A 226,042-nucleotide genomic window follows, 5' to 3' on the forward strand; every position below is an offset into this window, starting at 1 on the left:
TCACGCGAACCCGCCAGACCACGCTCGCAGCCCCCACCACCGACCCGGCGGCCCTCACCCACGCCGCCCTCATCGCGCTCGGCCGCTTCGAACTCACCCGCCCGGTGCGCCTCCTCGGCGTCGCCGTCACCTACGAGATGCCCGCCTAGACACGCACGGCCCCGGCACGGATGCCCGGCCGCGGCCCGTCGTGGGACATCGCGGAGAGTCTCAGCAGGTGCTCTCACTCACTCCCGTGTCTCATGTGGCGCATCACCGAGGCATGGCGCGGACGGCAATGGTTCGTCAACCCATCCCCGCACAGCTCGACTCCTCTCGAACCCCGCTCTCGAGGCACCTTTCGCAGCGCGGGCAGTGCTCACTCCCTGCTCCGCGCCTCCACCTCCGTCCAGACGTCCGAACGCGGGCTACTCCCCGCCCTTTTGGACGTAACTCCGCACGAACTCCTCAGCGTTCTCCTCGAGAACTTCGTCGATTTCGTCCAGGATCGAGTCGACGTCGTCGGTGAGCTTCTCCTGACGCTCCTGCACGTCCGGCGCAGCCGACGCCTCGGTCTCCTCGACCTCGGACTCACGCCGGCCGGTCTGCTTCTGTCCGCCGGTGTCCTTGCTTGCCATGTCCTACCTCCACGTCGGGGGACTGCCCTCTAGCCCATATCTTCCCCGAACGGAGCGACATTTCGCGCCGATCGTCCCGCGATCTTGCCGACTTGACTAGATAGTGCTGCTATCCAATACTGGACCCACGCCCTCGAAGGAGGTTCACGATGTCCCCCGCATCCCTGAGCACGGCCGGTGTGCTCCTCATCACGGTCCCCGGCGTCGCCTTCGGCGGCGTCTCACTGCTGTCGTTCCTTATGCGAAACGTCCCCGGCTATCTGGACAACCCGGTCCGGCGCGGGCTGTGGCGGGCCGGCCACGCGCACGCCGGCGTGCTCGTCCTGTTCAGCCTCGTGGCGATGCTGTACGTGGACCAGGCCGACCTGTCGGAGCCGCTGAAGAGTCTGGTGCGCGTCTCGATCGTGGCCGCGCCGATCCTGATGCCTCTGGGCTTCTTCCTGTCGGTGGCCCGTCCCAGCGACACCAAGCCGAGCAAGCTCATCTATCTGACGATCGCGGGCGGAGTCTGCTTGGCGGTGGGCACGCTGACGCTGGGCATCGGGCTGATCTGAGCCGACGCCTTTACGATGTAGATCAGAATCAGCGCGGACGCCGCACGGCGCCCGAAGCTGGAAGGGCTAGTCCCCGCCCGTCAGGGCCGCGACGAGTTCGGCCGCCGTGCGGCAGCGGTCGAACAGCTCGCCGACGTGCGCCTTGGTGCCGCGCAACGGCTCCAAGGTGGGAACGCGCTGCAGCGACTCCCTGCCGGGGATGTCGAAGATGACGGAGTCCCAGGACGCGGCGGCGACGGACTCGCTGTATTGACGCAGGCAGCGGCCGCGGAAGTAGGCGCGGGTGTCGGTCGGCGGGTTCTCGACGGCCCGGTCCACCTCGTCCTCGGTGATGAGGCGCTGCATGCGGCCGCGGGCGACCAGCCGGTTGTACAGGCCGCGGTCGGGGCGGATGTCGGAGTACTGCAGGTCGACGAGGCCGAGCCGCGGGTGGGACCAGGCGAGGCCGTCGCGGCTGCGGTAGCCCTCCAGGAGCTCGAGTTTGGCGACCCAGTCGAGCTCTCTGGACAGTTGCATCGGGTCTTCCGCCAGGCGGGTGAGCACCGACTCCCAGCGGTCGAGGATGTCCTTGTTCATCTCGTCCTGGGCGGTGCCGCGCTCTTCGACGTACTTGCGGGCCTGTTCGAGATACTCCATCTGCAGCTGGATGGCGGTCAGCTTGCGGCCGTCGCGCATCGGGATCTCGTAGCGGCAGGTGGGGTCGTGGGAGACGGCGCGCAGGGACTGGACGGGGTTTTCGACGGCCAGGTCGCGGCTGAGGAAGCCTTCTTCGATCATGGCGAGGACGAGCGCGGTCGAGCCGAGCTTCAAGTATGTGGATATTTCCGACATGTTGGCGTCGCCGATGATCACGTGGAGGCGCCGGTACTTCTCCGGGTCGGCGTGCGGCTCGTCGCGGGTGTTGATGATGGGCCGCTTCAGTGTGGTCTCGAGGCCCACCTCGACCTCGAAGAAGTCGGCCCGCTGGCTGATCTGGAAGCCTTCGCCGCGCGAGTCCTGCCCGATGCCGACCTTGCCGGCGCCGACGACGACCTGGCGGGAGACGAAGAACGGGGTCAGGTGGCGGACGATGTCGGCGAACGGGGTGGCCCGGCGCATGAGGTAGTTCTCGTGGCAGCCGTAGCTGGCGCCCTTGGCGTCGGTGTTGTTCTTGTAGAGCTGGATGGGCGCGTTGGACGGGATGGCGCTGGCGCGCTGGGCCGCGTCGTACATGACCCGCTCGCCCGCCTTGTCCCAGATGACGGCGGCGCGCGGGTTGGTGCACTCGGGCGTGGAGTATTCGGGGTGGGCGTGGTCGACGTAGAGCCGGGCGCCGTTGGTGAGGATGACGTTGGCCAGGCCGAGGTCCTCATCCGTGAGCTGGCTGGGGTCGGCGACCTCTCTGGCGAGGTCGAAGCCCCGGGCGTCGCGCAGGGGGTTCTCCTCCTCGAAGTCCCAGCGCGCTCTGCGCGCCCTGGCCGCCGAGGCGGCCAGGTAGGCGTTGACCACCTGGGAGGAGGTCACCATCGCGTTGGCGCCTGGCTGACCTGGTACGGAAATGCCGTACTCGGTCTCGATGCCCATCACCCGACGCACCGTCATGCGCACCCTCTGTTCGTCCGGATCTGTCTATCCGCCGTTTATATGCCCGAGCCTATGCCCTTCACAGTGCCCCAGGGTCACAGAGTTATGGCACCTACGCCTTCCGAACCTATACGGCGGAGCTGCGTCGCGTCGCGGTGCGCCGATCACGCGCGCGCCGCACCGGGGAAGTGGAGATCTCCGGCGCGGCGTGCCGACAGCCGTGTGCGTGGCGGCGGGAGCCCAGGTACGGCCGCCGATGAAAGCGTTGTCCACCGCCCGCCAGCAGGGGAGCCGGCCCTGGTGGCAAAACCGGAATTTGACGTCGGCCTTGCCGTTCTCCGGAGAGATCGGCACGACCTGGACGGCGGGGCCGGAGGCGCCCGCCGGGAGGGACGCTCGGCAGCCGGTAGGCACGCCCCATGACGGTGTGTCGGGGTCAGGGGGCGGGACGTACCGCGGTGACCAGCACGGTACGGGAGGAGACACCGACCTTGCGCATGGCGGGCAGGTCACGGCGGGCCAGCCCGGCGGTGCAGGCGTCGACGAAGGCCCGGGCGTCGGCCAGGCGACCCACGCCGACCAGGGTGTCCAGGAGGACCGGGACGAGGTCGGCGGCCATCGCGTCGTCCCTGCCGATCGACATCGACGCTTTGGTTTTCGACCCACGGATACCGTTCATTACTGCATATCCGCATACCTCACGATCGCGAGATTGGCCAGGCTTCGGCCGACGGCACCGTCTCTCTGGGCACCGCCGACGCCGGGGTCGCGGGCCGGCGGGGCTTGAGCAACCGCTGAAGAGGACGCTCGGCGACGGCGTAGACGAGGTATGACAGGACGACGGCCGCGAGCGTGGTGATCATGACCACCAGCAACGGAGGCCGCTCGCCCACCAGCAACGGGATGAGGGCGACCGCGATCGTGGAGTGGAACAGGTACAGCGGGTAGGTCGTGGCGCCGAGCGCGGTGAGCGCGGCACGGGACCGCATCCTGAGCGCCCCGAGGGCCACCAGGATCATCACGGCGAAGATCAGCGTGATGGCGAGGATCACGCTCAGGTCGCTGACGGGCATGTTCCTGAACCCGGCCAGCTCGATCCGGCCGTGCACGCGCTCGATGGCCGCGTTCACGGACAGGACGTACGCGGCGGCGAGATAGATCCACACGAGCCAGCCGCCACCGTGCTTGTGGATCAGGTAGAGGGCCATACCGGCGACGAAGTACGGCGCGTAGCGGGGCATGACGATCTCGCTGAGCAGCGGGTTCCCGAGCAGTTCGGCGCCGAGCGCGGCGACCAGCCAGATCCCGCAGAAGGCCAGGACGCGGCCGTAGGTGACGCCGACCAGCACGAGGATCGCGATGAGCAGGTAGAAACGCAGCTCGGCCCAGAGAGACCAGTAGACCCCCGCCGCGTCGGTCACCTTGAACAACCGCTGGAACATGGTGGCGTTGACCAGATAATCGCCCGGTGAGAGTTTCGGATCCAGTGCCTTGGCTCCGGTCAGACCGTAGAGGGCGGCGACGGCGGCCAGGCTGAGCCAGTAGGCCGGGTAGAGCCTGACGAGCCGGGAGCGGGCGAACGCGCCGAGGCCGCGCCCCCAGGCGCTCATGAGGATGACGAACCCGCTGATCATGAAGAACAGCTCGACGCCGAGGATGCCGAGCCCGGCGACGGGGGCCACGGCGGGGAAGAGCTCGGCGGGCCGGTCTCCCCAGACGGAGGCGTAGGCGATCAGGTAGTGGAAGGCCAGCACCGCCAGGGCGGCGATGAACCGCAGGAGGTCGAGCTCGGCCAACCGGCCATCCCCCTGAGCGTGTTTCGACCGGTTACCTCGTTGCACGACCCCTTTGACGTAAATTCCGTCACTTCGGTTCCATCAGTCACACCTTTCACAGCGTGGGAGGATGCCTGGATGCTTGAGAGGATCGCCGCGGACTGCCCGGGGACCCTGGCGGTGGCGGTACGCGGGGTGGGGGTGCCGGACCCGGCCGGCCTGACCGTCAACGAGGATGCGGTGCTGCCGCTGGCCAGCGTCGGCAAGGTGCTGCTGCTGGCCGAGGTCGCCAGGGCGGTCGAGAGCGGCCTCATGCAGGAGGACGAGCGGTTGGAGGTCCTGGACGAGGACTACTGCGGCGGCTCCGGCCTGCTGACCGGCCTGGCGGCGCGCGCCTGGACGGTGGGCGATCTGGCGCTGCTGACGGCGGCGGTGAGCGACAACACGGCGACGAACGCGCTGCTGCGCCGGGTGGGCGTGGACCGGGTGAACGCGACGGCGTCGGCGCTCGGCCTGTCGCGGACGCGCCTGCTGGACCGCATCAGAGAGCCCCGCCTGCCGTCGCATCCGCCGACGTTCGCGGTGGGCACGGCGGCCGAACTGGCCGGCCTGGCGGCGCTCGTGGCGGGCGGCGAGGGCTGGCAGGTGCGGCTGCGCGGCTGGATGCGGGCCAACACCGACCACGGCCTGGTCCCCGCGCTGCTGGGGCACGATCCGGAGAGCGGCTGGCTGGCGAACAAGACGGGGACCGACGACGGCATCCGCGCGGACGTGGGCCTCACCGGCTCGCTCGCCTACGCGGTGCTCGCCTCGGGCTCCGCGGGCAGCGACGCGGGTCTGGTCACGGCGGTCCGCCGGGCGGGCAGGCTCATCCTGACCCATCCTTCAGCCCGCGAGGCGGGCGGCCACATCCCGGCCACCGGCCTGACCTGGCCCTCCGTCCCCTAGACCCCGCCTGCCTTCCAGACGCGGACGGGCCGCGCGGACGGTGTCCGCGCGGCCCGGTCGCCTCGCCGTGCTTACAGGTACTGGCCGGTGTTGGCGACGGTGTCGATGGAACGGCCGGCTTCGGCGCCCTGCTTGCCGGAGACGAGCGTACGGATGTAGACGATCCGCTCGCCCTTCTTGCCGGAGATGCGGGCCCAGTCGTCGGGGTTGGTGGTGTTGGGCAGGTCCTCGTTCTCGGAGAACTCGTCCACGCAGGCCGCGAGCAGGTGCTGCACCCGCAGGCCCTTCTGGCCGCTCTCCAGGAACTGCTTGATCGCCATCTTCTTGCCCCGGTCGACGATGTTCTGGATCATCGCGCCGGAGTTGAAGTCCTTGAAGTAGAGGACTTCCTTGTCGCCGTTGGCGTAGGTCACTTCGAGGAAGCGGTTCTCTTCGCTCTCGGTGTACATGCGCTCGACGACGCTCTGGATCATGCCGTGGATGGTGGCCTCACGGGAGCCACCGTGCTCGGTCAGGTCCTCGGGATGCAGCGGCAGATCGGTGATGAGGTACTTGGAGAAGATGTCCTTGGCCGCCTCGGCGTCCGGCCGCTCGATCTTGATCTTGACGTCCAGGCGGCCGGGCCGCAGGATCGCCGGGTCGATCATGTCCTCGCGGTTGGAGGCGCCGATGACGATGACGTTCTCCAGGCCCTCGACACCGTCGATCTCCGACAGCAGCTGAGGGACGATGGTGTTCTCGACGTCGGACGACACACCCGAGCCTCGGGTGCGGAAGATCGAGTCCATCTCGTCGAAGAACACGATCACCGGGGTGCCCTCGGAGGCCTTCTCACGGGCACGCTGGAAGACCAGGCGGATGTGCCGCTCGGTCTCGCCGACGTACTTGTTGAGCAGCTCCGGACCCTTGATGTTGAGGAAGAAGCTCTTGCCGGACTGGCCGGTCTTCTCCGCGACCTGCTTGGCCAGGGAGTTGGCGACGGCCTTGGCGATGAGCGTCTTGCCACAGCCGGGAGGGCCGTAGAGCAGGACGCCCTTGGGCGGGCGCAGCTTGTGCTCGCGGAACAGGTCGGCGTGCAGGTAGGGGAGCTCGATGGCGTCCCTGATCTGCTCGATCTGCCGCATGAGGCCGCCGATCTCCTCGTAGGAGATGTCGGGGACCTCTTCGAGCACGAGCTCTTCGACTTCGGACTTGGGAATGCGCTCGTAGACGTAGCCGGAGCGCGGCTCGAGCAGGAGCGAGTCGCCCGCCCTGATGGGCTGGCCGACCAGCGACTCGGCCAGTCGCACGACGCGCTCCTCGTCGGCGTGCGAGATGACCAGGGCGCGCTTGCCCTCGTCGAGCAACTCCTTGAGCATCACGATCTCGCCGACCTCTTCGTAGCCGAGTGCTTCGACCACGTTGAGCGCCTCGTTGAGCATGACCTCCTGGCCACGCCGCAGCGCATCGGCGTCGACGGCGGGGCTGACGTTCACCCGCAGCTTGCGGCCGCCGGTGAACACCTCGATCGTGCCGTCTTCTCTGGCCTCGAGGAAGGTGCCGAATCCGGATGGCGGCTGCGCCAGCCGGTCGACCTCCTCCTTGAGAGCGACGATCTGGTCCCGGGCCTCCTTGAGGGTTGCCACCAGGCGCTCATTCTGGCCGGTAACGGCCGCGAGGTTCGCCTGTGCCTCATGGAGACGCTCTTCGAGGACTCTGGCCTGACGGGGTGACTCGGCCAGCTTCCGCCTCAGCGCGGTGATCTCCTCCTGGAGGAAGGAGACCTGTGTTGAAAGATCAGCGACCTCCCGTTCGCGCTGCGCGGCTCGAGCCTCAGCATCATCGCGAGCTGCCACGCCCGTCACCTCCTTCCCAGTCGAGGGCGACTACTAAGGACCTTACCTATCTCGGGCCCCTCCGTAACCTGGCCGGGCAGTGTTCGTAGAGTGACAATCAGTATTCGGTGAATAATCCCCAATAGTGCGTTTAACACTCCCAGCATATGAACACGGCGATCTGTTCCCGTGTCACGCACCAACGCACCCTCGTGGCCAAATTGTCATAGTTCTTCGGTGGTTCCCTTCGGTCGTCGACGGCGCGGCGGCGGGGTGACGCCGTCGGCCATGCGGCGGGCGGTGACGAGGAACCCGGTGTGCCCGATCATGCGGTGATCGGGCCGAACGGCGAGCCCTTCGACATGCCAGTCGCGAACCAGGGTCTCCCACGCATGAGGCTCGGTGAAACTCCCGTGATCCCGAATGACCTCGACGGTTTTCGAGAGCTGGGTCGTGGTGGCCACGTAGCAGCAGATCACGCCGCCCGGTGTGAGGGCCTTGGAGACGGCGTCGACGCACTCCCAGGGGGCGAGCATGTCGAGGATCACCCGGTCCACGTCCGACTCGTCGATGGAGGACACCAGGTCGCCGACGACCAGCCGCCAGTTGTCGTCCATCGGGCCGCCGTAGAACCTCTCCACGTTCTTGCGGGCGACGTCGGCGAACTCCTCGCGGCGCTCGTAGGAGGTGACATGGCCCTCGGGGCCGACCGCGCGCAGCAGGAAGCACGTCAGCGCCCCGGAGCCGACCCCCGCCTCGATCACGCGGGCGCCGGGGAAGATGTCGGCCATGCCGACGATCTGCGCCGAGTCCTTCGGGTAGATCACGGCCGCGCCGCGCGGCATGGCGAGGGTGTAGTCCTGCAGCAGGTGGCGGAAGGCCAGATACTGGGTGCCGCCGGACGAGCGCACCACGGAGCCTTCGGGCTGTCCGATCAGATCGCTGTGCGGGATGGCGCCCTTGTGCGTGTGGAAGACGCCGTCCTCTTTGAGCGTGATCGTGTGGCGCTTGTTCTTGGGGTCGGTGAGCTGCACCTGATCCCCCGCCTGGAACGGCCCATGCCTGCGGAAACCCATGGCGGCAAGGTTATAGGGCTTTCGAGCACGTCACGACGCGCGATATCTATGGGGGATGTTCCCGCGTGAAGTGATCTCCGTCGGCTCTCTCGTGCTGCGCCCCCCGGCCGACGACGACGTCGAGGCGATCGCCTCCACCTGCGACGATCCGGTGACGGCCCGCTTCATTCCCCTGCTTCCCACGCCGTACACGCCGCAGGACGCGCGGGACTGGGTGCGGCGCTCGCGGGAGGTCTGGGAGGGCGGCGGCGCCGAGTTCTCGATCACCGAGAACGGCCGCTACATCGGCTCCGCGGGCGTCAGCGCGCCGACTCCGTCTGGGTCGGTCGAGATCGGCTATCTGGTGGCGCCGTGGGCGCGCGGCAAGGGCGTGGCGGGCACGGCGGCCCGCGGAGTGGCCGAGTGGCTGCTCGACCGGGGCGTGGAGCGTGTCGAGTTGCAGGCCGAGGTGGAGAACCTGCCCGGGCTGCGGGTCGCCTACCGGGCCGGTTTCCGCGAGGAGGGGCGCAGGCGCGACGCCGCGGCGCTTCGTGACGGGCGGCGGGTGGATCTGGTGATGTTCGCCAGGCTCGCCCGGGACCCGGGTGAGCCTGTGGAGCCCTATCTGCCGCCCTTCGAGGGCGGCGAGCTGACCGACGGCGTGGTGCGGCTGACGCCGCTCGGCGTGCGGGACGCCGCGGACTTCCACCGGATGATGGCCGAGCCGAGCGTCGCCGAATACGGCATGGGCCCGGTCAACACGCTGGAGGACGACGAGCGGCGCTGCCGGTGCACCGGCTACTTCTGGGTGTCCGGGCAGCGGATCGAACTCGCGGTCAGGGATGCCGCCACCGGCGAGTTCGCCGGGCACCTGCAGCTCGTCCAGATCGTGCCGATGTTCGGGCAGGCCATGGTCGGCTACTCGCTGGTGCCGGGCTTTCGCGGCAGGGGCTTCATGACGCGGGCGGTGCGCCTGCTGGCCGACTGGGCGTTCGCCGCCACCGGGCTGCACCGGCTGGTCGCCGGGACCGACACCGCCAACACCGCCTCGCAGGCGGTGCTGCGACGTGCCGGGTTCGTCCGCGAGTCCGTGCGCAGGCAGGTGCTCCCCAAGCGCGACGGCTCCCGCGCCGACGAGATCGAGTGGCTCCTCCTCCGCCCCTGACGGCCCGCGCCGGCGAGATCGGGCGGCTCCAGTACAGCCATTGTCGGGAAAATCCTGATTTCCCTTTGAGGTCTGGTCAACCGCCATGCCGCGGGCGATACTCCGAGTCACCGTCCCCGAGATTCGCGTGATCACGCTGCGCGATCTCTCCCCCTCCGCCGAGGGACCTGCGATGCCTTACAACCGTGCCGACGTCGCCACGCGTGAGCTCATCACCGCCTTCTCCTGCCTCGAGAGCGCCGGGCTGATCGACCGCCTTGCGCGCACCGCCGCGACCGTCGTCGGCGCGGCGTACGCGGGGTTCGTCCGGGTGGACCCCCTGCGGGAGGAGGCGCGGGCCGTCCACATGCACGGCCCGCCGGGCGACCCGCTGCAGATGCGCTGCTGGCTGAAGGAGTCGGGCGTGCTCAAGGAGCTGGCCGTCTCTTTGTCTCGGGTGCTGCTGGTGCCGGACGCGTCGGTGGGCGCGCCCGGCTTCCTGGCCTCGCCGGTGCCGCTGGCGACGCACGACCACACGTTCCTGTGGGTGGCGGGCCGGGGCTTCGACGACCTGGACGAGCACCTGCTCGGCCGCTTCGCCACGGCCTCGGGCCGTGCCCTGGAGGCCGCCAGCGGCCTGGACGCGGCCGTCCGGCTCCTGCGCGGCGTGCAGGCCCTCACGGCGCCGGCCGAGCCCCACTGGCACGCGCACCACCGCCCGCCGCACGCCCCCCGTCACACGGTCCTGCCCCGCTCCACCGACCCTGGCCACCCCTTCCCCTCCTGACGGCCCCTTCTCGTCCCCGCCCCCGGCCTTCCTCCCGTGACAGCGCCGGGACGCTGTACGGCGGGCCGGCGATCTGCTTTCCGTACGGTCCAGATGGCGGGAAAGGACCGACCGCGACCGGGGTGGGTATTGCGCGAAATGCCGATACAAATCGCCATCCCAGGCGTGATCAGCACTGCTGGAATTTGCGAGGAAGAATCGCCATTTCCAAGGAAAGACGTACAAACAATAACCGAGAGCGATGCCGTGAGAGCGCGATCAGGCCTCTCCCCGTGGAGCGAGGCCCGAAGCCTGCCGGAACCACCTGAAAGCCGGGGCGCTCGACGGACCGGAAGTCCTCGACCGGAGGCGTGAAGGCCGTACAGGGCGGAGGATCCGAAGATCGTCGGGAGGTCCGGACCCGGGACGGGCTCCCGAGATCGGACAAGAACCCGGACCGGCATCGAGCCCTGCAACGGTAGATCGCGGGCTCTGGACCAGCGGCCAGGACGCCCAAGTCCGGAAAGTCGGGCAGCCGAGAAGGCAGTGCCGGGCACTGGGTGAGCGAGCTGCCAGCCGGAAATAGACTTTCTCAACCTGAAATACGGGTAATTAATTCAGTCGGCGAATCGGCGTGAGGGCGCATCAAAGGCGTAATCGCCACCCCGATTCCGCCGGCGGAGCACCTCGTGACGCTGTCCGCCGTACTGGAGAAGCCGTTCTGGAGAAACGGCAGGGCCCGCGCCCCGCGAGGGGGCGCGGGCACGGGCCGGTCAGCCGCGGTGCGCCTCGAAGCGCAGGGTGCGGGAGACGCCCACGCGCACGGTGGTGCCGGGCGCGATGGCCACGGGCTCGTTGGGCGGGATGTCGTAGAAGTTCGGGTCGCCGGGCGGCTGGATCTGCGTGCCGTTGACGGAACCGAGGTCGACCAGGTTGACGTCCCAGCCGTCCAGCGCCACCCGCAGGTGCCTGCGGGAGACCGAGCCGTCGGGGCTGGTGACCTTGGCGGGGCGGGCGGTGCCGCCGGCCACCTCGGGCGCCCGCTCGGGGTCACGGCCCAGCAGGTAGTCGCTGTCCAGTGGCAGCGCCGTGCCGTCGTCGAGGACGAGGACGCCGAGCGGCGGGCGCGGCCCCTTGTAGGGGACGAGCGTGCGCTGGACGAGGGCGATGCCGCACACGGCGCAGTAGGGGGCGCGCGGGTCGTTGAAGTGGTCGTTCTTGCAGTCGACCCCGTAGACCAGCGGCCGGTCGCCGTGGTCGGGCTGCTCCTGGTGCGGTGGCCCGGGCTGGTCGAACGGCTCCTGGGGCGGCCCCATGAGGGGCGGGCCGGGCTCGAAGTGGTCCTGCGGCGGGCCCATCGGCTGCGGGCCGGGCTGGTCGTAGGACTCCGGGACCGTTCCGTTGCCCGAGGGGACCGGCTCGTCGTAGGAGGGGAAGGGGGCCGGCTCCGGATGCGCGGGGGACTGCTGCTCCAGCACCGGCTGGGGCTGCGACTGCTGAGGCTGGAACTGCGGGCCGGAGGGCGGGCCCTGCTGCATGGGGGGCTGCTGGTCGGCTCCGGACAGCGGGTAGGGCGGAGCCTGGGCGGGCTGCGGTGACGGCTGGCTGTGTGGCTGGCGCGGCTGCCCCGATGGCTGGCTGTGCGGCTGGCCCTGCGGCTCGGCGCGCGGCAGCAGATCGGCTTCGATGTGGAAGGCCGTGTTGGGCATCTCGCTGGTGAGCGGCCTGGACTGGGCGGCGGGAGCCTGCTCCGCGAGCCCGCCCACGAGCCCGCCCACGACGCCGCCTCCGTGCACGACGCCGCCGTCGAAGCGGACGGCGGGATGCGGGCGGCCGGCGCCGGGCAGGCTCAGCTCGACGCTCTCGACGGGTCCGCCGATGAGCCGGTCGGCCCAGGTGAGGGAGTCGCTGCCGGCCAGGCGGGTCTGCCCAGCGGCCGTGCTGATCGTGGCCGAGGCGGAGCCGCTCACCAGGACGGCCACGCCGTCGCCGACGGGGCCCGCCACGGCGCAGGTCGCCGGGTCGCGCGCCATGTTGGCGGCGAGGACCTGCGCGGCGCGCCTGGCCAGCGCCCTGCCGTCACCACCGGAGGCGGCCGTGTCGCGCAGCGCTTCGAGCAGGCCGGTCGCGGCGGCCTCGTCCGCGTCGCAAACCAGCAGAAGCCCGCCCTCGAGAGCGACCAGCCCGTTTCCGGGAAGCGGGCGCACCGCCTGGAAACCCTGGTCCGTCATGAGTCCTCCCTCATGACCGTGCTGCGCTCATCGGTGCCCTCGCTGCGCTCGGTCACTCAACTCTCCTCCCCGGAAGCCGGCGATGTTGCGGCACCCGCACCACCGTGCCGGCCCAGCCATACGCATACCCAGACGACGGGGCGCTGTCGCGGCCGCCCCGTCTCGATTCGGTGAACCGGTGGGCCGCGGCAAACCCTTCAACTGTGCAAGTTTGGCCAAACAGCACACTATCGGCCAGACGCCGCATCATCGAATCGCCGGGGGTGTGAACGGGCCGCACTTCAGCGGCCTGATCACTGGACATGACACTAGCCGGGGGCCGCCACTTAGACGAGTGGGACAAATCAGACGCCGGTGAACACGCGGTTGACGTCGATGGTGGCGAGCACCCCGTAGATCTCGCCGCCCCGCTCGACGAGCAGGTACTCGCCCGCGGGGGCCTCGCGCATGGCGTCGATCAGCGGCTCGCCCACGAGGTCGGCGGCGAGCACCATGGACGGCTCCAGGGTCTTGGCCATGGAGCCCACGTTCACCCAGGGGCGGCGGTGCTCGGGGGTGGCCTGAACGGCCGACTCGTTGACGATGGCGACCGGGCGGCCCTCGTGGTCCACCACGACGAGAGCTCCGGCGCCGCTCTCGGCGGCCTGGCGCAGCGCCTCGGCCAGCGGCGTCTCCGCCGTCACCGGGATCGCCCTGCGTGCCAGGTTGCGCGCGTTGACCTGCGGGATCCTGGCGCGGACGCGGGCGACGCGGAGCGACTGGGTGGCGCCCATCCAGATGAAGGAGGCCAGCACGAGCGGCCAGATCAGGTCACGGGGGTCGACGTCCTGACCGGTCGTCATCGCCATGGCGAACGGCGCCGCGACCAGCAGCACCGCCAGCACCCGGCCGCCCCAGGCCGCGGCGACGGTGCCGGTGCCGGGGCTGCGGGTGAGTTTCCAGACGCCGGCGCGCAGCATCCTGCCGCCGTCCAGCGGCAGGCCCGGCAGCAGGTTGAAGACGCCGACGATGAGGTTGGCGACCCACAGCTGCAGGATCAGCACCTGCGGGATGCCGCCGCCGTTGATGAGGAAGACGTCGGCGGCCAGGCCGACACCGGCCAGCCCGAGCGACAGCACCGGCCCGGCGGCGGCGACCATGAACTCCTTGCCGGGTGTGGGCGGCTCCTTCTCGATCTCCGACACCCCGCCGAGGAGGTAGAGGGTGATCCGGCGGACCGGCAGCCCGTAGGACTTGGCCAGGACGCTGTGGGCCAGCTCGTGCAGCAGCACCGAGACGTACAGCAGGACCGCGAAGACGAACGCGACCGCGTAGGCGGCGGTGGTGTCGAGCTCGGGCAGCATGGCGACCACGGTGTCGCCGAACAGCCAGGTGATGAAGGCCGCGACGATGAACCACGTCCACGACACGTAGACGGGGATGCCGAAGGGGCTCCCCATCCGGATACCGGAGAACTCCTGTCGCGGGTTCTGCTCGCTCACCGCACTCCTTGCCGTCCAGCACGCGCCTGTCGCTGCCTTGATGCTACGCGCCGGACCGCGTGATCCCGGACTCGCGGCCTTATTATGTCGGGCCGGTGACCTAGAGTGCGGTGCATGACGTTGACCGAGCCGGTGATCATCGGAGCCCTCTCCCCCTCCCGCGCGGGCGACTTCATGACCTGTCCGCTGCTCTATCGCTTCCGGGTGATCGACCAGCTTCCGGAGCGGCCCTCGCAGGCGGCGGTGCGCGGCACGGTGGTGCACGCGGTGCTGGAGCGGCTCTACGACCTGCCCGCGCCGCGGCGTTCGGTGGAGGCGGCGCTGGGGCTGCTGGAGCCGCAGTGGCAGCGGCTGCTGGCCGACGAGCCGCTCTACGCGGAGATGTTCACCGACGACGCCGAGCAGGCCGAGTGGCTCGCCCAGGCGCGGGGGATGCTGGAGCGCTATTTCACGCTGGAGGACCCGACGCGGCTGGAGCCCGCCGAGCGGGAGCTCTACGTGCAGGCGGTGCTCGACGGCGGGCTGATGCTGCGGGGTTATGTCGACCGGCTGGACGTGGCGCCGACCGGCGAGGTGCGGGTGGTCGACTACAAGACGGGCAGCGCGCCGGGGCCGGACTTCGAGGCCAAGGCGCTGTTCCAGATGAAGTTCTACGCGCTGGTGCTGTGGCGGCTGCGCGGCGAGGTGCCCAGGCTGCTGCAGCTGGTCTATCTGGGCGGCCGGGGCGAGGTGCTGCGCTACGCCCCCGACGAGGCCGATCTGCTGGCCACCGAGCGCAAGGTGCGGGCGTTGTGGACGGCGATCGAGCGGGCGCTGGAGTCGGGCGAGTGGCGGGCCAGGCCGAGCCGCCTGTGCGACTGGTGCGACCACCAGGCGCTCTGTCCGGAGTTCGGCGGCACCCCCCCGCCGGTGCCGGACCGGCAGCCGGGTGACACGGTCAGGAGCAACCGGCGCTCGGCCACCGACGAGCTGTAGGCCCGTTCTCCTCCTTGGGTAGGAGGTTGCGCGCTTTCACCCGGGCCTACAGTGAAGCGGTGCGCGCAGACCGAACCACGTTCCATGACGCGGTCCTGGCCGTGCTGGTGGCCGCGGTCTCGGTGGCGCTGTTCCTGGTCCAGGAGGTCGACCCTGGCCTCGTGGCGGGCGACGTCCGCGCCCCCGACGCCCTCGGGGTCACCCTGGTGCTGCTGATGTGCGTGCCGGTGGCGGTGCGCATGCGCTGGCCGCTGGCGGGGCTGTGCGCGAGCCTGGTTCCCGAGACGCTGCTGGTCACGCTCGGCTACGGCGCCTCCCTCGCGGGAGTGGCGGGGCTGGTTCTGCTCTACTCGGTGGCCTCCTATCGCGGGCTGGCGGCGGCGCTGGGCGGGCTGCTGCTGTCGCTCGTCGTCTACGTGGTGGGCTCCTCGGCCGGTCCACTCTCGGCGGCGCACTGGAGCGATCACATGGCGGTGGTCGTGGTGCTGGTGGCGGTCTGGGGGGCCGGGCGGAGCCTGCGGCTGCGCCGCGCCTACCTGGCCGAGCTGAAGGACCGCGCGGCCCGGCTGGAGCGGGCGCGCGCGGCCGACACCCGGGCGGCCAGGGCGGAGGAGCGTTCGAGGATCGCCCGCGAGCTGCACGACGTCGTCGCCCACCACGTGAGCGTGATGACGGTGCAGGCGGCAGCGGCGCGCAAGGTGCTGGCCTCGGATCCGGAGCTGGCGCGCGAGGCGCTGTCGGCGATCGAGTCGACCGGCCGCACGGCGATGGCCGAGATGCGCGACATCGTCGGCGTGCTCCGCGCCGACGCCCGCGCCGAGCTGGGGCCGCAGCCGGGCATGCGGGACCTGCCCGCCCTGGTGGAGCAGATGCGGGAGGCCGGGCTGGTCACCAGCCTGTCGGCGGAGGGCACGCCGCGGCCGATCCCGGCGGGGGTCGACCTGGCCGCTTACCGCCTGGTCCAGGAAGGGCTGACCAACACCCTTCGGCACGCGGGTGCGGGCGCGCAGGCCGTGGTGACCGTGCGGCACGGGCCCTGCGAGCTGGAGGTGCGGGTGGAGGACGACGGGCTGGGTGTGGCCGCCCCGGCCCAGCGGCCGGGGCACGGTCTGGTAGGGATTCGCGAGAGGGTCGCCCTCTATGGTGGAATCCTGACCATCGGCCCGAAAGCCGGGGGCGGTTTCGAGGTGAGGGCGAGATTCCCGTTGAAGGACGGACGATGACGATCAGGGTGCTGCTGGTCGACGACCAGCCGCTGCTGCGCACGGGGTTCCGCCTGATTCTGGAGGCCGAGCCCGACATCACCGTCGTCGGGCAGGCGGGTGACGGCAAGGCCGCGCAGGAGCAGACCAGGGCGCTGCTGCCGGACGTGGTGCTCATGGACATCCGGATGCCCGGCGTCGACGGCATCGAGGCGACCCGCAGGATCGTGCGAGAGGCAGCTCCGGCCGCGCACGTGCCCAAGGTGCTGGTGCTGACGACCTTCGACCTGGACGAGTACATCGTGGAGGCGCTGCGTTCCGGCGCGTCCGGGTTCCTGCTGAAGGACGTGCCGCCCGACGAGCTGGTGCAGGCGATCAGGGTGGTGGCCGCAGGCGACGCGATCGTCTCGCCGAGCGTGACCAGGCGGCTGCTCGACCGGTTCGCGGCCCGGCTGCCGTCGGCCTACGAGCAGACCACTCCCGCCCGGCTGGACCGGCTGACCGAGCGGGAGCTGGAGGTGCTGCGGCTGATCGCCAAGGGCATGTCCAACGCGGAGATCGCGGCCAAGCTGGTGGTGAGCGAGACCACGGTCAAGACGCACGTGGGCAACGTGCTGACCAAGCTCGGGCTGCGCGATCGGGTGCAGGCGGTGGTGCTGGCCTATGAGACCGGCCTGATCACCCCGGGTGCCCTGTCCTGATCTGACGGCCGGGACAGGGCCGGGGTGTTCCGGTCAGGCCTTCGCGGCGTCCTCGGTGGTGGCCACGGGGACGTTCTCCGGGAAGTGGCAGGCGACGCGGTGGCCGCCGGCCAGCTCCTCGAGCGGCGGCTCGACGGTCTTGCAGATGTCCTGCGCCTTCCAGCAGCGCGTGTGGAAACGGCACGCGGGCGGCGGGTTGAGCGGGCTCGGCACGTCGCCGGTGAGGCGGATCCGCTCGCGGTCCCTGCGCACCTTGGGGTCGGGCACCGGCACCGCCGACAGCAGCGCGTTGGTGTAGGGGTGCATGGGCGCGGTGTAGAGACGCTTGCGGTCGGCGATCTCGACGATCTTGCCGAGATACATGACCGCCACCCTGTCGCTGATGTGGCGCACCACAGACAGGTCGTGGGCGATGACCACGTAGGTCAGGTCGAGCTCGTTCTGCAGGTCTTCCAGCAGGTTGACGACCTGGGCCTGGATGGACACGTCCAGCGCGGAGACCGGCTCGTCGGCGATGATGAGCTTGGGCTTCAGCGCGAGGGTGCGGGCGATGCCGATGCGCTGCCGCTGACCGCCGGAGAACTCGTGCGGGTAGCGGTTGTAGTGCTCGGGGTTGAGGCCGACCAGCTCAAGGATGTCCTGCACGGCCTTCTTGGTGCCGTTTTCGGTCTTGACGCCCTGGATGCGGAACGGCGCGCCGACGATGGCGCCGACCGTGTGCCGGGGGTTGAGCGACGAGTAGGGATCCTGGAAGATCATCTGCATGTCGCGGCGCAGCGGGCGCAGCTTGCCCTGGCCCATGTGGCTGATGTCGCGCCCCTCGAAGACGACCTTGCCTCCGGTGGGCTCCAGCAGCCGGGTCACCAACCGGCCGGTGGTGGACTTGCCGCAGCCCGACTCCCCCACCAGTCCCAGGGTCTCGCCCTTGAACACGTCGAAGCTGATCCCGTCCACCGCCTTGACGGCGCCGACCTGCCGCTTGAGCAGGCCTTTGGTGACGGGGAAGTGCTTCTCGAGGTTGTGCACCGAAAGAAGCGGCTCATTCTCGCTCACTGGGTCTCCAGCACTGGCTTGATCTCGTTCTCCCACAGCGTCCGCCGCTCCGTCCTGGTCATGTGGCAGCGCACCAGGTGCCCGCGCTCCGTCGGAGCCAGGTCCGGCACCTCGGTGGAGGCGCGGCCTTCCGTACGGTCGGCGTACGGGCAGCGGGGGTGGAAGGCGCAGCCCGCAGGCACGTTGATGAGCGACGGCGGGGAGCCCTTGATCGGCATCAGCCGCTCGGTCCGCTCCCGGTCGAGGCGGGGCATGGAGCCCAGCAGACCCCAGGTGTAGGGGTGCTCGGGGTTGTAGAAGATGTCGTCGGCCTTGCCGTACTCGACGCACTTGCCGCCGTACATCACCAGGATGTCGTCCGACAGCTCGGCCACGACGCCGAGGTCGTGGGTGATGATGATCAGCGCGGAGTTGAACTCACGCTGCAGGTCACGCATCAGGTCGAGGATCTGGGCCTGCACGGTCACGTCGAGCGCGGTGGTGGGCTCGTCGGCGATGAGCAGCTCGGGGTCGCACGACAGCGCCATGGCGATCATGGCGCGCTGGCGCATGCCGCCGGAGAACTCGTGCGGGTAGCTGTCGACGCGCCCGGCCGGCTCGGGGATCCCGACGCGGCCGAGCAGGTCGATCGCGTGCTTGCGCGCCACCTGCTTGCTGACGTCGTGGTGGATCCGGTAGGCCTCGATGATCTGGTGGCCGACGGTGTAGTAGGGGTGCATCGACGACAGCGGATCCTGGAAGATCATCGCCATCCTCTTGCCGCGCAGGGTGCGCACGTGCTCGGCCGAGGCTGCGACGAGCTCCTCGCCGTCGAGCCAGATCTCACCGGAGATCTTGGCCCGGCCGCCCTTGTGCAGGCCGAGGATGCCGAGGCTGGTCACGCTCTTGCCGGAGCCGGACTCGCCCACGATGCCCAGGGTCTGGCCGCGCTCGATGCCGAAGGTCAGGCCGTCGACGGCCCTGACGAGCCCGTCGTCGGTGGGGAAATGGATCTGCAGATCCTTGACGTCCAGGAAGCTCACGACAACCTCACCCTCGGGTCGACCACGGCGTAGAGGAGGTCGACGATCAGACTCGCGACCACCACGAAGCCGGCGGCGAACAGGACCACGCCCATGACCTGCGGCAGGTCCTGGTTTCTGATGGCCAGGATGGCGAACTGGCCGAGTCCGGGCAGAGTATAGGTGGTCTCGGTGAGCACGGCGCCGCCGATCAGCAGGCCGAAGTCGATGCCGAACAGGGTGAGGATCGGTGTCAGCGCGGCGCGCAGGCCGTGTTTCACCACGACGTCGCGTTCGCGCAGGCCTTTGGCGCGGGCGGTGCGGATGTAGTCCTCGCCCATGGTCTCCAGCATGCCCGCGCGGGTGAGCCTGGCATAGCTCGCCGCGAACAGGAACGCCAGCGTGATCCATGGCAGGAGCAGGTTGTAGGCCCACTCGGCGGGATTCTCCGTCAGGTCCGTCCACGCCCCGCCGGGCGGGGTCCAGCCGAGGCCGTAGCTGAAGACGACCAGGGAGACCATGCCGGTGAAGAAGATGGGCAGCGACACGCCGGCGAGCGCGGTGCCCATGGACAGGCGGTCGAAGAAGCTGCCGCGGCGCAGCGCGGACAGCACGCCCACGGACACGCCGAAGACCACCCAGAGGAAGGCGGCCCCGATGGCCAGGGAGAAGGTCACCGGCATGCGGTCGAGCAGATCCGGCCAGACGGGCTGTCCGCTGATGAAGGAGTAGCCGAGGCAGGGCGCCGGGCACTGCTCGACACCGGCTCCGTAGTCGTACTCGGCTCCGGCGAAGATGCCCTTGAGGAACCGGCCGTACTGCACCACGATCGGGTCGTTGAACCCGAGCCTCTCGGCGACGAGAGCCACCGTCTCCGGTGTGGCCGCGCGGCCGACGTAGCGCGAGGCGAGGGCCTCAGGGCTGGAACCGGCCCACTGCGGCACCACGAAGAAGATGCCGAAGGTGACCATGCTGATGACGATCAGCATGGCGAGAGCGCCGATGATTCGTCTGATGATGTATGTGAGCACCGCTACCGGCCGGATGGCCTGCCCGTCGCCGGGCAGGCCATCCCTGCCTTCACCTGCCTTCGCTTAGATCCCCGAACATCGCCTGGTCACTCGACGCCGAGCAGCACGTAGTCGTACATGCTCTGGCCCTCGTTGTAAGCGATGTTCGTCACGCCCTGGCCGCGCAGGAGCAGCGCCTTGGCCCAGACCACCGGGAGGATGGAGGCGTCCTCCATGACCTTCTTGTCCACGTCGACCCACAGCTTGGCGCGGGCGGCGTCGTCGAGCTCGGCGGAGGCCTGGTCGATCAGCTTGTCAACCTCGGGGTTCTTGACACTGAGGTTGTAGTTGCCGGCGTCGCGGATGGTGCGGCTGTCGACGATCGCCTGCAGGAAGCCGTAGCCGTCAGGCCAGTCGGAGCCCCAGCCGTGACCGGCGAGGCCGATGCCGTTCTTCTTGACGTAGTCGGTGTTACCGGCGTAGTCGGAGAAGTAGCTGGAGGCCGGGAAGCCCTTGAGGGTCAGCTTGATGCCGACCTTGGACAGCGCCTGCTCCATCGCCTCGGCCAGCGCCTTCTCACGCGGGCGGTCGGCGCGGAACGTCATCGTGGTGGAGAAGCCGTTGGGCTGGCCGCAGGCGGTGAGCGCCGCCTTGGCCTTGGCGATGTCGCCCTTGTTGCCCTCGGACGGGTAGATGTCGAACTTCTCCTGGCCGACGATGGGCGGCGGCATCACGTTGGTGGCGATGTCGCCACCGGCGACCTCGCCTCCGTAGGCGGTCTGGTTGGCGACGCGGTCCGCGGCGAACATCACGGCCTTGCGGCACTCGACGTTGTCCAGGGGCGGGTTGTCCGGGATGACCGAGACGTACCAGAGCCTGGGGATGGTCGGGTTGTCCGTGCGGGCCTTCAGGGCGGGGTCGGGGAGGACCTTGCCCAGCGCGGCCGGCTGCAGACCGGTGCCCGGAATGTCGAGGTGGATGTCGCCGGAGATGAGCTGGTTGTCCAGGTCATCGGCGTTGACATTCAGCTGGACCTCGATGCGGTCCGGCAGCGCGGGACGGTTGGGGTCGGTCGCCGCGTCCCACTGGTCGTTGCGGACCAGGGCGAACTTCTTGCCGATCTCGTTCGTCTCGAACTTGTACGGGCCGGACGAGATGACCTTCTCGCGGTACTTCGCGCCGGTGTCCTTGTCCTTCGGCACCGGGGCGGTCATCGGCATCTGAACGATGTAGTCGAACGACGCGAACGGCTTCGTCAGGTGGAAGACGACCGTCTGGTCGTCCGTCGCCTCGACGGCCGACTTGTAGTCGACGTCGGGGGTCTTGTAGACGCCCTTGAAGTCCTTCGGCCAGGCGAGCAGCTCGTTGAGGTAGGACGGGCCGTGGGGGAAGGTCTCCTTGTCCCAGGTCCTGGCCACCGCGTAGGCGACGTCCTTGGCCGTGATCGGCGTGCCGTCCTCGTACTTGAGACCGGCCTTGATCTTGTACGTCCAGGTCTTGCCCTCGTCGCTCGGCTCGCCAAGGCCTTCGGCCAGGTCGGGCACGACGGTGTTGCCCTCGGGGCCGGGACCGGGCTTGTACATCGTCAGCGTCCGCCAGTACAACCGGCCGAAGTTGAACGAGTAGCCGTAGTAGGTGTCACCCGGGTCCAGGCTGTCCCAGTCGCCCGAATGGGCTGCCTTCAGCGTCCCGCCCTTCTTGGTGGAAGGGTTGAACACCTCGGTCAGTGCGGCGTTGGCCGCGGGTTGCGCGGCGCCGCCCGACGCCGACTGGGCGGGCTGCTGGGGTGTGTCGCCCCCTCCGCCGCCACAGGCGGAGAGCACCAGGGCGAGCGCCGCTGTCGCGGCCGCTGCCAGTGCGGATTTCCTTCTCATTGACTACCCCTTGTTAGTGGAGATGGGGATTGGAGCATGGGCGAAGATCAGTGCGCCCGCGGGTCGAAGGCATCCCTCAGCCCGTCGCCGAACAGGTTGAACGCCAGAACCGTGATGAAGATCGCCAAACCAGGGAAGATCACGAAGTGCGGGAGCGTGTAGAAGCGCACCGCTTCCGAGAGCATGCCGCCCCAGGTGGGAGTGGGCGGGTTGATGCCGACCCCCAGGAAGGACAGCGCCGCCTCGAACAGGATGTTGGTGGGGATGAGCAGCGTCGCGTAGACCAGGATGGGCGCGATCAGGTTGGGCAGGATCTCGCGGAACAGGATGTAGCCGTTGCGCGCCCCCAGGCTCCGCGCGGCGTCGACGAACTCACGCTCACGCAGGGAGAGGGTCTGGCCGCGGACGATGCGGCCGATGCTGGGCCAGCTGAAGAAACCGATGATGAAGATCAGCATCGCGATCCGCAACGAGTTGCCCTCGAGGCCGAATCCCTTGTCGGGGATCACTCCCGCCAGCGCGATGGCGAAGACCAGGAGCGGGAAGGCGAGGAAGACGTCCATGAGGCGGCCGATCACCTGGTCGACCCAGCCGCCGAAGTAGCCGGCGATCACGCCCATGACCGTGCCGATGACGACCGACAGGATCGTGGCCGTGAAGCCGATCAGCAGCGAGATGCCGGCGCCGGCGACGATGCGACTGAAGATGTCACGGCCGTTGACGGGCTCGACACCCAGGAGGTATTCGGCCCCCATGCTGCCGGCGTTGCCCTTGGGCAGCAGGGTGGCGGGGTCGATCTGGTCCTGGTGGAACTCCAGGGGCGGGTGCCCGATGGCGGCGATGATCGGCGTGGCGAAGATCGCCACGAGGATGAGCACCAGCACGGTGATGCCACCAGCCAGAGCGACCTTGTCTCGTCGCAGCCGCATCCAGGCGATCCTGGTGAGGGATCGCCCCTGAACGGCCTTGCCCGCCCCCGTGAGCACGGCCTCCGGCTGCGCCTCTGCCGCGGAACCGGAAACGTCGAGCGGTGCGGTCATGCCGGATAGCCCCCTGGATTTCAGACGACGTTGTCTGTTGGTTCTGGTACAGACCGCTCGTCGCGACCTCAGGAGGCAGGATGTATGGCCTGAGCTGCGCTGACTAGTCCCTCAGGCCGCTATGTGGCTCAACTGTGATTGACGCGAAACTCATTCGTATCGATCTTGATGGGATTGTCTACGGCCAGTCCCGGTTACGTCTCGGAACTGTGACACAATCCGGCTCAACTGATGCCACGGCGTTTGAGAAGATCCTCGATGTCCGAGAAGTCGTCATCGCCGGTGCTCTTCTTGCGCGGTTCGACGGCGGGCTTGGCCGCCGCAGGCCGGGCAGCCGGCTGCCCCGCGGGGGCCTCCGGTGCCGCCTCACGCGCCTTCTTGCCACCGCCCGCCTTGGCCAGCTTGCGGCCTCGCAGCACGCCCGACGTCACGAACAGCACCACCGACAACCCTGCCACGGCCACGCCCGCCCACACCACCGGGTTGAACACCAGGCTCGTCACGAACCCCACGAGGGTCGAGCCGATGGTCCACAGCGCCTGCAGCGCCCCGGTCAGGTAGGCCGCCAGCGGCAGCAGCGCCCACGCGGCCGCCCGCATCCCGGACGCGGCACCCCGGCGCCGGAACGCCAGGAAGCTCAGCACCAGGCCGGCGGCGGTCACTCCGACGCACAGCGGAAACCATGCGATCTGGCTGTAAAGCATTCGAGCCACCCTCCGTCTTCGGCTACGCCTCCATCCTGGCACGCGATATGGCGCGTGTTCCTCCTCCGCGAGAACCACCGTTCCCCTAGGGGATGAGCGATCCATGCCCGTACGGGGTCCGCGTCCGGTTGAGGTCACCGTCCGTGACATCACCTCACCGTACGGCCCGCGTCACCTACGGACAGTGATGGACCGAGAAGTCGAGCCACTCAGGCGAAGCCACTCAGGCGAAGCCACTCAGGCGAAGCCACTCAGGCGAAGCCACTCAGGCGAAGCCGCTCAGGTGTGGATGAGGGCACGGAGGGCCGGGACGCCGATACCGGACAGGGAGGGGACGACCAGCCGGCCGGGGGCCGCGTCGATGGGCAGGAGGCTCGGCACGGCCACCACCGCGCAGCCTGCGGCCGTGGCGGCGGCCACCCCCGTCGGGGAGTCCTCCAGGACGACGCAGCGGACCGGCTCCACGCCGAGCAGGCGGGCGGCCGTCAGGTAGGGCTCGGGGTCGGGTTTGGTACGGGTGACGTCGTCGGCGGTGACGACGGCGTCGAAGCGGTCCCGGCCCACGCCCTTGAGCACCGCGTCGGCGATCTCCCTCAGCGATGACGTGACCAGCGCCACCGGCACCCCCTCGTCGCGCAGCGCGTCGAGCAGCTCGCCGGCTCCTGGCATGACGCGTACGCCTCCCGCCAGGCGGGACACCATGTTGGAGACCATCGCCTCGCGCACCGACGCCGCTGAAGCGGTGGAGCCGGACACAGCGAGCATGTAGTCGACGGTCCGCTCCATGGAACCGCCCACCAGATGCGTCTGGTGCTCGGGCGTCCACTCGCCGCCGAGCCCCGCCATCACCTGGGTCTCGACCTCCAGCCACACCCTCTCGGTGTCGACGAGGAGCCCGTCCATGTCGAAGAAGACCGCTTCCATACATCCCCCGATCGCTGCTGCCTGCCCGCCATTGTCGCCGCCGGCCATCCGCCACCGGCAAGCGCCCCTCGCCCTCCCGGTCACCGACCCGCCGCCGACCCCGCCCGGTGGCCGTGGCGGATGACCCGTGACTCATGGATCGTGGTCGTCGGCCTTCCTCCGGTCATGGTCACCGGCTGCCGGTCACCAGCGTCGCCCACCGGCCACCGGAGGCCACGGGCCGCCCGCCCAAACCAGCTGACTGCCACCCACGACCAGCCACAATGACCGGTCACCGTGGCCGGAAGCCATCGCCGGCGGCCGGCGCCGATGCCTTCCGGCGGAAACCGTTCGCCCGGGGCCGGTCGCCTGCGGGCGTGCGGGCGACCGGTCAGACGTTGAAGTATTTGGCCTCCGGGTGGTGGGCGACCAGCGCGGAGGTCGCCTGCTCGGGGTGGAGCTGGAACTCCTCCGACAGCGTGACCCCGATCCGCTCCGGACCGAGCAGCTGGAAGAGCTGCTGCTGGTCCTCCAGGTTGGGACAGGCAGGGTAGCCGAAGGAGTAGCGGCAGCCCTGGATGTTGACCTTGAGCATGTCGTCGAGGGACTCCGCGCCGCCGATCCCCCACTCCGAGCGGACCCTGGCGTGCCAGTATTCCGCCAGCGCCTCGGTGAGCTGCACCGACAGCCCGTGCAGCTCCAGGTAGTCGCGGTAGGCGTCCTTGGCGAACAGCTCGGCCGTGGCCTCGGAGATCTTGCCGCCCATCGTGGCCACCTGGAAGCCGACCACGTCGACCTCGCCGGAGTCCTTGCCGCGGAAGAAGTCGGACAGGCACAGGTGCCGGTCGCGGCGCTGGCGCGGGAAGGTGAAGCGGGTGCGCTCGTCGCCGGCCTCGTCGAGGACGATGAGCGAGTCGCCGTCGCTGACGCACGGGAAGTAGCCGTAGACGACGGCCGCCTCCAGCAGCCCCTCGGTCTGCATGCGCTCCAGCCACATGCGCAGGCGCGGGCGGCCCTCGGTCTCGACCAGCTCGTCGTAGCCGGGGCCGTCGCCGCCCCTGGTCGGCTTGAGACCCCACTGGCCGAGGAAGAGCGCCCGCTCGTCGAGGAAGGCCGCGTAGTCGGTCAGCGGGATGCCCTTGACGATGCGGTCGCCGTGGAACGGCGGCTTCGGGACCGGGTTGTCGGCGGCCACGTCGGAGCGGGACGGCAGCTCCTCGACCGGGGTGCGGGTCAGCACCGCGCCGGTCTTGACGCGGCGCTCGCGCAGCGGCGGCAGCGTGGCCCCCTTGACGCCCCGCTTGACGGCCATGAAGGCGTCCATCAGGCGCAGGCCCTCGAACGCGTCACGGGCGTAGCGGACCTCGCCGGAGAACACCTCCGCCAGGTCCTGCTCGACGTAGGCGCGGGTGAGCGCGGCGCCGCCGAGCAGCACCGGGTAGCGCTCGGACAGGCCCCTGGAGTTCATCTCCTCCAGGTTCTCCTTCATGATCACGGTCGACTTGACCAGCAGGCCCGACATGCCGATGACGTCGGCCTTCTGCTCGTCGGCCGCCTCCAGGATGGCCGAGACCGGCTGCTTGATCCCCAGGTTGACCACCTGGTAGCCGTTGTTGGACAGGATGATGTCGACGAGGTTCTTGCCGATGTCGTGCACGTCGCCCTTGACCGTGGCCAGCACGATGCGGCCCTTGGTCTCGCCCTCGACCCGGTCCATGTGCGGCTCCAGGTGGGCGACGGCGGTCTTCATCACCTCGGCCGACTGCAGCACGAACGGCAGCTGCATCTGGCCGGAGCCGAACAGCTCGCCCACCGTCTTCATGCCGTCGAGCAGCACGTCGTTGATGATCTCGAGCGCGGGGCGCTGGGCGAGCGCATCTTCGAGGTCGGCATCCAGGCCCTTCTTCTCGCCGTCGATGATGCGCCGCTTGAGCCGTTCCCACAGGGGCAGAGCGGCCAGCTCCTCGGCCTTGCCTGCGCGCACCGCCGCCGCGTCGACGCCCTCGAACAGGTCCATGTACCGCTGCAGCGGGTCGTAGCCCTCGCGGCGCCGGTCGTAGACCATGTCGAGCGCGACCTGCCGCTGCTCGTCGGGGATGCGGGCCATCGGGACGATCTTGGAGGCGTGCACGATGGCGGAGTCGAGCCCCGCGTTGACGCACTCGTTGAGGAAGACCGAGTTGAGCACCATGCGGGCGGCCGGGTTGAGGCCGAAGCTGATGTTGGACAGGCCCAGGGTGGTCTGCACCGCCGGGTAGCGGCGCTTGAGCTCGCTGATGGCCTCGATGGTCTCCAGGCCGTCACGCCTGGTCTCCTCCTGGCCGGTGGCGATGGGGAAGGTGAGGCAGTCGACGATGATGTCCTCGACCCGCATGCCCCAGTTGCCGACCAGGTCGTCGATCAGGCGGGAGGCCACGCGCACCTTCCAGTCGGCGGTGCGCGCCTGGCCCTCCTCGTCGATGGTCAGCGCGACCACGGCCGCGCCGTGCTCGCTCACCAGCCGCATGATCCGCTGGAAGCGGGAGTCGGGGCCGTCGCCGTCCTCGTAGTTGACGGAGTTGACGGCCGCCCGCCCGCCCAGCATCTCCAGCCCGGCCTGCAGGACCGCCGGCTCGGTCGAGTCGAGCATGATCGGCAGCGTGGAGGCGGTGGCGAAGCGGAAGGCCAGCTCCTTCATGTCGGCGACGCCGTCGCGTCCGACGTAGTCGACGCACAGGTCGAGCATGTGCGCGCCGTCGCGGGCCTGGTCGCGGGCCGTCTCGACGCAGTCGTCCCAGCGGCCCTCCAGCATGGCCTCACGGAAGGCCTTGGAGCCGTTGGTGTTGCAGCGCTCGCCGATCGCCAGGTAGGAGGTGTCCTGGCGGAACGGGACGCTCTGGTAGAGGGAGGACGCGCCGGGCTCCGGGTGCGGGCGGCGGGCGACGGGCTGCCTGCCGCGCACCCGCTCGACCACCTGCCGCAGATGCTCGGGGGTGGTGCCGCAGCAGCCGCCGACCAGCGACAGGCCGTAGTCGCGGGCGAAGGTGTCGTGGGCGCCGGCCAGCTCCTCCGCGCTGAGCGGGTAGTAGGCGCCGTCGGAGGTCAGCACCGGCAGGCCGGCGTTGGGCATGCACGACAGCTTCAGGCGGGAGTGGCGGGCGAGGTAGCGCAGGTGCTCGCTCATCTCGGCGGGGCCGGTGGCGCAGTTGAGGCCGATCACGTCGACGCCTAGCGGCTCGATCGCGGTGAGGGCGGCGCCGATCTCGGAGCCGAGCAGCATCGCGCCGTTGGTCTCGATCGTCACCTGGGCGATGATCGGCACGTCGCGCCCGGCGGTCTCGATCGCCCGCTTGGCTCCGATGACGGCGGCCTTGACCTGGAGCAGGTCCTGGCAGGTCTCGATGATCAGCGCGTCGGCGCCGCCCGCGATCAGGCCGGCCGCGTTGTCGCGGTAGGCGTCGCGCAGGCTCTCGTAGGGCAGGTGGCCGAGGGTGGGGAGCTTGGTGCCGGGCCCCATCGAGCCGAGCACGAACCGCGGCTGCTCCGGGGTCGACCAGTGGTCGGCCCGCTCGCGCGCGATCCTCGCGCCGGCCTCGGAGTATTCGAAGACCTTGGCGCCGATGTCGTACTCCGCCAGCGCGGCCAGGTTGGCGCCGAAGGTGTTGGTCTCCACGCAGTCGACGCCCACCGCGAAGTAGGCGTCGTGGACATCGCGCACGATGTCGGGCCGCGTGACGTTGAGGACCTCGTTGCAGCCCTCGTGGCCTTCGAAGTCGTCGAGCGTCGGGTCCTGCGCCTGAAGCATGGTCCCCATCGCGCCGTCGGCGACGATCACACGCTGGGACAGCACTTCACGGAAGGACGAGGAGATGCTCATGGGCGCAAGCTTATCGGCTGCCCTCCGGACGATTGGCTGTCGTCCCAGCAGTTGAACATCACATCCATGAGGGCACGGACGGCGCTGCCCCGCCGGGCTCGCCGGCACTCCCGGCTCGCCCCTCCCTCTATGGGGCCCGGCGGCGCCACCTCCGTCCTGGCCTGCGCCTACCTGGCCCGGCCGGACCGGGTGCGCGCCGGCGTGAGCCCCGCGAGGCGCTCGTCGTCCGGCCCGCCGGACGGCGGGCGCCACTGATCGCGCTTACCACGTGACATGAGTGCCTCCTCACCACATAGGCTTAGCGGAATGGTGGAGACAGGAGGCGACACGTGATCGAGCTCGAAGGGCTCCCCGAGCTCGTCGACCCGGTGCTCATTGCCGCGTTCGAGGGGTGGAACGACGCGGGCGAGGCTTCGAGCGGTGTGATCGCCCATCTCGAGGCCGCCTGGAAGGCCGAGCCGCTGGCCGAGCTCGACCCTGACGACTACTACGACTTCCAGGTCACCCGGCCCGTCGTGGAGATGGGCGACGGCCTGACGCGGTCGATCGTCTGGCCGACCACCCGGTTGCTGCACGCGCGCCCGCCGGGCAGCGAGCGCGACGTGGTGCTGCTGCGCGGCATCGAGCCCAACATGCGCTGGCGCTCGTTCTGCGCCGACATCGTCGAGGTCTGCCGCGAGCTCGGCGTGGAGCTCGCGGTGATGCTGGGCGCGCTGCTCAACGACTCTCCGCACACCCGCCCGGTGCCGATCCTGGGCAGCGCCACCGACGAGGCCCTGGCGCGCTCGACCAACCTGGAGCTCAGCCGCTACGAGGGGCCGACGGGCATCGTCGGCGTGCTGCAGCACGCCTTCGGCGAGGCGGACCTCGACGCCGTCACGCTGTGGGCGTCGGTGCCGCACTATGTGGCCCAGCCGCCCAACCCCAAGGCCACCCTGGCGCTGCTGCGGCGCATGGAGGACCTGCTGGAGATCCCGATGCCGCTGGGCGACCTCGACGAGGAGGCCCGCGCGTGGGAGCTGGGCGTGGACGAGCTCGCCTCGCAGGACAGCGAGGTGGCCGAATACGTCAAGGAGCTCGAGGAGCGCAAGGACGCCGCCGAGCTGCCCGAGGCCAGCGGCGACGCGATCGCCGCCGAGTTCGAGCGCTACCTGAGGCGCCGGGACCGCGACACCGACGGCTGACCGTACGCGATCCTCGGAATCGCGACGGCCGGCCGTACGACACCTTGGGCGAGAAGCACGGCGTGCCACGCGCCGCCGGCTGCCGACTCATAAAGTGCCCAAACGCCGTACTTTTACGGAATACGGGTTCATAATCGAGTTTTACGTGTCTGCGCACGTTAGGCGGATCATGGCGACTTCCCCCGGTGACCCGCACCAGACCAGCCAGGACACCAGGAGGCGCGTCCTCCAGATGGCCGCACCGCTCCGAGCGGACCGCGTCGACGGCTCGGTCGACCACTTCCTCGCCATGCTCCAGGACCGGCTCCCGCTGTGGATACGCATCCTGAACGACCTGTCACACCTCGCCGGCAAGGGCAGGGTGCGGGACAACCTGGTCCCGGTGGCGCGGGCGGGCATCGACTACTACGTGGACGTGCAGTCGGCCGCGCTGCCCGCGTTCACCTCTCCCTCGGTCACCGTACGTTTCCGCCAGGCGCTCAGGGAGAACGGCCTCGGCCCTCCGACGGAGACCGCGCCGCTGGCCCACTATCTGGACGCCGAGCGGCGGCTGGGCCGGGTCGCCGCGCAGGTGGATCCGGAGGCGAGCGCCCGGCTGCTGCTGGCGGGCTGTTTCCACCACGCCTACATCGAGATGTTCGTGGGCGCGGACGCGGGCCCGACGCGCGACGTCGGCGCCGAGGAGATCGTCCGCGAGCTCCGCCTGGAGCCCTTCCCCGGCTGACCCCGCGGCGCGGGGTCAGCCCGTCGCGCGGGTAACCGTGCGCGCGGCCAGTCGCCTGGCCTCGTCGTACCGGTGCCAGACGAGGGCCGCGACGTCGGCGCCGAGCGGAGCGCTGACCAGGTCGGCGCCCGCCGCCACCATGCGGGAGTGGAAGTAGCCGGGCGCCAGCAGGTAGGAGGCGACGGCCACCCGCGCGGCCGGCCCGGAGCGGAGCCGGTCCATGGCCTCCTCCAGCGTCGGCGTGCCCGCCGAGGCGAACGCCGCCGTGACCGGGCGGGCCAGGCGCACGGCGAGCCGGTGGGCGGCGGCCCGTACGTCGGCCAGCCCGGCAGGGTCGGAGGAGCCGGCGGCGCCCAGGATGACGGCGTCGGTGGCACGCAGGCCGGCGCGCACCAGGCGGCGGGCGAGCGCCGTCGTCAGCAGCGGATGCGGCCCGAGCCTGGCGGCGATGAGCGCGTCGGGGCGGTGCTCGGCGATGACGTTCGGCAGGTCGATGTGGACGTGGTAGCCGCCGGCGAGCAGCAGCGGGACCACGACGACCGGACCGGGGACGGCGGGCAGCACCTCCGACAGCAGCGGCGAGCTGATCTCGAGGTAGCTCAGCTCGACGCGGTGCCCGGCGCGGGCCCGCCGGACGGCCGCGGCCAGCGCGGCCAGGGTCTGCTCCCCCTCCTCGCTTCTGGTGCCATGGGCGGCCAGGACGAGCGTGGGTGTCACAGGCCTGCCTCGTAGGTGCAGGCGAGGCGGTAGCCGCGCTTGACGACCGTCTCGACGATCCCGGCCGGGCCGAGGGCGCGGCGCAGGCGGGTGATGGCCATCTCGACGGCGTGCTCGGCGGAGTCCCTCGCGAGGCTGCCCGGCAGCACGGTGCGCAGGTCGGCGCGGGACACGACGTGGCCGGGCTTGTCGGCCAGGCGTTTGAGCACCGACATCGGGGCGGGCGGGAGCGGTCTGAGCTCGCCGTCGACGACGACGGCGTGGCCGCGGATCTCCAGCCGGTGCTCGCCGGCGTCGAGCCGGGTGACGGAGTGCTCGGGCAGGTGCCTGGCCAGGGCGCGGGCCAGGGCGCCCAGCCGCGCGCGGTCGGGCTGCAGGGTGGGCACGCCGCGGGCGGCCAGCGGGCCGGCCGTGACGGGGCCGACGCAGGCGGCGACGGCGGAGCCGGAGAAGGCCGCGAGCAGCGCGTCCTCCAGGCCCTCCGCACGGGCCGCGCCGAGCATGGCGTGCACGGCGGGCGCGCTGGTGAAGGCCACCGCGTCGATCGCGCCGGAGATCGTCTGGGTGATGAGGCGGCGCAGCGGGGAGGGGTCGCGGTAGGGCAGCCAGCGGTAGACCGGGATCTCGATCACCTCGGCCCCCGCCTCCCGCAGCTCGGCGACGAAGTCGGTCAGCGGCTCGCCGTGCTGCTGCACGGCGATGCGGCGGCCGTTCAGGTCCTGGGCCAGGAGGTACTGCTTGACCTCCTGGCACGATTCGGTGGCGGGGGTCCAGTGGTCGTTCAGGCCGGCGGCGCGGACGGCTCCCCTGGCCTTGGGCCCGCGGGTCAGCAGGCGGGCCTTGGCCAGGTGGTCACCCAGGTCTCCGGACAGGCCCCAGCCTTCGGCGGCCGCCATCCAGCCGCGGAAGCCGACGCCGGTGGTGACCACCACGTCGTCGATGGGTCCTTCCAGGCTCTCCCTGGTGGCGGCGAGCAGGTCGGCGTCCTCGGCGAGCGGCACCAGCCGGATCGCCGGGGCGCTCAGCACGCGGGCGCCGCGACGTTCGAGCAGCGCGCCGAACTCCTCGCGCCGCCTGGTGGCGGTGACGCCCACGGTGAAGCCCGACAGCGCGTCAGGCGCCGTCTCCGGCGAGGGGGCGGTGTCCTCGATGGGTTGCGCACTCATGCGAACACCTCGTCATAGGTCGGGTCTGCCGGGAGGCCTGGCCGGGCCCCGAGCACCCGGCCAGGCATCACAGGCACGTGAACCGAAAGTGAGATCACGTCCTCGATAGTGCTTTTGGCTGGTTTCCGGGCTGGGTCTCTTCTGTTACCACTGTGCTACAAGCCAGAACCCCCACGATTGGCGATCCCGGCGGGCGGGAACCCCTCCGATGTGCCACGCGATCTATCGGGGAGTTGCGGGTGACAACGCTGCCCATCCGGACGTTCGACGATCCGGTGCTGCGCTCGGTCGCGGCGCCGGTGCGGGACTTCGATCGCGAGCTGCGCAGGCTCGTCAAGTCGCTGACCGCCACGCTGCGGGCCGGAGCCGGCCGGGCCGGCCTGGCCGCGCCCCAGCTCGGGGTGCCGCTGCGGGTGCTGGTCTACTCCTATGACGGCGCGTCCGGCCATCTGGTCAATCCGCGGCTGGAGCTGTCGCAGCGGCGGATCACGGCCGACGAGGCGTGCCTGTCGGCGCCTGGCGTCTGGTGGCCGCTGGAACGTTCTTACATGGTCACGGCGCGTGGCCGCGACATGTTCGGCAAGCCCGTCACCGTGCGGGCGCTGGGCGTACTGGCCAGGGTGCTGCAGCACGAGACCGACCATCTCGACGGGGTGCTGTTCAGTGACCACCTCGAAGCGAGCGAGCGGGAGCGGTTCCTGGCGGCGGCATTCACCGCGGAATGAGGGCTCGCCGCTGTTCGGGATCGGTTCCGCCCCAGACTCCGTGGGTCTGGCCGCTGGTGATCGCATAATCGAGGCAGGGCTCGCGCACCGGGCAGCTCCGGCAGACGGCCTTGGCACGTTCCACCTGCGACTGACCGGGGCCCTGGAGCGAGATCGGGAAGAACAGCTCCGGGTCGAGGTCCAGGCAGGCGGCGCTGCGTGACCATTCGAGCTTCATCATCATATGCCTCGCGTACCCATGCGAAATCGGGTCATACCTCTTCAAACAGGTGATCCCAGTCGTCCAGGAACCTTTCGAGCCCGTAACGGGCCAGCGCGGCGGCCCGCGCGGCCTTGCCCGCCTGGGATGCGCGCTCCGGATCGTGCACGAAATCCTCGAGCGCGTCGGCCAGCACGCCGACCCTGGTGGAGACGACGCCCGCCTCGGGCGGCACCGCTTCCACGGCCTCGGTGGCGGCGAGCGCCACGACGGGCATGCCGAGCGTCATCGCCTCGATGAGCGCCAGCCCGAGCGACGTCCACCGGTAGGGGTGCAGGTAGGCGCGCCGCCTGGCGAGCTCGGCGTGCATCCGCGCCTGCGGCAGGTCCTCGTACGTCCCGTACGGCAGGCCGTCGACCTTCATGCCGAACAGGTCGAGCGGCACTCTGGCGGCGAAGCGCGGCAGCAGGTCGGTCCCCGCCACGCGGGTGCGCCTGACGGGCTCGTTCACCACGACCCCGGCCGCTGCCAGCTCGCCGGTGTAGAGGTGGCCGGGATCCGGGATGCCGTGCTCGATCACCCGGGTGGGCGCCCTGCCGCTGTCCCAGAACAGCTCGTTGAAGTGGGTCACGTGCACGACCGTGATGTCGTCGCGCCCGGCGAGCGGGTGCCTGGTGCGGGGAACGTCGCCGACGGGGGTGTTGTGCTCGACGTAGACGCCCGGCAGGTCGCGGCCGAGCCACTCGCGGGCCAGCTCCGGCTCGTGCGGCCGCTGATAGACGATCAGGTCGAGGGGCTCGTCGCGGAGCCGGTCCCAGGGCACCTCGCGGGCGGTGGCGGGCCAGTCGTAGGTCCGGGCTCTCCCCCGCCCGTCAGGACCGCGACCGGGGACGAGCGGCAGCACGTAGTCGTGGCGGCCGCGTACGAAAGAGGTGGTCCACGAGCCGTGGACGTGCCACAGCAGGATCCTCACCAGCGGTTCCAGCCCATCGCCCGGGACCAGGTGACGGCGGCGCCCGCGGTGACGGGGGTGGCGGTGACGGTGTCGCTCAGCACCCGGTCGGCGACGTCGATCAGGTCGGCGGCCACCTCCGGGGCACGCGAGACCTCTTCGCGCAGCGTCTGCGGGGTCGGCACCAGGATGCCGCGGGCGCCGACGGCCCTGGCCGCGTCCATGTCCCTGCCGATGTCGCCCACCACCACGCAGTCGCGCGGGCTCACGTCGAGCACCGCGGCGGCCCTGATCACCAGTCCCGGCGCGGGTTTGCGGCAGGTGCAGCCGTCGCCGTCGTCGTGCACGCAGATCGCCCAGGCGTCGAACGGCCCGAGCAGTTCCTCGACCTTGGCGTTCACCTGCTCCATCTCGTCGGCCGTCAGCAGGCCCTTGGCCACGCCCGACTGGTTGGTGACGACCGCCACCGGCACGTCGGCCCGGCGCAGCCTGCTCAGGGCCTCCAGCGCACCCGGCATGAGCTCCACGCGGGCCGGGTCACCGTTGTACGGGACGTCCCTGATCAGGGTTCCGTCCCGATCGAAGAGCACGGCTCCGGGACGTCGTAGTTCGAACACCATTCACCTCCGTCGCGTGCTCCGCAGCTACCCGGGCGCCAACCCCACAAACAACTACTCAGCGTAATCAATTCCAGGTAGTTTGGCCTGTTTGTGCAGTTCACGGAGGTCGTCGTGTTTGAGAGCCGCTTCTCTCGGTAGCGGTTCTCTTAGTTCTCGGGGGAGGAACGGATGAGATTTCTCGGTATCAACGCGATCTTCCACGACCCGGCCGCCGCGCTGGTGGCCGACGGGCAGGTGGTCGCCGCGGCGGAGGAGGAACGCTTCAGCCGCCGCAAGCACGGCAAGCGGCCGCTGCCGTTCTCCGCGTGGGAGCTGCCGGAGCAGGCGGCCGCCTGGTGCCTGCGCGAAGCGGGGATCGGTCCCGAGGACATCGACGCGGTGGCCTACTCCTACGATCCGGCCCTGGTCCGCCGGCACCCGGACGGCGACTGGGAGGACCTGCGCACCACGTACGCGGTGCGCGCGCCCCTGTTCCTGTCCACTGCGCTGCCCGGACTCGACCCGGCCCAGGTGCGGTTCGTGCCGCACCACGTGGCGCACGCCGCCTCGGCGGGACTCGCCTCACCCTGGCGCGACTGCGCGGTGCTGGTGTGCGACGGGCGCGGCGAGGACGTCTCCCACCTGGCCGGCCGCTACCAGGACGGCGAGCTGGAGGTGCTCGCCGCGCAGCGGCTGCCGCACTCGCTCGGGCTCATGTACGAGGACGTGACCGAGCACCTGGGATTCCTGCGCTCCTGCGACGAGTACAAGGTGATGGCGCTGGCCTCCTACGGCCGGCCGCGCCACCTGGAAGCGCTGCGCGAGCTGGTGCACACCACCGGCGACGGCGGCTTCCACGTCGAGCCCGTCGACTGGAACGGCTACGCCAAGGCGCTGGCCAGGGGCGAGTCGTGGACCTGCGACCACGCCGACCTGGCGGCCAGCGTCCAGGCCCGGCTGGAGGAGGTGCTGCTCGAGCTGGCCCGCTGGCTGCACGAGCGCACCGGCGAGCGCCGGCTGGCCATGGCGGGCGGGGTCGCGCTGAACTGCGTGGCCAACACCCGGCTCCTGGCCGAGGGGCCGTTCGACGAGGTGTGGGTGCAACCGGCCGCCGGCGACTCCGGCACCGCGCTCGGCGGCGCCCTCCACCTGGCGCAGGCTCACGGCGAGCCCGCCGCGCCCATGCCGGGCGCGGCACTCGGCCGCGGCTTCACCGACGAGGAGCTCGGCGCGTGGCTCGACGTGGCCAGGGTCCCGTACTCGCGGCCGCCCGACCTGGCCGCCGCCGTGGCCGCCGAGCTGGCCGCCGACCGGATCGTCGCCTGGTTCCAGGGCAGATCCGAGTACGGCCCGCGGGCGCTGGGCAACCGGTCGCTGCTGGCCCACCCGGGTCACGCGGCCAACACCGAACGGCTCAACGACGTCAAGGGCCGCGAGCAGTTCCGGCCCATCGCGCCCATGGTGCTGGAGTCGCGGGCCGCCGAGATCTTCGGCCGGGGCCCGACGCCGTCGCCGTACATGCTGTTCGTGCACGACGTGCACCCGTCGTGGCGCGACCGGATCCCCGCGGTGGTGCACGTGGACGGCACCGCCCGCGTCCAGACCGTCTCCCCCGCCGCCCACCCGCTGCTCGCCCGCGTGCTCGCGGAGTTCGAGTCGCGGACCGGACTGCCCGTCGTGGTCAACACCAGCCTCAACACCGCAGGGCGGCCGATGGTGGACGACCCCCGTGACGCGCTCGAATGCTTCGGCTCCTCCCCGGTCGAGGTGCTCGTCCTGGGGCCGTACCTGGTGCGGCGCGGAGAGGTGTTCGCCCAGTGATCACTGTCGTGATTCCCACCGTCGGCCGCCCGAGCCTGCGGGTCACTCTCGCCGCGCTCGGACCAGACGTGCCGGTCGTCGTGGTGGACGACCGGCCGGCCGCCCACGCGGCCACCGGCCAGGCGCCGCTCGAGGTGCCGGGGAACGTACGCGTCGTCCGCTCCGGCGGGCGCGGGCCTGCGGCCGCCCGCAACGCGGGCTGGCGGACCTGCGGCACCCCGTGGGTGGCGTTCCTGGACGACGACGTGGTGCCGGAGCCCGGCTGGGCCGCTGCCGTCCGGAAGGACCTGGTGGGCCTGGCCGACGACGTGGCGGGCAGCCAGGGGCGCATCGTGGTGCCGCTGCCCCGCGAGCGCCGCCCCACCGACGCCGAGCGCAACACCGCCGGGCTGACCCGCGCCGAGTGGCCCACGGCGGACATGGCCTACCGCCGCACGGCGCTGGAGCGGGTCGGCGGGTTCGACGAGCGCTTCCCGCGCGCCTACCGGGAGGACGCCGACCTGGCCCTGCGGATGTTCGAGGCGGGCTTCCGGCTGGTCAAGGGAACCCGGGTGACGGTCCATCCGGTACGTGACGACGGGTTCTGGTCGAGCGTCCGGTTCCAGCGCGGCAACGCCGACGACGCCCGCATGCGGCGCCGCTACGGCCCCGGCTGGCGGGAGGCCATCGGCGGCGGGCCCCGCAGACTGCGCACGCACGCGCTGACGACCGCCCTCGGCCTCACCGCCGCCGCCTGCGCCGCCTGCGCCGCCGCCGGCGTCCTGGCCGTGCGCCACCGCGCCACCTCTCCGCGCGCGGCCTCGCGTACGCCCGCGGCCTCGCGGGGGGCCGTCCGCGCGGCGCTGCCGCTCGCCGGGGTGGCCGCCGCGGCCGGTTGGGCCGCGCTCACCGCGGAGTTCGCGTGGGCACGGGTGTCGCCCGGCCCCCGCACCTCCCAGGAGGTGCTGCGGATGGTGGTCACCAGCGTGGTGATCCCGCCGGTCGCCTGCGCGCACCGGCTTCGGGGGGAATGGGAGGTACGAAGATGAGCGGTCGCTTGGGGGTGCTGTCACGCCCCAGGCCGGCGGCGGCCGGCGAGCGGGCCGGTGAGCGGCCGCGCCGCCGCCGGGAGCGGGTGCTCGTGGCGCGCCTCGACGACGCGGGAGACGTGCTGCTGGCCGGACCGGCCGTACGGGCCGTGCGGGAGCACGCGCGCGAGGTGGTGATGCTGGCCGGTCCGAACGGCAGGGCGGCCGCCGAGCTGCTGCCCGGCGTGGACCGGGTGATCGAGTGGTGTGCCCCGTGGATCGACAGCGACCCGCCGCCGGTGCACATCGACCGGGTCGCCGAGCTGGTCCAGCGGGTCAGGGGAATCGGCGAGGCGCTGATCCTCACCTCCTTCCACCAGTCGGCGCTGCCGCTGGCGCTGCTGCTGCGGCTGGCCGGAGTGCGGCGGATCGCCGCGATCAGCAACGACTACCCCGGTTCCCTGCTCGACGTCCGGCATGTCGTGGACGAGAGCGTCGACGTGCCGGAGGCGGAACGGATGCTGGAACTCGCCCGCGCCGCCGGATTCGAGCTGCCGCCCGGCGATGACGGCAAACTCGCAGTTCGAAGGCCATTGCCGAATATCGGCCGGGAGATAGGGCAATCACTGGGCGTCGGCGGCGCTGCCGACAGAGGCGCGTATGTCGTGGTGCACCCAGGGACCTCAGCTCCCGCCAGGACCTGGCCGGCCGAAAGGCACCGCCAGACCGTGCGAGAGCTGGTCGACGACGGGCATCAGGTCGTCGTAACCGGTACCGAACGCGAGCTCACCGCCTTCGTCGCTCACGGGGTCGCCGTCGACCTGGGCGGCAGGACGACGTTCGCCCAGCTGGCCGCCGTGATCGAACGCGCCGGCGTGCTCGTGGCCGGCAACACCGGCCCCGCGCACCTGGCGGCGGCTGTCGGCACACCGGTCGTGAGCCTGTTCGCCCCCGTCGTTCCCGCCGCGCGGTGGGCCCCGTACGGCGTGCCCGCGGTGCTGCTCGGTGACCAGCAAGCGCCCTGCAGGTTGAGCAGGGCGCGCACCTGTCCGGTCCCCGGGCACCCGTGCCTGTCCGAAGTGACCAGTGAGCAGGTGGTCAAGGCAGTGAGGGAGCTGGCGCAGTGAAGATCGATCTCATCTCCGAGCACGCGGATCCGCTGGCCGTCGTCGGCGGCGTCGACTCAGGCGGCCAGAACGTCTACGTGGCCAAGCTGGCGATCGCGCTGGCGGCACGCGGGCACACGGTGGTCGTGCACACCCGTCGTTGCCATCCGACCAGGCCCGCCGCGGTACGGCTGGCGCCGCGCGTCACGGTCTCCTACGTCCCGGCCGGTCCGGCCGCGCCCGTGTCCAAGGACGAGCTCCCGCCGTACATGCCCGAGTTCACCGAGCGCCTGGCGGACCGCTGGGCGCGGCGCCGGCCGGACATCGTGCACGGGCACTTCTGGATGAGCGGGCAGGCGGCGCTGCAGGCCGCCGAGGGCATCCCGGTGGTGCAGACCTTCCACGCGCTCGGCACCGTCAAGCGGCGCTGGCAGGGCAACGCCGACACGAGCCCGGCGCACCGGATCGAGACCGAGCGGGAGATCGGCAGGCTGGCGGACGCGGTCGTGGCCACCTGCGGCGACGAGGTCGAAGAGCTGCGCGCCATGGGCGTGCCGGAGCGGCGGATCGCGGTCGTGCCGTGCGGCGTCGACCTCGACATGTTCCGCCCCGACGGGCCGGTGGCCCCGCGCACCGACGGGCCGATGGTGCTCAGCCTCGGCCGGCTGGTGCCGCGCAAGGGCGTCGACACGGTGATCGCGGCACTGCGCCAGCTACCGGACGCCGAGCTGGTGATCGCGGGCGGCCGGATCGACGACGAGGAGGCGGTGCGCATGCGCGAGCTGGCCGCCGGCTACGGGATCGGCGACCGGGTGCACGTGATCGGCAGCGTGCCGCGCGAGCACGTGCCGGCCCTGATGCGCGCGGCCGACGCCCTGGTCACCGTGCCGTGGTACGAGCCGTTCGGCATGGTTCCCGTCGAGGCGATGGCGTGCGGGGTGCCGGTCGTGGCGTCGGCGGTCGGCGGGCACCTGGACACGGTGGCGGGCTGCGGGCTGCTGGTGCCGCCACGCCGGCCGAGAGCGCTCGCCAGGGCGCTGCGCGACATCCTCGACAATCCGGACCGGCGGCGGGCGCTCGGCGCGGCGGGGGCGCGCCGGGCCCGCGAGAGGTACGGCTGGCCGCGGATCGCCGAGCAGACCGAGGCCGTGTACACGCAGGTGATCGACGGCCGGCTGTGCCGGCTGGCCGCTCTGGGGGGTTAGCCATGGACGTTCATCTCGAAAAGCTGCACGCCGCCCTGACCAGGGTCGACGACCACGCGGTCACGGTCCGCGCCTGGGGCGGCAAGCTCGCCGGCGTGCTGTCCGCCGGGGGCAGGCTGCTGGCCTGCGGCAACGGCGGCTCGGCGGCGGAGGCCCAGCACCTGACGGCCGAGCTGGTCGGCAGGTTCAGGGCCGACAGGCCGCCGTACGCGGCCATCGCGCTGCACGCCGACAGTTCCTCGATGACCGCGATCGCCAACGACTTCGGCGCCGACGAGGTCTACGCCAGGCAGGTGCGGGCGCACGGCCGTCCCGGCGACGTGCTGGTGTGCCTGTCGACCAGCGGCGGCAGCGCCAACGTGATCGCCGCCGCGCACGCGGCGCACGAGCACGGCATCCTCGCGTGGGCGTTGACCGGCCCCGCCCCGAACCCGCTGGCCGGCATCTGCGACGAGACGGTCGCCGTCCCCGCCGAGGAGACGGCGACCGTACAGGAAGTGCACCTGGCGATGATCCACATGCTGTGCGACGCCGTCGAGGAGGCGCTGTGACGGATCCGCGGCGGGGGCAGGACATCCGCCGTGGCCGTCTGGGCGAGGCGCGGCGATCGCCCGCGGTGATGGGCCCGCTCGTCGTCATCGGCGACACGCTGCTGGACGTGGACGTCGTGGGCGACACCGAGCGGCTCTGCCCGGACGCGCCCGTCCCGGTGCTGGACGTCGCCGCCGAGCACGCCCGTCCCGGCGGCGCGGGCCTGGCGGCGCTGCTCGCCGCCCGCGACGGCGCCGAGGTGGTGCTGATCACCGCGATCGGCGACGACCCCGCGGGCCGCCGCCTGTGCGGCCTGCTGTCGGCCGAGCTGGACCTGGTACGGCTCCCGCTGCGGGGCGGCACCGTGCGCAAGACCAGGATCAGGGCCAGGGGCCAGACGCTGCTGCGCATGGACACCGGCGACGGCACGGTCCATCACGCTCCCGAGCACGCCAAGGCCGCCGAGGCGGTCGCCCGGGCCGGCGCGGTGCTGGTCGCCGACTACGGCAGGGGCGTCGCCGCGATGGCGCGCGAGCTGCTGCGCGGCTGCCGCGTGCCGGTGGTCTGGGACCCGCATCCCAGAGGCGACAGGCCTGTCGCCGGCTGCACGCTGCTGACTCCGAGCGAGGCGGAGGCCCGGCTGCTGTGCCCGCTGCCCTACGCGGGCCCCGACCAGGCGGCCCACCGCCTGGTGCGCGAGCTGCGGGCCGGGGCGGTGGCCGTCACCCTGGGCAGGCACGGGGCGGCTCTGGCGCTGTCCGGCGGCTCGCTCACCAAGGTCCCCGCGCCCGTGCTGGCCATCGGCCAGGACGTGTGCGGCGCCGGCGACCGGCTGGCCAGCGCCGCGGCGCTGGCGCTGCGCGCCGGTGCGGATGTGGAGGAGGCGGTCGCCATCGGCGTGGGCGAGGCCTCGCGCTTCGTCGAGCGTGGCGGCGCCGCCGCCGTCCGCGTCCAGGAGCAGGAACTCGGCGACCGGCCGCGCACCGCGATCGAGGTGGCCGAGCTGACCAGGGCCTCCGGCGGGCGGCTGATCGCCACCGGCGGCTGTTTCGACCTGCTGCACGCCGGGCACGTCAGCCTGCTGCGGCGGGCCAGGGCGCTGGGCGACGCGCTCGTCGTCTGTGTCAACTCCGACGACTCGGTGCGCAGGCTCAAGGGCCGCGCCAGGCCGGTCGTGGACGCCCGCGACCGGGTCGAGGTGCTGCGGGCGCTGAGCTGCGTGGACGCGGTTCTGGTGTTCGACGAGGACACCCCCGCCCGCGCGATCGAGCTGCTCCGCCCCGACGTGTGGGTGAAGGGCGGCGACTACGAGGGCGGGAACCTGCCCGAATCCGAGGTCCTGGCCGGGCTCGGCGCGGAAACGGTCGTGCTGAGCCTCCTGCCGGGACGTTCTACCACCAATCTGATCAGGGAGATTCGATGAACGTTTTGATCACCGGGGGCGCTTCCGGGCTCGGCCTGGCGACCGCCGAAGCCGTGGAGAAGGAGGGCTGGCGGCCTCTGGTCGTCGACGTGCGCGAGCCCAATCAGCGCTTCGACCACGTCACCGCCGACCTGGCCGACCGGGCCCAGGCCGAGCGGGCGGTGCGCGAGCTGGCCGAGCGTGCCGGAGGCCTGGACGCCGTGGTCACCGCTGCGGGCATCGACGCGTGCGGGCGGCTGGAGGACGTGCCCGCCGACGACTGGGAGCGGGTGATCCAGGTGAACCTGCTCGGCACGGCCGCGGTCGTACGGGCGGCGCTGCCCTATCTGAAGCGGGTCCGCGGCCGGGTCGTCACCTGCGCGTCCACGCTCGGGCTGCGCCCGCTGAGCGACGCCTCCGCCTACAGCGCGTCGAAGTTCGGCGTGGTCGGGTTCACCAGGGCCCTGGCGGTGGAGCTGCGCGGCGAGGTCGGGGTGACGCTGCTCGTCCCGGGCGGCATGCGCACGGCCTTCTTCGACGGCCGCGCCGAGCAGTACAAACCGGGGCCGGAGGCGGGCCTGAACGACCCCGCCCACGTCGCCGCGACCGTGGTGTTCGCGCTGGGGCAGCCCACCGGCTGCGAGATCAGGGAGCTCGTCATCTGCCCCGACACGGAGACGTCATGGCCCTGAGTCTCCTGGTGCTGCGCGGGCTCGGGCTGGGTGACCTGCTCACGGCCGTTCCCGCGCTGCGCGCGCTGCGCCAGGCCTTTCCCGACCACCGGATCACGCTCGCCTGCCCGTCAACGCTCGACGCGCTGCTGCCGCTGATCGGCGCCGTGGACGACCGGCTCGACGTGTCGGGGCCGGGCCCGGTGCCGTTCGAGCGGCCCGACATCGCGGTCAACCTGCACGGCAAGGGCCCGCAGAGCATCGACGCGCTGCGCCGTACCCGGCCGGGCACGCTGATGAGCCACGGCACGGGCCCGCCGTGGCGCGACGGCGTGCACGAGGTGCGACGCTGGTGCGAGCTGCTGGAGTGGTACGGCATCGCCACCGATCCTGACGACCTGACTCTCGGCATCTCCGACCGGACGGGGCCGGTGGTGCTGCATCCCGGCGCCGCCTTCCCGGCCCGCCGCTGGCCACCGGAGCGCTTCGCCGAGGTCGCCGCGGCGCTGGACGACGTGGTCGTCACCGGCGGGGTCAAGGAGGTCGAGCTGGCCAGGCGGGTGGCCGAGCTGGCCGGGCTGCCGGACGAGCGGATGCTCGCGGGCCGCACCGACCTGGCCGGTCTGATCGAGGTGATCAGCAGGGCCCGGCTGGTCGTCTGCGGCGACACCGGCGTCGCTCATCTGGCCACCGCGTTCTGCGTGCCGTCGGTGGTGCTGTTCGGGCCGGTGTCACCGGCGCTGTGGGGGCCGCCGCCGGGCTGGCGGCACGTGGCGCTGTGGGCCGGGCACAACGGGGACCCGCACGGGGTGCGGCCCGACCCGGGCCTGTTGAAGATCGAAGTTTCCGAAGTCGTCGACGCTGCACTGGAGGTCACGTCATGAAGGCGCTTGTCACCGGCGGAGCCGGGTTCCTCGGCTCCTACCTGTGCGAGCGGCTGCTGGACGAGGGGGCGGACGTGGTCTGCATGGACAGCTTCCTCACCGGCGGGCCGCGCAACGTGGAGCATCTGATCGACCGGCCGTCGTTCCGCATCATCGAATGCGACCTGACCGGGTACGTCCACGTACCCGACCGGCTGGATCTCGTGCTGCACTTCGCCTCGGCCGCCTCGCCGGCCGACTACCTGCGCTACCCGATCGAGACGCTGCGCGTCGGCAGCGTCGGCACGCTGCACGCGCTCGGCCTGGCCAGGGAGAAGGGCGCCCGGTTCGTCCTCGCCTCGACCAGCGAGGTGTACGGCGACCCGCTGGAGCACCCGCAGCGGGAGACGTACTGGGGCAACGTCAACCCGGTCGGCCCGCGCAGCGTCTACGACGAGGCCAAGCGCTTCGCCGAGTCGCTGACCACGGCCTACCGGCACTCGCGCGGCACCGACACCGGCATCGTGCGGATCTTCAACACCTACGGCCCCCGGATGCGGCCCTTCGACGGCCGGGCCATCCCGACCTTCATCAGGCAGGCGCTGCTGGGCGAGCCGATCACCATCACCGGCGACGGCTCGCAGACCCGTTCGATCTGCTACGTCGACGACACCGTGGCGGGGATTCTCGCCATGGCCAGGAGCGACTTCGACGGCCCGGTGAACATCGGCAACCCGGACGAGCTGACCATGCTGGAGCTGGCCACGATGATCAGGGAGCTGAGCGGGTCGTCGTCGCCGATCGAGTTCATCGACCGGCCGGCCGACGATCCCCGGGTGCGCAGGCCCGACACGTCGCTGGCGACCGAGCGGCTGGGCTGGCAGGCGCGGGTGCCGGCGCGAGAGGGGCTGCGCCGGACCATCGAGTGGTTCTCGACGGAGCTGGCCGGCTATCAGCGGCTGGCCCCGGCGACCGCCTGAACCGGGGGCGGACCCACCGTGGCGAAGACCGCGTTGATCGTCGTCGACATGCTCAATCCGTACGAGCACGCCGACGCCGAACAGCTCGCGCGCGGCGTCGAGCCCGTCGTGCCCGCGCTCGCGCGGCTCGTGGGGCGCGCGCGGGAGCGGGACGACGTGGATCTGATCTACGTCAACGACAACCAGGGAGATTTCGCCGCCGGGCGCGAGGACCTGGTGGCCAGGGCGCTGAAGGGGCGCCATCCGGAGCTGGTGGAGCCGGTGGCGCCCCCGCCGGACTGCGCGTTCCTGACCAAGGTGCGGCACAGCGCCTTCTTCGGTACGCCGCTGGAGTATCTGCTGCGGCGGGAGGAGGTCCGGACCGTGGTGGTGACCGGCCAGGTGACCGAGCAGTGCGTGCTCTACAGCGCGCTCGACGCCTACATCAGGGAGTTCGCCGTCGTGGTGCCGCCGGACTGCGTGGCAACGCTCCACGACGATCTCGGCCGGGCCGCGCTGCGCATGATGGAGCGCAACATGTCGGCCGAGATCATCGGCGCGGACGAGTGCCTGGCCTGAGGCGGGGCCGCGCCTCAGAGCTCCAGGCCGAGCAGCGCGTCGGCCAGGTCGCGCACGAGGCCGGGCGCCGAGGCGTCCGTGCCCTCCCCTGCCAGCGCCCGGTCCACCCAGGCGTCGATCGCGGCCAGCGCCCCGGGAGTGTCCAGGTCGTCGGCCAGCCGCTCGCGGACCTCGGCCAGCAGTTCGTCCGCGGGCGGGGCGGTGGACCGCGCGCTCGCCGAGCGCCAGCGGGCCAGCCTGGCCTCGGCCGCGGCGAGCTGGTCGGGGGTGTAGGCCCAGTCCTCGCGGTAGTGGTGGGCGAGCAGGACGAGCCGGACGGCCATCGGGTCGTGCTCGGCGCGCAGCTTGGAGACGAACACCAGGTTGCCGCGGGACTTCGACATCTTCTCGCCGTCGAGCGCCACCATGCCCGCGTGCGTGTAGAACCTGGCGAACGGCCACTCCCCCGTGGCGGCGTGCCCCTCCGAGGCGCCGCACTCGTGGTGGGGGAAGATCAGGTCGGAGCCGCCGCCCGCCACGTCGAAGCCGGCGCCCAGGTTGTCCAGGGCGATGGCGGTGCACTCGATGTGCCAGCCGGGGCGGCCCCTGCCGAGCGGGGAGTCCCAGGCGGGCTCGCCGGGCCGCTCGGCCCGCCAGAGCAGCCAGTCGAGGGGGTGACGCTTGCCGGGCCGGTCGGGGTCGCCGCCGCGCTCACCGAACAGGGTCACCATCCGCTGCTCGTCGTAACCGGACACCTGCCCGTACTTGGGGGCGTCGGCCACGCTGAAGTAGACGTCGCCGTCGAGGGTGTAGGTGACGCCCTTGGCCCCGAGCTCCCCGATGAGCCCTGCCACCCGGCCGATCACCTCGGTGACGCCCACGTACTCGCGGGGCGGCAGGATGCGCAGCGCCTCCATGTCCGTGCGGAACAGCTCGATCTCCCGCTCGGCCAGGCTCTGCCAGTCGACGCCGGTCTGCTCGGCCCGCTCCAGCAGCGGGTCGTCGACGTCGGTGGCGTTCTGCGTGTAGTGGACCTCGTGGCCGGCGTCCCGCCACAGGCGGCCGACCAGGTCGAAGGCGAGATAGGTGTTGGCGTGGCCCAGGTGGGTGGCGTCGTAGGGGGTGATGCCGCACACGTACATCGTCGCGACCGGCCCCGGGTCGCTCTGCCGGACCTGCCTGGCTGCCGTGTCGTAGAGCCGCAGCGGGACGCTCTCACCGGGAAGTCTGGGGATGTTGGGGGCGGACCACGATCTCATGTCTTCGAGCCTATCCGTCCTGATCAGCGGTCATGTCGGTGAATTCGTACGTCACGCCCTCGGGGGTGAGAGTGAGCAGAGTGACGCTGAGCGTGGCGAAGACGCGGCCGTCCGGCAGCTCGTGCCGGATGATGAGCGCGCCGGGGTCGGCGGAGGGGGTGCCGGTGATCAGCTCTCGCCAGTCGGTGTCGCCCGCGAACCTCGGCTGGAAGGCGGCGGTCCGCTCGTTCGCCGGGTCCAGGCCGGTGTTGACGATCATGCTGGTGCCCTCGGGCAGCTCGGTGGTGCCGAGCCGTTCTCCGTCCCAGCTGAACAGCCGCGTCCGGGTCAGGTCGGCGAGCACGAGGTGGAAGGGGTCGTAGCGGGTCAGGTCCAGCTCGGGCAGATCGCCCGTGGTCACGGCGAGCAGCGGCAGGCCGCCACGGGAGATCTTCGTCGTCTCGGGCGCCTCCCGGCCGCGCCCGTTGAGCAACGCCGCGACGCGGCGAGCAGTCGGGTCCACGGCGAGCCAGGTGCCGCCCGCCTTGAGGTCCAGGCCGCCGACCACGCCAGGGTGGTCAGGCCAGTGCTCGCCGGGGCCTTCCCAGGGCCGGTCGGCGAACTCGTCCCGCACGCCCATCAGGGTCAGCGGATGCCCCGTTCTCACGATCACCGTGCACATGGGGCAAAGCGTACAAAACCGATTTAGATGGGTGGCCAGGGGATGGCAGGCCAGCCCTCGGAGGGAGACGGGTGCACACCGGTGTCGAGCAACCGGCGGACCCGCTGCCAGGTCGCCTCCACCTCGGCCAGCGTCAGCAGGTCGCGCAGCCGGCGGCCGAGCGAGCCCGACTCCAGCTCGCGTTCCAGCTTGGCGAGCACCGCCACCGCGTCTCGGGCCAGCGGCTTGCCCCGCCACTGCCACAGCACCGTGCGCAGCTTGTCCTCCACCGCGAAGCAGACGCCGTGGTCGACTCCGTAGACGTGCCCGGTGGGGAGCGGCAGCAGGTGGCCGCCCTTGCGGTCGGCGTTGTTGACCACCGCGTCGAACACCGCCATCCGGCGCACCACCGGGTTGCGGCTGCGCACCAGCCGCATCAGGTCGACCTCGCGCTCGGTGTCGATCCAGAGCTGGCACATGCCGGGGCCGAACGGCCCCTCGCGGTAGACCGTCGGCGGCACGATGTGCCAGCCGATCGCCTGGGACACCTCGAACGCCGCCACCTCGCGGGCGGCCAGGGTCCCGTCGGGGAAGTCCCACAGCGGGCGCTCGCCGCGCACCGGCTTGTAGACGCAGGCCGCGGTGCGCGCCCCCAGCTTGACCGAGCAGTAGAGCGTCATGTTGGTGGCCTCGACGAGGCGGCCGGCCACCTCCAGGCGGCCGTCGCGCAGCAGCGCGAGCGTCTCCTCCTCGTTCATGGCCGATGGGAGGGTGGGCCTGATGGCGGGCTCGCTCTCCGGAGCGGTCATGAAGCCGCCTCACCTCCGCGATAGCCGTTGAGGCGGACACAGACGTGCCCCTCGGCGTCGAGGGGCTGTGCGCACAGCGGGCACGGCGGGCGGCCGGCCGCGACGACCTTGAGTGCTCTCTGCGTGAAAGCGCGGGCGGCCCCGGCGCTGATGCGCACGCGCAGCATCGCGGGCTCGGGCGCGTCGAGATCCTCCTCGTCGATGACCTCCTGCGCCTCGATGACCACCTGCGAGGTGTCAGGGTCCCAGGCGAGCGCCATCGTGCCGACCCGGAAGTCCTCCGCCAGCGGCGCTTCGAGCGGCGCGTCGTCGGCGAGATCCGTGGGCGCGATGGCGGGCACGTGAGCGGTCCCCCCGCTGCGCCGCAACACCTCGTCGAGAAGCTCCTCGAGCCTGCCCGCGAGGGCGGCGACCTGCAGCTTCTCCAGCGCCACCGTGGTCAGTCTGCCCTCGGCCCTGGCCTGCAGAAAGAAGGCTCGCGCGCCCGGCTGCCCGAGGGCACCCGCCACGAACCTCTCTGGTGGGTCGTAGTCGAAGACCGGCATAGCCTGACCTTACGTGGTCCCGGGCCCGCCGCCGACGGCGGCATCGCTCCCGGTGGAGTTTTCTCCCCCGTCTTTCTCCTCCGAATCCTCGGGAAGCCTCAATTCCCCCATATCGTTAAGTCTGAGAACAAAGGGACGCAAGGGGGCATAGCGAATGACGGTGAGAGCCGCCGGATCGGCTGTAATCCGCTGAAAATGATCGAGGTGGAGCCCCAGCGCGTCAGCGACGATCGCCTTGATCACGTCACCGTGACTGCACGCCAGGTAGACACCCTTCTCCCCCAGGCGGCTATTCCACTCCCGCACCGCGGCGATCGCCCGATGCTGCATCGCCGCCATCGATTCGCCTCCGGGGAAGGTGGCCGCGCTCGGATGCGCCTGCACCACCCCCCACAGCGGCTCCTTGGCGAGCTCCTTCAGCTCGCGCCCGGTCCAGGAGCCGTAGTCGCACTCCAGGAACCGCTCGTCCGTCCGCACCTCCAGGCCGCGCCCCCCGGCGACGGCGAGGGCCGTCTCCTGGCAGCGTTCCAGCGGGCTGGAGACGATCGCGTCGAGCCGGACCGACGCGATCCGCCCGGCCAGGGCGGACGCCTGCGCCCGGCCGGCGTCGCTGAGATGAACTCCGGGGGTCCGGCCGGCCAGCACCGGCCCGGTGAGGTCGGTAAGCCCATGGCGGGCCAGCAGCAGGGTCGTCACCAGACAAGTGTCGCAGGCGTCGATCACGGCGTTTCCCCCGCCTGAGCGGTAACCTGGCGGGATCATGGAGCAGCGCTATGTCGGCCGCAGCGGCCTGTCGGTGTCCCGGATGGGCCTCGGCACGATGACGTGGGGGCGTGACACCGACGCCGACGACGCGGCGGCGCAGCTGCGCACGTTCATGGACACGGGCGGCACCCTGGTCGACACGGCCGACGTCTACACGGGCGGCGACGCCGAGCGGCTGCTCGGCCGCATGATGCGCGACTCGGTGCCGCGCTCCGAGCTGGTGATCTCCACCAAGGCCGTGGTGACCCCGCTGGGCCGCAGGCCGCGCGACGCCTCCAGGCGTCACCTGATCGCCGCCGTGGACGACTCGCTCAACCGGCTCGGCCTCGACTACGTGGACCTGTGGCAGCTGCACACCTACGACTCCGAGGTGCCGCTGGAGGAGACCATGGCCGCGCTGGACGCCATCGTCACCTCCGGGCGGGCCGTCTACGCCGGCGTCTGCGACTACTCGGGCTGGCAGCTCGCCGCCGCCGCGGTGACGCAGCGGGCGGTCCCCGGCCGCATCCCGATCACCGCCGTCCAGGCCGAATACTCCCTGCTGGCCCGTGACCCCGAGCGCGAGCTGCTGCCAGCCGCCCACCACACCGGTGTGGGCGTGCTGGCCTGGTCGCCGCTCGGCAGGGGTGTGCTGACCGGCAAGTACCGCACCGGCATCCCCTCCGACTCGCGGGCCGCCACCCCGCACTTCGCCGAGTTCGTCCGCCCCTACCTCGACGAGCGCAGCCGGCGGGTGGTGGAGTCGGTCATGACCGCCGCCGACGGGCTGGGCGTCTCACCGCTGGCGGTGGCCCTGTCGTGGGTGCGCGACCAGCCCGGCGTGGCCTCCGCCATCATCGGCGCCCGCACGCTCGCCCAACTCAAGGGGACACTGCTCGCCGAGGACGTAGTGTTGCCGATAGAGATCCGAGAGGCTCTGGATGACGTGTCGTCGCCGGACTGACGGCGGACAAGAGTCCCACTCACGTATCACTAGTCGATACCAAATCGCAACTTTAGCGGGAAAACACCTGCGTCTCATGGCCGATACCCATAAGGATTTCCTCCGTAAGCGATACAGGAGGAGACGGATGGGGAGCAGGACCGCGATCTCGGCAGGAGTGCTCGTGGTGGCGCTCGCGGCGATCCCCCTCGCCGCGCCGCCCGCGGCGGCCCTGGCCGCCGACTGCGAGCGCGGCGGCGGCCTGCTCTCGGGAGTGACCGACGGCCTGTGCAGCGCCGTCGAGGCGGTCACCGGCACGGTCGACACCCTGACGGGCGGTCTGACCAAGCCCGTGACCAAGGGCCTCGACGAGACCACCGACACCGTGCTCGGCAAGGTCGGTGAGGCGGTGCCGACCACCAGGTCCACCAGCCCGCCCCCGTCCTCCGCCAAGCCCACCCCCTCGGCCAAGCCCAAGCGGACGCTGCTGCCCGAGACGCTCGGCGAGGTGTGCCTGCCGGTGCTGGCCTGCGATGACCAGGGCGAGCTCGACGTCCTCACCCCCACCCCCACGGCGGGCCCGAAGCAGTCGCGCCGGCCGACCCCCACCCCGTCCGACCCCCGGCGCGAGCGCGGCGGCGACCGCGACGCCCGCGACGAGGTCGTCGGGCTGCCGACCGACGCGCCCACGCCGCCCGACAACCGGCCGCACACGATGGACAACGAGGAGCCGATCGTCGAGCCCAAGGCCGACCCCGATGACCTGAGGATCGACCTGTTGTGGCCCAACCCGTTCGCCGAGGAGCTGGCGGTGCCGGTGCGCAAGCAGCGGATCGTGCGCCCGAGCACCCCGGCCTCGGACGTCGTCGGCACGGCGCTGACCATCATCCTGCTGGCCACGGCGGTGCTGGCCACCCGCATCGTGCAGCAGCGCAGGCAGCGCAGCGAGCGTCCGGACTCGATCCCGTTCGAGCCGGCCAGGCCGGGCAACGGCAGGCAGCGCCTGGCCTGAGCGCAGCCCCTCGGGCTCAGGCGCCGATCGCGTGGACGCCGCCGTCCACGTGCACGATCTCACCCGTGGTGGCGGGGAACCAGTCGGACATCAGCGCCACACACGCCCTGGCCGCGGGCAGGGTGTCGGACAGGTCCCAGCCGAGCGGGGCCTTGGCCGGCCAGCTCTCCTCGAACTCCTTGAAGCCCGGGATGGACTTGGCCGCCATCGTGCGCAGCGGGCCGGCGGCCACCAGGTTGACGCGGATGCCCTGCTTGCCCAGGTCGCGGGCGAGGTAGCGGTTGCAGGACTCCAGGCCCGCCTTGGCCACGCCCATCCAGTCGTAGACGGGCCAGGCCTTGCTGGCGTCGAAGTCGAGGCCGACGACCGCGCCGCCCTCCTTCATCAGCGGCAGGCAGGCCACCGCCAGCGACTTGTAGGAGTAGGTCGACACGTGCAGGGCGGTCGCGACGTCCTCCCACGAGGTGTTGAGGAAGTTGCCGCCCAGGGCGGTCTGCGGCGCGAACCCGATCGAGTGCACGACCCCGTCGAGGCCGTCGACGTGCTCCCCCACGCGGTCGGCCAGCGTGTCGAGCTGCTCGGTGTCCTGCACGTCGAGCTCCAGCACCGGCGCCTTCTCCGGCAGCCGCTTGGCGATCCGCTCGACCAGGCTGAGCCTGCCGAATCCGGTGAGCACCACGGTGGCGCCCTGCTCCTGCGCCAGCTTGGCGACCGAGAACGCGATCGAGGCGTCGGTCAGCACGCCCGTCACGAGGATCCGCTTGCCTTCGAGGATTCCCACGTCAGTGCCCCATTCCCAGTCCGCCGTCGACGGGGATCACGGCCCCGGTGATGTAGGAGGCGTCCTCGCCCGCCAGGAAGCGGACGACGCGCGCGATCTCGCCCGGGGACGCCTGCCGGCCCAACGGGATGTTCTTGACGATGGCCTCGGTGTCGAGGCCCGCCGTCATGTCGGTCTCCACGAACCCGGGGGCGACCACGTTGACGGTGATGCCGCGCGAGCCGTACTCGCGGGCCATGGAGCGGGCGAAGCCGATCAGGCCCGCCTTGGAGGCGGCGTAGTTGGTCTGCCCGGCCTGGCCGGACAGGGCGACGACGGAGGAGACCAGGATGACCCGGCCGCGCTTGAGCTTCATCATGGGCCGGATGGCCCGCTTGGCGACGCGGTAGGCGCCGGTCAGGTTGGCGTCGAGGACGTCGGTGAAGGTCTCCTCCTTCATCATCGCCAGCAGGGTGTCCTTGGTGATGCCGGCGTTGGAGACGAGGACCTCGACCGGGCCCTGCTCGGCCTCGACCTTGTCGAAGGCGGCCTCGACGTCGGCCATGCTGGTGACGTCGCACCTCACCCCGAAGAGCCCTTCAGGCGGCTCCCCCGATCGGTAGGTGACGGCGACGGAATCGCCGGCCGCGGCGAGTTCGCGGGCGATCGCGAGGCCGATGCCGCGATTGCCTCCGGTGACGAGTACAGAGCGTGCCATGACACATGACGCTATCTCCTACCCGCCGGTATGGGCTTGTCCAGGGGATACAAGATCACGGCGCTAGGATCGTGGACATGCGCCAGATCGATTCCGATTTCCTCGCGCTGCCGCTCAGGCGGCTCGCGGACGCCGCCCTGCAACGCGCACGCGAGCTGGGAGCCGAGCACGCCGACTTCCGGCTGGAGCGTGTCAGGGCCGAGACGCTCAGCCTCTACGACGCCCGCCTGGAGGGTGCGGCCGACGCCGACGACCTCGGTTATGCCGTCCGGGTCGTCAAGGACGGCACCTGGGGCTTCGCCGCCGGCATCCACCTGACGCCCGAGGCGGCCGTGCGGGTCGCCGAGCAGGCGGTCCGGGTGGCGGAGGTGAGCGCCCCGATCAACCGGGAGCCCGTCGAGCTGGCGGCCGAGCCCGTGCACGCCGACGTCACCTGGGTGTCGGCCTACGACGTGGACCCGTTCGAGGTGCCATCCGCCGACAAGGTCGCGCTGCTGGCCGACTGGTCGGCCGGGCTGCTCAAGGGCGCCGACCACGTCTCGGCCCGGCTGCTGCAGGTCAAGGAGCAGAAGTTCTACGCCGACACGGCCGGCACCGTCACCACGCAGCAGCGGGTGCGGGTGCACCCGGCGCTGAACGCGATGAAGGCGTCGGAGTCGGGCTTCGACGACATGTCGACCCTCGCGCCTCCGGTGGGCCGCGGCTACGAATACCTGACGGGCACCGGCTGGGACTGGGCGGCGGAGCTGTCCGCGCTGCCCGAGCTGCTGGCGGAGAAGCTCGCCGCCCCCTCGGTGGAGGCCGAGGACTACGACCTGGTGATCGACCCGTCCAACCTGTGGCTGACGATCCACGAGTCGATCGGCCACGCCACCGAGCTCGACCGGGCGCTCGGCTACGAGGCGGCCTACGCGGGCACCAGCTTCGCCACCTTCGACCAGCTCGGCGAGCTGGTCTACGGATCCACGGCGATGAACGTGACCGGTGACAGGACCGTCACCCACGGGCTGTCCACGGTCGGCTTCGACGACGAGGGCGTGCAGGGGCAGAGCTTCGACATCGTCAAGGACGGCATCCTGGTCGGCTACCAGCTCGACCGCAGGATGGCACTGTTGAAGGGGCTGGGCAGGTCCAACGGGTGCGCCTTCGCCGACTCGCCCGGCCACACGCCGATCCAGCGGATGGCCAACGTCTCGCTGGCACCCGCCCCCGGCGGGCCGTCGACCGAGGAGCTGATCTCCGGCGTCGAGCGGGGCCTCTACATCGTCGGCGACAAGAGCTGGTCGATCGACATGCAGCGCTACAACTTCCAGTTCACCGGGCAGCGCGCGTACAAGATCTCGCACGGCCGGCTCGCCGGCCAGGTCCGCGACTTCGCCTACCAGGCGACGACGACGGACTTCTGGCAGTCCATGGAGGCCGTCGGCGGGCCGCAGACCTACGTGCTCGGCGGCGCCTTCAACTGCGGCAAGGGCCAGCCCGGTCAGGTCGCGCCGGTCAGCCACGGCTGCCCCTCCGCGCTGTTCAGGAACGTCCGGATCCTCAACACCGTTCAGGAGGGCGGAAAGTGACGACTCCCCAGGAGATGGTGGACAGGGCCCTGGAGCTCTCCACGGCCGACGGGTGCGTGGTGCTGGTGGACGAGGAGTCCACGGCCAACCTGCGCTTCGCCGGCAACACGCTGACGACCAACGGCGTGGCCCGCTCCAACCGGATCACCGTGATCTCGATCTCCGGGCAGAGGGTGGGCGTGGTCTCGCGCGCCGCCGTCCGTCCCGAGCAGCTCTCCGACGTGGTGGCCGCCGCCGACGCCACCGCCCGCGACGCCCAGCCGGCCGAGGACGCCAGGCAGCTCGTGGAAGGCGTGCCCGCGAGCGCGAGCTGGGACGAGGCGATCGTCCCCACCGACATCGGGGTGTTCGAGACGTTCGCGCCGGCGCTCGGCGAGGCGTTCGCCGCCGCCGAGGCGGGCGGCCGGAAGCTGTACGGTTTCGCCGAGCACACGCTGACCTCCACCTTCCTCGGCAGCTCCACCGGCCTGCGGCTGCGCCACGACCAGCCGACCGGGCGGCTGGAGCTCAACGCCAAGTCCGCCGACCTCAAGCGCTCGGCCTGGGCCGGCGTGGCCACCCGCGACTTCACCGACGTGGACGTGGCCGTGCTCGACTCCACGCTGGCGCAGCGTCTCGACTGGGCCAAGACCCGGCTGGACCTGCCGGCGGGCCGCTACGAGACGCTGCTGCCGCCGACCGCGGTGGCCGACCTCATGGTCTACCTGTTCTGGTCGGCGCAGGCCAGGGACGCCCTGGACGGCCGCTCGGTGTTCTCCAGGCCGGGCGGCGGCACCCGCGTGGGCGAGCAGCTCGCCACCCTGCCCGTCACGCTCGCCAGCGACCCCGCCAGGGCCGGCATCGCCTGCTCGCCGTTCGTCACGGCGCACGCCTCCAGCCGGGGCAGCTCCGTCTTCGACAACGGCCTGCCGCTGGCCGCGACCGACTGGATCAGGGACGGCCGCCTGGAGGCTCTGCTGCAGACCCGCTACTCGGCGGAGCTGAGCGGCCTGCCGGTGACGCCTCCCATCGACAACCTGATCATGAGCGGGCCGGAGGACGGCCGCTCGCTGGAGGAGATGATCGCCTCCACCGAGCGCGGGCTGCTGCTCACCTGCCTGTGGTACATCCGCGAGGTCGACCCGCAGACGCTCCTGCTGACCGGGCTCACCCGCGACGGCGTCTACCTCGTCGAGCACGGCGAGGTAGTGGGCGAGGTGAACAACTTCCGGTTCAACGAGAGCCCGGTCGACCTGCTGGGGCGTCTGACGGAGGTCGGCGCGGCCGAGCAGACGCTGCCGCGCGAGTGGGGCGACTACTTCACCCGGACCGTCATGCCGGCCGTGCGGGTGCCCGACTTCAACATGTCGACGGTCAGCCAGGCGAGCTGACGGCGAGCTCGTGCACCCGGCTCCACCGCTGGCCGGTGACGAGCCTGGCGGTGCCCGCGGCCATGTCGTAGACGATCGACCAGCGGGTGTGCGGCTGGGCGACCCGGCGCAGCAGGTCGAGGGCATCGGTCCTGGTGCCGATCCCCTCGGCCAGGGTGCGGTAGCGCGTGTCGGCCATGCGGGTGCGGCGGTCGGCGCCCGCCATGGTGATGTTGGTGAGGATCCGATCGTCGATGACGTGCATCCTGCCGCCGCCGTACTCGACGACGGCGGACCTGCCCGACCGGTCGGCGATCAGGTAGTGCACCTGCGGGCCGCCGCTGAACTCCACGTCGTAGCGGCGCATGAGGGCGACGGCCTCGTCCACGGTGGCGGCGCGGTCGAGCATCAGCCGGATGATGCGCGTGGTGCCCACCAGGGTGCGTCCCGGCGTCCTGGCGGGCAGCCCGGCTTCCGGCACCTGGGCCAGGCCGACCGTGAGCCCTTTCTCGTTCATGCCGTCGAACGGCAGCAGCACCGCGTGCCCGAGCCGCCGCCTGTCCACGGGGTCCTTCAGGTCGGGCGTGCCACCGTCGAGCACGTAGGAGACGTCGGACAGCGACAGCGAGGCGTAGCCGCCGGGCGGGCGCACGCGCACCACCATGGCCGGGTTGGGGTCCCAGTCGAAGTTGCGGCCGAACTCGGCGCCGCGCACGAACAGGGAGCACGCCCAGTCGTCGTCGCGGCGCGCGAGCTCGGCGTCGGTGAGCGGCGCCTCGGCGTCGTAGCCGCCGTGGAAGGTCATCTCGTACAACGGCAGGTCGTCGACCTGACGCAGGCTGCTCACCGTGCGGGCGATCTCGTCGGAGTTCTGGCGCAGCACGGACTCCCGTCCTTGCTCGGGTGGGGCCTCCTGGGCCGTCTGCTGGGCCGGGGCCGGCGAACAGCCCGCGGCCGCGGGCGTGACGAGGACGAGCAGGGCCGACAGCACCCCCGCGGTACGGCTGCGCATATCCGCAGTTTGTCGTCTGGCGCCCTATCTGTCACCCATCCGGCCGGCTCGGCGCTAGGCGTCCTCCAGCCGGAAGCCGACCTTCATGCCCACCTGGAAGTGCGCCACCTCGCCTCCCTCGATGTGGCCGCGCACCTCCGTCACCTCGAACCAGTCGAGGTGGCGCAGCGTCTCGGAGGCCCGCCTGACACCGTTGCGGATGGCCTGGTCGACGCTCTCCGCAGAGGTGCCGACTATCTCGGTCACCCGGTATGTGCGATCCGTCATCTCCACATCCTCCTTACTCGAAGGCCATGATCGCATGACCTGCGCTGACGTCCGGCCCCCCCGGCACGAGCGGCCCGTCCGAGGTCTACGGTGGGAAGTATGAGAGGTTGGCGCAGGAAACAGGACGTCCACCAGGTGACGGACGCCAGGCCGTCGCTGACCGCTGACATCCACAGGCGCGAGATCAGCTACCTCATCAAGATGGGGATACGCACGATCTGCCTGATCCTGGCGGTGGTGCTGCCCCTGCCGCTGCCGTTGAGACTGGTCTTCATCGCCGGCGCCGTCTTTTTGCCATACATAGCCGTAATCGGGGCCAATGAGAGGGGCAAGGACGCCCCACCTCCCACCTTTCACAGCCCAGAAGCTAACCAAAGCGAGATACCGCTGCATCGACGCGAGATCGGGTCGTGACTAAGTCTTGACGCATCCCACGGGTTGTAGGTGTACGCTTTAGGCAAGCGCTCCGGTCCCCCGTCGGAGTGCTGGTGCCGGCGTTCCGGGCCCCCGTCGGAACGCCGATGAAGCGACGCCGGGTGGTTTGCCCCCGTAACCACCCGGCGTCGCCCCTTTTCCCGGCAAAGTTTTGTCCTTAACGATCAGTTCCGTTACGGACCGCAGTCGGATAGGGCCGCTTTCCCGAAATCGTTTACACCCCGCCTTCTCCCGACATTTCACAGGAAACCTTCAGGATCGGGCGGCGCTTGACTACGATAGTTCGTTCGAGTGTCAGCTGTCTGTCAGCGTCTCCTCCGTGGCTCTGCTCCAGTTTTCGGCCAGCGTGGTCAGCCTCGCCACCGCATCCTCGGGCGCGGTCCCGGCCCCTTCGGCCAGCCCCAGCAGGTAGGCCGTCAGCGGAGCCGCCGGCCTCGCCACCCCGTGAGCCACCTCCTTGGTCAGCTCCAGGATCAGGTCCCGGTCCACTCGCGCGGGGTCGATGCCCAGTTCCTTGCAGGCCAGCGCCGTCCACTCGTTCAGCACGTTCATCCGAGCCTCCTCCAGGTCGTCCTCAGTGTCGCAGTCGAACCCGGCCCGGCGCGGCAGCGCCACCCGCTCGCCGGCCGGCGGTGGCGGTAACCCCCGCAGCGATCGCCCCGCACACCGGTCGAGCGCCTGGCGCGGCCGGGCGACCTCCCAGACGCCCAGCAGCCACTGCTCCCGCCGTCGCCGAAGACGCCGCTGCCGGCAGCGTGGTCACGTGGGACGGGTTCAGGAACGGCAGGTCGCCGGCCGGGAGCACCCCCCAGGGGCGCCGAGACGTCGCGCAGCCCGGATCGCAGGGCGGGCGCCGGGCCCGCTCCCGGCGGGTTCTCCCGGACGAAGGGCACATGGTCCAGGTCCCACGCTCGGACCCGACGGCGATGACGCGCCGGGCGCCGGAACCGCCGCCACGACGTTCTCGACGAGGATCCGCGTGCCGACGCCGAGGCCGGGCCTGTCCCCCGGCCAGGGTCACCGCGTCGTACCCGCTGTGCACCCCTACACCGTACGCACGGGGGACGATCAGCGCACCTAGCCGCCGATCGCCGACATCGGGCGGGCAGGCTGCAGGAAGGCGGGGTCGTCGATGCCGTGGCCGGCGCGCTTGCGGGAGACGGCGGCGATCCACCGCTCGGCCAGCTCGTCGTCGGTCGCGCCCGCGCGCATCGCGATCTTGAGGTCGGACTCCTCGGTGGCGAACAGGCAGTTGCGGATCTGCCCGTCGGCGGTGAGGCGTACGCGATCGCAGGCGCCGCAGAACGGCCGGGTGACCGAGCCGATCACGCCGACCCGCGCGGGACCTCCGTCGACCAGGAACCGCTCGGCGGGGGCGCTGCCGCGCTCCTCCAGGTCGTCGGCCGTCAGCTCGAACGAGCCCGACAGCAGGTCGAGGATCTCGTCGGCCGTCACCATGGTGTCGCGGCTCCAGCCGTGCTGGGCGTCGAGCGGCATCTGCTCGATGAAGCGCAGCTCGTAGCCGCGTTCCAGGCAGAAGCGGAGCAGCGGCACCGCCTCGTGCTGGTTGACCTCCCGCATGAGCACCGAGTTGACCTTCACGGGGCGCAGGCCGGCGTCGTGGGCGGCGGCCAGGCCGGCGATCACGTCGTCGAACCGGTCGCGGTGCGCGAGCCGCTTGAAGGTGTCGCGATCGAGGGTGTCGAGCGAGACGTTGACCCGGTCGACCCCGGCTGCGGCGAGCGCCTCGGCCACCCGGGCCAGGCCGATGCCGTTGGTGGTCAGCGACACCTGCGGCCGGGGGCTGAGCGCGGTGGTGCGGGCGACGATGTCGACCAGCTCCCGGCGGAGCAGGGGCTCGCCGCCGGTGTAGCGCACCTCGTGGATGCCGAGCCGCTCGACGCCGATCGTCACCAGCCTGACGATCTCGTCGGCGGTGAGGAGCTGGGCGTTGGGCAGCCACTCGAGCCCCTCGGGGGGCATGCAGTAGGAGCAGCGCAGATTGCACTTGTCCGTGAGGGACACCCGCAGATCCGTCGCCACCCGTCCGAACGAGTCTCGCAACATGGGGCGTCACCTCCTGTCGTCGTCAAAGGGTCAGCCTACGTCGCCGTCCGGCCCTGTCCCAAAGGTGGTGTCCCGGAGCGCCGGCTCATCCGGGGCACAGCCGTGCGGCGTGCTCGGTGACGTGCCGGGCGTCGGTGAGGTAGAGCTCGTGATGACCGGCGGCGAGGTGACCGGCGAAAGCCGAGTCGCCGGCGGCCGCCCGCTCGCGCATGAAGTCCACCAGCGCGCGCAGGCGCCGGGCGACCGCCTCGGGCAGGACGGCCCGGCCGGACGCGGGCAGGCCGTAGGCGTCGCACAGCAGGCGGAGCCGCCGGGCCTGCTCGGGGACGGGCAGCACCGCCTCGCCGTTGCCGACGGCGGTGAGCGGCACGAACCGGTAGGCCGCGTAGGCGACATCCCACAGGCGCGGGCCGGGGTGGGCGGTGTCGAAGTCGATGAAGGCGACCGGCAGGCCGTCGCGGAAGACGCAGTTGTACGGCGCGACGTCGCCGTGGCAGACGACCTCGGCGCCGGGCCTGGCGGGGAAATACCAGGTGGCGCCGTCGGGTGGCGTGTAGCCGGCGGTGGCGTCGTGGTAGTCGCGCAGCAGCCTGGCCAGCGCTCGCAGCGCGGCGTCGCTCCAGACGTAGTCCGGCACCGGGTAGTGGGCCACGCTGCCGGGCACGAAGTCGAGGATCTCGCGGCCGCGCCCGTCCAGGCCGTGGGCGCGCGGGGCGCCGGTGAAGCCAGTGGCGGCGAGGTGGCCGAGCAGTCCGTGCACGGCGGGGGTCCACGGGCCCGCCGGCCGCCGGACGGTGTCGCCGACGCGGACGACCTCGTTGACTCCCCCGCCCGTCAGGATCTCCTCGGTCATCCGGGGCGGCGGGTGACGGCACGGTCCAGCAGGTCGTGCAGGGCGCTCTGCTCCCGCTGGGTGAGGCCCGCGAGCGGGGAGTCCTGGGACAGGAGCCGCAGGAGCCGCTCGCGCAGCTCCCGGCCGTCGCCGGTGAGGACGAGCTGTCTGGCCCGCCGGTCGGTGGGGTGCGGGCGGCGCTCCAGCAGCCCTTGCTTCTCCAGCTTGTCGGCCACGAACGTGGCGTTGGACGGCTCGCAGCTCATGCGCTCGGCGAGTTCGCCCATGGTCATCGGCCCGGTCAGCTCGCGCAGCGCGGTGGCCTGGGGCGCGGTGAGGCCCAGCGTGGCGGCGCGCTCGCGGACGTGGTCGCCGATCTGGCGGGCGAGCCCGTTCACCAGCCCGCACAGCTCGCGCTCGGCCTGCGCGTCCTCGTTCGTCACGCTTCTGATGATAACAGATACATCAAGCCAGCATATTTTGAGCTTGAAATTCTATGCGGATTGCCCCGGTCTCGTACGGGGATAAAACCAGTGGGCTTCCGTACAGGGGCACGGCAGACTGGATCAAGAACCAGCAAGGAGTCCTCATGCCGAACCAGCCCGCGCCCAACCTGTTGTCCTGGGCGAGCGAGATCGACGAAGGCGCGATCATGCAGGCCGCACGCACCGCGCGCCTGCCGTTCGTCTCCGGCCACGTCGCGCTCATGCCCGACGCGCACGTCGGGATCGGGGCCACGGTCGGGTCGGTGATCCCCACCGAGGGCGCGATCATCCCGGCCGCCGTCGGCGTCGACATCGGCTGCGGCATGGTCGCGACCGAGACCACCCTCACGGCCGCCGACCTGCCCGACACCCTCGACGCGCTGATGCCGCTCGTGGAGCGCCGCATCCCCGCCGGTGTCGGCAAGGGCCACGACGACCCGTCCGTCGACCGGGCGCTGGACGAGCTCGGCCTCCCGCACACCGGCCTGACCGCCAAGCAGGAGACGACGGTCGCCCGCCAGTTCGGCACCCTCGGCTCCGGCAACCACTTCGTGGAGGTCTGCCTCGACGAGCGCGACCGCGTCTGGACGGTGCTCCACTCGGGCTCGCGCGGCATCGGCAACCAGCTCGCGATCCAGCACATCACCGACGCCAAGAAGCTGATGCGGCGCCAGGCGATCGGCCTGGAGGACCCGGACCTCGCCTACCTGGTGCAGAACACGCCGGAGTTCGACGCCTACATCGCCGACATGCTGTGGGCGCAGGCCTACGCCATGGGCTCGCGTGCCCGGATGGACAAGGTGCTGATCAACGCCCTCTTCAGGGTCGTCGGTCACGGTTCACGGGTGCGGACCATCAACTGCCACCACAATTTCACCCAGCTCGAGACGCATCATGGCAAGCAGCTGTGGATCACCCGCAAGGGTGCGATCAAGGCCGACACCGGTGACGAGGGCGTGATCCCCGGCTCGATGGGAACGCGGTCCTACATCGTGGGCGGCCGGGGCAACCCGCAGTCGTACAACTCGTGCGCGCACGGGGCGGGCCGCCGGATGTCGCGGAGCAAGGCCAAGCGGCAGCTGTCCGCGTCGTCGCTGAAGGCGGCGATGCGGGGCCGCACCTGGAACGCCGACCGCGCCGCCGCGCTGGTGGACGAGCACCCGGAGGCCTACAAGCCGATCGACCGGGTGATGGAGGACCAGAAGGACCTGGTGACGGTCCAGCACACGCTGCGACAGGTGTTCAACTACAAGGGCTGATCCGGCGATACGATCGTCGGCCCGGACAAGCCCTGACGAACGGAGCAAGGCAGCGTGACATCCGTCTACGTGTTCAACGGCCCGAACCTCAATCTGCTCGGCACCCGCAGGCCCGAGGTCTACGGGTCGACGACGCTGGCCGACGTGGAGTCGATGTGCCGGCAGGAGTGCGAGGCGCTCGGCCTGGAGCTCGTCTTCGGGCAGTCCAACCACGAGGGGCAGCTCATCGACTGGATCCAGGAGGCCGGCGCCGAGGTCTGGGCGGGCCGGTCGATCGGGGCGGTGTTCAACCCGGGCGCCTTCACCCACACCTCGGTCGCGCTGCACGACGCGATCGAGGGAGTGGAGCTGCCGGTGGTGGAGGTGCACATCTCGAACGTGCACCAGCGCGAGCCGTTCCGGCACCGCTCCTACGTCTCGCCGGTGGCTCGGGGGATCGTCGTGGGGTTCGGGGTGCACGGGTACGTCCTGGGCCTTCGGGGGCTGCACCACGCTTCCGCGGCAGGCTGAGCTGATCTAGAATCCCGCTCTAGATTCTTGTTCCGGCAGGCGAGGAGTGAGCGGTGAGCGAGCTGAAGGTCACCTGCGATCCGGCGGAGGTCGGCCTGGACGCCGACCGGCTGCGGCGGATAGACGCCCATTTCGCCCCCTATGTCGATGACGGGAGGCTGCCGGGCTGGCTCGCCCTGGTGAGCAGGCGGGGCGAGATCGCGCACCTGTCGGCATACGGGTCCAGGGACGTGGCGTCGGGGTCGCCGATCGAGACGGACACGCTGTTCCGGATCTACTCGATGTCGAAGCCGATCACCTCCGTCGCGGTGATGATGCTCTACGAGGAGGGGCTGCTGGAGCTGACCGACCCGGTCAGCAGGTTCATCCCGTCCTTCGGTGACATGCGCGTCTACGACAAGGGAATGGCCGCCTCCCCCGTCACCCGCCCGGCGGCCGAGCCGGTGCGGGTCTGGCACCTGCTCACCCACACCTCCGGCATGACGTACGGGTTCCAGCGCGTCACCGTCGTGGACGCGATCTACCGCAGGGCCGGCTTCGAACGTGGCGCGCCCGCCGGCATGAGCCTCGCCGAGGTGGTCGACCGGTGGGCCGAGCTGCCGCTGCTGTTCGAGCCGGGCACGCGGTGGAACTACTCCGTGGCCACCGACGTGCTGGGCAGGCTGGTGGAGGTGGTGTCGGGCCGGCCGCTGGACGAGTTCCTGCAGGAGCAGATCTTCGGGCCGCTGGGCATGTCCGACACCGGGTTCTCCATCGACGCGACCCAGGCGGACCGGATGGCCTCGCTGTATTCGGCGGACCGGGAGGGCAAGGCGGTGCTCACCGACATGCGGGACGCGGCCTTGCGGCGGCCGTCGATGCTGTCGGGCGGCGGCGGGCTGATCTCCAGCGCGCACGACTACCACCGGTTCACGCAGATGCTGCTGCGCGGCGGCGAGCTCGACGGGGTCCGGCTGCTCGGGTCCCGCACGCTCGCCTACATGACGCGCAACCACCTGCCCGGCGGCGCCGACCTGGAGGACTTCGGGCCGCCGGCGTTCGCGGAGGCGCCGTACACGGGTATCGGGTTCGGGCTGGGGTTCGCCATGGTGCAGGACGCCGCCAAGAACCGGTCGCTGTCCTCGGAGGGCGAGTACAGCTGGGGCGGGGCGGCGAGCACGGTGTTCTGGGTGGATCCCGCCGAGGAGCTGACGGTGGTCTTCCTCACCCAGCTCCTGCCGTCGAGCACCCATCCGATCAGGAGCAGGCTGCGGCAGCTCGTCTATCAGGCGCTCATCGACTGAGACGCCAGGAGGGCGTCTCACCGGTGTCGACGAGCTGCCAGCGGCTGCCGGTGCGCAGACGGTCCTCGTAGTAGTAGACGGTGGCGGGCAGCGGGACCGCGCCGCCGCCGTCCGCGTCGAACGCCTCGCGGGCGGCCTGCCTGAGCCGTTCCGGCGCGACGCCGAGGGTGCCGGAGGCGACCTGGGCGAGGCGTTCGAGGGCGTGGTGTCCCATGAAGCTGTCGTAGGTGAGGCTGAAGACGCGCTCGCGCGGCTGCCTGATGTCCTGGGAGATGACGTTGACCGGCGGCAGCTCCCGGTCCAGTCCCCGCTCGCGCCGGGTGCGCGGGTCGATGTAGACGCCGCAGTCGCGGTAGAGGACGGCGGTGCGCCGGGCGTCCGGGTCGAAGGCGAACAGGGTGTTCTGGCCGTGGAGTTCGGGGGTGCAGCCGGTCCGGGTGACGGCCCGCACCCAGAGCCGGACCATGGGAGAGACGACGCGCCGCGCCAGCCAGTCCCCCGGGTCCTCGCCGCTGCGGGCGACGAGTTGCTCCAGCAGCGTCGGGTCGCCGGGCCGCCGGACGTCGTCGCCGTACAGGGCGAACAGCGGCACCGTGCACCGCGGCGGGCTCGTGCCGAGACCGGTGTCGGCCGACGGGCCGGTCACCGTGCCGGCGCGCGGCCGCACCTCGCGGACCAGGAAACCCCACGCCTCCTCCGGCTGGTCGCCGAGCACCCCGCCGGCCACCTCGGGGAGCACCGGCAGGCCGGCGGCCAGCAGCTCCTCGGCCACCCAGAGCTGGACCGAGATGATCGGCCGGCGCAGGCGGCGGGTGAAGCGCGACAGGCGCCTGGGGTAGTGCAGCTTGACGAAGTGCGGCTCGACCGGTTCGCCGTCGATGCGCTCGACGAACACGGTGCGGGCGTTGGCGGAGGGCACCACCGTCAGGTCGGGCCCGCGCTCGCGCAGGGCTGCGCGGCCGGGCAGGTCCTCGAAGGCGAGCGTCTCGGGGTGGACGGGCAGCAGGAAGGCGTCGCCGGCGCGGTAGAGCTTGGTGAGGGTGGACTCCACCGCGTTGCTCAGGAACGCGCCGCGCGCCGGCGGCACCCGGAACGTCGGCACGACGAAGCGCTCGAGGCCGAGCTGCGGGTGGTAGGCCTGGGAGATCTCCAGGTCGGCGGAGAACCGGCTGTAGGCGCGGGTCCCCACGCCCAGGTAGCGCTCGGCGTACAGCCAGGTCGCCAGCGGGTCCGGTGCGTGCTCAAGGATCATCGCGTCGAGTCCCCCATGTCAGGACCGGTTACCTACCCGGCGACGGCTCGCTCGACGCCTGCGGCTCGTCCAGGTAGTGGAACGACGGCTCGGGGTGCATGAGGAAGTCGTGGTGGGACAGGTTCCAGGCGTAGGCGCCGGCCAGGCCGAACGCGACGAGGTCGCCGACGCGCAGCCCGGCGACCTCGGCGTGGCGGTTGAGCACGTCCTTGGGGGTGCACAGCTGCCCGACGAGGGTCACGGCGCCCGTCAGCGCGGGACCGGCCGCCGCGTGGCTCAGGACGGTGAAGGGCTGGTCGTGCCCCCTGGCCACGGGGGTGCGCAGGTGGTGGGTCCCGCCGCGGAGCACGGCGTAGTGGCGGCCGTGGTTGCGCTTGATGTCCAGGACGTCGGTGACGTACCAGCCGTGGTAGGCGGTGAGCGAGCGTCCCGGCTCGATCCGCAGCCGAGCCTGGCCGCCGAGCCCGGACAGGGCGGCGCCGTAGGCGTTCCAGTCGAACAGGGCGCGCGGGTCCGCGTAGTCGACGCCCATGCCGCCGCCCAGGTCGAGCTCGGGCTCGGCGATCTGGGGCAGGTGGGCGCGCAGCCAGGGCAGCGCCCAGGCGGTCACGCGGCCGGCCAGCCCGGCCATCGCCCGCGCGTCCTCGCGCGCCCAGGTCAGGTGGGTGTGGATGCCGCGGGGCCTGATCCGGGGCGCATCGCGCAGCAGCCGCACGCAGGCGTCCAGGCCGTCGGGGTCCATGCCGAAGGGGCTGCTCACCGCCTGCCGGGTGCCCTCGCCCGGCAGGTCCGGGTTGGCCCGCAGCAGCACGTCCGCCCGGGCGCCGGTGGCGATCAGGCGGGCCAGCTCGGTCGGGCTCTCCACGTGCAGCCGTTCGACGCCGAGTTCCAGGGCCAGCGCGAGCTCCGCGCCGGTCTTGCCGGGACCGCTGAACGCCACCCGCGCCTCCGGCAGCAGGCCGCGCACGTGGGCCAGCTCGCCGCCGGAGGCCACCTCGAACCCGTCGACGAAGGGGCGCAGCGCGCGCAGGATCTCGGCGGCGGGATTGGCCTTGACCGCGTAGAACACCTCCGCGGCCCCGGCCATCGCCGCCCGGACGGCGGCGGCGTGGCCACGTAACCCTGGTAGGTCGTGGACGTAGGCGGGCAGGTCACCCGCCGACGCCAGCCGCGCCGCCGCCGCTCGCACCCGATCTGCCGGCCTCACGCACCACCCCTTGTACGGATTTACAGGGACTTGTACGGAGACCGTACGTGACGGGCCTGTCAGGGTGCGGAACAGGTGTAGCCGGAGGGGGTCTGGGTGTTGCCGCCGGGCCTGCTCGCCTGGAAACCGAAGCTGGTGCTCGCCCCGGTGGCCAGAGTGCCGTTGTAGCCCAGGCTCTTGGCGGTGACCGTCTGCCCGCTGGTGGTCAGGGTGGCGTTCCAGGAGCCGGTCACGGTGTGGCCGGCGGGCAGGGTGAAGGTGACCGTCCAGCCGTTGGTGGGGGCGGTTCCGGTGTTGGTGACCGTCACGGGCTGCACCACGTAGCCGTTGTTCCACTGGGTCTGCACGGTGCCGGTCGCGGTGCACGGCCCGCCGGGGCCGCCGCCGCCCGTGGTGGTGGTGAAGGTGGCCGTGGCCGACGGGGTGGACAGGTTGCCGGCGCCGTCACGGGCGCGCACGTACACCTGGTACTGGGTGTTCGCGCTCAGGCCGGTCAGGGTGACGGAGGCGGTGGAGCTCTGCCCGAGCTGCGGGTCGGTGCTGCCCTGCTCGCGGTAGACGGTGTAGCCGGCCAGCCCGCTGCCGCCGGAGTCTGTCGAGGCCGTCCACGTCAGCGTGGCCGAACTGGCGGTGATGTTCGTCGCGGCGGGGGGGCCGGGGGCGGTCGGCGGGGTGGTGTCGGTGCTGGTGCCGCCCGCCAGCGCGTCGTGCACGGCGGTGTACGAGGGCTTCTGCTGGTAGCTCTCGTTGTAGATCAGCGCGGCGCCCTGGCCGGAGAAGGTGTCGGGCACCCACGAGTACTTGTCGGTGAACCCCCAGATCGTCACGCCCGCGCAGGCGGTGACGGCTAGGCAGGCGTTCACCACGTTGCGGTAGTAGGTGGCCTGTGTGGCGTCCTTCGCGGAGTCCCTGGGCATCTGCATGCGCACGTCCAGCTCGGTGATCCGGACCTGGACGCCGAGGTCGGCGAAGCGCTGCAGGTTCTGCTGGAGGTCGTTCGGGAAGCCGTACTGGATGGCGAGGTGCCCCTGGAAGCCGACGCAGTCGACGGGCACGCCCTGCTGACGCAGCGACGAGACCAGGTTGTACATGGCGGTGCTCTTGGCGTTGATCCCCTCGACGTTGTAGTCGTTGATGCACAGCCGGGCGTCGGGGTCGGCGGCGCGGGCGGCGCGGAAGGCGTCGGCGATGTAGCTCTGGCCGAGCGTGTTGTACCAGAACGAGGTGCGCAGGTTGCCGTTGTCGTCGAAGACCTCGTTCACCACGTCCCAGGAGACCAGGGCCGGGTTGTCGGCGTAGCGGCCGGCGACCTGGCTGATGTGGTTCTGCATGGCGGTGCGCATGGCGGTGGCGCCGAGGTTCTGCACCCAGCTCGGGGTCTGGCTGTGCCAGACGAGGGTGTGCCCGTGCACCTGCTGGTTGTTCTGGGTGGCGAAGTCGACGATGGCGTCGGCGCCGGAGAAGTTGAACTGGCCCTGGCTGGGTTCGGTGGCGTCCCACTTCATCGCGTTCTCGGCGGTGATCTGGCTGAACTCGGTGGCCGCGATGGTGCGGTACTGGGTCTCGTTGGACAGCGGGCCGGTGGCCAGCGCGGTGCCGATGAACTTGCCGCGACCCGCGGCGTGCTGGCGCAGCGGCGCCGAGGCGTCTGCGGGGGTGACCGGCAGCAGGAACACGGCGAGCAGGCCCAGCAGGGCGGTCGCCGCGAGAGTCCTGATCCGGGCCCCGGGTCTGATGAGCGATGACGAAAGCACGAGCACCTACCTCCGGAAGCGTGCCATGACTCGATCCCGAAAATTTCGACCTCTTGGGATCCATCCGGACGGTATTGACATGCTGGATAACGGGTCAATCCGAGAAGCAGGCAGGCACCGTTAGGGCAGGTGGGAGTCTGAAATTATCGGCGAATTCGTGAAACTTTCATGATGCCTGGCGGATCCAGAGGCAGAACGGGTGTCCCGCCGGGTCCAGGTAGACCCGCACGTCGTCCTGCGGCTGGAAGGCGGCGAGCACGGCCCCCGCCTCGGCCGCCCACGCTCCGGCGACGGCGAGATCCTCGACCTCGATGTCCAGGTGCGCCATCATCGCCTGATCTCCGGGACCGGCGGGCCAGACGGGGCGGACGTAGCGCTCCTCGGTCTGGAAGGACAGTCCCGCGCCGCCTCCCGGCGCGCGGAGCGTCACCCAGTCCGGCTCGTCGTCGTCGATCTCCCAGCCGAGCAGCCGCACGTAGAAGCCGGCCAGCGCGCGCGCGTCGGGCGCGTCGAGGACGGTGCTGGAGAGCCGGAACGAGGGGCGCCGCGACCGGCCGGAAGAGTCCATGTGCCCATCATGCTGAAAACCGCGCGTGCCCGCCCCGCTGGGGGAACTGGGGGCGGGCACGGTCCCGGAGGGTACCCGGCCTTCCGGGAGAACTGGGCGGTCAGGCGTCGTCGTCGGACACCCGGGAGGCGTCCGCGCAGGCGCTGGATCCGCTGCTGAACACCGGCAGCGTGCTCCCGCAGGTGCTCACCGGCGCCGAGACGGGCTCGACGATCTCGTCGTTGAAGATGATCAGGTCGCCGACCAGGGGCGGGGCCGGCTTGCCGGCCTGTGCGCAGGCGGGAGCGGCGAGGGAGAGCAACCCCACGATCACGCCACCGATACCCGTGGTGACGGCGAGGCGTTTGCCGGTGCGCCCGGCAGGTCCGTCTGCTGCCCGGAGCTCTCCGGACGCCCACCCAGCATGATCCGGTCGATCATGGCCAGCGCCACCGCCGAGACGATGAAGGTCAGGTGGATGAGTGTCTTCCATAGCAGCTCCCTGTCGGTCACGGCCGGCCGCGCGGCGTTGATGAAGATCTGGAGAAGGTGGATGGAGGAGATCCCGATGATGGCCATGGCGAGCTTGACCTTGAGCACGTTGGCGTTGACGTGCGAGAGCCACTGGGGCTGGTCGGGATGCCCCTCGATGCGCAGCCGCGAGACGAAGGTCTCGTAGCCGCCGACGATCACCATGATGAGCAGGTTGGAGATCATCACCACGTCCACGAGGCCGAGCACGATCAGCATGACGGTGGTCTCCGCGGGTGTGCCGCCGAAGCCGAGCTGCACGAGGTGGATCAGCTCGGCCATGAACCGCCACACGTAGACCACCTGGGCGACGATGAGCCCCATGTAGAGGGGCGCCTGGATCCAGCGGCTCAGGAACATGACATAGCCGAGTCGCCGCACCGGACTCCGGAAGCCGGCCGGCGCGGCGGCGACGGGCTGTAGCTGGTGCATCTACGACGTGAGCACGTTCACGTGCTGGATGACGGCCTCCACGCCGAGGATCGACGGATCTTCCGCCAGTTGGACCAGCGCGGGCGGGATCGCGACCGCCGCCACGGCGACGGCGGCGATCAGGGCTCGGACGTTCAACGCGACTCCTTCTCTTGCTCTTGCGGTGCCCGCGCGGATCCTGGGGGCGGACCGGGGGCGATCGGGGTGATAGGGCTGGATGCCGGGGTGGCGCGGCGCCCGATTCGCCGCGCCACCCCCGTCCAATGACCGCAGGCCGGTCAGGGCGCCAGGCAGTGAACGGCGGGCACCTCGGAGGGCACCCCGGGAGCGCTGGGGTCGACCAGGGCCGTCAGGTCGGTGGCGGCGCCGGCGAGGCACTCGGGAATCATGAGGGGGTCGACGACGGCGTGGGAGGCGGGGGCGGCGGCCATGAGGAGTCCGCCGGCGACGAGTGCGGCCACGGCTAGGCGACGGGTGCGATGCATGAGCCCTCCTGGGTCTGGTGACGGAAAACCCTCCGCCGATTACTTAGAGTATTGGATCAGTAACGCTGTGTACATAGTCTGGCCATGCTTTCACCTGCGGATTCCCCGGCGGGCCACCCACAACTTCGGCCTTTATCCCATCATGAGGGCCCTTTGCACACCTTTGTGGATCATGTTAGATGGATAAGTAAGATTCCGATCGTCGCGAGAACTGACATGCTCCGGGAAGGACCGGGCACAGTGACGCTGATCATCGATGGCGTCTCCGTACGGCAGCGCGGGGAGATCTGGCTCGACGACATCCGTCTCGAGTTACCGAGCGGCATGACGACGCTTCTCGGGCCGATGGCGGCGGGGAAGACGACGTTGATGCGGGTCGCCGCAGGGCTGTTGCCCCCCGACCGCGGGCGCGTGCTGGTCGGCGGGCGGGACGTCACCTCCGTCTCGGTACGCAAGCGCTCGGTCGCCTTCGTCTACCAGCAGTTCATCAACTACCCCTCGCTGACGGTCCACGAGAACATCGCCTCCCCGCTGCGCCTTGACTCCTCCTTCCCCAGGGGCGACGTCGACCGGCGGGTGCGCGAGGTGGCCGAGCTCATGGGCATCGGCGAGCTGCTCGGGCGCAGGCCCGCAGAGCTGTCGGGTGGCCAGCAGCAGCGGACCGCGATCGCGCGGGCGCTGGCCCGGCCCGCGGACGTGCTGCTGCTGGACGAGCCGCTGGCCAACCTCGACTTCAAGCTGCGCGAGCAGCTCCGGGCCGACCTGAAAAGCATGTTCGCCCAGGCGCCGGGCGTGGTGCTGTACTCCACGGCCGACCCGAACGAGGCGCTGTCCTTCGCGGCGCCCGCGGTGGTGCTGGGCGAGGGCCGGGTGCTGCACACCGGCGACGTGGCCGGCATGTACGCCGAGCCGCCGACGCTGGCGGTCGCCGCCACGCTCAGCGACCCGCCGCTGAACATGCTGCCCGGCGTGGTGCATGACGGCAGGATCGACTGTCTCGGCGCCTCCTTTCCCGCCCCCGGAGCGCATGAGGCCGGACGCGGCGTCATCCTCGGCGTACGCCCGCACCAGGTGAGCATCGAAGGCGGTGGGCCGGGCGTGCTGGCGTTCCCGGCCGAGATCCGGCTCGCGGAGGTGACCGGGAGCTCGACGTTCCTGCACCTGATGCTGGCCGGCGGCAGGCACCTGGTCGCGCACCTGCCGGGGACGCAGCTCTTCGAGCCCGGCGAGCCCGCGACGGCGTTCGTGGATCCGACGCACGTCTTCGTGTTCGACGAGGTCGGCGGCCGGCTGCTCGCCACGTCGGCGGCGGAGGTCGACCTGCATGGCTGACATCCGCCTGGAGGGCGTGGGACACAGCTACGACGGCGGCCGGACGTGGGCGCTGCGGCCGATGACGTGGACGTGGCGCAGCGGCAGGGCGTACGCCCTGCTCGGCCCGAGCGGCTGCGGGAAGACCACGCTGCTCAACATCATCTCTGGCCTGCTCTCCCCCACCGTGGGGCGCGTCTGGTTCGACGACCGCGACGTGACCGGCGTGCCGACCGCGGGACGCAACATCGCGCAGGTCTTCCAGTTTCCGGTGCTGTACGAGGAGATGTCCGTCTACAACAACCTGGCCTTCCCGCTGCGCAACCGCCGCTATCCCGCCGCGGAGGTGGACCAGCGGGTGCGCAGGGTGGCGCAGCTGCTGGGCCTGGAGGAGCACCTGCGGCGCAGGTCGCGGCGGCTGGACCCGGGCCGGCAGCAGATCGTCAGCCTGGGGCGCGGGCTGGTGCGCTCACAGGTGGCGGCGGTGCTGCTGGACGAGCCGCTCACCGTCGTCGACCCGGCCATGAAGTGGACGCTGCGCAGCAAGCTGAAGGAGATCCACCGCGACACCGGGCACACGCTCATCTACGTCACCCACGACCAGACCGAGGCGCTGACCTTCGCCGACGAGGTGGTCGTGCTCAACCAGGGGGCGATCATGCAGGCGGGCGAGCCGAGCGAGCTGTTCCTGTCGCCCGCGCACGAGTTCGTCGGCCACTTCATCGGCTCGCCCGGCATGAACGTGCTGCCGGCCGAGCTGGTGGACGGCGTGGTCAGGGTCGGCGACGCCCCAGTGGGGCGGGCAGTGGGACAGGCGGCGGGAAAGGCGGCGGGCGAGGCGGCGGGCGAGCTGCCGCCGGGCCCGGTGCGCATCGGGGTCCGGCCGGAGTTCGTACGGCTCGACGGCGGCGTGGCCGGGCTGGCGGCGCGGGTGACGGGCGTGGACCGGATGGGCGCCTACAACCTGGTGCACGCGCGGGTGAACGGGCACACGCTGATCGCCAAGACCGACGCCTCCGCCGCCTTCGAGCCCGGCGCCTCGCAGTCACTGCGCTTCGCCGAGGGCCGCGCGTTCCTGTTCAGGGACGCGGTCAGGTGCGGCGTGATCGAGCCGCTGGACGGGAGGGGGGAGGCGTGAGCGAGCGGACGGCGGCCGTCGAGCCGGCCGAGAGCCGGGCCGAGCCCAAACGCAGGAACAACCGGGCCTGGTTCCTGGTGCTGCCCGTCGTCGTGTCGGTCGCGTTCACGGCGGTGATCCCGCTGATGACGGTCGTGAACTTCTCCGTGCAGGACATCTTCAGCCCCAACGACCGGCTCTTCGTCGGGCTGGAATGGTTCCGGTCCGTCTCGCGCGACCCGGAGGTGCGCGCCGCGTTCGTGCGCACGCTGCTGTTCTCGGCGCAGGTGCTGCTGCTGGAGATCCCCCTGGGCGTGGCGCTGGCGGTGTCGATGCCGCGCCGCGGCGTCTGGGTGTCGGTGGCCCTGGTGCTGGTCGCGCTGCCGCTGCTCATCCCGTGGAACGTGGTGGGCACCATCTGGCAGATCTTCGCCCGCCCCGACATCGGGCTCGGCGGCTGGACGATCAACAACGTGCTGGGGATCAACTTCAACTACACCCTGGACGCCACCGACGCCTGGATCACCGTGCTGACCATGGACGTGTGGCACTGGACGCCACTGGTGGCGCTGCTCGCCTACGCCGGGCTCCGCTCGATCCCGGACCCGTACTTCCAGGCGGCGCAGATCGACGGCGCCTCCGCCTGGTCCACCTTCCGCCACATCCAGCTCCCCCGGCTGCGCGGGGTGCTGACGATCGCGATCCTGCTGCGCTTCATGGACAGCTTCATGATCTACACCGAGCCGTTCGTGGTCACGGGCGGCGGGCCGGGCAACGCCACCTCCTTCCTGAGCATCCTGCTGTCGAAGATCGCCGTCGGGCAGTTCGACCTGGGGCCGGCGGGCGCGTTCTCGCTGCTGTACTTCCTGGCCGTGCAGATCGTGTCGTACGTCTTCTTCACCGTACTGACCAGGACCGGGAGGTGAGGGCCGGGATGAGCGCCAGAGGGAGAGCCGGCAGATCACTGCCGTGGGCGCGCACGGTGTTCTGGCTCTACGGCATCACGCTCCTGCTGCCGCTGCTGTGGATGTTCGGCATGTCCATCCGGCCCAACGAGGACATCCTCGGCAGCTTCTCGCTCATCCCCCAGCGCGTGACCTTCGACAACTACGCCACCTTCTTCACGGATCCGGTGTGGTATTCGAGCTATCTGAACTCGATCATCTACACGTCCATGAACGCGGTCATGTCGCTGGTCGTGGCGCTGCCCGCCGCCTACGCCTTCTCCCGGTTCCGCTTCGCCGGGGACAAGCACCTGTTCTTCTGGCTGCTGACGAACCGGATGGCGCCGCCGGCGGTGTTCCTCCTGCCGTTCTTCCAGATCTACCAGGCGGTCGGCCTGTTCGACACGCACCTGGGCGTGGCCATCGCGCACATGCTGTTCAACGTCCCGCTGGCGGTGTGGATCCTCGAAGGGTTCATGTCCGGCATCCCCCGCGAGATCGACGAGACGGCGGCGATCGACGGCTACTCGCTGCCGCGGTTCCTCATCAAGATCTTCCTGCCGATGATCCGCTCGGCGATCGGCGTCACCCTGTTCTTCTGCTTCATGTTCAGCTGGGTCGAGCTGCTCATCGCCAGGACCATCACCTCGGTCAACGCCAAGCCGATCGCGGCCACGATGACGCGCACGGTCAGCGCCGCGGGGGTCGACTGGGGGCTGCTGGCGGCGGCCGGCGTGCTGACGATCGTCCCGGGCGCCATCGTGATCTGGTTCGTCCGTAACTACATCGCCAAGGGTTTCAGCCTGGGGAGGGTCTGACCGGTGTTCGAGTGGATGGTCTGGACCGGCCCGACGGCTCTGGTCTTCATCGGCCTGGCGCTGCTGCTGTGCGGGATGGCGGTCTGGGCCAAGCTCTCCCCGCCGGTGGCCCGGCGGGGGTTCCTGCGCATCGAGACCGATCGGGGGGACCGGCTGTACATCGGCCTCATCAGCGCGGCCGTCGTACTCGCCGGATGGATCGCGGTCACCGACCTGTCCATGTGGCTGGCACTGGCCTGCGCGTTCCTGGTGGCGCTGACGATCGGGTTGTGGGGCTGACGAAGGAGGCGGCTATGCCGTTAAAGCTCGACAGGAAGATCCCCAAGAGGCACCGGAAGGGTGCGGTCTGCCTGGCCGCCCTCGTCCTGCTGGCCTCCGCCTGCTCACAGGGCGGCGGCACGAGCGGCGGCGACTTCCGGGAGGCCGACGCCAAGGCGGCCGCCCAGCGATGGGTGTCCACCCAGTTCACGCCGAGCACGCTGTCCAAGGATCAGCAGCTCGCCGAGATGGACTGGTTCATGAAGGCGGCCGCGCCGTACCGGGGCATGGAGATCAACGTGGTGTCGGAGACGATCACCACGCACGAGTACGAGTCGCAGCAGCTCGCCAAGGCGTTCACCGAGATCACCGGGATCAGGATCAAGCACGACCTGATCCAGGAGGGCGACGTGATCGAGAAGCTGCAGACGCAGATCCAGGGCAACCAGAACATCTACGACGCCTACGTCAACGACTCCGACCTGATCGGCACGCACTCGCGCGGCGACTACGTGCTGCCGCTGTCGGACTACATGACCGGCGAGGGCAAGGCGGTCACCTCGCCCACGCTGGACCTGAACGACTTCATCGGCATCAGCTTCACCACCGGCCCGGACAAGAAGCTGTACCAGCTTCCCGACCAGCAGTTCGCCAACCTCTACTGGTTCCGCTACGACTGGTTCACCGATCCGGACGTCAAGAAGCAGTTCAAGGACGCCTACGGGTACGAGCTCGGCGTGCCGGTCAACTGGGCCGCTTATGAGGACATCGCCGACTTCTTCACCAACAAGGTGAACGGCGACGGCACCGTGGACGGCAAGAAGGTCTACGGCCACATGGACTACGGGCGCAAGGACCCGTCGCTGGGCTGGCGCTTCACCGACTCGTGGCTGTCGATGGCGGGCAACGGCGACCCCGGCATCCCCAACGGCCTGCCGGTGGACGACTGGGGCATCAGGGTGGAGAACTGCCGCCCGGTCGGCTCGTCGGTGACCCGCGGCGGCGACACGAACGGGCCCGCCGCCGTGTACGCGCTCACCAAGTACGTGGACTGGCTGAAGAAGTTCGCGCCGAAGGAGGCGGCCGGGATGAACTTCAGCGAGGCGGGCCCGGTCCCGGCGCAGGGCAACATCGCCCAGCAGATCTTCTGGTACACGTCGTTCACGGCCGACATGACCAAGGAAGGGCTGCCGGTCGTCAACAGCGACGGCACCCCCAAGTGGCGCATCGCGCCGAGCCCGCACGGCACGTACTGGAAGGACGGCAACAAGCTCGGCTACCAGGACGCGGGCTCGTGGACGCTGCTGAAGAACACGCCGAAGGAGCGGCGGGCGGCGGCGTGGCTGTACGCGCAGTTCGTCACCTCCAAGACGGTGTCGCTGAAGAAGTCGATCACCGGTCTGACGTTCATCCGCGACTCCGACATCAACAGCGACTACTTCGCCGACAACGCCGCCAAGTACGGCGGGCTGATCGAGTTCTACCGCGGCCCGGCGCGCAAGCAGTGGACGCCGACCGGGACGAACGTGCCCGACTATCCGAGGCTGGCGCAGCTGTGGTGGCAGAACGTGGCCACCGCCGTCACCGGCGAGACCACCGCGCAGCAGTCCATGGACAACCTGGCCAAGCAGCAGGACGACATCCTGTCTCGGCTGGAGCGGCGCGGCTACGGCGGCGCCTGCGCGCCCAAGCTGAACCAGGAGCGGGACGCCCAGTACTGGTTCGACCAGCCGGGCGCGCCCGCGCCGAAACTGGGCGACGAGCGCGGCAAGCCGGCGACCCTGGACTACGACGAGCTGATAGCCCAGTGGAAGAAGGTCGACTGAACCTCCCTTGACCGGTGCCCCCGGTTTCCCCCTCTGAGCGGTCGGGAAGGAGACCGGCCAGGGGAAATCGGGGGAAACAAGGATGGATATCCCACGCGGCTGGCCGCTGTTGCGGCAACTGGCCGGCAAGGATCGCTTCGGCCGGGGGGCCGCGGTGGAGTCGGCCAGGACGGCCTCCCTGGGGGCGCGCACGGCGAGCGCCGACCGGGTGGTGAAGTCGGTCTGCCCGTACTGCGCCGTGGGCTGCGGGCAGAACGTCTACGTGAGCGACGAGCGGGTCGTCCAGATCGAGGGCGACCCCGACTCCCCCATCAGCCGGGGGCGGCTGTGCCCGAAGGGCGCCGCCACCCTCCAGCTCACCACGGACTCCGGCCGCCAGGATCGGGTGCTGTACCGGCCGCCGCACGCCACCGGCTGGCAGGAGCTCGACCTGGCCACGGCGATGGACATGGTGGCCGACCGGATCATCACCACCCGCCGCGCCACCTGGGAGTGGGAGAGCGACGGCATGCGCACGGCCAGGACCATGGGCATCGCCTCACTCGGCGGCGCCACCCTGGACAACGAGGAGAACTACCTGATCAAGAAGCTGCTGACGGCGCTGGGCGTGGTGCAGATCGAGAACCAGGCCCGTGTCTGCCACAGCTCGACCGTCGTCGGGCTCGGCACGTCCTTCGGGCGCGGTGGCTCCACCACGTTCATGCAGGACCTGCAGCACGCGGACTGCCTGATCATCGAGGGCTCCAACTTCGCCGAGGCCCATCCGGTGGGGTTCCAGTGGGTGATGGAGGCCAAGGCGCGCGGCGCGGTGGTGATCCACGTGGATCCGCGTTTCACCCGCACCAGCGCCATGGCCGACCTGCACGTGCCGCTGCGCGCCGGGACCGACGTGGCCTTCCTCGGCGGCCTGATCAACCACGTGCTGAGCGAGGAGCTCTACTTCCGCGACTACGTGACCGCCTACACCAACGCGGCCACCATCGTCGGCGAGGAATACCGCGGCACCGAGGACCTGGACGGGCTGTTCTCCGGCTTCGACCCCGAGACCCGGCTCTACGACTTCCGCACCTGGCAGTACGAGGGCATGCCGGTGCACTCGGCGTCGGGCGCCCACGACGGCAGGGACACCGCCGAGGGGCCGCCGGGGCGCAGCGAGATGCACGGAGCGGGCGGCGTCACCCTGCACGGCGACCCGGCCCGCGACGAGACGCTGCAGCACCCGCGGTGCGTGATGCAGATCCTGCGTCGCCACTACGCGCGCTACACGCCCGAGATGGTGGAGCGGGTGTGCGGCATCCCGCGCGACGCGTTCGCGCAGGTGTGCCGCCATCTGACGGAGAACTCGGGCCCCGAGCGCACCTCGGCGTTCGTCTACGCGGTCGGCTGGACGCAACACAGCGACGGCTCCCAGTTCATCCGCGCGGCGAGCATCCTGCAACTGCTGCTCGGCAACATCGGCAGGCCGGGCGGCGGCATCCAGGCGCTGCGCGGGCACGCCAGCATCCAGGGCTCCAGCGACATCCCGACGCTGTTCAACCTGCTGCCCGGCTACATCCCGATGCCGTACGCGCACGAGGACGAGAGGCTGGCCGATTTCCTGCGCACCGACGCCGTCACCAAGGGCTACTGGGCCGAGCTGCCCGCCTACCTGGTCAGCCTGCTGAAAGCCTGGTGGGGCCCCGCGGCCGTGCCGGACAACGACTTCCGCTTCGGCTACCTGCCCCGGCTGACCGGCAGCCACAACACCTATGACACCGTGCTGGCGCAGCTGGAGGGCACCTGCAAGGGCTATCTGCTGATGGGCGAGAACCCGGCCGTCGGGTCGGCGAACGCCAGGATGCAGCGGCTCGGCATGGCCGAGCTCGACTGGCTGGTGGTGCGCGACTTCAACCTGATCGAGAGCGCCACCTGGTGGCAGGACGGCCCGGAGATCGAGACCGGCGAGCTGTCCACCGAGGACATCGCGACCGAGGTGTTCTTCTTCCCCGCCGCGTCTCACACGGAGAAGGACGGCAGCTTCACCAACACCAACCGGCTGCTGCAGTGGCACCACAAGGCCGTCCAGCCCTCCGGCGACCGGCGCAGCGACCTGTGGTTCATGTACCACCTGGGGCGGATCATCCGGCAGAAGCTCGCCGGGTCCGACGACCCCATGGACGCCCCCGTGCTCGACCTGACCTGGGACTACCCCACCGAGGGCGAGATCGCGGAGCCGGTCGCCGAGGCGGTGCTCGCCGAGATCAGCGGCCACGACGCCGCCGGCCGGCCGCTGTCGGCCTACACCGAGCTCAGGGACGACGGCTCCACCTCCTGCGGCTGCTGGATCTACTGCGGCGTCTACGCCGACGGCGTCAACCAGGCCGCGCGGCGCAAGCCCGGCCGGGAGCAGGACTGGATCGCCGCCGAGTGGGCGTGGGCGTGGCCGGCCAACCGGCGCCTGCTCTACAACCGCGCGTCCGCCCGGCCCGACGGAAGCCCGTGGAGCGAGCGCAAGAGGCTCGTCTGGTGGGACGAGGCCGCCGGCACGTGGACGGGCTTCGACGTGCCGGACTTCGAGGCGGGCAAGTCGCCCGGTTACAGACCCTCCGGGGGCGCCACCGGCGTGGCGGCGCTGTCGGGCATCGACCCGTTCATCATGCAGGGCGACGGCAAGGGCTGGCTGTTCGCTCCCGCCGGGGTGCTCGACGGCCCGCTGCCCGCCCACTACGAGCCTCAGGACTCCCCCGTGGCCAACGCGCTGTACGGGCGGCAGCGCAACCCGGCGCGCAAGCTCTATCCGCACGAGCTCAACCGCTACCACCCCAGTGGTGACGAGCCCGGCGCGTCGGTCTACCCGTACACCGTCACCACCTACCGACTGACCGAGCACTTCACCGCCGGCGGGATGAGCCGCCACACCCCGTATCTGGCCGAGCTGCAGCCGGAGATGTTCTGCGAGGTGTCGCCCGAGCTCGCGGCCGAGCGCGGGCTCTCGCACGGCGGCTGGGCGACGATCATCACCGCCCGCAACGCCATCGAGGCCAGGGTGCTGGTCACCGAGCGGATGGCGCCGCTGCGCGCCGACGGGCAGGCGGTGCACCAGATCGGGCTGCCGTTCCACTTCGGGCCCAACGGCCTGGCCAGGGGCGACGCGGCCAACGAGCTGTCGTCGATCGCGCTGGACCCGAGCTCGCTCATCCAGGAGGTCAAGGCGCTGTCTGCGGACATCCGCCCCGGCCGCCGCCCGCGCGGGGCCGCCCTGCCTGAGCTGGTCCTGCACTACCGCCGGCGGGCCGGCATCACCGAACGCACCGGAACGGAGGTGTGAGCCGATGGCTCTGCTGGAGGAACCCGCCGCCGAAGGGCGCGTCGGCTTCTTCACCGACACCAGCGTCTGCATCGGCTGCAAGGCGTGCGAGGTGGCGTGCAAGGAGTGGAACGCGGTCCCCGAGGACGGCCTGAACTTCACCGGGATGTCCTACGACAACACCGTGGGGCTCGGCGCGAGCACCTGGCGGCACGTCGCCTTCATCGAGCAGCCGCGCCGGCTGGGCTGCCAGGAGACGGGCCTGGCGACCGCCGCCGAGCTCGCCGGCGAGCCCAGGGAGCCGGACTTCCGCTGGCTGATGGCCTCTGATGTGTGCAAGCACTGCACGCACGCCGCCTGCCTGGACGTGTGCCCGACCGGGGCGCTGTTCCGCACCGAGTTCGGCACCGTGGTGGTGCAGGACGACGTCTGCAACGGCTGCGGCTACTGCGTCCCGGCCTGCCCGTACGGGGTCATCGGCAAGCGCGAGGACGACGGGCGGGTGTGGAAGTGCACGATGTGCTACGACCGGCTCGGGGCCGGTCAGGAGCCGGCCTGCGCCAAGACCTGCCCGACCGACTCCATCCAGTTCGGCGACCTGGCCGAGCTGCGCGAGCGGGCGGAGCACCGGCTGGAGCAGCTGCACCAGGCGGGTACCACGTCGGCCCGGCTGTACGGCCACGACCCCGACGACGGGGTGGGCGGTGCCGGCGCCTTCTTCCTGCTGCTCGACGAGCCCGAGGTGTACGGCCTGCCACCGGACCCGGTGGTGACCACCAGGGACCTGCCCTCGATGTGGAGGCATGCGGCGCTCGCCGCGGCCGGACTGCTCGCCGGCCTCGCGGCGGTGTGCTGGAAGGGGCGCTCATGACGGATCAGTCCAGCCAGACCGATGTCCGGATGGACTCCGATCCCGCGCTGCGGCCGGACCGGGAGGCCACGCCGGGCTCGGCCGGCCGCCGTGACCGCCCGGCAGGTGCGCCGGGGCGCCGGGGTGAGCGGCGCATGGTGCCGAAGGCGGACTTCCGCTCCTACTACGGACTCCCGGTGATCAAGGAGCCCACCTGGCAGGCGCCGGACATCGCCGGCTACCTCTTCCTCGGCGGCCTGGCGGGCGCATCCTCCACGCTGGCCGCCGCGGCCGAGCTCACCGGCCGCCCCCGCCTGGCGCGGGCGGGCAAGGTAGCGGCCCTCGCCGCGGTGAGCGGGTCGCTGTACGCGCTCATCCACGATCTGGGGCGGCCGGAGCGCTTCCACCACATGTTGCGGGTGTTCAAGGTGACCTCGCCGATGAATGTCGGCACCTGGATCCTGACGGGCTACGGGCCGCAGGCCGGGCTGGCCGCGGCGACGGCCGTCACCGGCCTGTTCCCGCGCGCGGGCCGGGCGGCCACCCTCGGGGCCGGGCTGCTCGGCCCGGCGCTCGCCACCTACACCGCCGTGCTGGTCTCCGACACCGCCGTGCCTGCCTGGCACGGCGGCTACCGGGAGATGCCGTTCCTGTTCGCCGGTTCGGCGGCAGCGTCGGCGGGCGGGCTCGGCCTGCTGGCCGCACCGCTCGCCGAGGCCGGGCCGGCCCGCCGCGCCGCCCTGCTCGGCGTCACCGTCGAGGTCGCCGCCGCCAAGCGGATGGAGCGTCGCCTCGGGCCGGTGGCCGAGCCGCTCCGGCGCGGGCGCTCCGGGCGGCTGCTGCGCCTGGGACAGGCGCTGTCCCTCGGCGGAGCGGTGCTCGGCCAGACGGCGGGCCGCCGCAGCCGGGCCGCCGCGGTGGCGGCCGGCGCGGCGCTCCTGGCCGGGTCGCTCTGCACCCGGTTCGGCGTCTTCGAGGCCGGCCTGGCCTCTTCGCGCGACCCGGCGCACACGGTCGGGCCGCAGCGCGCGCGGCTGGAGGCGGAGGGCCGGTGAAACTCGTCGCGTACCTGCCGCTGCTGGCCATCGCGGCAGCCACCTGCGCGGCCGCCTGGCTGGCCGGACGGGCCCCCGGTCAAGGGGGACGCTGAGCTCAGGCCGACGGCACCCTGTCCTCGCCCGCGGGCTCCGGCAGGTCGAGGCTGTCGCGCAGCTTGGTGGGCTTGAGGAAGAGGGTGGCGACGACACCGGCGGCGGCGATGGCGGCCGAGACGAGGAAGATGTGCCCCGTGGCGTCGCCGTAGGCGGCGCGCACGATCGCCTGGATCGGCTCGGGCAGCGCCTGGATGTTGAGGCTCGCGCCGGCGTCGCCTCCCGAGGCGGGGATGCCGGCCTTGGCCAGGCCCTGCGTGATGCTGGTCGCGACCTGGTTGGCCAGGATGGCGCCGAGGACGGAGACGCCGATGGTGCCGCCGAGAGAGCGGAAGAACGTGACCGCGCCGCTGGCCGCGCCGAGCTCGCTCAGCGGAACGGTGTTCTGAATGGCGAGCACGAGGTTCTGCATGGACATGCCGACTCCGGCGCCGACCAGCACCATCGCGGCCGCGATGAGGAGCAGCGAGGTCTCGTGGTCCATCGTGGACAGCACGAGGAACCCCACGGTCAGCACGATCGATCCGGTGACGATGTAGGACTTCACGTTGCCGCTCTTGGACACCATGCGCCCGGTGATCGTCGAGGAGAACAGCACTCCGACCATCATGGGGATGGTGAGCAGGCCGGCCTCGGTCGGGCTGTAGCCGCGGCCGATCTGGAAGTACTGGCCCAGGAAGACCGAGCCGCCGAACATGGCCATGCCGACGGCGAGGCTGGCCAGGATCGCCAGGGCGGGGGTGCGGCGGCGGATGACGTGCAGCGGCACGACGGGCTGGGCGGCCCGCGCCTCCACCACGGTGGCCAGCGCCAGGATGGCGGCGCCGCCGCCGGCCATGGCGGCCGTCTGCCAGGAGAGCCAGTCGAAGGAGTTGCCGACGAAGGTGACCCAGATGAGCAGCACGCTGACGCCGGCGGCGATCAGGGTCGCGCCCGCGTAGTCGATCTTGACGTCGGCCCGGCGGACGGTGGTGACGTGCAGCGTCTTGTGCAGCAGCGCGAAGGCGGCCACGGTGAACGGCACCGCAATGAAGAAGCACCAGCGCCAGCCGAGCCAGGAGGTGTCGGCGATGAGCCCGCCGAGCAGCGGGCCCGCGACGGTGGCCACGGCCATGACGGCACCGAGGAAGCCGTTGTAGCGGCCGCGCTCCTTCGGGCTGATCATCGCGGCGATCACCACCTGCACGAGGACCTGCAGGGCGCCCATGCCCAGTCCCTGCAGGGCGCGGAAGGCGATGAGCTGTCCGGTGTTCTGGGCGAAGCCGCAGGCCAGCGAGGCCACCATGAAGATCACGATGGCGATCTGGAGCAGCAGCTTCTTGCTGAAGAGGTCGGCCAGCCTGCCCCAGATCGGCGTGGAGGCGGTGGCGGCCAGCAGCGAGGCGGTGACCACCCAGGTGTATTGGGACTGCGTGCCGTTCAGGGCGCCGATGATCTGCGGCAGCGCGACCGACACGATCGTGCCGCTGATCATCGCGACGAACAGGACCAGCAGCAGGCCGCTCAGCGCTTCGAGGATCTGCCGGTGGGTCATCGGTTCGGCGGGCGGGGGCTCGCTCAAGCTTGCCCTGGTCTGAGGGGTTTCCATCACGACAGGACACCCTACATGCCCACTGGGAAACTTTGCGCACTGGGCATATTTGCACAGCGGGTAGAGTGGCCGGACTATGGACACCACGGTCGGACTGCGCGAACGCAAGAAGGCGGAGACCCGGCAGGCCGTGCACGAGGCGGCCCTGCAGCTCGTGGTCGAGCACGGTTTCGACGCCGTCACCGTCGAGGCCATCGCCGACGCGGCCAACATCTCCCGCCGCACCTTCTCCAACTACTTCGCGGGCAAGGAGGACGCCCTCCTGTACGGCGAGGAGCACCGCATCCGCACCCTGGTGGAGCGGGTCCGCGCCCAGCCTCCGGCCGAGCCGGCCTGGCGCGCGCTGCGCCGGGCGGTCCACGACCTGTACGGCCAGGTGGGCACGCCGGAGCGGGATTGGGCCGTACGCACCCGCCTGGCCAAGAAGCACCCCGCACTGCTGGCCAGGCAGCTCGCCAACCACGCGGTGCTCGAACGCGAGCTGGCCCAGGCCGTCGCCGAACGCCACAGCCCCGTCCAGCCCCGGGTGATGGCGGCCGCCTTCCTGTCCTCCCTGCGCATCGCCACGCACCTGTGGATCGAGGAGCAGACGGTGCGCCCGCTGCTCGATGTCATCGACGAGACGCTCGACCAGATGGCCCAGCCGTTCGCCTAGCCCCACCGGCCGCGAGCCGGAAACTGTCGGACCGCACCGCGACAATCGGCAGGATGCCGCGACTCGCCGAGGCGAACCAGCGCTCGGATGAAGTGGTGGCGGGACTATGATGTCGGAAACTGAAGCGGCGGAGGTGGCCGGTGCTGTCCAAATGGGCTCATGACAGGTTCGGGGTTCGCGCTCCGCTGATCCGCGAGGGTGTCGTGGAGGCGCTGTCGCGGGCGCTGGCCAATGCCCAGGACGCCCAGAAGGTGGCGGGCACCGATCACCTGCACCCGTTCGGGTTCACGCTGATGTCGCGCAAGTTCGAGGCGCTGGCCAAGGTGTTCGAGGATCTGGGCGACGTCCTGGTCGTCAAGCCCGCCGGTTCGCAGCACGAGCTCGTCGTGGTCGGCGACAACCTGCTGTTCCCGTTCCGCTATGGCAGGGACCGGTCGGTGAGCGTCGCCGCCGCGCGGATCGGTGAGGGCAGGCCGTCCGCACTGGTGCAGGCGCTGTTCGACCGGTTCGGGCCGGAGCCCGTGGTGGAGCAGCTGGCCCTGGGCGACGTCGCCCCGCACGCCGTGCCGATCGCCGAGGCGCTGGGCAGCCTGCCGGAGACGACCAGGCTCGTGCTCGTCGCCTATTCCTGCAACGCCCAGGCCGGGCTGCTCGACGCCTGGTGGGGCGAGGCCGAGCTGCTCGACAGGTCGGGCAGCCTGCGCTGGCACCACTGCGAGCAGATCCCGCTGGTGGCCGGCACCGCGCAGCTCGCGCACAGCCCGGCCGCGGCGGGTCCCGGCAGGTTCGACCAAGGTGTCATGCCCACCCCGCGGATCGACGCGCGCTCGCCGCTGGAGCGCGTGCGCCCGCCCGCGGCCGAGGCGATCCCGCTCTTCCCGGACGCCGCCCGCGATGCATGACGCTCGACGGGCTCTCACCCCGCAGGCCGTCTCCGACGCCTTCGATCCCACCCGCCTCACCCAGGCCCGCCACCTCGCCGCGCTGACCAAGAAGGAGGTGGCCGAGCGCATCGGGGTGTCCCCCGCCGCGGTCGGCCAGTACGAGGCCGGGATGACGCGGCCCCGGCCCGACCTGATCCCGCCGCTCGCGGCGGTGCTCGCCGTGCCGATGGCGTTCTTCCTGCCGGGCCGGCCGCACGGCAAGCTGGACGGGTCGATGGCGCACTTCCGCAGCCTGCGCTCCACCCGCGCCTACCAGCGGGCCAAGGCGGTGGCGTTCGTCGAGCAGGTGTGGGAGCTGGCCCACGCGCTGGAGAAGCGGGTGCGGCTGCCCGCCGTGGACCTGCCCGGCTTCGCCGGCGGGGAGGTGCACTCCGCGCTGCCCGGCGACCCCGCGGGAGCGGCCCGGGGGCTGCGCGCCCACTGGGGGCTGGGCACCGGGCCGATCAGCCATCTGGTCCGGCACATGGAGGCCAGGGGGATCGTCGTCGCCTTCCCCCGCCACGACCCCGACGCCGTCACCGTGGACGCCTTCTCCACCTCCAGCATGCCGCGGCCCATCGTGGTGCTGACGCCCAACAGGTTCGACGACATCTACCGCCACCGCTTCACCGCGGCCCACGAGCTGGGCCATCTCGTCCTGCACGGCGACACGGCCGCGGGCGACAGCCAGCAGGAGCGCGAGGCGGACGCGTTCGCCGCCGAGTTCCTGACACCGCGCGACAGCATCGTGCCGCACCTGCCGCTGCGGGCCGACCTGCGCAGGCTGGCGGAGCTGCGGGAGGTCTGGGGGGTGTCCGTCGACTCGCTGCTGTACCGCTGCCGGGAGACCGGGCTGTTGTCCGACTCCGCCGCCGGCCGCGCCTACCAGCGCCTCAAGACCTTGCGCGAGCAGCCGGGGTTCACCAACGAGCCGGTCTCCGGCTACCCGGGCGAGCAGCCCGTGCTGCTCGCCCGCGCCTTCGACCTGGCCACAGCCGAGGCCGACCTGACCGCCGCGACGCTGGCCGACGAGCTGGCCTGGCCCATCACCCGCGTCAGAGAACTCATCGGCCTCACCCACCAACGCCCACAACTGAAACTCGTCCCCTGAACCCAGCCGGCGACCGAAGGGCATCCCCGGACGCGGCCCCGGCCCAGGACGCACCCGGCACAACCGGTCCAGGCGAAGGTCAGCCGCGCTTCACCAGCGAACCGGTCCCCGGCTACCGAGGCGAGCAGCCCCTGCCGCCGCCCGCCCCTCGCCCCAGCCACAACCGAGGCCGACCTGTCCGCCGCAAGCCGGTCCGCGCCGCGCCGGTCCGCGCCGAGGTGGGCACGGGCGAGACTGGGCGCTGTGACTGGAAAGGCGGGCTCCGCGAGGTCCGAGAGGCCCTCCCGGCGAGTGCCCCCGGGAGGAACCCCCTGCGCTCAGTCGGCCGCCACCAGATGGTCCTCCTCCGGGATGGGGAACGGGCTGGGCGGCATCGGGATGGGCGGGTCGTCCTGGGCATCGCGCACCGGGCACGTGAAAGTGTGCGTGCCCGGCCCGACCTCGAATGGCCCGCTCGCGACCCGGATGGGGGTGGGCGGGCCCGATTCTGGGAGCACCGCCTCGGGACCCGGCCCGTCGGTCGCCCGGCCCGGCGGCACACCCGTCAGGTCCACCTCGGCCGCCGTGCCCGGCGGTACCGTCGCGGTGACCGTGAGGAGGCCGGCCGCGCGGGTCCAGGAGACCGACGCCCGGCCGTACGGGGTGTCGTGCTCCGCGGAGGCGTGGGTGAGGCCGCCGCCGGGGCGGGGGGCGACGCGCAGGCGGCGGTAGCCGTCGGCCGCGGGGGCGAGGCCGGCGACGGTGCGGTGCAGGAAGTCGGCCACCGCGCCGAGCGCGTAGTGGTTGAAGGACGTCATGTCCCCCGGGTTGACGGAGCCGTCCGGCAGCAGGCTGTCCCAGCGCTCCCAGATGGTCGTGGCCCCCATGGTCACCGGGTACAGCCACGACGGGCACTCCCGCTGCGACAGCAGGTGGTAGGCGGTGTCGTGGGCACCGACGGAGGCCAGGGCGTCGCAGATGAGCGGGGTGCCGACGAAGCCGGTGCCGATCCGGTGGTCCTCCTGGACGACCAGCTCGACCAGGCGGCGGCCGGCGCGTTCGCGCTGGGCCGCGTCCAGGAGGTCCATCCGCAGGGCCACGGCGTAGGCCGTCTGGCTGTCGCTGGCCAGGCGCCCGGAGGCGGTGACGAACTCGCCGCGGAACGCCTCGCGCACCGAGGCCGCCAACCCGGCGTAGTGCCCGGCGTCGGCCTCGTGGCCGAGCAGCTCGGCCGCCTGGGCCAGGATGGACGCCGTGTGGGCGTGGTAGGCGGTGGCGATCAGGTACGGGTCGGTGCGGGCCTTGGCGGGCGCGTCCGGCGGCGCGGCCGGGTCGAGCCAGTCGCCGAACTGGAAGCCCTCGTCCCACAGGTGGTCCTCGCCGGCCAGAGCGGCGATCAGGTCGACCCACGCCTTCATGCTCGGATACTGCGTCCGCAGCCGCTCCAGGTCGCCGAAGCGCTGATAGAGGGTCCAGGGCACGAGCACCGCCGCGTCTCCCCAGGCGGCCGTGGGCACCGTGGGGAACAGGACCTGCACCCACGGCACGTAGTGCGGCACCGCGCCGAGCTCGGCCTGCTCGGCGGCCAGGTCGCGCAGCCAGGACGCCAGCGTGCCCGCGCAGTCGTAGAGGAAGGACGCGGCCGGGGCGAACACCTGGATGTCGCCGGTCCAGCCGAGCCGCTCGTCGCGCTGCGGGCAGTCGGTGGGGAGGTCGACGAAGTTGCCGCGCATGCTCCACACGACGTTGTCGTGCAGCCGTTCAAGCAGCGGGTCGGAGCAGGAGAACCAGCCGGTGCGGCGCATGTCGGTGTGGCAGACGACCGCCACCACGCCGTCCGGCGGCAGCTCCCCCGGCCAGCCGGTCACCTCGGCGTAGCGGAAACCGTGGATGGTGAAGCGCGGCTCCCACTCCTCCACGCCGCCGCCGCGCAGGGTGTAGGTGTCCAGCGCGTCGGCGCCGCGCAGCGGCCGCAGCGACAGCGCGCCGTCTTCGAGCACCTCTGCGTGGCGGAGGGAGACGGTGTGCCCGGCGGGGCCGTGGACGCGGATGCGCAGGCGGCCGGAGATGTTCTGGCCGAAGTCGAGGATGGTCTCGCCGGACGGGCCCGTCAGCGTCCGGACCGGGGCGAGCGTCTCCACGCGGCGTACGGGCGGGCCGTCGGGGGCGACGAGCAGGGCCGGGTCGTGGTCGAGGACGTCCACCGGGAGCCACCCGGACTCGTCGAAACCCGGCGACGACCAGCCGTCCGGCAGCAGGCGGGCGTCATGCTTCTCGCCGTCGTACAGGCCGGTCGCGGTCACCGGCCCTGGCGCGCTGCGCCACGAGCCGTCCGTGGTCAGCGTTTCGGCGGTGCCGTCGGCGTAGGTCACCTCGAGCTGGGCGATCAGCGCCGTCCGCGTGCCGTACGTGCGGACCCTGCCTCCGGCGAAGCCGAGGCGGCCGCGGTACCAGCCGTCGGCCAGGGTGGCGCCGATGGCGTTGGCGCCGGGGCGCAGCAGCGAGGTGACGTCGTGGGTGCGGTAACGCAGCCGGTGGTGGTAGCTGGTCCAGCCGGGGGCGAGGACCTCGTCGCCGACGACCTGGCCGTTGATCTCGACCTCGTACAGGCCGTGCGCGGTGACGTACAGGCGGGCCCGTACGGGAGCCCCGCGCAGCTCGAAGCCGCGCCGCAGCAGCGGCGCGGGGCCGTCCGGCTCGCCGAGCAGTGCCGGCGGCGGCGCGGCGGCCTCGGCGCGCCACCGGTCCGGCGACAGCAGCCCCGTCTCGACGGGCGACCAGGGGCTCCAGCCGCTCACCGAGCCGTCGGCTCCGTGCACGCGCACGCGAACGGCGCGGCTCTCGCCGGAGCCGAGCTCCTCCCCCGGCCACGGCACCAGGTTCGACTCGCCGGAGCGCACCAGGTGGGACACGGCGGCGAGCGTGCTGCCCGTGTCGCCGCGGATCTCCACTTCGTAGGCGCTCTGCCGCCAGGACGGGCGGTCGGTGGTGACGGTCCAGGACAGGCGGGGCCTGGACTCCCCGATGCCGGACGGCCGCCTGTGGTGCTCGAAACGGGGGGCGTCCACATGGACGCCGGCCGCCTGGGTCATGGTGCTCCTCGCGACGTGGGTCAGCCCTTGATGGCGCCGGCGGTCATCCCGGCGACGATCTTGCGGTTGAAGAAGACGAAGGCCAGCAGCGGCGGGATCGTGATGAGCACGATGTCCATGAACAGCAGGTTCCACTGGGTGCTGAACTGGCTCTGGAAGTTGTAGAGGGTGAGCTGGACGGTGGCGTTCTCGTCGCCGGGCAGGAAGTAGAGCGGGTTGACGAAGTCGTTGAAGATGGCGACGGAGGTGGTGAGGATCACGGTGATGGTCACCGGCCGCATCAGCGGGAAGATCACCCGGAAGAAGAGCGCGATCCCCGTGCAGCCGTCGATCATCGCGGCCTCGTCGAGCTGGCGCGGGATGGCGGCGATGAAGGCCCGGTAGAGGAGCATGGCGAACGACAGGCTGAAGGCGACCTCCACCAGGATGAGGCCGGGCAGCGTCTTGAACAGCCCGATACTCTGCAGCACCCAGATGGTGGGCACGATCGCCGGCGGGATGATCAGGCCGGACAGCACCAGGAGGTGGACGGTGGAGGCCATCCGGCCGGGCCTGCGCTGCAGCACGAACGCGGCCATCGAGGCGAACACCACGATCAGCGCCACCGAGGCGACGGTGAGGATGATGCTGTTCACGTACGCGGTGAGCAGGATGTAGTCGCGGGTGGAGGCGACCTCGACCAGGTTGCGCACGATGGGCCAGTTCGCCGGCCAGGCGAAGTCCAGGTCGGCCGCCTGCGTCTCGTCCTTGACCGCGGTGAGCAGCATGAACGAGAACGGCACCAGGAAGACGACCGTGGCCACGATGAGGGCGGTGGCCTCGGCGCCCAGCTTGCGCGCGGTCTTCACGAGTAGGTCTCCCGGCGGTCGAGCAGGCGGATCAGGGGCACGACGATCACCGTGACGGCGATGAAGAGGATCACGTTCCCGGCGGTGGCCAGGCCGTAGAAGCCCGCCTGATACTGCTTGTAGATGATCGAGGCGATGACGTCGCTGGTGAAGCCGGGGCCGCCGCGGGTCATGGTCCAGATGAGGTCGAAGGAGCGCAGCCCGCCGATGAACGACAGGATGATCACCGAGTAGGTGGCGGGCCAGCTCAGCGGGAGCGTCACGTGGCGGAAGCGATGCCAGGGACCGCCGCCGTCCACCGCCACGGCCTGGTAGTAGTCCGGCGAGATGGACAGGATGCCGGCGATGTAGATGACGGTGGCCAGGCCGACGCCCTTCCAGACGTCGACCAGCGCGACCGACAGCAGCGCGGTCGTGGCGTCGCCGAGCCAGTCCGGGCCGGAGATGCCGACCAGCGCGAGGGTCTTGTTGACGAGGCCGGTGTCCGGGCGGAGCAGCACGCTGAAGGTGATGCCCACGGCGACGGTGCTGACCAGCACGGGGAAGAAGACGACCGAGCGGAGGAAGCCCCGCAGGCGCAGCCGGGAGGTGAGCAGCACGCCGAGCAGGAGGCCGAACACGACCTTCAGCCCGCTGGTGACGACGGCGTAGATCAGCGTGTTCTGGAAGCCGATGCGCAGGTTCTGCTCGGCGAAGAAGTCGGCGAAGTTCTGCAGGCCGACGAAGGTGCTGTCGAACAGCGTCCACCGGGTCAGCGCGAAGTAGAACGCCATCACCGTCGGCACCACGAAGATGACCGTGTAGACGATCCCGGCGGGCAGGTAGAAGGCGTACGGGTAGGCGGTGCGGTTCGCGGGCCGGCGCCTGCCGTGGCCCGGCTCCCGCGGGCCGGACGCCCTCTCGGGCGTCCGGCGCGAGCGCGAGGTGGTCACCATCCGGCCAGCCCGAGCTGTTTGGCCTGCTTCTCCACATCCTTGTCGTACTGGGCGGCGCCCTCGGCGGCGGCCGTGAGACCGGAGCCGACCGCGACGGTGATCTGCTCCAGGGAGGGGCCCTTCACGGGCGAGACGAACTCCAGTGCGGGCGCGGAGGCGCCGCTGTCGATGTAGGCGCCGAGGTCCTTGGCCACCTGCATGACGTCGGCCGGCAGGCTGGTCCCCTCGATCCGGTACGGGCCGGTCGGGGCGACGCCCTTGGTGTAGGCGTCGGTGCCCGCCGGGGAGGCGATGAAGGCGAGGAACTTCTTGGCCGCCTCCACGTTCTCGCTGCTCTTGGGGATGTAGGCGGCGCCCGGCTCCCAGATGGTCGCGCCGTGCTTGGCGGCGTCGTCGCCCGGGATGCCGAAGAAGCCGATGTCGGTCTTGACGGACGGGTACTTCTCGATGAGGGCCGGCAGCACGAAGGTGAGCATCGGGTAGTGCGCGCCCTTGCCCTCGGCCAGCAGCTTCAGGCCGTCGTCCAGCTTGGCCGAGCCGAACCCCTTGTTGAGGTAGCCCTTGGCGTGCACCTCGGCGAGCCGCTGGAAGCCGGCCGTCGCCGCGGGTGTGGTGGCGTACTTGGCCTTGTTGGCGGTGTAGTCGGCGGCGAAGGACGGGACCGCGGTCTGCACGTTGTAGAAGTCGCCCAGGACGAAGAGTTGCGAGGTCCAGGTCTCCTTGAACGTGGAGATCACCGGTGCGAGCCCGGCGGCCTTGATCTTGTCGTTGTTCGCCGTGAACTCGGCCCAGGTCTTCGGCGGCTGCAGTCGCAGGTCCGCGTAGATCTTCCTGTTGTAGAGGATGCCGCCGCCGGCGGCCGTGCCCTGCGGGACGCCGTAGACCTTGCCCGCCTGCGTCACCACGGGCAGGTACGACTTGGGCACCTGGGCCAGGACGGGGTCGCCGGTGAGGTCGACCATGCTCTGGCCGGGATTGAGCGCCTGAATGAGCGAACCGGAGTTGTACCAGAAAACGTCGGACATATCGCCGGTGGACAATCGCGTTTTGACGATGTTGTCGCCTTCGGTGCCGCCCGGGCGGGTCTCGGTCTCGATCTTTATCGTGGGGTTGGCGGCTTCGAAGGCCTGCACGACCGATTTCGCGGCGGCGACCGTGGCCTCCGCGTTGTCAATGAGCAAGGACAGGGTGACGGTGCTGTCCTTGGCGCTGGGTTCGGACGATCCGCACGAGGTCATGAACATGATCGCGACGGCGGCGGCAGCCCCCAGCTTGAGATGAGCAGCCTTCATGGCGCCCTCCAGGGAATTACGCATGGTTATTTAAATCGATTCAATCCCCCTGCATGCCGCTAACGTAAACTTCGCGCTTCATAAGCGTCAAGCCCTTGTTTCGATAACAATTCGACGGGATCGGCAGAAAGAAATGCCGCATGCGAAAGGCCCGCCCATGCGCGTATTCGGCGGGCGGCCCGAACAACGGGAACGGCGGTTTCGGGTCCTGGAGGTGACGGGTGGACTCTGCGATGCTTCGTGTAACGTTATCCATTGCTATCCGCCAGCTCCGAGGCATGTCAAGAGCTCTGTGCGGGCCTTATGTGTGGTTCGTTCTACAGGAGGCCGGATGCACCCCCGGGTGACCATCGCCGACGTGGCGCGGCACGCGCAGGTCTCGACCTCGGCGGTGTCCAAGGTGCTGCGCGACGCCTACGGCGTGAGCCCGGCGATGCGGACGCGGGTCAGGGCCGCCATCGAGGAGCTCGGCTACCGCCCGCACGTGGCCGCCCGGGCGCTGCGAGGCCACACCTCCACGCTCGGCGTGCTGCTGCCCGACCTGCGCAATCCGTTCTTCCCCGACCTCGTCGACGGCATCGCCGAGGGCGTCGGCGGCACCGGCTACCAGCTCGTGATCGGCCAGGCGGGCAGGGAGCCGGAGACCGAGTCCCGGGCCGTGCACGCGCTGATCGACCAGTCGGTGGGCGGTCTGGTGCTCGTCGTCCCGCTCGCCTCGCCGGCCGAACTGGAGGTGATCGCGGCGACCGTGCCGGTGGTGGTGCTGGGCCGCCACGACCGGTCCGCGGCGTACGACTCCGTCTTCGACGACGACGAGGCCGGGGCCGAGCTCGTCGTGGAGCACCTGGCCGGGCTGGGGCACCGCAGGATCGCGCACATCGCGCATCGCGACGGCAGCCGCGGTCACCCGTCCACCCTGCTGCAGTCCCTGCGCGCGACCGCCTACGAGCGGGCCATGGGCGCGCGCGGCCTCACCGAGGGCATCGACCTCGTCTGGTCCACCTACAGCGAGCAGGGCGGCCACCTGGCCGCCGCCGAACTCCTGCGCCGCCCGTACCCACCGACCGCGATCTTCGCGGGCGCCGACCTCGCCGCCATCGGCGCGCTCGCGGCCCTCAGCGAGGCCGGACTGGCCGTGCCGGGGGACGTTTCGGTCGCGGGTTACGACAACAGCTGGCTCGCCGCCCTGGCTCACATCTCGCTCACGAGCGTCGACCAGTCAGGCGGCACCATGGGCCGCACCGCCGCACGGCTGCTGCTGGAACGCCTCGCGGGCCGGTCGGCGTCGGTGCGGATCTCCATCTCCCCCACTCTCGTGGCCCGCCGGACCACCGCCCGCGCCCTCTGAGAGTTATCCGCCGGTGGTTGTGGGAATTCCCTCTACGACGGTTTCGGCCCTGGACCGAAAAGGGCGTGCGCACCCCGGCGAACACATCAGATATGGTAAATCCGGCATGAATCCGGGATGAATTGCACATCTTTGACTACCCAAGCCCACGTGCCATTACCATGCCCGGCAGTGCCGCCATCCACTTTCATCCAGGAGTCACCCTTGATCGTCCATGCCGATGTCGCCAGGCGACGTATCGAAGAGCTGTTGCGCTCCGGCGAGGAGCAGATCCTGCCCCGCTGGCACGCGATAGCCAAGGCGCCGATCGACGAGCTCCGGGAGATCTACCAGGCGCTGCGCGACGCTCTGGAGACGGGCGGCGACGACCTGACCGACGTGCGGGGCGTGCTCGCCGAGCTGTCACGGGCGCGCGCCCGGCAGGGCTATACGCCCTCCGACACCGCCAGGGCGGTGTTCGGCCTCAAGGAGGCCCTCTACGAGGCCGTGGAGACCGACGGGAACGCGGAGGCGCTGCGCGGGTTCATCTGGTTCTCGCGGCTGATCGACGATCTGGGCCTGTTCACGTTCGAGAGCTACGTCACCGCCCGCGAGAAGATCATCCTGGACCAGGCCGAGCAGCTCCTCGAGCTGTCGACCCCGGTGGTCAAGCTGTGGGAGGGCATCGTCGCGGTGCCCCTGGTCGGCACACTGGACTCCGCCAGGACCCAGGTGGTGATGGAGAAGCTGCTGCAGACCCTCGTCGACACCGACGCCGAGCACGCAGTGATCGACATCACCGGTGTCTCCGCCGTCGACACCCAGGTCGCCCAGCATCTGCTGAAGACCGTGGTCGCCGCCCGGCTGATGGGCGCCGAGTGCGTCATCTCCGGCATCCGCCCGCAGATCGCCTACACCATCGTCACCCTGGGCATCGAGTTCGGCGACATCGTGACCAAGGCCTCGCTGGCCGACGCGCTGGCCTACGCGCTGCGTCGCAGCGGCATCGAGATCGGCGCGGCGAGGAAGACCCGCGTCGCGGTGCGCACGGAGGACGTGTGATGGATCGCGTCCCCATCCTGAAGCTCGGCGACATCCTGATCATCTCCATCCAGGTCGACCTGGAGGACCAGAGCGTGCTCGCCCTGCAGGAGGACCTGGCCGACAAGGTGGTCAGCACCGGCGCGCGGGGCGTCATCATCGACATCACCGCAGTGGAGATCGTCGACTCCTTCATCGGCAGGATGCTCGCCACCATCGCCGACATGTCGCGGCTGCTCGACGCCGACACCGTCGTCGTCGGCATGCGGCCGGCCGTGGCGATCACCCTCGTGGAGCTCGGCCTGTCACTCGGCGGCGTGCGTACGGCGCTCAACCTCGAAAAGGGCGTGGCACTGCTGGACCTGGCCAGGAGCACGCCGCGATGACCGGCGGCGGGCAACTGCCCATCGCCAGCAACGCCGACATCGTCATGGTCCGCCAGCGAGTGCGGACCGCGGCGGTCGAGTCGGGATTCTCCCTCATCGACCAGACGAAGGTGGTGACCGCGGCGAGCGAGCTGGCCCGCAACGCGCTGGTCTACGCCGGAGGGGGCCAGGTCAGCATCGAGATCATCGACAACACCCCCCGGCGCGGCCTGAGGCTCGAGTTCCGTGACGAGGGCCCGGGTATTCCCGACATAGCGCAGGCCCTCACCGACGGCTGGACCACCGGAGGAGGCCTGGGACTCGGACTGAGCGGGTCGCGGCGGCTGGTCGACGAGTTCGACCTGGTCTCCGTGCCGGGAGAGGGCACGACGGTGACCGTGACGAAGTGGGCCAGGTAGGTGGGTACGGTCAGGCAGACCCGGGAAGACGTATGGGTGCGCGCCGAGGACCCCAGCGCGGTCGGCGCCGTGCGCAGGCTGGCCACCGAGCTGGCCGAGGCGTCCGGATTCGGAGCCGACCGGACGGGGCAGATCGCTGTGGCGGTCACCGAGGCCGTCTCCAATCTCGTCAAGCACGCCGTGGAGGGGGTGGCCGTGGTCCGGCCCTGCCCCGGCGCCCCGTCCGTGATCGAGCTGGTCACGCTCGACAGAGGGCCGGGAATGCCCGACGTCGCGCGTGCCCTGCGTGACGGCTACTCCACCTCCGGGACGCTGGGCATCGGCCTGGGAGCGATCGCCCGCATCTCCTCCCATTACGACGTCTACTCGGTTCCCGGCAAGGGGACGACGCTGGTCATGCGGTTCGCAGACGGAGACCTGCCGTCCCTGCCGCCCGCCAGCGGCGTGACCCGCCCCATCGGCGAGGAGATGGTCTCCGGCGACGCATTCGCGATCGCCACCAGCGGCCCGGCCACCACCGTGATGGTGTGCGACGGGCTGGGCCACGGGCCGGTCGCCGCCACCGCCTCCCGGGAGGCGGTCGAGCTGTTCCTGAGCTCGCCGGACGACGAGCCGACCGAGATCCTCGCCCGGCTGCACCGCGGTCTCGGCCACACCAGGGGCGGCGCGGCGGCGGTCGCCCGCGTCACGACGGGCTCCGTGACGTACGCCGGACTCGGCAACATCTCCGGCTGGATCGCCCACGGCGACAAGCGCCAGGGCATGATCTCGTTGCCCGGCATCACCGGGCACCACGGGCGGCGGCTGCGGCAGTACGTCTACGAGCTGGACGAGCAGGCGACCGTGGTGCTGCACTCCGACGGCCTGACCGACCGCTGGAACCCGGCCACCATGCCCGGCCTGTTCGCCCGCTCCCCCGCCGTCGTCGCCGCCACCCTGCTGCGCGAGGCGGGCAGCCGGAGGGACGACGCCTGCGTGGTGATCGTGAGGTCCGGTCATGACCGTTGAGCTGGCCAGGATGCGCCTGTCCAGGGAGCAGGACGTCTTCGCGCTGCGCCGCCTCGGCCGGGCGGTCGCCGAGCTCAGCGGGCTGGAGGCGCAGGACCAGGTCCGGGTCGCCACCGCGCTGAGCGAGGTCGGCAGGGAGGTGGCCGCCACCGGGGCCTCGGTCGTCTTCGGGCTGGACGGCGGGGACCTGGTCATCACCATCGACCACGCCGCCTCGGCCGACCTGAGCGGCCGGGACGGGCTGGCGCTGGCGGGCCGGCTGGTGGACGAGGTCACCGCCGACGCCGCGCGAGGGCAGATCAGGATCACCAAGCGGCTGCCCGCCTACCTGCCGAGCCTGCCGGCCGAGGACATCCGCGAGCGCCTGGCCACGCTGGCTCCGATCACCGCGATCGAGGAGCTGCGGGAGCAGAACAAGGAGCTGGCCTCGACCCTGGAGGACGTGCGGCGGCTCAACTCCGAGCTCCAGGAGACCAACACGGGCGTGATGGCCCTGTACAACCAGCTCTCCAGCGAGCTGGAGGAGACCAACAGGGGCGTGGTCGCGCTCTACGCCGAGCTGGACGAGAAGTCCAGCCTGCTACGCGAGGCGGCAGAGGCCCGCAGCCGGTTCTGGACCACGGTCAGCCACGAGCTGCGCACCCCGCTCAACTCCATCATCGGCCTGGTCAGGCTGATGGTCGGTCCGGGCGGCGAACCGCTCACCGAAGAGCAGGAGCACCAGGTGGGGCTCATCGGCGGCTCCGCCGAGACGCTTCTCGCGCTGGTCGGCGAGCTGCTCGACATGGCCAAGGCCGAGTCCGGCCGCCTGCAGCCCCGGCCGTCGACGGTGGACCTGGGCAGACTCGTGCACCAGCTCCACATGACGATGCAGGCCACCGGCGAGGTGGCCCTGCACACCGACGTGGCCGACGAGGTCACCGAGGTCTACACCGACGAGGAGATGCTCACCCGCGTCCTGCGCAACCTGCTGTCGAACGCGCTGAAGTTCACCCAGCGGGGCGAGGTGCGGCTGAGCGCCCACCTGGACGAGCCGGCCGAGCAGGTGGTCATCACCGTCGCCGACACCGGCATCGGCATCCCCGAGCAGTATCTCGGTCAGGTGTTCGAGGAGTTCTTCCAGGTTCCGTACCCCGCGCAGGCCCGGGGCAGGGGCACCGGAATCGGCCTGCCGTACGCCGCCAGGCTCACGCAGATGCTGGACGGCCGGCTGGAGCTCGCCAGCACCGTCGGTGAGGGCACGACCGCGACCGTGCGGCTGCCGTACCACGGCGGCGGGCCCGAGGTGGAGCGGCTGCTGATCGCCGACGACGACGAGGGCTTCCGCGCCATGGCCCGCAGAATGCTGCACGGCTTCGCCGGACAGGTGGACGAGGCCGCCGACGGGGTCGAAGCTCTGGAATCGATGAGGGCCAGGCGCCCGGACGTCGTCGTGCTCGACATGCTCATGCCGCGTCTCGACGGTAATGCGCTGCTGCAGCTCATGTCGGAGGATGAGAACCTGCGGGAGGTGGCGGTGGTCGTGGTGACGGTGGCGCCCGGCAAGGCGGCGGAGGGGCATCCCGTGCTGTCCAAGACGGAGCTGCGACGCGAGGAGCTCCTCCGGGCGGTGCGCGAGGCGGCAGGAGCGGGTCATGCCTGATTTCTCGGCCAGCGTCCTGGTGGTGGACGACACGCCCACCAAGCGTTACATCCTGTCGAGCTGGTTGCGGCGTGCGGGTCACCGGGTCATCGAGGCGGCCTCCGGCGACGAGGCACTGGCCGTCCTCGGCGAGCAGCGCCCCGACCTGGTGGTGCTGGATGTACGGCTGCCCGACATCGGCGGCTTCGAGGTGTGCGAGCTGATCAAGGCGAACCCGGCCACGGCCTCGATCCCGGTGATCCAGGTGTCGGGCAACGCCATCACCGTGGCCGATCGCACCGAGGGGCTGGAGCGCGGCGCCGACGCCTACCTGTCGGAGCCGATCGAGCCGAGCGAGTTCGCCGCCACGGTCGAGGCGACGCTGCGTTACTCGCGGGCGCGCCGGCGCGCGGAGGTGATGGCCGAGCGGCTGGCCAAGCTCGCCGAGGTGACGCTGCAGATCAACCGGTCCGACTCGTTCGAGCGGCTGCTGAGCGTGGCCGTGGGCGGCACGGTCGAGATCATGGGCCGTTACTCCGGCGCGCTGGCGGTGCCCGCCGACGGCCGGCTGCGCCGCTACCGCGCCCGTCCCGGCGAGTCTCCCACGAGCAGGAGCGTCGCCCCCAACCTGCTGGACCGGCTGTGCCGGCTCGTCCTGGGTGAGGCCGCCGGAGCGGAGATCCTCACCGTGCCGGTCGACGAATGGCTCAAACTGCTGCCCGATACGATGATCAGCCAGCCGGTCGTCGGCGTCCTGTGCCGGACCAAGAAGGGCAGGCCGCCCGTCTTCCTCGGCTTGGAGGGCGCCCCGGAGCTGGACGCCGACGAGCGCAACCTGCTGCTGCAGCTCGCCCAGGAGCTGGCGCTCGCGGTCGACGCGCTGCGCGCCTACACCGAGGAGCACGCGATCTCACTGACCCTCCAGCGCAGCCTGCTGCCCTCTCGGGTCCCCGACGTGCCCGGTCTGACGATGGGGCTGCGCTATCAGCCCGCGGTGGACAACATCGAGGTCGGCGGCGACTTCTACGAGGTGCTCACGACCGGCGACCGGGTGCTGGTGGCGATCGGCGACGTGATGGGCCACTCTCTGCACGCCGCGACCATCATGGCCGAGCTGCGCCACGCGCTGCGTGCCTCGGTGATCGACCACGTGGACCTGGCCGCCTCGATGGACCTGCTGAACAAGATCCTGCGCCGCTATCACCCGGGCATGACGGCCACCGTGTGCATGCTGCTCCTGGATCCGGCGACGGGCGAGATCGAGCTGGCCAACGCCGGGCACATCCCGCCGCTGCTGGCGGGCCCGGAGGGGCACTACCACGGGCTGGGCAACCTGCTGCTCGGCGTGGCGGCCGAGGAGTACAAGGTGGACCGCCTGCAGCTGCCGCCCGGAGGCACGCTCATGCTGTTCACCGACGGGCTGGTGGAGGACCGGCACGAGCTCCTGGACGAAAGCCTGGAGCGGGCCAGGAAGCTGGCGGAGACGGTGGAGGACGACCTGGAGGTGTTCTGCGACCGCATCCTGGAGGCCTTCGGGTCGCGGGAGGACGACGTCGCCTTCGTCGTGCTACGACGGGATCTTTGACGGCTCGCCGGTCGGCGGGGCGAACAGCTCGCCCAGCCTGGCCACCTGCTCGGGGACGATCCAGTAGTAGACCCAGGTGCCGCGCCGCTCGCCGCCGATCAGGCCGGCGGTACGCAGCACCTTCAGGTGATGCGAGATCGTGGGGGCCGTCAGGTCGAAGGCGTCGGTCAGATCGCACACGCACGCCTCGCCGCCCGCCTGCGAGCCGATCATCGACAGCAGGCGCAGGCGGACCGGTGGGAGCCGAGCCAGGCGCCGGCCAGGCACCACAGGGCGACTCCGGCCGCGAACACGGCCACCGTCAGCACGCTCGCGCCCGGGCCGATGGTGCGGAAGACCGGCGTGTAGACCGCCACGTTGTCCGCGCCGTTGGCGACGGTGATCGCCGCCACGGGCAGCGCTCCCCCGGCCACCACCGCGACGTCGCCGGAGTCCCCGTCACGGACGGCCTGGACCAGCGCCTTGACGCCGAGCGCGAACGGCACCAGGCCCAGCAGCCCCGTCCACCGGTCCGGGATGTGGCCCATGCCCGCCGAACCTACCGGTGGGTCATGGCCGCCCCGCCGACGCCCCCCGACCGGCCCTCAGCCGGCCAGCGCGACCTCCAGGCGGATCAGCGGGCGGACCTCCACGCCGCCGCTGACGATCGGGGTGAGCTCGGCGAGCCTGACGGCGTGGTCGTGGTCGCGGGCCTCGATCACCAGGACCCCTGCCAGCGCCTGACCGGTCTCGACGAACGGGCCGTCGGTCACCAGGTCGCCGCGCAGGGTCGTGGCGGTCTCGGGCTGCTCCATCGCCAGTCCCGCGACGACGCGGCCGCCGAGTTCGGCGATGAGGTCCGGCAGCCGCCCGTGGGCGTGCTGGACCTCGGGCGGGAGGTCCGCCGGCGCCACGGACTCGTAGATGAGCACCGCGTACTGGGTCATCACACGCCACCTCCTCAGCAGAGGACAAGTGCCTCGCCCCTCCATCCAGTCCCTGCCCGTTCGCGCCGGATGCGAACGGCCGGCGCGTCACCGCCGGGAAGTGTTTCCGGCCCCGATGGCCGGAGATTCGGACCGTGCGGCACGTCACCGTGACCACCCTCTGTTTGAGAGCCGTTTCTCCAGGTAGTCGCCCGGTATGGACAGGGACATCGCCGCCGTGGTCGTGGGAGACGTGATGCTCGACTCCTGGCTGCGGGGGCCGGTCAGGCGGATCGCGCAGGAAGCTCCCGTGCCCGTGGTCAGCGTCGAGGCCACCGACGAGGCTCCGGGCGGCGCCGGCAACACGGCGGCCAACCTCGTCGCTCTCGGCGCCCGCGTCCGCCTGGTCGGCGCGCTCGGGGACGACGCCTGCGCCGGCCGGCTCACCCGGGCGCTCGCCCTGCTCGGCGTGGACGCGCGCCTGGTGACCGTGCCGGGCCGGCGTACCCCGCACAAGCAGCGGCTCATGGTCGGCGAGCAGCTCATCGCCCGCTACGACGAGGAGGACCGCGAGCCGGTCACCGGCGCGGCCGAGGAGCGGATCATCGCCGAGATCGAGGGGGCCCTGCCCGGCGCCGACGTGGTGATCGCGTGCGACTACGGGGGCGGTGTCTGTACGCCGGCCGTCCGGCGGGCCCTGGCCGAGGTGCCCATGCTGGTGGTCGACGCGCACGCGATCACGCCCTGGCGGGAGTGCGGGCCCGCCGCCGTGCTGCCGAACTACGGCGAGGTGCTGCGGCTCCTGCGCGAGGACGGCGACGTGGCCGACCGGGTGAGCTTTCTCACCGAGCGCTCGGCGGCGCTGCTGGAGGGATCCGGCGCCGGCATGGTGGTGACCACGCTCGACGGTGAGGGCACCCTGCTCCACCGGCCGGGACGCGCGCCGTACCGGACCTATGCCGAGCCCGCGCCGGACCACATGGCGACGGGGGCGGGCGACACCTTCACGGCCGCCTTCGCGCTGTGGCTGGCGGGCGGCGCCACGCCCGAGCAGGCCGCGCAGGCGGCGCAGGCCGCCGCCGGGGTGGTGGTGCGCCGGCCCGGCACGGCCACCTGCACCCGGCAGGAGCTGCTGCGGGCGCTGCGGCAGGCCCAGGGGCGCCCGGACGGGCTGGTGCAGGGCGCCGACCGGCTGGCGCAGCGGCTGGACGAGCACCGGCGGCGCGGGCAGCGGATCGTGTTCACCAACGGCTGCTTCGACGTGCTGCACCGCGGGCACGTGACGTACCTGGAGAAGGCCGCGCGACTCGGGGACGTGCTGGTCGTGGCGGTCAACAGCGACGCGAGCACGGCGCGGCTGAAGGGGCCGGGGCGGCCGATCAACTCCTGTGAGGACCGCATGTCGGTGCTGGCGGCGCTGAACTACGTCGACTACGTGGCCAGCTTCGAGGAGGACACGCCCGAGCGGCTGCTGCGGATGGTCCGGCCCGACCTGTACGTCAAGGGCGGCGACTACACCGCGGACATGCTGCCGGAGGCGCCGCTGGTCAGGGCCATGGGCGGCGAGGTCATGGTGCTGGACTACGTCTCCGACCGGTCCACGACGGCGATCATCGATCGGGTCCGGTCGCTGCCCCCGGAGCTTCCTTGACCGGCGGGTCGCCTGACGCGCAGCCACGATCACACGCTGGAAGCGGCGGTGTGACCGCGGCGCTGGACGGGATCGAGCGGATCGTGGCGCTGCGGGCGAACGCCCTGGGCGACTTCCTGCTGGCCCTGCCGGGCCTGGAGGCGATCAAGGACGCCCATCCGGGCGCCACGATGACGCTGCTCGGCACGGCCTGGCATGCCGAGTTCCTGACGGGGCGGCCCGGGCCGGTGGACGAGGTGGTGGTGCTGCCGCCGATCACCGGCGTGTCCACCATGGAGCCCGGCCATCGGGCGCCGCGGGAGCTGTTCGAGCGGCTGCGGGCGCGCCGGTTCGACCTGGCCGTGCAGATCCACGGCGGCGGGCGGCACTCCAACCCGTTCGTCCGCGGGCTCGGTGCGGGGGTGACCGCGGGCCTGCGCGCTCCCGACGCGGAGCCGCTCGACCGGTGGGTGCCGTACGTGCCGTACCAGCATGAGACGCTGCGCTATCTGGAGGTCGCGGCACTGGTCGGCGGGGTCCCCGGCCGGCTCGAACCCCGGATCGCGCTGACCGGGGCCGACGCCGCCGAGGTGGTGGCGGCGCTGGGAGAGCTGCCTGTTGGGCTGGTGGCGCTGCATCCCGGCGCCATGGATCCGCGGCGGCAGTGGCCCCCCGAGTTCTTCGCGGCGGTCGGGGACCGGCTCGGCCGGCCGATCGTGGTGACCGGCACCGAGGGCGAGCGGAAGCTGGTGACGAAGGTCACCGAGGCGATGCGGCGTCCGGCCGTCCCGGTCGTGGGGGCGCTCGGCATCGGCGGGCTGGCCGCCCTGTACCAGCGGTGTGACCTGGTGATCGCGAACGACACCGGGCCCCGGCATCTGGCCGCGGCCGTCGGCACCGCGACGGTGGGAATCTACTGGTGCGGCAACCTGGTCAACGCCGGTCCGCTCACCCGCTCCCGGCACCGGCCACTGGTCTCCTGGACCGCGGCGTGCCCGGTGTGCGGCGCGAGCGGCCTCGATCCGGCCGTCGGGCGGTGCGGGCACGACCCGTCGTGGGTGGCGGACATCGCGGTCGAGGCGGTGCTGGAGCAGGCCGTGGACCTGCTGGAGGAGCTGGACGCACGAAGGCCCGCACCTTCGAGAAGGTGCGGGCCCCAGGTCGTGCTACGCGACGCTACTTAGACGGGAACGATGTTCTCCGCCTGCGGGCCCTTCTGGCCCTGGGTGACGTCGAAGCTGACCTTCTGGCCTTCCCGCAGCTCGCGGTAGCCCTGAGAGGCGATGTTGGAGTAGTGAGCGAAGACGTCGGCGCCGCCGCCGTCCTGCTCGATGAAGCCGAAGCCCTTTTCGCTGTTGAACCACTTCACGGTGCCAGTCGCCATGTCGATCTCCTTCATAGGCGCAAAAGACGGAATCCGCAGGTCACGAACTCCATGTCGCCGCAATCGACCCATCCGGAAATGACCGGCGAAAACACAAATGCGCCCGAGGGTTACATCCCGTCAGGCGCACACGAAATCCATGGGTACCAAAACTGCAACACGACTTCAGTCTACCACGCCCCAGGGGGCACCACGCCACCCTCCGCTAGCGGGGATCTCCGCCATCGTGACGCTCAAAGCGAACGAATGATGAAAAATGCAGAAACGCCGTGAGGATTTGGGCAATCCTTACGCGGAGCAGAAAGTTAACGCCGCCACCTGCTGTCCAGTCTTGACGGGGAATATTCATCGCTTGGGCAGCTCGTACAGGCCGTACTCGACCACGCGGCGGACCTGCGCAGCGCGGCCCCGAGAGTACGCCGGCATCACCTCTCAGTGCCGCCCGGGTCCACTCTCTTGGAAAGCTGGTAGGCCTTGTCGACCTGATCGAGGAGGCCGGTGAGCTCGACGAGTTCGGCCGAGGTGAGGCTCGCGTACGGTGCGGCGGCGAGCTCGTCGGTGAGCCGGCCGGCCCTGTCCAGTGCCGCCTCGGCGGACGGCGGCAGGGCAGGCCAGGGCGGGCGCCAGCCGTTGGCCGCGGCCTTTCCGGTGCCGGGCCCGGCCAGGATGGCCGTCAACGGGGAAAGCCCGCAGGCCAGCACGGCGATCAGATGGGAACCGCCCCGGTGCTCCCGAAGCCGTAGCAGTGCGAGGGCCACTCGGTCCGCCGGGTCGCCGGCCGGGACGGCGTGGGAGCGCCACGCGGCGAACAAGGGGCGGCCGGTCGGCTCCGCCGCTCGCACCACCCGCTCGGTCAGGTGGGCCAGCCGCTCAAGGCCGGCCAGTCCGCCGTAGACGGTGCGGGCCCAGCGGACGCACTCCTCGACGTCGGCGTGCACGACGGCGGACAGTGAAGTCGTGCGGCGGGCCGTCTCCCAGGCCTGATCCACCAGGCCCGGGGCGAAGAACCCGCAGGCGGCGGTGACGACCTCGGCGCCGACGTCTCCCAGCACGCCCGCGCGGCCGCCGAAATAGAAAGGCCAGCGGGAAAGTCCCAGACGCCGGCCACGGGCGCGGTAGCCGGGGTCCTGACCGAACGCGGCCCCCACCCCGGTCACCACGTGCCTGGTGCGCCGCACCGCTTCGCCGGGTGTCACCCTGCACTCCCTTCCCGGAAGGTCACCCCTGGGCGAGGGCCGTCACGTCTTCCGCTCCGCCCAGCGGCCGACCACCTCCGCGTAGCCGCCGGGCAGCTCCAGCGGCAGCATGTGCCCGGCGTCCTCGAACACGTGCCGGTCCCAGTCGGGGCGGAGCGTGGCGAGCTCGTCGATCGCGCCGTCGATCATCATCTTGTCCTGCCCGCCCAGGAGCAGCAGCGTGGGCACGGCCAGCCTGGTGATCATCTCGCGCACCCGGCTCTGGTCGACGAACACGGCCGTCATGAGCGAGGCCAGGGCCGTGACGGCGTGGCCGAGCCGTTCGGGCCGGGCGCCGCGCAGCTCGGCGGCCAGCAGCGCGCTCATGGCCGGACTCAGCCGGGACAGGTCGCCGCCGACGAGCCGGCCGCCCGCCCGCACACTCTGGTCGGTGTACATCCTCAGCTTGTAGTCGAGCAGCGGGCGGCCGGTCAGGCGCAGCGCCGCCCGGGCGGGGGGCGCGCCGGCCGACAGGATCAGCCTTCCCCAGGTGCGCCACCACAGGGCCTCCCGCTCCGGCAGCGGGCCCGGCAGGGCGGGGGTGACGAGCACCAGCCGCCCGACCCGCTCCGGCGCGAGATCGGCGAACATCAGCGCGACCAGGGCGCCCATGGACCACCCGTGGGCGATCACGCCGTCGAGGCCGAGCCGGGCGGTGAACGCCCGCAGGAAGCGCGCGTTCGGCTCGGCCCTGGCGGCGCGGGGGTGAGGTGCGGCGGTGTGCCCGAAGAGGGTCCCGGGCAGATCGGGGGCGATGACGGGCCCCAGCCCGGCCAGCGGGCCGATGGCGTCGAGCCACATGGTGGCGCTGCCCGCGAGCGGGTGGATCAGCAGGTGGGTGGGCCCGTCACCGGAACCGTCGGCCCTCAGGTAGTGGACGGTGGTGCCGTGGACGTCGGTCTCCTCGCTGCGGATCCCGGCCCACCGTGGGGACAGCGCTCCCCAGTCGACATGGCGCATGCCCGCATTATGTCCCCGTCCGCCCCCCTCGTCACCGGCTTGCGGCGATCACCTGGGCGCGGGGTCCGGTCCGGAGTCGCTGTCCAGGCCTCGCCGCCACCGTGCGCGTCCCGGTCGAGGAGCGGCCGCCGGAGAGCCGCTCGCGTCATGGTTCCGCGACTGCGCACGACCCCTCGCGCGGCACGCCTGGCCCGGGTGCGAAACTGCTGCCAGGCGGCGAAAGGCAGGACGATGACGCGCACATGGCTCACCACACGGTTCGGCCTCGACGTGCCCCTGGTGGGCGCCCCGATGGCGGGGGTCGGCGCGGGAGCTCTGGCCGCGGCCGTCTCCGCGGCCGGGGCACTGGGCATGGTGGGCGTTTCCGCCACCGCTCCGGCCGGGTGGATCACCCAGCAGGCCGAGATCGCGGCAGGCGGTGAGGCCGCCGGTAGCGGTGGCGGGCGGCCGTACGGGATCGGGTTGATGGCGTGGGCGCTGGGCGACAATCCGGGCCAGCTCGACGCCGTCCTCGCCGCCCGGCCCGCCCTGGTGTCGGTGAGTTTCGGGCCGTACGACCGCTACGTCGAGCCGTTGCGTGAGGCGGGCATCGTGGTGGCCACCCAGGTGGGCACGACCGACGAGGCGCGCGCCGCCGAGCAGGCCGGGGTGGACGTGGTGGTGGCTCGTGGCGCGGAGGCGGGCGGTCACGGACGCGACGCCGTGGCGACGCTGCCCCTGCTGCAGAGCGTGCTGGCGGCCGTGCGCGTCCCGGTGCTGGCCGCGGGCGGCGTCGCGACCGCTCGAGGGCTGGCCGCCGTGCTGGCCGCGGGCGCGGAGGGCGCCTGGTCCGGTACGGCCTTCATGGGCTGCGCCGAGGCCACGGTCTCCGAGGCCGCCGCCGCCCGGCTGCTGGCCGCCGGGGAGACCGAGACCGCCTACGGGCGGGTCTTCGACATCGCGCAGCGGCTCGACTGGCCGCCGGAGTACGGCGGGCGAGCCCTGCGCAACGCGTTCTTCGACCGGTGGGCGGGCCGGGAGGAGGAGCTCGCGGCCGACGACGCCGCGGGGGCCTCGCTGGAGGAGGCCCGCCGCGCCGGCGACTTCGACACCGCCTACATCTACGCGGGCGAGGCCGTGGGCCTCGTGCGGGAGCGGCGCACGGCCGCCGACGTGGTGGCGGAGTTCGCCACCGCGGACAAGCTGCTCAGGCGGTTCAGCGGCGGGTGAGCCGCGCCGGATCCCTGTTCAACGCCTGTCCCGGACATGCGGGGTGAACTTCCGGGACGTGCGGCTCGTACCTGTACCCGGACGGGGAGTTGCCTGCCGAGGAGGGTTCCGTGCGACACCGGATCGTGTGCGTGGCCGCCGCCGTGCTCGGCTGCCTGCTCGTGCCGGCCGTCTGGACCGGGGCGGCCGGCGCCCACGGGGCATTGGAGAACCCCGTCAGCCGGGCGGCGGCCTGCGGGGCCGAGAGCCCGCTCAGGTCCGAGTCCGCCGCCTGCGCCGCCGCCGCGATGCCCGCCGAATGGGACGACCTCCGGGTGGCGAACGTCGAGGGCAGGGACCGCGAGGCGATCCCCGACGGCAAGTTGTGCAGCGGCGGCCTCGACGCGTTCAAGGGCCTCGACCTGCCCCGCGCCGACTGGCCGGCCACCGAGCTGACGCCGGGCGCGGACTTCACCTTCAGGTACCGGGGCACCATCCCCCACAAGGGCACCTTCAGGATGTACGTCACGAAGGACGGCTACGACCCGGCCCGGCCGCTGGCCTGGTCGGACCTGGAGCGCAAGCCCTTCCTCAAGGTCACGGACCCGGCGATGGCCGACGGGTCGTACGTCATGGAGAGCCGCCTGCCGTCAGGCAGGACCGGCCGCCACCTGATCTACACCATCTGGCAGAACTCCGACACCCCGGACACCTACTACTCCTGCTCGGACGTCGTCTTCGCCGGCGCGGCGGCTCGGGCCGAGCCCGCCCCGGCGGGTCAGGCCGCGGAGAGCCCAGCCGTGGAGGACGGCGACCTGACCTGGGTGCTCGGCGCCGTGGCCCTGCTCGCGGCCATCACGGTCGGCGCGATCATCCTCCTGGCCCGGTCGAACCGCCGCTGACCCCTCAGGCCGGGCGGCGTTGCGGGGTGTGCGTGGGGCCGCGGACGATCGGCTTGCCCGCCTCCCAGTCGACGCGGTCCAGCCAGAGTGTCCGGCCGGGCTCGACGCTGCCGATCGCGTCCGGCGGCCAGGCGTGGTAGAGCAGCCAGGTCTCGCCGGCGACGGTGGTGACGAGGTAGCTGTGGCCCGGGCCGGCCGCTCCCGGCCCGGTGGACAGGATCGGGTTCTCGGGGGCGTCCTGGCAGGGCCCGAGCGGCGTCTCGCAGGTGGCGTAGCCGACCGCGTAGGCGGCCTGGTCGAAGGCGTTGGCCGAGTAGAACAGGTAGTAGCGGCCGTCGCGGCGGACGAGCTGGGGCGCCTCCACCACGTGGCCGTGCCAGCCCGCGGTGTTGGCGAGCAGCTTGACCGGCTCGCCGGTCAGGGTCAGGCCGTCGGGGCTCAGGCGGCGGCCGTACAGGTGGGTGGTCCGGCCGATGGCGTTGCCGTCGTTCTTCCAGTAGAGGTAGAGCGTGCCGTCGGCGTCGCGGAACGGGCTGGCGTCGATCGAGCCGCCCTCGTCGGCCTGGCAGATCAGCGGGGCCGGCGAAGCGTCGGCGAACGGCCCTTCCGGGGCGGCGGCGATGGCCACGCCGACACACTGGCGGCCGGTCCGGGTGGAGCGGGCCGTGTAGTACAGCGCGAACCTGTCCTCGGCGAGCTGGATCACCTCGGGCGCCCAGGTGTTGCCCGGCTCGGCCCACGAGCCGAGCTCGGGCAGCACGTCGCCACGGGGCTGCCAGGTGACCAGGTCGGGCGAGGTGAGCAGGGGCACGTTCTTCCCGGCCCCGTTGGTGCCGTAGGCGTACCAGGTCCGACCCACCCTGATCACTCCCGGGTCGGGGAAGTCGGCGTCGTGGACGGGGTTGGTGAAGGTCACGCTCTCTCCAGCGGGCGTCGGGGCGGCGGTCGCGCCGCAGGCGGCCAGCGCGCACAGGCAGGCGCCGGCCAGGGCGCGGCGGATCATGCGCGCCGGGTCAATCGGATCATGTTCCAGGAGGCCGGGGGAAGCAGCGCGGTCAGCTTCCCCCCGTCCACGGTGACCCCGTCGAGCGGGCGGGGCCGTACCTCCTCGTCCTGGCCGCCCGTGCGGTGCGGGTCGTCCTCGGCGACCGCGCACGCCTCCACCAGGCCGCGGACCTCGACGCCGCGCAGGTCGGCGGCGAGCTCCAGCGGCTCGTCCGGCGACCGGTTCACCGCGAACAGCGTCACGTCGTCGCCGTCGAGCGTGGCGACGGCCGACAGCTGCGGCACCTCGCCGTACCTGGCCGTCTCCAGGGCGGGCCCGGAGGGCTCCACGCGCAGCACCTCGCCGGCGGCGTGCCTGGCGGTGAGCGCGAACGGGTGGAAGATGCTCTGCCGCCAGGCGGGGCCGCCCGGCTCGGTGCGGATCGGCGCGATGACGTTGGCGAGCTGCGCCTGGCAGGCGACGGTGACCCGGTCGGCGTGACGGAGCAGGGTGATCAGGAAGTCGCCGACGACGACCGCGTCGGCCGCGGTGTAGGTGTCCTCGATCAACTGCGGCGCCTCCTCGAACGGCTCGTGCCCGCGGCCGTGGAAGTCCGCCTGGTTCCACACGTTCCACTCGTCGAACGACAGGTCGATCCGCTTGCGGGTACGGAGCTTCGCCGCCACGTGGTCAGCGGTGGCCACCACCGAGGAGATGAACCGGTCCATGTCGACCGCGCTGGCCAGGAAGCCGGGCAGGTCGCCCTTCTCCTCGTAGTAGGCGTGCAGCGACAGGTAGTCGACGGCGTCGTAGGCGTGCTCCAGCACGGTCGCCTCCCACGCGCCGAAGGTCGGCATCGTGCTGTTGGAGCTGCCGCACAGCACCAGCTCCACGTCCGGGTCGACGAGCCGCATCGCCCGGGCGGTCTCGAGGGCGAGCCGCCCGTACTCGTCGGCGGTCTTGTGGCCCACCTGCCAGGGCCCGTCCATCTCGTTGCCGAGGCACCACAGCCTGATGCCGTACGGCTCGGCCGCACCGTGCTTGACGCGCTGGTCGGACAGGTGGGTGCCGCCGGGGTGGTTGGCGTATTCCAGCAGGTCGCACGCCTCCTGGATGCCGCGCGTGCCGAGGTTGACCGCCATCATCGGCTCCACGCCCGCCGCCCTGGTCCAGGTGACGAACTCGTCCAGGCCGAAGCGGTTGCTCTCGATCTGCCGCCAGGCCAGGTCCAGGCGGGTGGGCCGGTCGGCGACCGGGCCCACACCGTCCTCCCAGCGGTAGCCGGAGACGAAGTTGCCGCCGGGGTAGCGGACGAGGCTCACCCCGAGCTCGCGGGCCAGTTCCAGCACGTCGGTGCGGAACCCGCGGTCGTCCGCGGCGGGGTGACCGGGCTCGAAGATCCCGGTGTAGACGCAGCGGCCCATGTGCTCCACGAACGAGCCGAACAGGCGTCTGCTGACCGGGGCGATGGTGAAGTCGCGGTCCAGGGTCAGCCGTGCGGTCCTCACGAAAACAGCTCCTCTTGACGTGGTCAGCCCTTCAGGCCGGACCGTGACACGCCCTCGATGACGTAGCGCTGGGCGACGATGAAGATGATCAGCACGGGGACGCTGGCGAGCACCGCGCCCGCCATGATCACCGGGTAGTCCAGGGTGTAGGCGCCCTGGAGGATGGACAGCCCCGGCGGCAGGGTGAATTGCTCCGGGCTGAAGAGGACGTAGATGGGCCAGATGAACTCGTTCCAGTTGCTCAGGAAGCTGAGCACGGCCAGCGTGGCGAGGGCCGGGCGCGACAGAGGCAGCACGATCCGCCAGAAGATCTGCAGGTGGCCGGCGCCCTCGATGGAGGCGGCCTCCTCCAGCTCGCGGGGCAGGCTGAGGAAGAACTGGCGCAGGAAGAACACCCCGAACGCGCTGGCCGCGCCGGGCACGATGAGCGCCCACAGGCTGTCGAGCCAGCCGAGCCGGTCGACGATCAGGAAGTTCGGGATGAGGAACGTGAAGCTCGGCACCAGCAGCGTGCCGACGATGATCGCGAAGAGCGGGGCCCTGCCGCGGAACTCCAGCCGGGCCAGGGCGTAGGCGGCGGTCGAGGCGACGACGAGGACCAGCAGCGTGTGGCCGGTGGCGGCCAGCATGCTGTTGACGAACCAGCGCAGCACCGGCGTCTCGCTGGTGCCCTTGACCAGGGTCTCGAATGCGCCGGTGGTGAACTCCTCCGGCACGAACGTCGGCGGGATCCGGGTCGCCTCGGTGTTGGTCTTGAACGCGGTGAGCAGCATCCACAGCAGCGGCAGGACGACGATCATCGCGAAGCCGGTGAGCATGAGGTACCAGGCCGAGGCGCGCAGAGTCTTCATGACCTGCTCCTGAAAATGCGGAAGTTGATCACGCTGACGACGATGAGCACGAGGGTGAGCACGTAGCTCATGGCCGCGGCGCTGCCCATGCGGTAGTCGACCAGCCCCTCCTGGGCGATGTACATGATCGCGGTGCGCGTCTCGACTCCCGGCGCGCCCTGGGTGACCAGCAGCGACTGGCCGAACATGTTGGCCGACGCCAGGATGGTCGTGGTGGTGACGAACACCGCCACCGGCCGCAGTCCCGGCAACGTGACGTGCGCGAAGCGCTGCAGGCGCCCCGCCCCGTCGACCGCCGCCGCGTCGTACAGCTCGCGCGGGATGTCCTGGAGCCCGGCCAGGTAGATGACGGCGTTGAAGCCGAGCGTCCACCACACGGTGATGCCGACCAGCGACACCCACGCCCACGGCAGGTCCGTCGTCCACGGGATGTCCAGTCCGAACAGGTGGTTGACGAAGCCGAGGTTGGGGTCGAGCAGGATGCGCCACATCACCCCGATCACCGCGACACCGAGCACGAACGGCACGAAGAACACCGCCCGGAAGTGGCCTGGCGCGGGCCGGCGGCGGGTCCGCCGCCTCCGCCGCAGGCCGCGAGGAGCAGGGCGCCACCCGTCCCGGCGCCGAGGCTGAGCAGCCCCCGGCGGGTGAGGGTGTGGCTGGATGTCTCGGTCATCACGATCACTTCCCAGCGGTGGTGAGGTGACCGCATTTCTACATCGATGCATCCAACGTTGTAAACAGCGAGAGACCCAAGCGTTACATCGTTGGAAACCCAGCTGTATAGTGCCCGTGTGCAGCCACGACTGAAAGACGTCGCCGAACTCGCCGGAGTGTCGATCAAGACCGTCTCCAACGTCGTGAACGGCTACCAGTTCGTCAAGCAGGAGACCCGCACCCGCGTGGAGCAGGCGATCGCCGAGCTCAACTACCGGCCCAACCTGACGGCCCGCAACCTGCGCCAGGGACGCTCCGGCGTAATCGCGCTGGCCGTGCCCGACCTCGACATCCCCTACTTCGCCGAGCTGGCCACCAATGTGATCACCGCCGCCGACCGGCACGGCTGGACCGTCCTGATCGACCAGACCCAGGGCGAGCGGGCCAAGGAGCGGCTGGTCGTGGCGGGCATTCGCGCCCACCTCATCGACGGCCTGCTCTTCAGCCCGCTCGCGCTCACCGCCGCCGACCTGGCCGCGCGCGACGACCGCACGCCGCTGGTCCTGCTCGGCGAGCGGATAGGGCGCGAGCGCACGCCGTACGACCATGTCGGCATCGACAACGTGAGCGCGGCACTGCAGGGCACCGCCCACCTCGCCGCGCTGGGCCGGCGCCGCATCGCGGCGATCGGCGCGCGGCGCGCCGCCTCGGGCGCGACCGCCCGGCTGCGGTTGCGCGGCTACCGCAAGGCGCTCGCCGGCGCCGGGCTGGCGGAGGACCCGACGCTCGTCTCCCACGTCGAGGCGTTCCACCGGGCCGACGGGGCCCGCGCCATGGCCGCCCTGCTCGACTCCGGGGCGTCGCCCGACGCGGTGTTCTGCTTCAACGACACCCTCGCCCTCGGCGCGCTGCGCACGCTGCTGTCGCGCGGCGTGCGGGTGCCCGACGACATCGCGCTGTTCGGGTTCGACGACATCGAGGACGGCAGGTTCTCCACCCCGTCGCTGTCGACCATCGCCCCCGACCGGCAGGGCATCGCGCAGACGGCGGTCGACCTGCTCGCCGAGCGGCTGTCGGCCGCCGTCCCGGAACGCGCCCCGCAGGAGGTGTGCGCCTCCCACGAGCTGATCGCCAGGGAGAGCACCCTCGGCCGGTAAGCGGGCGCGATCAGGACCAGAGCGCGGCAGGGTCCTCCAGGATCGTCCGCACCGTGGCCAGCGCCGCGCCCAGCAACGGCCCGCGCCTGCCGAGCTGGGAGACGGTGAGCGCGTCCGGGTCCCATGAGCGCACGGTGACCCGCGCGGCCAGCTCGCGCCGCATCGACGGCAGCAGCCACGCGCCGAGCTCGGCGTAGGCGCCGCCCAGCACCACGGCCGCCGGGTCCAGCAGGTTCACCGCCCCGGCCAGCGCCGTCCCGAGGGCCGTGCCCGCCTGCTCCAGCGCCTCCAGCACCCTGGCGTCGCCCTGACCGGCGCGGGCGGCGAGTGCCTCGATGACGTCGCCGCCCACGCCGGTCACGCCCGCCGTCCTCAGCACCGCCGCCTTGCCCGCGTACTGCTCCAGGCAGCCGCGGGCGCCGCAGGAACACGGTGAGCCCTCCGGGTGGACGGGCATGTGCCCGAGCTCTCCCGCCAGGCCGCGCGCGCCGCTGAACAGCCGCCCGCCGACGACGAGGGCGGCGCCGATGCCGCTCTCCGCCGACACGTGCACGAAGTCGGCGGCCACCGGGTGCGCCCACAGCTCGGCGAGGGCGCCGAGGTTGGCCTCGTTCTCGACCCGCAGCGGCAGCTCGCCCGGCCACAGCGACGCGACGGGAACGTCGTGCCAGCCCAGGTTCGGCGCGTGGTCCACGGTGCCGGGCACGTCGCCGACCAGGCCGGGCACCGCCACGACCGCCGCCACCGGCCGTAGCCCGAGCTCCGCGGCCTGGCGGGTGGCGTCGTCGGCCAGGGCCGACAGGCGTGCCAGCACCTCGGCCGGGGCGAGCGCCGCGTTGGCGCTCTCCACCTGCGTCCAGACCCGGACCTCGCCGCGCAGGTCGGTGACGCAGGCGCCGAGGTGTCCGACGCCGGCCTCCAGCCCGAGCCCCGCCGGGCCGCGCTCGCTGACCGCCAGCGCGCTGCCCGGCCGTCCGACCCGGCCGTTCGAGGCGGGCCCCAGCTCGGTCAGGAGCCCTCCGGCGAGCAGCTCGTCCACCAGGCTGGAGACGGCGGCCCTGGTCAGCCCGGTCCGCCCGGCGACGGCGGCCCTGGACACCGGCCCGTCGGCCGCCACCGTGCCCATCACCAAGGCGAGGTTGTGCTGTCGCATCCCCTGCTGCGAGGCGGGCCTGCCGCGCGCGCCCTCCTGGCCCGAGCTTCCGCGCAGGATTGTTGAACGATCCTGGTCGCACGCGGGTCCGGTGCCCCCGGCCCCGGTGGTGTCACGCATGCTCGTCCCTTCCGTCGGTCAAGGCGCGGTGAAGAGCTGCCCGGCCCGGGGCAGCGTAGCGGCGATCCGCTCGGCCGACTCGGTGTCCCGGGGCAGCGGCTCCAGCAACTCCCCGCGCGCGGTCCCCCAGCGCCGGGACACCTCGTCCGGCGCCTCCCCGGTGAGCAGCGCCGCCGCCTGTGCCGCCGCCCCCAGCGCGACCAGCTCGGCCGCCGCCGGCACCAGCACCGGCCGCCCCGACAGCCTGCGGATCGTCTCGCGCCAGGCGGTGCCCCGCGCGCCGCCGCCGATGAGCAGCAGCGGCACGCCGGGATCCGGCTGCTCGCCGCCCGCCCTCAGCACGTCGTCCAGCGCCGCCAGCAGCGAGTGCGCGGCGCCGTCGTAGGCCGCCTGGAGCACCTGGCCGGCGGTGGTGTCGTGGCGCAGGCCGTACAGCAGCCCGGCGGCGTGCGGCAGGTTGGGGGTGCGCTCGCCGTCGAGGTAGGGCAGCACGACGGCGGTGCCTCCGGGCTCGACGGCCTCCCGGTCACGGCCCAGCAGCTCGGCGATCTTGTCGATGGCCTGGGTGCAGTTGAGCGTGCAGGCGAGGGGCAGCCAGTTGCCGAGGGCGTCGGCGAAGCCGGCGACCGTCCCGGTCGGATCCTGCGGACGCCCCCGGGTCACGGCGTAGACGGTGCCCGAGGTGCCGAGGCTGAGCACGGGTGTCCCCGGCTCCAGGCCGAGGCCGAGCGCCGCGGCCATGTTGTCGCCGGTCCCTGCGGCGACCGGGGTGCCTTCGGCCAGCGGGCCGCCCGCCCGCACGGTGCCCGCGAGCCCGGAGACGACCCGGGGCAGCACGGCCGGATCCAGCCCGACGCCGCGGAGCAGCTCGGTGTCGTACCCCTGCGGCGTCCACCAGCCGGTGCCGGAGGCGTCGCCCCGGTCGGTGACGGCCTCCCCGGTGAGCCGCTCGGTGAGGTAGTCGTGCGGCAGCCGCACCGCCGCGACCCGAGCGGCCCGGTCGGGCTCGTTCTCGCACAGCCACAGCCACTTGGAGATGGTGAACGCCGCCGTCGGCACGCTGCCGGTGCGCTCGGCCAGCACGTCCGCGCCGTACTCGCCGGCCAGGCTCGCGGCCTGCCCGGCGGAGCGGACGTCGTTCCAGAGCAGCGCGGGGCGCACCGGCGCGCCGGCGGCGTCCAGCGTCACCAGCCCGTGCTGCTGGCCTCCGACGGAGACGGCGGCGGCGCTCGCGGCGTGCCCGGTCCCCTCGACGGCCGCGCACAGCGCCTGCCACCACTGCACGGGATCGCTCTCCCGGCCGGCGCCGGAGGTCACGGCGTGGGGGGCACGCCCTTCGCCCACGACGGCACCGCTGTCCACGTCCACGGCGACCGCTTTGGCCGACTGTGTGGAGCTGTCGATGCCGATGACGACGCGCTGTGCCGACATACCTGCCTCCTGGCGATCCTCGGGCGGGCTTCCCTCCGCCGCCTTTGCATATTAATTTGTTTTCTGCCCTTACGAATAGGAGTCCCGATGACAGACAGTCTCACGCCCCGCCCGGAGCACAAGTTCACCTTCGGCCTGTGGACCGTCGGCTGGCAGGGGCGCGACCCGTTCGGTGACGCCACCCGTCCCGCCCTCGACCCGGTCGAGAGCGTCAACAAGCTCGCCGAGCTGGGCGCGTACGGCGTGACCTTCCACGACGACGACCTGATCCCCTTCGGCTCGACGGAGGCCGAGCGGGAGCACCACATCAAGCGCTTCCGCCAGGCCCTCGACGCGGCGGGGATGGCGGTGCCGATGGCCACCACCAACCTCTTCACGCACCCGGTCTTCAAGGACGGCGCGTTCACGGCCAACGACCGCGACGTGCGCCGCTTCGCGCTGCGCAAGACCATCCGCAACATCGATCTCGCCGTCGAGCTGGGCGCCCAGGTGTACGTCGCGTGGGGCGGCCGCGAGGGTGCCGAGTCCGGCGCCGCCAAGGACGTGCGCGTCGCGCTCGACCGCATGAAGGAGGCCTTCGACCTGCTCGGCGAGTACGTCCTCGGACAGGGCTACGACCTGCGCTTCGCCGTCGAGCCGAAGCCCAACGAGCCGCGCGGCGACATCCTGCTGCCGACCGTCGGCCACGCGCTGGCGTTCATCGAGGAGCTGGCGCACCCCGAGCTCGTCGGCGTCAACCCGGAGACCGGCCACGAGCAGATGGCCGGGCTCAACTTCACCCACGGCATCGCCCAGGCGCTGTGGCACGGCAAGCTGTTCCACATCGACCTCAACGGCCAGACCGGCGTCAAGTACGACCAGGACCTGCGCTTCGGCGCCGGCAACCTGCGAGACGCGTTCTGGCTGGTCGACCTGCTGGAGACGGCCGGATACGCGGGCCCGCGGCACTTCGACTTCAAGCCGCCGCGCACCGAGGACATCGACGGCGTCTGGGCGTCGGCCGCCGGCAACATGCGCAACTACCTGGTGCTCAAGGAGCGCGCGGCGGCCTTCCGCGCCGATCCCGAGGTCCAGGAGGCGCTGAGGGCCGCCCGGCTCGACGACCTGGCCCGGCCCACCCTGGCGGCCGGCGAGTCGCTGTCCGATCTGCTCGCCGACCGTGCCGCCTACGAGGAGTTCGACGCCGACGCGGCGGCCGGCCGCGGCATGGCCTTCGAGCGGCTCGACCAGCTCGCGATGGACCATCTGCTCGGGGCCCGCTGAGCACCTGACCCCGCGCGCCCGCCTCCCCGCGAGGCGGGCGCGCGGCGCGTGGAGGGGAACAGGAGGGTCGCTGAACGTAACAGCACGGAAAGCCGATGATAGAAACCCGTATATGAGATGACTTTGAGGATATGACGGAGAGTCGCGCGACAAACCGGTTCAGCCGCATGTGACCGAGCGGGCCATGTGAGGACACGCCACCCTGCCCGCTCGGAGCGAAGGAGGAACGGACATGGACCTGGTGTCGGTGGGCACGGTGACGGACGGCACACTTCCGGTGGTGCTGCGCGGCGAGATCGACTTCACCAACGCGGCCCAGGTGCGTGAGGCGATCTCCACCGCCGTCGCCGCACAGCGACCCACTGCGGTGCGCATCGCGATGGCCGAGGTGGCGTTCCTGGACTCCTCCGGCGTCGGAGTGCTGGTGGACGCGATGAAGTCCGCCTGGGAGGTGGAGGCCTCCTTCCGCGTGACCGACCCCACGCCGCGGGTCTACGACCAGTTGCGCATCGCCGGCCTGCTGGACCCGTTCGGCCTGGCCTGAACGCGGACGGCGGCCACCACACCGCCCGGCCCCGAGCGGGGTGCGACGGCCGGCGTCGCCCTGGCGAAGCGGACGCCCTCCCGGCATGGCTGCCTCCGAGTGCCTCGGCGGGGCGCGAGCTTGAGCGCAGGCGCAGGCCCGGAGGGCAGGCCCGGGCCGGGGCGAGGGCGGAGGCCTGGACGGCCGGTGGCGGCGGGGAATCGGGCGGTGAACCGAAGGGCGGGCGGGTGCGTACCTTCCGGCGGAGGAGTGCGCCGGTCGGCGGTGTGGAAGCCGTACAGACGCCTCTCGGGCCACTTTGGTTTACCTGAATATCCGAAATTTCATGACAAAGTGGTTCCGGTCCCGACAGAATGCGGATTCCATCCAGCGTCTACCGCAAACTGGAGGGAACCCCATATGCGTAGACCCCTAGGGGTACTCGCGTGCCTCGTGAGCGCCGCCGCGCTGTCCGCCCCCGTCGCCACGGCCAACGCCGCGACGGTGCCGCAGGCCGTGTGCCGTGTGTCCGTGGCCAAGCCGCTCGTCAACGCCGCCGGCAAGATCCAGGCGTCCGCCACCCGGCGCGGCTGCGGCCGGGCCACGCTGGTCCGGGTCCGCGTCAAGCGCGCCGTCCCCGGCACGGACCCGGTCGTCAAGAGCGGTGCCAAGAAGTCCCGCAACGCGCGCGTCACCATCGCCCTGCCGTGCGCGCCGGGCGTGTACTACACGGTCGCCACGGACTACCGCGGCAACACCGGCAAGTCCCGGCCGGTCAGGCTGTCCTGCTCCCCCACCGCGACGCCGAGCCCCACGGCCACGGCCACGCCGAGCCCGTCGCCCACCACGACGGCGCCCCCCAAGCCGTCGGCCACCCCGACCACCACCACCCCGCCGGCGGGCACGGTCGGATCCGCCGAGGAGAACGAGGTCGTACGGCTGACCAACGCCGAGCGCGCGAAGGGCGGCTGCCAGCCGCTCAAGCACGACGCGCAGCTACGCAAGGCCGCCTTCGGCCACTCCTCGGACATGGCCACCCAGAACTACTTCAGCCACACCTCCAAGGACGGCCGTACGTTCATGGACCGCATCCGAGGAGCGGGCTTCACCGGCGGTTCGGGCTGGGCCGAGAACATCGCCATGGGCCAGCAGACCCCCGCGTCCGTGGTCAGCGCGTGGATGAACAGCTCGGGCCACAAGGCCAACATCATGAACTGCAAGTACAACCTGATCGGTGTCGGCGCGGCCAAGAACAGCAAGGGCCAGATCTACTGGACGCAGAACTTCGCCGCACGCTGAACATGACGTGCCCGTCCTCCTGCTCACGGACACGGTGACGGAGGAGATGACGACGCCCCGCGACGGCCTTCCGTCGCGGGGCGTCGTGCCGCCGGGTCAGCCGCGGATCACCATGCGGGGCAGCGTGCCGACGATCACCAGATGCACGCCGAGGGTGACCAGGTTGTGGGCGATGTGGATGGCCATCGCCGCCACCAGGCCGTACTCGAACATGACCAGGAACAGGAACATGCCCATGTACCAGGACCAGATCCACCCGAGGATCCCCTGGTAGCCGTGGGTGTTGCGGAACCTGCCGTTGCTGGTGAGCATGGCGGCGGCCACCGTCCACGGATGCTCGGTCAGCACCTGGTGCAGGTGGCCCGCCGTGGCGAAGTCGGCGACCGGGATGAACACCTCGGTGAAGATCCACCGGACCGGGTGCAGGTCGGCGAAGCCCAGCACCAGGAAGTCCACGAACACGGCTCCGGCGATCGCGGCGTAGAACAGCAGCCACCGGAAGAGGATCTCCTCCAGCGCGCTCTGGAGCACGAGGCGGACCGGCCCCAGTTTGATCACCTGTCCGTCCGCCGAGCCCTGCCACGCGAGCTGCCGCTGCACGTGACGGATGCGCGGCAGGCTGACCAGCGTTAGCAGCAGCCCGCCCGCCATAGCGGGCCAGGCCAGCAGGAACGATCCGCTGAAGGCGGTCCAGAGCGGCTGCTCGACGGCCCAGAAAGTGCTGAGGTCGAAGGGGATGACGTGCGGCGCCAGCCACTCCAGCAGCAGCACCAGCAGGACGGAGAACCCGAATCCGAACGGCAGGAGGGAGCACGACAGGGCGAAGCCTAAAGGTGGCATGCGATGGCCCTTCCGGGGTCGGCCTGTCTCCATGATGCCCACAACCGGCCTCGGCCACGAGGGTTTGATCGATCGCCTCAAGCGATCGCATTGCGCGATCGCCCAAATCTCTGTACGGTCAGGATGACACCGAACAGGGAGATCCGCATGAGCACCATGACCATCGACGGCCGACGCCTGGCCTACACCGACTTCGGCGGCGACGGCGATCCCCTGGTCGCCCTGCACGGCCACATGTCCGAGGGGGCGTCCTTCGCGGGCCTGGCGGAGCGGCTGCGCCCCGGCCGGCGGCTGATCGCCCCCGACCAGCGTGGCCACGGCGACTCCGACCGGGCCGCCGACTACAGCCGGGAGGGCTACCTCGCCGACCTGCTCGCCCTGCTCGACCACCTGGGCCTGGAGCGGGTCGCGCTGCTCGGGCACTCGCTGGGCGCGATCAACGCCTACCAGTTCGCCGCCCGCCATCCCGAGCGGGTCAGCGCCCTGATCAACGTCGAAGGCGCCGCGGAGCTGGGCCTGCACGGCCCGAACCCGCTCGCGTTCGTGCTGGGCCTGCCCTACCGGGCGCCCACCCGCGAGGCCCTGGTCGAGGCCCTCGGCCCGGCGGCGCCGTTCTTCGCCGCCGGCCTGCGCCGGGATCCGGACGGGAGCTGGCGGCTGCCGTTCTTCCCGCAGGACATGGTGGACTCCGAGGAGCTGGTCCACGGCAACCACTGGGCCGACTGGACGGCGAGCTCGTGCCCGGCCCTGCTGATCCGCGGCACGAAGGGCGTCATCCCCGCCGGCCAGGCCGCGGACATGCTCCGCCGCCGCCCCGGCACCCGGCTGGCCGAGCTGGACACCGACCACTTCGTCCAGGCGGGCGACCCGGAGGGGTTCGCCGAGGCGGTCACCCGCTTCCTGAAGGACGTGTGAGCTCAGTCCTCCATGGGACGGCCGGTGGTCGCGCTGGGGGCGCGCGCGACCTTGCGCGCCCAGGCCGTCATCGCCCGCTCCGCGCCGGTCAGTCCCCCGTCGTCCCCCTTGAGCACCCCGGCGGCCGTACGCGGGTCGCTCGCACCCGCGAGCTTGCCGCCCCAGGCGAGGGAGCAGTAGGCGTCGCCGAGGACGGACGCGCAGGCGGCGATGAGGGTGCCGCGCCGGCGCTCGTCCAGCCCGCGGGCCATGCCGGTCTCGTGCAGCAGCTCGAAGAGCGCGTCGTGGGTGGCCGGCTGGTAGGCCCACACCCGCGCGGCGTTGGTGACGTAACCGGTGTCGGCGAGGTCGTCGTCGAAGAGCCGCTGCACCTCGGGGGTGTGTCGGGGAGTGCCGAGAAATCCCGCCTCGGGCCGGTGGGTCGTCACAGGGGTCGCCTCGCAGGTCCGGATTCGTCGAGCAGCCGGGTAAGTGCCGGGTTGTCGATGTCCGCGCCGAGCAGGCGGGCCGAGGCGAGCGCCGTCTCCTCCCCCAGGCGCCACCGGTGCAGGTGGGCGCGGACGACGAGTTCGCCCATGTCGCAGCGCGCCGCCAGCGCCGACAGGGTCGTCACCAGGGATCTGGCCCGCTCCTCGTCTCCGTGGTCGAGCGCGGTCGAGATGGCGGCGTCCAGCACGTACCCGCGAATCCACTGATAGCGGTCGGGCACCCGGTTGCCGCGCCGCGCCGCCTCGTCGAACCACTTCGCCGCGGAGTCGTGATCGCCCCGCCCGGCGTAGAGCAGGCCGAGCCCGCGCCCGGCCATGCCCTCCCAGCACGGGTCGTTGAGCTGGCAGGCCTGCACCCAGGCCTGCTCGAAGGCGTCGGCCGCGCCGTCGGCGTCGCCGCCGGCCAGGTGGAGCTCGGCCCGCAGGGTCTGCGGCCAGGGCAGGAACGCCATCCACCGCTGCTGGTGCACGAGCTCCAGGCAGCGTTCCAGCGCGGCGGCGGCCTGGCTGCGCTCGCCGCGCAGCAGGTGCGCGCGCGCCAGGATCGACAGCGACCACGCCTGCTGCCGGTGGTCGGCGCAGCGGCCGGCCCGCTCCACGGACTCCTCGATGTAGGCGAACGCGGCCGGGTAGTCGCCGGCGTCGGAGGCGTTCATGCCCCGCACCCCGAGGACGGCGGCGAGTTCCTCGTCGGTCTCGGCCAGTGCGGTGGCCTGCGCGAGCCACCTGGCGGCGGTCTTTCGACGGCCCGCCTGCACCTCGACGAATCCGAGCTCGCGGTGGGCGGTCACGGCGGTGGCGCGCTCGCCCGCCCTGGTGGCCACCACGATCGCCTGGTGCAGGACGATGGCACCCTCCTCGTCGCGGCCCCGGACCGCGTGCACGAGCGCGCCGCCCAGGCAGACCAGCGCCCGGCCCTGCAGCGCGGCGTCTTCGCAGCGCGCGGCCTCGGCCACGGCCCTGCGCAGGCACTGCAGGCCGGCGTCGACGGCGCCGGCGACGATCGCCGCGCGGCCGGCTTCGAGTTGGCTCGCCGCGGCCGGCCGCCCGCTGAGCGGGAGCGCCGTCGCGGAGCCGGCGGTCGCCGCCTCCCGCAGCGCCGGGGAGGTTTCGACGCCGAGCTCGCGGCGCAGCAGATCCTCGCAGACCGCGGCCTGCCGCCTGGCCGCCATCCGGTTCCCCGCTACGGCGAGGCTGCGGATCAGCAGCTCGTGGTTGCCTTCCTCCAGCGGGTTGCGCGCCACGGCCTGCGAGGCGTACGCGACCGCGTCCGCCGCCTGCCCGGCGGCCAGCAGCGCGACGGCCGCCTGGCGCAGCCGGGCCTCCACCCTGGCCGAGATCCGGTGCCGCGCCACCAGCAGCCACGACTCGAACCCCAGGCTGGACGACAGGTGGATCCCTTCGAGCAGCTCGCCCCCGGCCTCCAGGAGCGGGGCCGGGTCGGCGGAGTCCTGGGTGACCAGGAGCGCGTCCACCACCACGTCGCCGCCCAGCACCGTGACGACGGGATCCCCGCCGAGCACCCCCGGCACGCCGAGCACGCGGCGCAGCTCGGCGAGCGTCCACCGCAGCGCCCCCAGCGGGTCGTCCGCATCGGCGAACAGCAGCTCGGCCAGGTGCTTGCGGCCGGGCGGCCGCTCCGCCAGCAGCAGGTAGCCGAGCAGCGCCCAGGCCTTGCGCCCGCGCGGCGGGCGCAACGGCCTGCCGTCCCGTTCGATGGCCGGAGGCCCGAGTAATCGGATCGTCAACATGAGCCCACCCCCGCTGCGATTGTCGCCGCGACGAGGCCCCCCGAACAGCCCCCGCGCGCTCCTTCCCGAACATGGGGCACCGGCGTGTGAGCGGGCGTGTGACGGCTACCCGGCGCGGCGGCGGAACCAGTGCCGGTGACCGCGGACGAACGTCACCAGGAAGAGGACCTGGATTCCGCCTTCGATGAGCAGGAAGACGCCGGAGTCCACCGCCGTGAGCACCGGCCCGCCGGCGAAGCCGCCGACCACTCCCCGCACCGCGCGCACCGCCGCCGAGATCGCGATCGGCGCGCCGTAGAGGAGCAGGAACGTCAGGCTGATCGTGGCTCCGCCCACGAGGAAGACGGAGTAGATCCGGGTCGCCCGCCGCTCGTGCGGGGCGAGGTCGTCCGTGGGATCGGCGGCGGGGGCCGGGCGGCGGCGCAGCCGGGCGAGGGCGCCGTCGAGCAGGTACCTGGCGTAGGCGAGGCCGTCGTCGAAGAGGTTGCGGGTCCGCAGCAGGTCGCGCAGCACGTAGTAGAGGTCGGTGCGCATGTAGACCTGGAGCTGGAACGGGATGGTCATGAGCACGGTCACGACGAGCGCCTGCATCAGGGCCCTGGCCAGATCAGGCAGGGGGGCGTACGCGACGAGCAGCGTCAGGGACGCCATCAGCAGCACGTCCCACGCCATCCCGGCCAGATACACCCGGTAGCGTGACCGCCTGGGCACCCCCCACACCGCGGTGACGTCGGTCTGCACCACCAGGTTGTGCAGCCGGGTGCCGAAGCCGATCCGCCCCGGCACGCCCAGGGACCGGGCCGCGGTCAGGTGCATCAGCTCGTGCACGCTGATGGCGGCCGACATCATGACGGTGTTGACCAGCACGGTCAGCCCGACGTAGTCGCTCCAGAAGAAGTCCTCGTAGTGCGGCAGCAGGTCGAGCCGCAGGGCGAGCGTGACGAGGGCCGCGCCCACCACCAGCGTCCAGGCCAGCTTCAGCGGCGCGCTGAACAGCCACGCCACGTGCCGCTGGGTCAGGGTGCGGAAGTGGCTGGGCGGGGCGTCCACCGCCGGGTCGGGCAGGGCCCGCCCGTCGACGTCGCGGACGAACCCGAGGTCGGTGAGCGCCTCCACGAGCTCGGCGGCGTCGATCTCGGCGTCCTGCTCGGCGGCGATCCGCGCCTCGGTGTCACTGACCGACAGTCCCTCGTCCAGCAGGCGGATGGCCTCGCCGTAGACGGCCGGCAGCTCCACGAACTCGCCGATCTCGGCTCGGCCGACGACCACGACGTCCGGGTCGTCGTCGTCCGGGCGGCTGATCAGCGGATGGAGGCCGACGCGGCTGCCCGCGGTGACCGGCGCGGCGTTCACCTCGCGCCGGGTCCGCAGACAGGGCAGTCGTCATAGCGCGGGATGTCGATGAAGTAGGAGTGATCCCACATGCCGTAGTTCCAGTGCAGGATCCGGCCGCGCGCCTGGGCCGGCAGGCCGCCGAGGTGGTAGAGGACCTCCAGCGCGCACAGGTGCCCGCTGATGTTGGCGCTGGCGGCCACCACCGCGTTCGGGCGGTCCTCGGTGAGCGGGCGGCCGTGGGCGTTGAGCTCGCGCTGGTCCTCCTGCCTGCGCAGGCAGGCCCAGCATCCCGTCTCGCCGGGGACGAGCGAGCCGACGACGGCCATCGGCCCGGTGTAGAAGCTGACGAACCAGGGCGTGCCGGTGCGCAGCGCCGCCTCGTTCGTCCAGAACATGATGTCCGGATGCGGCTCGTCCGCGCAGAGCACGAACAGATCGCGGCCCTCCATCAGGGCGGCGATGTCGTCGGCGCCGCCCGCCTTGACGGTGCTGCCCGTCACCTCCACCAGGCTGTTCATCCGGCGCAGCCGGTCCACGGCGGCGTCGACCTTCGGGCGTCCGACGTCCGGCTCCGCGTACAGGAGCTGGCGGGTGAGGTTCGGCTCCTCGACGTGGTCGAAGTCGGCCAGGTGCAGGGCCCCGATGCCGCTGGAGACCAGACCGGCCGCCACCGCGGAGCCCGTGCCGCCGATGCCGAGCAGGCTCACGCGGCCGGCCTTGATCTGCGACTGGATCTCGTACGGCGAGCTGCGCGGGGTGGGGTCGATCCAGGAGAAGAAGTTCGTGGCCGGCTCGTAGCGGGTGGCTTCGCGGGCGGTGAGGTTGCCGGGCAGCGGCGCGCCCGCGTCCTCGACGAAGCCGTTGCCGATCAGGTCCTCGATGACCTCGCGCACGTCGTCGGCGTCGGCGTCCGGATGCGTCTCGGCGAAGGCGGCGCAGACCTGGTCGACCGTTCGGGTGCCGTCCATGAGGACGATCAGGCGGGCGATCTCCCCGTCCTCACCGTCCTGGATCTCGGAGGAGATCCCCTGCTGCATGAGGCCGATGACGATGCGGTCCCCGGGCAGGGCGATGGGCTGGTGTACGCGCTTGATGCGTGGCAGGCGCACGGGTGACCTCTCTGATCAGGCGGGGACATGGGAAGGCCGGTCAGGGCGCTGCCTGACCGGCCAATGGGTTCGCGCCTCAGCCGCCTTCGCGGAGAATGGTGGTCTCGACCTTCTCCAGCCGCTTGATCTGCAGCTTGATCTTCTTGGTGGCCTTCTTGTCGTCGGCCGCCTCGTCCACCTTGTGCACTGTGCCTCCCAGGGCGAAACCAGGTTTCGGTGGTGATCTTAACCGGGAGGCGGGTGGTTCGTAACCCCATATGTCATGCAATATCCCGCCCGCTGGGGCGGCAGACGGAGGTCAGGCGGACAGCGGGTTCGCGTGCCGGTGGTGCAGCCCGACGACGGGCGTCTCGTGCAGGCTTCCGGAGTAGAGGAACTGCGTCATGCCGACCAGCAGCCGCCGCACGTCCTCCTGCGGGCGCACCACCAGACGCAGGAACCGGCTGGTCGTGCCCAGCTTGTTGCCGCACTCGCGGACGTACACGCCGTGCTCGGTCAGCAGGTGGTCGCGCAGCGGCACGCCGTCGAACCCGGCGGGCAGTCTGACCAGCAGGAAGTTGCCCTGAGAGGCGAATACCGTCAGCTCCGGCATGCAGCTGAGCTGGTGGAACATCGCCCGCCGGTCCTGCGCCAGCCGCCTGAGGCTCTCCTGGTACTCGCCCATGAACTGCTTCATCATGAACACGACGACCTCGGCGAAGGAGTTGAGGTTCCACTTGGGCAGCGCGTCGCGCACCTTGCCCGCCAGCGCCGGGTTGGCCACCATGTAGCCGAAGCGGATGCCGTGCAGGCCGAAGTTCTTGCCGAGGCTGCGCAGCACGATCACGTTCGGCCGCACCGCCGCCTCCGCCGCCACCCCCGGATACGGCTCGGCGTCCACGAAGTCGCCGAACGACTCGTCCACGATCACCAGGTCGAGGTCGATGAGCTCGTCCAGCAGGCGCAGCACCTCGTGCTTGGGCAGGTAGCCCCCGTCGGGGTTGTTCGGGTTGCAGATCACCGCCACCCGGGAGCCGCGCATGCGGATGAAGGAGACGTACTCGTTCACGTGCAGGGAGAAGTTGCGGCTCTCCAGCAGCGGGAACATGTCGACCCGTTTGCCTGTCTCCAGCGGCTGGTCGGTCCAGCGGCCGAAGGTGGGGATCGGCACCGCCAGGCTCTCACGCACGAGCAGGTGGTCGATCCAGGTGATCAGCTCGGTGGAGCCGTTGCCCATGGCGACCGTCTTGGGGTGCAGGCCGAGCGTGGAGCAGAGCTCCGCGGTGATGGTGTCGGCGTCGCTCGGGTAGAACTTCAGGATCGTCTCCAGGTTCCTGCCCAGGTGGTCGAAGATGTCCGGGGTCGGGAAGTACGGGTTGCACGGGATGCAGAAGTCAACCGGGGCGCTCTGTCCCACCGAACCGCGCATCAGCGAGAAATACGAAGGGCTGTGCGCCTGTGCACGCAACAGGCTGAGCTCCACGACACCTCCATGGGGACACGTGACCGATGTGTGTAGGTACGCGCCGATGTGGTCGCCGGTTCAGCGTGGCGGCGCCGTGGAGTGGCGTCGCACCAGCCTGACCGCCAGTTCGGTGTCGCGGCTGGTCATGTCGGGGCGCTGGATGCGCTGTACCAGGTGCCAGACCGCCTGGGCGCCCAGCAGCTCCTTGTCGGCCGCGATGGTGGTCAGGGGCGGCGAGGCGTGCGCGGCCATGGCGACGTCGTCGTAGCCGATGACGCTGACGTCGTCGGGTGCGCGCAGGCCGCGGTCGCGCAGCGCGACCAGCGCGCCGAGGGCCGACTCGTCGTTGGCGCAGAACACGGCGGTCGGCGGTTTCGGCAGTGCGAGCAGGGCCGCCATCTGCCCGTAGCCCGTCTCGGAGCTGAAGTCGCTGCGCCGGACGTAGGAGGAGCTCACGCGCAGGCCGTGCTCGGCGAGCGCCCGCTGGTATCCGGCCAGGCGCCGCGCGGCGGGCACGATGCGGTCGTCGGCGGTGATGATGGCGGGCGGCGGGTCGGTGTGGCCGAGCTCCAGCAGGTGGCGGGTGGCGAGGTAGCCGCCGGTCTCGTCGTCGTGGCGGATGTAGTCGACGGGCAGGTCCTCGACGGCGTGCTCCAGCAGCACGCAGGTGACGCCCGCGTCGAGGATCCGGCGCAGGTGGTCGCGGTCGGGCGCGAAGCTCAGCACCAGCAGCCCGCTGACCTGCTCGCGCTCCACGCACAGGGGCAGCCGGTCGCCGCCCGGCTGGACGACCTCGTAGGTCATCGACAGCCCCAGTTCGGCGCAGGCCTGCTGGGCGCCGAACAGGACGGGGGCGTAGTACGGGTTCGAGGGCGAGAACATGTCGCTGATCCACGACACGAATCCGATCAGCCCGCTCTCCCTGACGGCCTTCCTCGCCCGCGGCCGGTAGCCGAGCTCCTCGGCCGCCTGCCGCACGGCGGAGCCGGTGCCCGGCGAGACCCAGGACTTGCCCGAGAAGACCGCGGACGCCGTGCCGATCGAGACGCCCGCCCGCTCGGCCACCTCCTTGAGCGTGGCCCGTCCAGGCATCCGTCCCATGGCCGTCCCCCCATCACTGAACTTCAATTCACCGTACTGAAATTTCAGCACTATAGGGACAAAAAGACACAGACCTAAGAAGTACGACATCATCGGTCAGGTGAATTATCGGATCCCTGTTGCGCTCGTCGCCCTGCTCGCGGCGTCGGCTTGCGGACTCACGCCGGAAGCCGCACCACGCCCAGAGCCGTCCTCCGCTTCTTCCGCCCCGGCTGAGCCGACCGCCTCCCCCACCGCCAGCGCCTCCGCCAGCGCCTCCGGTGCGGACGACCGGCCCGCGCTGGCGGAGACGCGAAGCACGATGACCCCCGATCTCAAGGTCGAGGTCGTCGGGCTCAACCGGGTCAAGGGAAAGCACCTGGTCGCGCAGGTGAGGCTCAGCCACACGGGCACCGGCGAGCACATCCCCTGGACCGGCGAGATGGGCGACAACACCCGCCCGCTGGGCGAGATCCGGTGGGCGTCGGGCATCGGCGTGCTCGACGCCGGAGCCCGCAGCTGGATCCTGCCGTACAAACCCGCCGACTTCCCCTGCCTCTGCAGCGACCAGGACCGCGACGACCTCGGCTACTTCATCGACGCCGGCCAGTCGATCACCCTGTACGCGGTCCTGCCGGCCCCCTCCGGCAACCCCGCCACGACCACCGTCGTCACCCCTGTCGGCCCGCCCATGCTGAACGTGCCGATCAGCGACGAGCCGCCCGTCACGCCGCCCGGCCTGGACATCCCCGACCCCGACGCCGAACCCGTGACCACCGTCACGCGCCGCCTGGTGACGCCGTCGGAGTCCCTGGACAAGTCCGAGGAGACCGCCGACGACGGCGAGAACCTCCGGGTCAGCCTCTCCTCGGACGTGCTGTTCGCGGTCGACAAGGCGACGCTCACCGCCGGGACGCGGGCGGTCCTGGCGCGCACCGCCAAGCTGATCGACTCGTCGGCCGGCCCGGCCGTGCGGGTGGAGGGGCATGCCGACTCCTCCGGCACCGACGCCATCAACGACCCGCTGTCGCAACGGCGCGCCCAGGCCGTGCGCAAGGCGCTGGCGTCGCTGGTCACCAGGCAGGGCGTCACCTTCCAGGCCAAGGGGTACGGCTCCCGCCGCCCGCTCTACTCCAACGACAGCGACGAGGGCAAGCGGCGCAACCGCCGGGTCACGGTCACCTTCGCCAAGCCGCAGCCCGCCGAGACCGCGGAGACCGCGGAGACCGCGGAGACCCCGCAGACCTCGGAGACGCCGGCCACGTCCGGCCTGACGGGCACCGCCAGGGCGGACGGGCAGCCGATCTCCATGGAGGTGACCGGCCTGCGCAGGCTGCCCGGCGGCCTGGGCCTGCTGACCTACAACGTCACGAACGAGGGCGACGCCGAGGCCTGGTTCAACGAGTTGCACCAGGCCGAGGACTGGATGTCGTTCAAGTACCAGGCGGCGACCAACGTCAGGCTCACCGACCCGGCCGCCAAGCGCCTGTATCTGCCCGGCAGGCTCGAGGTCCCCGCCGACGACGGCGGCGTCGACTCCTACTGCGCCTGCACCGGCCTCGCCGGCGTGCGCCTGTCCACCGAGAAGTTCGGGCCGGGCCAGTCCAGGCAGTTCTACAACCTGTTCGAGCTGCCCGCGGACGCCTCGACGCTCAACGTGAAGATCGCCACCTTCCGGGAGCTCCAGGTCCCCGTGGGGTGACTCCCCGGGACGCCGAACGCCCGGCCCTCGCAGAGGACCGGGCGTTCGCTGCCCGTGGCGGTGACCGACGGGCCGGAGGCTAGCGGTGGTGGTGGTGGCGGCCGATGACCTTCACCCAGTCGGTGGCCTCGGAGGGCTCCAGATCGTGGGAGCCCTGGAAGACCGCGCGCCAGGTGCCGGACCGGTAGGCCGGGACCTTGGTGTGGAAGTAGCCGTCGCGCTGAGTCTTCACCGACTCGACGTACTCCCACTTTCCGCTGCCGGCCGGCTGGAAGAGGATGACGATCCGCTTCCAGCCGAGGCGGTGCCAGCTCCCCTCCTTGCAGTGGTTCGCGTGGTGCACCGAGACGAAGCCGCTGATGTAGTCCTCGTCGCACTGCACCGACAGCTTGCCCTCGACCGTCAACGGCTTGCCGCGCCAGGCGGGCTCAGGGTTGACGTCGAGCTGCAGGCGGGTGTTGCCGCCGTCGTTGCCCGGATCGGCCAGAGCCGGCGCGGCCGCACCCGCGAGCACCGTGGCGCCCAAGGCGGCCGCCGCCACTCCGGCGGCGAGACGTCGCATCATGAACGAAACTTCCTTCCCCGTTTGGGACGCACACCGATCAGAGTGCGTCAACGCCAATGACGCGTAAGGGTAAAGAGAAGTTGTAGAAAGCTTGATCACGATTTGACAACGACAATTCCGGCAGCGCACTTTATGCAGTTAGAAGCGGCGCTTTTGGGTGTTATCGGTTGACTTGGTGAATACGTGAGGCAGATGAGGCGTAGTGGCCGGTCCCCAGGTAGCGGACGCGCCAGTAGCCGCCGGTCCGGTTGGCGACCGTGTGCTCGAAGGCTCCGGCGGCCCCGGTAGTGGCCTCCGCGACCCGCTCCCAACTGCCCGACTGCTCCTGCCGCCAGAAGATCTCCACGCGTTGCCTGGCGAACGGCGCGAAACCGGTCCGGCCGCGCGGGTCCACCCTGTTCAGCGAGCCGCTCAGCCGCACGCCCTGCGCGCCACCGGCCTTGGCCACCTGTACGGCCGACAGCTTGCTCTCCCGCTTGAGCTGGAACGACGCGTACGCGGTCACGCTCGTCCCGTCCGGCCCCTTGGCGGTCGCGGTGACGGTCCAGGTCCCCGCCGGGTAGAACCGGGTCAGCGCCTTGTCGGGCAGGAACCTCCAGGTCTGCCACCCACCGGTCATCCGCATCGGGCTGGGCACCACCCGCCAGTTCAGCGGCGCCGGAGCGCCCTGCGCCGGCGGCCGCACTCCCTGCGCGGTCGCGCCGGAGGGCCGCGTCCCCTGCGCCGCGTGCCGAGGCGGCACGGCGGGCCCGCCCGGCATCACGGCCATGGTGCTGGGAGCCGCCGAGTCACGGGTGTTCACGCCCGGCGCGGCCGCACCCCTGTCCCGCGGGCGCTTCTTGCCCGGGGCCGGAGGCGCCCACGTGGGCGACTCCGTGCGCCGCCACCTGCCCGGCTTCTCGTCCGGAGCGGCCGGCGACCAGTCCTCCCACGTGTCGGACGACCGGTCCAGCGAGTCGACTGACCAGTCGTCCCAGGTGTCGTCGGTCTGCTCGTCCGATGGGTCCGTGGGCCATTCCTCCCAGTCGTCGCCGGAAGACGGTGGCGACGACGGTGGCGTGGACGGTGGCGCGGACTGATCCGGTGCGGGGCCCGGCGAGGGGCTGACGACCGAGCCGGGTGGCGCCCCCGGCTCGACCTTGACGCTCACCCCGTCACGCCTTCTCACCCCCTTGGCGACCACGTCGATCACCAGGCGAACGGAGTTCCCGGTCCCGACGACAGGGGCCGCCGGCCGTACGTTGATCTCCCGGATGGCGAGCTCGGTCGCAGCGGAGGACGCAGGTATGGGCACCGTGAGCGCCCCCGCCGCGAGCGAGACGAGAAGAAGGCTTCTGGTCATGATCAAGACGGTAGGAACCGTCCGGTAATGACCAGGACCACGACACACGCCCCGGATGGCAAAAACCGGCCCAGCGTCGCGACCTCCTCCGGCCGCCGCCCCTCGATCCGGTGAGCGGCGGCGGCCCGGGGTCAGCCGGCGTAGAGCCCTTCGATGAGCTCGGCGTATCTGGCGTGCACGACGCGCCTCTTCAGCTTCAGGCTGGGCGTCAGCTCCTCGGTCTCGACCGTCCACTCGGTGCCGAGCAGCGCCCACCGCTTGACCTGCTGGACCCTGGCGAGCTTGGCGTTGGCCGTCTCCACGGCCGCCTCCACCTCCTTGAGCACGTCCGGGTGCTCGGCCAGCTCCACGAGCGAGCTGTAGGCGATGCCGCGCGACTGCGCCCAGCCGGGCGCGACCTCGCCGTCGAGGGTGAGCACGGCCACCGGGTAGGGCTGGTTGTCGCCGTAGGCGAGGGCCTGGCCGATGAGCTGGTGCTCCTTGAGGTGGTTCTCGATCTCGGCCGGGGAGATGTTCTCGCCGCCGGCCGTGATGATCAGCTCCTTCTTGCGGTCCACGACCCGGTAGAAGCCGTCCTCGTCCACGGTGCCGATGTCGCCGGTGTGCAGCCAGCCGTCGGCGTCGAGCAGCTCGGCGGTGGCCTCCGGCCGGTTGAGGTAGCCGGAGGTGTTGAGCGGGCTGCGGGTGAGGATCTCGCCGTCGTCGGCGATGCGGACCTCGACGCCGGGCTCGGCCCTGCCGACGGTGCCGAGCCGGTAGCAGGTGGGGCTGTTGCCGGTGAACGCGCCCGTCGTCTCGGTCATGCCGTAGACGTCGATGACCTTCAGCCCGAGCCCGGCGTAGAAGTGCTGGACCTCGGCGGCGAGCGGCGCGGCGCCGGTGGCGGTCCACTGGGCGCGGTCGAAGCCGATCATGCCGCGGATGATCGACAGCAGCGAGCTGTCGGCCTGGTCGTAGGCGGCCTGGATCTCGGGGGTGACGGTGCCGCCCCACTGCCCGGCCTCGATGTAGGCGGCTCCCGCGGCCATCGCCTGCCGTACGGCCTCCTGCTGCTCGGCGGGCTGGGTGGCGAGGACGGCGTGCAGGCGGGCCATCATCTTCTCCCACACGCGCGGCACACCGAAGAACAGCACCGGCTTGACCTGCCCGAGCGTCGCGCCGAGGTTGGCCAGGTCGGTGCAGAAGTGCACGTGCGAGACCTTGACCAGCGGCACGTAGAGGCTGAGGACCCGTTCGGCGATGTGCGCGTAGGTCAGGTAGGAGATCTGGGTGCCCTGGACCGGCAGCTGGGTCAGCCTGTCGGTGGACTCGACCTCGTAGAAGACGTTGGCGTGGCTGAGCGGGACGCCCTTGGGCATGCCGGTCGTGCCGGAGGTGTAGAGGACGGTCGCGACGTCGTCGGCCGTGACGGCCCGCCACCTGTCCTCGACCACGGCCGGGTCTTCGGCGAGCCGGGCACGGCCCAGGTCGAGGAAGTCCTGCCAGGACATGAACCGGTCGCCCTCCGGCGCACCCTCCAACATGATGATCTTACGCAGGCCGGGCAGCCGCTCCAGTGCGGGCTCCCACCGGGCGAGCTCGGCGGGCCCGCCGACCACGGCGAACCTGGCGCCCACGTCGCCGGCGACGAACGCGACCTGGTCCGGCGCGAAGGTCGAGTAGACGGTGCAGCCCACGCCGCCCGCGTGCACGGCGCCGAGGTCCGCCAGGACGTGCTCGCTCCTGTTGACCATCATCAACGCCACCGACTCGCCCGGCTCCAGGCCGAGGGCGGCGAAGGCGGCGGCGATCTCCAGCACCCGCACGCGCGCCTCTGCGTAGGTGAGCGTGGTCCAGCCGCCCTCCACCGGGTCGGAGTAGGCAGGGGCGTCAGGGTAACGCTCCGCGACCTGCCTGAGCTGCTCGCAGACGGTGCGGCCGGCTGTCGACCGCTCGATCTCCGCCCGGACTCCGAGGACATCGGCCATGGCATCCGCCTCCAGTCAGTAATCACTTGCACAGTTGGGATGCATCGCACCACAACGCGGGGACAGCGGCAAGAGCCCAGCGCTTCCGTCACGTACAGTGATGATTCACATGCGTGACGTGTTCATGGAGGGCTCCGATGAGTAACGGCGGCAGGACGTTCTTCGGTCACCCCTGGGCCCTGGCGACGCTGTTCGGCACCGAGATGTGGGAGCGGTTCAGCTGGTACGGCCTGCGCGCCATCCTGGCCACGTTCATGGTGGCCTCCCCCGCCAACCAGGGGCTGGGCATGACGGAGGAGACCGCCCAGGCGGTCGTCGGCGTCTACGGCGCGCTGATCTATCTGGTGGCGCTGCCCGGCGGATGGATCGCCGACCGGATACTCGGCCCGCGCAGGTCGGTGTTCTGGGGCGGCTTCGTCATCATGTGCGGCCACATCAGCATGGCCATCCCGGTGACCACGCCGTTCTTCGTCTGGACGGGCCTGCTGCTGATCATCGTCGGCACCGGCCTGCTCAAGCCGAACATCTCCGTCATGGTGGGCAAGCTCTATCCCGAGGAGGACGACGCTCGCAGGGACGCCGGCTTCTCCCTGTTCTACCTGGGCATCAACCTCGGCGCCTTCTTCGCGCCGATCGTGGTGGGCTGGCTGGCCGCCGGCGACCGGTGGCACCTGGGCTTCGGCGCGGCGGCGGTCGGCATGGCGCTGGGCCTGCTGCAGTACGCGTGGGGCGGTCGCAGGAGCCTGCGGGGCATCGGCGAGCGTCCGGGCGTGCCGCTCGCGCCGCACGAGCTGCGCCGTGTCGTCCTCGTGGTCTCGGTGGCGGTGGTGGTGACCGCGATCGCGCTGGCCGTCTGGGCGGCGACGGGCACCTTCACCCTCAGCCGGTTCACGGTGGTGATGACGGTCGTGATCCTGGCGGTGCCCGTCCTCTACTTCGGCTACATCATGCTCGGCAGCCACAACCTGAGCGAGGACGAGCGCGCGCGGATGAAGGCCTACATCTGGTTGTTCGTGGCCGCCGCGATCTTCTGGATGATCTACGACCTGGCGCCGAGCAAGCTGCTGTTCTTCGCCCAGAACAACACCGACCTGTCCCTGTTCGGCATTCCGATCCAGGCGGCGACCACACAGTCGTTCAACCCGCTGTTCATCATGATCTTCGTGCCGGTCTTCGCGGCGCTCTGGGTCAAGCTCGGCACGCGGGTGAGCACGCCGCAGAAGTTCGCCTTCGCGCTGGTCATGGTGGGGCTGAGCTTCGTGGTCATGGCGCTCGCCGCCGCCCTGGCCGAGAGCGGCCGGGTCTCGGTCTGGTGGCTGGTGCTGGTCTACCTGGTCCAGGTCTTCGGGGAGCTGTCGCTCAGCCCCGTCGGGCTCTCGGTCACCACGAAGCTGGCTCCCCAGGCGTTCAAGGGGCAGATGCTCGGCCTCTGGTTCATCGCGGTGTCGGTGGGCGACGCGGTCGGCGGGCAGACCGGCAGGCTCGGCAACGTCATGTCCCAGCCGGCCTACTACCTGCTGCTGGCCGCGATGGCGATCGTCGCCGGGCTGGCGCTGTTCATGTTCACCCGCAGGCTGCGGGGGCTGATGGCCGAGCACCATGTCCCCGAGACGCCGCCGATCCGGTAGACATTGCAGGCGTGGCTGAACTTCTCGATCTCGTGGGCATCTTCGTCTTCGCCCTGTCGGGCGCGCTCATGGGCGTGCGCAAGCGGCTCGACGTGGTCGGGATGGCGGTGCTGGCCGAGATCACCGCGCTGGGCGGCGGCATCGTCCGCGACCTGGTGCTCAACGTGCGGCCCGCGGCGTTCCAGAGCCTCGGCTATGTGCTGGTGCCGGTGGCGGCCACGGTCGTGGTCTTCTTCTTCCACCCCCACGTGGCCAGGGTGATGCCCGCCATCCTGGTGTTCGACGCCGCGGGCCTGGGCCTGTTCTGCGCGGTCGGCACGGCCAAGGCGCTGGAGTACGGCCTGTCCCCGCTGCACGCGACACTCCTCGGCGTCACCACGGCGGTGGGCGGCGGCATGCTCCGCGACATCCTGGCCGGCGAGATCCCCACACTGCTGTACGACCGGCAGCTCTACGCGGTGCCCGCCCTGGTGGGCTCGGCGGCGCTGGCCGCCCTCTCGGTTTCCGGCGTGTACGGCTGGCCAGCCACCCTGGCCGCCGCCGTGCTCGCCTTCGGCCTGCGCATCGCCGCGATGCGGCTCAACTGGCGGGCCCCGCTGGCCAGGGGCGTCGGCGAGTGACCGGTCAGACCGTCGGGCTGAGCGAGTCCGGCTGCGGGACGGAGCCGATCCGGCCGCGCCGCCGGGCCGTCGCGATGCGGGCCACCGCCTCCCGCAGCACCTGGGGCGACTGCGTGTACGGCAGGCGCAGATAACCCTCCAGCGTGCCCTCCAGGCCGAACCACGGCCCGGGCGCGAGCCGTACACCGTGACAGGCGGCCGCTTCGGCCAGGGAGACCGCGGAGCCGGTGTCGAGCCGGACCCACAGCGTGCCGCCGCCGCGCGGCACCGCGAACTCCCACGCGGGCAGGCGCTCGCGCAGCGCCGCGACGAGCGCGTCGCGTGAGGCGCGCAGCGTGCGGCGGCGCTCGGCCCTGGTCTCTTCGAGCCGGTCGAACAGCCGGGCCACGACGAGCTGCTCCAGCACCGGGCTGGCGATGTCCATGGCCGCCCGGTGCAGGGCCATGCGGCGGGCCAGCGCCGCCGTGGTGCGGATCCAGCCGATGCGCAGCCCGCCCCACCACAGTTTGGACGCCGAGCCGATGCTGATCACCCGGCTGTCGGTGTCGTGGGCGGCCATGGGGACGGTGCCGGGCACCTCCTCCAGCTCCAGCTCGGACCAGGTCTCGTCGACGAGCAGGACGGTGTCGGCCCGCCTGGCCGCCGCGGTGACGGCGGCGCGGGTGGCGTCGTCCATGAACGCGCCGGTCGGGTTCTGGAAGTCGGGCATCAGGTAGGCCAGGCGGGCCGCGGACTGCCGCATGGCCGAGGTGACCAGCTCGACCTGCCAGCCTTCGTGGGAGATGCCGACGGGCACGATCCTGGCGCCCCGCAGGCGGACCGCGTCGAGGGCGTGCGGGTAGGTGGGCGACTCGACCAGCACCGCGTCGCCGGGGCCGGTCAGCACGCCGAGGACGATCTGGATGGCGTGCTGGGAGCCGGTGGTGACCAGGATCTGCTCCGGCCTCGTGGCCAGGCCTCGCGCGGTGTGGTAGGCGGCGATCCGCTCCCGCAGGACGGGCAGGCCCAGTGTGTGATAGCCGTTGCCCATCGCGTACCGCGGCACGTCGTCGACCGCCTCCGCCATCGCCTCGAGCAGCGCGGACGGCGCCGCGGGGGCGGCGGCGTGCATCTGGATCAGGCCTTCGCCGTCCACGGTGAGCCACGGGTTGTCGGAGGTCACGGCCGGGTCGGGCAGCGCGGTCCAGCTTCCCGAGCCCTGCCGGCTCTCCAGGTAGCCGCGCTCGCGCAGCAGGTCGTAGGCGGAGGTCACGGTGGTGCGGCTGACCTGGAGGGTCTCGGCGAGGTGGCGCTCGGCGGGCATCCGCACCCGCACCGGGATCTGCCCGTCGAGGACCAGCGTGCGCACGGCGTCGGCGAGCGCGCGGTAGTAGGGCCGCACGCCGGGGCTGACGTCGACGAGCCGGGCGACCTGGTTGGCGGACAAATGCCTCATAAGGCCACTTTTCTCGATTGGCTCTGTTTTGGCAAACGCTGACCATGCCACCGTGGGTCCATCATGAGTGAAGCGACAATCCCCGCTGTCAGCCCGTTGCCCGGCCGCCTGGCCCGCCTCTACGGCGGCCTGGCGCTCTACGGCACCGGCATCGGCCTGCAGGTGGAGTCCGGGCAGGGCAACGGCCCCTGGGACGTCTTCCACCAGGGCATCGCCTTCTGGACCGGCCTGTCGATCGGGACCGTCATCATCATGGTCGGCGCCCTGGTGATGCTGGCCTGGATCCCGCTGAGGCAGCGGCCCGGCCTCGGCACGATCAGCAACGTCATCTTCGTCGGCCTGTTCGCCGACGCCGCCATCCACCTGGTCCCCGCCCCCGCCCACCCGGTGCTGGGCTGGCTGTACGTGGCACTCGGCGTGACGTCGATCGCGCTGGCCACCGTGCTCTACATCAGCGCCGGCATGGGCGCCGGGCCGCGCGACGGCGTCATGACCGGCCTGGTCCGGATGGGCCTGTCGGTACGGCTGAGCCGCTTCCTCATCGAGATCACCGTGCTGTTCGCCGGCTGGCTGCTCGGCGGCACCGCCGGCCTCGGCACGCTGGCGTTCGCGCTGGCGGTAGGCCCGCTGACCCAGTTGTTCAGCCGCTGGTTCCCGCTGAAGTGAGTCCCGTCTCCTCGCGGGCATGACACAGACCTGATCACGCGGCCGGAGGCGGCCATGACGCGACATGATCGAACCCGGCCGCGTGATCACCCCTTCGCCGAGTAGCGTCGTGTCATGCGGATCGAGGACTACGCGCTCATCGGTGACATGCAGTCGGCGGCACTCGTGGCCAGGGACGGCTCCATCGACTGGCTCTGCCTGCCCAGGTTCGACTCCCCCGCCTGTTTCGCGGCCCTGCTCGGCGACGACCGCAACGGCCACTGGTGGCTGGGCCCCAGCGGCCGGCGGCCCGCCACGCGCCGCCGTTACCGGCCCGACACGCTCATCCTGGAAAGCGAGTGGGACACCCCCACCGGCACCGTCCGGGTGATCGACTTCATGCCTCCGCGCGACGTCAACCCGGACGTGGTGCGCATCGTGGAGGGCGTCTCCGGCACCGTCGAGATGTCCACGCAGCTGCGGATCCGCTTCGACTACGGCAGGATCGTGCCCTGGATCCGCCGCTCCGAGGGCCACCTGCAGGCGGTCGGCGGCCCCGACTCGGTCTGGCTGCACTCCCCCATCCCGCTCAAGGGCGGCGACTACGCGCACGTGGCCAAGTTCGAGGTGAAGGCCGGGCAGCGGCTGTCTTTCGTCTTCACCTGGCATCCGTCGCACGAGCCGATGCCGCGCCAGATCCACGGTGAGACCCAGCTCGCCGAGACCGAGGAGATGTGGCGCGACTGGGTCGGCACGTGCAGCCACAGCGGCCCGTGGCGCGAGGCCGTGGTGCGCTCGCTGATCACGCTGAAGGCCCTCACCTACTCCCCCACCGGCGGGATCGTGGCCGCGCCCACCACCTCCCTGCCCGAGGACCTCGGCGGGGTGCGCAACTGGGACTACCGCTTCTGCTGGCTGCGCGACGCCACGATGACGCTCGACGCGCTGATCGGCAACGGCTATCTGGAGGAGGCCGCCGCCTGGCGGGCGTGGCTGCTGCGCGCGATCGCCGGCCGGCCGCAGGACCTGCAGATCATGTACGGCGTCGCGGGCGAGCGGAGGCTGCCCGAGCTGGAGCTCGACTGGCTGGAGGGCTACGAGCGCTCCCGCCCGGTCAGGATCGGCAACCAGGCGGTCGACCAGCTCCAGCTCGACGTCTACGGCGAGGTGATGAGCTGCCTCTTCCTGGCGCGGACCTCGGGCCTGGGCGCCGACGACCGCGCCTGGGCCATCCAGCGCGAGCTGCTCAACTACGTGGAGGAGCACTGGGACGAGCCGGACGAGGGCCTGTGGGAGGTGCGCGGCCCGCGCAGGCACTTCGTGCACTCCAAGATGATGTGCTGGGTGGCGCTCGACCGGGCGGTCAAGTACGTGGAGCGGTTCGGCAGGACCGGCCCCGTCGACCGGTGGAAGGCGCTGCGCGAGACCATCCACGCCGAGATCTGCGACAAGGGCTTCGACCCCCAGCGCAACACCTTCACCCAGTCCTACGGCTCACACGAGCTGGACGCGGCGCTGCTGCTGATGCCGATGCTGGGCTTCCTGCCGACGGACGACCCGCGGGTGACCGGCACCGTGACGGCCATCGAGAAGGAGCTGATGTCCGACGGGTTCGTGCTGCGCTACCCGGTGGCGGCCGACAACGACGTCGACGGCCTGCCGGGCGGCGAGGGCGCCTTCCTGGCGTGCAGCTTCTGGCTGGTCGAGGTGATGGCCATGCAGGGGCGCAAGGACGAGGCCGAGGAGCTGTTCAAGCGGCTGCTGTCCCTGCGCAACGACCTCGGGCTGCTCGCGGAGGAGTACGACCCGCGTTACGGCAGGCTGGTCGGCAACTTCCCGCAGGCGTTCTCGCACGTCCCGCTGATCCACGCGGCGCGCGCGCTGACGAAGCGGGCCTAGGCGGCCAGCCGGGCCAGCACCCTGGCGAACTCCGGCGGCGGGGCCACGACCAGGCGCGTCTGGCCCTGCTGCAGCACGAGGTCGGCCCTGATGAGCGTCAGCCGCCCGTCGTGCCACCAGTAGACCTGGGGGCTGAGCCCGCCGGTGCGGGCCGCGTGCACGCGCAGCCGCTCGATGGCGCGCACCACGCCGATCCCGTACACCGGGTACACGAGCAGCGTGTAGGGGTCGGGCAGGACGACCAGGGCGCCGTCGGCGGGGACCGCCAGATGGTCCTCCAGCCAGCGCAGGTGCGTGGCCGCGGCCGGGCTGCGCCCGGTCAGGCGCGTCACCGGGGTGCCGGACAGGTCGATGGACTCCACCGAGAGCTTCTCGTCCAGCCTGACGTTGGAGACGGCCAGCTCGATCGCCTGCGCGGTGGCCAGCGGCCAGCAGCCGGCCTCCTCGGGCCGGACCGGGCGGGAGCCCACGGTGAGCAGCTCCACCAGGTCGCCGTTGAGGTGGCGGCCCACCACCCTGGTCAGGTCGTCGACCTCGTCCACCGCCTCGACGCGGATCCGCAGCAGCGGTCTGACCTGGTCCAGGTCGCACACGTCGAGCAGCTCGTCGGCGGCCGCCACGGCGTGCGCCAGATGCTCGGAGACCAGCATCGGCCAGTCCTCCCTGGGCCGCCGGCCCGCCTCGCGGCGCAGCCCGGTGAGCCTGACCCGGATCTCCCTGCCGCCGCCGAGCGTCATCGACCCCCGGTCGGCGGAGAAGGAGCAGGTGTGGCCGAGGGAGTCGGCGACGAGCGCCAGCAACGAGTCGAGGTCGTCGTCTTCGAAGCGGCGCGAGGGCTCCCGGTCACGTTTGAATAGATTCACGCGCCGTGTCCCTCTCTGTCGGCTTCGTCCCTATGTGTGTCCTACCCTGCCTGCTCCTCGTTCCAGAACGGGCCAGACAGCGAGCACGATTCGGTATCGATAACCCCAAGAGCCCCAAGCCACACACTCATCTGTGGAGACCCGTGACCAATGGGAAGCCCGGCCAGGACCGGCACTCCGAGCGGCAGCAGCCGGTCGCGGAGCACCGGGTAGGGGTCGCCGCAGTCGACCCATGAGCCGAGCGCGATCCCCCGCACCCCCGCGAACGCCCCGGACTGCAGGAGCTGGGTGAGCATGCGGTCGACGCGGTAGGGCTCCTCGCCGATGTCCTCCAGCAGCGCGAGCTTGCCCGCGAACGACGGCTGGTAGCGGGTGCCGCAGAGCGAGGCCAGCAGCGACAGGTTGCCGCCGGCGAGCACGCCGGTGGCGCGGCCGGGCGCCAGCACCTGGCTGCCGGCGACCGGGGCCGGCGCGCCGAACAGCGCGGCTTGCAGGTGGTCCCAGGTCGCGGGCTCCGGACGCTGCTCGGCGGCGATGAGCATGTTGCCGGGCATCGGGCCGTGCAGCGTGGCCACCCCCAGCTCCGCCGCGAACGCCTGGTGCAGGGCGGTGATGTCACTGGAGCCGATGAGGATCTTCGGCCCGGCGGCCCGCATGAGATTCCAGTCGAGCAGGTCGAGCACCCTGGCCGCGCCGTAGCCGCCCCGAGCGCAGAACACCGCGCTGACGGCCGGATCGCACCAGGCCGCCTGCAGGTCGGCGGCGCGCACGGCGTCGGAGCCCGCCAGATAGGCCAGATCCTGCCGGTCGAGCACGTGCGGGCCGACGACCACCTTGAGTCCGAGCCCTTCAAGACGCTCGACGCCACGCCTGAGCAGGATGGCGTCCGCCGGGCCCGACGGTGAGACGACGGCGACGGTGTCACCTTGCTGCATCGATCAACTCCATGGCGAGTGGGGTGGTCCTTCTCGATCGGCTGCGCGACCCGATCGGCGAAGGCATCGTACGGCCTGCGCGGGCGTCGCCCACGACCGGCCCGGCGCGTGGCTCGCCCATCTGCAAAACGGTGCCACACTTACCTGACGTATGCGACTTCCGCCCCACATCCTCGTGGTCAACGGCATCAAGGTCCGCAGGCCGGTCTTCCTGCTCGGTGCTCCGCACTCCGGCGCGGACCTGCTCGCCCGCGCCCTGAAACGCGCGCCGGGCTTCCATGTGACGATGGGCCGCGCCTGCGTGGCCCATGTGGTCTACGCCTTCGCCCGCAGGCCGTCGATCGGCCGCACCTCGGGCGCGGTCCGCGTGCTACGTGACGCGCTCGCCGAGTCGTGGCAGGTGCTGGGCGGCACCTGCGGGCTGTGCTCCGAGCCGTGCCGGGAGGCGGGCGGCGTGACCGGCGCCGGCCCGTGCGTGTCGACGGGCGAGGTGACCAGGTTCGGCGACGCCAGCCCCGACCTCATCTACAGCGCGCCGGTGCTGCTCGAGGCGTTCCCGGACGCGCGGTTCGTGCAGCTCATCCGCGACGGCCGGGACGTGACCGCGGACATGCTCGACGACCCGGCCTGCCTGGCCTGGTTCAAGCCGGTGATGCTGCCGGAGGACACCGAGTTCCCCAACGCCTTCCTCGGCGTCAACCGCGACGAGCACCGGGACAGGTGGAAGACCATGCCCGTGGCGGGCAAGAGCGCGCTGCGCTGGCGCAGCGCGGTGCGCCTTAGCGCCACCCTGCGCCAGGAGCTGCCCGACGACCAGCTGCTCACCCTGCGCTTCGAGGACCTGGTGCACGAGCCCGCCCGGTCGGTGGCGACGCTGACGGAGTTTCTGGAGACGCGGGTGTCCAAGATCGCCCTCTACGGCGCGCGTGTCCCCGAGGTCGGCTCCTGGCGCACCCGGCTCCGCCGCGAGGACGTGGAGCTGGTGGAGAAGGTGGCCAGGCAGGAGCTCACTCGGCTGGGCTACCTGAAGAGCTGAACTGGGTGCGGTAGAGCTCGGCGTAGAGGCCGCTGCGCTCCAGCAGCTCCTCGTGGCGGCCCCGCTCGGCGATGCGCCCGTCGTGCACCACCAGGATCTCGTCGGCCTCCCTGATCGTCGACAGCCGGTGCGCGATCACCAGCGAGGTGCGGCCCTGCAGCGCGCTCTTGAGCGCCTGTTGCACGGCCGCCTCCGACTCCGAGTCCAGGTGCGCGGTGGCCTCGTCGAGGACGACCACGCGCGGCGCCTTCAGCAGCAGCCTGGCCAGCGCCAGGCGCTGCTTCTCGCCGCCGGACAGCCGGTAGCCGCGGTCGCCGACCACCGTGTCGAGCTGGTCGGGCAGCGCCTCGACCAGCTCGCCGATCTGGGCGGCACGCAGCGCCGCCCACATCTCCTCCTCGCTCGCCTCCGGACGGGCGTAGCGCAGGTTGGCGCCGATCGTGTCGTGGAAGAGGTGGGCGTCCTGCATCACCACGCCCACGGTGTCGCGCAGCGAGGCGAGGGTGGCCTCGCGCACGTCGAGCCCGTTGATCCGGACCGAGCCCTCGCTGACGTCGTAGAGCCGCGAGACCAGCGAGGTGATCGTGGTCTTGCCCGCGCCGGAGTGGCCCACCAGGGCGATGAGCGAGCCGGGCGCGGCCGTGAACGACACGCCCTGGAGCACCGGCTGCGCCGGGCCGCCGGTCTCCTGCCTGGCGACCGACTCCAGCGAGGCCAGCGACACCTCCTCGGCGGAGGGATAGGTGAAGCGCACGTCGTCGAACTCGATCGTGACGGGCCCGGCGGGCACGGGCCGGGCGTCCGGCCGCTGCGACACCATCGGCTTGAGGTCGAGGATCTCGAAGACCCGGTCGAAGCTGACCAGGGCGGTCATCACGTCGACATGCACGTTGGACAGCGAGGTCAGCGGCCCGTAGAGGCGCATCAGCAGGGCGGCCAGCGCCACCAGCGTGCCCAGCTCGAACACGTCGCCGACGGCCAGCACCCCGCCGACGCCGTAGACCAGCGCGGTCGCCAGCGCCGCGACGAGGCCGAGCGCGACCCGGAAGACGGTGGCGTACATCCCGACCGTCACGCCCACGTCCCGTACCCGGGCCGCCCGCTCCTCGAAGATCCGCGCGTCGTCCTCGGGCCTGCCGTAGAGCTTGGCCACCATCGCGCCGGCCACGTTGAACCGCTCGGTGGTGACCGAGCTCATCTCGGCGTCGAGCTGCATCTGCTCGCGGGTCAGCGCCGACATGCGCCGGCCCACCCACTTGGCCGGGCCGATGAAGATCGGCAGCAGCACCAGCGCGATCAGCGTGACCTGCCACGACAGCACCAGCATCGCGCCGAGCACCAGGACGAGGCTGACCACGTTGGACACCACGGACGACAGCGTGCTGGTCAGCGCCCGCTGGGCGCCGATCACGTCGGTGTTGAGGCGGGAGACCAGCGCGCCGGTCTGCGCGCGCATGAAGAACGCCACCGGCATCCGCTGGACGTGGTCGAACACCTCGGTGCGCAGGTCGTAGATCAGCCCCTCGCCGATGCGCGCGGAGAACCAGCGCTGCACCAGCGTCAGCGCGGCGTCGACCAGCGCGAGCGTCGCGATCGCCACGGCCAGCCCGATCACGACCTCGCTCCGCTTGGCCAGGATGCCGTCGTCGATGATCGCCTTCATCAGCAGCGGGTTGGCGACCACGATGACGGCTCCCGCCACCACGAGCAGCAGGAACGCCACGATCTGCTTGGTATAGGGCCTGGCGTAGTGGGCGATCCGTCTGACCGTGCCGGGCGCGATCCGCTGTTTCGTCACCGAGCCGTCGCGGCGCAGCGAGGCCCACACGCTCGGGCCGAAGCCACCGCCCATCATCGCCATCAAGGGAGTCCCTCCTCCCTCAGCAGAGCGTCACCGGGCTGTCCGACGATTCCCGTCTCAGCTCAAGGCGAAACTCCCGGCATGCCGGCCCGATCCACTCCGGCTCAGGCACCTCCACCGAACAGCGCCTTCAGGCGCTCGGCCTGCTCGGCCCCCTCCGCGGCTCGCTGCTCCTCCAGGGTGCGCCCCTGCGCACCCTGGAGGAGTCGCTTCGTCGCCGCCGCCGCGTCCCGGTTGGTCGACAGCAGCTGCGCGGTCTTGTCCTGTACGGCCTTCGCCAGGTCCCCCCGGGCGACCACTCGCTCGGCCAGGCCGATGCGCAAGGCTTCGTCCGCCTCCACCACCCTGGCCGTCAGGCAGATGTCGATCGCCTTGGCCAGGCCTACCAGCTCGACCAGCGGCTTGGTGCCGGTCAGATCGGGCACCAGCCCCAGTGCGGGCTCCTTCATGCAGAACTTGACGTCGTCGGCCACGATCCGCAGGTCACAGGCGAGCGCGAGCTGGAATCCCGCGCCGATCGCGTGCCCCTGCACGGCCGCGATGGAAACGATCTCTGGGCGGCGTAGCCACAGGAATCCCCGCTGGGCCTGCTCGAGCCGCTCCTCGAACGATGCGTTGTCGAGCCGCGCCGCCGAGCTGAACGAGCCCTGACCGGGCACTCCCTCAGGTGTGAACATACGTAGGTCTATCCCTGCCGAGAAGGACGGTCCCTCACCGTTCACCACGACCACACGCACCTGCTCCGGCAGGCTTTCGCCGATGCGAGCCAGGGCCGACCAGGTCGCGAACGTCTGGGCGTTTCGCTTGTCCGGCCGATCCAGCGTGATCGTAGCGATCTCACCGTCCACCTCGAAGCGCAGTCCGATCTCCGCCAATCGTGCGGCAGAGACGTCCTCCGCGTACCCCCCGCGCTGATGTTGCGCCTTCGCTTCCGACATCGCCCGCTCCCTCTTCCGCTGACCGTCGCGCCCGAGTTTACAGAATATGATTCTGGCCCGGGCGCGACGGCGGCTGACTAGGGACGAGCGGCTGCGGTCGCGCGTTCCGAGGCGGCCGTCAGCGCTTGGACTTGCCTCGGGTCGCCCCGCCGCGCCCGCGCAGAGTCACACCGGACTCGCTCAGGATGCGGTGGATGAACCCGTAGGACCGACCGGTAGAAGCTGCCAGGGCGCGGATGCTCTCGCCCGCGGCGTAGCGCTTCTTGAGATCACCAGCCAGCTTCTCACGATCGGCCCCGGTGACCCGGGTGCCCTTCTTCAGTGTCTCGGCCACGAGTACCTCCTGTAGTGCCGGACTTCCGCAGCGTTACTCCGCCATGATCAGTCATTTCAGCGGGATCGGCTACCTACTCCACGGGAAAAGATCCGTACCCACCCAAATTAAGATCAGGCAAGTGCCACAAGATCGGAAAATTCCTCGCTCCACGCGTCTTCAGTTCCGTCAGGCAGCAAGATCACCCTATCCGGTGAAAGGGCGTCAACGGCACCCTCGTCATGGGTAACTAGGACGATCGCTCCTGAATACGACCTCAGAGCGGTGAGAACCTGCTCCCGGCTGACCGGATCGAGGTTGTTGGTTGGCTCGTCGAGCAGCAGCACATTGGCACTGGAGAGCACCAGGATGGCCAGCGCGAGGCGGGTCTTCTCGCCTCCGGAGAGCACTCCGGCGGGCTTGTCGACGTCGTCGCCGCTGAAAAGGAAGGACCCCAGGACCTTGCGCAGCTCCGTGTCAGTGAACGTTCCGCCTGCCGAACGCATGTTCTCCAGGAGGGTTCTGTCGCTGTCGAGCGTCTCGTGCTCCTGGGCGTAATAGCCGATCTTCAGGCCGTGGCCGGGCTTGATCGCGCCCGTGTCGGGCTGCTCGATCCCGCCGAGCAGCCGCAGCAGCGTGGTCTTGCCGGCGCCGTTGAGCCCGAGGATGACGACCCTGTGACCTCGGTCGATGGCCACGTCGACATCGGTGAAGACCTCCAGGGACCCGTAGGTCTTCGACAGGCCCTCTCCCGTGAGAGGGGTGCGCCCGCAGGGCTGAGGCTCCGGAAAGCGCAGCTTGGCGACCTTGTCGCCCTTGCGCTCCTCCTCGGTGCCGGACAGCAACCGGTGCGCGCGGCGCATCATGTCCTGGGCCGCCTTGGCCTTGGTGGCCTTGGCCCGCATCTTGTCGGCCTGCGCGAGCAGCGCGCCCGCCTGCTTCTCGGCGTTGGCCCGCTCGCGCTTGCGGCGCTTCTCGTCGGTCTCGCGCTGCGCCAGATAGGTCTTCCAGCCGACGTTGTAGTGATCGACCATGGCTCTGTTGGCGTCGAGGTGCAGAACCTTGTTGACCGTCGCTTCAAGAAGCTGGACGTCGTGGCTGATGATCACCAAGCCGCCCTGATGAGATCGCAAAAAATCACGAAGCCACCCGATTGAGTCCGCATCTAGGTGGTTTGTCGGCTCATCCAGAAGGAGAGTTTCCGCGCCGCTGAAAAGAATTCGCGCCAATTCAACGCGCCTGCGCTGGCCGCCTGAAAGCGTTTTCAGCGGCTGCCCCAGCACCCGGTCCGGCAGGCCCAGACTGGAGGCGATGGAGGCGGCCTCCGACTCGGCCGCGTAGCCGCCGAGCACGTGCATCTGGTCTTCCAGCCGGCCGTACTGCCTGACGGCCTTCTCGCGGGTGCGCTCGTCGGCCGACGACATACCGCCCTCGGCCTCGCGCAGCTTGCGCAGCACCTCGTCCAGTCCGCGAGCGGACAGGATGCGGTCGCGGGCCAGCACCTCCAGGTCGCCGGTACGCGGGTCCTGGGGCAGGTAGCCGACGCTGCCGGTCACGGTGACGGTGCCGGCGGCGGGCAGGGCCTCGCCCGCCAGCACCTTGGTCAGCGTCGTCTTGCCCGCGCCGTTGCGGCCCACCAGGCCGATCTTGTCGCCGGGGTTGACGCGGAAGGAGGCGCTCTCGATGAGCAACCGCGAGCCCGCACGCAGTTCGATGTCAGTAGCAATGATCATGGTTGAGGAAACACTCCCGAGGTAGGAAACGAGGGATTGGGCGTGCGACGCCAGTCAATCGGGAGTGTGCATACCGATCAGTGTAGGCCCCGGATCGGGGGCCCCACCTCTGCTTAAACGTCCCGCGGAGCCCGGCGAAGATCACCGGGCCCCGCTGGTCAGACCCTGGCAGGCGCTCTAGGGACAACGCCCGGAGCGGCCCGCTGATTTCCCGCGGCTCACTCGCGCGGCAGGTGCTCGCCGATCAGCGCCAGGTTCTGGATCGCGGCCAGGGCGTACTGCGCGGCGTCGTTGGTGCTGACGTACGGCGCCTCCAGGACGGGGGCGAGCACGTGCGGACCTTCGACGGCCGTCAGGCGCCAGTCCGGCTCGCGCTGCAGCGGGTTGCGGTTGAGCTGGTCGCCCTCGTCGAGGAAGAACTTCCGCCAGGCCAGGGCCGCCAGCTCGGCGTCGCCCGAACGGGCGGCGGCGTGGGCGGCCAGGCGACTGTGCGCCTGGACCAGCGAGATGCCGCTCAGCGGGTGCCCCAGCTCGGCCGCCTGCTGCTCGGGAGAGGCCAGGTAGAGCCGGCAGTAGTGCAGCCAGGCCCGCTCGAAGCCGGGCACGCCGAGGTCCAGGGCGATCAGCTCGGCGCACACCTCCGGCAGGCCGAAGACGGCCGACAGGTGCGAGACGGCGATGGCGTCCTTGGAGCGGTCGAACCGGCCGGTGGCCAGGTCGAGACGGGCCTCGCCGGTCAGGAAACCCCGCGGCAGCGCGCCGATGTCCGCCATCGTGCCCAGCAGCCGATCCCGGGCCCGCTCGTCGCCGTACCTCTCCCACCGGGTCAGCCAGGCGGCGGCGAGCGCCCCCCAGTCGGCGCCGAGCCCGACCGACAGGGCGGACGGGTCCGGCGTGTAGACGTCCTCGCGCACCTTGCGCAGAGGGTCGATCGCGACGAACGTCTCCTCGGGGACGGCCAGCTCGTCGAGCAGGTCGCCGGTGCGCTCGTCGGCGGTCAGGTAGTAGAACACGCGGCGGTAGGCGGCGTTGGAGATGCGCAGCTGCTTGCAGCTGCACCCCCAGTGCTGCACGTTGTGCCTGCTGCCCAGGCCCTTCCAGCGGCCGAGGTGATAGACGTCGACCTCGCCGGTGTGACGGGTCATGGCCTCGGCGAAGCGGAAGACGTCGGCCCTGCCGGTGCGCAGATACTGATACCAGAGCCACAGGTCCGGCGACAGCTCGGAGTTGTCCCAGGCGTAACCGCCGACGTCGTAGCGCCAGGTGTGCCGGTCGGAGTCGTAGGTGTGCATCACGTCGCCGTAGTCCCAGAACCCGTACCACCTGCGCTGTTCCCGCTCGCGCAGGTAGAACTCGAGCAGGAAGTCCAGGCGGTCCTCGATCTCGGCGCGCGCCGGGGTGGAGCGGTCGGGCAGCGCCCAGTCGCCGAACACGCCCGCCGCACGCACCCGCTCCGGCGACGCGGCCAGCAGCGCGGGCTCGTTCATCGCGGCCGCGTGCGCCGCCAGCGCCGCGGCCGGCGGGGTGGCGTCGTGGACGCGCAGGACGAGCTCGTGGGTGCGGGCGATCCCGTGAGGATCCGCGAAGCCGGGCTCGTAGTCCTCGTAGGTGATCTCCAGCCCTTCGAGCTGCTCGGCGAAGGTGTCCTGGCCCAGGCCGTCGTGGTAGAAGCGCAGGTCCATGGCGGGCGCTGACGGGGACCAGAGCCAGATGGTGGCGGTGGCCAGCTCGGTGGCGGCGTTCCTCACGTCGAGGCGGGCCGGGTGCAGCCGCCAGAAGTCGCGCAGGCCGAAGCCCAGGCCGCCGCTGACGCCGCCGACGTAGCCGTATCCCGCCGAGCGGGTGCCCGAGGGGATCGTCACCCACGCGTGCCCGGCCGCCGTCCGCTTGCGCAGGGTGAAGCCGTCGGCGGAGCCCTGGTCGAGCGTGTAGTCGTTCCAGGCGGGGATCAGATGCAGGCGGCCGGCCACCTCCGGGTCGGCGACGGGCCCGCACGGCCTGCCCTCCACCTGCGCCCGCCGCACCCGCTCCCCGGGGTCGCGGCGCAGGCCGGTCAGCCCGCGCACCGCCTCGGTGAGGAACCCGTCCCGCCCGGCCAGACGCACGTGGCGGTCGTGCGGCTCGTCCCGCATCACCACGTCGGCCCGCAGTCCGAGCCCGGCCAGGAAGTCGCGGCCGGGGTCGCCGTCCCAGACGAAGGAGTGGACGACACGCACGTCCTCGGCGCCGGCGTAGAAGTACAGGCGCACGCTGAACGGGAGCCGGTCGCCGTGCCGGCCCTCCAGCCGGACCACGGCCCGCACCGGCCCGTCCTGCTCGACCGTGACGCGCGCGATCTGGCCCGTGACCTGCTCGCGGCTGACCGTGCCGCCCTCGTCGGGGGTGGGCCCGTCCTGGTGCAGGCTGACCAGCCGGACGTCCCTGACCACCTCGCGGCCACCGTGGTGGACCGAGCGGGCCAGCGTGTCCCCCGACTCCTCGATCGTCCAGGTGACCGCTCCGGTGCCGACCCGCAGCAGGCCGCCTTCGCGGGCGACGGTGACGGGCGCCTGCGGCGTCGCCGGCTCGCGCCCCGGCTCCAGCCGGTACGGCGCGTGCCCGGCCGGGTCGCCGGAACCGGCCGCGGGCGGGCCGATCGCGTGCGCCGACCACTTGACCGAGCCGTCCGGCCAGGTCGCGGTCACCCAGCTCTGCACAGGCACCTCGCGGCCGTCCGGGCCGGTCAGCGCGTACGGCGCGGCCCGCTCGACGGCGCCGCGCGGCCACGGCACTCCCCAGGTCACGCCCTGCTCGCCCGGCCGGTCCAGCCAGCGCAGTGTCGTCATCACATCTCCTCGCGGCCGCTGGGCGACCTCCTGGTCAGGTACGGGCACGGCGGTCAAGCGGGCCTCACTCCTTCACCGAACCGATCAGCACGCCCTTGGCGAAGTGCTTCTGCAGGAACGGGTAGAACAGCAGGATCGGCAGCGTCGCGATGACGATCACCGCGAACTTGAGCCCCTGCTCCGGCGGGACCCACGTCTGGTCGACCTGGCCGAGCGTGTTGGCCGCGTCCGAGCTGGTGAACTGCCGCACCAGCATCTGCAGCGTCCACTTGCGCGAGTCGTCGATGTACAGCAGCGGCGACATGTAGTCGTTCCAGATACCCACCGCGTAGAACAGCGAGAACGTCGCGATGATCGGCTTGGACAGCGGCAGCACGATCTTGAAGAAGACGCCCATCTCGTTGCAGCCGTCGATCCGCGCCGCCTCCTCCAGGGCCTGCGGCAGCTCCTGGAAGAAGCTCTTGACGATGATCAGGTAGAACGGGTTGATCGCCAGCGGCAGGATCAGCGCCCAGTAGCTGTCGAGCAGCCCGAGGTCGCGCACCACCAGATAGGTGGGGATCATGCCGCCGCCGAAGACCAGCGTGAAGATGACCAGGTTCAGCACCAGCGTCCGCCCGGGCAGGTAACGCTTGGCCAGCGGATAGGCCATGGTGAAGGTGAGCAGCACCTGCACCGCCGTGCCCACGACCGTCACCAGGACGGTCGTGATCAGGCTCCGGACGAAGGTGTCGGTGGAGAAGATGTACGCGTAGGTCTCGGTGACGAACTTCTCCGGCCACAGGAAGAACGGCCGCGAGGCGATCTCCGCCTCACCCGCGAACGACCCCGCCAGGACGTACAGCAGCGGCAGGATCGTGATCAGGCCCAGGGCCACCAGCAGAAGGACGTTGAGCGCGTCGAACAGGCGACTGCCGAGGGAGTCGTAGTGCTTGACCGACTGGTTGGTCGACATGCCGGGGCTCCTTAGAACAGTCCACGCTGGCCGAGGCGCTTGGCCAGCCAGTTGGAGCCGAAGATCAGGACGACACCGGCCAGGCCCTTGAACAGGCCGACGGCGGTGGAGTAGCTGAAGGCGCCCTGGGTGATGCCGATGTAGTAGACGTAGGTGTCGAACACGTCGGCCACGGAGCGGTTCAGCGAGTTGGTCAGCAGCCAGATCTGCTCGAACCCGGAGTCGAGCAGGTTGCCGGACATGAGGATGGCCATGACCACGACCGTGGGGCGGATCGCGGGCAGGGTGACGTGCCAGAGCTGGCGCCAGCGCCCGGCGCCGTCCATGCGGGCGGCCTCGTACAGGTTGGGGTCCACGCCCGCCAGCGCGGCAAGATAGATGATCGTCCCCCAGCCGGACGTCTTCCACAGCAGCTGCATGATGACCAGCGGCCGGAACCAGTCCGGCTGGGCCACGTAGTCGACCTTGGGACCGCCCTGCAGGTCGTGGACGAAGGTGGCGATCACCCCGAAGTCCACGGAGAACAGCAGGTACGTCAGGGAGGCGACGATCGTCCAGGACAGGAAGTGCGGGATGTAGATCGCCGACTGGATGAATCGCTTCAGCACGCCGAGCCGCAGCTCGTTCAGCATCAGCGCGACGATGATCGGGGCCGGGAAGACGAAGACCGCCGTCAGGAACGCCAGGAACAGGGTGTTGAAGAGCAGCCGGCCGAAGTCGGGACCGGTGAACAGGTCCTCGAAGTGCTTGAGCCCGACCCAGGGGCTGCCCGAATAGCCGAGGAAGGGGACGAAGTCCTGGAACGCGATGGTGACGCCGTACATCGGCAGATACTTGAAGATCGCGAAGTAGGCGACGCCGGGCACGAGCATCAGGTAGAGCCAGCGGTAGCGCAGCAGCGCCGAGCGCAGTCCCACCCTTTCGGGACGGCGGCGCCCACGCCTGGTGGCGGCATTCGCGGGAGGCGGCGCCAGGTCGGTGGCCACAGCGGCCTCCTTTCGTAGCAGGGGCCCGGGTGTCACCGGGCCCCTGAGAGGCCGGTCAGCTGCCGAGCTTGGAGTGCAGGTCGTTGATCTCGGCCGCGACCTGGGTGCCGCCGCTGTCGTACCAGCGCTTGATCTCGGCCTTGAGCTGCTCCTCGGTGATGTCGCCGGCCAGGAACTTGATCCGGGCGTCGGTGACGATCGGGTCGAGCGTCGCGCCCTTGCTCACGTAGGTGGGCGAGACCACCGCGAGGGTCGGGTCGTGCACGGCCGTCTGCAGGTCGAGCTCCGTGAGCTCCTTGCGCAGCCTGAGGTTCTCCCGCTCGGCCTCACTGTTGGGCATGGCGTCGTAGACGCCCATGCCGACGGTGGCCCTGGTGCCGAGCTGGATGAAGGCGAAGTCGAGGTCGTTCTCCAGAACCTTGATCTTCGGGTCCTCCTGGTTGATCGGCACCGCGAAGTTGTTCTCGAGCTTGAAGTTGCGCCCCTCGATCCCGTTGCTGAGCAGGATCTGGCCAGGGTCGCCGGCGAGCGTGTCCAGGACCTTCAGCACCTGGTCGAGCTGCTCCTCGGTCTGCACGCTCTGCTTGGAGATGGCCAGGAAGCCGTTGTAGCCGGTGAACGGGTGGGAGAACTTCTGGCCGTCGGGACGCGAGAGGTTGCCGAACATGCCGAGCTTGTCCTCGTAGCCCTCCGGGTCCTTCTCCTTGAGCAGCGTGTACAGCTCGGTGGCGCGCACGTTGACGTCGATGATCATGCCGCCCTTGCCCTGGACGAACGGGTCGTTCCACTTGCCCGCGTCGAGGGTGGCGAAGTCCGGGTTGACCAGGCCCTCGTCGACCATCCTCTTGACGTACTTGGTCGCGGCGACGAACTCCTCGGTGTCGAAGGCGGGCACCAGCTTGCCGCCCCGCTCACCCCAGCCGTTCGGCGCGCCGAACCAGGTCTCGATCACGTTGTACGGGCTGGAGCTGGCGTAGACGGGGGTGGGCCACTTCGGCAGGATCAGGCCGTAGGTGTCCTTCTTGCCGTTGCCGTCGGGGTCCTTCTCGGTGAACGCCTTGGCCACCTCGTAGAGGTCGTCGGTGGTCTTGGGCATCTCCAGGCCGACGTTCTTCAGCCAGTCCTTGCGGATGACCACCGCCGAGCGCAGCAGCGGACGGACCCGGTAGATGCCGTAGACCTTGCCGTTGATCGAGGAGTTGAGCTGGGTCTGCTCGGACTCGGGCTTGAGGTTCGGGTACTTGTCCAGCTTGCCGGTCAGGTCCCAGAACGCCCCCGCCTGGGCGGCCTGGACGAACGACGGCACCTTGCCCTGGACGACCATGACCTGCGGGATGCTGTCGGAGGCGAGCGTGACGTTCGTCTTGTCGCTGTAGTCGGCGTTGGGCACCCAGGTGATCTTGAGCTTCTTGCCCAGGAGCTTCTCGACGGCCTGGTGCATCTCGCCCTGAGGGTCGGGCGCGGTGCCGAACAGCGGGACCATCATGGTCAGCGTGTCGCTGTCGCTCTGGCTCGGTTCGCCGCCCGAGCAGGCAGAGGCGAGCAAGGCGGTCGTTAGCGTTAACACACCGGCGACGAGCCGGCGACGGGATGCGCTCATGAGTTCCCTTTCGGATGCAGGCGCGCCTCGTTCTCCTGGAAGAAGCGCTGGCAGAGCCACGTGTTGAGAGAGATCCAGGCACCGACGCTGATCACCGGAGCGAGGAAGGGAGCCGCCGCGGTCGCGAAGGCGATGGCCGAGAGCACGAACAGCATCAGCACGGACGCGGCTGGACGCGTCAGCGCCAGCAGCGACGCCTTCGGAAGGTAGGCCCGCAACGGCAGGTCGTAGTGCGCGTAGAGCGGGCCCAGGTAGGTCCCCACGCCGGCCAGCGCGAGGAGCGCCACGAAGGTCGCCATCCGCAGCGCTCCCGAGCCGGGGCCGAGAGCGGAGAGGTAGAGGTAGTTGCCGAACAGGACGGTGGCGAGTGCCGCCACCGGCAGGATCAGCAGCGAGCCGCGGACGAATTCACGCCGGTAGACGTGCCAGAATTCGGTCCAGGCGTGAATCGATTCACCCCGAGCATGCCGCCTGGCCAGCGTGTACGCGGCTACAGTGGCCGGCCCGAGTCCGAAAAGCACGCCGCCGGCGAGCGTGAACACGATCCAGAGCAGGTTCAGTTGTGCCATCCAGACCACCTCTGAGCAGGCGGTATAGATCCTGGTGGAGGCGAAGGGTGTGCTCATCCGGCAACAATCTCGCGGCGTGCGCACGGACAGGGGGGTGAGTGTTGCACCGTGGTTCCTGCCCTGTTACACGGGGGTGAACGGCGGTTGGTTTCTGCGAAAGTAGTGTTGAATCGACTCAAAGTCAATGACGCAAAACCCTCAGATTCGCATACTCCCCAATCAGGGGCGCCATCTGCCTGAAACCAATCTTGCCGCCGGACAACGAGGGGCCTCCCACACCGCCGTCGTCCACCCATCGCAGCGAGGTCAGCTCGTTGATGGAGAAGGTGATCTCCCCGCCTCTGACGTCGATCGCGACGGCGTAGGGACCGTCGGCGTCGAGCACCCCCGGCAGCGGGTCCGCGCCCTGGGCGACCAGGTGGAACCCGTGGCTCTTGCGCAGGTTGCAGGTGTGCAGCGACCGCTCGGCCGGCCACCTGCGCCGGAAGTAGGAGACGTGGTAGGCGTCGATGTCGCCGTGGTGATACTGCTCGTACGGCCCGTCGCGCACCGCCAGGCCCGGGTCGAACAGGTCCTCCCCGCCCCTGCCGCGGGCATGGAAGAACATGACGCACAGCCCCGGCTCCCTGACCGGCCAGAAGTCCCACTCGATCCGCACGTCGGCCGGGAAGTCCTCCGGGCACCACAGCACCAGGTTGGCCGCCTGCCCGTCGGACGGCGGCCGCGTGCTCTCCAGCCGCAACCGGCCCATGGGATAGGAGAGCGCCCCCCGTCCCTCCAGCCGGAACCCGGCCAGGTCCTCGGGGCTCGCGAGCGGGTTGCGGTAGATCTCGATCAACGGTGTCACTCCTAGGCCGCTCCGCGCGGCTCGGTGGCGCCTCAGTCGCTCCTGCGCGGCTCGCTGGACTCGCGCACGACCAGGTCGGGCTGGAAGATGACCTGCCTGTGCCGATGCTGCTCGGGCGAGCCGACCTCTTCGAGCAGCAGCTCGATGGCGGTGCGGCCGAGCAGCTCGCGCGGCTGGCGCACCGACGAGAGCGGGACCGCCGCGGCGGCGGCGAAGTCGATGTCGTCGTAGCCGACGATGGCCATGTCCTCGGGCACGCGCAGCCCGCGCACCGCCATGGCCTGCAGGAATCCGAGGGCCAGCAGGTCGTTGGCGCAGAAGGCCGCCGTGGGCCGCTGGCCCTCGGGCAGCGCCGCCAGGCGCTCGCCGGCGTCCCGCCCGGCGGCGACGCTCAGCGTGGGGGTGCGGCAGTCGACCAGCTCGACCCCGTCGCCCGCCGCGTCGACCGCGCCGCGGATGCCCGCGTGGCGGTCGGCCACCTGTTTGATCGCCAGCGGGCCGCCGACGAACGCGATGCGCCGGTGCCCCCGATCCATCAGGTGCGCCCCGGCCACGTGACCGCCGAGCCGGTCGTCGACCGCCACCGAGCACTGCATCCCGGTGGCGGCGCTGTCGACGAGCACCACCGGCGTGCCCCTGGCGGTCAGCTCGGCCAGGCGCGGGCTCGCCGCGTCGACCGGCGTGATCAGGATGCCCAGCACCCGCTGCTGCTCCAGCTGGTCGAGATGGCGGCTCTCGCGGGTGGGGTCGGCGGCGCTGTTGCAGAGCACCATCATCGTGTCGTGCTCGTCGGCCAGCGCCTCGGCGCCCTGGGCGACGTCGGCGAAGAAGGGGTTGGACACGTCGAGGACCACCAGGCCGACCGTGCGGCTGCGCCCCACCCGCAGGTGGCGGGCCACCTCGTTGCGGACGAAGCCCAGCTCGCGGATCGCTTTGAAGACCCGCTCACGCGTGGCGGGCGAGACGATCTCGGGACGGTTGAGCACGTTGCTGACCGTGCCGACCGAGACCCGCGCCAGCTGCGCGACCTCCTTGATGCTCCTGGTCCCCATTGATCCTCACGAGCCGAGCCGCTGTGAACGCGTACAGCATAGCGGTTACCAAGATTTTTTTGAATCGTCTCAAACACGTGAGGATCCTGTGACCATCCCGGTGCCGCCCGGACCGTCTCCGGCCGCTTCGGCCGCCTCGGCCTTCATGCCGTCGAGCATGAGCCCGAGGAACCTCGCGGGCCGCTCCGCGACGTGCGGCGGCAGCGAGTCCGGATGGCAGGCGAACAGGTTCATCAGCGACACCACGTCCTCGGTGCCGACGTCCGGCCGCATCCTTCCGTCGGCCTGCGCCCTGCGCACGAGCCCGTCGAGCCGCTCCAGCCACCGCCGGCGGGTGCGGGCGAACTCCGCCATGTTCAGGAACGTCTCGTCCGGCAGCTCCGCCAGCGCGGCGGCGAGCGCGCCCCGGCCGGGGTCGCCCGCCCACAGTACGAACTCGCGCAGCCCGCTCCACGCGTCGGGCGCCCGCTCGGCCGCCCGGTCCAGGGCTTCGGCCAGCGAGTGGACGTAGTGCTGGCCCATGGCGGCGATCAGCGCGTTGCGGTCGGGGAAGCGGCGGTAGAGGGTGCCGACGCCGACGCCCGCGCGGCGGGCGATCAGCTCCATGGGCGCCCCCGCGCCGCGCTCGGCCATCACGGCCGCGGCCGCTTCGACGATCTTGTCGAGGTTGCGCCTGGCGTCCGCGCGCACGGGCCACTCCCTGATGGACGACGTATCTGCGTCGAGCGTACCCGGCCACAAGTGGACGACGACATTCCGGTTGATGTACGTTGACGCAACCGGAATCTCTTCGTCCGCTTAGGAGCTCTATCATGATCGTGATCACCGGCGCCACCGGCTCGATAGGCAGGGCCCTCGTCGGGCGGCTCACCGGCGAGGAGGTCGTGGCCGTGGTCCGCCGCCCCGCCGACCTCGACTGCGAGCAGATCATCGGCGACTTCGAGCGGCCGGAGACGATCGGCGGGATCCTCTCGCCGGGCGACCGCCTCTTCCTCAACAGCTCCCTGTGGCCAGGAGTCGTGGACGCCCACCGCGCCGTGATCGACCTCGCGAGGAAGGCGGACGCCGCGCAGATCGTCACCGTCTCGGTCCGCGGCGCCGGCCCCGGCGCTCCCCTCGGCGGAGACATGCACGGCCGCATCGACGCCCACCTCAGGAGCTCCGGCGTCCCGTACGCCATCCTGCAGCCGAGCGGCTTCATGCAGAACCTGCTCACCGAGGTGCGGGCCGGCCGTTTCCACGGCTCGTACGGCTCGGCACGGATCAACTACATCGACACGCGCGACATCGCCGACGTGGCGGCGGCGATCCTGACGCGCCCGGTCGCGGCGAGCGCCGACCACCCCCTCACCGGCCCCGAGTCCCTGACGCACGAGGAGATCGCCGCGGCGATCTCCTCCGCCGTGGGCGGCCCAGTGTCCTACGTCGACCTCCCGGTCCCCGCCATGACCGCCCACCTGGCGGCCTCCGGCATGCCGGAGCAGTTCGCCCACGCCCTGGCGGCCCTCATGGCGGACATGGGCGAGGCCGACTGGTCCTCGGTCACGACCGCGGTCGAGGACCTCACCGGCCGCCCGCCGCGCCCTCTGTCGGCCTTCCTCGCCGACCACGCCACCGCCTTCGACGTCGCGGCCCCCGAGGCTTCCGCCCGCCCTCGCTAGGCGTCTCGTCGGGGCCTCGGCCACCGGGACGCGCGGCGTGTCAGCCGGGATCGACCACCCGGATCCTGACCGCCCGGAACAGTCCCGGAGTCTCCCGCAGCACCGCCAGCCTGGGATCCGGCACGACGAGGAACGGCTCCGCCTCCAGCGCGAGCAGCGGTGCCAGCCGGCGGTCGGACCGCAGGGAGTCCACCGCCTTGCGGTCACCGCCGAACACCACCGCGTCGAGCTCCCCCAGGTGCGGCGACAGCACGCGCAGCGCCGTCTCGGCCGCCACCTCGAACGCCTTGCCGGCCTGGTTCTCCCTGCGTCGGGCGAAGCGCTGCTGCGACCACCCGCCCGCCGCCGTACGCCCCTGGACCAGGCGCGAGCCGACCTTGGAGGCCACCAGCCCGCTCCCGTGGAAGACGCCGGCCGCGTAGCCGCCGAGCCTCACCAGCACCACGCCCACCCGCCGCTCGGCCCCGGCATGCTCGACCAGCCGGGTGACGTGCGGCGGCCCGGGCCTCATGGGCGGGAAGGGCACGTGCAGCTCGGCCACGGCCCCGTCGGCGGCCACCAGGCGCACCATCCGCTCGTCACCGGAGGCCTCGAACGGACCGTGCCGCCCGGCGAACCCGTCGATCCACGGGTGCACCCGCTCCGGCGGCACCGACACCCACCGGCCACCGCCCTTGGCCGGTCGCGCGCTCATGCCCGAAGGCTAGCCCATGAGCACGGCCCTCCCCCTCCCGCGAGGTCCGCAAGGCCGGCCCGTGAACGCCCGCGTCCCCTCCGGCAGGGTGCGGAATACAGCGGGAAATGTCGGTGAACTTCGTTTCGCGAGGGTGTCGCAACGGCTATGCCGCCACCATCATCGCTACGTGTCCTCCCTGCTCACCGGCCCCGTCGTGGATCTCGAAACCGGAGCCGTCATCGCCCGCCCCGCGGCGCTGGACGCCTCCGGCCACCTCCGGGCGGCCCCGATGCCCATGGTGCTGGAGCTGCCCCTGCGGGTGGTGCTGGCCGGCGCCGGCGCGCTGGTGCCGCTGCACGAGGCGCTGCGCCGCGCCGGCCGGCATCCGCGCGAGGCCATCCTCCTGCTGCACGGCTCGTGCGGCGTCGACGATCGGCCGGTGCTCAAGGTGGCGCTCGACGGCCTGCGCAATCTGGGCTACCTGCTCGGGTTCGGCGGCGCCGGCGCGCAGAGCGTACCGCTGGATCTGATCGCGGACGCCGCGCCGTACCTGGTGGAGCTGGCCCCCGAGGTGGTCGCGCGGGCGCCGCGCGACCACCGGGCGGCGTCGGTGGCGCGGGCGGTCGCGATGCTGGCGCGCGGGGTCGGCGCACACGTGCTGGCGCCCGGGATCGCGGACGAGGCGGAGCTCGCCACGGCGCGCGGCCAGGGGGTGCGGCTGGCGCACGGGCCGTTGCTGGCCCCGGGCCCGGACGGGCGGGTGCGGGTGCCGTTGCCGCCGGCCTTCGAGTCGCCTGACACCGGCCTGCTCGGTCCGCGCGTGCAGGAGCTGCTGCTGCCGGCGGTGACGCTGCCCGCCGCCGCGAAGGCCGAGGAGGCGGTGGCGGCCTTCGGCCACGAGCCGACGATCACCAGCGTGATCCTGGTGGACGAGTACCAGCGCCCCGAGGGCAGTTTGGACCGCGGCCGGTTCCTGCTGTCGATCGCCTCCCGCTACGGACACGCGCTGCACGGCTCGAAGCCGGCGCGGCGGCTGGCCGACGCGCCGCGCACGGTGCCGAGGACCACTCCGGCCGTCGCGGCGATGCAGGTGGCGGGCCGGGACGCGGTGCGCGTCTACGACGACCTGGTGGTCACCGACGAGCTCAACCGCTGCCTGGGGATCGTCCGGGTGTCGGATCTGATCCGGCAGGTGGCCTCCGCCCGAGGCTGAGAGCGCGTAACGACTCGGCGCGCTCCCTGGGCACGGGGACCGGGGCCGGGGTAGGAAGGGAGGCGTGACTCGGCAGCTGAACAGACGGGCCCTGCTCGGCACGGGAATGCTTGCGGGAGTGGCCGCGTGCACCTCCTCCCCGCCCCCCGCCACCCCCAAGCAGGCGCCGCCCTTCGATCCCCAGGACTGGGCGTCCGTGCGGGCGCAGTTCGCCTTCGATCAGGCCTTCGGGCAGTTCGCGGCGTTCGTCCTGGCGCCCGCGCCCGCCATGGTGCGCGAGGCCGTCCAGAAGCACCGCGCCGGCCTGGACGCCGACCCCCACTACCTCCCCAAGGACGACCCCCACCCCGACGGGACCGTCCTGGACGCGGCCGCGCGCCACCTCGACGCCGAGTCCACCGACATCGCCCTGACCGACAGCACCACGATGGGCCTCGGCCTGCTCTACTCCGGCCTCAAGCTGAAGCAGGGGCAGGACGTGCTCACCACCGAGCACGACTTCCTGGCCACCCACGAGGGCCTGCGGCTGCTGGCCGAGCGCACCGGGGCGCGGGTGCGCCGGGTGAGGCTGTACGACGACCCGGCGCGCGCCTCGGCCGACCGGATCGTCAGCGCCCTCAAGGCGGGCCTCGGCCCGCGCACCCGGGTGGTCGCGGTCACCTGGGTGCACTCCAGCACCGGCGTCCGCCTGCCCATCAGAGCCATCGCCGACATGCTGGCGGAGGCCAACAAGTCCCGCGACGAGCAGGACAGGGCGCTGCTGTGCGTGGACGGGGTGCACGGGTTCGGGGCGATGGCCGACAGCGTGGCCGACCTCGGCTGCGACTTCCTGGCCAGCGGCACGCACAAGTGGCTGTTCGGCCCGCGCGGCACCGGCATCCTGTGGGGCAGGGCCTGGGACGCGCTCGCCCCTGTCGTGCCCGCCTTCGGCCGGCCCTCCTTCGTCGCCTGGCAGAGCGGCGCCGCCCCGGGCCGGACCACCGCCGAGCTGGTGACGCCGGGCGGCTACAAGGCGTTCGAGCACCGGTGGGCGATGACGCAGGCGTTCGGCTTCATGGACGCCATCGGCAAGGACCGGGTGCAGCAGCGCACCCAGGAGCTGGCCACGAGGCTCAAAGCGGGCCTGCGGGACATCCCGCACGTCACGCTGACCACTCCCGACTCCCCCGACCTGTCGGCCGGCCTGGTCTGCTGTGCCATCGCGGGCATGAATCCGGAAGAGGCGGTCGGCCGGCTGCACCAGCAGAAGGTCATCGCCAGCACCACCCCCTACGTGCCCTCGCTGCTGCGCTTCGGCACCAGCATCGTCACCACGCCGGAGCAGGTGGACCAGGTGATCGCGGCGGTGAAGGGGCTCGGATGAACTGGGACGAGCCCTATGGACCGCTGATCGGCACGACGGTGCGGCTGCTGACGTGGAACGTCTGGGGCGAGTACGGCCCGCACGCCGAACGCGCCGAGCGGATCGCCGCGCTCGTGCGCGAGCTGGAGCCGGACGTGATCGCGCTGCAGGAGTGGGCCGGCCAGGCCACCGGTCTCGGCCACGACCACGCCGCCACCTCCTCCGGCGAGGTGCCGTGCGCGGTGCTGTCGCGCTGGCCGGTGACCCGGCAGGAGGAACGCTCGCTCCCGGGCGGCGCGATGCCGGGCAGCGCGTTGTTCTGCGAGCTGGCGGGGCCGCGCGGGCCGCTGCAGGTCTTCAGCGTCATCCTCGGCCCGTTCCGGCTGGACGAGTCGGCGCTGCGCCAGGAGCAGGTCCGGGCGCTGAGCGCGTTCGTGGCGGAGACGGCCTCCCGGCGGCATCCGGCAGTGGTGTGCGGCGACTTCAACGCGCCACCGGACAGCGACGAGATCAGGATGCTGACCGGCCGCAGCGCCCCCGCCGTGCCCGGGGTGGTCTTCTACGACAGCTGGGAGGTCGCCGGAGCCGGCGGCCCCGGCCACACCTGGAGCAACGCCAATCCATGGGCCCGCCCCGGCCTCTACCCGGACCGCCGCTTCGACTACGTGCTCAGCGCCTGGCCGCGAGCGGGCGGAGCGGGCCACCCGGTGCGCTGCGAGGTCGTCGGCGACGGCCCCGAGCCGGCCTCCGACCACTACGCGGTCCTGGCCGAGCTGCGTTACTAGAGCCACCCGTGTGTCTGGGCCCGGCGTACGGCCTCGATGCGGCAGTTTGTCAGAGGCGGCAGGCGTAGATGTCGGTGACCAGGATGGCCCTCGCGCCGATGTCCCAGAGCTTGTCCATGACCTGCTGGTGGCCCTTGCGGCGGACCATCGCGCGCACGGCCACCCAGCCCTCGCGGTGCAGCGGCGAGACCGTGGGTCCTTCCATGCCGGGGGTGAGCGCGATGGCCTCCTCGATCCGCTCGGCGCGGATGTCGTAGTCCATCATGACGAAGTCGCGGGCGTGCACGACGCCCTGAACGCGGCGGACGAGCTGATCGACGCCCTGCGCCTGGGGCGCGCTGTGGCGCTTGATGAGCACGGCCTCCGAGCGCATGATCGGCTCGCCGAACACCTCGAGGCCGACGTTGCGCAGGGTCGTGCCGGTCTCCACCACGTCGGCGACCGCGTCGGCGACGCCGAGCCTGATGGCGGTCTCGACGGCGCCGTCGAGCTTGATGACGCGGGCGTCGATGCCCTGATCGGAGAGGTATTTGTCGAGCAGGCCGGCGTAGGAGGTGGCCACGCGCAGCCCCTGCAGGTCCTTGACGGACGTCATCACGCCGGCGTTGGCGGCGAGCCGGAAGGTGGAGCCGCCGAAGCCGAGCGGCATGATCTCCTCGACCGGCGCGCCGGAGTCGATGAGCATGTCCCTGCCGGTGATGCCGACGTCGAGAGTGCCCTCGCCGACGTAGACGGCGATGTCGCGGGGGCGCAGGAAGAACAGCTCGCAGCCGTTGTCCTCGTCGACGACGACGAGCTCCTTGCTGTCCCTGCGAGACCGGTAGCCGGCCTCCTTGAGCATGACCTGGGCGGCCTCACTGAGCGCGCCCTTGTTGGGTACGGCCAGACGTAGCATGTATGTTCCTCGGTGTTCTCAATGTTCGCGGGATCTGAGGGCGGAGGCGGGCGCGGGACGCCCTAGAGATGCTTGTACACCTCGTCCAGCCCGATCCCCCGGGCGATCATGAGCACCTGCACGTGGTAGAGGAGCTGCGAGATCTCCTCGGCGGCCCGGTCGCTCGACTCGTGCTCGGCCGCCATCCAGCTCTCGGCGGCCTCCTCCACGACCTTCTTGCCGATGGCATGGACGCCAGCGTCCAGCGCGGCCACCGTGCCCGAACCCGCGGGCCGGGTCTGCGCCTTCTCGGACAGCTCGGCGAACAGCTCTTCGAAGGTCTTCATGATCTCTCTCGTCGGTCGGCTGACGTGCGAGTCAAGCCTAGTCTGCGCGGACGCGTAACGACGCCGCCCGTCCGCCAGGCGAGACCAGACGGATTCATGCTCCGGTGTTGGTGAAGCGCATACCGGGACGGACGAAAAACGGCGCCGCCCGCCGTACCTGCGAAGAGGTACGGCGGGCGGCGCCGTGAAGACGGCGGTCAGCGCAGGAGGCGCCGGCCGCCGGAGCGATCAGCGCTCGAAGCGCCGGCCACCCGTGCTGCGGCGGGCGCCCGTGGCGCCGCGGTCGTCGGAGCGGAAGCCGCCCCTGGGGCCGCGGTCGTCCGGACGGGAGCCGCCGGAGCGGTAGCCGTCGCGCGGGCGGTCGTCGGAGCGGACGTGGTCGGCCGAGAACGGGCGGCCACGGTCGCCGGACGTGCGGCTCCGGTCGTCGGAACGGAAGCCGCCGCCACGCGGGCCGCGGTCGTCACGGAAACCACCGGTGCCGCGGTCGCCCTCGCGGGAGCGGTCGCCGCTGGGGCGGTCGCCCCCGCTGAAGCCGCCACGGTCGTCGGAGCGGAAGCCGCCACGCTGGCCGCGGTCGTCACGGCGGAACCCGCGGTCGCCGGCGGGGCGGCGGTCACGGTCCTCGCCGGGAGCGGCCGTGAACGGGCGGTCGCCACCGTCGTGACGGCGCGGACGCCGGTCGTCAGCCGACGCGCCCCCGAAAGGGCGCTCACCGCCGTCGTGACGGCGCGGGCGACGCTCGCCACCGTCGAACTCACGGCGCGGCCTGCGGTTGCGACGGTCGGAGCCGCCGTGGCCGCCTTCGCGGCGGGCACGCAGCGGCTTGCGGACGTCGGGCTCCCAGACGGGGACGGACTCGCCACTGGGCGTCCGCGCCCCGGCGAACTCCGCCAGGCGCGGGTGACCGGGGGTGGCCTTCAGCCTGAACGGCTGGATGCCCGCCCGCTTGGTCAGCGCGTCGGTGGAGCGGCGCTCGTTCGGCAGCACCAGGGTGACGACGGTGCCCTTCTCGCCGGCGCGCGCCGTGCGGCCGCCGCGGTGCAGGTAGCTCTTGCTGTCCTGCGGCGGGTCGACGTGCAGCACCAGGCTGATGTTGTCGACGTGGATGCCGCGGGCGGCGACGTCGGTGCAGACGAGCACGTTGACGGAGCCCTCGCGGAACTCGGCCAGGATGCGGGTCCGCTGGTTCTGGCGCTTGCCGCCGTGCAGGCCGCCGGACTTCACGCCGACCCTGGCGAGCTGCTTGCACAGGCGGTCGACGCCGTGCTGGGTGCGGACGAAGATGATCGTACGGCCCTCACGGTTGGCGATCTCAGCCGTGATGTCGAACTTGTCGTCGCGGCTGACCTGCACCACGTGGTGCTCCATCGTGTCGACCGGGGAGGTCGCGGGAGCCACGGAGTGCGTGATCGGGTCCTTGAGGAAGCGCCGCACGAGCTTGTCCACGTCGCCGTCGAGCGTCGCGGAGAACAGCAGCCGCTGCCCGTCGGCCGGGGTCTGCGCGAGCAGCTCGGTGACGACGGGGAAGAAGCCGAGGTCGCACATGTGGTCGGCCTCGTCGATGACGCTGACCTCGACGTCGCCGAGCGAGCACTCACCCTGGCGGATGAGGTCGCCGAGCCGGCCGGGGGTGGCGATGACGACGTCGACGCCGCGGCGCAGCGCCTCGATCTGCTTGCCCATGGACATGCCGCCGACGACGACCTTCATGCGCAGGCCGAGCCCGCGGCCGAGCGGCTCAAGGGCGTCGTGCACCTGGAGAGCCAGCTCGCGGGTGGGGACGAGGATCATCGCGCGGGGGCGGCCGGGAGCCGGCCTCACGCCCGCGAGCCGCGCCATGGTGGGCAGGCCGAAGGCGAGGGTCTTGCCTGAGCCGGTCTGGCCGCGTCCGAGGACGTCGGCGCCGGCGAGCACGTCGGGAATCGTCGCGCTCTGGATGGGGAACGGGCTGTCGATGCCCTGCTTGGCCAGCCCGGTGACGAGCGGCTTGGGCAGGCCGAGCAGCTCGAACTCGGACGGGCCCTGCACGGGGGTCGTTTCGGGCAGGACAGCGTCAAGCATGGTCACGAAATTCGTGCCTTTCAGTCGAAGTGGCACGTCACTTCTGCGAAAGGACGAGCCAGGATCGTACGGCGACTTTGCCGTACACATTGCAGTGCGCCCGCCACGGGGGCGGTGCGAAGGGGAGGCGCACCTGGGGCGCCGGCCGCAGGCGGCGCGGGACGCGCGATGAGGCGTCAGGTGTCCTCAGGTGCCAACACAGGGCGGATCAAGACTATTCCCCGTGCGGAGTCTCGAAATTTTCGAATCTCCCGGCACACTGAAGCGGCTGACGCCGGGCGCCAGCCGTACAGTCTGAAAAGATCAGACGTTGAAGCCTAGCATACGAAGCTGCTCACGCCCCTCATCGGTGATCTTGTCCGGGCCCCACGGGGGCAGCCAGACCCAGTTGATCTTCACATCGGAGACCATACCGTCGAGCGCGGAGTGCGCCTGGTCCTCGATGACATCGGTCAGCGGGCAGGCGGCGCTCGTCAGCGTCATGTCGATGGTGGCGACGGGCTTGCCCCCGTCGGCGGGGTCCAGGTTGAGGCCGTAGATGAGCCCCAGGTCAACGACGTTGATGCCGAGCTCGGGGTCCACGACGTCCTTGAGCGCCTCCATCACCTCCTCGACGGTGGCGTCACCGTCGAAGTCGATCGGGGTCTCGACCGGCTTGCTCATCGCGCAGCACTCCTCACAACAGCGTCCTTGTAGGCCATCCACGAAAGCAACGCACATTTAACACGCGCCGGGAACTTGGCCACCCCGGCGAACGCGACCGCGTCGCCGAGCACGTCCTCGTCGGCCTCCACCTTTCCCCTGCCCTGCATCAGGCGGGTGAACTCGTCGACCACGGACAGCGACTCCTCGACCGTCGAGCCGGTGGTCAGCTCGTGCAGCACGGAGGCCGCGGCCTGGCTGATCGAGCAGCCCTGGCCGTCGTAGGAGACATCCTCGATCTTGCCCGCGTCGCCCATCTTGACGCGCAGGGTGATCTCGTCGCCGCAGGTCGGGTTCACGTGGTGAACCTCGGCGTCGTACGGCTCGCGCAGCCCCCGCCCCTGCGGGTGCTTGTAGTGCTCCAGGATCAGTTCCTGGTACATCGACTCGCCGATCATGGCTATGCGAACACCTTCTGAACGTGGTGGAGGCCGCGCACCAAGGCGTCGATCTCAGCCGTGGTGTTGTACAGATAGAACGACGCCCGCGTGGTCGCCGGTATTCCGAACCGTAGATGGAGCGGGCGCGCGCAGTGGTGCCCGACGCGCACGGCGACGCCGAACTGGTCGTCGAGGATCTGGCCGACGTCGTGCGGATGGATGCCCTCCAGCGTGAACGACAGCGTGCCGCCCCGCTGGTCGAGCGAGTCGGGGCCGATCAGGCGCAGCGTGGGCACCTCGCGCAGCGCGTCGAGGGCGTAGGCCGTCAGCTCACGCTCGTGCGCCTCCACCGCGTCCATGCCGATCCCGGTCAGATAGTCGACCGCGGCGCCGAGGCCGATGGCCTCGACGATGGGCGGCGTGCCCGCCTCGAACTTGTGGGGCACCGGCGCGTAGGTCGAGTGGTCCATCCAGACCGCCTCGATCATCTCGCCACCACCCATGAACGGGGGCATCGCCTCCAGCAGCTCGCCGCGCCCCCACAGCACGCCGATGCCCGAGGGGCCGACCATCTTGTGGCCGGTGAAGGCCACGAAGTCGACGCCCAGCTCGGCGACGTTGACGGGGTGGTGCGGGACCGACTGGGAGGCGTCGAGCATCACCAGCGCGCCCACCTCGCGGGCCCGCTTCAGCACCTCGGCGACCGGGTTGACGGTGCCGAGCACGTTCGACTGATGGGCGATCGAAATGATCTTCGTTCGCTCGGTGACCAGCTCGGAGATGCCGGTCAGATCCAGCCGGCCGTCGTCGGTGACGCCGAACCACTTCAGCGTCGCGCCGGTGCGCTGCACGAGCAGCTGCCACGGCACGATGTTGGAGTGGTGCTCCATCTCCGAGATGACGATCTCGTCACCGGGGCCCAGCGTGAAGCGCGGGTCGGTGTTGACCGGGTTGCCGAAGGAGTAGGCGACCAGGTTGAGGGCCTCGGAGGCGTTCTTGGTGAAGACCACCTCGTCGCGCGACGGGGCGCCGACGAACGCGGCGACCTTGTCGCGGGCGCTTTCGAACGCCTCGGTGGACTCCGAGCCCAGCACGTGCATGGCGCGTCCGACGTTGCTGTAGTGCATCGCCAGGTGCTCGCGCATGGTCTCGATGACCTGTGTGGGCTTCTGTGAGGAGTTGCCCGAGTCGAGATAGACGAGCGGACGCCCGCCGGGCAGCTCGCGGGAGAGAACCGGGAAGTCCTTCCTGATCCTCTCCACGTCCAAGCTGTTGGAAGTCATGCAGATGCCTTCGTGTACTGCTCGTAGCCCTCGGCCTCGAGCTTGTCGGCCAGCTCCGGCCCGCCCTCCTCGACGACCCTGCCGGCGGAGAAGACGTGCACGAAGTCGGGCTTCACGTAGCGCAGGATGCGGGTGTAGTGGGTGATCAGCAGCACGCCCGTGTCGCCGGAGGCGCGGAAGCGGTTGACGCCCTCCGACACCACGCGCAGCGCGTCGACGTCGAGACCGGAGTCGGTCTCGTCGAGCACCGCGATCTTCGGCTTGAGCAGCTCGAGCTGGAGGATCTCGTGGCGCTTCTTCTCGCCGCCGGAGAAGCCCTCGTTCAGGTTGCGCTGGGCGAAGGCCGCGTCGATGGCCAGGGCGTCCATGCCGGCCTTGAGGTCCTTGGCGAACTGGCGCAGCTTGGGCGCCTCGCCCTGGACGGCGGTGACGGCCGAGCGCAGGAAGTTGGACACCGAGACGCCGGGCACCTCGACCGGATACTGCATGGCGAGGAACAGGCCCGCGCGGGCGCGCTCGTCGACCGTCAGCTCCAGCAGGTCGACGCCGTCGAGCGTCACCTGGCCGCTGGTGATCGTGTACTTGGGGTGGCCCGCGATGGCGTAGGCGAGGGTGGACTTGCCGGAGCCGTTGGGGCCCATGATGGCGTGGGTCTCGCCCGACTTCACGGTCAGGTTGACGCCGTTCAGGATCTGCTTGTCCCCGACGGCGACCTGGAGGTCACGGATCTCAAGGGTGGACATGTGTTTTATGACTCCTTCGAGAGCGAGACGAGTACGTCATCGCCGTCGATCTTGACTGTGTAGACGTTCACGGGCTGGGTCGCGGGCGGGCCGGTGGGCTTGCCGGAGCGGATGTCGAAGCACGAGCCGTGCAGCCAGCACTCCAGCGTGCCGTTGTAGACCTCGCCCTCGCTGAGCTTCACCTCGGCGTGTGAGCAGACGTCGTGCAGGGCGAAGACCTCCTCGCCCTTGCGCACCAGCGCCACGGGGGTCTCGCCCACCTCGACGCCGATCACCCCCTGGTCGGGGATGTCGCTCACCTTGCACACCTTCTCGTAACTCATCGTGCGAGCTCCGCCTCCACCGCGCTCATCACGCGGTCACGGATCTCCTCGATCTGGATCTTCTCGATGAGCTGGCCGAGGAAGCCCCGGATGACCAGGCGGCGAGCCTCGTCGAAGGGGATGCCACGGGCCTGGAGGTAGAAGATGTGCTCGTCGTCGAGCCGGCCCGACGTCGAGGCGTGACCCGCGCCGGCGACCTCGCCGGTGAGGATCTCCAGATTGGGGACCGAGTCGGCGCGGGCGCCGTCGGTGAGGATCAGGTTGCGGTTGAGCTCGTAGGTGTCGGTGCCCTCGGCCTCGACCCTGATGATCACGTCGCCGATCCAGACGGCGTGCGCCTGCTCGCCCTGCAGCGCGCCGCGGTAGTCGACGTTGCTCTTGCAGTTGGGCTGGGAGTGGTCCACCAGCAGGCGGTGCTCCAGGTGCTGGCCCGCGTCCACGAAGTAGACGCCGGCCAGGTCGGCGTCGCCGCCAGGGCCGGTGTAGGAGACGCTGGGCGACAGCCGTACGAGATCGCCGCCCAGGGTCACCACGAAGCCGCGGAAGGAGGCGTCCTTGGCGAGCTGGGCGTGGTGGTGGGAGACGTGCACGGCGTCGTCGTCCCAGTCCTGCAGGCTGACGACCCGGAGCGTGGCTCCGTCGCCGACGACGAACTCGACGTTGTCGGCGTAGACGGCGCTGCCCTTGTGGTCCAGCACCACCAGAGCCTCGGCCATCGGCTCCACCTTGACCAGGATGTGGCCGTAGGCGGCGCCGTCACCCGAGCCGGTGAGGGTGAGCACGGTCGGCTTGGACGTGACGGCCTCGCGCGGCACCGTGATGACGGTCGCCTTCTCGAAGCTGTTGTACGCCTGGGCGCTGACCCGGTCGGCGGGCACGTAGGCCTTGCCCAGGCGCGGGTCGTCGCGGCCGACCGTCTCCACGGTCACCTCGGGCGCCGCGTCCACGTCGACCACGACGTGGCCCTCGGGCGCGGCCTTGCCGGTGTGCAGGCCCTTCAGGCGCGACAGCGGCGTGAAGCGCCACGCCTCTTCGCGCCCTGTCGGGACCTCGAAGTCGTCCAGGTCGTAGGACGCCCGCTCGTGCAGGGTCGACAGGGGCTTCTCGTTCAGGCCCATCAGCCGACGGCTCCTTCCATCTGCAGCTCGATCAGCCGGTTGAGCTCGAGCGCGTACTCCATGGGCAGCTCACGCGCGATCGGCTCCACGAAGCCGCGCACGATCATCGCCATCGCCTCGTCCTCGCCGAGCCCGCGGCTCATGAGGTAGAACAGCTGGTCCTCGCTCACCTTGGAGACCGTGGCCTCGTGCCCCATCGAGACGTCGTCCTCGCGGACGTCGACGTAGGGGTAGGTGTCGGAGCGGCTGATCTGGTCGACCAGCAGCGCGTCGCACTTGACCGTGCTGGCGCTGCCGTGGGCGCCCTCCTCGATCTGCACCAGACCGCGGTAGGAGGTGCGGCCGCCGCCGCGCGCCACCGACTTGGAGATGACGCTGGAGCTGGTGTTGGGCGCCAGGTGCACCATCTTGGAGCCGGCGTCCTGGTGCTGGCCCTCGCCGGCGAACGCGACGCTCAGCGTCTCGCCCTTGGCGTGCTCGCCCATCAGGTAGACGGCCGGGTACTTCATGGTGACCTTGGAGCCGATGTTGCCGTCGATCCACTCCATGGTCGCGCCCTCGTAGGCGACGGCGCGCTTGGTGACCAGGTTGTAGACGTTGTTGGACCAGTTCTGGATGGTCGTGTAACGGCAGCGGGCGTTCTTCTTCACGATGATCTCGACGACCGCCGAGTGCAGCGAGTCGGACGAGTAGATGGGCGCGGTGCAGCCCTCGACGTAGTGGACGTAGCTGTTCTCGTCCACGATGATCAGGGTCCGCTCGAACTGGCCCATGTTCTCGGTGTTGATCCGGAAGTAGGCCTGCAGCGGGATCTCGACCTCGACGTTCGGGGGCACGTAGATGAACGAGCCGCCGGACCACACGGAGGTGTTGAGCGCGGCGAACTTGTTGTCGCCGACCGGGATGACGGAGCCGAAGTACTCCTTGAAGAGCTCCTCGTGCTCCTTCAGGCCCGTGTCGGTGTCGACGAAGATGACGCCCTTCTCCTCGAGGTCCTCACGGATCTTGTGATAGACGACCTCGGACTCGTACTGGGCGGCGACGCCGGCGATGAGGCGCTGCTTCTCCGCCTCGGGGATGCCGAGCTTGTCGTAGGTGTTCTTGATGTCGGCGGGCAGCTCGTCCCAGGAAGCGGCCTGCTTCTCGGTGGAGCGCACGAAGTACTTGATGTTGTCGAAGTCGATGCCCGTGAGGTCGGAGCCCCAGGTCGGCAGCGGCTTCTTGTGGAACAGGCGGAGGCCCTTCAGGCGAAGGTCGAGCATCCACTCCGGCTCGTTCTTCAGCGCGGAGATGTTGCGGACGACCTCCTCGGACAGGCCACGCTTGGCCGTCGCCCCGGCGACATCCGAGTCGGACCAGCCGAACTTGTAATTCCCGAGGCCTTCCAGCTCCGGGCGGTCGGTGACAGTCACCTTCCGGTCTCCTTGCTCTTGTCTCTATGTGCGGTATCACCCAGCGATTGCGGGCTCACATGCGTGGTGCAGACCCCGTCGCCGTGCGCGATCGTGGCCAGGCGCTGCACCGGCGTGCCGAGCAGCTGCGCGAACGCCTCCGTCTCGGCCTCACACAGCTGCGGGAACTCCGCCGCCGCGTGCGCCACCGGGCAGTGATGCTGGCAGAGCTGGTCGCCGCCCGACTTGGCCTTGCTGGCCGAGGCGGCGTAGCCCTCTGCCGACAGCGCCTGCGCCAGCACCTGCACGCGCTGGTCAGCCGGCACCGTCCGCATGACCGGCTCCAGCCGCGTCAGCAGGCTCGAGACCTGCGAGCGGGCGAAGTCGGCCACTGCTTCCTCGCCCATGCGCTCGGCCAGGAAGCGCAGCGCGCTGCCGGCCAGGTCGTCATAGGCGTGCTCGAAAGCACTGCGCCCCGCGTCGGTGATGGCGAACAGCTTGGCCGGTCGCCCGCGCCCGCGCTGACCGCGCGGACGCACCGTACGAGGCTCTATCATCCCATCTGCCAGCAGCGCGTCGAGGTGACGGCGGACGGCGGCGGGCGTGAGCCCGAGCCGCTCGCCCAGCGCCGCGGCGGCGATGGGTCCGTGCTCCAGAATGAGCCGGGCCACGCGCGCGCGAGTGCTGCGCTCGCTACCTGGCTCGATCGTGAGCACTGGCTTCACTGGTCGCTCACCACTCCTCGGTCGCTTCGCGTGGGACCTGCCTTGCGGCGCCACCCTCTTCGCGCACCGCGTCGGGCTCGCTCCTTGTTTTCACAACATCAGTGTGCCGTAATTCCTTCCCCGTTCTCAAACGGATCGGCACAGTCGTGGAATGCAATTTCTCACGCAGGGTAGCCTTACCTAACTTTTCCGCTGCCGCCCCAGGACCACGAAGGTCAGCGTCGAACAGACGATGAGGGCGAGCATCAGAGCGGCCATCGGCAGCGCCGATCCCGACCCCACGATGCCGACCAGCGGGGCCGAGACCGCGCCCAGCGCGAACTGCAGCACGCCGAGCAACGCCGAGGCCGATCCGGCGATCTGCTGGGGCTGCCCGGCCAGCGCCAGCGCGCCGGTGCCCGGCATGACCAGGCCCTGGCCGCACATGATGACGAACAGGCCGGCCACGATCCCGGCCAGGCCCAGCCCGGTCGCGGCGGCGGCCAGCAGCAGCGCGCCGCCCGCCAGCGCGACGAACAGCCCGGCCACGACCAGCCGCGCCGGGTCGACGCGGCCCGAGAGCCGCCCGCCGACCTGGGCCATCACGGTCAGGCCGAGGGCGTTGAGTCCGAAGATGAGCGAATACTGCTGCGGTGTGGCCTCGTACACCTCTTGCAGGACGAACGGCGAGCCGGAGATGTAGGCGAACATGGCGGCGAAGGCGAGGCCGGCGGTCAGCGCGTACCCCATGAAGGAGCGGTCGCCCAGCAGGTGCCAGAACGTGCGCAAGGTGTGCCGCAGGCCGCCGCCCTCCCGCTCGCCGGCGGGCAGGGTCTCGCGCACACCGGGGATCACGGCCAGCAGCAGCACCAGGCCGGCGAGGCTGAGCGCGACGAACACGCCGCGCCAGGAGGTGAACGCCAGCAGCTGGGCGCCGGCGATCGGGGCCAGGATCGGCGCCAGCCCGCTGACCAGCATGAGGGTGGCGAAGATGCGCGCGATGGCGGCGCCGTCGTACAGGTCGCGGACCACGGCGCGGACGATGACCAGCGCCGCGCCGCCCAGAATGCCCTGCAGCAGGCGGAGCACGATGAGCGCGGGCACGGACGGCGCGAACGCGCAGAGGAGGGAGGCGACGGTGAATCCCGCCACGCCCACGATGAGCGGCATCCGCCTGCCGCGCACGTCGCTCACCGGCCCGGCGACCACCTGGCCGACGGAGACGCCGATGAGGCAGGCGGTGAGGGTGAGCTGGACCTGGGCGGGGGCGCTGAGCATCTCGCCGCTGATGGCGGGCAGCGCCGGTAGGTACATGTCGATGGACAGGGGCCCGATCGCCGACAGCGCTCCGAGGATGAGGAGCAGGAGTCCGCGGCGCTCCCCGGCCTCCTTGACGACGGGTTGCGTGGCTTCTGCCACGGACATGCGTGTACCCCTCTCCTCACAGGCGTGTGACCCATGAGGGCCGAGGGAACCAACCGGCATACGGTCCTACTAATTCCCATTTATCGGATATTGCCGGGCCCTCTGTGGCCTGCGGCCCGGACCGGCACCGCAAGTCCCTAGACTCATGGCCATGGACGTGCCAGCGGTCGAGCCCGCGGTAGAGGTCGTCGACCTGGTCAAGCGCTACGGAGTCGCCACCGCGGTCGACGGCCTTACGCTGCGCGCCCGGCGCGGCGAGGTCACGGCCGTCCTCGGCCCCAACGGCGCGGGCAAGACGTCCACGGTGGAGGTCTGCGAGGGGTTCCGCAAGGCCGACGGCGGGACGGTGCGGGTGCTGGGGCTGCGCCCCGACACGCCCGCGCTGCGTGCCCGGGTCGGCGTCATGCTCCAGAGCGGCGGCGTGCCGCCCGCCATGCGCTGCGGTGAGTGGCTGCGCCTGGTCTCCCGCTTCTACGCCCACCCGCTGGACGCGGGCGCCCTCCTGGCGCGGCTCGGCCTGTCCGATCACGTACGGACCCCGTTCCGCAGGTTGTCGGGAGGGCAGCAGCAGCGGCTCTCGCTGGCCGCGGCCGTCGTCGGGAGGCCGGAGCTGGTCTTCCTCGACGAGCCGACCGCCGGGCTGGACCCGCAGGCCAGGCACGCCTGCTGGGAGCTCGTGGGCGAGCTGCGGAGCGCCGGCGTCTCGGTGGTGCTGACCACGCACCACATGGACGAGGCCGAGCGCCTGGCCGACCATGTGGTGATCATCGATCACGGCCGGGTGGTCGCCGAGGGCAGCCCCGCCCGGCTGACCGGGGCCGAGCGCCAGCTGCGTTTCCGCGCCCGGCCGGGGCTGGCGCTGGAAGAGCTGCTCAACGCGCTGCCCGACGGCAGCGCCGCCAAGGAGTCACCCACCGGCCACTACATCATCGAGGGCCAGGTGGGGCCGGAGCTGCTGGCCACCGTGACGGCCTGGTGCGCGGCCGAGGGCGTCACGGCCGACGACCTGCGCATCGAGCGGCGCACGCTGGAAGACGTCTTCCTGGAGCTGACCGGCAGGGAGCTGCGATGACCGCCTCACTCGACCTCACCCCCGCTCCCGGCGCGGCGCCGCTGCCGCGGATGGTGCTGGCGCAGGCGGGCGCCGAGGTCCGCGCCATCCTGCGCAACGGCGAGCAGCTCCTGCTCACGCTGATCATCCCGGTGCTGCTGCTGGCCGGCTTCTCGGTGGCGCCGCTGATCGACGTCGGCGGCGGCAGCCGGGTCGGCTTCCTGGCGCCCGGCGTGCTGGCGCTGGCCGTCATGTCGACCGCCTTCACCGGCCAGGCCATCGCCACCGGCTTCGAGCGGCGCTACGGCGTGCTCAAGCGGCTCGGCGCGACCCCGCTGTCCCGGACGGGGCTCATGCTGGCCAAGACCGCCGCGGTCGTCGCGGTGGAGGCCGTCCAGGTCGTGGTGATCGTCCTGGTCGCGCTGGCGCTCGGCTGGCGGCCGCAGGGCTCGCCGGCCGCCGCGCTGCTGCTCATCCTGCTCGGCACGGCCGCCTTCAGCGGGCTGGGCCTGCTGATGGCCGGACTGCTGCGGGCCGAGGCGACGCTGGCCGCGGCCAACCTCGTCTACCTGCTGCTGCTGGCGGCAGGCGGGGTGGTCTTCCCGCTGTCGAAGTTCCCCGGCTCGGTGCGGCCGGTGCTGGAGCTGCTGCCCATCTCGGCGCTGACCGGCGGCCTGCGCGCGGTGCTCACCGGCGGCGCCGCGCTGCCCCTGGGCGCGGTCTTGGTGCTGGCCGTCTGGGCGGTCGTGTCACTGGGGCTGGCCGCCCGCACCTTCCGGTGGGAGTAGGCCGTAGCGGCGCCTGCTGAGCGCCGCCACCACGGTCAGCGGGACGGCGACGGCCGCCGCCAGGCCGAACAGCAGCGGATACGACCCGTGCTCGGCCAGCGGGCCCGCGGCCCACGACGAGGCGGCGCTGCCCACGAAGAGCGAGGCGGCGAAGAAGGCCACCGCCGTCCCCCTGGCCTGCGGCGCGACCGAGGTGGCCCAGGTCTGCAGTGAGGAGTGCATGAACGACCAGCCGCCGGCCAGCAGCAGTGCGGCGAGCGTCACCGTGGTCAGGCTCACTCCGGCGGCGACGATCGCGTAGCCGGCGCACATCTGCGTCCCCCCGGCGGCGATCAGCAGCCACACCGGCAGTCGCCGCGACAGCCGCATGACCAGCCGGGAGAACAGCCACACGCCGATCCCGTAGATGGCGGTGGCGAGGCCGGCCACGGCGGTGGAGACGCCGTGGTGCTGCAGCGCGGTGGCCAGGAAGGCCATCGTGCCGAGCAGGACCGCGCCTTCCACGAAGGCCAGCGCGAACACCAGCAGCGCCCACGGCCTGCGCAGCACCGTGCCGACGTGGCTGCCCAGCCCGCCGATCCGGGCACGCGGCGGCTCCGGCAGCGCGCGCAGGCCCAGCGCGCACACCAGCGCGCAGAGCGCGGGCACGATGAAGACCACCCGCCAGCCCGCCAGGTCGCCGAGCACCCCACCGGCGCCGGTGGCCACGGCGATGCCCAGCGCCATCACGCCCATCAGGTCGGACAGGGCGCGCTGGCGCACCGAGACCTCGACCGTGTCGCCCAGGTAGGTGAGCGAGGTGGGGATCACCGCGCCGAAGCAGGCGCCCGCCACGATCCTGGACGCGATCAGCGTGCCGAGCTCCGGCATCAGGGCCGAGGCCAGGCCGGTCAGCGCGGCGCCCAGCAGGGCCGCCCGCATCACCCGCACCCGCCCGAACCTGTCCGACAGCACACCCCACATCGGCTGCGACAGCCCGTAGGCGAGGAAGTAGCCGCTGGCCACGGCGACCGCGGTGGCCAGGGACACGCGCAGGTCCACCGCGATGAGCACGAGCATCGGGGTCACGGCGAAGCGGTCGAAGCTGCTGACGAAACAGGCTGCGGACAGGGCCAGCGGCGGCCGGGCGAGGGTGACTGGCGGCACGGTGGGGGTCATGGATCCAATACCGGATTTATGGGGTTATCTGATCAGTAGTATCACCCCCGACACAGGAAGGCGGAGGGGGTCGGTAGGCTCCGATGGAGCGCTGACCTGAGGAGTTCTGTGACCGCCTTCGCCCTTGACGACCCGTTGGACCGCGGGTCCGGCCTGCCCAGGCCGGGTGGCCTGATGCGCGCGGCGGCGGGCTCGATCCCGCCCTCGGGGCTGGTCCTGCTGGCGATCGTCTCCGTGCAGCTCGGCGCGGGCTTCGCCAAGGAGCTGTTCGCGGCGCTGCCGCCGAGCGCGGTGGTGTTCCTGCGCATCGCGATGGGCGCCATCGTCATGGGGGCGGTCGCCCGCCCCAGGCTGAGGGGGCTGTCGCGGCGGGACTGGGCGGTCGCGCTCGGATTCGGCGTGACGCTCGCCCTGATGAACCTGACCTTCTACGAGGCGCTGGCGCGGCTGCCGCTGGGCATCGCGGTGGCCATCGAGTTCCTGGGCCCGCTCGGGGTGGCCGTGGCGGCCTCGCGACGCCGGCTGGACCTGCTCTGGATCGGGCTCGCCGGCGCGGGCGTGCTGCTGCTCGCGCCGTGGGGGCAGTCCGCGGCGGTGAGCTGGATCGGCATCGGCTTCGCGTTGCTGGCGGGAGCCTGCTGGGCGGCCTACATCGTGCTGTCGGCGGCGGCGGGCAGCCGCTTCCCCGGCACCACCGGGCTGTCGTTCGCGATGATCGTGTCGGTCGTGGTGATCGCGCCGGTGGGCGTCACGACCGGTGGCGCCGACCTGCTGCAGCCCGAGTTGCTGCTGATCGGCCTCGGGGTGGGGCTGCTGTCCTCGGTGATCCCCTACTCGCTGGAGCTGCAGGCGCTGCGCCGGATGCCCAAGCACGTGTTCGGCATCCTGATGAGCGTGGAGCCGGCGGTGGCCGCGCTGATCGGCGTGGTGGTGCTGAACGAACTGCTGCACCTGCAGCAGTGGGCGGCCATCGGCTGCATCGTGGCCGCCAGCCTCGGCTCCACCAGGGCGGGCAGGCTCTAGGAGTTGCTGGCCCAGATGCCCCTGACGTGCTGGATGTGCTCGCCCATGATGAGCCGCACGGCGGCGTCGTCGCCGCCCTTGAGCGCGTCCAGCAGTGCCAGGTGCTCTCTGGCCGAGTCGGCGAGCATGCCGCGCTCCGACAGCTGCGACAGGCCGTAGAGCCGCGCCCTGGTGCGCAGGTCCCTGACGACCTCCACCAGGTGGGCGTTGCCTGACAGGCTGAGCAGCTCCAGGTGGAAGCGCAGGTCGGCGTCGACGTAGGCGAGCAGGTCCCCACCCTCCGCGGCGGCGACGATCTCCTCGGCGATGGGCCTGAGCCGCTCGAACTCGGCCGCGCGACCGGCGTCGGCCAGACGGGCCACGGTGGGCACCTCGATGAGCCTGCGGATCTCGGTGAGCTCGTCCAGGTCGCGCTCGGACAGCTCGGTCACCCGGAAGCCCTTGTTGCGCACGGCCTCGACCAGGCCCTCCTTGGCCAGGTCGAGCATGGCCTCGCGGACCGGCGTGGCCGAGACGCCGAACTGCGCGGCCAGCACGGGCGCCGAATACACCACCCCCGGACGCATCTCACCGGTGATCAGCGCGGCCCTGAGCGCGTGCGCGACCTGCTCGCGCAGGCTCTGCCGCTCCCCCACCATCGGCAGGTCGAGCCGGTATTCGGCAGCCATCCGCCCATCCCTTCCCTACGTCGTGTGGGACCACGCCTCGTAAGCGGCGGCCGCGACCACCAAGTCCTCCCACGCCATGCCGGTTCCCTTGAAGACGCGGGGCCCGGCGCCGACCGTCACCCTGCCCGCGACCAGCTCCGCGAGGTTGCCGGCCAGATGGTGAGTGGTGATCGTACCGTGGCGGATGGGCAGGATGACGTCCCCTGCCTCGGCCAGTGCGGCCGAGCGCGCCTCCACGACCAGCGTGGCCCGCGCGACGAGGTCGCCGTCGAGCTCGCGGGCATCGGGCTCGTGCGATCCGACCGCGACCACGGTGGCGCCGTCGCGGGCGAGCCTACCGGGGAAGAGCGGCTGACGGGCGGTCGTACAGCAGGCGATGAGATCGGCCCGCGCCACCGCCTCGGCGACGGCGTCACCGCCGTCCGCCGGTGCGGGCGGCTCGCCGTACAGGGCCCGGGCGCGCAGGCCGCGCTCGCGGCAGCGGGCGGCGAGTGCCTCGGCGCGCCCGCGGTCGCGGCCGACGACCGTGACGCCGTCCACCGGCCGGACCTCGCACAGCGCGGCGACGTGCCCCCACGCCTGCGGGCCCGACCCGAACACCACCAGCTCGCGGGCGTCCGGCTCGGCCAGGTGGCGCACGGCGAGCGCGGAGACGGCGGGGGTGCGCAGGCTGGTGAGCGCGATGCCGTCCATGGTGGCGAGCGGGGTGAGGGTGTCGCCGTCCAACAGCAGGTAGGTGCCCTGGATGCGGGGCAGCCCGCGCCCGGGGTTGGCGGGCGCGACGGTGGCGGCCTTCACCCCCGCGTACCGTCCCGCCGCGGCCGGCATCAGCAGGAGCTGCCCGGCGGGCAGCTCGACCACGGGCCGCTGCGGCGTCCGCTCGGGATCGAGCCCGGCCAGCAGCGCGTCCTCGAGCATCTGTACGGCGTCCGCCACGGGCACGAGGCGTTCGACCGTGGCGGCGTCGAGGTGGGGCAGTGGGCTCATCATCTGATCATCGCAGGGTGAACCCGGTGCCGATGGGGTCGTCCGGGTCCAGCTCGAAGGCGTGCCTGCCGGTGAGGTAGGCCATGCCCTCGATCTCCGGGACGACGCCCTGCCCCACCACGCTGGCGACGCGGGCGCGGAACTCGGTGCCGACGATGCTCTCGTGAACCAGCGTGCCGCGCAGCCCGTCGTCGTGCAGCAGGGCGAGCCTGGCCGCGGTGCCGGAGCCGCATGGCGAGCGGTCCACCTCGCCGTCGGCGAACACCGTGACGTTGCGCTGGCGGATGTGGTCGGACCCGCCGCCCAGCTCGTCGTAGAAGATCACGCCGTAGACGCCGGACAGCCGGTCGTCGGTGGGGTGCCGGGAGGCGGGGTGGCCCGTCAGGGCGGCCTTGATGCGGCGGCCGTGCGCGATGAGCTCGGTGAGGTGCTCCGGCTCCACCGCCAGGCCGAGCGCCTTGGCGGGCACGCAGGCGTAGATGGCTCCGCCGTAGGAGACGTCGACCTCCACCCCGGCGGCGGGGACGCCGCGCGCGAGGACGTACGAGGGGACGTTGACGAAGGTCACAGCCGTGATGCGGCCGCCCTCGCTGCGGACGCGGGCGGTTACGCGCCCGGACGGCACGTCGACGACCACGTCCGTCTCGCCGTCGGGGTCGGCCTTGACCAGGCCCTCCCGCACGGCGTGCACGCCGAGCGCGATCGTGCCGTGGCCGCACGCGGTGGAGTAGCCGTCCTTGTGCCAGAACAGCACGCCGAGGTGCGCGCCGGGATCGTCGGGCGGGACGAGGAAACAGCCGTACATGTCGGCGTGGCCACGCGGCTCGTGGCACAGCAGCCGCCGTACGTGGTCGGCCCGGCCGGCGTTGGCGCGGCGTTCCAGCACGGTGGCGCCGGGGATGTCCGGTACGCCGCCGGTCACGACGCGGAACGGCTCACCGGCGGTGTGGTAGTCGACGGTGGTGACGGTCACAGCTCGAACCCCTCGGGGAACGGGTCGCGGGGGTCCAGGAAGTACTGGGCGGTGCCGGTGATCCAGGCGCGGCCGGTGATCGAGGGCACCACCGCCGGCCTGCCTCCCACCGCCGTCTCCTCCAGGAGCCTGCCGACGAACCGGGTGCCGATGAAGGACTCGTTGACGAAGTCGCGGCCCAGGGGCAGCTCGCCCCTGGCGTGGAGCTGGGCCATCCGGGCGCTGGTGCCGGTGCCGCAGGGCGAGCGGTCGAACCAGCCCGGGTGGATGGCCATCGCGTGGCGCGAGTGGTGGGCGTCGGAGCCCGGGGCGGCGAAGTAGACGTGGTGGCAGCCGCGGATGCGGTCGTCCTCGGGGTGCACGGGCTCGTCGGCGGCGTTGATCGCCGCCATGGTGGCCAGTCCGGCGGCGAGGATCTCGTTCTTGGCCTTGCGGTCGAACGGCAGCCCGTAGGAGTCGAGGTCCACGACGGCGTAGAAGTTGCCGCCGTAGGCCAGGTCGTAGCGGATCCGCCCGTGGCCGGGCACGGTGACGGAGGCGTCCAGCCTGTCGGCGTAGGAGGGCACGTTGCGCAGGGTCACCGACATGGCCATGCCGTCCTGCACGGCCACGTCCACCACGACCAGCCCGGCGGGCACCTCCAGCCGCACGGTGGTGACCGGCTCGACCACCTCCACCATGCCGGTCTCGACCAGCACGGTCGCCACGCCGATCGTGCCGTGGCCGCACATCGGCAGCAGCCCCGACACCTCGATGAACAGCACGCCCCAGTCGGCGTCAGGCCGGGTGGGCGGCTGGAGGATGGCGCCGCTCATGGCGGCGTGGCCGCGCGGCTCGTTCATCAGCAGCTTGCGGATGTGGTCGAGGTGGTCGCGGAAGTGGACGCGCCGCTCGGCCATGCTCGCGCCGGGGATCACGCCCACGCCGCCGGTGATGACGCGCGTGGGCATGCCCTCGGTGTGGGAGTCGACGGCGTGGAAGACCCGGTTCGTCCTCATCGCAGCCCTTCCGCGAGCGCCTTCTCGGTGGCGGACCTGACCACCGCCGCCTGCTCTCCGGTCAGCGGCTGCCGCGGCTGCCGGCACGGCCCGCCGTGGCGGCCCGCGAGGTCCATGGACAGCTTGATGGCCTGGACGAACTCCGTCTTGGAGTCCCAGCGCAGCAGCGGGTGGAGCTTCCTGTACAGAGGCAGCGCGGTGTCGAGGTCCCCGGCGAGCGCGGCCCGGTAGAGGGCGACGCTGGAGGCGGGCAGCGCGTTCGGGTAGCCGGCGATCCAGCCCACGGCCCCGGCCAGCGCCAGCTCCAGCAGCACGTCGTCGGAGCCGATCAGCAGGTCGAGTCCGGGGGCCAGCTCGGCGATCTCGTAGGCGCGGCGGGGGTCGCCGGTGAACTCCTTGACCGCCACGATCAGGCCCTCCTCATGCAGCCTGGCCAGCAGCGCCGGGGTGAGGTCGACCTTGGTGTCGTAGGGGTTGTTGTAGGCGACCACCGGGATGCCGGCCTCAGCGACCTCGCGGTAGTGCCCGAGCACGGCGCGCTCGTCGGCCCGGTAGGCGTTCGGCGGCAGCAGCAGCACCGAGCCGCAGCCGGCCTCGGCCGCCTGCTCGGCCCAGCGCCGCGACTCGGCCGCGCCGTACGCTCCGGCACCCGCCATCACCCTCTCCCCGCCCACGGCCTCGACGGCGGTCCGGATCACCCTGGCCCGCTCGTCCGCGGTGAGCGTCTGGTATTCGCCCAGCGAGCCGTTGGGCACCACGCCGTCGCAGCCGTTCGTCACCAGCCAGCGGCAGTGGTCAGCGTAGCCGTCGTAGTCGACGGTCAGGTCCTCGCGCAGGGGCAGCGCGGTGGCGACCATGACGCCGCGCCAGGGCTTGCTGCGATCGGTCATGAGGGGTCCTCCTGGGTGTCGGTGATGTCCGGGGCGGTACGGGTGTCGAGAGCGGCGAGGGTGGCCAGGGTGAGCGGCTGGGCCACGGGGCGGCGGGGAGGCGGCGGCGGCTCGCCGGCGAGGCAGGCGACCGGATAGCCGCAGATCCGGCCCTGGCACCAGCCCATGCCGGCCCTGCTCAGCAGCTTGATCGAGCGGGCATCGGTGGCGCCCAGCTCCTGCGCCTCGCGCAGGCGGGCCAGCGGCACCTCCTCACACCTGCACACCAGCGTGTCGTCGCGCAGCCAGCCCTGCCAGCCGGGCTTGACCGGATAGGCCTCCAGCAGGGCGGTGGCGAAGGCGCGCATCCGCTGCCGCCGCCTGAGCAGCACGCCGGGGACCGCTCGATCGGCGTCGGAGCCATGACCGCCTGCGTGGGCCGCGATGGCCAGGCCGGCGATGCGGCCCTCCAGCTCGGCCAGTCGCCAGCCGCCGACGCCGGTGGGCTCGCCGGCCGCCCAGACGCCGTCCACGCCGGTGTGCTGGCGGCCGTCCACGGCGAGGACGGGGCTGCCGTCGGTGTCCCGGCGGGTGTCGCAGCCGAGCTGGACGCCGAGCTCGATCTGCGGCACGAACCCGTAGCCGGTGGCGAGCGTGTCGCACGCGACGCGGCGGGTGGCGAGAACGTTCCAGTTCGTGTCGAGTCTGGCCACGGTGACGGCCTCCAGCTCGCGCTCGCCGTGCGCGGCGATCACCGCCTGCCTGGTCAGGTACGGCACGCGGCGCCTGGCCAGGCTCAGCCCGTAGGCCGCCGCCTCGCCAGCCCTGCCCAGAGCCAGCACCGGATGCCTGGCCAGCCCGAGCCCGCCACCGGCCTCGAACACGCCCGCCACCCGCGCCCCGGCCGCGGCCAGGCCGGCGGCGACGGGCAGCAGGAACGGCCCGGTCCCGGCGACGACGACCCGCCTGCCGGCCACCACGCCGTCGCCCTTGAGCAGCGCCTGCGCCCCGCCCGCGGTGAGCACCCCGGGCAGGTCCCAGCCGGGGAACGGCAGCGGCCGATCGTGCGCCCCAGTGGCGATGAGGAGGCGGCGGCACCGGATGGTCACCGGGCGCTCGTGGCCCGCGTCGTCACGGGTCACGCAGTGGACGGCGAGCTCGCCGCCCGCCTGTCCGGTCACGGTCCAGACCTGGTGGCCGGGCAGCACGTCGCCCCGTTCCTCCAGGGCGCGGGCCTGCCGCAGGAAGCGGTCGAAGCCCCGCGTGGAGGGGTGCGGGGCGGCGGAAGGATGGCGGAAGTACTGGCCGCCGAGCCGTGCCCCGGAGTCGACGAGCGCGACCCGCAGCCCGTGGAGAGCGGCGGTCAGCGCGCCCGCCACGCCGGCGGGGCCACCGCCGATGACCGCGAGGTCGTAGGCGGGCCCTCCCGTGGTGTCCTGCTCGCCCGTCATGACGTCGTCACCTCGTCCCCCGGCCGGGCCGTCAGCAGGCAGGCGCGCTCGGGTGGCCGGCCGTTCACCGTGACCAGGCAGTCGAAGCAGACGCCGATGCCGCAGAACAGCCCGCGCGGGCGGCCGCCGAACCGGGTGGCGCGCCAGGAGCGGACGCCCGCCGCGTGCAGGGCGGCGCCGACCGTCTGGCCGGGCGTCACGGGCACCGGGCGGCCGTCGATCGTGATGTCGAAGGTCAACGGGGCTCCTCGGGGTCGCCGTCGGCGGGGAAGCGGTCGGCGCGGAACGGGTGCAGGTCCAGGTCGGGGTCACGCCCCTGGATGACCTGGGCGAGCAGGTGGCCGGTGGCGGGCGCCAGGCCGATGCCGGCGCCTTCGTGGCCACACGCGTGGTAGAGGCCGGGCGCGCGCGGGTCGGCGCCTATCACCGGCAGGTGGTCGGGGCAGTACGGCCGGAACCCGCAGTAGGACCTGATGACCCGCACGTCGCGCAGCGCCGGGAAGAGCGCCACGGCCTGCGCGGCCAGCCGGGCGAGCACGGCCGGGGAGGTCGTGCGGTCGAAGCCGACACGCTCGCGGCTGGCGCCGATCAGCACGGTGCCCGCCGGGGTGCCCTCCACCACGGCCGACGTCTCCAGGCCCGCCGAGTCGCTGGCGACGTTGGTGACGTAGGCGGCGGTGTAGACCTTGTGCCGGATCAGCGGCTCGCCGAGCGGCTCGGTGACCAGGATGAAGCCGCGCCTGGGCAGGATCGGCAGGTCCACGCCGGCCAGCGCGGCGAGCTCACCGCCCCAGGTGCCGGCGGCGTTGACGACCGCGCCGGCGAGGATGTCGCCCTGGTCGGTGCGGACGCCGGTGACGCGGCCGCCAGCCTGGATGAAGGCGGTGACGGTGACGCCGAGGCGCAGGTGGAGGGCGCCGTGGCCGAAGCTGCGGGCGCCGTGCTGGAGGAGCCGGGCGGCGGCCAGCATGGGCTGCACCTGGGCGTCCTGCGGGTAGAGGACCCCGCCGGCCAGGCCGTCGGCGAGGTGCGGCTCCAGCTCGCGCAGGGCGTGGGCGGGCACGATCTCGTGCCGCACGTCCTGCTTGGCGGCGAGGTCGGTGAGCTGCCGCTGGATCTCGCCGGTCTCGGCGACGACGAGCCCGCCCTTGGCCTCGAACTCGAAGCCGCCGGCCGACCCGGCGAGCTCGCGCCAGAGCCGGTTGGACAGCAGGGCCAGGTCGAGCTCGGGGCCGGGTTCCTTGTCGGAGACGAGCACGTTGCCCTCTCCCGCGCCGGTCGTGCCGCCCGACACGGGGCCTCGGTCCACGACGGTCACGTCGAGGCCCGCGCGCGCGGCGTAGTAGGCGCAGGCGGCGCCGACGACGCCGGCGCCGACGACGATCACGTCGGACATCGCCACCTCCCGAACAGTAATATGTCACATACCCAAACGATTGAAAAGCCGGTGACAGGACCGGCCCACCGGGCCCCTAACATCGATGACGTGAAGCTACCCACACACCACCCCAACCCCCTCGTACGCGGCCTGTTCTCCTTCTGGGCGCCGACCGCCGGGACGATGCGTGGCTGGGCGCTGGCTTCCGTGGTGGCCAACGCCGGCATCACGGTGAGCGGCGCGGTGGTGCGCGTCACCGGCTCCGGACTCGGCTGCCCGACCTGGCCGAAATGCACGCCCGACAGCCTGCTGCCGGTGGCGCATCCGGAGGTCTCGCCGATCAACATGGCCATCGAGTTCGGCAACCGGATGGTCACCTTCCTGGTGCTCGTCGTGGGGGTGGCCTGCCTGCTCTCGGCGTTGCGGATGACTCCCCGGCGGCCGTCGCTGGTGCGGCTGGCCTGGCTGCAGCCCGCGGGCATCGCCGTCCAGGCACTGTGGGGCGGTCTGGTGGTCAACACGATGCTCAACCCGTTCACCGTGAGCATGCACTTCCTGATCTCCATCTGCCTGACCGCCGCCTGCTGGGCGCTCTACGCCCGCTCCGGCGAGGGTGACGCCCCCGCGCGCCGGGTGGCCCACCGCGACATCCGGAGGCTCGGCCACGTCCTGCTGGTGGCGGTGTTCGCGCTGCTGATCGCCGGGGTGGTGGTGACCGGCACGGGGCCGCACTCCGGTGACGTGCTGGCCTCGCGCTTCGACCTCGACATCGAGTCCGTGGCGCGCCTGCACGCCGACCTCGCCTACCTCGTCGTCGGGCTGACGTTCGCGCTGCTGTTCGCCCTGCACGTGACCGACTCGCCCCGGCCGGCCCGCCGGGCGGCGCTCGCGCTGCTGGCGATCGAGCTGCTCCAGGGCGTGATCGGCTATACGCAGTACTTCCTGGGCGTGCCCGCCTTCCTGGTCGGCCTGCACGTGCTCGGCTCCACCCTGGTCTGGATCGGCGCCCTGCGGGTCGTCACCGCGCTGCGCACCCGAGGCCCGCTGGGCGAGAGCTCCTCCCACTCCCCCGCCGAGGCGACCGCCGGAGTCTGACGGGATGCGTCAGAGTATGGGGTGAAAAGTCGGCCACTCCCCCACCGATGAGAGGTGCCCTTTGCTGGGAATTGTCCGCCCCTCTCGCCGGGCCCTGCGGCGCGCGTACCAAGGACTGGTGGTGCTCAGCGTGCTCGCGCTGGCGCCGATGACGTGGGCGTGGCTCGGCAGCGACGCGCACCGGGAAGTGGCCGGAACGGACGGCTGGCTGGCGCGGGTGCCCGAAGCCGAGGCCGCGCTCGTGCTCGGCGCCGGCCTGTACGGCGGGCGGCCGACGCCCATGCTGGCCAGCAGGCTGGACATCGCCGCCGAGCTCTACCGGGCGGGCAAGGTGCGGGCACTGCTGCTGTCGGGCGACAACAGCCGCGCCGGCTACGACGAGCCGTCGGCGATGCGCGACCACCTGCTGGCCCTGGGCGTGCCGGAGGCCGTGATGGTGCTGGACTACGCCGGGTTCGACACCTGGGACTCGTGCGTGCGGGCGCGGCAGGTGTTCGGGGCCCGGCGGCTGACCGTCGTCACGCAGGTCTTCCACCTGCCCAGAGCCGTGACGCTGTGCCGCACGGCGGGCCTGGAGGCGTTCGGGGTGGGCGACGACTCCACCACGCGGTGGGCCGCGACCACGCACGCCTACGCCGCGCGCGAGCTGCTGGCCACCGGCAAGGCGTTCGCCGACGCGCTGGTCCTGCGCTCCGACCCGGTCTTCCCCGGCCCCAGGGAGACCTCGCTGCGGCGGATCCTCGATCAGCCGGGCGCGTAGGGCGGCGGCATGCCGGTGGGCGGCGCCGGGAAGCCCGCGCGGGCGGTGCTCATGCACTCCAGCAACGCCCGCTGCTCCTCGTGGAAGGTCTGCTCGTCCACCACACGCCGGGCCGCGCGCTCGTGCAGCAGGCCCAGCTCGGTGGCGGCGAGCTGGTAGTCGTTCATGGCGCGCAGCCCCCGCCTGCCGCCGTACATCTTCGCCCACTGCCTGGCCCGCCTGCGCCGGGGCAGCGCCGACAGCATGATGATGTCGGCCTTGCTCACCAGCTTGGTCGGCTCGTACGGCGGCAGGTAGCGCTGGATGAGCGCGACGATGCGGCGCCGGTCCCTGAAGACCACCGCGATCAGCACGACGAGCACGACCATGAGCGACACGTAGGCGATCACCAGCCCGGGGAAGCCGCCGTAGGAGACCAGGCCGTTCCACAGGCCGTGCAGGATCATGGCGCCCGACCAGCCGGCCATGATCGAGAAGACCCGCTCAGGCCCGTTGCGCTGGGCCGCGTACGCGACCGCCACCCCGATCATCGAGGTGAAGAGCGGATGGGCGAACGGCGACAGGATGCCCCGCAGCACCACGGTGACCGCCAGCCCCACCCCGCCCTGCTCGGAGTTGAGCGCGGCCAGGTAGTAGCTGACGTTCTCGCTCATGGCGAAGCCGAGGCCGACCATGCTGGCGTAGATGATGCCGTCGGTCAGCCCGTCGAGCTCGGCCCTGCGGAACTTGAAGAGGCCGAGCAGGACCAGGCCCTTCATCGTCTCCTCCACCACCGGGGCGCCGAAGGTGGCGGCGATGTTGCGGGCGCTCGCCTCCGACAGCTGGACGGCGTCCATGATGTAGTGCAGGTTCAGCGAGTTGATCACGCCGGCGACGAGCACGGCGACGCCGGCCCCCCAGGCGAAGGCGAAGACCAGGTTGCTGCGCGGCTCGGGCTCCATGCGGTCCAGCGCCAGCACGGCCGCCAGCAGCAGCGGGACCGGCGCCAGCGCCAGGCCGAGCGCGATGAAGAACTGCACAGGCTCGCCGTTGAGCACGTCGAAGGAGAACGAGCCCAGCGCGCAGAGTCCGGTGACCACCAGACCGAGGATCAGCCCGGACGACGGGCGGTCCTTCAGCACCCAGCGCGGGTCGCGGGACGTCCTGAGGGGCTCCCCGTGCCCGTAGGGCGGGAAGTTCCCCGGCCGGGGCGTGTTCACCCGGCCTCTGTCCGACCGACCGCCGTGCCGGCGAGGTCCTTCACGACCACCACCTCATGGTCCCGGCTGAGCCGCTGCGCCGTCCAGACCGGCCGCATTCAACGGCCCTTCTGCTGCTCGAGGTAGTGCTCGATCATCGCGTCGGGGGCGCCCCCCACCGTGGCCACGAAGTAGGAGTTGGTCCACAGCGTCGGGAGCTGGCTCCTCAGGTGCGGGAACTCCTCGCGCAGCGCGTGGGAGGAACGGCCCTTGACGGCCTTGACCAGCCGGTGCACGCCATACTGCGGGGCCACTTCCACCATCAGGCGCACGTGGTCGGCCGCCACCTCCGCCTCCACCAGCCAGGCCTCCTTGTCGTCCACGACCTCGTGGATGAGCTCCCTGAGACGTCCCGCCACCGGGTCGCCGAGCACCTGCCTGCGGTATTTGGTGCACCACACGACGAGGAAGGCGCATCGGAAGACGACGCCGCTGTCGGACCGCAGAGCCACAGCCACGCGGACAATATACAGCTTTGGGCTATCTAATGCCCACGCGCCGTCCTCCCGAGGTGCCGGGGCCCGTGGGGATCTTCGCAGTGCCCTCCGGTCTCGGCGGCGCCGTGGTCGACCTGCAGTGTGGTATGCCCGATTTCGAACCGATCATGCAGCAGAGCGGCCAGCCGGACACGCACGTCGTGGCACTCGGCGCCGCGCGCCACGATGACATGCGCCGAGAGGGTCGGGTAGCCGCTCGTCACCGTCCAGACATGCAGGTCGTGCACCTCCTCCACGTCCTGGTCGGCGGCCAGCACCTGGCCGATCTCGTCGGGGTCGAGGTCGCTCGGCGCCGCCTGCAACAGGACACGCGCCGAGTCGCGCAGCAGGCCCCAGCCCGCCTTCAGCATGAGCGCGGCGACCACCAGAGCGGCGATCGCGTCGGCCCGGGCGAACCCGGTCAGCCAGACCACCACGCCGGAGACCGCGGTCGCGATGAAGGCGTACATGTCGTTGAGCACGTGCTGGAAGGCGCCCTCGACGTTGAGGCTGCGCCGGTCGGCCTTGGACAGCAGCCAGGCGGCCAGCGCGTTGACCGCGATGCCGGCGACCGCCGTGACGGCCACGACCGGCCCGGCGACCTCGGGCGGCTCGATCAGCCTGTGCACGCCCTCGTAGACGAAGTACGCCACCAGCAGGAGCAGTGTCACGCCGTTGATCTGGGCGGAGAGGATCTCGGCGCGCTTGTAGCCGAAGGTGTAGGCGCCGCGCGCCGGCCTGGCGGCGATGCGCATGGCGAGCAGGGCCAGCGCGATGGCGCTGGCGTCGGTGAGCATGTGGGCCGCGTCGGAGATCAGCGCGATCGAGTTGGCGACGACGCCGGCGACGACCTCGATCACCATGAAGCCGGCGATGAGGGCGAGTGCGCCGATCAGGTAGCGCTTGTCGGCGGTCGGGGCGTGCCCATGCCCGTGCCCGTGCCCCATCAGGTCACCTCTCTCAGGTGCTCGCGGCTCAGGTCCAGCAGCATCCGCACGTGCGCGTCGGCCAGCCGGTAGTAGATCATGCGCCCGGCCCTGCGGCTGGCCACGATGCCCGCCGTGCGCAGGAGACGCAGCGCGTGGGAGACGGCCGTGTCGGTCACCTCGACGGCGTCGGCCAGGTCGCACACGCACAGCTCCCCCGCCTCCAGCAGCGCGTAGAGCAGCCGGGCCCGCGTCGCGTCGCCGAGCAGCCGGAACAGCTCGGCCAGCCTGGTGGCCTCCTCGGGGGTGACCAGGCGGTCGCGGGTGGCGGCGACCCTGGCGGCGTCCGGCTCCGGCACCACGCATCCGTCCAGGGCGGCCACAACACCTGAAGAGCTATTCATATGTGCAGTTTAAGGACGTGAAGAGACCCGCCGCAAGAGGCGCGGCGGGCTCAGGCCAGCAGCGGGTCGATGGCGACGGCGAGGAAGAGCAGCGCCAGATAGGCGTTGGACCAGTGGAAGAAGCGCATCGGGCGCAGCTCCACGCCGGTCTTGCCGGAGTTGAGGCGGGCCAGCAGGCGGTGGACCTCCCACAGGCACATCACACCGAGGACCGCGGCCACAGCCGGGTAGAACAGCGTGGTGCCCGCCACCGGCCACAGCGCCAGCGAGCACGCCACGGTGGCCCAGGTGTAGGCGATCGACTCCAGGATCACCCTGCGCTCGGTGGCCACCACGGGCAGCATCGGCACCTTGGCCGCGGCGTAGTCCTCCTTGTAACGCATGGCCAGCGTCCAGGTGTGCGGCGGCGTCCAGAAGAACACCACGCCGAAGAGCACCAGCGGCGCCCAGTCGAGCCGCTCGGTGATGCCGGCCCAGCCGATCAGCACCGGCATGCAGCCCGCGATGCCGCCCCACACGATGTTCTGGGCGGTGCGCCGCTTGAGGATCATCGAGTAGACCAGCACGTAGAACAGGATCGCGCCGGTCGACAGCGCGGCGGCGAGCAGGTTGGTGGTCAGCCAGAGCCCGAGGGTGGACAGGACTCCCAGCACGATGCCGAAGATCAGCGCGCCGCGCGGCGACACCTGGTGCCTGGCCAGCGGGCGGCGCCTGGTGCGGCGCATCTTCTGGTCGATGTCGCGGTCGACGTAGCAGTTGAGCGCGTTGGCGCTGCCCGCCGACAGGGTGCCGAACACCATCACCGACACGGCCGTCCACAGCGGCGGCAGGCCGCCGGCCGCGAGGAACATCACCGGCAGGGTCGTGATCAGCAGCAACTCGATGATCCGCGGCTTGGTCAGCGCGATATAGGCCTTCACGAGCATGCCGACAGAGCGCGGGCCGGTCGTGCGCGGCGCCTCGGCCTCAAGGGCGGGGGCCGTCGTCTGCCTGTTCGTCAGCACCGTCAAGGCGCTTCCAGCACGTGCGGAGTCAACGCGTAACCTCTGATTGGAGCGGATTCGTGAATGGGCGCCGTGGCGCCCCTGCGAACAACCAAACTGTAGTCGCAGGGGCGGCCGGTCCGGCCAATGGGGGGCTTGAGCCATTCGCGGACACGCGCCGATGGAGAGGGGAATCGATCGCCAGCCCCACTCGGTTAGGGTCCGGTGTGGGCGGGATATGCCAACCGGCACCACCAATGACAACTAGATTCCGGAGACCGAGCACTTGAGCACCGAACTCGTGCCAGCCCTCGAATGGACCGACCTCGACAAGCAGGCCGTCGACGTCGTTCGAGCCCTGGCGATGGACGCAGTGGAGAAGGCGGGTTCGGGACACCCCGGCACCGCCATGAGCCTGGCCCCCGCCGCATACCTGCTCTTCCAGCACGCGATGCGCCACGATCCGACCGATCCCACCTGGCTCGGCCGCGACCGCTTCGTGCTGTCGGCGGGACACACCAGCCTGACGCTCTACATCCAGCTCTACCTTTCCGGCTACGGGCTGACGCTGGACGATCTGCGGCGGCTGCGCCAGTGGGACAGCCTCACCCCCGGCCACCCGGAGCACGGGCACACCGCGGGCGTGGAGACCACCACGGGCCCGCTCGGCCAGGGCCTTGGCAACGCGGTCGGCATGGCGATGGCGGCACGCCGCGAGCGCGGCCTGTTCGACCCCGACGCCGAGCCCGGCAAGTCCCCCTTCGACCACCGCATCTGGTGCATCGTCAGCGACGGCGACATCGAAGAGGGCATCAGCCACGAGGCCAGCTCGCTCGCCGGCCACCAGAAGCTCGGCAACCTCGTCGTCATCTACGACGACAACCACATCTCCATCGAGGACGACACGCTCATCGCCAAGTCCGAGGACGTGGTCAAGCGCTACGAGGCCTACGGCTGGCACACGCTGAGCGTCGACTGGACCGCCTCCGGCGACTACGTCGAGGACGTGCAGGCCCTGCACGAGGCGCTGGAGGAGGCCAAGGCCGAGACCGACAGGCCGTCGTTCGTCCGCCTGCGCACCATCATCGGCTGGCCCGCGCCCAACAAGCAGAACACCGGCAAGATCCACGGCTCGGCCCTCGGCGAGGCGGAGGTCGCCGCCACCAAGCAAATACTCGGCATGGACCCGGCCAAGTCCTTCGACGCGCCCGACGACGTGCTCAAGCACGCCCGGCAGGTCGCCGCCCGTGGCCGCGAGCAGCACGCCAAGTGGGAGCGGTCCTACACGAGCTGGCGCCAGGCCAACCCGGAGCGAGCCGCCGAGCTCGACCGCATCTCCCGGCGTGAGCTGCCCGCCGGCTGGGCCACCGCGCTGCCCTCCTTCGAGACCGGCGGCTCGATGGCCACCCGCAAGGCCTCCGGCGAGGTGCTCAACGCGCTCGCCCCGGTGCTGCCCGAGCTGTGGGGCGGCTCGGCCGACCTGGCCGAGTCCAACAACACCACGATGAAGGGCGAGCCGTCCTTCATCCCGGAGGAGTACCAGACCAAGGACTTCCCCGGCAACCGCTACGGCCGCACGCTGCACTTCGGCATCCGCGAGCACGCCATGGGCGCCATTCTCAACGGCATCGCCCTGCACGGCGGCACCCGCCCCTACGGCGGCACGTTCCTGGTCTTCTCCGACTACATGCGCCCCTCGGTGCGCCTGGCCGCGCTGATGAAGCTGCCGGTCACCTACGTGTGGACGCACGACTCCATCGGCCTGGGCGAGGACGGTCCCACGCACCAGCCGATCGAGCACCTGTGGGCGCTGCGCGCCATCCCCGGCCTCGACGTGGTGCGCCCCGCCGACGCCAACGAGACGGCCGCCGCCTGGAAGGCCGTGCTGGAGCACACCGACAGGCCCGCCGCGCTCGCCCTGACCAGGCAGAACCTGCCTGTTTACGAGGGCACGAGCACTGAGGGCGTGGCCCACGGCGGCTACATCCTGCGCGAGGCCTCCGACGGCCAGCCGAGGGTGATCCTCATCGCCACCGGCAGCGAGGTGCAGGTCGCCGTCGAGGGCCGCGAGCTGCTGGAGGGGCAGGGCATCCCGACACGGGTCGTGTCGATGCCGTGTGTCGAGTGGTTCAAGGGGCAGGACTCCGCGTATAGGCAGACCGTTCTGCCGTCGTCCATCAGGGCTCGGGTAGCGGTCGAGGCGGGTATCGCCCTCGGCTGGCACGAGTTCGTCGGTGAGTGCGGCGAAGTCGTCAGCCTCGAACACTTCGGTGCCTCCGCGCCGTACAGGACTCTGTACGAGCAGTTCGGGCTGACGGCGGAGCGCGTGGCGGCGGCGGCCAGAGCGAGCCTGGCCAAGCTGGGTCAGGACAAGGGCGAGACGACGGGAAACTGAGAAGATGAGCGAGATCCTGAACAAGCTGTCCGGCCAGGGCGTGTCCATCTGGCTCGACGACATCAGCCGCGAGCGCCTGCGCAACGGCAACCTGGAAGAGCTGATCCGGGACAAGAACGTGGTCGGCGTCACGTCCAACCCGACCATCTTCGCCAGCGCGCTCAGCAAGGGCGACGCCTACGACACGCAGATGCACGACCTGGCCGTACGCGGCGTGGACGTGGGCGAGGCCGTGCGCGGCATCACCACCTACGACATCCGCTGGGCGGCCGACGTGCTCCGCCCGGTCTACGACGCCACCTCCGGCGTCGACGGGCGGGTGTCGATCGAGGTCGACCCGCGCCTGGCGCGCGACGCCGACAAGACGATCGCCGAGGCCCGCGCCCTGTGGTGGCTGGTCGACCGGCCCAACCTGTTCATCAAGATCCCGGCGACCGTGGAAGGGCTGACCGCGATCACGCAGGCGATCAGCGAGGGCATCAGCGTCAACGTCACGCTGATCTTCTCCCTGGCGCGCTACCGCGCGGTCATGGACGCCTGGCTGGCCGGCCTGGAGGCGGCGCAGGCCAAGGGCCTCAACCTGGCCACGATCGAGTCGGTCGCGTCGTTCTTCGTCAGCCGCGTCGACACCGAGATCGACAAGCGCCTCGACAAGCTCGGCAAGCCCGAGCTGATGGGCAAGGCCGGCATCGCCAACGCGCGCCTGGCCTACGCGGCCTTCGAAGAGGTCATGAACTCCGAGCGCTGGCAGCGCCTGCGCGCCGCCGGGGCCCGCCCGCAGCGGCCGCTGTGGGCCTCCACCGGCGTGAAGAACCCCGACTACTCCGACACGATGTACGTCGACCAGCTGGTCGCGCCGGGCACCGTCAACACGATGCCGGAGAAGACGCTCGACGCCACCGCCGACCACGCCGACGTCACCGGCGACACCGTCCGCCCCTTCTACGAGCAGGCCTGGAACACCATGGCCGAGCTCAAGGCGGCAGGCATCGACTACGACGACGTGGTGCGGGTGCTGGAGGACGAGGGAGTGCAGAAGTTCGAGGCGTCCTGGAACGAGCTGCTCGAGAGCGTCAGCAAGAACCTTGTCCCGTGATGAGGACGCCCCGACGCGAGGAGGGGGAGGCCGTCGCGGCTTCCTCCGCCGCGGGGCCGCGCGACGCGAGCCGCGCGGCCCCTCCGAACGGCGCAGGAGGTTTGAGATGAGTGACCCGGCAGGCCCCCCGGAGGAGGCCGTCGCCGTCGCGTCCGCCGTCGCCGGCACCTCCACCACAATCGAGGTGGCCGCCGCGAACCCGCTGCGGGATCCGCGTGACAAGCGGCTGCCGCGGGTGGCCGGGCCGTGCGTGATGGTGCTGTTCGGTGTGACGGGCGACCTGGCCAAACGCAAGCTGCTGCCGGCGATCTACGACCTGGGCAACCGGGGGCTGCTGCCTCCGGGCTTCTCCCTGGTCGGCTTCGCCAGGCGCGACTGGCGGGACCAGGACTTCGCCGCGCTGACGCACGACGCCGTCAAGACGCACGCCAGGACCCCGTTCCGCGAGGAGGTCTGGAAGCAGCTGCGCGAGGGCATCCACTTCGTGCCGGGCGAGTTCTCCGACGACGGGGCGTTCGACGCGCTGGCCATGGCGCTGCGGGAGATCGACGAGCTGCGGGGCACGGGCGGCAACTACGCCTTCTACCTGTCGGTGCCGCCGAAGTTCTTCCCCGTGGTGGTGGAGCAGCTCAAGCGGACCGGGCTGGCCGAGGCGCCCGACGGGTCGTGGCGGCGGGTGGTCATCGAGAAGCCGTTCGGCCACGACCTGCGCTCGGCGCACCAGCTGAACGAGATCACCACCTCCGCCTTCCCGGAGAGCTCGATCTTCCGGATCGACCACTACCTGGGCAAGGAGACCGTCCAGAACATCATGGCGCTGAGGTTCGCCAACAACCTCTACGAGCCGATCTGGAACCGCAGTTTCGTCGACCACGTGCAGATCACGATGGCCGAGGACATCGGCATCGGCGGCCGGGCCGGCTACTACGACGGCATCGGCGCCGCCCGCGACGTCATCCAGAACCACCTGCTCCAGTTGCTCGCGCTGGTCGCGATGGAGGACCCGACCTCCTTCGACGCCTCGGCGCTGCGGCGGGAGAAGGAGAAGGTGCTCAAGGCCGTGCAACTGCCCTCCGACCTGTCGCTCAACACCGCTCGCGGCCAGTACGCGGCGGGCTGGCAGGGCGGCGAGAAGGTCGTCGGCTACCTGGAGGAGGACGGCATCCCGGCCGACTCCACCACCGAGACCTACGCCGCGATCAAGCTGGAGATCGCCAACCGGCGCTGGGCGGGCGTGCCGTTCTACCTGCGCACCGGCAAGCGGCTGGGGCGCCGGGTCACCGAGGTGGCCGTGGTGTTCCAGCGGGCCCCGCACCTGCCGTTCAGCAAGGACGACACCGAGATCCTCGGTCAGAACGCGCTGGTGGTCAGGGTGCAGCCGGACGAGGGCATCACGGTCCGGTTCGGTTCCAAGGTGCCGGGCACGCAGATGGAGGTGCGCGACGTGTCCATGGACTTCGCCTACGGCGAGTCGTTCCTGGAGTCGTCGCCCGAGGCGTACGAGCGGCTGCTTCTCGACGTGATGATCGGCGACCCGCCGCTCTTCCCGCACCAGCGCGAGGTCGAGCTGTCGTGGAAGATCCTCGACCCGATCGAGGAGTACTGGGCCACCCAGGGCCAGCCGGAGCCGTACCCCTCCGGATCATGGGGGCCGCCGAGCGCCGACGCGATGATGGCCCGTGACGGGCGCGTCTGGAGGAGGCTCTAGTGACCACGTTCATGCTGGCCGACACGACGGCGGGCAAGATCTCGAGCCAGCTCACCCAGTTGCGCCACCAGATGGGCGCGCCCGCCATCGGCATGGTGCTGACCCTCGTCGTGGTCTGCGAGGAACGCGACCAGTACGACTCGCTGCGAGCCGCCAGCGAGGCGGCCCGCGAGCACCCGTCGCGCATCCTGGTGGTGATCAACCGGGAGACCGACGAGGCCAACCGGCTGGACGCCGAGATCCGCATCGGCGAGGCCTCGCCGGGCGAGACGGTGGTGCTGCGGCTCTACGGCGAGCTCACCGAGCACGCCGACTCCGTGGTCAGCCCGCTGCTGCTGCCGGACACGCCGGTGGTCGCGTGGTGGCCGAGCCGGGCCCCCGACGTACCGTCGGAGGACTCGATCGGCATGCTCGCCCAGCGCCGCATCACCGACGCCAAGAACGCCCGCGATGACGGCTACTCCTCGCTCGTGACCAGGGCCAAGGGCTACGCGGCAGGCGACACCGACCTGGCGTGGGCGCGGCTGACGCCGTGGCGCAGCCTCCTGGCCGCCGCTTTCGACCAGCCGGTGGGCAGGGTTCGCGAGGGGGTCGTGGAGGCCTCTACGGGCAACCCGAGCGCGCCGCTGCTGGCGGCGTGGCTGTCGGAGCGGCTTGGGGCGGAGATGCAGGTCGGCGACTCCGACGGCCCCGGCCTCACCGCGGTGCGGCTCGCCGTCGACGACGGCGGCGAGCTGTCCGTGGAGCGGAGCGACGCCCGGCTGGCCACGCTGTCACGCCCCGGCCAGCCCGACCGGAACGTGGCGCTGACCCGGCGGCACCTGTCGGAGCTGCTGGCCGAGGAGCTGCGCAGGCTCGACACCGACGAGATCTACGAGTCGGCGGTCAAACGCCTGGCCCGCACGCGCAGGCACTGACCCGTGGAGGATCGTGCCCGGGCGGCGATGCCCGGGCACGATCGTCCGCGAAACATGAAAGAGTATTCCGGTGAGCGTTCCCACTGTTGTTGTGCACCGTGACGGCGACGTGCTGGCCAAGGCCGTGGCGGCGCGGATCATCACCAGGCTGGTCGACGTGCAGTCCGCCAAGGGCTCGGCGTCGCTGGTGCTGACCGGCGGCACGGTCGGCATCGCCACGCTGGCCGCGATCCGCGACACACCCGCCCGTGACGCGGTCGACTGGCGGCGCCTCGACATCTGGTGGGGTGACGAGCGCTTCCTGCCCTCCGGCGACCCCGAGCGCAACGAGACCGGCGCCAGGCAGGCGCTGCTCGACCACGTCGACCTCGACCCCGAGCGGGTGCACGTCATGCTCGGCCCCGACTCCGGCCTGTCGGCCGAGGAGTCGGCCGACGCCTACGCCACCGAGCTGCGCAAGTCCGCCCGCCCCGAGGACCACGGTCCGGCGCCCAGCTTCGATGTGACGCTGCTCGGCATGGGCCCCGACGCGCACGTGGCGTCGCTGTTCCCGGGCATGCCGGCGCTCTACGACACCCGTGCCGTGGTGGCGGTGCACGGCGCGCCCAAGCCGCCGCCGACGCGCATCTCGCTGACGCTGCCCACCATCCAGGGCTCGCGCGAGGTGTGGGTGGTGGCCGCCGGTGACGAGAAGTCCGGGGCCGTACGGCTCGCGCTGTCGGAGTCCGGGCCCGTGCAGGTCCCCGCTGCGGGTGCTCGCGGCCGCGGCCGGACGCTGTTCCTGCTCGACCGCGCCGCCGCCGGCAAGATCCCGCCGGGCCTGGGCCGCATCGCCTCCCCCTGACACCGCGCCGGATGGCCGGCACGCCTTCCCCGCAGGCGCCCCGCGGAGTTCAGGCCCCGGCGGCCAGCGCGTCGATCTCGGCCATGAGGGCCTGCTTGCGCTCGGCCGGCAGATAGGACGCCTGCACGCCGTTGCGCGCGAGACCCGCCAGCTCCCGCGCGCCGAGACCGAACACGCGGGCGGCGAGGCGATACTCGTCGGCCAGCGTGGTGGCGAACATGGGCGGGTCGTCGCTGTTGAGCGTGACGAACAACCCTTCGGCGAGCATGCGCGGCAACGGATGGTCCTCGATGCGCTGGACCTGGCCGGTGCAGACGTTCGAGGTGGGGCAGACGTCCAGCGGGAGCTGGGTCTCGCGCAGGTGGGCGACCAGACGCGGGTCGTCGAGGCAGGAGATGCCGTGGCCGACGCGCTCGGCGCCGAGCCCTTCGATGACCTCCCAGATCGTCTCCGGTCCCGTCATCTCGCCGCCGTGCGGGACGCTGTGCAGCCCGGCGGCCCGCGCCGCGGCGAACGCGTCACGGAAGGCGTCCCTGAACCGCGGGCGAGACTGCTCGATGCCGCCCAGGCCGAAACCTACCAAAGCAGCGGGAGGTTCCCGCAGCGCGTGGTCAAGTGTGATCTTGGCCGCCTCTTCCCCGAACTCCCCCGGGATGTCGAAGATGTACGCCATCTCGACCCCGTGATCGGCGACGGACTGCTTGGCCGCGAGGTCGAGGGCCTGCGTGACCTCCCGCTTCGGCATGCCCACGATGTGGTGCGCGTACGGGGTCACCTGCAACTCCACGTAGCGGACCCCCTGGCCCGACAGGTCGCGCGCCAGCCCGAGCACCAGCGTCGCCACGTCCTCGGGGTCGCGCACCAGACCGTTGACCGCGCCGTAGACCTGGGCGAAGTGCGGGAAGTCGCGGAAGGTGTAGAACGCGCGAAGGTCCTCCTCGTTCGCGGGAACCACGCTGCCCGGGTGGCGGCGCGACAACTCCAGCACCGTGGACACCGAGGCGGATCCGATCAGGTGCACGTGCAGTTCGACCTTGGGCAGGGCGTCGATGAAGTCGTTGATGGTCATGCCGACGACGATAAGCCTGACTTTTCACCCCAGGACAGCATTTTCCGCAATATTTCACACGAATGTGTAAGCTTCTACCGTCAGGCGGTGCGCTGTGACCGATGCCGAAGCGTACGAGCGCGGCTTCGCCCGGCTCAGCGCCCACACCGTCGCCTCGCTCCTCGAGCCGATCGTCACGGCGGCCACTGGTCCCCGGCCCGGAGAAGGTGCGGCCACCGGCCTCGGGCCGCACCTGCTCGACGTGGGATGCGGCAGCGGGGTGGTGACGGCGCGCGCCCTGGCGCTCGGCGCGCGGGTCACGGCCGTCGACGCCGATCCCGCCATGGTGGAGTTGACCGCCCGCCGCCATCCCCGGGCAAGGGTGCGAGCGGCGGCGCTGCCCGAGTTGCCGTTCGCGGACGGGACGTTCCACGCTGTTGCCGGAAATTTCGTCATCAATCATGTTCCGGAGCCTCTCGCCGCTCTGCGCGAGCTGCGCCGCGTCGTACGCCCCGGCGGGACCGTCGCGCTGACGTGGTGGAAGTCCGACGAGATGACCGCCACCGGCCTCATCGCCGAGGCCATCACGGCGGCAGGCGTCCCGTACGAGCCGCCGCCCGGGCCGTTCGCGGCGGTCGCGGCACCGGAGACCTTCTCGGCGCTCATGAGAGAGGCCGGTTTCTCCGGCGTCGGCGTCCGGACCCTGCGGTGGCGGCACCGGGCCGACCCCGGCTCCTGGCTGACCGACGTCGTGGCGGCGGGCGGCCCTCGGTTCGGGCTGATCGCCGACCAGCCGCCGATGATCGCCGAGCGGATCCGCGCCCACTACATCCGGCTGGCCGCGCCGTACGTCTCCGAGGGCTTTCCGGTGTGCGCGCGGCTGGCCTGGGGCAGGCGCTGAGCCGGGCGCGGGAACCTCCTATTCGGCCAGCCGCTGTCGCGCGTGCCGCTCCTCACGCCGCGTCACCTCCAGGCGCTGCTGGGCCTCGGCGAGCCGCTTGCGCGCCTTGGCGAGCTTGGCTTCCAGCCTGGCGACCTTCTCCGCGCGCTCGCCGTGCTCCCGCTCCGCCTCGGCCAGCGCCTCGCTCCACTCCCGGTGCGCGGCCTCGGCCTCCTGCCGCTCCCTGGCCTTCCTGGCCGCGATCTCCTCGCGCTTCCTGGCACTGGCCTCCTCGTCGGCCTTGTCGTCCTGCCCGGCGGGCCGCCTCCTGGGGCGCGGGGACCCGCTGGGGGCCGGGGCGAAGCCGCTGTAGCTGAGCGGCTTGACCAGGCGGCCGCGCCGCACCTCCTCGGCTGCGCCGGCGTCCACGACGGCGGCGTCGAGCGTCTGGTCCACCTCGGCCGCGGCGGCGGCCGACAGGCCGCCACCCTCCCTGATCAGCCTGGCCAGCCTCCCGGTCACCTCGGCGCGCCGCCGGGTCAGCTCCGCGAGCGCCTCGGCGTCCTGAGCCTGCCAGGCGTCGCGCAGTTCGTGCCCGAGGGAGAGCAGCTCCGCGAGCTCGTCCGGATGCTCACGGGCGACGCGGTTCACCGCCCAGGCCGAGACCGTGGGCCTGCGCAGGCCGGCGATCTCCCGAGCCAGCGCGGCGTCGCCCGCCTGCTTGGCCGCGCCCGCCTCCGCGGTGCGGGCGGCGGTGAACTCCGAGGGCGGGAGCGCGTACAGCCGGCTTGCCACCTCGTCAAGATCCACACAGGTCAAATACCCCACATCCGCCGGTTTCTAGCGCATAGTGGAGGCAGCCCACTCGAACGGAGGCCCCCCGGTGTTCGAGCGCTTCACCGATCGCGCCCGCAGGGTCGTCGTCCTCGCCCAGGAGGAGGCGCGGGCGATGAACCACAACTACATCGGCACCGAGCATCTCCTGCTGGGCCTGATCAGGGAGGGCGAGGGCCTGGCCGCGCTGGTGCTCGGCGACTGCGGCGTGGAGCCGGGCGAGGTCCGCGCCTTCGTGGAGCGCGAGGTCGGCCTGGGCAGCGGCGGGCACGGCGAGCACATCCCGTTCACCCCGCGCGCCAAGAAGGTGCTGGAGCTGTCGCTGCGCGAGGCGCTGCAGCTGAGGCACGGCTACATCGGCACCGAGCACATCCTGCTGGGCGTGCTCAGGGAGGGCCACGGGGTGGCCGCCCAGGCGCTCGCCGACGCCGGAGCGGACCCGGTCGACGTACGCCAGCGCGTGCTCGACCGGGTGGGCCGGGGCCCCAAGGAGCGCTCCGGGGAGACGTTCTTCGCCGGCGGCTCGATGCTGGGCGAGCGGCTCGCCCGGATCCAGGACAGCCTCGACCGCATCGAGCGCCACCTGGGCATCGAACGGCCGCCGGAGGAGCGCTCAGACTGACGCCATGGCTCCGACCGGCAGCCTGGCCTCCATCACGCCGGGGTCCTCGGTGTAGCCGAGGGTGGCGCCCAGGGAGATCAGGAGCCTGCGCATCCGGACGTTGTCCGACAGCATGGTGGCCTTGACCTCGGCGTAGCCCCGGTCACGCGCCTCGCGCACCAGCATCCTGGCCAGCGCCAGGCCCAGACCACGCCCCTGCCAGCGGTCCTCGACCAGGAAGGCCATCTCGGCGACGCCGGGATCGGCGGTGAACATCAGGTTCGCCAGCGCCACCACCTGCCCGTCGTTGCCCGCCACCAGCGAGTGCCCCCGGCTGCGGTCGCACAGCCGGTCGAACATGCGCGGCGGCAGCGTGGGCATCGCGGTGAAGTAGCGGAACCTGCGCGCCTCAGGCGAGCACCTGTCGTGCAGGTCGCGCAGGGCCTCGCGGTAGATCGAGGTGAGCGGGCGGATCGTGACCTCGGCGCCGTCGGCCAGCTTGACCGGGCGCTCGCCGGACGTCTGCTCGGCCGGCGGCTGGGCGAGCCGGGCGAAGGACGCCGCCCTGGCCGCCTCGGTCAGCGTGAAGGGCAGCTCGGCGCGGCGCAGCCGCACCGCCCGCCTGGGTGCGACGGGCACGACGAGCTGGGTCGGGTCGGGGAGATCGCTCACGGCATCACCATAGATCCACCGGGCGTCGTCGGCGCGCAGCAGCTCCGCCAGCAGCTCGGGCAGCCGCCACGGCATGGAGCGCAGCCGGGAGGCGAGCAGCAGCGCGCGGGTGGGCTCGTCGGTCAGCTCGTGCGCGGTCGCGGGAACGACCTGGACCCGGCGGCCGCCGGCCGCCTCCAGTGCCTCGCGCACGGTTTCGGGGTTGGCGGGGATGTCGGCGACGAACTCGTCGACGGTGCCGTCGCTGTCAGACTGTACGCTCAGGCCGAGAATGTTGCCGCCCCGGGCGGCGAGGGCCGCGGCGAGGGAGGCAAGCCGTCCGGGTCGCTCGTCGACCGTGGTGCGGATGCGCAGAAATCCCATATGAGAAGGATGCCCGACACCTGTTACGGTGCCGCTAACGTCATGTTTCCTCACGAAATTCGTGGCAAGATGCGTTCACTTATCCGGATATAGCAGGATATGGCGTCATGAGCGTGCATGTTCCCTTGTCGTCCGGGTTCGTTAACGGCGATGTGTCCTTCTGGCTTCACTCCTCCGGCATGCCCGCCCCCGGCCCCCCGCTCGACCGCGACATCCAGGCCGACGTGGCGATCGTCGGCGCCGGCTACACCGGGCTGTGGGCGGCCTACTACCTCAAGCAGGCCAGCCCCTCGCTGGAGGTGGTGGTGCTGGAGCAGGAGTTCGCCGGGTTCGGCGCCTCGGGACGCAACGGCGGCTGGCTGACCGGCGACCTGGCGGGCTCGCACGAGCGCTACGCGAAGACGCACGGGATCGGGGAAGCCCGGCGGCTGCAGCGCGAGATGTACGCCTCCATCGACGAGGTGATCGCCGTCTGCGAGAAGGAGGGCATCGACGCCGACATCGTCAAGGACGGCGTCGTCAACGTGGCACGCTCCACCTCCCAGGCGGCCCGGCTGCGGGCCTCGGTGTCGGCCGCCCGCACCTGGGGGATCACCGAGCACGACCTGCGGCTGGTCGACGCGGGCGAGCGCCTGCGGGTGGCCGGGGCCGTGGCCGCCACCTGGAGCCCGCACTGCGCGCGCATCCAGCCCGCCAAGCTGGCCCGGGGCCTGGCGCGGGCCGTGCGCGACCTCGGGGTGACGATCTACGAGGGGACGCCCGTCACGCGGATCGAGCCGCACCTGGCGCGGACCCCGCACGGCGCCGTGCGCGCCCGCCACGTGATCCGCGCGACCGAGGGCTTCACCTCGCGGCTGAAGGGGCTACGGCGGCAGTGGCTGCCGATGAACAGCTCCATGATCGTCACCGAGCCGCTGCCCGCGTCGTTCTGGGAGTCGACCGGCTGGCACGGCGCCGAGCTGCTCGGGGACCTGGCGCACTACTACATGTACGCCCAGCGCACCGCCGACGACCGCATCGCCTTCGGCGGCCGGGGCCGGCCCTACCTGTACGGCTCGCGCGTCGACGCCCGCGGCCACACCCACGAGCGGACCGTGGCGGCCCTCTGGGATCTGCTGACGGACTTCTTCCCCGCTGCCGCTTCCTCCTCCGTCGCGCATGCCTGGTCGGGCGTGCTCGGGGTGCCGCGTGACTGGTGCTCGGCCGTGCACCTGGACCCGTCGACCGGGCTCGGCTGGGCCGGCGGTTACACCGGTCACGGGGTGACCACCTCCAACCTGGCCGGCCGCACCCTGCGCGACCTGGTCCTGGGCGAGGAGACGGCGCTGACGTCGCTGCCCTGGGTGGGGCGCGAGGTGCGGGCGTGGGAGCCGGAGCCGCTGCGCTGGCTGGGCGTGCACGCGATGTACCGCCTCTACCGGCTGGCCGACCACCGGGAGCGCTCGATGCCCCGCACATCCGTCCTGGCCCGGCTCGCCGACCAGATCACCGGCCACTGACAGGAGACGACTCTCATGGACATCCTCTTCCGGGGCGGACGCGCGTTCATCGGCGGCGGCGGCTTCGCCGAGGCCGTGCTGGTACGCGACGGCACGGTCGCCGCCGTGGGGTCGGAGCGGGAGCTCGCCCGCCTGGCCCCGGCGCACGAGACGGTGGACCTGGACGGCGGGCTGCTCGTACCGGGGTTCACCGACGCGCACATCCACCCGATCCAGGCGGGGCTCGAGCACGCCAAGTGCGACCTGTCGGAGCTGTACGGGCTGGACGCCTACCTCGCCGCCGTGCACGCCTACGCCGCGGCCAATCCCGACAAGGAGTGGATCGACGGCGGCGGGTGGGACATGTCGGCGTTCCCCGGCGGGCTGCCCAGGCGGGAACAGCTCGACTCCCTGGACCGGCCGGTCTACCTGATCCAGCGCGACCACCATGCCGCCTGGGTCAACAGCCGGGCACTGGAGCTGGCCGGAATCACCGGGGACACGCCGGATCCGGCCGACGGGCGGATCGAGCGCGACGCCGGCGGCCTGCCCAGCGGCGTCCTGCACGAGGGCGCGATGGACCTGGTGGGCCTGCTGACCCCCCGTCCGGCCGCTGAGGACCTCGACGCCGCGCTGGCGTGGGCCGAGCGGCACCTGTTCTCACTGGGCATCACCGGCTGGCAGGACGCGATCGTGGGCTCGTACGCGGGCTCCGACGACCAGCTCCCCACCTACCTGTCGGCGGCCCGCTCGGGCCGGCTGCGGGCGCGCGTCGTCGGCGCGCTGTGGTGGGACAGGACCCGCGGCCTGGACCAGATCGACTCCCTGGTCGAGCGGCGGGCCGCCGCCGCCGGCCTGGACCGCTTCGCGGCGACCTCGGTGAAGATCATGCAGGACGGCATCACCGAGAACTTCACCGCCGCCACGCTGGAGCCCTACTGCAAGTGCGGCGGCACGGGCCTGTCGTACGTGGACCCGGCCAAGCTCAGGCAGTACGTCGCGGAGCTGGACCGGCTGGGCTTCCAGGTGCACTTCCACGCCATCGGCGAGCGGGCGGTACGCGAGGCGCTCGACAGCTTCGAGGGCACCGATCCGGCCGGCCGCCACCACATCGCGCACCTGCAGATCATCGAGCCGTCGGACGTGCCGCGCTTCGCCGCGCTCGGGGTCACGGCCAACCTGCAGCCGTTGTGGGCCACGCACCACGCCCAGATGGACGAGCTGACGCTGCCGTTCCTCGGCGAGCCCCGCTCGTCCTGGCAGTATCCGTTCGCCGACCTGCTGTCGCACGGCACCCGGTTCTGCGCGGGCAGCGACTGGCCGGTGTCGAACGCCGACCCGCTGCAGGGCATGCACGTGGCCGTGAACCGCACCGAGCCGGGCAGCTCGGTGCACGCGGACTACCCGACGGCGCAGACGCCGTTCCTGCCGGGGCAGCGCATCGACCTGGCGACCGCGATGACCGCCTACACGGCGGGCTCGGCCTGGATCAACCGCTCCCCCGCCGGCGTGATCGAGCAGGGCCGCCCGGCGGACCTGGTGGTCCTGGACCGCGACCCGTTCGCGCTGCCCGAGAAGGAGATCTGGACCACGGAGGTCCGCATGACCTTCGTCGACGGCACGCCGGTCTACGAAAGGCCGTGACACGAGCAGGGCCCCGGCGATCGCGTCGCCGGGGCCCTGCTCGTGTGCGTCCGCCCTACCAGGGGGACTTGTTGTTGCGCAGGCGCTCCAGCGCTTCTTCGAGGATCGCCTTGCCGTCCTTGTCGCTCCTGCGCTCCTTCACGTAAGCCAGGTGCGTCTTGTACGGCTCGTTCCGGGGCGGGGCAGGCGGGGCCTCCTCGTCCTGGCCGGCCGGGAGCCCGCATCGCGGGCAGTCCCACAGCTCGGGGACCGCCGCGTCGCTGGCGAAGCTGGGGCGCGTCTCATGCATGTTGGCGCACCAGAACGAGACCCGCACTCTCGGAGCTGCCTCGCCGCGCTCGGCCTCCCCCATAGGGCCGGCACCGACTCGGCTGCCACGGATCGCGTTGCCACTACCCACGGATGAACTCCTCGCTCGATCGCCCCGTGAGACACGGGGGGAGAATCACTGTCACGCGTTTACTTGTCTCAGGGCCGGACGAGCAGGCCCAGAGCGATGATGCAGACGAACCAGACCACGCCCGTAATGACGGTCAGGCGGTCCAGGTTGCGCTCCACCACCGAGGAACCGCCGAAGTTCGACGAGAAACCGCCGCCGAACATGTCAGACAGGCCGCCACCCTTGCCCTTGTGGAGCAGGACGAGCAGGATCATGAGCAGGCTCGCCAGGATGAGGGCGATGGAGATTCCGAGTTCCACGGTATGCCAGTTCCTTCAATGCTCTGTTACGCGTGACGATTCAAACTTGCTTCTTGAGGGTACGGCCTGATGTCAAGTCGCACCCCCGGAACGACTCAGTTAGCCGGGCATATCGGAGAAACGACAGATCTTCACGATCTCCACGGCATCGATGCTGGCACCGCCCACGAGCGCGCCGTCGATATCCGGTTGAGACATGATCCCCGCTATGTTTCCCGACTTGACCGAGCCACCGTAAAGGATACGGACCGCCGAGGCCACTTCGGGGTTGTAGAGCTCCGCGAGTCGCACTCGCAGTGCCCCGCACACCTCCTGGGCGTCCTCGGGAGTGGCCACCTCGCCGGTGCCGATCGCCCACACCGGCTCGTAGGCCACCACCATCGATCCTGCCTGATCGGCCGAGATCTTGCGCAGCGCGCCGTCGAGCTGGCCGAGCGTGTAGGCGATGTGGCCGCCCGCCTGCCGCACGTCCAGCCCTTCGCCGACGCACACGATCGGGGTCAGCGAGTGGCGGAAGGCGGCCTGCGTCTTGGCGTTGACCAGGTCGTCGTCCTCGCGATGATACTGGCGCCGCTCGGAGTGCCCGGCCAGGACGAACGTACAGCCGAGCTTGGCCAGCATCGCGCCGGAGATCTCGCCGGTGTAGGCGCCGGCGTCGTGCGCGGACAGGTCCTGGGCGCCGTAGACGAGGCGGAGCTTGTCGCCGTCGATGAGCGTCTGCACGCTGCGCAGGTCCGTGAACGGCGGCAGGACCGCCACCTCGACCTTGTCGAAGTCCTTGTCATTGAGCGCGAAGGCCATCTTCTGGACCAGCGCGATCGCTTCGAGGTGGTTGAGGTTCATCTTCCAGTTGCCGGCGATGAGCGGCTTTCTCAAGTCAGTCCTCCAAGGCGGCGAGTCCGGGCAGGGTCTTGCCCTCAAGGTATTCCAGGCTCGCCCCACCACCGGTGGAAATGTGCGAGAAGCCGTCTTCCGGCAGGCCGAGCTTGCGTACGGCGGCGGCCGAGTCGCCGCCGCCGACCACGGTGAAGGCGTCGGAGGCGATCAGCGCCTCGGCCACCGCGCGGGTGCCGCCGGAGAACGCCTCGAACTCGAACACGCCCATCGGGCCGTTCCAGAAGACGGTCCTGGCGTCGGCCAGCTTGGCCGCGAACAGCTCGCGGGTCTCGGGGCCGATGTCGAGCCCCTCCCGGTCGGCCGGGATCCGCGTGGCCGGCACGACGTCGTACGGGGCGTCCTCGGCGAACCCGGTGGCGGCCAGCACGTCGACGGGCAGCACCAGGTCGACGCCGCGCTTCTCGGCCTCGGTGAGGAAGCCGCGCACCTGGTCGAGCTGGTCGGCCTGGAGCAGCGAGTTGCCGACCTCGTGGCCCTGGGCCGCCAGGAAGGTGTAGGCCATGCCGCCGCCGACGAGCAGCCTGTCGACCTTGGTCAGCAGGTTGGCGATGACGCCGAGCTTGTCGCTGACCTTGGCGCCGCCGAGCACGACCACGTAGGGGCGCTCGCTGTCCTCGGTGAGCTTCTTCAGCACCTCGACCTCGGCCACGATCAGCGTGCCCGCCGCGTGCGGCAGCAGCGCGGGCACGTCGTAGACGCTGGCGTGCTTGCGGTGCACGGCGCCGAAGCCGTCGCCCACGTAGAGGTCGGCGAGCCCGGCGAGCTGCTTGGCGAAGGCGTGGCGGGTGGCGTCGTCCTTGGACTCCTCACCCGGCTCGTAGCGCAGGTTCTCCAGCAGCGCGACCTGGCCCTCCTGGAGGGCCTCCACGGTGCTGTGCGCGCTCGGCCCGACCACGTCGGTGGCGAAGGCCACGTCCTGGCCGAGCAGCTCGCCCAAACGGACGGCGACCGGCCGCAGCGAGAACTCGGGCTTCGGCCGGCCCTTGGGCCTGCCGAGGTGGGCGCAGACGACGATCTTCGCCCCGGACTCGGCCAGGGTCCTGATCGTCGGCACAGACGCGCGGATGCGCCCGTCGTCGGTGATCGTCTCGCCGTCGAGCGGCACGTTGAGGTCGACGCGCACGAGCACGCGCCGTCCCTTCACATCAAGATCGTCTAGCTTGCGCAACTGGGTTCCTCCCGCCCGCTCGGCCGGCCTCCGATCACAGGTCCTTGCCCACCAGCTCGATGAGGTCGGCCAGGCGGTTGGAGTAGCCCCACTCGTTGTCGTACCAGCCCACGACCTTCACCTGGTTGCCGATGGCCTTGGTCAGGCCGGAGTCGAAGATGCAGGAGGCCGGGTCGGTGACGATGTCGGAGGAGACGATCGGGTCCTCGGTGTAGCTGATGATGCCCTTGAGCGGACCTTCGGCGGCGGCCTTGATCGCGGCGTTGACCTCCTCGGCGGTGACGTCGCGGCCGAGGTCGACGGTGAGGTCGGTGGCGGAGCCGGTGGGGATCGGCACGCGCATCGCGAAGCCGTCGAGCTTGCCCTTGAGCTCGGGCAGGACCAGGCCGATGGCCTTGGCGGCGCCGGTGGAGGTGGGCACCACGTTGAGGGCGGCGGCGCGGGCACGGCGCAGGTCGCTGTGCGGGCCGTCCTGCAGGTTCTGGTCCTGCGTGTAGGCGTGGATGGTGGTCATCAGACCCTTCTCGATGGTGAAGGTGTCGTGGATCACCTTCGCCATCGGGGCCAGGCAGTTGGTGGTGCAGGAGGCGTTGGAGACGATGGTGTGCCGCGCCGGGTCGTAGGCGTCGTGGTTGACGCCCATCACGATCGTGACGTCCTCGTTCTTCGCCGGGGCGGAGATGATGACCTTCTTGGCGCCGTTGTCGGCGTGCGCCCTGGCCTTGTTGGCATCGGTGAACAGGCCGGTGGACTCGACCACCACGTCGACCCCGAGGTCGCCCCAGGGCAGCTTGCCCGGGTCGCGCTCCTCGAACACCTTGATCGCCTTGCCGTCGACCGTGATCTCGTCGCTGGAGGCCTTCACCTCGTACGGCAGGCGGCCCAGGATGCTGTCGTACTTCAGCAGGTGGGCCAGCGTCGCGTTGTCGGTCAGGTCGTTGACCGCGACGATCTCGATGTCCTTGCCACTGGCGGCGACCGCGCGCCAGAAGTTGCGACCGATGCGGCCGAAGCCGTTGACGCCTACGCGGATGCTCACGGAACCGATCTCCTCGTACGTGATGGCGGGCTGATACCTCAACCCTCGAACCCTATCGGACCCAGATTGGTTTAGACCATTGCCACCCCCGCCTTGTGAATCGCCGTTAATGACGCACAATTTGCGAGGTTCGAGTAAAGTGCCCGACTCGTCGGAGTAAATTCAGGCATTCTCTGGGGGCTGAGATGTCACACAAGCGGTCCGGCCTGCTTCCCGGACTGATGATCGGGTTCCTCGCCATGCTGCTCGGCACGGCGGGGGTCGGCGCGGGCATCTTCTTCACGCCATGGCTGCCACGCTCCCTCCACACGTTCGCCGATGGGATCCCCTTCGTCATCGGCCTGTCGGTCGTGGCCGGCCTGCTGGTCGTGCAGGCGATGGTGCTGGTACGGCCAGGCGCGCGCACGCTGCCCCCGATGGCAGCCCTGTACGCCGGCGCCGCCACGGCGCTCGGCCTGACCGCGGGCCGGGCGGCGCAGGACGCCCGCTTCCCGCCGGTCGACCAGTTGCCCCAGGGCACGGCGGCCTCCTACCCGGGCCTCACCCTCGACACCTTCGTCGAGGCCGTCCCCGCTGCGGCCGCGCTCTTCCGCGACCCGCTGGAGGTCTCCTGGCTGGCGTGGACGTCCGTCGCCGCGGCCGCCCTGGTGGCCCTCACGCTCGTCACCCTGCGGGTGCGCCGGGTACGCCGCCTCGGAGCAGCCACGACCGACCCGGCGAAGGCGGTGGAGGAAGAGGAGCCGGAGTATCGGGCCCCGTTCGAGCCCCTCCAGACGTCCAAGCCCGCCTCGCGCCCGACGGGCAGCCTCTTCCTCCCGCAGGACCGCGACCCCGCCTGACCCGCCCCTCCACGTCCGCCCCGTGTGTCCCCGTCCGTCTCCCCCTGAAGGGCGGGGCACACCCGGTCCCCACGTCAGGGCGCCAGCATGTCCACCGTGAGGTTGGCCTCGGTGTTGGGGATGCCCATGTCGGAGGCGCGCTTGTCGGCCATGGCCAGCAACCGCCTGATCCGGCCCGCGATGGCGTCCTTGGTCAGCGGCGGGTCGGCGATCTGGCCCAGCTCCTCCAGGGACGCCTGCTTGTGCTCCACCCGCAGCCGCCCGGCCACCACGAGGTGCTCGGGCGCCTCGTCACCGAGGATCTCCAGCGCCCGCTGCACCCTGGCCCCCGCCGCGACCGCCGCGCGGGCCGAGCGGCGCAGGTTGGCGTCGTCGAAGTTGGCGAGCCGGTTGGCGGTGGCCCTGACCTCGCGCCGCATCCGCCGCTCCTCCCAGGCCAGCACGCTGTCGTGCGCCCCGAGCCGGGTGAGCAGCGCGCTGATGGCGTCGCCGTCGCGCACCACGACGCGGTCCACGCCGCGCACCTCCCGGGCCTTGGCGTGGATCTTCAGCCGCCGGGCCGAGCCCACCAGGGCCAGCGCCGCCTCCGGCCCCGGACAGGTGACCTCCAGCGACATGGACCGTCCCGGCTCGGTGAGCGAGCCGTGGGCGAGGAAGGCGCCACGCCAGGCCGCCTCCGCGTCGCAGGACGCCCCCGCCACGACCTGACGCGGCAGGCCGCGCACCGGGCGCCCGTGGTTGTCGATCAGCCCCGTCTGGCGGGCGAGCGCCTCACCGTCACGGTAGACGCGCACGACATAACGTGATCCCTTGCGCAGCCCGGCGGGCGCGAGCACGAGAACCTCCGCCTTGTGGCCGAACACCTCGCCGATGTCCTTGATCAACCGTCGTGCGGTCGCGTTGGTGTCGAGCTCCGCCTCGATCACGATGCGCCCGCCCACGAGATGCAGGCCGCTGGCGAACCGCAGCAGCGTGGACACCTCCGCCTTGCGGCAGCAGGGCTTCAACACCGGCAGGCGGCTCAGCTCGTCCTTCACCACACCCGTCATCGCCATAAGCGTTAGTCCTCCCCCATTCAGACCGGCTCTCAGCAGTCTCTCGCACCTTTTCGCCGCGCCGACCAGGATCAACGCTTCTGGAGGAAAATCTCGTCCAGGACGGAGGCAAGACGTCGTGGGTCATGTCTCGGGGAGCCGTCGGAGGCGGCCACGTCGGCCATGACCAGCCGCGCGCCGAACGCCGCGGCGGCCTTGTCCAGGGCGTCGAGGTCGTCGACGACTCCGGCGTCGGCGAGCACGACGTCGAGTGCCAGGCCGGGGGCGTGCTGCCTGAGCACCTCCAGGTGCTGCTGCGGGGAGAAGTCGTCGGTCTCGCCCGCCTGCGGCGCGAGGTTGAGCGTCACGAGCCTCTTGGCCGTGGTGCGGTGCAGCGCCCGGGCGAGCTCGGGCACCTTCAGGTGCGGCAGCACGCTGGTGAACCACGAGCCGGGCCCGAACACCACCCAGTCGGCCTCCAACACCGCCTCGACGGCCTCGGGCCGGGCGGGCGGGTCCTCGGGGACCAGTGTGATCGCCTGCACCCGGCCGGGGGTCAGCGCGCACGCCACCTGACCGCGCACGATGGAGATCACCCCGTCGAGCTCCACCTCGGCGACGATGTCGAGCGGCACCGACGCCATCGGCAGCACCCTGCCGTGCGCGCCGAGCAGCCGGCCCACCCAGTCGAGCCCGGCGACGGGGTCGCCGAGCAGCTCCCACAGCGCCACGATGAGCAGGTTGCCCACCGCGTGCCCGTGCAGGTCGCCCTCGCTGCGGAAGCGGTGCTGGACGACCTCGCTCCAGGTGCTGCCCCACTCGTCGTCCCCGCACAGCGCGGCCAGCGCCATCCGCAGGTCACCCGGGGGAAGGACGCCCAGCTCGCGCCTGAGCCTGCCGCTGGACCCGCCGTCGTCGGCGACGGTGACCACCGCGGTCAGTCCGTCGGTCACCGCGCGCAACGCCGACAGCGAGGCGTAGAGGCCGTGACCGCCGCCCAGGGCGACCACCTTGGGGCCGCCGGGCGGAGGCTGCGCCCTCGCCCAGGTCGACGTCCGGCTTAAGTCGCTCCCGGCCGGGCCGTGGCGTTCAGCGGTCACTCCCGCCCCACATCCCGGTGGCTCACCTGAACTTCCATGCCGCGATCTCGCAGCCGGCCGGCGACCTGCTCGGCCATGGCGACGCTGCGGTGCTTGCCGCCCGTGCAGCCGACCGCCAGCGTCGCGTAGCTCTTGCCCTCGCGCGCGTAACCGGTGGCGATGACCTGCAGAACCTCCTCGTAGGCGTCGAGGAACTCCTTGGCTCCGGGCTGGCCGAGCACGTAGTCGCGCACGGCCGGGTCCATGCCGTTCATCGGCCGCAGCTCGGGCACCCAGTGCGGGTTGGGCAGGAACCGGCAGTCGACCACGAGGTCCGCGTCGACCGGCAGGCCGTACTTGAACCCGAAGGACACCACGTTGACCCGCAGGCCGGGCCGGTCCTCGCCGCCGAAGTAGGCGACGATCTTGTTGCGCAGCTCGTGCACGTTGTGCGCGGAGGTGTCGATGACCAGATCGGCGTTGGCGCGCACCTCGCGCAGGATGCCGCGCTCGCGGGCGATGCCGTCGACCAGGCGGCCCTCGCCCTGCAGCGGGTGAGGGCGGCGCACGTTCTCGAAGCGGCGCACCAGCTCCTCGTCGCTGGCCTCCAGGAACACCACGCGGACGCGGACGCCTCTGCCCTCGAGCTCCTCGATGGCGGCGTTGAGGTCGGTGGTGAAGGCGAGGCTGCGGACGTCCACGACGGCGGCGACCTTGTCGGCCGCGAGCTTGACCTTGCCCGCCTCCTCCGCCATGGCGAACAGCAGCCCCGGCGGCAGGTTGTCGATGACGAACCAGCCGAGGTCCTCCAGGGCCTTGGCCGCGGTGCTCCGCCCCGCACCCGACATGCCGGTGACGATGACGAACGCCGGCTCGGTGGTGTTCACTGTCCCTCCCCCTTCAGGGTCGACACGATCACGTCGGCGGTGGCCGGGCCGATGCCCGGGACCTCGCAGATCTCCTCCGCGGTGGCCTCGCGCAGTTTCTTGACGGAGCCGAAGTGCTTGAGGAGCGCCTGACGGCGCGCCGGTCCGAGGCCGGGCACGCTGTCGAGCGCGCTCTCCTTCACGGACTTGGACCTCTTGGCTCGATGGTAGGTGATGGCGAACCGGTGTGCCTCGTCTCTGACGCGTTGCAGCAGGTAGAGGCCCTCGCTTGAGCGAGGCATGATCACTGGTTGGTCGTCGCTGGGCAACCACACCTCCTCCAGCCGCTTGGCCAGGCCGACGACGGCCACGTCGTCGATGCCGAGCTCGTCGAGCGCGCGCTGCGCGGCGGCGGCCTGCGGCCCGGCGCCGTCGACGACGACCAGGTTGGGCGGGTAGGCGAACTTGCGCGGCTTGCCCGTCTCGGGGTCGATGGGGCCGTGGGCGTCGTCCTCCGCGGCCAGCTCGCCGGTGGCCGAGCGCTCCTCCAGATAGCGCCTGAAGCGGCGCATGATGACCTCGTGGATCGAGGCGACGTCGCCTTCCTTGGTCTTGACGGCGAAGCGGCGGTATTCGCCCTTGCGGGCCAGGCCGTCCTCGAACACCACCATCGACGCCACGACGTTCTCGCCCTGCAGGTGGGAGACGTCGTAGCACTCGATGCGCAGCGGCGCCTGGTCCAGGTCGAGCGCGTCGGCGATCTCCTGCAGCGCCTTGCTGCGGGTGGTCAGGTCGCCCGCGCGGCGGATCTTGTGCTGGGCGAGCGACTCCTTGGCGTTGCGCTCGACGGTCTCCATCAGCGACTTCTTGTCGCCGCGCTGCGGCACCCGGACGTCCACCCGGGCCCGGCGCTGCTCCGACAGCAGCTCGACGACCGCCTCGTCGTCGGGCGGCAGCACGGGCACGAGGACCTCGCGGGGCATCGACTCGGCGCTGGCCTCGCCGTACATCTGCAGCAGGAACTGCTCGACCAGCTCGCCGGGCGTGGTCTCCTCGACCTTGTCGACCACCCAGCCGCGCTGGCCGCGGATGCGCCCGCCGCGCACGTAGAACACCTGGACGGCGGCCTCGAGCGGGTCCTCGGCCAGGGCGATCACGTCGGCGTCGGTGCTCTCGCCGAGCACGACCGCCTGCTTCTCCAGCGCCCTCTGCAGCGCCTGGATGTCGTCGCGCAGCCGGGCGGCGCGCTCGTACTCCTGCTCGGCGGCGGCCTGGCGCATGTCCTTTTCGAGGCGCTTGATGAAGCGGGTGGTGTTGCCGCCCATGAAGTCGCAGAAGTCCTCGGCCAGGTCGCGGTGCTCGTCCGGGGTCACCCTGCCGACGCACGGCGCCGAGCACTTGTCGATGTAGCCCAGCAGGCACGGCCTGCCGATCTGACCGGCCCGCTTGAAGACCCCCGCGCTGCACGTGCGCACCGGGAAGACGCGCAGCAGCAGGTCGACGGTCTCGCGGATGGCCCAGGCGTGGGAGTAGGGGCCGAAGTAGCGGGTGCCCTTGCGCTTGGCGCCGCGCATCACCTGCACGCGCGGGAAGTCGTCGCCCATGGTGACCGCGAGGTAGGGATAGGACTTGTCGTCGCGGTACTTCACGTTGAAGCGCGGGTCGAACTCCTTGATCCAGGAGTATTCGAGCTGCAGCGCCTCGACCTCGGTGCCGACGACCGTCCAGTCGACGTCGGCGGCGGTGGTCAGCATGGACTGCGTGCGCGGATGCAGGGCGGAGAAGTCGGCGAAGTAGGAGTTGAGCCGCTGGCGCAGGCTCTTGGCCTTGCCGACGTAGATCACTCGGCCGTGGGCGTCGCGGAACCGGTAGACCCCGGGGGAATCGGGGATGGAGCCTGGTCTGGGCCGGAAACTCAAGGGGCTGCCCGCTGATCTCGCCACGATTCCAGCCTAATGGCCCGCACCGACAAGGTTGCCCGCCGTACGTTCGACCAGGTACGGCGGGCGGCCGGGCTCAGGCGAGCGTGATCTGGTCGCCGTCCACCTTGATCTCCTGCGCGGCGAGCGGCTCGGTCGCGGGCCCCTGGGCCACCGAACCGTCCGCGATCTTGAACTTGCTGCCGTGACACGGGCAGTTGATGGTTTCGTTCTCGACGCTGGCCACCGCGCAGCCCTTGTGCGTGCAGGTCGCGCTGAAGGCCTTGAACTCGCCCGCCGTCGGCTGGGTCACCACGATCTTCTGGTCCTTGAAGATCGTGCCGCCGCCGACGGGGATGTCGGCGGTCTTGGCCAGCTCTCCGCCGGCCGCCGCGGCGCTCGACGAGGACGGCGAACCGGCCGCCGGCGCACTCGCGGAGGGCGCGGCGGCCGGAGTCTCGCCGCAGGCGGTCAGGGCCAGCGCCAGGCCACCCACACCGACGCCGGCGATCACTGTTCTACGGCTCTGAAGGTCTTGTCCCATGCGGCATACCCAAGCGCACGCACGTGAGAAATTGATGAATAACGCCTTAGGCCAGCCTGATCTTGCCTCCCGACACATTGATCTTTTTCTCTGCGAGCGGCTCGCCGGCGGGGCCCTGGGCCACCGAACCGTCCTCGATCTTGAACTGGCTGCCGTGGCAAGGGCAGTTGATCACACCGTTCGAGACGCTGGCCACCGTGCAGCCCTGATGGGTGCAGGTCGCGCTGAACGCCTTGAACTCCCCCTCCGTCGGCTGGGTGATGACCAGCTTCTGGCTCTCGAATATCTTGCCGCCACCGCTGGGAATGTCGCTGATGTCGGCGAGCGCCTTCGGCGCCTTGGCCTTCTTCTTCGGAGCGGCTGACGACGCCTCGTCGCCGGCGGGCTCTTCGGCCGGATCCACCACCGCCTCGGTAGTGGGCGAACCATAGCTGGCACAGGCGGTCAGAACCGCAGCCAGCCCGGCGCCTCCGGCTCCGAACACCACCGCCCGGCGCGTCGATTCGGTCATGGTGCGTCCTCCCAGGTATTGGGTTTCACTTCAGGTACGTCCAGCTCCCCGATGCCGGTTCAGCCTGGCGTCTCCCAATCCGCCGCACCACGCACATTTACCTGTTCAGACCACCACGATGCCGTCGCCCTCGACCCTGACCTGATAGGCGATCAACGAGCCGGTCGCGGGCCCCGTCATCACCTGACCGGTGTCGGCGGCGAACTCGCTGCCGTGGCACGGACACCTCATGACGTTGTCCTCGGGCGATCCGACCGAGCATCCGCGATGCGGGCAGAGCGCGCTGAACGCCTTGTAGACGCCCGCCGTCGGCTGGGTCACGACGATCTTCCACTTGCGCACCACCGTGCCGCCGCCGACGGGCACCTCGGCCGTCTTGGCGATGACCTGCCCCTTGATCCCGGGCACCTGCTTGGCCTCCGCGTCCCCCGTGCCGCACCCGGCGACCGCCAGCCCGCAGGCCGCCACTCCGGCGGCTCCCAGCACCTCGCGGCGCCCGATCGCGGGCATGGCGAAGCCCCCCTCAGCAACCGTCATCGTCGCCGACCCCTCCGCGTCTCCGCTGACCCCCTGCAGGTCAGACCGTTACCGTCGTTTCACCCTAGGGGCCGTACCCCTCGGTCCCGTCAGCGGGTGGTCGGCGGTCGGTCAGCGACGGCCGGGACGCCTGGGGGCATGACGGCCCTCACCGGCCCGCGCTGGCGGTGACGTCCCCGGGCGGCGGTGGCGTTCGTCCCGCCGTCCGGTCGTGCCGTCCCTGCACGTGGGCCGCGAATGGCCGGACGGCGCAGGTACGCCGGGCACCGCGGTGGTCGTGACCATGTCGATCATCGCCGGCCGTTGCCCGAGCTCGACGTTCCACGGGGACGAGGGGCCGCCGGTCAGCGCGGGTCCGACCGGCAGGGCTCGGTGCCGCACACGTCCACCACGACCCCCGTCTTGAGGAAGATCGCCTTCTGGAGCTGCGCGGCCGGGGTGCGCCGGGGGTCCTCGTGCGGATCGGTGCCGTGGGTGCCCTCGACGGGCGGGGTGTTGGTCAGCGGCGGCGCGGGGGTCCCGCTGTCCCAGATGACCAGCGCCGACCCGGGGTGCGCGCCGCGGAAGCCCCGCAGCCCCCAGTAGGGCGTCGCGTCGGGAGAACGGCCGGGCGCCAGCGCCGGCGTCCGCAGCCGGGCGCCGATGGTCCGGGCCTGCACGTCGGCGGTGACGGTGGCCACCTGGTGGTCGCCGAAGGCCACCTGCATGAGCACGCGGTGCCGGGGCGTCCCCGGATACGGGTCGCCGGTCATGTGCGCGGCGTAGCCGTCGGCCTCGCCGCGGTCCCACAGCATCTGCATGAGGGCGAGGATGAGCTGCTGGTCCAGCCGGTCGGGGTAACTCCGGTCGAAGGCCGCCTGGAAGGGCGCCGCGTCGGAGCTGCGGTTGAACAGGGTGCTGTAGTTCATGCCGGTCACCCCGAGCGAGCCGTGCCGGATGTCCTTAGACAGGGCGACCAGCGCGCCGCCGAGGATGCCGCCCTGGCTGTTGCCGTCGAAGACCAGATCCTGGCGGACGTCGACGAGCGGCCTGCCGGCGGCCGTGCGGAACGCCGGATGGGCGACGAACCCGTCCTTCGCGGTCATGGCGCGGCCCAGGAACATGAAGTTGAGGAATCCCTGCTGCGTACGATCAGGAACGGTGTGGAACCGCGACATGTCAGCAAATGTCGCGATGACGTTGGGGATGTCCTCGTCGGCCATGCCGATCCACTTGGTGGCGCAGAACGCGAAGCCGTGCCGCTGGGCCATGGTCTTGACGTTGCCCGCGCCCACCTCCGTCTGCCTGCCAAGCAGCCCGTGGCCGTAGAGGGACGGCCTGGCCGGGCGGGTGAAGGCGACACGCGGGATCTCGCAGCGGAACGGCGCCGCCTGCTCGTTGCCCGGCAGCCTGGCCGGACGCCCGTCGGGCCCGTAGTGCATCCCCGAGCCCGGCGGCCCGCCGGGCTGGTCGAGGTAACTCGGCACGCGGACGACGCCCTCGACGCGGCGCGCGATCTCGTCGTCCTGCTCGGCCGTGAAGTCGGTGACGGAGGTGACCTCGAAGGCCGGCGACCGCCCGCCGAGCTCGCCCAGGGCCTCGTCCCGCATCGCCAGCGCCCGGCCGGCCAGGCCCCGCTCGCTCGCCACCGTGAAGTCCCAGGCGAGGTGGAGCCCGTCGCGGCCGACGCCGTGCCGGCGCAGCCCGGCCAGCGCCGGCTGGAGCTGCCGCTGCCGTTCGCGCAGCTCGTGGCCCGGCGGCAGCTGCGCGCCGGCGATCGCGGCGAAGGCCGGACCGGCCGGGATCGGCGCCCCGGAGGCGTCGCGGAGGCCGCGCAGCGCGACCGCGTAGCGGTGGCCCTCGCGCAGGTTGCGGGCCGGGCGCACGATCAGCGCCTGACGCCCGGTCGGCGCGCCCGCGTCCAGCTCCGCCCAGTACGGCCAGCGCTCGCCGGTGGTGAGGTCGAGCAGCACGATCGGCGCGTGCCTGTCCAGCGACCTGCCGATGTCGGTGATCGGCGCCGCCCCGGTCCTGGCCAGGTCGAGGCCCGGCACCAGGGCCAGGAGCATCGAGCCCGGTGAGAAGCCGTCGCCGCGGTTCCACTCGGCCGGCGCGATCGGCACCCCGGCGGCCGACCTGGGCATCGCCTCGGTGGGGAAGGCGACGCGGCGGCCGGTGGCGGTGCCGCCGTCGGCGACGGTGAAGAAGTCGTTGGGGAACGGCAGCAGGCAGGCGCCGGGGTCTATCGGGTCGCACCCGGCGGCGGCGCCCGTGGAGGACTGCGCGGGCGCCGGCGTCGACGCCACGACGAGCACGAGGGCGGCCAGCGGCGCCAGGAATCGGGCAACGGCTCGCAAGGGCACCTCGGGGAGCGGCGTGGACGGGGGCGTACCGATGATCAGCCACCGTCATGGCCGCGTCAATGGCCTTCACCACCGCCGTTCGAGGTTTGTGACGGGTCACAGCGACGGCCGGTCGACTTTGCCGTCCCGTCCAATTCACAGGAGGCCGCGAACGGCTCATCGTGTGCTGCGAACGCCCTCACGCATGCTGGGAGTCGCCATGCAGCGCCGTACGTTCCTCCGCACGGTCTCCGCCGGCCTGGGAGCCGTGGCCTTCTCCGGCGCGCTCTGGCAGGAAGCGGCCCTGGCCGGGGTGACGAGGGTGGTGCGGGGAGCCGGCCCCTACGGTCCGCTCGGCCCGCCGGACGGCAACGGTATGGCGCTGCCCGCCGGTTTCACCGCCCGCGTGGTGGCCAGGTCCGGCCGCCAGGTCGGCGGCATCCTGTGGCACCCGGCGCCTGACGGCGGGGCCTGTTACGCCGCGGGGACCGGCTGGATCTACGTGTCCAACTCCGAGGTCCCGCTGATCGGCGGCGCCTCGGCGCTCAGGTTCCGGGCCGACGGCTCGATCGAGCGGGCCTACCGGATCCTGAACGGCACCAACCTCAACTGCGCCGGCGGCAGCACGCCGTGGAACACCTGGCTGTCCTGCGAGGAGATCTTCCGCGGCCGCGTCTACGAGACCGACCCGTACGGCGCGCGCGGCGCCCAGGCCCGCCCCGCCATGGGCCGGTTCAAGCACGAGGCCGCCGCCTGCGACCCCGACCGGCAGGTCATCTATCTCACCGAGGACGAACAGGACGGCTGCTTTTACCGGTTCACCCCCACCACCTGGGGCGACCTGTCGAGCGGGCGGCTGGAGGTGCTGTGCGGCACGGACCAGGTCGAATGGCGTCCCGTCCCCGACCCGTCCCCCGCCGTGCTGGAGAGGCAGACCCGCCACCAGGTGAGCGCCGCCCGCCACTTCGACGGCGGGGAGGGCTGCCACTACGCGGGCGGCGTCTGCTACTTCACCGCCAAGGGCGACCGCAAGGTGTGGGCGTACGACGCCGCGCGGCAGACGCTGGGCTCGGTCTACGACGGTGGCGGCACGCTCGACGGCGTCGACAACATCACCGGAGCGGCCTCCGGCGACCTCTATGTGGCCGAGGACGGCGGCAACATGGAGATCAACATCATCGCCCCTGACGGCGTGGTGGCGCCCGTGATGCGGCTCGACGGCCAGGGCGAGTCCGAGATCACCGGACCGGCGTTCTCCCCCGACGGCACCCGCCTGTACTTCTCCTCGCAGCGCGGCACCAGCGGCAACATCGCCGGCACCGGCGGCATCACGTACGAGGTGACCGGTCCCTTCCGCCACTGACCCCCGTCCCGCACCTCTTCCTCCCCCCTCGCCGTGCGTCACGGCGGCGGCCCACCCCCCACAGCTCCCTGAAGGGTGCCCTCACATGGTCCGACGAACGATGGTCGCGCTGGCCGCGGCCCTGCTGCTGCTCGGCATCGCTCCCCCCGCCCACGCCGCCGCCGAGGCGTACGTGGCCCTCGGCGACTCGGCGGCGTCCGGCCCGCTCGTACCCGACCAGGTCATCCCCGACCTGGGCTGCTGGCGCTCCAACCGCAACTACGCGCACCTCACCGCCCGGGCCATCGGGGCCGCGTCCTTCCGTGACGTCACCTGTTCGGGCGCCAAGACCCGCGACATGTACACGGCACAGGGCACGGACCTCGGCTCGGTGCCGCCCCAGCTCGACGCCTTACGCCCGGACACCACGCTGGTGACGGTGCAGATCGGCGCGAACGACGTCGGCCTGACCGGTTTCATCGAGGATTGCCTGAACCTCCTGCCGCCTCCGGTCGGCGACGCCTGCTATGACGACTACACCGACCCGAACGGGCAGGACACCTGGCGGCTCAAGACGGACGCACTGCGCCCGACGCTCACCACGCTCATCGGCGACATCCGGGCCCGATCGCCCCAGGCCAGGATCTTCGTGGTGGGATACGCCACCTACGCCCGCCCCAACGGCTGCTACCCGCGCGTCCCCATCATCAAGCGGGACGCCAACTACATCCGCGCGACCCTGCAGTACTTCAACCAGATGCTGGCCGAGCAGGCGGCCGCGGCCGGCGTGGGCTTCGTCGACCTGCAGACTCCGAGCGTGGGCCACGATCCCTGCGCCTCCCCGGGCGTGCGGTGGATCGAGCCCTACGTCCCGGCGGCGCCCGCCGCCCCGTTCCACCCCAACGCGCTGGGGATGCGCAACTTCGCCACCGTGGTGACGGCGGCCGTGACCTCCTGACCCGCTGACCCGCCCCGGCCGCCCGGCGGCCGGGGCTCACCTGGAAGCGGGCTGATCACCGGCGAGTTTGCGGCGGGCGGCCAGGGCCGCCCCGATGCGCTGTAACTGCGCCGGTTCCATCGGATCGAGCCCGGTCAGGCTCACCGCCCGGCGAAGCCGGTAGTCGACGGTGTTCGGGTGCACGTGCAGCAACTCAGCGGTGCGCCGCCGGTCCAGCCCGGTGTCCAGGTACGCCTTGAGCGTGCGCAGCAGGTCCGGATTGCCGAGCAGCGGATCGAGCAGCCCGGCGAGCCCGACCATCGCCTCGCTGGGCCGGGTCAGCTGGTATTCGAGCAACACGTCGGTGAGCCGGTACGCGCCGGGCGGACGCCCGAAGGACCGCACCACCTCCAGCACCTCTTCGGCCAGCTTCGCGGCGGCGGGCACCCGGGCAGGCTCGGCCCACTCCGCCGCGCCCCACACCGGCACGCCGGCGGCCCGTCCCGCGGCCTGCACCATGTCGGCGACCTCGCACCAGCCCGGCCCCTGCCCGGTCAGCGGCACCAGCACGAGCCCGCCGGTGGCGTCCAGCACCGACACCACCTGCTCGGCCGCGTGCCGCTGGAAGGCCGCGCGGAGGCGGTGCAGCTTGCGCCGCCCGGCGATCGCGCCGCCCGGCTGGTCCGGCCCCTCGTCCGCGTGCGCGCCGAGCGCGGTGGCCACCACCAGATATCGGGGGGCGAGCCGGACCCCGGCCAGCGCCGCCCGGTCCCCCGCCAGCAGCGCCGTGACGGTGGCGTGCATCGCGTGCTGCTCCTGGCTGAGCATGACCTCGCGCTCCTCCAGGTACGCCGCGCAGACGGCAGAGGTCACCGACCCGGTATAGGAGAGGATCAGCCGGTTGGCCGCCAGCACGTCGTCGAGGTCCCCCGGCCCGGCGGCGGCGAACAGGTGCTCCCACACCCGCGTCACGCCCAGGTGGTAGGCGGCCAGCAACGCGTCGAGCGGCACCCCCTCCTGGGCGCGCCGCGCCGCGGACGAGCGCAGCGGCGCCAGCTCGGCCCGCGTCGGCGCCCGCCGGTCGCGGAACATGTCGCAGATCATCCGCAGGTTGTGCTCGGTGATCCGGGTGATGTCGCCGTCGAGCTCCTCCCGAGGCAGCCGCCGGTAGAGCGGGATCTCCTCGGCGAAAGCGCTGACCAGCTGCCTGGCCAGGCGCACGAGCCGCCCCTCCAGCAGCTCGTGCACGGGACACCCGCCCAATGAGAGCGGCCGCGGCGCATCAGCTGACACGGTCAGACCCTGTCAAACCCCCCGTCGGTAGACAAGGCCCACCCGCACCGGCGCCGCGGCTAGACGGAAAGGATCTTGCGCAGGAAGCGGCCCGTGTGGCTCTCGTCCACCAGCGCCACCTCCTCCGGCGTGCCGGCCGCGACCAGGGAGCCGCCGCGCGAGCCGCCTTCGGGACCCATGTCGATGACCCAGTCGGCCGTCTTGATGACGTCGAGGTTGTGCTCGATGACGATGACGGTGTTGCCGCCGTCGACCAGCCGTCCGAGCACCCCGAGCAACCTGCGGATGTCCTCGAAGTGCAGGCCCGTGGTGGGCTCGTCGAGGACGTAGATGGTCCGCCCGGTCTGCCGGCGCTGCAGCTCGGAGGCGAGCTTGACGCGCTGCGCCTCGCCGCCGGACAGCGTGGTGGCCGGCTGGCCGAGCCGTACGTAACCCAGGCCGACGTCGTTGAGCGTCTGCAGATGACGCTTGATCGCCGGGATCGCGTCGAAGAAGGACAGCGCCTCCTCGATCGGCATGTCGAGGACCTCGGCGATCGTCTTGCCCTTGTAGTGGACTTCCAGCGTCTCCCGGTTGTAGCGGGCGCCGTGGCAGACCTCACAGGGGACGTAGACGTCGGGCAGGAAGTTCATCTCGATCTTGATGGTGCCGTCGCCGGCGCACGCCTCGCAGCGCCCGCCCTTGACGTTGAAGCTGAACCTGCCCGGCTGGTAGCCGCGCACCTTCGCCTCGGTGGTGGCCGCGAACAGCTTGCGCACATGGTCGAACACGCCGGTGTAGGTGGCGGGGTTGGACCTCGGGGTGCGGCCGATCGGCGACTGGTCGACGTGGACCACCTTGTCGACCTGGTCCATGCCGTTGATGCGCGAGTGGCGGCCGGGCACCGTGCGGGCGCCGTTGAGCTCCTTGGCCAGCGCGTTGTAGAGGATGTCGTTGACCAGGGTGGACTTGCCGGAGCCCGATACTCCCGTGACCGCGGTGAACACGCCGAGCGGGAAGTCGATGTCGACCCCCTGGAGGTTGTGCTCGCGCGCGCCCTTGACGGTGATCTGGCGCTTCTTGTCGCGCTTGCGGCGCTTGGCGGGGATCGGGATGCTCCTGCGACCGGACAGATACTGGCCGGTCATGGACTCCTCGCTGGCCAGCAGGTCCTGGACCGTGCCGGAGACGACCACCTGGCCGCCGTGCTCGCCGGCGCCGGGGCCGATGTCGACCACCCAGTCGGCGGCGGCGATGGTGTCCTCGTCGTGCTCGACCACGATGAGCGTGTTGCCCATGTCGCGCAGCCTGACGAGCGTGTCGAGCAGCCGCATGTTGTCGCGCTGGTGCAGGCCGATGGACGGCTCGTCGAGCACGTAGAGGACGCCGACGAGGCCGGAGCCGATCTGCGTGGCCAGCCGGATGCGCTGCGCCTCGCCGCCGGCGAGGGTGGCGGCGGCCCGGTCCATGGTGAGGTAGTCGAGGCCGACGTCGAGCAGGAAGCCCATGCGGGCGTTGATCTCCTTGACCACCCGCTCGGCGATCTGCATGTCGCGGTCGGACAGCTTGAGCTCGGCCAGGAACTTCGCGCACTCGCCGATCGACATGCCGGACACGTCGGCGATCGACCTGTCGGCGACCTTGACGGCCAGAGAGACCGGCTTGAGCCTGGCCCCTCTGCAGGTCGGGCAGGGGATCTCGCGCATGTAACCCTCGAACCGCTCGCGGGTCGCGTCGCTCTCCGCCTCGGCGTGCCTGCGCTGCACCCAGGGGATGACGCCCTCGTAGGTGGTGTAGTAGGAGCGCTGGCGGCCGTAGCGGTTGCTGTAGCGGACGTGGACCTGCTCGTCGTGGCCGAACAGCAGCGACTTCTGCGCCTTCTTGGGCAGCCTGTCCCACGGCGTGTCGAGGGTGAAGCCCATGGTGTGGCCGAGCGCCTCGACGAGCCGGACGAAGTATTCGCTGGTGTGGCCGCCCGACCAGGGATGCAGCGCGCCGTCGCCGAGCGTGCGCTCGGGGTCGGGCACGACCAGGTCGGGGTCGACCTCCATCTTGGTGCCGAGGCCGGTGCACTCGGGACAGGCGCCGAACGGCGAGTTGAAGGAGAACGAGCGCGGCTCCAGCTCCTCGAACGACAGGTCGTCGTAGGGGCAGTAGAGGTGCTCGGAGTAGAAGCGCTCGCGGCTCGGGTCGTCCTCGGGCAGGTCGACGAACTCCAGGGTGATCGTGCCGCCGGACAACAGCAACGCGGTCTCGACCGAGTCGGTGAGCCTGCGCCGCGCCGACTCCTTGACCGAGAGGCGGTCGACGATGACCTCGATGTCGTGCTTCTCGTACTTCTTGAGCGTCGGCGGCTCCTCCAGCCGTACGACGACGCCGTCGACCCTGGCCCGGGCGAAGCCCTTGGTCTGCAGCTCGCGGAAGAGCTCGCCGTACTCGCCCTTGCGGCCCCTGACGACGGGGGCCAGCACCTGGAACCTGGTGCCCTCGTCGAGGTCCATCACGCGGTCGACGATCTGCTGCGGCGTCTGCCTGGCGATCGGGCGCGCGCAGACCGGGCAGTGCGGCTTGCCGATGCGGGCCCACAGCAGCCTGAGGTAGTCGTAGACCTCGGTGATCGTGCCGACGGTGGAGCGGGGGTTCTTGCTCGTCGCCTTCTGGTCGATCGACACCGCCGGTGACAGGCCCTCGATGAAGTCGACGTCGGGCTTGTCCATCTGACCGAGGAACTGGCGGGCGTAGGCCGACAGCGACTCGACGTAACGCCGCTGGCCCTCGGCGAAGATGGTGTCGAAGGCCAGGCTCGACTTGCCCGAGCCGGACAGGCCGGTGAAAACGATCAGAGCGTCTCGCGGCAGGTCGAGCGAGACGTCCTTCAGATTGTGCTCTCGTGCACCACGCACGATCAGGCGGTCTGCCACGGCGATCCCGGAAGTCGAAAGGCGGATAGGTCCACGGGGGATGGTAGACGGGGGCTCCGACAAATTCGGCAGGGCCGACTCCGCCCTGGCGGAAATCCGTCCCTGTCAGATTACGGCCTACTCCCGCCCCGGCAGGAGGCCTTTAGCTTTCAACCCCGCGACCTGCGCTTTTATGCCCACGGTCGGGCCCGCCGTCCCACTGCACACCCATGCCGCCCCCAACCGAGCCCATCGCAGCGGCCATGTCCATCACACCGGCCCTGCCCCCGACGCCTACGGTCATGCCCGTCACCCGCTGCGGCCCCGCTGACCGCACATGATGAAATATCGGTCCATGACCGTCCTCCCGAGACTGCAGGCCGAGATGGCCGAGGCGAGCGACCTGCTGCTGGACACCGCCGCCTCCCTCTCCGACGGCGACATCCTCGCGCCGTCCCGCCTGCCCGGCTGGACCAGGGGCCACGTGCTCGTCCACGTGGCCAGGAACGCCGACAGCTACGTCAACCTGCTGACCTGGGCCAGGACGGGCGTCGAGACCCCGCAGTACGCGAGCGCGGCAGCGCGTGAGTCCGAGATCGAGGCCCGCGCCGCCCTGTCCGCCGCCGAGCACGTCCGCGACCTCAAGGAAAGCGCCGCCCGCCTGGACGCCGAGATCCGCGACCTGCCCGAGACGGCGTGGCGGGCCCTGGTCGCCGGCATGCGCCCGCCCGCGCATCCCGCCTGGTACGTCGTGGTCAGGCGGCTGCGCGAGCTCGGCATGCACCACGTCGACCTGGGCGCCGGCTACGGCCCGGCCGACTGGCCGGAGGAGTTCGTCCGCAGGGAGCTGCACGACTGCCTCCTGTCCTGGCCGTACGAGCGCAGCACCATCGGCGCGGTGCACTTCACCGATCCGTCCGTCCAGCCGTGGCACGACCTCGGGCCGGGCCCCGCGGTGGCCGGCGCCCCGGCCGACATGCTGGCCTGGCTCACCGGCAGGTCGTCGGGCGAGGGGGTTAGGGTGGTAACAGAGGGGCGGTCGTGCCTGCCTGGCACGGCGGGCGCGGAGCTACCGCCGCCACCGCCGTGGCTGACGATGCCCGCCCCCGCTGACCTGCCCGTGACGCCCCCGAAGGACTACCCATGACCTACACAGGCGACGTCCAGGTCGGCGGCCCCGCCGATGTGCGAGAGCTGCCCGGCCTGACGATCTACAAGCTCGCGGTCGGCCCGTACGACAACAACTCCTACCTGCTGCGCTGCACCGAGACGGGCGACGGCCTGCTCATCGACGCGGCCGCCGAGGCCGACCGTCTGCTCGCCCTGATCGCCGACCAGCCGATCAGCGCCATCGTCACCACCCACCAGCACGGCGACCACTGGCAGGCCCTTGAGCAGGTGAGCAAGGTGACGGGCGCGCAGATCCTGGCCCACTCCCTGGACGCCTCCGCCCTCCCGGTCCGGGTGGACCGCACGATCGAGCACGGCGACCGCATCACCGTGGGCGCCGTCACCCTCGAGGCCATCCACCTGCGCGGCCACACTCCCGGCTCGATCGCCCTCCTCTACGACGACGGCGACAACGGCCGGCACCTCTTCACCGGCGACTCCCTGTTCCCCGGCGGCGTGGGCAACACCCAGAAGGACCCCGAGCGCTTCGAGCAGCTCTATACGGACGTGGTCGAGCGCATCTTCGACCGCCTTCCGGACCAGACCTGGGTCTACCCCGGCCACGGCAAGGACACGACGCTGGGCGCCGAGCGCCCCTCCCTCCCGGAGTGGAAGTCCCGGGGCTGGTAGCTCGTTCCAGACGCTGGGGGCCGAGCCGGGAAGAGCTCGTTCGTGTCCGCGGACGGACGGTCACCGGCGGGCCAGCACGCGGATGATCCGTTCGGCGGCCAGCGCCGGGTCGTCGGCGATCCCCACCAGCTCGCCCCACGACCATCGGTAGAACCACCCGTCGGGCAGTGGCACGCAGTCCACGGTCTCGGCGAGCAGTGCCGTGTCGGGATCGCTGATCCGCAGCATGGGCGGGTTGGCGCGCAGGATCGCGGTCAGCCCGTGCTGCTCCAGCTCCGTGGCCAGTTTCCCGAGGAAGTACGTGCGCGTGTGTTCGCGCGGCGTGACCGGCATGAGTCCATCAAATCCGATGGCACCGCGAAAATCCCGTCCATCGCGGTGCCCGATCCGGATCAGTGGCCGATGCGCTCGGCCTCCCGGCGGAGTTCGCGCTTGTAGAAGAGCACGCGCAGGGG

216 protein-coding genes and 3 pseudogenes (1 of these 219 cut by a window edge) are annotated in these 226,042 nt (G+C 71.3%); 88 read left to right on the plus strand and 131 right to left on the minus strand.

What is annotated here, in order from left to right; translation table 11 throughout:
* The coding region (locus tag V5E28_RS49585; protein ID WP_442945852.1) for a DinB/UmuC family translesion DNA polymerase at positions 1–149 on the plus strand (149 nt) is incomplete at its 5' end.
* Positions 150–407: 258 nt separating this feature from the next.
* Here V5E28_RS49585 and V5E28_RS21370 read toward each other — a convergent pair.
* Entirely contained in the window at positions 408–617 is a 210-nt protein-coding gene (locus tag V5E28_RS21370; protein WP_336208758.1) for a ubiquitin-like protein Pup, read from the minus strand.
* 149 nt (positions 618–766) lie between these two features.
* On the opposite strand from V5E28_RS21370, the gene V5E28_RS21375 reads away from it, so the two are divergent.
* On the plus strand, positions 767–1,171 hold the full coding sequence (locus V5E28_RS21375) for a hypothetical protein (RefSeq protein ID WP_336208760.1): 405 nt from the start codon (positions 767–769) through the stop codon (positions 1,169–1,171).
* 66 nt (positions 1,172–1,237) lie between these two features.
* Here the strand turns inward: V5E28_RS21375 and dop are convergent, their stop codons facing one another.
* The 3 genes from dop to V5E28_RS21390 all read right to left on the minus strand — a co-directional run bounded on the left by dop (position 1,238) and on the right by V5E28_RS21390 (position 4,530).
* Positions 1,238–2,752 (minus strand): depupylase/deamidase Dop, encoded by a 1,515-nt coding sequence (gene dop / locus V5E28_RS21380; RefSeq protein WP_336208761.1) that lies wholly within the window; start codon positions 2,750–2,752, stop codon positions 1,238–1,240.
* Positions 2,753–3,170: 418 nt separating this feature from the next.
* Positions 3,171–3,377, minus strand: a complete 207-nt coding sequence (locus V5E28_RS21385; RefSeq protein WP_336208762.1) for a hypothetical protein — start codon at positions 3,375–3,377, stop codon at positions 3,171–3,173.
* 55 nt (positions 3,378–3,432) lie between these two features.
* Positions 3,433–4,530, minus strand: a complete 1,098-nt coding sequence (locus V5E28_RS21390) for an acyltransferase family protein (RefSeq protein WP_336208763.1) — start codon at positions 4,528–4,530, stop codon at positions 3,433–3,435.
* Between the two features lie 117 nt (positions 4,531–4,647).
* Between V5E28_RS21390 and V5E28_RS21395 the strand changes: the two genes are divergently transcribed.
* Positions 4,648–5,457 carry a serine hydrolase gene (locus V5E28_RS21395; RefSeq protein WP_336208764.1) on the plus strand — a complete coding sequence of 270 codons (810 nt, stop codon included), beginning with the start codon at positions 4,648–4,650 and terminating at the stop codon, positions 5,455–5,457.
* 71 nt (positions 5,458–5,528) lie between these two features.
* Here V5E28_RS21395 and arc read toward each other — a convergent pair whose 3' ends face one another.
* Positions 5,529–7,301, minus strand: coding sequence for a proteasome ATPase (gene arc / locus V5E28_RS21400; protein ID WP_336208765.1), 1,773 nt, complete (start codon positions 7,299–7,301; stop codon positions 5,529–5,531).
* A 194-nt stretch (positions 7,302–7,495) separates the two neighbouring features.
* On the minus strand, positions 7,496–8,347 hold the full coding sequence (locus V5E28_RS21405) for a tRNA (adenine-N1)-methyltransferase (RefSeq protein ID WP_336208766.1): 852 nt from the start codon (positions 8,345–8,347) through the stop codon (positions 7,496–7,498).
* Between the two features lie 55 nt (positions 8,348–8,402).
* Here V5E28_RS21405 and V5E28_RS21410 point away from each other — a divergent pair, with 55 nt between their 5' ends.
* Positions 8,403–9,491 carry a GNAT family N-acetyltransferase gene (locus V5E28_RS21410; protein WP_336208767.1) on the plus strand — a complete coding sequence of 363 codons (1,089 nt, stop codon included), beginning with the start codon at positions 8,403–8,405 and terminating at the stop codon, positions 9,489–9,491.
* Positions 9,492–9,663: 172 nt separating this feature from the next.
* Entirely contained in the window at positions 9,664–10,257 is a 594-nt protein-coding gene (locus tag V5E28_RS21415; RefSeq protein WP_336208768.1) for a hypothetical protein, read from the plus strand.
* Between the two features lie 752 nt (positions 10,258–11,009).
* On the opposite strand, the gene V5E28_RS21420 is transcribed toward V5E28_RS21415, so the two are convergent.
* Together V5E28_RS21420 and V5E28_RS21425 are read right to left on the minus strand one after the other, a co-directional pair.
* Positions 11,010–12,467 (minus strand): FHA domain-containing protein, encoded by a 1,458-nt coding sequence (locus V5E28_RS21420; protein ID WP_336208769.1) that lies wholly within the window; start codon positions 12,465–12,467, stop codon positions 11,010–11,012.
* A gap of 344 nt (positions 12,468–12,811) precedes the next feature.
* Positions 12,812–13,948 (minus strand): site-2 protease family protein, encoded by a 1,137-nt coding sequence (locus tag V5E28_RS21425; RefSeq protein ID WP_336208770.1) that lies wholly within the window; start codon positions 13,946–13,948, stop codon positions 12,812–12,814.
* Between the two features lie 114 nt (positions 13,949–14,062).
* On the opposite strand from V5E28_RS21425, the gene V5E28_RS21430 reads away from it, so the two are divergent.
* The 3 genes from V5E28_RS21430 to V5E28_RS21440 are packed head-to-tail and all read left to right on the plus strand — an operon-like array spanning position 14,063 to position 16,826.
* Complete coding sequence (locus tag V5E28_RS21430; protein ID WP_336208771.1) at positions 14,063–14,923, plus strand: RecB family exonuclease; 861 nt, start codon at positions 14,063–14,065, stop codon at positions 14,921–14,923.
* A 59-nt stretch (positions 14,924–14,982) separates the two neighbouring features.
* Entirely contained in the window at positions 14,983–16,146 is a 1,164-nt protein-coding gene (locus V5E28_RS21435) for a sensor histidine kinase (protein ID WP_336208772.1), read from the plus strand.
* Positions 16,143–16,826, plus strand: a complete 684-nt coding sequence (locus tag V5E28_RS21440; protein WP_336208773.1) for a response regulator transcription factor — start codon at positions 16,143–16,145, stop codon at positions 16,824–16,826. Before V5E28_RS21435 ends, V5E28_RS21440 begins: the two co-directional genes overlap by 4 nt.
* A gap of 33 nt (positions 16,827–16,859) precedes the next feature.
* On the opposite strand, the gene V5E28_RS21445 is transcribed toward V5E28_RS21440, so the two are convergent.
* The 8 genes from V5E28_RS21445 to metH all read right to left on the minus strand — a co-directional run bounded on the left by V5E28_RS21445 (position 16,860) and on the right by metH (position 28,267).
* Positions 16,860–17,915, minus strand: coding sequence for an ABC transporter ATP-binding protein (locus V5E28_RS21445; protein WP_442945850.1), 1,056 nt, complete (start codon positions 17,913–17,915; stop codon positions 16,860–16,862).
* A complete protein-coding gene (locus V5E28_RS21450; RefSeq protein ID WP_336208775.1) occupies positions 17,876–18,901 on the minus strand; it encodes an ABC transporter ATP-binding protein in 1,026 nt (341 codons plus the stop codon). Before V5E28_RS21450 ends, V5E28_RS21445 begins: the two co-directional genes overlap by 40 nt.
* Entirely contained in the window at positions 18,898–19,911 is a 1,014-nt protein-coding gene (locus tag V5E28_RS21455) for an ABC transporter permease (RefSeq protein ID WP_336208776.1), read from the minus strand. Before V5E28_RS21455 ends, V5E28_RS21450 begins: the two co-directional genes overlap by 4 nt.
* 86 nt (positions 19,912–19,997) lie before the next feature.
* Positions 19,998–21,764, minus strand: a complete 1,767-nt coding sequence (locus V5E28_RS21460) for an ABC transporter substrate-binding protein (protein ID WP_336208777.1) — start codon at positions 21,762–21,764, stop codon at positions 19,998–20,000.
* A gap of 47 nt (positions 21,765–21,811) precedes the next feature.
* Positions 21,812–22,804 (minus strand): ABC transporter permease, encoded by a 993-nt coding sequence (locus V5E28_RS21465; protein ID WP_336208778.1) that lies wholly within the window; start codon positions 22,802–22,804, stop codon positions 21,812–21,814.
* 224 nt (positions 22,805–23,028) lie between these two features.
* Entirely contained in the window at positions 23,029–23,508 is a 480-nt protein-coding gene (locus V5E28_RS21470) for a cellulose synthase (protein ID WP_336208779.1), read from the minus strand.
* Positions 23,509–23,787: 279 nt separating this feature from the next.
* Positions 23,788–24,432 (minus strand): HAD family hydrolase, encoded by a 645-nt coding sequence (locus V5E28_RS21475; protein WP_336208780.1) that lies wholly within the window; start codon positions 24,430–24,432, stop codon positions 23,788–23,790.
* A 370-nt stretch (positions 24,433–24,802) separates the two neighbouring features.
* Positions 24,803–28,267, minus strand: a complete 3,465-nt coding sequence (gene metH, locus V5E28_RS21480; RefSeq protein WP_336208781.1) for a methionine synthase — start codon at positions 28,265–28,267, stop codon at positions 24,803–24,805.
* A gap of 66 nt (positions 28,268–28,333) precedes the next feature.
* Between metH and V5E28_RS21485 the strand changes: the two genes are divergently transcribed.
* The 3 genes from V5E28_RS21485 to V5E28_RS21495 all read left to right on the plus strand — a co-directional run bounded on the left by V5E28_RS21485 (position 28,334) and on the right by V5E28_RS21495 (position 30,175).
* Positions 28,334–28,522: a hypothetical protein gene (locus V5E28_RS21485; protein ID WP_336208782.1), complete on the plus strand. Its 189-nt coding sequence runs from the start codon at positions 28,334–28,336 to the stop codon at positions 28,520–28,522.
* Between the two features lie 74 nt (positions 28,523–28,596).
* Positions 28,597–29,451, plus strand: a complete 855-nt coding sequence (locus V5E28_RS21490; protein ID WP_336208784.1) for a PAC2 family protein — start codon at positions 28,597–28,599, stop codon at positions 29,449–29,451.
* Positions 29,452–29,620: 169 nt separating this feature from the next.
* Positions 29,621–30,175: a hypothetical protein gene (locus V5E28_RS21495; protein ID WP_336208786.1), complete on the plus strand. Its 555-nt coding sequence runs from the start codon at positions 29,621–29,623 to the stop codon at positions 30,173–30,175.
* Between the two features lie 15 nt (positions 30,176–30,190).
* Here V5E28_RS21495 and V5E28_RS21500 read toward each other — a convergent pair whose 3' ends face one another.
* Both V5E28_RS21500 and V5E28_RS21505 read right to left on the minus strand, forming a co-directional pair.
* The gene (locus tag V5E28_RS21500) at positions 30,191–30,892 is read right to left on the minus strand and encodes a sirohydrochlorin chelatase (RefSeq protein ID WP_336208787.1); all 702 of its coding nucleotides are present in this window, start codon (positions 30,890–30,892) and stop codon (positions 30,191–30,193) included.
* Positions 30,889–32,058 carry a uroporphyrinogen-III synthase gene (locus tag V5E28_RS21505; RefSeq protein ID WP_336208788.1) on the minus strand — a complete coding sequence of 390 codons (1,170 nt, stop codon included), beginning with the start codon at positions 32,056–32,058 and terminating at the stop codon, positions 30,889–30,891. The genes V5E28_RS21500 and V5E28_RS21505 overlap by 4 nt, the downstream gene beginning before the upstream one ends.
* A gap of 239 nt (positions 32,059–32,297) precedes the next feature.
* Here V5E28_RS21505 and V5E28_RS21510 point away from each other — a divergent pair, with 239 nt between their 5' ends.
* Positions 32,298–32,783 carry a peptide deformylase gene (locus tag V5E28_RS21510; protein WP_336208789.1) on the plus strand — a complete coding sequence of 162 codons (486 nt, stop codon included), beginning with the start codon at positions 32,298–32,300 and terminating at the stop codon, positions 32,781–32,783.
* Here V5E28_RS21510 and V5E28_RS21515 read toward each other — a convergent pair.
* From V5E28_RS21515 to V5E28_RS21525, 3 genes are read right to left on the minus strand one after another with little or no spacing between them, the layout of a single operon-like run.
* A complete protein-coding gene (locus tag V5E28_RS21515; RefSeq protein ID WP_336208790.1) occupies positions 32,770–33,006 on the minus strand; it encodes a WhiB family transcriptional regulator in 237 nt (78 codons plus the stop codon). The two genes, V5E28_RS21510 and V5E28_RS21515, sit on opposite strands and share 14 nt — an antisense overlap.
* Positions 33,007–33,034: 28 nt before the next feature.
* On the minus strand, positions 33,035–33,955 hold the full coding sequence (locus V5E28_RS21520; protein ID WP_336208791.1) for a glycosyltransferase: 921 nt from the start codon (positions 33,953–33,955) through the stop codon (positions 33,035–33,037).
* Positions 33,952–34,554 carry a D-glycero-alpha-D-manno-heptose-1,7-bisphosphate 7-phosphatase gene (locus V5E28_RS21525; RefSeq protein WP_336208792.1) on the minus strand — a complete coding sequence of 201 codons (603 nt, stop codon included), beginning with the start codon at positions 34,552–34,554 and terminating at the stop codon, positions 33,952–33,954. Before V5E28_RS21525 ends, V5E28_RS21520 begins: the two co-directional genes overlap by 4 nt.
* Before the next feature lie 168 nt (positions 34,555–34,722).
* Here V5E28_RS21525 and V5E28_RS21530 point away from each other — a divergent pair, with 168 nt between their 5' ends.
* Genes V5E28_RS21530 through V5E28_RS21575 form a run of 10 tightly spaced genes read left to right on the plus strand, consistent with a single transcriptional unit; the run spans position 34,723 to position 44,677 of the window.
* The gene (locus tag V5E28_RS21530; protein ID WP_336208793.1) at positions 34,723–36,354 is read left to right on the plus strand and encodes a carbamoyltransferase family protein; all 1,632 of its coding nucleotides are present in this window, start codon (positions 34,723–34,725) and stop codon (positions 36,352–36,354) included.
* Complete coding sequence (locus tag V5E28_RS21535) at positions 36,351–37,382, plus strand: glycosyltransferase family 2 protein (RefSeq protein ID WP_336208795.1); 1,032 nt, start codon at positions 36,351–36,353, stop codon at positions 37,380–37,382. Before V5E28_RS21530 ends, V5E28_RS21535 begins: the two co-directional genes overlap by 4 nt.
* Positions 37,379–38,488: a glycosyltransferase family 9 protein gene (locus V5E28_RS21540; protein ID WP_336208796.1), complete on the plus strand. Its 1,110-nt coding sequence runs from the start codon at positions 37,379–37,381 to the stop codon at positions 38,486–38,488. The genes V5E28_RS21535 and V5E28_RS21540 overlap by 4 nt, the downstream gene beginning before the upstream one ends.
* The gene (locus tag V5E28_RS21545; protein WP_336208797.1) at positions 38,485–39,672 is read left to right on the plus strand and encodes a glycosyltransferase; all 1,188 of its coding nucleotides are present in this window, start codon (positions 38,485–38,487) and stop codon (positions 39,670–39,672) included. Before V5E28_RS21540 ends, V5E28_RS21545 begins: the two co-directional genes overlap by 4 nt.
* 2 nt (positions 39,673–39,674) lie before the next feature.
* Positions 39,675–40,223: a D-sedoheptulose-7-phosphate isomerase gene (locus V5E28_RS21550; protein ID WP_336208799.1), complete on the plus strand. Its 549-nt coding sequence runs from the start codon at positions 39,675–39,677 to the stop codon at positions 40,221–40,223.
* Positions 40,220–41,626, plus strand: coding sequence for a PfkB family carbohydrate kinase (locus V5E28_RS21555; RefSeq protein ID WP_336208800.1), 1,407 nt, complete (start codon positions 40,220–40,222; stop codon positions 41,624–41,626). Before V5E28_RS21550 ends, V5E28_RS21555 begins: the two co-directional genes overlap by 4 nt.
* Positions 41,623–42,297, plus strand: a complete 675-nt coding sequence (locus V5E28_RS21560) for an SDR family oxidoreductase (RefSeq protein ID WP_336208801.1) — start codon at positions 41,623–41,625, stop codon at positions 42,295–42,297. Before V5E28_RS21555 ends, V5E28_RS21560 begins: the two co-directional genes overlap by 4 nt.
* A complete protein-coding gene (locus V5E28_RS21565; RefSeq protein ID WP_336208803.1) occupies positions 42,288–43,160 on the plus strand; it encodes a glycosyltransferase family 9 protein in 873 nt (290 codons plus the stop codon). The genes V5E28_RS21560 and V5E28_RS21565 overlap by 10 nt, the downstream gene beginning before the upstream one ends.
* Positions 43,157–44,119, plus strand: a complete 963-nt coding sequence (locus V5E28_RS21570; protein WP_336208804.1) for a UDP-glucuronic acid decarboxylase family protein — start codon at positions 43,157–43,159, stop codon at positions 44,117–44,119. Before V5E28_RS21565 ends, V5E28_RS21570 begins: the two co-directional genes overlap by 4 nt.
* Before the next feature lie 18 nt (positions 44,120–44,137).
* Complete coding sequence (locus V5E28_RS21575) at positions 44,138–44,677, plus strand: cysteine hydrolase family protein (protein WP_336208805.1); 540 nt, start codon at positions 44,138–44,140, stop codon at positions 44,675–44,677.
* A 14-nt stretch (positions 44,678–44,691) separates the two neighbouring features.
* Here the strand turns inward: V5E28_RS21575 and mshC are convergent, their stop codons facing one another.
* From mshC to V5E28_RS21600, 5 genes are read right to left on the minus strand one after another with little or no spacing between them, the layout of a single operon-like run.
* Positions 44,692–45,915 carry a cysteine--1-D-myo-inosityl 2-amino-2-deoxy-alpha-D-glucopyranoside ligase gene (gene mshC, locus V5E28_RS21580; protein ID WP_336208806.1) on the minus strand — a complete coding sequence of 408 codons (1,224 nt, stop codon included), beginning with the start codon at positions 45,913–45,915 and terminating at the stop codon, positions 44,692–44,694.
* A 10-nt stretch (positions 45,916–45,925) separates the two neighbouring features.
* A complete protein-coding gene (locus V5E28_RS21585) occupies positions 45,926–46,576 on the minus strand; it encodes an NRDE family protein (protein WP_336208807.1) in 651 nt (216 codons plus the stop codon).
* A gap of 23 nt (positions 46,577–46,599) precedes the next feature.
* Positions 46,600–47,364: an SCO1664 family protein gene (locus V5E28_RS21590; protein ID WP_336208808.1), complete on the minus strand. Its 765-nt coding sequence runs from the start codon at positions 47,362–47,364 to the stop codon at positions 46,600–46,602.
* Entirely contained in the window at positions 47,361–47,909 is a 549-nt protein-coding gene (locus V5E28_RS21595) for a DUF3090 domain-containing protein (RefSeq protein ID WP_336208809.1), read from the minus strand. The genes V5E28_RS21590 and V5E28_RS21595 overlap by 4 nt, the downstream gene beginning before the upstream one ends.
* A 9-nt stretch (positions 47,910–47,918) precedes the next feature.
* On the minus strand, positions 47,919–48,605 hold the full coding sequence (locus V5E28_RS21600; RefSeq protein WP_336208810.1) for a histidine phosphatase family protein: 687 nt from the start codon (positions 48,603–48,605) through the stop codon (positions 47,919–47,921).
* A 64-nt stretch (positions 48,606–48,669) separates the two neighbouring features.
* On the opposite strand from V5E28_RS21600, the gene V5E28_RS21605 reads away from it, so the two are divergent.
* Both V5E28_RS21605 and V5E28_RS21610 read left to right on the plus strand, forming a co-directional pair.
* Positions 48,670–49,617 carry an aldo/keto reductase gene (locus tag V5E28_RS21605; RefSeq protein WP_336208811.1) on the plus strand — a complete coding sequence of 316 codons (948 nt, stop codon included), beginning with the start codon at positions 48,670–48,672 and terminating at the stop codon, positions 49,615–49,617.
* Positions 49,618–49,744: 127 nt separating this feature from the next.
* Positions 49,745–50,608 carry a hypothetical protein gene (locus tag V5E28_RS21610; RefSeq protein ID WP_336208812.1) on the plus strand — a complete coding sequence of 288 codons (864 nt, stop codon included), beginning with the start codon at positions 49,745–49,747 and terminating at the stop codon, positions 50,606–50,608.
* Positions 50,609–50,624: 16 nt separating this feature from the next.
* On the opposite strand, the gene fabI is transcribed toward V5E28_RS21610, so the two are convergent.
* Positions 50,625–51,389, minus strand: coding sequence for an enoyl-ACP reductase FabI (fabI, locus tag V5E28_RS21615; protein WP_336208814.1), 765 nt, complete (start codon positions 51,387–51,389; stop codon positions 50,625–50,627).
* A gap of 1 nt (position 51,390) precedes the next feature.
* On the minus strand, positions 51,391–52,086 hold the full coding sequence (gene fabG / locus V5E28_RS21620) for a 3-oxoacyl-ACP reductase FabG (protein ID WP_336208815.1): 696 nt from the start codon (positions 52,084–52,086) through the stop codon (positions 51,391–51,393).
* 77 nt (positions 52,087–52,163) lie between these two features.
* On the opposite strand from fabG, the gene V5E28_RS21625 reads away from it, so the two are divergent.
* Both V5E28_RS21625 and V5E28_RS21630 read left to right on the plus strand, forming a co-directional pair.
* Positions 52,164–53,657, plus strand: a complete 1,494-nt coding sequence (locus V5E28_RS21625) for a TldD/PmbA family protein (RefSeq protein ID WP_336208816.1) — start codon at positions 52,164–52,166, stop codon at positions 53,655–53,657.
* Positions 53,658–53,671: 14 nt separating this feature from the next.
* Positions 53,672–55,027 carry a metallopeptidase TldD-related protein gene (locus V5E28_RS21630; protein ID WP_336208998.1) on the plus strand — a complete coding sequence of 452 codons (1,356 nt, stop codon included), beginning with the start codon at positions 53,672–53,674 and terminating at the stop codon, positions 55,025–55,027.
* Here V5E28_RS21630 and V5E28_RS21635 read toward each other — a convergent pair.
* Positions 55,011–56,018 carry a linear amide C-N hydrolase gene (locus tag V5E28_RS21635; protein ID WP_336208817.1) on the minus strand — a complete coding sequence of 336 codons (1,008 nt, stop codon included), beginning with the start codon at positions 56,016–56,018 and terminating at the stop codon, positions 55,011–55,013. The two genes, V5E28_RS21630 and V5E28_RS21635, sit on opposite strands and share 17 nt — an antisense overlap.
* 54 nt (positions 56,019–56,072) lie before the next feature.
* The gene (locus V5E28_RS21640; protein WP_336208818.1) at positions 56,073–56,285 is read right to left on the minus strand and encodes a dodecin; all 213 of its coding nucleotides are present in this window, start codon (positions 56,283–56,285) and stop codon (positions 56,073–56,075) included.
* Between the two features lie 135 nt (positions 56,286–56,420).
* Here V5E28_RS21640 and V5E28_RS21645 point away from each other — a divergent pair, with 135 nt between their 5' ends.
* Positions 56,421–56,699: a DUF3099 domain-containing protein gene (locus V5E28_RS21645; protein WP_336208819.1), complete on the plus strand. Its 279-nt coding sequence runs from the start codon at positions 56,421–56,423 to the stop codon at positions 56,697–56,699.
* Between the two features lie 315 nt (positions 56,700–57,014).
* Here the strand turns inward: V5E28_RS21645 and V5E28_RS21650 are convergent, their stop codons facing one another.
* The 4 genes from V5E28_RS21650 to V5E28_RS21665 all read right to left on the minus strand — a co-directional run bounded on the left by V5E28_RS21650 (position 57,015) and on the right by V5E28_RS21665 (position 60,062).
* Positions 57,015–57,272 carry a DUF6457 domain-containing protein gene (locus tag V5E28_RS21650; protein ID WP_336208821.1) on the minus strand — a complete coding sequence of 86 codons (258 nt, stop codon included), beginning with the start codon at positions 57,270–57,272 and terminating at the stop codon, positions 57,015–57,017.
* Positions 57,273–57,797: 525 nt separating this feature from the next.
* Positions 57,798–58,787, minus strand: a complete 990-nt coding sequence (gene moaA / locus V5E28_RS21655) for a GTP 3',8-cyclase MoaA (RefSeq protein ID WP_336208822.1) — start codon at positions 58,785–58,787, stop codon at positions 57,798–57,800.
* An 85-nt stretch (positions 58,788–58,872) separates the two neighbouring features.
* Positions 58,873–59,640 carry a phosphotransferase gene (locus tag V5E28_RS21660; RefSeq protein WP_336208823.1) on the minus strand — a complete coding sequence of 256 codons (768 nt, stop codon included), beginning with the start codon at positions 59,638–59,640 and terminating at the stop codon, positions 58,873–58,875.
* Positions 59,637–60,062: a MarR family winged helix-turn-helix transcriptional regulator gene (locus V5E28_RS21665; protein WP_336208824.1), complete on the minus strand. Its 426-nt coding sequence runs from the start codon at positions 60,060–60,062 to the stop codon at positions 59,637–59,639. Before V5E28_RS21665 ends, V5E28_RS21660 begins: the two co-directional genes overlap by 4 nt.
* A gap of 146 nt (positions 60,063–60,208) precedes the next feature.
* Between V5E28_RS21665 and V5E28_RS21670 the strand changes: the two genes are divergently transcribed.
* From V5E28_RS21670 to V5E28_RS21680, 3 genes are read left to right on the plus strand one after another with little or no spacing between them, the layout of a single operon-like run.
* Complete coding sequence (locus tag V5E28_RS21670) at positions 60,209–61,363, plus strand: RtcB family protein (protein ID WP_336208825.1); 1,155 nt, start codon at positions 60,209–60,211, stop codon at positions 61,361–61,363.
* A gap of 54 nt (positions 61,364–61,417) precedes the next feature.
* Positions 61,418–61,873 (plus strand): type II 3-dehydroquinate dehydratase, encoded by a 456-nt coding sequence (gene aroQ / locus V5E28_RS21675; RefSeq protein ID WP_336208826.1) that lies wholly within the window; start codon positions 61,418–61,420, stop codon positions 61,871–61,873.
* A gap of 53 nt (positions 61,874–61,926) precedes the next feature.
* Positions 61,927–63,156, plus strand: coding sequence for a serine hydrolase domain-containing protein (locus V5E28_RS21680; protein WP_336208827.1), 1,230 nt, complete (start codon positions 61,927–61,929; stop codon positions 63,154–63,156).
* Here the strand turns inward: V5E28_RS21680 and V5E28_RS21685 are convergent.
* The 8 genes from V5E28_RS21685 to V5E28_RS21720 all read right to left on the minus strand — a co-directional run bounded on the left by V5E28_RS21685 (position 63,146) and on the right by V5E28_RS21720 (position 69,364).
* The gene (locus tag V5E28_RS21685) at positions 63,146–64,408 is read right to left on the minus strand and encodes a ferric iron reductase (protein WP_336208828.1); all 1,263 of its coding nucleotides are present in this window, start codon (positions 64,406–64,408) and stop codon (positions 63,146–63,148) included. The genes V5E28_RS21680 and V5E28_RS21685 overlap by 11 nt on opposite strands.
* A gap of 28 nt (positions 64,409–64,436) precedes the next feature.
* Positions 64,437–65,615, minus strand: a complete 1,179-nt coding sequence (locus V5E28_RS21690; protein ID WP_336208829.1) for an alanine racemase — start codon at positions 65,613–65,615, stop codon at positions 64,437–64,439.
* A 59-nt stretch (positions 65,616–65,674) separates the two neighbouring features.
* On the minus strand, positions 65,675–67,369 hold the full coding sequence (locus V5E28_RS21695) for an endo-1,4-beta-xylanase (protein ID WP_336208830.1): 1,695 nt from the start codon (positions 67,367–67,369) through the stop codon (positions 65,675–65,677).
* A gap of 166 nt (positions 67,370–67,535) precedes the next feature.
* A complete protein-coding gene (locus tag V5E28_RS21700) occupies positions 67,536–67,937 on the minus strand; it encodes a VOC family protein (RefSeq protein WP_336208831.1) in 402 nt (133 codons plus the stop codon).
* 100 nt (positions 67,938–68,037) lie between these two features.
* Positions 68,038–68,244 (minus strand): hypothetical protein, encoded by a 207-nt coding sequence (locus V5E28_RS21705; RefSeq protein WP_336208832.1) that lies wholly within the window; start codon positions 68,242–68,244, stop codon positions 68,038–68,040.
* Positions 68,245–68,246: 2 nt separating this feature from the next.
* Positions 68,247–68,879 carry a TIGR00645 family protein gene (locus V5E28_RS21710; protein ID WP_336208833.1) on the minus strand — a complete coding sequence of 211 codons (633 nt, stop codon included), beginning with the start codon at positions 68,877–68,879 and terminating at the stop codon, positions 68,247–68,249.
* Entirely contained in the window at positions 68,880–69,017 is a 138-nt protein-coding gene (locus V5E28_RS21715) for a hypothetical protein (RefSeq protein ID WP_336208834.1), read from the minus strand.
* Positions 69,018–69,157: 140 nt separating this feature from the next.
* A complete protein-coding gene (locus V5E28_RS21720; RefSeq protein ID WP_336208835.1) occupies positions 69,158–69,364 on the minus strand; it encodes a hypothetical protein in 207 nt (68 codons plus the stop codon).
* A gap of 240 nt (positions 69,365–69,604) precedes the next feature.
* On the opposite strand from V5E28_RS21720, the gene V5E28_RS21725 reads away from it, so the two are divergent.
* The 9 genes from V5E28_RS21725 (at position 69,605) to nrfD (ending at position 80,829) form a co-directional block, all read left to right on the plus strand.
* Positions 69,605–70,696: an ABC transporter ATP-binding protein gene (locus V5E28_RS21725; RefSeq protein WP_336208836.1), complete on the plus strand. Its 1,092-nt coding sequence runs from the start codon at positions 69,605–69,607 to the stop codon at positions 70,694–70,696.
* Positions 70,689–71,813, plus strand: coding sequence for an ABC transporter ATP-binding protein (locus V5E28_RS21730; RefSeq protein WP_336208837.1), 1,125 nt, complete (start codon positions 70,689–70,691; stop codon positions 71,811–71,813). The genes V5E28_RS21725 and V5E28_RS21730 overlap by 8 nt, the downstream gene beginning before the upstream one ends.
* Positions 71,810–72,718: a carbohydrate ABC transporter permease gene (locus V5E28_RS21735; RefSeq protein ID WP_336208838.1), complete on the plus strand. Its 909-nt coding sequence runs from the start codon at positions 71,810–71,812 to the stop codon at positions 72,716–72,718. Before V5E28_RS21730 ends, V5E28_RS21735 begins: the two co-directional genes overlap by 4 nt.
* Positions 72,719–72,726: 8 nt before the next feature.
* Positions 72,727–73,554 (plus strand): carbohydrate ABC transporter permease, encoded by an 828-nt coding sequence (locus V5E28_RS21740; RefSeq protein ID WP_336208839.1) that lies wholly within the window; start codon positions 72,727–72,729, stop codon positions 73,552–73,554.
* Positions 73,555–73,557: 3 nt separating this feature from the next.
* Complete coding sequence (locus tag V5E28_RS21745) at positions 73,558–73,833, plus strand: DUF2160 domain-containing protein (RefSeq protein WP_336208841.1); 276 nt, start codon at positions 73,558–73,560, stop codon at positions 73,831–73,833.
* Positions 73,834–73,847: 14 nt separating this feature from the next.
* The gene (locus tag V5E28_RS21750; protein ID WP_336208842.1) at positions 73,848–75,638 is read left to right on the plus strand and encodes an ABC transporter substrate-binding protein; all 1,791 of its coding nucleotides are present in this window, start codon (positions 73,848–73,850) and stop codon (positions 75,636–75,638) included.
* A gap of 82 nt (positions 75,639–75,720) precedes the next feature.
* Positions 75,721–78,945: a formate dehydrogenase gene (gene fdh / locus V5E28_RS21755; RefSeq protein ID WP_336208843.1), complete on the plus strand. Its 3,225-nt coding sequence runs from the start codon at positions 75,721–75,723 to the stop codon at positions 78,943–78,945.
* Positions 78,946–78,949: 4 nt separating this feature from the next.
* A complete protein-coding gene (locus V5E28_RS21760) occupies positions 78,950–79,795 on the plus strand; it encodes a 4Fe-4S dicluster domain-containing protein (protein WP_336208844.1) in 846 nt (281 codons plus the stop codon).
* Entirely contained in the window at positions 79,792–80,829 is a 1,038-nt protein-coding gene (gene nrfD, locus V5E28_RS21765; protein WP_336208845.1) for an NrfD/PsrC family molybdoenzyme membrane anchor subunit, read from the plus strand. The genes V5E28_RS21760 and nrfD overlap by 4 nt, the downstream gene beginning before the upstream one ends.
* Positions 80,830–80,926: 97 nt before the next feature.
* Here the strand turns inward: nrfD and V5E28_RS21770 are convergent, their stop codons facing one another.
* Positions 80,927–82,459 (minus strand): MDR family MFS transporter, encoded by a 1,533-nt coding sequence (locus tag V5E28_RS21770; protein WP_336208999.1) that lies wholly within the window; start codon positions 82,457–82,459, stop codon positions 80,927–80,929.
* 133 nt (positions 82,460–82,592) lie between these two features.
* On the opposite strand from V5E28_RS21770, the gene V5E28_RS21775 reads away from it, so the two are divergent.
* The 3 genes from V5E28_RS21775 to V5E28_RS21785 all read left to right on the plus strand — a co-directional run bounded on the left by V5E28_RS21775 (position 82,593) and on the right by V5E28_RS21785 (position 85,205).
* Positions 82,593–83,171, plus strand: a complete 579-nt coding sequence (locus V5E28_RS21775) for a TetR/AcrR family transcriptional regulator (protein WP_336208846.1) — start codon at positions 82,593–82,595, stop codon at positions 83,169–83,171.
* A gap of 140 nt (positions 83,172–83,311) precedes the next feature.
* On the plus strand, positions 83,312–84,073 hold the full coding sequence (locus V5E28_RS21780; RefSeq protein WP_336208847.1) for a hypothetical protein: 762 nt from the start codon (positions 83,312–83,314) through the stop codon (positions 84,071–84,073).
* Entirely contained in the window at positions 84,066–85,205 is a 1,140-nt protein-coding gene (locus V5E28_RS21785) for a helix-turn-helix domain-containing protein (protein WP_336208849.1), read from the plus strand. The genes V5E28_RS21780 and V5E28_RS21785 overlap by 8 nt, the downstream gene beginning before the upstream one ends.
* Before the next feature lie 317 nt (positions 85,206–85,522).
* Here the strand turns inward: V5E28_RS21785 and V5E28_RS21790 are convergent, their stop codons facing one another.
* Genes V5E28_RS21790 through V5E28_RS21805 form a run of 4 tightly spaced genes read right to left on the minus strand, consistent with a single transcriptional unit; the run spans position 85,523 to position 91,351 of the window.
* On the minus strand, positions 85,523–88,276 hold the full coding sequence (locus V5E28_RS21790; RefSeq protein WP_336208850.1) for a family 78 glycoside hydrolase catalytic domain: 2,754 nt from the start codon (positions 88,274–88,276) through the stop codon (positions 85,523–85,525).
* Positions 88,277–88,296: 20 nt separating this feature from the next.
* Positions 88,297–89,124, minus strand: a complete 828-nt coding sequence (locus V5E28_RS21795) for a carbohydrate ABC transporter permease (RefSeq protein ID WP_336208851.1) — start codon at positions 89,122–89,124, stop codon at positions 88,297–88,299.
* Positions 89,121–90,059 carry a carbohydrate ABC transporter permease gene (locus tag V5E28_RS21800; RefSeq protein ID WP_336208852.1) on the minus strand — a complete coding sequence of 313 codons (939 nt, stop codon included), beginning with the start codon at positions 90,057–90,059 and terminating at the stop codon, positions 89,121–89,123. The genes V5E28_RS21795 and V5E28_RS21800 overlap by 4 nt, the downstream gene beginning before the upstream one ends.
* Positions 90,053–91,351, minus strand: coding sequence for an ABC transporter substrate-binding protein (locus tag V5E28_RS21805; RefSeq protein WP_336208854.1), 1,299 nt, complete (start codon positions 91,349–91,351; stop codon positions 90,053–90,055). The genes V5E28_RS21800 and V5E28_RS21805 overlap by 7 nt, the downstream gene beginning before the upstream one ends.
* Positions 91,352–91,682: 331 nt before the next feature.
* Between V5E28_RS21805 and V5E28_RS21810 the strand changes: the two genes are divergently transcribed.
* The 7 genes from V5E28_RS21810 to V5E28_RS21840 all read left to right on the plus strand — a co-directional run bounded on the left by V5E28_RS21810 (position 91,683) and on the right by V5E28_RS21840 (position 98,717).
* The gene (locus V5E28_RS21810) at positions 91,683–92,699 is read left to right on the plus strand and encodes a LacI family DNA-binding transcriptional regulator (protein WP_336208855.1); all 1,017 of its coding nucleotides are present in this window, start codon (positions 91,683–91,685) and stop codon (positions 92,697–92,699) included.
* A 204-nt stretch (positions 92,700–92,903) separates the two neighbouring features.
* Entirely contained in the window at positions 92,904–93,740 is an 837-nt protein-coding gene (locus V5E28_RS21815; RefSeq protein WP_336208856.1) for an STAS domain-containing protein, read from the plus strand.
* Positions 93,740–94,105 (plus strand): STAS domain-containing protein, encoded by a 366-nt coding sequence (locus V5E28_RS21820; protein WP_336208857.1) that lies wholly within the window; start codon positions 93,740–93,742, stop codon positions 94,103–94,105. Before V5E28_RS21815 ends, V5E28_RS21820 begins: the two co-directional genes overlap by 1 nt.
* Entirely contained in the window at positions 94,102–94,503 is a 402-nt protein-coding gene (locus tag V5E28_RS21825) for an anti-sigma regulatory factor (protein WP_336208858.1), read from the plus strand. The genes V5E28_RS21820 and V5E28_RS21825 overlap by 4 nt, the downstream gene beginning before the upstream one ends.
* Positions 94,504–94,539: 36 nt before the next feature.
* On the plus strand, positions 94,540–95,511 hold the full coding sequence (locus V5E28_RS21830; protein ID WP_336208859.1) for an ATP-binding SpoIIE family protein phosphatase: 972 nt from the start codon (positions 94,540–94,542) through the stop codon (positions 95,509–95,511).
* Entirely contained in the window at positions 95,501–97,153 is a 1,653-nt protein-coding gene (locus V5E28_RS21835; RefSeq protein ID WP_336208860.1) for an ATP-binding response regulator, read from the plus strand. Before V5E28_RS21830 ends, V5E28_RS21835 begins: the two co-directional genes overlap by 11 nt.
* The gene (locus V5E28_RS21840) at positions 97,146–98,717 is read left to right on the plus strand and encodes a fused response regulator/phosphatase (RefSeq protein WP_336208861.1); all 1,572 of its coding nucleotides are present in this window, start codon (positions 97,146–97,148) and stop codon (positions 98,715–98,717) included. The genes V5E28_RS21835 and V5E28_RS21840 overlap by 8 nt, the downstream gene beginning before the upstream one ends.
* On the opposite strand, the pseudogene V5E28_RS21845 reads toward V5E28_RS21840, so the two are convergent.
* The 3 genes and pseudogenes from V5E28_RS21845 to V5E28_RS21855 all read right to left on the minus strand — a co-directional run.
* Positions 98,700–98,954: pseudogene (locus V5E28_RS21845) on the minus strand (ArsR/SmtB family transcription factor); the annotation flags it as partial. The gene V5E28_RS21840 and the pseudogene V5E28_RS21845 overlap by 18 nt on opposite strands.
* Complete coding sequence (locus tag V5E28_RS21850) at positions 98,927–99,244, minus strand: cadmium resistance transporter (protein WP_336208862.1); 318 nt, start codon at positions 99,242–99,244, stop codon at positions 98,927–98,929. The gene V5E28_RS21850 and the pseudogene V5E28_RS21845, both read right to left, overlap by 28 nt.
* 57 nt (positions 99,245–99,301) lie before the next feature.
* The gene (locus tag V5E28_RS21855; RefSeq protein ID WP_336208863.1) at positions 99,302–99,643 is read right to left on the minus strand and encodes a YciI family protein; all 342 of its coding nucleotides are present in this window, start codon (positions 99,641–99,643) and stop codon (positions 99,302–99,304) included.
* 196 nt (positions 99,644–99,839) lie between these two features.
* Between V5E28_RS21855 and rfaE2 the strand changes: the two genes are divergently transcribed.
* Together rfaE2 and V5E28_RS21865 are read left to right on the plus strand one after the other, a co-directional pair.
* The gene (gene rfaE2, locus V5E28_RS21860) at positions 99,840–101,273 is read left to right on the plus strand and encodes a D-glycero-beta-D-manno-heptose 1-phosphate adenylyltransferase (RefSeq protein WP_336208864.1); all 1,434 of its coding nucleotides are present in this window, start codon (positions 99,840–99,842) and stop codon (positions 101,271–101,273) included.
* Between the two features lie 50 nt (positions 101,274–101,323).
* The gene (locus tag V5E28_RS21865; protein ID WP_336208865.1) at positions 101,324–102,436 is read left to right on the plus strand and encodes a glycosyltransferase family 9 protein; all 1,113 of its coding nucleotides are present in this window, start codon (positions 101,324–101,326) and stop codon (positions 102,434–102,436) included.
* Here V5E28_RS21865 and V5E28_RS21870 read toward each other — a convergent pair.
* From V5E28_RS21870 to V5E28_RS21880, 3 genes are all read right to left on the minus strand, one after another.
* Positions 102,433–102,636 carry a cold-shock protein gene (locus V5E28_RS21870; protein ID WP_189140445.1) on the minus strand — a complete coding sequence of 68 codons (204 nt, stop codon included), beginning with the start codon at positions 102,634–102,636 and terminating at the stop codon, positions 102,433–102,435. The two genes, V5E28_RS21865 and V5E28_RS21870, sit on opposite strands and share 4 nt — an antisense overlap.
* Before the next feature lie 425 nt (positions 102,637–103,061).
* Positions 103,062–103,832 (minus strand): SCO6745 family protein, encoded by a 771-nt coding sequence (locus V5E28_RS21875; RefSeq protein WP_336208866.1) that lies wholly within the window; start codon positions 103,830–103,832, stop codon positions 103,062–103,064.
* A gap of 42 nt (positions 103,833–103,874) precedes the next feature.
* On the minus strand, positions 103,875–104,831 hold the full coding sequence (locus tag V5E28_RS21880; RefSeq protein ID WP_336208867.1) for an alpha/beta fold hydrolase: 957 nt from the start codon (positions 104,829–104,831) through the stop codon (positions 103,875–103,877).
* A 231-nt stretch (positions 104,832–105,062) separates the two neighbouring features.
* On the opposite strand from V5E28_RS21880, the gene V5E28_RS21885 reads away from it, so the two are divergent.
* Together V5E28_RS21885 and V5E28_RS21890 are read left to right on the plus strand one after the other, a co-directional pair.
* Positions 105,063–106,040, plus strand: coding sequence for an NAD(P)H-dependent flavin oxidoreductase (locus V5E28_RS21885; protein ID WP_336208868.1), 978 nt, complete (start codon positions 105,063–105,065; stop codon positions 106,038–106,040).
* Positions 106,041–106,150: 110 nt separating this feature from the next.
* Positions 106,151–106,921, plus strand: a complete 771-nt coding sequence (locus V5E28_RS21890) for a lytic polysaccharide monooxygenase auxiliary activity family 9 protein (RefSeq protein WP_336208869.1) — start codon at positions 106,151–106,153, stop codon at positions 106,919–106,921.
* Between the two features lie 4 nt (positions 106,922–106,925).
* Here V5E28_RS21890 and V5E28_RS21895 read toward each other — a convergent pair whose 3' ends face one another.
* The 4 genes from V5E28_RS21895 to V5E28_RS21910 are packed head-to-tail and all read right to left on the minus strand — an operon-like array spanning position 106,926 to position 110,993.
* Positions 106,926–107,924: a glycoside hydrolase family 43 protein gene (locus tag V5E28_RS21895; protein WP_336208870.1), complete on the minus strand. Its 999-nt coding sequence runs from the start codon at positions 107,922–107,924 to the stop codon at positions 106,926–106,928.
* Positions 107,921–109,414, minus strand: coding sequence for an arabinosylfuranosidase ArfA (arfA, locus tag V5E28_RS21900; protein ID WP_336208871.1), 1,494 nt, complete (start codon positions 109,412–109,414; stop codon positions 107,921–107,923). Before arfA ends, V5E28_RS21895 begins: the two co-directional genes overlap by 4 nt.
* A gap of 23 nt (positions 109,415–109,437) precedes the next feature.
* Complete coding sequence (locus V5E28_RS21905; protein WP_336208872.1) at positions 109,438–110,265, minus strand: carbohydrate ABC transporter permease; 828 nt, start codon at positions 110,263–110,265, stop codon at positions 109,438–109,440.
* Positions 110,262–110,993 (minus strand): carbohydrate ABC transporter permease, encoded by a 732-nt coding sequence (locus V5E28_RS21910; protein WP_336208873.1) that lies wholly within the window; start codon positions 110,991–110,993, stop codon positions 110,262–110,264. Before V5E28_RS21910 ends, V5E28_RS21905 begins: the two co-directional genes overlap by 4 nt.
* A gap of 66 nt (positions 110,994–111,059) precedes the next feature.
* On the opposite strand from V5E28_RS21910, the gene V5E28_RS21915 reads away from it, so the two are divergent.
* Positions 111,060–112,079 carry a LacI family DNA-binding transcriptional regulator gene (locus V5E28_RS21915; protein WP_336208874.1) on the plus strand — a complete coding sequence of 340 codons (1,020 nt, stop codon included), beginning with the start codon at positions 111,060–111,062 and terminating at the stop codon, positions 112,077–112,079.
* 10 nt (positions 112,080–112,089) lie between these two features.
* On the opposite strand, the gene V5E28_RS21920 is transcribed toward V5E28_RS21915, so the two are convergent.
* On the minus strand, positions 112,090–113,352 hold the full coding sequence (locus V5E28_RS21920; protein WP_336208875.1) for an ROK family transcriptional regulator: 1,263 nt from the start codon (positions 113,350–113,352) through the stop codon (positions 112,090–112,092).
* Positions 113,353–113,370: 18 nt separating this feature from the next.
* Positions 113,371–114,783, minus strand: coding sequence for a xylulokinase (xylB, locus tag V5E28_RS21925; RefSeq protein ID WP_336208876.1), 1,413 nt, complete (start codon positions 114,781–114,783; stop codon positions 113,371–113,373).
* An 87-nt stretch (positions 114,784–114,870) separates the two neighbouring features.
* Between xylB and xylA the strand changes: the two genes are divergently transcribed.
* The 3 genes from xylA to V5E28_RS21940 all read left to right on the plus strand — a co-directional run bounded on the left by xylA (position 114,871) and on the right by V5E28_RS21940 (position 117,868).
* Positions 114,871–116,046, plus strand: a complete 1,176-nt coding sequence (gene xylA, locus V5E28_RS21930) for a xylose isomerase (protein WP_336208877.1) — start codon at positions 114,871–114,873, stop codon at positions 116,044–116,046.
* Positions 116,047–116,278: 232 nt separating this feature from the next.
* On the plus strand, positions 116,279–116,590 hold the full coding sequence (locus V5E28_RS21935; protein WP_336208878.1) for an STAS domain-containing protein: 312 nt from the start codon (positions 116,279–116,281) through the stop codon (positions 116,588–116,590).
* 399 nt (positions 116,591–116,989) lie between these two features.
* Positions 116,990–117,868, plus strand: coding sequence for a CAP domain-containing protein (locus tag V5E28_RS21940; protein ID WP_336208879.1), 879 nt, complete (start codon positions 116,990–116,992; stop codon positions 117,866–117,868).
* A 96-nt stretch (positions 117,869–117,964) separates the two neighbouring features.
* Here the strand turns inward: V5E28_RS21940 and V5E28_RS21945 are convergent, their stop codons facing one another.
* Positions 117,965–118,708, minus strand: coding sequence for a hypothetical protein (locus tag V5E28_RS21945; protein WP_336208880.1), 744 nt, complete (start codon positions 118,706–118,708; stop codon positions 117,965–117,967).
* A 147-nt stretch (positions 118,709–118,855) separates the two neighbouring features.
* Here V5E28_RS21945 and V5E28_RS21950 point away from each other — a divergent pair, with 147 nt between their 5' ends.
* Positions 118,856–119,623, plus strand: a complete 768-nt coding sequence (locus V5E28_RS21950; RefSeq protein WP_336208881.1) for an alpha/beta fold hydrolase — start codon at positions 118,856–118,858, stop codon at positions 119,621–119,623.
* 2 nt (positions 119,624–119,625) lie between these two features.
* Here V5E28_RS21950 and V5E28_RS21955 read toward each other — a convergent pair whose 3' ends face one another.
* The 6 genes from V5E28_RS21955 to V5E28_RS21980 form a co-directional block, all read right to left on the minus strand.
* Positions 119,626–120,051, minus strand: coding sequence for a hypothetical protein (locus V5E28_RS21955; protein WP_336208882.1), 426 nt, complete (start codon positions 120,049–120,051; stop codon positions 119,626–119,628).
* The gene (locus tag V5E28_RS21960; protein ID WP_336208883.1) at positions 120,048–121,862 is read right to left on the minus strand and encodes an AfsR/SARP family transcriptional regulator; all 1,815 of its coding nucleotides are present in this window, start codon (positions 121,860–121,862) and stop codon (positions 120,048–120,050) included. Before V5E28_RS21960 ends, V5E28_RS21955 begins: the two co-directional genes overlap by 4 nt.
* Before the next feature lie 105 nt (positions 121,863–121,967).
* On the minus strand, positions 121,968–123,215 hold the full coding sequence (locus tag V5E28_RS21965) for a hypothetical protein (RefSeq protein WP_336208884.1): 1,248 nt from the start codon (positions 123,213–123,215) through the stop codon (positions 121,968–121,970).
* Complete coding sequence (locus tag V5E28_RS21970; RefSeq protein WP_336208885.1) at positions 123,212–124,306, minus strand: ThiF family adenylyltransferase; 1,095 nt, start codon at positions 124,304–124,306, stop codon at positions 123,212–123,214. The genes V5E28_RS21965 and V5E28_RS21970 overlap by 4 nt, the downstream gene beginning before the upstream one ends.
* 298 nt (positions 124,307–124,604) lie before the next feature.
* Positions 124,605–125,768 (minus strand): pyridoxal phosphate-dependent aminotransferase, encoded by a 1,164-nt coding sequence (locus V5E28_RS21975; protein ID WP_336208886.1) that lies wholly within the window; start codon positions 125,766–125,768, stop codon positions 124,605–124,607.
* 60 nt (positions 125,769–125,828) lie between these two features.
* Positions 125,829–126,851, minus strand: a complete 1,023-nt coding sequence (locus V5E28_RS21980) for a LacI family DNA-binding transcriptional regulator (protein ID WP_336208887.1) — start codon at positions 126,849–126,851, stop codon at positions 125,829–125,831.
* 100 nt (positions 126,852–126,951) lie between these two features.
* On the opposite strand from V5E28_RS21980, the gene V5E28_RS21985 reads away from it, so the two are divergent.
* Positions 126,952–128,532, plus strand: coding sequence for an OmpA family protein (locus V5E28_RS21985; protein WP_336208888.1), 1,581 nt, complete (start codon positions 126,952–126,954; stop codon positions 128,530–128,532).
* Between the two features lie 79 nt (positions 128,533–128,611).
* On the opposite strand, the gene V5E28_RS21990 is transcribed toward V5E28_RS21985, so the two are convergent.
* The 3 genes from V5E28_RS21990 to V5E28_RS22000 form a co-directional block, all read right to left on the minus strand.
* Positions 128,612–129,097 (minus strand): hypothetical protein, encoded by a 486-nt coding sequence (locus V5E28_RS21990; RefSeq protein ID WP_336208889.1) that lies wholly within the window; start codon positions 129,095–129,097, stop codon positions 128,612–128,614.
* A gap of 160 nt (positions 129,098–129,257) precedes the next feature.
* Positions 129,258–130,439, minus strand: coding sequence for a hypothetical protein (locus tag V5E28_RS21995; protein WP_336208890.1), 1,182 nt, complete (start codon positions 130,437–130,439; stop codon positions 129,258–129,260).
* Positions 130,440–130,570: 131 nt separating this feature from the next.
* Positions 130,571–132,406: an AMP-dependent synthetase/ligase gene (locus V5E28_RS22000; RefSeq protein WP_336208891.1), complete on the minus strand. Its 1,836-nt coding sequence runs from the start codon at positions 132,404–132,406 to the stop codon at positions 130,571–130,573.
* A 137-nt stretch (positions 132,407–132,543) separates the two neighbouring features.
* On the opposite strand from V5E28_RS22000, the gene V5E28_RS22005 reads away from it, so the two are divergent.
* Complete coding sequence (locus V5E28_RS22005; protein WP_336208892.1) at positions 132,544–134,034, plus strand: peptide MFS transporter; 1,491 nt, start codon at positions 132,544–132,546, stop codon at positions 134,032–134,034.
* Positions 134,035–134,045: 11 nt separating this feature from the next.
* Positions 134,046–134,654, plus strand: a complete 609-nt coding sequence (locus V5E28_RS22010; RefSeq protein WP_336208893.1) for a trimeric intracellular cation channel family protein — start codon at positions 134,046–134,048, stop codon at positions 134,652–134,654.
* A gap of 4 nt (positions 134,655–134,658) precedes the next feature.
* On the opposite strand, the gene yczR is transcribed toward V5E28_RS22010, so the two are convergent.
* Entirely contained in the window at positions 134,659–136,089 is a 1,431-nt protein-coding gene (gene yczR / locus V5E28_RS22015) for a MocR-like transcription factor YczR (protein WP_336208894.1), read from the minus strand.
* Between the two features lie 63 nt (positions 136,090–136,152).
* Here yczR and yczE point away from each other — a divergent pair, with 63 nt between their 5' ends.
* Together yczE and V5E28_RS22025 are read left to right on the plus strand one after the other, a co-directional pair.
* Positions 136,153–136,755 carry a membrane protein YczE gene (yczE, locus tag V5E28_RS22020; RefSeq protein ID WP_336208895.1) on the plus strand — a complete coding sequence of 201 codons (603 nt, stop codon included), beginning with the start codon at positions 136,153–136,155 and terminating at the stop codon, positions 136,753–136,755.
* 114 nt (positions 136,756–136,869) lie between these two features.
* Positions 136,870–138,633, plus strand: coding sequence for a glycoside hydrolase family 15 protein (locus tag V5E28_RS22025; protein ID WP_336208896.1), 1,764 nt, complete (start codon positions 136,870–136,872; stop codon positions 138,631–138,633).
* Here V5E28_RS22025 and V5E28_RS22030 read toward each other — a convergent pair.
* Complete coding sequence (locus V5E28_RS22030) at positions 138,630–139,496, minus strand: hypothetical protein (protein ID WP_336208897.1); 867 nt, start codon at positions 139,494–139,496, stop codon at positions 138,630–138,632. The two genes, V5E28_RS22025 and V5E28_RS22030, sit on opposite strands and share 4 nt — an antisense overlap.
* A 41-nt stretch (positions 139,497–139,537) precedes the next feature.
* Entirely contained in the window at positions 139,538–140,431 is an 894-nt protein-coding gene (locus tag V5E28_RS22035) for a S66 peptidase family protein (RefSeq protein WP_336208898.1), read from the minus strand.
* 151 nt (positions 140,432–140,582) lie between these two features.
* On the opposite strand from V5E28_RS22035, the gene V5E28_RS22040 reads away from it, so the two are divergent.
* Positions 140,583–141,467 (plus strand): sulfotransferase family protein, encoded by an 885-nt coding sequence (locus V5E28_RS22040; protein WP_336208899.1) that lies wholly within the window; start codon positions 140,583–140,585, stop codon positions 141,465–141,467.
* Here the strand turns inward: V5E28_RS22040 and V5E28_RS22045 are convergent.
* The 12 genes from V5E28_RS22045 to V5E28_RS22100 all read right to left on the minus strand — a co-directional run bounded on the left by V5E28_RS22045 (position 141,439) and on the right by V5E28_RS22100 (position 155,836).
* A complete protein-coding gene (locus V5E28_RS22045) occupies positions 141,439–143,328 on the minus strand; it encodes an ABC transporter ATP-binding protein (RefSeq protein ID WP_336209000.1) in 1,890 nt (629 codons plus the stop codon). The two genes, V5E28_RS22040 and V5E28_RS22045, sit on opposite strands and share 29 nt — an antisense overlap.
* Before the next feature lie 104 nt (positions 143,329–143,432).
* Entirely contained in the window at positions 143,433–144,266 is an 834-nt protein-coding gene (locus V5E28_RS22050) for an enoyl-CoA hydratase/isomerase family protein (RefSeq protein ID WP_336208900.1), read from the minus strand.
* 118 nt (positions 144,267–144,384) lie between these two features.
* Positions 144,385–144,600, minus strand: coding sequence for a helix-turn-helix domain-containing protein (locus V5E28_RS22055; RefSeq protein ID WP_020547488.1), 216 nt, complete (start codon positions 144,598–144,600; stop codon positions 144,385–144,387).
* A gap of 113 nt (positions 144,601–144,713) precedes the next feature.
* Positions 144,714–146,312 carry an ABC-F family ATP-binding cassette domain-containing protein gene (locus V5E28_RS22060; RefSeq protein WP_336208901.1) on the minus strand — a complete coding sequence of 533 codons (1,599 nt, stop codon included), beginning with the start codon at positions 146,310–146,312 and terminating at the stop codon, positions 144,714–144,716.
* Positions 146,313–146,530: 218 nt separating this feature from the next.
* Positions 146,531–149,137 (minus strand): exo-rhamnogalacturonan lyase family protein, encoded by a 2,607-nt coding sequence (locus tag V5E28_RS22065; protein ID WP_336208902.1) that lies wholly within the window; start codon positions 149,135–149,137, stop codon positions 146,531–146,533.
* Positions 149,138–149,201: 64 nt separating this feature from the next.
* A complete protein-coding gene (locus tag V5E28_RS22070; RefSeq protein WP_336208903.1) occupies positions 149,202–150,092 on the minus strand; it encodes a carbohydrate ABC transporter permease in 891 nt (296 codons plus the stop codon).
* Positions 150,093–150,103: 11 nt separating this feature from the next.
* On the minus strand, positions 150,104–151,078 hold the full coding sequence (locus V5E28_RS22075) for an ABC transporter permease (RefSeq protein WP_336208904.1): 975 nt from the start codon (positions 151,076–151,078) through the stop codon (positions 150,104–150,106).
* 55 nt (positions 151,079–151,133) lie between these two features.
* The gene (locus V5E28_RS22080) at positions 151,134–152,624 is read right to left on the minus strand and encodes an extracellular solute-binding protein (protein WP_336208905.1); all 1,491 of its coding nucleotides are present in this window, start codon (positions 152,622–152,624) and stop codon (positions 151,134–151,136) included.
* Positions 152,625–152,674: 50 nt separating this feature from the next.
* Positions 152,675–153,247, minus strand: a complete 573-nt coding sequence (locus V5E28_RS22085) for a YesL family protein (RefSeq protein WP_336208906.1) — start codon at positions 153,245–153,247, stop codon at positions 152,675–152,677.
* Between the two features lie 181 nt (positions 153,248–153,428).
* Entirely contained in the window at positions 153,429–154,085 is a 657-nt protein-coding gene (locus tag V5E28_RS22090) for a DUF1961 family protein (RefSeq protein WP_336208907.1), read from the minus strand.
* Positions 154,086–154,126: 41 nt separating this feature from the next.
* A complete protein-coding gene (locus V5E28_RS22095; protein WP_336208908.1) occupies positions 154,127–155,146 on the minus strand; it encodes a LacI family DNA-binding transcriptional regulator in 1,020 nt (339 codons plus the stop codon).
* Between the two features lie 69 nt (positions 155,147–155,215).
* Positions 155,216–155,836, minus strand: a complete 621-nt coding sequence (locus V5E28_RS22100) for a TetR/AcrR family transcriptional regulator (RefSeq protein ID WP_336208909.1) — start codon at positions 155,834–155,836, stop codon at positions 155,216–155,218.
* Positions 155,837–155,958: 122 nt separating this feature from the next.
* Here V5E28_RS22100 and V5E28_RS22105 point away from each other — a divergent pair, with 122 nt between their 5' ends.
* Positions 155,959–156,807, plus strand: coding sequence for an NAD(P)H-binding protein (locus V5E28_RS22105; protein WP_336208910.1), 849 nt, complete (start codon positions 155,959–155,961; stop codon positions 156,805–156,807).
* 40 nt (positions 156,808–156,847) lie between these two features.
* Here the strand turns inward: V5E28_RS22105 and V5E28_RS22110 are convergent, their stop codons facing one another.
* Positions 156,848–157,501 (minus strand): acVLRF1 family peptidyl-tRNA hydrolase, encoded by a 654-nt coding sequence (locus V5E28_RS22110; protein WP_336208911.1) that lies wholly within the window; start codon positions 157,499–157,501, stop codon positions 156,848–156,850.
* A gap of 169 nt (positions 157,502–157,670) precedes the next feature.
* On the opposite strand from V5E28_RS22110, the gene V5E28_RS22115 reads away from it, so the two are divergent.
* The 3 genes from V5E28_RS22115 (at position 157,671) to V5E28_RS22125 (ending at position 160,823) form a co-directional block, all read left to right on the plus strand.
* Positions 157,671–158,696 (plus strand): EAL domain-containing protein, encoded by a 1,026-nt coding sequence (locus tag V5E28_RS22115; RefSeq protein WP_336208912.1) that lies wholly within the window; start codon positions 157,671–157,673, stop codon positions 158,694–158,696.
* A 64-nt stretch (positions 158,697–158,760) separates the two neighbouring features.
* Complete coding sequence (locus tag V5E28_RS22120) at positions 158,761–160,059, plus strand: aminotransferase class V-fold PLP-dependent enzyme (RefSeq protein WP_336208913.1); 1,299 nt, start codon at positions 158,761–158,763, stop codon at positions 160,057–160,059.
* On the plus strand, positions 160,056–160,823 hold the full coding sequence (locus tag V5E28_RS22125) for an endonuclease/exonuclease/phosphatase family protein (RefSeq protein WP_336208914.1): 768 nt from the start codon (positions 160,056–160,058) through the stop codon (positions 160,821–160,823). The genes V5E28_RS22120 and V5E28_RS22125 overlap by 4 nt, the downstream gene beginning before the upstream one ends.
* 49 nt (positions 160,824–160,872) lie before the next feature.
* Here the strand turns inward: V5E28_RS22125 and hisG are convergent, their stop codons facing one another.
* The 12 genes from hisG to V5E28_RS22185 form a co-directional block, all read right to left on the minus strand.
* Entirely contained in the window at positions 160,873–161,718 is an 846-nt protein-coding gene (gene hisG, locus V5E28_RS22130; protein WP_336208915.1) for an ATP phosphoribosyltransferase, read from the minus strand.
* Between the two features lie 62 nt (positions 161,719–161,780).
* Positions 161,781–162,044, minus strand: coding sequence for a phosphoribosyl-ATP diphosphatase (locus tag V5E28_RS22135; protein WP_336208916.1), 264 nt, complete (start codon positions 162,042–162,044; stop codon positions 161,781–161,783).
* A 228-nt stretch (positions 162,045–162,272) separates the two neighbouring features.
* The gene (locus tag V5E28_RS22140) at positions 162,273–164,108 is read right to left on the minus strand and encodes a DEAD/DEAH box helicase (protein WP_336208917.1); all 1,836 of its coding nucleotides are present in this window, start codon (positions 164,106–164,108) and stop codon (positions 162,273–162,275) included.
* 303 nt (positions 164,109–164,411) lie between these two features.
* Positions 164,412–164,771: a metal-sulfur cluster assembly factor gene (locus V5E28_RS22145; protein ID WP_336208918.1), complete on the minus strand. Its 360-nt coding sequence runs from the start codon at positions 164,769–164,771 to the stop codon at positions 164,412–164,414.
* Positions 164,768–165,208 (minus strand): Fe-S cluster assembly sulfur transfer protein SufU, encoded by a 441-nt coding sequence (gene sufU, locus V5E28_RS22150; protein WP_336208919.1) that lies wholly within the window; start codon positions 165,206–165,208, stop codon positions 164,768–164,770. Before sufU ends, V5E28_RS22145 begins: the two co-directional genes overlap by 4 nt.
* A 2-nt stretch (positions 165,209–165,210) precedes the next feature.
* Positions 165,211–166,473, minus strand: a complete 1,263-nt coding sequence (locus V5E28_RS22155) for a cysteine desulfurase (protein ID WP_336208920.1) — start codon at positions 166,471–166,473, stop codon at positions 165,211–165,213.
* On the minus strand, positions 166,470–167,216 hold the full coding sequence (gene sufC / locus V5E28_RS22160) for a Fe-S cluster assembly ATPase SufC (protein ID WP_336208921.1): 747 nt from the start codon (positions 167,214–167,216) through the stop codon (positions 166,470–166,472). Before sufC ends, V5E28_RS22155 begins: the two co-directional genes overlap by 4 nt.
* 5 nt (positions 167,217–167,221) lie before the next feature.
* Positions 167,222–167,539, minus strand: a complete 318-nt coding sequence (locus tag V5E28_RS22165) for a Rieske (2Fe-2S) protein (protein WP_336208922.1) — start codon at positions 167,537–167,539, stop codon at positions 167,222–167,224.
* Positions 167,536–168,657, minus strand: coding sequence for a Fe-S cluster assembly protein SufD (gene sufD, locus V5E28_RS22170; protein WP_336208923.1), 1,122 nt, complete (start codon positions 168,655–168,657; stop codon positions 167,536–167,538). The genes V5E28_RS22165 and sufD overlap by 4 nt, the downstream gene beginning before the upstream one ends.
* Positions 168,657–170,069: a Fe-S cluster assembly protein SufB gene (sufB, locus tag V5E28_RS22175; protein ID WP_336208924.1), complete on the minus strand. Its 1,413-nt coding sequence runs from the start codon at positions 170,067–170,069 to the stop codon at positions 168,657–168,659. The genes sufD and sufB overlap by 1 nt, the downstream gene beginning before the upstream one ends.
* A complete protein-coding gene (locus V5E28_RS22180) occupies positions 170,066–170,764 on the minus strand; it encodes a helix-turn-helix transcriptional regulator (RefSeq protein ID WP_336209001.1) in 699 nt (232 codons plus the stop codon). Before V5E28_RS22180 ends, sufB begins: the two co-directional genes overlap by 4 nt.
* A gap of 189 nt (positions 170,765–170,953) precedes the next feature.
* Positions 170,954–172,177: a multidrug effflux MFS transporter gene (locus V5E28_RS22185; RefSeq protein ID WP_336208925.1), complete on the minus strand. Its 1,224-nt coding sequence runs from the start codon at positions 172,175–172,177 to the stop codon at positions 170,954–170,956.
* 151 nt (positions 172,178–172,328) lie between these two features.
* Here V5E28_RS22185 and V5E28_RS22190 point away from each other — a divergent pair, with 151 nt between their 5' ends.
* Together V5E28_RS22190 and V5E28_RS22195 are read left to right on the plus strand one after the other, a co-directional pair.
* Positions 172,329–173,249, plus strand: coding sequence for an ABC transporter ATP-binding protein (locus V5E28_RS22190; protein ID WP_336208926.1), 921 nt, complete (start codon positions 172,329–172,331; stop codon positions 173,247–173,249).
* The gene (locus tag V5E28_RS22195; protein ID WP_336208927.1) at positions 173,246–174,016 is read left to right on the plus strand and encodes an ABC transporter permease; all 771 of its coding nucleotides are present in this window, start codon (positions 173,246–173,248) and stop codon (positions 174,014–174,016) included. Before V5E28_RS22190 ends, V5E28_RS22195 begins: the two co-directional genes overlap by 4 nt.
* Here V5E28_RS22195 and V5E28_RS22200 read toward each other — a convergent pair.
* The gene (locus V5E28_RS22200) at positions 173,978–175,174 is read right to left on the minus strand and encodes an MFS transporter (RefSeq protein WP_336208928.1); all 1,197 of its coding nucleotides are present in this window, start codon (positions 175,172–175,174) and stop codon (positions 173,978–173,980) included. The genes V5E28_RS22195 and V5E28_RS22200 overlap by 39 nt on opposite strands.
* 108 nt (positions 175,175–175,282) lie before the next feature.
* On the opposite strand from V5E28_RS22200, the gene V5E28_RS22205 reads away from it, so the two are divergent.
* The gene (locus V5E28_RS22205; RefSeq protein ID WP_336208929.1) at positions 175,283–176,197 is read left to right on the plus strand and encodes an EamA family transporter; all 915 of its coding nucleotides are present in this window, start codon (positions 175,283–175,285) and stop codon (positions 176,195–176,197) included.
* Here the strand turns inward: V5E28_RS22205 and V5E28_RS22210 are convergent.
* From V5E28_RS22210 to V5E28_RS22245, 8 genes are read right to left on the minus strand one after another with little or no spacing between them, the layout of a single operon-like run.
* Positions 176,194–176,865 (minus strand): GntR family transcriptional regulator, encoded by a 672-nt coding sequence (locus V5E28_RS22210; RefSeq protein ID WP_336208930.1) that lies wholly within the window; start codon positions 176,863–176,865, stop codon positions 176,194–176,196. The two genes, V5E28_RS22205 and V5E28_RS22210, sit on opposite strands and share 4 nt — an antisense overlap.
* Before the next feature lie 15 nt (positions 176,866–176,880).
* Positions 176,881–177,852, minus strand: a complete 972-nt coding sequence (locus V5E28_RS22215) for an ornithine cyclodeaminase family protein (RefSeq protein ID WP_336208932.1) — start codon at positions 177,850–177,852, stop codon at positions 176,881–176,883.
* Between the two features lie 7 nt (positions 177,853–177,859).
* Entirely contained in the window at positions 177,860–178,825 is a 966-nt protein-coding gene (locus V5E28_RS22220) for a proline racemase family protein (RefSeq protein WP_336208933.1), read from the minus strand.
* The gene (locus tag V5E28_RS22225; protein ID WP_336208934.1) at positions 178,822–179,823 is read right to left on the minus strand and encodes a proline racemase family protein; all 1,002 of its coding nucleotides are present in this window, start codon (positions 179,821–179,823) and stop codon (positions 178,822–178,824) included. The genes V5E28_RS22220 and V5E28_RS22225 overlap by 4 nt, the downstream gene beginning before the upstream one ends.
* On the minus strand, positions 179,820–180,713 hold the full coding sequence (locus V5E28_RS22230) for a dihydrodipicolinate synthase family protein (protein ID WP_336208935.1): 894 nt from the start codon (positions 180,711–180,713) through the stop codon (positions 179,820–179,822). Before V5E28_RS22230 ends, V5E28_RS22225 begins: the two co-directional genes overlap by 4 nt.
* Complete coding sequence (locus V5E28_RS22235; RefSeq protein WP_336208936.1) at positions 180,710–182,143, minus strand: NAD(P)/FAD-dependent oxidoreductase; 1,434 nt, start codon at positions 182,141–182,143, stop codon at positions 180,710–180,712. Before V5E28_RS22235 ends, V5E28_RS22230 begins: the two co-directional genes overlap by 4 nt.
* On the minus strand, positions 182,140–182,382 hold the full coding sequence (locus V5E28_RS22240; protein ID WP_336208937.1) for a (2Fe-2S)-binding protein: 243 nt from the start codon (positions 182,380–182,382) through the stop codon (positions 182,140–182,142). Before V5E28_RS22240 ends, V5E28_RS22235 begins: the two co-directional genes overlap by 4 nt.
* The gene (locus tag V5E28_RS22245) at positions 182,379–183,539 is read right to left on the minus strand and encodes an NAD(P)/FAD-dependent oxidoreductase (RefSeq protein WP_336208938.1); all 1,161 of its coding nucleotides are present in this window, start codon (positions 183,537–183,539) and stop codon (positions 182,379–182,381) included. Before V5E28_RS22245 ends, V5E28_RS22240 begins: the two co-directional genes overlap by 4 nt.
* A gap of 90 nt (positions 183,540–183,629) precedes the next feature.
* Here V5E28_RS22245 and V5E28_RS22250 point away from each other — a divergent pair, with 90 nt between their 5' ends.
* Together V5E28_RS22250 and V5E28_RS22255 are read left to right on the plus strand one after the other, a co-directional pair.
* A complete protein-coding gene (locus tag V5E28_RS22250) occupies positions 183,630–184,616 on the plus strand; it encodes a COX15/CtaA family protein (RefSeq protein WP_336208939.1) in 987 nt (328 codons plus the stop codon).
* Positions 184,617–184,677: 61 nt separating this feature from the next.
* Complete coding sequence (locus V5E28_RS22255) at positions 184,678–185,376, plus strand: SanA/YdcF family protein (protein WP_336208940.1); 699 nt, start codon at positions 184,678–184,680, stop codon at positions 185,374–185,376.
* Here the strand turns inward: V5E28_RS22255 and V5E28_RS22260 are convergent.
* From V5E28_RS22260 to V5E28_RS22280, 5 genes are all read right to left on the minus strand, one after another.
* On the minus strand, positions 185,361–186,575 hold the full coding sequence (locus V5E28_RS22260; protein WP_336208941.1) for a PrsW family intramembrane metalloprotease: 1,215 nt from the start codon (positions 186,573–186,575) through the stop codon (positions 185,361–185,363). The two genes, V5E28_RS22255 and V5E28_RS22260, sit on opposite strands and share 16 nt — an antisense overlap.
* 98 nt (positions 186,576–186,673) lie before the next feature.
* On the minus strand, positions 186,674–187,072 hold the full coding sequence (gene tnpA / locus V5E28_RS22265) for an IS200/IS605 family transposase (RefSeq protein WP_336208942.1): 399 nt from the start codon (positions 187,070–187,072) through the stop codon (positions 186,674–186,676).
* A 26-nt stretch (positions 187,073–187,098) separates the two neighbouring features.
* Positions 187,099–188,037 (minus strand): cation diffusion facilitator family transporter, encoded by a 939-nt coding sequence (locus V5E28_RS22270; protein ID WP_336208943.1) that lies wholly within the window; start codon positions 188,035–188,037, stop codon positions 187,099–187,101.
* Positions 188,037–188,420, minus strand: a complete 384-nt coding sequence (locus V5E28_RS22275; protein WP_336208944.1) for an ArsR/SmtB family transcription factor — start codon at positions 188,418–188,420, stop codon at positions 188,037–188,039. The genes V5E28_RS22270 and V5E28_RS22275 overlap by 1 nt, the downstream gene beginning before the upstream one ends.
* Before the next feature lie 50 nt (positions 188,421–188,470).
* Positions 188,471–189,430 carry a heme o synthase gene (locus V5E28_RS22280; RefSeq protein WP_336208945.1) on the minus strand — a complete coding sequence of 320 codons (960 nt, stop codon included), beginning with the start codon at positions 189,428–189,430 and terminating at the stop codon, positions 188,471–188,473.
* Between the two features lie 337 nt (positions 189,431–189,767).
* Between V5E28_RS22280 and tkt the strand changes: the two genes are divergently transcribed.
* The 5 genes from tkt to pgl all read left to right on the plus strand — a co-directional run bounded on the left by tkt (position 189,768) and on the right by pgl (position 196,363).
* On the plus strand, positions 189,768–191,798 hold the full coding sequence (tkt, locus tag V5E28_RS22285) for a transketolase (protein ID WP_442945853.1): 2,031 nt from the start codon (positions 189,768–189,770) through the stop codon (positions 191,796–191,798).
* Between the two features lie 4 nt (positions 191,799–191,802).
* Positions 191,803–192,894 (plus strand): transaldolase, encoded by a 1,092-nt coding sequence (tal, locus tag V5E28_RS22290; RefSeq protein WP_336208947.1) that lies wholly within the window; start codon positions 191,803–191,805, stop codon positions 192,892–192,894.
* 106 nt (positions 192,895–193,000) lie between these two features.
* The gene (gene zwf, locus V5E28_RS22295) at positions 193,001–194,602 is read left to right on the plus strand and encodes a glucose-6-phosphate dehydrogenase (RefSeq protein ID WP_336208948.1); all 1,602 of its coding nucleotides are present in this window, start codon (positions 193,001–193,003) and stop codon (positions 194,600–194,602) included.
* Positions 194,602–195,519, plus strand: a complete 918-nt coding sequence (gene opcA, locus V5E28_RS22300) for a glucose-6-phosphate dehydrogenase assembly protein OpcA (protein WP_336208949.1) — start codon at positions 194,602–194,604, stop codon at positions 195,517–195,519. The genes zwf and opcA overlap by 1 nt, the downstream gene beginning before the upstream one ends.
* Positions 195,520–195,589: 70 nt before the next feature.
* Positions 195,590–196,363: a 6-phosphogluconolactonase gene (gene pgl / locus V5E28_RS22305; RefSeq protein ID WP_336208950.1), complete on the plus strand. Its 774-nt coding sequence runs from the start codon at positions 195,590–195,592 to the stop codon at positions 196,361–196,363.
* Positions 196,364–196,412: 49 nt separating this feature from the next.
* Here pgl and add read toward each other — a convergent pair whose 3' ends face one another.
* Positions 196,413–197,432 (minus strand): adenosine deaminase, encoded by a 1,020-nt coding sequence (add, locus tag V5E28_RS22310; protein ID WP_336208951.1) that lies wholly within the window; start codon positions 197,430–197,432, stop codon positions 196,413–196,415.
* A 94-nt stretch (positions 197,433–197,526) separates the two neighbouring features.
* Here add and V5E28_RS22315 point away from each other — a divergent pair, with 94 nt between their 5' ends.
* Entirely contained in the window at positions 197,527–198,312 is a 786-nt protein-coding gene (locus tag V5E28_RS22315) for a class I SAM-dependent methyltransferase (RefSeq protein WP_336208952.1), read from the plus strand.
* An 18-nt stretch (positions 198,313–198,330) separates the two neighbouring features.
* On the opposite strand, the gene V5E28_RS22320 is transcribed toward V5E28_RS22315, so the two are convergent.
* Entirely contained in the window at positions 198,331–199,086 is a 756-nt protein-coding gene (locus V5E28_RS22320; protein WP_336208953.1) for a hypothetical protein, read from the minus strand.
* A gap of 88 nt (positions 199,087–199,174) precedes the next feature.
* Here V5E28_RS22320 and V5E28_RS49590 point away from each other — a divergent pair.
* A pseudogene (locus tag V5E28_RS49590) lies at positions 199,175–199,322 on the plus strand (Clp protease N-terminal domain-containing protein); the annotation flags it as partial.
* Positions 199,323–199,399: 77 nt separating this feature from the next.
* Positions 199,400–199,591 (plus strand): annotated as a pseudogene (locus V5E28_RS49595) (Clp protease N-terminal domain-containing protein); the annotation flags it as partial.
* Between the two features lie 147 nt (positions 199,592–199,738).
* Here the strand turns inward: V5E28_RS49595 and V5E28_RS22330 are convergent.
* On the minus strand, positions 199,739–200,761 hold the full coding sequence (locus V5E28_RS22330; RefSeq protein ID WP_336208954.1) for a GNAT family N-acetyltransferase: 1,023 nt from the start codon (positions 200,759–200,761) through the stop codon (positions 199,739–199,741).
* Between the two features lie 107 nt (positions 200,762–200,868).
* Between V5E28_RS22330 and V5E28_RS22335 the strand changes: the two genes are divergently transcribed.
* Positions 200,869–202,260, plus strand: coding sequence for an NAD(P)/FAD-dependent oxidoreductase (locus tag V5E28_RS22335; RefSeq protein ID WP_336208955.1), 1,392 nt, complete (start codon positions 200,869–200,871; stop codon positions 202,258–202,260).
* 15 nt (positions 202,261–202,275) lie between these two features.
* Positions 202,276–203,883: an amidohydrolase gene (locus tag V5E28_RS22340; protein ID WP_336208956.1), complete on the plus strand. Its 1,608-nt coding sequence runs from the start codon at positions 202,276–202,278 to the stop codon at positions 203,881–203,883.
* 55 nt (positions 203,884–203,938) lie between these two features.
* Here the strand turns inward: V5E28_RS22340 and V5E28_RS22345 are convergent, their stop codons facing one another.
* From V5E28_RS22345 to gap, 5 genes are all read right to left on the minus strand, one after another.
* On the minus strand, positions 203,939–204,283 hold the full coding sequence (locus tag V5E28_RS22345) for an RNA polymerase-binding protein RbpA (RefSeq protein ID WP_336208958.1): 345 nt from the start codon (positions 204,281–204,283) through the stop codon (positions 203,939–203,941).
* Between the two features lie 68 nt (positions 204,284–204,351).
* Positions 204,352–204,582, minus strand: a complete 231-nt coding sequence (gene secG / locus V5E28_RS22350; RefSeq protein ID WP_336208959.1) for a preprotein translocase subunit SecG — start codon at positions 204,580–204,582, stop codon at positions 204,352–204,354.
* Between the two features lie 99 nt (positions 204,583–204,681).
* A complete protein-coding gene (gene tpiA / locus V5E28_RS22355; protein ID WP_336208960.1) occupies positions 204,682–205,458 on the minus strand; it encodes a triose-phosphate isomerase in 777 nt (258 codons plus the stop codon).
* A 1-nt stretch (position 205,459) separates the two neighbouring features.
* Positions 205,460–206,647 carry a phosphoglycerate kinase gene (locus tag V5E28_RS22360; RefSeq protein WP_336208961.1) on the minus strand — a complete coding sequence of 396 codons (1,188 nt, stop codon included), beginning with the start codon at positions 206,645–206,647 and terminating at the stop codon, positions 205,460–205,462.
* A 34-nt stretch (positions 206,648–206,681) separates the two neighbouring features.
* A complete protein-coding gene (gap, locus tag V5E28_RS22365) occupies positions 206,682–207,686 on the minus strand; it encodes a type I glyceraldehyde-3-phosphate dehydrogenase (protein ID WP_336208962.1) in 1,005 nt (334 codons plus the stop codon).
* 185 nt (positions 207,687–207,871) lie between these two features.
* Here gap and V5E28_RS22370 point away from each other — a divergent pair, with 185 nt between their 5' ends.
* Positions 207,872–208,525, plus strand: coding sequence for a hypothetical protein (locus tag V5E28_RS22370; RefSeq protein ID WP_336208963.1), 654 nt, complete (start codon positions 207,872–207,874; stop codon positions 208,523–208,525).
* A gap of 74 nt (positions 208,526–208,599) precedes the next feature.
* Here the strand turns inward: V5E28_RS22370 and whiA are convergent, their stop codons facing one another.
* The 8 genes from whiA to V5E28_RS22410 form a co-directional block, all read right to left on the minus strand.
* Positions 208,600–209,580, minus strand: a complete 981-nt coding sequence (gene whiA, locus V5E28_RS22375) for a DNA-binding protein WhiA (protein WP_336208964.1) — start codon at positions 209,578–209,580, stop codon at positions 208,600–208,602.
* A gap of 71 nt (positions 209,581–209,651) precedes the next feature.
* Positions 209,652–210,569 (minus strand): gluconeogenesis factor YvcK family protein, encoded by a 918-nt coding sequence (locus tag V5E28_RS22380; RefSeq protein WP_336209002.1) that lies wholly within the window; start codon positions 210,567–210,569, stop codon positions 209,652–209,654.
* An 86-nt stretch (positions 210,570–210,655) separates the two neighbouring features.
* A complete protein-coding gene (rapZ, locus tag V5E28_RS22385) occupies positions 210,656–211,525 on the minus strand; it encodes an RNase adapter RapZ (RefSeq protein ID WP_336208965.1) in 870 nt (289 codons plus the stop codon).
* Complete coding sequence (gene uvrC, locus V5E28_RS22390; RefSeq protein ID WP_336209003.1) at positions 211,522–213,423, minus strand: excinuclease ABC subunit UvrC; 1,902 nt, start codon at positions 213,421–213,423, stop codon at positions 211,522–211,524. Before uvrC ends, rapZ begins: the two co-directional genes overlap by 4 nt.
* A 97-nt stretch (positions 213,424–213,520) precedes the next feature.
* Entirely contained in the window at positions 213,521–213,937 is a 417-nt protein-coding gene (locus V5E28_RS22395; RefSeq protein ID WP_336208966.1) for a Rieske (2Fe-2S) protein, read from the minus strand.
* A gap of 76 nt (positions 213,938–214,013) precedes the next feature.
* Entirely contained in the window at positions 214,014–214,478 is a 465-nt protein-coding gene (locus V5E28_RS22400; protein ID WP_336208967.1) for a Rieske (2Fe-2S) protein, read from the minus strand.
* A 105-nt stretch (positions 214,479–214,583) separates the two neighbouring features.
* Positions 214,584–215,015, minus strand: coding sequence for a Rieske (2Fe-2S) protein (locus tag V5E28_RS22405; protein ID WP_336208968.1), 432 nt, complete (start codon positions 215,013–215,015; stop codon positions 214,584–214,586).
* A 344-nt stretch (positions 215,016–215,359) separates the two neighbouring features.
* A complete protein-coding gene (locus tag V5E28_RS22410) occupies positions 215,360–217,357 on the minus strand; it encodes a hypothetical protein (protein ID WP_442945851.1) in 1,998 nt (665 codons plus the stop codon).
* 199 nt (positions 217,358–217,556) lie between these two features.
* Here V5E28_RS22410 and V5E28_RS22415 point away from each other — a divergent pair, with 199 nt between their 5' ends.
* Together V5E28_RS22415 and V5E28_RS22420 are read left to right on the plus strand one after the other, a co-directional pair.
* A complete protein-coding gene (locus V5E28_RS22415) occupies positions 217,557–218,699 on the plus strand; it encodes an alkaline phosphatase PhoX (RefSeq protein ID WP_336208970.1) in 1,143 nt (380 codons plus the stop codon).
* An 85-nt stretch (positions 218,700–218,784) separates the two neighbouring features.
* Positions 218,785–219,636: an SGNH/GDSL hydrolase family protein gene (locus V5E28_RS22420; RefSeq protein ID WP_336208971.1), complete on the plus strand. Its 852-nt coding sequence runs from the start codon at positions 218,785–218,787 to the stop codon at positions 219,634–219,636.
* A 36-nt stretch (positions 219,637–219,672) separates the two neighbouring features.
* Here the strand turns inward: V5E28_RS22420 and V5E28_RS22425 are convergent, their stop codons facing one another.
* Entirely contained in the window at positions 219,673–220,863 is a 1,191-nt protein-coding gene (locus V5E28_RS22425; RefSeq protein ID WP_336208972.1) for a PucR family transcriptional regulator, read from the minus strand.
* A 104-nt stretch (positions 220,864–220,967) separates the two neighbouring features.
* Positions 220,968–223,808, minus strand: coding sequence for an excinuclease ABC subunit UvrA (gene uvrA, locus V5E28_RS22430; RefSeq protein ID WP_336208973.1), 2,841 nt, complete (start codon positions 223,806–223,808; stop codon positions 220,968–220,970).
* A gap of 334 nt (positions 223,809–224,142) precedes the next feature.
* Here uvrA and V5E28_RS22435 point away from each other — a divergent pair, with 334 nt between their 5' ends.
* Together V5E28_RS22435 and V5E28_RS22440 are read left to right on the plus strand one after the other, a co-directional pair.
* Positions 224,143–224,934 carry a maleylpyruvate isomerase family mycothiol-dependent enzyme gene (locus V5E28_RS22435; protein ID WP_336208974.1) on the plus strand — a complete coding sequence of 264 codons (792 nt, stop codon included), beginning with the start codon at positions 224,143–224,145 and terminating at the stop codon, positions 224,932–224,934.
* On the plus strand, positions 224,931–225,587 hold the full coding sequence (locus V5E28_RS22440) for an MBL fold metallo-hydrolase (protein WP_336208975.1): 657 nt from the start codon (positions 224,931–224,933) through the stop codon (positions 225,585–225,587). Before V5E28_RS22435 ends, V5E28_RS22440 begins: the two co-directional genes overlap by 4 nt.
* A 60-nt stretch (positions 225,588–225,647) precedes the next feature.
* Here V5E28_RS22440 and V5E28_RS22445 read toward each other — a convergent pair whose 3' ends face one another.
* Positions 225,648–225,920: a hypothetical protein gene (locus V5E28_RS22445; protein WP_336208976.1), complete on the minus strand. Its 273-nt coding sequence runs from the start codon at positions 225,918–225,920 to the stop codon at positions 225,648–225,650.
* A gap of 59 nt (positions 225,921–225,979) precedes the next feature.
* Positions 225,980–226,042: the 3' end of a CDP-diacylglycerol--serine O-phosphatidyltransferase gene (pssA, locus tag V5E28_RS22450; protein WP_336208977.1), read on the minus strand. It continues 759 nt past the right edge of the window; 63 of the gene's 822 nt are visible here — the last part of the coding sequence; its start codon lies beyond the right edge, outside the window — the gene reads right to left on this strand; its stop codon occupies positions 225,980–225,982.

The organism is Nonomuraea sp. LPB2021202275-12-8, from assembly GCF_037044575.1.
In the GTDB taxonomy this organism is placed as follows: Bacteria; Actinomycetota; Actinomycetes; order Streptosporangiales; family Streptosporangiaceae; genus Nonomuraea.

What these genes read in the sequence shown, in the direction of transcription:
- V5E28_RS21370 (WP_336208758.1), bottom strand. Translation starts at nt 617, where the DNA reads ATGGCAAGCAAGGACACCGGCGGACAGAAGCAGACCGGCCGGCGTGAG.
- V5E28_RS21375 (WP_336208760.1), top strand. Translation starts at nt 767, where the DNA reads ATGTCCCCCGCATCCCTGAGCACGGCCGGTGTGCTCCTCATCACGGTC.
- dop (WP_336208761.1), bottom strand. Translation starts at nt 2,752, where the DNA reads ATGACGGTGCGTCGGGTGATGGGCATCGAGACCGAGTACGGCATTTCC.
- V5E28_RS21385 (WP_336208762.1), bottom strand. Translation starts at nt 3,377, where the DNA reads ATGTCGATCGGCAGGGACGACGCGATGGCCGCCGACCTCGTCCCGGTC.
- V5E28_RS21395 (WP_336208764.1), top strand. Translation starts at nt 4,648, where the DNA reads ATGCTTGAGAGGATCGCCGCGGACTGCCCGGGGACCCTGGCGGTGGCG.
- V5E28_RS21405 (WP_336208766.1), bottom strand. Translation starts at nt 8,347, where the DNA reads ATGGGTTTCCGCAGGCATGGGCCGTTCCAGGCGGGGGATCAGGTGCAG.
- V5E28_RS21410 (WP_336208767.1), top strand. Translation starts at nt 8,403, where the DNA reads ATGTTCCCGCGTGAAGTGATCTCCGTCGGCTCTCTCGTGCTGCGCCCC.
- V5E28_RS21415 (WP_336208768.1), top strand. Translation starts at nt 9,664, where the DNA reads ATGCCTTACAACCGTGCCGACGTCGCCACGCGTGAGCTCATCACCGCC.
- V5E28_RS21420 (WP_336208769.1), bottom strand. Translation starts at nt 12,467, where the DNA reads ATGACGGACCAGGGTTTCCAGGCGGTGCGCCCGCTTCCCGGAAACGGG.
- V5E28_RS21430 (WP_336208771.1), top strand. Translation starts at nt 14,063, where the DNA reads ATGACGTTGACCGAGCCGGTGATCATCGGAGCCCTCTCCCCCTCCCGC.
- V5E28_RS21440 (WP_336208773.1), top strand. Translation starts at nt 16,143, where the DNA reads ATGACGATCAGGGTGCTGCTGGTCGACGACCAGCCGCTGCTGCGCACG.
- V5E28_RS21460 (WP_336208777.1), bottom strand. Translation starts at nt 21,764, where the DNA reads ATGAGAAGGAAATCCGCACTGGCAGCGGCCGCGACAGCGGCGCTCGCC.
- V5E28_RS21465 (WP_336208778.1), bottom strand. Translation starts at nt 22,804, where the DNA reads ATGACCGCACCGCTCGACGTTTCCGGTTCCGCGGCAGAGGCGCAGCCG.
- V5E28_RS21470 (WP_336208779.1), bottom strand. Translation starts at nt 23,508, where the DNA reads ATGCTTTACAGCCAGATCGCATGGTTTCCGCTGTGCGTCGGAGTGACC.
- V5E28_RS21475 (WP_336208780.1), bottom strand. Translation starts at nt 24,432, where the DNA reads ATGGAAGCGGTCTTCTTCGACATGGACGGGCTCCTCGTCGACACCGAG.
- metH (WP_336208781.1), bottom strand. Translation starts at nt 28,267, where the DNA reads ATGAGCATCTCCTCGTCCTTCCGTGAAGTGCTGTCCCAGCGTGTGATC.
- V5E28_RS21485 (WP_336208782.1), top strand. Translation starts at nt 28,334, where the DNA reads ATGAGGGCACGGACGGCGCTGCCCCGCCGGGCTCGCCGGCACTCCCGG.
- V5E28_RS21495 (WP_336208786.1), top strand. Translation starts at nt 29,621, where the DNA reads ATGGCGACTTCCCCCGGTGACCCGCACCAGACCAGCCAGGACACCAGG.
- V5E28_RS21505 (WP_336208788.1), bottom strand. Translation starts at nt 32,058, where the DNA reads ATGAGTGCGCAACCCATCGAGGACACCGCCCCCTCGCCGGAGACGGCG.
- V5E28_RS21515 (WP_336208790.1), bottom strand. Translation starts at nt 33,006, where the DNA reads ATGATGATGAAGCTCGAATGGTCACGCAGCGCCGCCTGCCTGGACCTC.
- V5E28_RS21525 (WP_336208792.1), bottom strand. Translation starts at nt 34,554, where the DNA reads ATGGTGTTCGAACTACGACGTCCCGGAGCCGTGCTCTTCGATCGGGAC.
- V5E28_RS21530 (WP_336208793.1), top strand. Translation starts at nt 34,723, where the DNA reads ATGAGATTTCTCGGTATCAACGCGATCTTCCACGACCCGGCCGCCGCG.
- V5E28_RS21540 (WP_336208796.1), top strand. Translation starts at nt 37,379, where the DNA reads ATGAGCGGTCGCTTGGGGGTGCTGTCACGCCCCAGGCCGGCGGCGGCC.
- V5E28_RS21550 (WP_336208799.1), top strand. Translation starts at nt 39,675, where the DNA reads ATGGACGTTCATCTCGAAAAGCTGCACGCCGCCCTGACCAGGGTCGAC.
- V5E28_RS21560 (WP_336208801.1), top strand. Translation starts at nt 41,623, where the DNA reads ATGAACGTTTTGATCACCGGGGGCGCTTCCGGGCTCGGCCTGGCGACC.
- V5E28_RS21565 (WP_336208803.1), top strand. Translation starts at nt 42,288, where the DNA reads ATGGCCCTGAGTCTCCTGGTGCTGCGCGGGCTCGGGCTGGGTGACCTG.
- V5E28_RS21570 (WP_336208804.1), top strand. Translation starts at nt 43,157, where the DNA reads ATGAAGGCGCTTGTCACCGGCGGAGCCGGGTTCCTCGGCTCCTACCTG.
- mshC (WP_336208806.1), bottom strand. Translation starts at nt 45,915, where the DNA reads ATGAGATCGTGGTCCGCCCCCAACATCCCCAGACTTCCCGGTGAGAGC.
- V5E28_RS21585 (WP_336208807.1), bottom strand. Translation starts at nt 46,576, where the DNA reads ATGTGCACGGTGATCGTGAGAACGGGGCATCCGCTGACCCTGATGGGC.
- V5E28_RS21590 (WP_336208808.1), bottom strand. Translation starts at nt 47,364, where the DNA reads ATGACCGCTCCGGAGAGCGAGCCCGCCATCAGGCCCACCCTCCCATCG.
- V5E28_RS21595 (WP_336208809.1), bottom strand. Translation starts at nt 47,909, where the DNA reads ATGCCGGTCTTCGACTACGACCCACCAGAGAGGTTCGTGGCGGGTGCC.
- V5E28_RS21605 (WP_336208811.1), top strand. Translation starts at nt 48,670, where the DNA reads ATGGAGCAGCGCTATGTCGGCCGCAGCGGCCTGTCGGTGTCCCGGATG.
- V5E28_RS21610 (WP_336208812.1), top strand. Translation starts at nt 49,745, where the DNA reads ATGGGGAGCAGGACCGCGATCTCGGCAGGAGTGCTCGTGGTGGCGCTC.
- fabG (WP_336208815.1), bottom strand. Translation starts at nt 52,086, where the DNA reads ATGGCACGCTCTGTACTCGTCACCGGAGGCAATCGCGGCATCGGCCTC.
- V5E28_RS21625 (WP_336208816.1), top strand. Translation starts at nt 52,164, where the DNA reads ATGCGCCAGATCGATTCCGATTTCCTCGCGCTGCCGCTCAGGCGGCTC.
- V5E28_RS21630 (WP_336208998.1), top strand. Translation starts at nt 53,672, where the DNA reads ATGGTGGACAGGGCCCTGGAGCTCTCCACGGCCGACGGGTGCGTGGTG.
- V5E28_RS21635 (WP_336208817.1), bottom strand. Translation starts at nt 56,018, where the DNA reads ATGCGCAGCCGTACCGCGGGGGTGCTGTCGGCCCTGCTCGTCCTCGTC.
- V5E28_RS21640 (WP_336208818.1), bottom strand. Translation starts at nt 56,285, where the DNA reads ATGACGGATCGCACATACCGGGTGACCGAGATAGTCGGCACCTCTGCG.
- V5E28_RS21650 (WP_336208821.1), bottom strand. Translation starts at nt 57,272, where the DNA reads ATGAACGTGCTGAACGAGTGGACGGCGCTGGCCTGCAAGGAACTGGGC.
- moaA (WP_336208822.1), bottom strand. Translation starts at nt 58,787, where the DNA reads ATGTTGCGAGACTCGTTCGGACGGGTGGCGACGGATCTGCGGGTGTCC.
- V5E28_RS21660 (WP_336208823.1), bottom strand. Translation starts at nt 59,640, where the DNA reads ATGACCGAGGAGATCCTGACGGGCGGGGGAGTCAACGAGGTCGTCCGC.
- V5E28_RS21670 (WP_336208825.1), top strand. Translation starts at nt 60,209, where the DNA reads ATGCCGAACCAGCCCGCGCCCAACCTGTTGTCCTGGGCGAGCGAGATC.
- V5E28_RS21685 (WP_336208828.1), bottom strand. Translation starts at nt 64,408, where the DNA reads ATGATCCTTGAGCACGCACCGGACCCGCTGGCGACCTGGCTGTACGCC.
- V5E28_RS21700 (WP_336208831.1), bottom strand. Translation starts at nt 67,937, where the DNA reads ATGGACTCTTCCGGCCGGTCGCGGCGCCCCTCGTTCCGGCTCTCCAGC.
- V5E28_RS21710 (WP_336208833.1), bottom strand. Translation starts at nt 68,879, where the DNA reads ATGCACCAGCTACAGCCCGTCGCCGCCGCGCCGGCCGGCTTCCGGAGT.
- V5E28_RS21720 (WP_336208835.1), bottom strand. Translation starts at nt 69,364, where the DNA reads ATGCATCGCACCCGTCGCCTAGCCGTGGCCGCACTCGTCGCCGGCGGA.
- V5E28_RS21730 (WP_336208837.1), top strand. Translation starts at nt 70,689, where the DNA reads ATGGCTGACATCCGCCTGGAGGGCGTGGGACACAGCTACGACGGCGGC.
- V5E28_RS21740 (WP_336208839.1), top strand. Translation starts at nt 72,727, where the DNA reads ATGAGCGCCAGAGGGAGAGCCGGCAGATCACTGCCGTGGGCGCGCACG.
- V5E28_RS21750 (WP_336208842.1), top strand. Translation starts at nt 73,848, where the DNA reads ATGCCGTTAAAGCTCGACAGGAAGATCCCCAAGAGGCACCGGAAGGGT.
- fdh (WP_336208843.1), top strand. Translation starts at nt 75,721, where the DNA reads ATGGATATCCCACGCGGCTGGCCGCTGTTGCGGCAACTGGCCGGCAAG.
- V5E28_RS21760 (WP_336208844.1), top strand. Translation starts at nt 78,950, where the DNA reads ATGGCTCTGCTGGAGGAACCCGCCGCCGAAGGGCGCGTCGGCTTCTTC.
- nrfD (WP_336208845.1), top strand. Translation starts at nt 79,792, where the DNA reads ATGACGGATCAGTCCAGCCAGACCGATGTCCGGATGGACTCCGATCCC.
- V5E28_RS21770 (WP_336208999.1), bottom strand. Translation starts at nt 82,459, where the DNA reads ATGACCCACCGGCAGATCCTCGAAGCGCTGAGCGGCCTGCTGCTGGTC.
- V5E28_RS21775 (WP_336208846.1), top strand. Translation starts at nt 82,593, where the DNA reads ATGGACACCACGGTCGGACTGCGCGAACGCAAGAAGGCGGAGACCCGG.
- V5E28_RS21785 (WP_336208849.1), top strand. Translation starts at nt 84,066, where the DNA reads ATGCATGACGCTCGACGGGCTCTCACCCCGCAGGCCGTCTCCGACGCC.
- V5E28_RS21790 (WP_336208850.1), bottom strand. Translation starts at nt 88,276, where the DNA reads ATGACCCAGGCGGCCGGCGTCCATGTGGACGCCCCCCGTTTCGAGCAC.
- V5E28_RS21800 (WP_336208852.1), bottom strand. Translation starts at nt 90,059, where the DNA reads ATGGTGACCACCTCGCGCTCGCGCCGGACGCCCGAGAGGGCGTCCGGC.
- V5E28_RS21805 (WP_336208854.1), bottom strand. Translation starts at nt 91,351, where the DNA reads ATGAAGGCTGCTCATCTCAAGCTGGGGGCTGCCGCCGCCGTCGCGATC.
- V5E28_RS21810 (WP_336208855.1), top strand. Translation starts at nt 91,683, where the DNA reads ATGCACCCCCGGGTGACCATCGCCGACGTGGCGCGGCACGCGCAGGTC.
- V5E28_RS21820 (WP_336208857.1), top strand. Translation starts at nt 93,740, where the DNA reads ATGGATCGCGTCCCCATCCTGAAGCTCGGCGACATCCTGATCATCTCC.
- V5E28_RS21825 (WP_336208858.1), top strand. Translation starts at nt 94,102, where the DNA reads ATGACCGGCGGCGGGCAACTGCCCATCGCCAGCAACGCCGACATCGTC.
- V5E28_RS21835 (WP_336208860.1), top strand. Translation starts at nt 95,501, where the DNA reads ATGACCGTTGAGCTGGCCAGGATGCGCCTGTCCAGGGAGCAGGACGTC.
- V5E28_RS21840 (WP_336208861.1), top strand. Translation starts at nt 97,146, where the DNA reads ATGCCTGATTTCTCGGCCAGCGTCCTGGTGGTGGACGACACGCCCACC.
- V5E28_RS21850 (WP_336208862.1), bottom strand. Translation starts at nt 99,244, where the DNA reads ATGGGCCACATCCCGGACCGGTGGACGGGGCTGCTGGGCCTGGTGCCG.
- V5E28_RS21855 (WP_336208863.1), bottom strand. Translation starts at nt 99,643, where the DNA reads ATGACCCAGTACGCGGTGCTCATCTACGAGTCCGTGGCGCCGGCGGAC.
- rfaE2 (WP_336208864.1), top strand. Translation starts at nt 99,840, where the DNA reads ATGGACAGGGACATCGCCGCCGTGGTCGTGGGAGACGTGATGCTCGAC.
- V5E28_RS21870 (WP_189140445.1), bottom strand. Translation starts at nt 102,636, where the DNA reads ATGGCGACTGGCACCGTGAAGTGGTTCAACAGCGAAAAGGGCTTCGGC.
- V5E28_RS21880 (WP_336208867.1), bottom strand. Translation starts at nt 104,831, where the DNA reads ATGCGCCATGTCGACTGGGGAGCGCTGTCCCCACGGTGGGCCGGGATC.
- V5E28_RS21885 (WP_336208868.1), top strand. Translation starts at nt 105,063, where the DNA reads ATGACGCGCACATGGCTCACCACACGGTTCGGCCTCGACGTGCCCCTG.
- V5E28_RS21895 (WP_336208870.1), bottom strand. Translation starts at nt 107,924, where the DNA reads ATGATCCGCCGCGCCCTGGCCGGCGCCTGCCTGTGCGCGCTGGCCGCC.
- V5E28_RS21905 (WP_336208872.1), bottom strand. Translation starts at nt 110,265, where the DNA reads ATGAAGACTCTGCGCGCCTCGGCCTGGTACCTCATGCTCACCGGCTTC.
- V5E28_RS21910 (WP_336208873.1), bottom strand. Translation starts at nt 110,993, where the DNA reads ATGCATCGATGTAGAAATGCGGTCACCTCACCACCGCTGGGAAGTGAT.
- V5E28_RS21920 (WP_336208875.1), bottom strand. Translation starts at nt 113,352, where the DNA reads ATGCGTGACACCACCGGGGCCGGGGGCACCGGACCCGCGTGCGACCAG.
- xylB (WP_336208876.1), bottom strand. Translation starts at nt 114,783, where the DNA reads ATGTCGGCACAGCGCGTCGTCATCGGCATCGACAGCTCCACACAGTCG.
- xylA (WP_336208877.1), top strand. Translation starts at nt 114,871, where the DNA reads ATGACAGACAGTCTCACGCCCCGCCCGGAGCACAAGTTCACCTTCGGC.
- V5E28_RS21935 (WP_336208878.1), top strand. Translation starts at nt 116,279, where the DNA reads ATGGACCTGGTGTCGGTGGGCACGGTGACGGACGGCACACTTCCGGTG.
- V5E28_RS21940 (WP_336208879.1), top strand. Translation starts at nt 116,990, where the DNA reads ATGCGTAGACCCCTAGGGGTACTCGCGTGCCTCGTGAGCGCCGCCGCG.
- V5E28_RS21945 (WP_336208880.1), bottom strand. Translation starts at nt 118,708, where the DNA reads ATGCCACCTTTAGGCTTCGCCCTGTCGTGCTCCCTCCTGCCGTTCGGA.
- V5E28_RS21950 (WP_336208881.1), top strand. Translation starts at nt 118,856, where the DNA reads ATGAGCACCATGACCATCGACGGCCGACGCCTGGCCTACACCGACTTC.
- V5E28_RS21960 (WP_336208883.1), bottom strand. Translation starts at nt 121,862, where the DNA reads ATGTTGACGATCCGATTACTCGGGCCTCCGGCCATCGAACGGGACGGC.
- V5E28_RS21980 (WP_336208887.1), bottom strand. Translation starts at nt 126,851, where the DNA reads ATGGGACGGATGCCTGGACGGGCCACGCTCAAGGAGGTGGCCGAGCGG.
- V5E28_RS21990 (WP_336208889.1), bottom strand. Translation starts at nt 129,097, where the DNA reads ATGATGCGACGTCTCGCCGCCGGAGTGGCGGCGGCCGCCTTGGGCGCC.
- V5E28_RS21995 (WP_336208890.1), bottom strand. Translation starts at nt 130,439, where the DNA reads ATGACCAGAAGCCTTCTTCTCGTCTCGCTCGCGGCGGGGGCGCTCACG.
- V5E28_RS22000 (WP_336208891.1), bottom strand. Translation starts at nt 132,406, where the DNA reads ATGGCCGATGTCCTCGGAGTCCGGGCGGAGATCGAGCGGTCGACAGCC.
- V5E28_RS22005 (WP_336208892.1), top strand. Translation starts at nt 132,544, where the DNA reads ATGAGTAACGGCGGCAGGACGTTCTTCGGTCACCCCTGGGCCCTGGCG.
- yczR (WP_336208894.1), bottom strand. Translation starts at nt 136,089, where the DNA reads ATGAGGCATTTGTCCGCCAACCAGGTCGCCCGGCTCGTCGACGTCAGC.
- yczE (WP_336208895.1), top strand. Translation starts at nt 136,153, where the DNA reads ATGAGTGAAGCGACAATCCCCGCTGTCAGCCCGTTGCCCGGCCGCCTG.
- V5E28_RS22025 (WP_336208896.1), top strand. Translation starts at nt 136,870, where the DNA reads ATGCGGATCGAGGACTACGCGCTCATCGGTGACATGCAGTCGGCGGCA.
- V5E28_RS22035 (WP_336208898.1), bottom strand. Translation starts at nt 140,431, where the DNA reads ATGCAGCAAGGTGACACCGTCGCCGTCGTCTCACCGTCGGGCCCGGCG.
- V5E28_RS22040 (WP_336208899.1), top strand. Translation starts at nt 140,583, where the DNA reads ATGCGACTTCCGCCCCACATCCTCGTGGTCAACGGCATCAAGGTCCGC.
- V5E28_RS22045 (WP_336209000.1), bottom strand. Translation starts at nt 143,328, where the DNA reads ATGGCGATGATGGGCGGTGGCTTCGGCCCGAGCGTGTGGGCCTCGCTG.
- V5E28_RS22050 (WP_336208900.1), bottom strand. Translation starts at nt 144,266, where the DNA reads ATGTCGGAAGCGAAGGCGCAACATCAGCGCGGGGGGTACGCGGAGGAC.
- V5E28_RS22060 (WP_336208901.1), bottom strand. Translation starts at nt 146,312, where the DNA reads ATGATCATTGCTACTGACATCGAACTGCGTGCGGGCTCGCGGTTGCTC.
- V5E28_RS22065 (WP_336208902.1), bottom strand. Translation starts at nt 149,137, where the DNA reads ATGACGACACTGCGCTGGCTGGACCGGCCGGGCGAGCAGGGCGTGACC.
- V5E28_RS22070 (WP_336208903.1), bottom strand. Translation starts at nt 150,092, where the DNA reads ATGTCGACCAACCAGTCGGTCAAGCACTACGACTCCCTCGGCAGTCGC.
- V5E28_RS22085 (WP_336208906.1), bottom strand. Translation starts at nt 153,247, where the DNA reads ATGGCACAACTGAACCTGCTCTGGATCGTGTTCACGCTCGCCGGCGGC.
- V5E28_RS22095 (WP_336208908.1), bottom strand. Translation starts at nt 155,146, where the DNA reads ATGGGGACCAGGAGCATCAAGGAGGTCGCGCAGCTGGCGCGGGTCTCG.
- V5E28_RS22105 (WP_336208910.1), top strand. Translation starts at nt 155,959, where the DNA reads ATGATCGTGATCACCGGCGCCACCGGCTCGATAGGCAGGGCCCTCGTC.
- V5E28_RS22110 (WP_336208911.1), bottom strand. Translation starts at nt 157,501, where the DNA reads ATGAGCGCGCGACCGGCCAAGGGCGGTGGCCGGTGGGTGTCGGTGCCG.
- V5E28_RS22125 (WP_336208914.1), top strand. Translation starts at nt 160,056, where the DNA reads ATGAACTGGGACGAGCCCTATGGACCGCTGATCGGCACGACGGTGCGG.
- hisG (WP_336208915.1), bottom strand. Translation starts at nt 161,718, where the DNA reads ATGCTACGTCTGGCCGTACCCAACAAGGGCGCGCTCAGTGAGGCCGCC.
- V5E28_RS22135 (WP_336208916.1), bottom strand. Translation starts at nt 162,044, where the DNA reads ATGAAGACCTTCGAAGAGCTGTTCGCCGAGCTGTCCGAGAAGGCGCAG.
- V5E28_RS22140 (WP_336208917.1), bottom strand. Translation starts at nt 164,108, where the DNA reads ATGCTTGACGCTGTCCTGCCCGAAACGACCCCCGTGCAGGGCCCGTCC.
- V5E28_RS22145 (WP_336208918.1), bottom strand. Translation starts at nt 164,771, where the DNA reads ATGAGCAAGCCGGTCGAGACCCCGATCGACTTCGACGGTGACGCCACC.
- sufU (WP_336208919.1), bottom strand. Translation starts at nt 165,208, where the DNA reads ATGATCGGCGAGTCGATGTACCAGGAACTGATCCTGGAGCACTACAAG.
- V5E28_RS22155 (WP_336208920.1), bottom strand. Translation starts at nt 166,473, where the DNA reads ATGACTTCCAACAGCTTGGACGTGGAGAGGATCAGGAAGGACTTCCCG.
- sufC (WP_336208921.1), bottom strand. Translation starts at nt 167,216, where the DNA reads ATGTCCACCCTTGAGATCCGTGACCTCCAGGTCGCCGTCGGGGACAAG.
- V5E28_RS22165 (WP_336208922.1), bottom strand. Translation starts at nt 167,539, where the DNA reads ATGAGTTACGAGAAGGTGTGCAAGGTGAGCGACATCCCCGACCAGGGG.
- sufD (WP_336208923.1), bottom strand. Translation starts at nt 168,657, where the DNA reads ATGGGCCTGAACGAGAAGCCCCTGTCGACCCTGCACGAGCGGGCGTCC.
- V5E28_RS22185 (WP_336208925.1), bottom strand. Translation starts at nt 172,177, where the DNA reads ATGTCCGTGGCAGAAGCCACGCAACCCGTCGTCAAGGAGGCCGGGGAG.
- V5E28_RS22190 (WP_336208926.1), top strand. Translation starts at nt 172,329, where the DNA reads ATGGACGTGCCAGCGGTCGAGCCCGCGGTAGAGGTCGTCGACCTGGTC.
- V5E28_RS22195 (WP_336208927.1), top strand. Translation starts at nt 173,246, where the DNA reads ATGACCGCCTCACTCGACCTCACCCCCGCTCCCGGCGCGGCGCCGCTG.
- V5E28_RS22200 (WP_336208928.1), bottom strand. Translation starts at nt 175,174, where the DNA reads ATGACCCCCACCGTGCCGCCAGTCACCCTCGCCCGGCCGCCGCTGGCC.
- V5E28_RS22210 (WP_336208930.1), bottom strand. Translation starts at nt 176,865, where the DNA reads ATGGCTGCCGAATACCGGCTCGACCTGCCGATGGTGGGGGAGCGGCAG.
- V5E28_RS22215 (WP_336208932.1), bottom strand. Translation starts at nt 177,852, where the DNA reads ATGAGCCCACTGCCCCACCTCGACGCCGCCACGGTCGAACGCCTCGTG.
- V5E28_RS22225 (WP_336208934.1), bottom strand. Translation starts at nt 179,823, where the DNA reads ATGAGGACGAACCGGGTCTTCCACGCCGTCGACTCCCACACCGAGGGC.
- V5E28_RS22230 (WP_336208935.1), bottom strand. Translation starts at nt 180,713, where the DNA reads ATGACCGATCGCAGCAAGCCCTGGCGCGGCGTCATGGTCGCCACCGCG.
- V5E28_RS22235 (WP_336208936.1), bottom strand. Translation starts at nt 182,143, where the DNA reads ATGACGGGCGAGCAGGACACCACGGGAGGGCCCGCCTACGACCTCGCG.
- V5E28_RS22245 (WP_336208938.1), bottom strand. Translation starts at nt 183,539, where the DNA reads ATGTCCGACGTGATCGTCGTCGGCGCCGGCGTCGTCGGCGCCGCCTGC.
- V5E28_RS22270 (WP_336208943.1), bottom strand. Translation starts at nt 188,037, where the DNA reads ATGGGGCACGGGCACGGGCATGGGCACGCCCCGACCGCCGACAAGCGC.
- V5E28_RS22275 (WP_336208944.1), bottom strand. Translation starts at nt 188,420, where the DNA reads ATGAATAGCTCTTCAGGTGTTGTGGCCGCCCTGGACGGATGCGTGGTG.
- tkt (WP_442945853.1), top strand. Translation starts at nt 189,768, where the DNA reads ATGGACGCAGTGGAGAAGGCGGGTTCGGGACACCCCGGCACCGCCATG.
- tal (WP_336208947.1), top strand. Translation starts at nt 191,803, where the DNA reads ATGAGCGAGATCCTGAACAAGCTGTCCGGCCAGGGCGTGTCCATCTGG.
- zwf (WP_336208948.1), top strand. Translation starts at nt 193,001, where the DNA reads ATGAGTGACCCGGCAGGCCCCCCGGAGGAGGCCGTCGCCGTCGCGTCC.
- add (WP_336208951.1), bottom strand. Translation starts at nt 197,432, where the DNA reads ATGACCATCAACGACTTCATCGACGCCCTGCCCAAGGTCGAACTGCAC.
- V5E28_RS22330 (WP_336208954.1), bottom strand. Translation starts at nt 200,761, where the DNA reads ATGGGATTTCTGCGCATCCGCACCACGGTCGACGAGCGACCCGGACGG.
- V5E28_RS22335 (WP_336208955.1), top strand. Translation starts at nt 200,869, where the DNA reads ATGAGCGTGCATGTTCCCTTGTCGTCCGGGTTCGTTAACGGCGATGTG.
- V5E28_RS22340 (WP_336208956.1), top strand. Translation starts at nt 202,276, where the DNA reads ATGGACATCCTCTTCCGGGGCGGACGCGCGTTCATCGGCGGCGGCGGC.
- V5E28_RS22370 (WP_336208963.1), top strand. Translation starts at nt 207,872, where the DNA reads ATGTCACACAAGCGGTCCGGCCTGCTTCCCGGACTGATGATCGGGTTC.
- whiA (WP_336208964.1), bottom strand. Translation starts at nt 209,580, where the DNA reads ATGGCGATGACGGGTGTGGTGAAGGACGAGCTGAGCCGCCTGCCGGTG.
- V5E28_RS22400 (WP_336208967.1), bottom strand. Translation starts at nt 214,478, where the DNA reads ATGACCGAATCGACGCGCCGGGCGGTGGTGTTCGGAGCCGGAGGCGCC.
- V5E28_RS22405 (WP_336208968.1), bottom strand. Translation starts at nt 215,015, where the DNA reads ATGACGGTTGCTGAGGGGGGCTTCGCCATGCCCGCGATCGGGCGCCGC.
- V5E28_RS22415 (WP_336208970.1), top strand. Translation starts at nt 217,557, where the DNA reads ATGCAGCGCCGTACGTTCCTCCGCACGGTCTCCGCCGGCCTGGGAGCC.
- V5E28_RS22420 (WP_336208971.1), top strand. Translation starts at nt 218,785, where the DNA reads ATGGTCCGACGAACGATGGTCGCGCTGGCCGCGGCCCTGCTGCTGCTC.
- V5E28_RS22435 (WP_336208974.1), top strand. Translation starts at nt 224,143, where the DNA reads ATGACCGTCCTCCCGAGACTGCAGGCCGAGATGGCCGAGGCGAGCGAC.
- V5E28_RS22440 (WP_336208975.1), top strand. Translation starts at nt 224,931, where the DNA reads ATGACCTACACAGGCGACGTCCAGGTCGGCGGCCCCGCCGATGTGCGA.
- V5E28_RS22445 (WP_336208976.1), bottom strand. Translation starts at nt 225,920, where the DNA reads ATGCCGGTCACGCCGCGCGAACACACGCGCACGTACTTCCTCGGGAAA.